The sequence below is a fragment of the Rhodoplanes azumiensis genome (assembly GCF_042682915.1).
Lineage (GTDB): Bacteria > Pseudomonadota > Alphaproteobacteria > Rhizobiales > Xanthobacteraceae > Rhodoplanes > Rhodoplanes azumiensis.
This window is the reverse complement of the sequence record NZ_JBHUIW010000002.1, coordinates 225,613-395,185: the sequence shown is the minus strand read 5'-3', so window position 1 is coordinate 395,185 and position 169,573 is coordinate 225,613. Positions and strand designations below refer to the sequence as shown.

General features: G+C 70.8%; 154 protein-coding genes, 2 tRNA genes, 3 pseudogenes and 1 riboswitch (1 of these 160 cut by a window edge). Of the genes and pseudogenes, 59 read left to right on the top strand and 100 right to left on the bottom strand.

The genetic code is table 11. The annotated features are described in order from the left end of the window. Nucleotides 1–200 precede the first annotated feature (200 nt). Nucleotides 201–827, top strand: a complete 627-nt coding sequence (locus ACFSOX_RS03620) for an HAD hydrolase-like protein (RefSeq protein ID WP_378476419.1) — start codon at nucleotides 201–203, stop codon at nucleotides 825–827. Nucleotides 828–878: 51 nt separating this feature from the next. Here ACFSOX_RS03620 and ACFSOX_RS03615 read toward each other — a convergent pair whose 3' ends face one another. From ACFSOX_RS03615 to ACFSOX_RS03600, 4 genes are all read right to left on the bottom strand, one after another. Beyond that, a complete protein-coding gene (locus ACFSOX_RS03615) occupies nucleotides 879–1,955 on the bottom strand; it encodes an Ntn hydrolase family protein (protein ID WP_378476418.1) in 1,077 nt (358 codons plus the stop codon). 32 nt (nucleotides 1,956–1,987) lie between these two features. After that, nucleotides 1,988–2,608, bottom strand: a complete 621-nt coding sequence (locus tag ACFSOX_RS03610; RefSeq protein WP_378476417.1) for a glutathione S-transferase family protein — start codon at nucleotides 2,606–2,608, stop codon at nucleotides 1,988–1,990. A 102-nt stretch (nucleotides 2,609–2,710) separates the two neighbouring features. After that, nucleotides 2,711–3,982, bottom strand: coding sequence for a putative Na+/H+ antiporter (locus tag ACFSOX_RS03605; RefSeq protein WP_378476416.1), 1,272 nt, complete (start codon nucleotides 3,980–3,982; stop codon nucleotides 2,711–2,713). Nucleotides 3,983–3,990: 8 nt separating this feature from the next. After that, nucleotides 3,991–4,470 (bottom strand): response regulator, encoded by a 480-nt coding sequence (locus ACFSOX_RS03600; protein WP_378476415.1) that lies wholly within the window; start codon nucleotides 4,468–4,470, stop codon nucleotides 3,991–3,993. Between the two features lie 194 nt (nucleotides 4,471–4,664). Here ACFSOX_RS03600 and ACFSOX_RS03595 point away from each other — a divergent pair, with 194 nt between their 5' ends. Then, the gene (locus tag ACFSOX_RS03595) at nucleotides 4,665–6,260 is read left to right on the top strand and encodes an ATP-binding protein (RefSeq protein ID WP_378476414.1); all 1,596 of its coding nucleotides are present in this window, start codon (nucleotides 4,665–4,667) and stop codon (nucleotides 6,258–6,260) included. Further along, complete coding sequence (locus ACFSOX_RS03590; protein WP_378476413.1) at nucleotides 6,253–6,873, top strand: response regulator transcription factor; 621 nt, start codon at nucleotides 6,253–6,255, stop codon at nucleotides 6,871–6,873. Before ACFSOX_RS03595 ends, ACFSOX_RS03590 begins: the two co-directional genes overlap by 8 nt. A gap of 102 nt (nucleotides 6,874–6,975) precedes the next feature. On the opposite strand, the gene pssA is transcribed toward ACFSOX_RS03590, so the two are convergent. The 4 genes from pssA to ACFSOX_RS03570 form a co-directional block, all read right to left on the bottom strand. Continuing rightward, complete coding sequence (gene pssA, locus ACFSOX_RS03585) at nucleotides 6,976–7,983, bottom strand: CDP-diacylglycerol--serine O-phosphatidyltransferase (protein WP_378476412.1); 1,008 nt, start codon at nucleotides 7,981–7,983, stop codon at nucleotides 6,976–6,978. 93 nt (nucleotides 7,984–8,076) lie between these two features. After that, the gene (locus ACFSOX_RS03580) at nucleotides 8,077–8,310 is read right to left on the bottom strand and encodes a hypothetical protein (RefSeq protein WP_378476411.1); all 234 of its coding nucleotides are present in this window, start codon (nucleotides 8,308–8,310) and stop codon (nucleotides 8,077–8,079) included. A 502-nt stretch (nucleotides 8,311–8,812) separates the two neighbouring features. Continuing rightward, nucleotides 8,813–9,550, bottom strand: coding sequence for a phosphatidylserine decarboxylase (locus tag ACFSOX_RS03575; protein ID WP_378476410.1), 738 nt, complete (start codon nucleotides 9,548–9,550; stop codon nucleotides 8,813–8,815). A 307-nt stretch (nucleotides 9,551–9,857) separates the two neighbouring features. After that, nucleotides 9,858–11,810, bottom strand: a complete 1,953-nt coding sequence (locus ACFSOX_RS03570; protein ID WP_378476409.1) for an ABCB family ABC transporter ATP-binding protein/permease — start codon at nucleotides 11,808–11,810, stop codon at nucleotides 9,858–9,860. A 269-nt stretch (nucleotides 11,811–12,079) separates the two neighbouring features. Between ACFSOX_RS03570 and ACFSOX_RS03565 the strand changes: the two genes are divergently transcribed. Both ACFSOX_RS03565 and ACFSOX_RS03560 read left to right on the top strand, forming a co-directional pair. Then, the gene (locus ACFSOX_RS03565; protein ID WP_378476408.1) at nucleotides 12,080–12,685 is read left to right on the top strand and encodes an LOG family protein; all 606 of its coding nucleotides are present in this window, start codon (nucleotides 12,080–12,082) and stop codon (nucleotides 12,683–12,685) included. Nucleotides 12,686–13,244: 559 nt separating this feature from the next. Then, the gene (locus ACFSOX_RS03560) at nucleotides 13,245–17,222 is read left to right on the top strand and encodes a chemotaxis protein CheB (protein ID WP_378476407.1); all 3,978 of its coding nucleotides are present in this window, start codon (nucleotides 13,245–13,247) and stop codon (nucleotides 17,220–17,222) included. Nucleotides 17,223–17,231: 9 nt separating this feature from the next. On the opposite strand, the gene ACFSOX_RS03555 is transcribed toward ACFSOX_RS03560, so the two are convergent. From ACFSOX_RS03555 to cysS, 7 genes are all read right to left on the bottom strand, one after another. Continuing rightward, the gene (locus tag ACFSOX_RS03555; protein ID WP_378476406.1) at nucleotides 17,232–17,849 is read right to left on the bottom strand and encodes a hypothetical protein; all 618 of its coding nucleotides are present in this window, start codon (nucleotides 17,847–17,849) and stop codon (nucleotides 17,232–17,234) included. Between the two features lie 20 nt (nucleotides 17,850–17,869). Continuing rightward, nucleotides 17,870–18,385: a hypothetical protein gene (locus ACFSOX_RS03550; protein ID WP_378476405.1), complete on the bottom strand. Its 516-nt coding sequence runs from the start codon at nucleotides 18,383–18,385 to the stop codon at nucleotides 17,870–17,872. Between the two features lie 282 nt (nucleotides 18,386–18,667). Then, complete coding sequence (locus ACFSOX_RS03545; RefSeq protein ID WP_378476404.1) at nucleotides 18,668–18,847, bottom strand: hypothetical protein; 180 nt, start codon at nucleotides 18,845–18,847, stop codon at nucleotides 18,668–18,670. Nucleotides 18,848–19,036: 189 nt separating this feature from the next. Beyond that, nucleotides 19,037–20,635 (bottom strand): citramalate synthase, encoded by a 1,599-nt coding sequence (cimA, locus tag ACFSOX_RS03540; RefSeq protein ID WP_378476403.1) that lies wholly within the window; start codon nucleotides 20,633–20,635, stop codon nucleotides 19,037–19,039. Between the two features lie 203 nt (nucleotides 20,636–20,838). After that, complete coding sequence (locus tag ACFSOX_RS03535) at nucleotides 20,839–21,339, bottom strand: GNAT family N-acetyltransferase (RefSeq protein ID WP_378476402.1); 501 nt, start codon at nucleotides 21,337–21,339, stop codon at nucleotides 20,839–20,841. Then, nucleotides 21,339–21,707, bottom strand: a complete 369-nt coding sequence (locus ACFSOX_RS03530) for an endonuclease domain-containing protein (RefSeq protein WP_378476401.1) — start codon at nucleotides 21,705–21,707, stop codon at nucleotides 21,339–21,341. The genes ACFSOX_RS03535 and ACFSOX_RS03530 overlap by 1 nt, the downstream gene beginning before the upstream one ends. Next, the gene (gene cysS / locus ACFSOX_RS03525) at nucleotides 21,704–23,050 is read right to left on the bottom strand and encodes a cysteine--tRNA ligase (protein WP_378476400.1); all 1,347 of its coding nucleotides are present in this window, start codon (nucleotides 23,048–23,050) and stop codon (nucleotides 21,704–21,706) included. The genes ACFSOX_RS03530 and cysS overlap by 4 nt, the downstream gene beginning before the upstream one ends. Nucleotides 23,051–23,479: 429 nt before the next feature. Here cysS and ACFSOX_RS03520 point away from each other — a divergent pair, with 429 nt between their 5' ends. After that, a complete protein-coding gene (locus ACFSOX_RS03520) occupies nucleotides 23,480–23,977 on the top strand; it encodes an HPP family protein (RefSeq protein WP_378476399.1) in 498 nt (165 codons plus the stop codon). A gap of 82 nt (nucleotides 23,978–24,059) precedes the next feature. Here ACFSOX_RS03520 and ACFSOX_RS03515 read toward each other — a convergent pair whose 3' ends face one another. Together ACFSOX_RS03515 and ACFSOX_RS03510 are read right to left on the bottom strand one after the other, a co-directional pair. After that, nucleotides 24,060–25,199: a linear amide C-N hydrolase gene (locus ACFSOX_RS03515; protein ID WP_378476398.1), complete on the bottom strand. Its 1,140-nt coding sequence runs from the start codon at nucleotides 25,197–25,199 to the stop codon at nucleotides 24,060–24,062. A gap of 394 nt (nucleotides 25,200–25,593) precedes the next feature. Continuing rightward, nucleotides 25,594–25,968, bottom strand: a complete 375-nt coding sequence (locus ACFSOX_RS03510) for a DUF4189 domain-containing protein (RefSeq protein WP_378476397.1) — start codon at nucleotides 25,966–25,968, stop codon at nucleotides 25,594–25,596. 255 nt (nucleotides 25,969–26,223) lie between these two features. Between ACFSOX_RS03510 and ACFSOX_RS03505 the strand changes: the two genes are divergently transcribed. After that, nucleotides 26,224–26,529, top strand: coding sequence for a hypothetical protein (locus tag ACFSOX_RS03505; RefSeq protein WP_378476396.1), 306 nt, complete (start codon nucleotides 26,224–26,226; stop codon nucleotides 26,527–26,529). 30 nt (nucleotides 26,530–26,559) lie between these two features. On the opposite strand, the gene ACFSOX_RS03500 is transcribed toward ACFSOX_RS03505, so the two are convergent. The 8 genes from ACFSOX_RS03500 to ACFSOX_RS03465 all read right to left on the bottom strand — a co-directional run bounded on the left by ACFSOX_RS03500 (nucleotide 26,560) and on the right by ACFSOX_RS03465 (nucleotide 35,989). Continuing rightward, nucleotides 26,560–28,182 carry an NTP transferase domain-containing protein gene (locus ACFSOX_RS03500; protein ID WP_378476395.1) on the bottom strand — a complete coding sequence of 541 codons (1,623 nt, stop codon included), beginning with the start codon at nucleotides 28,180–28,182 and terminating at the stop codon, nucleotides 26,560–26,562. Next, entirely contained in the window at nucleotides 28,179–28,901 is a 723-nt protein-coding gene (locus ACFSOX_RS03495) for an XdhC family protein (protein ID WP_378476394.1), read from the bottom strand. Before ACFSOX_RS03495 ends, ACFSOX_RS03500 begins: the two co-directional genes overlap by 4 nt. Before the next feature lie 7 nt (nucleotides 28,902–28,908). Next, nucleotides 28,909–29,232 (bottom strand): XdhC family protein, encoded by a 324-nt coding sequence (locus tag ACFSOX_RS03490; protein WP_378476393.1) that lies wholly within the window; start codon nucleotides 29,230–29,232, stop codon nucleotides 28,909–28,911. A 45-nt stretch (nucleotides 29,233–29,277) separates the two neighbouring features. Then, the gene (locus tag ACFSOX_RS03485) at nucleotides 29,278–30,519 is read right to left on the bottom strand and encodes a vWA domain-containing protein (RefSeq protein ID WP_378476392.1); all 1,242 of its coding nucleotides are present in this window, start codon (nucleotides 30,517–30,519) and stop codon (nucleotides 29,278–29,280) included. 288 nt (nucleotides 30,520–30,807) lie between these two features. Next, a complete protein-coding gene (locus ACFSOX_RS03480; protein WP_378476391.1) occupies nucleotides 30,808–31,722 on the bottom strand; it encodes an AAA family ATPase in 915 nt (304 codons plus the stop codon). 243 nt (nucleotides 31,723–31,965) lie between these two features. Then, complete coding sequence (locus ACFSOX_RS03475) at nucleotides 31,966–32,766, bottom strand: FAD binding domain-containing protein (protein WP_378476390.1); 801 nt, start codon at nucleotides 32,764–32,766, stop codon at nucleotides 31,966–31,968. Nucleotides 32,767–32,992: 226 nt separating this feature from the next. Continuing rightward, on the bottom strand, nucleotides 32,993–35,389 hold the full coding sequence (locus ACFSOX_RS03470; protein WP_378476389.1) for a xanthine dehydrogenase family protein molybdopterin-binding subunit: 2,397 nt from the start codon (nucleotides 35,387–35,389) through the stop codon (nucleotides 32,993–32,995). Nucleotides 35,390–35,488: 99 nt separating this feature from the next. Then, nucleotides 35,489–35,989: a (2Fe-2S)-binding protein gene (locus tag ACFSOX_RS03465; RefSeq protein WP_378476388.1), complete on the bottom strand. Its 501-nt coding sequence runs from the start codon at nucleotides 35,987–35,989 to the stop codon at nucleotides 35,489–35,491. A gap of 315 nt (nucleotides 35,990–36,304) precedes the next feature. Here ACFSOX_RS03465 and ACFSOX_RS03460 point away from each other — a divergent pair. The 3 genes from ACFSOX_RS03460 to ACFSOX_RS03450 all read left to right on the top strand — a co-directional run bounded on the left by ACFSOX_RS03460 (nucleotide 36,305) and on the right by ACFSOX_RS03450 (nucleotide 37,243). Further along, nucleotides 36,305–36,378, top strand: a tRNA-Cys gene (locus tag ACFSOX_RS03460). Between the two features lie 325 nt (nucleotides 36,379–36,703). Continuing rightward, nucleotides 36,704–36,910, top strand: coding sequence for a DUF1127 domain-containing protein (locus ACFSOX_RS03455; protein ID WP_378476387.1), 207 nt, complete (start codon nucleotides 36,704–36,706; stop codon nucleotides 36,908–36,910). 258 nt (nucleotides 36,911–37,168) lie between these two features. Further along, nucleotides 37,169–37,243 (top strand) — tRNA-Asn (locus ACFSOX_RS03450). A gap of 249 nt (nucleotides 37,244–37,492) precedes the next feature. Here ACFSOX_RS03450 and ACFSOX_RS03445 read toward each other — a convergent pair. The 6 genes from ACFSOX_RS03445 to purL all read right to left on the bottom strand — a co-directional run bounded on the left by ACFSOX_RS03445 (nucleotide 37,493) and on the right by purL (nucleotide 42,397). Beyond that, the gene (locus ACFSOX_RS03445) at nucleotides 37,493–37,765 is read right to left on the bottom strand and encodes a high potential iron sulfur protein (protein ID WP_378476386.1); all 273 of its coding nucleotides are present in this window, start codon (nucleotides 37,763–37,765) and stop codon (nucleotides 37,493–37,495) included. An 83-nt stretch (nucleotides 37,766–37,848) separates the two neighbouring features. Further along, complete coding sequence (locus ACFSOX_RS03440) at nucleotides 37,849–38,460, bottom strand: hypothetical protein (RefSeq protein ID WP_378476385.1); 612 nt, start codon at nucleotides 38,458–38,460, stop codon at nucleotides 37,849–37,851. 153 nt (nucleotides 38,461–38,613) lie between these two features. Next, a complete protein-coding gene (gene grxD, locus ACFSOX_RS03435) occupies nucleotides 38,614–38,952 on the bottom strand; it encodes a Grx4 family monothiol glutaredoxin (RefSeq protein ID WP_378476384.1) in 339 nt (112 codons plus the stop codon). A 128-nt stretch (nucleotides 38,953–39,080) separates the two neighbouring features. Continuing rightward, nucleotides 39,081–39,569 carry a RidA family protein gene (locus tag ACFSOX_RS03430; protein WP_378476383.1) on the bottom strand — a complete coding sequence of 163 codons (489 nt, stop codon included), beginning with the start codon at nucleotides 39,567–39,569 and terminating at the stop codon, nucleotides 39,081–39,083. Between the two features lie 303 nt (nucleotides 39,570–39,872). Continuing rightward, nucleotides 39,873–40,112 carry a BolA family protein gene (locus ACFSOX_RS03425; protein ID WP_378476382.1) on the bottom strand — a complete coding sequence of 80 codons (240 nt, stop codon included), beginning with the start codon at nucleotides 40,110–40,112 and terminating at the stop codon, nucleotides 39,873–39,875. Between the two features lie 68 nt (nucleotides 40,113–40,180). Next, the gene (gene purL, locus ACFSOX_RS03420) at nucleotides 40,181–42,397 is read right to left on the bottom strand and encodes a phosphoribosylformylglycinamidine synthase subunit PurL (RefSeq protein WP_378476381.1); all 2,217 of its coding nucleotides are present in this window, start codon (nucleotides 42,395–42,397) and stop codon (nucleotides 40,181–40,183) included. Nucleotides 42,398–42,588: 191 nt separating this feature from the next. Between purL and ACFSOX_RS03415 the strand changes: the two genes are divergently transcribed. After that, the gene (locus ACFSOX_RS03415; RefSeq protein ID WP_378476380.1) at nucleotides 42,589–43,764 is read left to right on the top strand and encodes a DUF2865 domain-containing protein; all 1,176 of its coding nucleotides are present in this window, start codon (nucleotides 42,589–42,591) and stop codon (nucleotides 43,762–43,764) included. A gap of 212 nt (nucleotides 43,765–43,976) precedes the next feature. Here ACFSOX_RS03415 and ACFSOX_RS03410 read toward each other — a convergent pair whose 3' ends face one another. The 8 genes from ACFSOX_RS03410 to clpS all read right to left on the bottom strand — a co-directional run bounded on the left by ACFSOX_RS03410 (nucleotide 43,977) and on the right by clpS (nucleotide 52,587). Further along, a complete protein-coding gene (locus ACFSOX_RS03410) occupies nucleotides 43,977–45,761 on the bottom strand; it encodes an NAD+ synthase (protein WP_378476379.1) in 1,785 nt (594 codons plus the stop codon). Nucleotides 45,762–45,872: 111 nt separating this feature from the next. Continuing rightward, nucleotides 45,873–46,394, bottom strand: a complete 522-nt coding sequence (locus ACFSOX_RS03405; RefSeq protein WP_378476378.1) for a peptidoglycan-binding domain-containing protein — start codon at nucleotides 46,392–46,394, stop codon at nucleotides 45,873–45,875. 68 nt (nucleotides 46,395–46,462) lie between these two features. Then, nucleotides 46,463–46,897, bottom strand: a complete 435-nt coding sequence (locus ACFSOX_RS03400; protein ID WP_378476377.1) for a YidB family protein — start codon at nucleotides 46,895–46,897, stop codon at nucleotides 46,463–46,465. 227 nt (nucleotides 46,898–47,124) lie between these two features. Beyond that, nucleotides 47,125–48,168 carry a lytic transglycosylase domain-containing protein gene (locus ACFSOX_RS03395; protein WP_378476376.1) on the bottom strand — a complete coding sequence of 348 codons (1,044 nt, stop codon included), beginning with the start codon at nucleotides 48,166–48,168 and terminating at the stop codon, nucleotides 47,125–47,127. A gap of 82 nt (nucleotides 48,169–48,250) precedes the next feature. Continuing rightward, nucleotides 48,251–48,583, bottom strand: coding sequence for an AzlD domain-containing protein (locus ACFSOX_RS03390; protein WP_378476375.1), 333 nt, complete (start codon nucleotides 48,581–48,583; stop codon nucleotides 48,251–48,253). Then, nucleotides 48,580–49,281 carry an AzlC family ABC transporter permease gene (locus ACFSOX_RS03385; RefSeq protein WP_378476374.1) on the bottom strand — a complete coding sequence of 234 codons (702 nt, stop codon included), beginning with the start codon at nucleotides 49,279–49,281 and terminating at the stop codon, nucleotides 48,580–48,582. Before ACFSOX_RS03385 ends, ACFSOX_RS03390 begins: the two co-directional genes overlap by 4 nt. A gap of 318 nt (nucleotides 49,282–49,599) precedes the next feature. Further along, complete coding sequence (clpA, locus tag ACFSOX_RS03380; protein WP_378476373.1) at nucleotides 49,600–52,083, bottom strand: ATP-dependent Clp protease ATP-binding subunit ClpA; 2,484 nt, start codon at nucleotides 52,081–52,083, stop codon at nucleotides 49,600–49,602. 102 nt (nucleotides 52,084–52,185) lie between these two features. Then, a complete protein-coding gene (gene clpS, locus ACFSOX_RS03375; protein ID WP_378476372.1) occupies nucleotides 52,186–52,587 on the bottom strand; it encodes an ATP-dependent Clp protease adapter ClpS in 402 nt (133 codons plus the stop codon). A 655-nt stretch (nucleotides 52,588–53,242) separates the two neighbouring features. On the opposite strand from clpS, the gene ACFSOX_RS03370 reads away from it, so the two are divergent. Beyond that, the gene (locus ACFSOX_RS03370; RefSeq protein ID WP_378476371.1) at nucleotides 53,243–54,505 is read left to right on the top strand and encodes a TadE/TadG family type IV pilus assembly protein; all 1,263 of its coding nucleotides are present in this window, start codon (nucleotides 53,243–53,245) and stop codon (nucleotides 54,503–54,505) included. Between the two features lie 385 nt (nucleotides 54,506–54,890). Then, nucleotides 54,891–56,198: a vWA domain-containing protein gene (locus tag ACFSOX_RS03365; RefSeq protein ID WP_378476370.1), complete on the top strand. Its 1,308-nt coding sequence runs from the start codon at nucleotides 54,891–54,893 to the stop codon at nucleotides 56,196–56,198. A gap of 148 nt (nucleotides 56,199–56,346) precedes the next feature. Here ACFSOX_RS03365 and ACFSOX_RS03360 read toward each other — a convergent pair whose 3' ends face one another. Continuing rightward, a complete protein-coding gene (locus ACFSOX_RS03360; protein ID WP_378476369.1) occupies nucleotides 56,347–56,706 on the bottom strand; it encodes a phasin family protein in 360 nt (119 codons plus the stop codon). 366 nt (nucleotides 56,707–57,072) lie between these two features. On the opposite strand from ACFSOX_RS03360, the gene ACFSOX_RS03355 reads away from it, so the two are divergent. Next, a complete protein-coding gene (locus tag ACFSOX_RS03355) occupies nucleotides 57,073–59,043 on the top strand; it encodes a serine hydrolase (protein WP_378476368.1) in 1,971 nt (656 codons plus the stop codon). A 500-nt stretch (nucleotides 59,044–59,543) separates the two neighbouring features. On the opposite strand, the gene ACFSOX_RS03350 is transcribed toward ACFSOX_RS03355, so the two are convergent. The 3 genes from ACFSOX_RS03350 to ACFSOX_RS03340 all read right to left on the bottom strand — a co-directional run bounded on the left by ACFSOX_RS03350 (nucleotide 59,544) and on the right by ACFSOX_RS03340 (nucleotide 62,203). Then, nucleotides 59,544–60,245: a DnaJ domain-containing protein gene (locus ACFSOX_RS03350; protein ID WP_378476367.1), complete on the bottom strand. Its 702-nt coding sequence runs from the start codon at nucleotides 60,243–60,245 to the stop codon at nucleotides 59,544–59,546. Continuing rightward, a complete protein-coding gene (locus ACFSOX_RS03345; RefSeq protein ID WP_378476366.1) occupies nucleotides 60,242–60,994 on the bottom strand; it encodes a vWA domain-containing protein in 753 nt (250 codons plus the stop codon). Before ACFSOX_RS03345 ends, ACFSOX_RS03350 begins: the two co-directional genes overlap by 4 nt. A 219-nt stretch (nucleotides 60,995–61,213) precedes the next feature. Continuing rightward, the gene (locus ACFSOX_RS03340; RefSeq protein WP_378476365.1) at nucleotides 61,214–62,203 is read right to left on the bottom strand and encodes a division plane positioning ATPase MipZ; all 990 of its coding nucleotides are present in this window, start codon (nucleotides 62,201–62,203) and stop codon (nucleotides 61,214–61,216) included. A gap of 176 nt (nucleotides 62,204–62,379) precedes the next feature. Between ACFSOX_RS03340 and panC the strand changes: the two genes are divergently transcribed. Next, the gene (gene panC, locus ACFSOX_RS03335; RefSeq protein ID WP_378476364.1) at nucleotides 62,380–63,246 is read left to right on the top strand and encodes a pantoate--beta-alanine ligase; all 867 of its coding nucleotides are present in this window, start codon (nucleotides 62,380–62,382) and stop codon (nucleotides 63,244–63,246) included. Nucleotides 63,247–63,276: 30 nt separating this feature from the next. On the opposite strand, the gene ACFSOX_RS03330 is transcribed toward panC, so the two are convergent. The 3 genes from ACFSOX_RS03330 to ACFSOX_RS03320 form a co-directional block, all read right to left on the bottom strand. Then, nucleotides 63,277–63,990 carry a PilZ domain-containing protein gene (locus ACFSOX_RS03330; RefSeq protein WP_378476363.1) on the bottom strand — a complete coding sequence of 238 codons (714 nt, stop codon included), beginning with the start codon at nucleotides 63,988–63,990 and terminating at the stop codon, nucleotides 63,277–63,279. A gap of 233 nt (nucleotides 63,991–64,223) precedes the next feature. After that, nucleotides 64,224–64,658: a DUF1489 family protein gene (locus tag ACFSOX_RS03325; RefSeq protein WP_378476362.1), complete on the bottom strand. Its 435-nt coding sequence runs from the start codon at nucleotides 64,656–64,658 to the stop codon at nucleotides 64,224–64,226. A 107-nt stretch (nucleotides 64,659–64,765) separates the two neighbouring features. Beyond that, a complete protein-coding gene (locus tag ACFSOX_RS03320; protein ID WP_378476361.1) occupies nucleotides 64,766–65,884 on the bottom strand; it encodes a hypothetical protein in 1,119 nt (372 codons plus the stop codon). A gap of 280 nt (nucleotides 65,885–66,164) precedes the next feature. Between ACFSOX_RS03320 and ACFSOX_RS03315 the strand changes: the two genes are divergently transcribed. Further along, complete coding sequence (locus ACFSOX_RS03315) at nucleotides 66,165–66,584, top strand: hypothetical protein (protein ID WP_378476360.1); 420 nt, start codon at nucleotides 66,165–66,167, stop codon at nucleotides 66,582–66,584. Nucleotides 66,585–67,121: 537 nt separating this feature from the next. Here the strand turns inward: ACFSOX_RS03315 and ACFSOX_RS03310 are convergent. Continuing rightward, on the bottom strand, nucleotides 67,122–68,006 hold the full coding sequence (locus ACFSOX_RS03310; RefSeq protein ID WP_378476359.1) for a cyclase family protein: 885 nt from the start codon (nucleotides 68,004–68,006) through the stop codon (nucleotides 67,122–67,124). A gap of 154 nt (nucleotides 68,007–68,160) precedes the next feature. Between ACFSOX_RS03310 and ACFSOX_RS03305 the strand changes: the two genes are divergently transcribed. Beyond that, the gene (locus tag ACFSOX_RS03305) at nucleotides 68,161–69,021 is read left to right on the top strand and encodes a tetratricopeptide repeat protein (protein ID WP_378476358.1); all 861 of its coding nucleotides are present in this window, start codon (nucleotides 68,161–68,163) and stop codon (nucleotides 69,019–69,021) included. 185 nt (nucleotides 69,022–69,206) lie between these two features. Next, nucleotides 69,207–71,090 carry an ABC-F family ATP-binding cassette domain-containing protein gene (locus ACFSOX_RS03300; RefSeq protein ID WP_378476357.1) on the top strand — a complete coding sequence of 628 codons (1,884 nt, stop codon included), beginning with the start codon at nucleotides 69,207–69,209 and terminating at the stop codon, nucleotides 71,088–71,090. 51 nt (nucleotides 71,091–71,141) lie between these two features. Here the strand turns inward: ACFSOX_RS03300 and ACFSOX_RS03295 are convergent, their stop codons facing one another. Further along, the gene (locus ACFSOX_RS03295) at nucleotides 71,142–71,435 is read right to left on the bottom strand and encodes a type II toxin-antitoxin system RelE/ParE family toxin (RefSeq protein ID WP_378476356.1); all 294 of its coding nucleotides are present in this window, start codon (nucleotides 71,433–71,435) and stop codon (nucleotides 71,142–71,144) included. Further along, nucleotides 71,432–71,659, bottom strand: a complete 228-nt coding sequence (locus ACFSOX_RS03290) for a hypothetical protein (RefSeq protein WP_378476355.1) — start codon at nucleotides 71,657–71,659, stop codon at nucleotides 71,432–71,434. The genes ACFSOX_RS03295 and ACFSOX_RS03290 overlap by 4 nt, the downstream gene beginning before the upstream one ends. Before the next feature lie 130 nt (nucleotides 71,660–71,789). Here ACFSOX_RS03290 and ACFSOX_RS03285 point away from each other — a divergent pair, with 130 nt between their 5' ends. The 5 genes from ACFSOX_RS03285 to speB all read left to right on the top strand — a co-directional run bounded on the left by ACFSOX_RS03285 (nucleotide 71,790) and on the right by speB (nucleotide 77,002). Next, nucleotides 71,790–72,638, top strand: a complete 849-nt coding sequence (locus tag ACFSOX_RS03285) for an RMD1 family protein (protein WP_378476354.1) — start codon at nucleotides 71,790–71,792, stop codon at nucleotides 72,636–72,638. Nucleotides 72,639–72,811: 173 nt separating this feature from the next. Next, nucleotides 72,812–73,351: a GNAT family N-acetyltransferase gene (locus ACFSOX_RS03280; RefSeq protein ID WP_378476353.1), complete on the top strand. Its 540-nt coding sequence runs from the start codon at nucleotides 72,812–72,814 to the stop codon at nucleotides 73,349–73,351. Nucleotides 73,352–73,554: 203 nt separating this feature from the next. Further along, the gene (locus tag ACFSOX_RS03275) at nucleotides 73,555–75,294 is read left to right on the top strand and encodes a patatin (protein WP_378476352.1); all 1,740 of its coding nucleotides are present in this window, start codon (nucleotides 73,555–73,557) and stop codon (nucleotides 75,292–75,294) included. Between the two features lie 204 nt (nucleotides 75,295–75,498). After that, nucleotides 75,499–76,062, top strand: coding sequence for a pyruvoyl-dependent arginine decarboxylase (locus ACFSOX_RS03270; RefSeq protein WP_378476351.1), 564 nt, complete (start codon nucleotides 75,499–75,501; stop codon nucleotides 76,060–76,062). A gap of 16 nt (nucleotides 76,063–76,078) precedes the next feature. Then, nucleotides 76,079–77,002 (top strand): agmatinase, encoded by a 924-nt coding sequence (gene speB / locus ACFSOX_RS03265; protein WP_378476350.1) that lies wholly within the window; start codon nucleotides 76,079–76,081, stop codon nucleotides 77,000–77,002. A gap of 104 nt (nucleotides 77,003–77,106) precedes the next feature. Here speB and ACFSOX_RS03260 read toward each other — a convergent pair whose 3' ends face one another. From ACFSOX_RS03260 to ACFSOX_RS03235, 6 genes are all read right to left on the bottom strand, one after another. Beyond that, nucleotides 77,107–78,831 (bottom strand): S10 family peptidase, encoded by a 1,725-nt coding sequence (locus ACFSOX_RS03260; protein ID WP_378476349.1) that lies wholly within the window; start codon nucleotides 78,829–78,831, stop codon nucleotides 77,107–77,109. A gap of 211 nt (nucleotides 78,832–79,042) precedes the next feature. Further along, nucleotides 79,043–79,591, bottom strand: a complete 549-nt coding sequence (locus ACFSOX_RS03255; protein ID WP_378476348.1) for a hypothetical protein — start codon at nucleotides 79,589–79,591, stop codon at nucleotides 79,043–79,045. Nucleotides 79,592–79,922: 331 nt separating this feature from the next. Next, entirely contained in the window at nucleotides 79,923–80,375 is a 453-nt protein-coding gene (locus ACFSOX_RS03250) for a DNA polymerase III subunit chi (protein WP_378476347.1), read from the bottom strand. A gap of 74 nt (nucleotides 80,376–80,449) precedes the next feature. Next, nucleotides 80,450–80,644: a type II toxin-antitoxin system HicA family toxin gene (locus tag ACFSOX_RS03245; protein WP_378476346.1), complete on the bottom strand. Its 195-nt coding sequence runs from the start codon at nucleotides 80,642–80,644 to the stop codon at nucleotides 80,450–80,452. Next, a complete protein-coding gene (locus ACFSOX_RS03240) occupies nucleotides 80,641–80,979 on the bottom strand; it encodes a DUF1902 domain-containing protein (RefSeq protein WP_378476345.1) in 339 nt (112 codons plus the stop codon). Before ACFSOX_RS03240 ends, ACFSOX_RS03245 begins: the two co-directional genes overlap by 4 nt. 27 nt (nucleotides 80,980–81,006) lie before the next feature. After that, complete coding sequence (locus ACFSOX_RS03235; protein ID WP_378476344.1) at nucleotides 81,007–82,500, bottom strand: leucyl aminopeptidase; 1,494 nt, start codon at nucleotides 82,498–82,500, stop codon at nucleotides 81,007–81,009. A gap of 503 nt (nucleotides 82,501–83,003) precedes the next feature. Here ACFSOX_RS03235 and lptG point away from each other — a divergent pair. The 5 genes and pseudogenes from lptG to rsmA all read left to right on the top strand — a co-directional run. After that, the gene (gene lptG / locus ACFSOX_RS03230; RefSeq protein ID WP_378476343.1) at nucleotides 83,004–84,098 is read left to right on the top strand and encodes an LPS export ABC transporter permease LptG; all 1,095 of its coding nucleotides are present in this window, start codon (nucleotides 83,004–83,006) and stop codon (nucleotides 84,096–84,098) included. After that, the gene (locus ACFSOX_RS03225; RefSeq protein WP_378476342.1) at nucleotides 84,098–86,578 is read left to right on the top strand and encodes an LPS-assembly protein LptD; all 2,481 of its coding nucleotides are present in this window, start codon (nucleotides 84,098–84,100) and stop codon (nucleotides 86,576–86,578) included. Before lptG ends, ACFSOX_RS03225 begins: the two co-directional genes overlap by 1 nt. 211 nt (nucleotides 86,579–86,789) lie before the next feature. Further along, nucleotides 86,790–87,728 (top strand): peptidylprolyl isomerase, encoded by a 939-nt coding sequence (locus ACFSOX_RS03220; RefSeq protein ID WP_378476341.1) that lies wholly within the window; start codon nucleotides 86,790–86,792, stop codon nucleotides 87,726–87,728. After that, nucleotides 87,725–88,786, top strand: coding sequence for a 4-hydroxythreonine-4-phosphate dehydrogenase PdxA (gene pdxA, locus ACFSOX_RS03215; RefSeq protein ID WP_378476340.1), 1,062 nt, complete (start codon nucleotides 87,725–87,727; stop codon nucleotides 88,784–88,786). The genes ACFSOX_RS03220 and pdxA overlap by 4 nt, the downstream gene beginning before the upstream one ends. A gap of 24 nt (nucleotides 88,787–88,810) precedes the next feature. Beyond that, nucleotides 88,811–89,716, top strand: a pseudogene (gene rsmA / locus ACFSOX_RS03210) (16S rRNA (adenine(1518)-N(6)/adenine(1519)-N(6))-dimethyltransferase RsmA); the annotation flags it as partial. A 76-nt stretch (nucleotides 89,717–89,792) separates the two neighbouring features. On the opposite strand, the gene gmk reads toward rsmA, so the two are convergent. The 7 genes from gmk to fabD all read right to left on the bottom strand — a co-directional run bounded on the left by gmk (nucleotide 89,793) and on the right by fabD (nucleotide 96,842). Continuing rightward, complete coding sequence (gene gmk, locus ACFSOX_RS03205) at nucleotides 89,793–90,413, bottom strand: guanylate kinase (protein ID WP_378476426.1); 621 nt, start codon at nucleotides 90,411–90,413, stop codon at nucleotides 89,793–89,795. Nucleotides 90,414–90,498: 85 nt separating this feature from the next. Further along, nucleotides 90,499–91,386 carry a YicC/YloC family endoribonuclease gene (locus ACFSOX_RS03200; protein ID WP_378476339.1) on the bottom strand — a complete coding sequence of 296 codons (888 nt, stop codon included), beginning with the start codon at nucleotides 91,384–91,386 and terminating at the stop codon, nucleotides 90,499–90,501. A gap of 143 nt (nucleotides 91,387–91,529) precedes the next feature. Further along, entirely contained in the window at nucleotides 91,530–92,792 is a 1,263-nt protein-coding gene (gene mltG / locus ACFSOX_RS03195; protein WP_378476338.1) for an endolytic transglycosylase MltG, read from the bottom strand. A gap of 354 nt (nucleotides 92,793–93,146) precedes the next feature. Then, a complete protein-coding gene (gene fabF, locus ACFSOX_RS03190; protein WP_378476337.1) occupies nucleotides 93,147–94,409 on the bottom strand; it encodes a beta-ketoacyl-ACP synthase II in 1,263 nt (420 codons plus the stop codon). Between the two features lie 244 nt (nucleotides 94,410–94,653). After that, complete coding sequence (locus ACFSOX_RS03185) at nucleotides 94,654–94,893, bottom strand: acyl carrier protein (protein WP_111358723.1); 240 nt, start codon at nucleotides 94,891–94,893, stop codon at nucleotides 94,654–94,656. Between the two features lie 243 nt (nucleotides 94,894–95,136). Further along, nucleotides 95,137–95,874, bottom strand: a complete 738-nt coding sequence (fabG, locus tag ACFSOX_RS03180) for a 3-oxoacyl-[acyl-carrier-protein] reductase (protein ID WP_378476336.1) — start codon at nucleotides 95,872–95,874, stop codon at nucleotides 95,137–95,139. Next, nucleotides 95,874–96,842 carry an ACP S-malonyltransferase gene (fabD, locus tag ACFSOX_RS03175; protein ID WP_378476335.1) on the bottom strand — a complete coding sequence of 323 codons (969 nt, stop codon included), beginning with the start codon at nucleotides 96,840–96,842 and terminating at the stop codon, nucleotides 95,874–95,876. Before fabD ends, fabG begins: the two co-directional genes overlap by 1 nt. A 339-nt stretch (nucleotides 96,843–97,181) precedes the next feature. Here fabD and rpsF point away from each other — a divergent pair, with 339 nt between their 5' ends. From rpsF to rplI, 4 genes are all read left to right on the top strand, one after another. After that, a complete protein-coding gene (rpsF, locus tag ACFSOX_RS03170; protein ID WP_378476334.1) occupies nucleotides 97,182–97,667 on the top strand; it encodes a 30S ribosomal protein S6 in 486 nt (161 codons plus the stop codon). A gap of 5 nt (nucleotides 97,668–97,672) precedes the next feature. Beyond that, entirely contained in the window at nucleotides 97,673–97,921 is a 249-nt protein-coding gene (rpsR, locus tag ACFSOX_RS03165; RefSeq protein WP_111359095.1) for a 30S ribosomal protein S18, read from the top strand. A 226-nt stretch (nucleotides 97,922–98,147) separates the two neighbouring features. After that, entirely contained in the window at nucleotides 98,148–99,131 is a 984-nt protein-coding gene (locus ACFSOX_RS03160) for a DUF2232 domain-containing protein (protein ID WP_378476333.1), read from the top strand. Nucleotides 99,132–99,234: 103 nt separating this feature from the next. Continuing rightward, entirely contained in the window at nucleotides 99,235–99,810 is a 576-nt protein-coding gene (rplI, locus tag ACFSOX_RS03155) for a 50S ribosomal protein L9 (RefSeq protein WP_378476332.1), read from the top strand. 326 nt (nucleotides 99,811–100,136) lie between these two features. On the opposite strand, the gene hisI is transcribed toward rplI, so the two are convergent. Next, nucleotides 100,137–100,616, bottom strand: a complete 480-nt coding sequence (gene hisI / locus ACFSOX_RS03150) for a phosphoribosyl-AMP cyclohydrolase (RefSeq protein ID WP_378476331.1) — start codon at nucleotides 100,614–100,616, stop codon at nucleotides 100,137–100,139. 92 nt (nucleotides 100,617–100,708) lie between these two features. Next, nucleotides 100,709–101,365 carry a GTP cyclohydrolase I FolE gene (gene folE / locus ACFSOX_RS03145; protein ID WP_378476330.1) on the bottom strand — a complete coding sequence of 219 codons (657 nt, stop codon included), beginning with the start codon at nucleotides 101,363–101,365 and terminating at the stop codon, nucleotides 100,709–100,711. Nucleotides 101,366–101,705: 340 nt separating this feature from the next. On the opposite strand from folE, the gene ACFSOX_RS03140 reads away from it, so the two are divergent. Continuing rightward, nucleotides 101,706–102,146, top strand: coding sequence for an iron-sulfur cluster assembly scaffold protein (locus ACFSOX_RS03140; RefSeq protein ID WP_378476329.1), 441 nt, complete (start codon nucleotides 101,706–101,708; stop codon nucleotides 102,144–102,146). Between the two features lie 157 nt (nucleotides 102,147–102,303). Here ACFSOX_RS03140 and ACFSOX_RS03135 read toward each other — a convergent pair whose 3' ends face one another. Then, nucleotides 102,304–103,566 (bottom strand): COG3904 family protein, encoded by a 1,263-nt coding sequence (locus ACFSOX_RS03135; RefSeq protein ID WP_378476328.1) that lies wholly within the window; start codon nucleotides 103,564–103,566, stop codon nucleotides 102,304–102,306. A gap of 292 nt (nucleotides 103,567–103,858) precedes the next feature. Between ACFSOX_RS03135 and yidD the strand changes: the two are divergent. Next, nucleotides 103,859–104,173 (top strand): annotated as a pseudogene (yidD, locus tag ACFSOX_RS03130) (membrane protein insertion efficiency factor YidD); the annotation flags it as partial. 89 nt (nucleotides 104,174–104,262) lie between these two features. Here the strand turns inward: yidD and ACFSOX_RS03125 are convergent. The 4 genes from ACFSOX_RS03125 to ACFSOX_RS03110 form a co-directional block, all read right to left on the bottom strand. Next, a complete protein-coding gene (locus tag ACFSOX_RS03125; RefSeq protein ID WP_378476327.1) occupies nucleotides 104,263–105,969 on the bottom strand; it encodes a hypothetical protein in 1,707 nt (568 codons plus the stop codon). Between the two features lie 43 nt (nucleotides 105,970–106,012). After that, entirely contained in the window at nucleotides 106,013–107,293 is a 1,281-nt protein-coding gene (locus ACFSOX_RS03120) for a TAXI family TRAP transporter solute-binding subunit (protein ID WP_378476326.1), read from the bottom strand. Between the two features lie 820 nt (nucleotides 107,294–108,113). Beyond that, nucleotides 108,114–109,700 carry a cobyric acid synthase gene (locus ACFSOX_RS03115; protein ID WP_378476325.1) on the bottom strand — a complete coding sequence of 529 codons (1,587 nt, stop codon included), beginning with the start codon at nucleotides 109,698–109,700 and terminating at the stop codon, nucleotides 108,114–108,116. Continuing rightward, on the bottom strand, nucleotides 109,697–110,029 hold the full coding sequence (locus tag ACFSOX_RS03110; protein ID WP_378476324.1) for a cysteine-rich small domain-containing protein: 333 nt from the start codon (nucleotides 110,027–110,029) through the stop codon (nucleotides 109,697–109,699). The genes ACFSOX_RS03115 and ACFSOX_RS03110 overlap by 4 nt, the downstream gene beginning before the upstream one ends. A 247-nt stretch (nucleotides 110,030–110,276) precedes the next feature. Next, nucleotides 110,277–110,501, bottom strand: a riboswitch (cobalamin riboswitch). 274 nt (nucleotides 110,502–110,775) lie between these two features. Here ACFSOX_RS03110 and thrS point away from each other — a divergent pair. Then, a complete protein-coding gene (gene thrS / locus ACFSOX_RS03105; protein WP_378476323.1) occupies nucleotides 110,776–112,764 on the top strand; it encodes a threonine--tRNA ligase in 1,989 nt (662 codons plus the stop codon). 136 nt (nucleotides 112,765–112,900) lie between these two features. Here thrS and ACFSOX_RS03100 read toward each other — a convergent pair whose 3' ends face one another. Together ACFSOX_RS03100 and ACFSOX_RS03095 are read right to left on the bottom strand one after the other, a co-directional pair. After that, the gene (locus tag ACFSOX_RS03100) at nucleotides 112,901–115,651 is read right to left on the bottom strand and encodes a peptidoglycan-binding protein (RefSeq protein WP_378476322.1); all 2,751 of its coding nucleotides are present in this window, start codon (nucleotides 115,649–115,651) and stop codon (nucleotides 112,901–112,903) included. Between the two features lie 375 nt (nucleotides 115,652–116,026). Beyond that, nucleotides 116,027–116,923 carry a hypothetical protein gene (locus ACFSOX_RS03095; RefSeq protein WP_378476321.1) on the bottom strand — a complete coding sequence of 299 codons (897 nt, stop codon included), beginning with the start codon at nucleotides 116,921–116,923 and terminating at the stop codon, nucleotides 116,027–116,029. 213 nt (nucleotides 116,924–117,136) lie between these two features. On the opposite strand from ACFSOX_RS03095, the gene ACFSOX_RS03090 reads away from it, so the two are divergent. The 4 genes from ACFSOX_RS03090 to ACFSOX_RS03075 all read left to right on the top strand — a co-directional run bounded on the left by ACFSOX_RS03090 (nucleotide 117,137) and on the right by ACFSOX_RS03075 (nucleotide 122,485). Then, on the top strand, nucleotides 117,137–119,689 hold the full coding sequence (locus ACFSOX_RS03090; RefSeq protein ID WP_378476320.1) for a YadA family autotransporter adhesin: 2,553 nt from the start codon (nucleotides 117,137–117,139) through the stop codon (nucleotides 119,687–119,689). A 423-nt stretch (nucleotides 119,690–120,112) separates the two neighbouring features. Continuing rightward, nucleotides 120,113–121,774: a YadA family autotransporter adhesin gene (locus ACFSOX_RS03085; RefSeq protein ID WP_378476319.1), complete on the top strand. Its 1,662-nt coding sequence runs from the start codon at nucleotides 120,113–120,115 to the stop codon at nucleotides 121,772–121,774. A gap of 125 nt (nucleotides 121,775–121,899) precedes the next feature. Then, nucleotides 121,900–122,280: a hypothetical protein gene (locus ACFSOX_RS03080; RefSeq protein ID WP_378476318.1), complete on the top strand. Its 381-nt coding sequence runs from the start codon at nucleotides 121,900–121,902 to the stop codon at nucleotides 122,278–122,280. Nucleotides 122,281–122,290: 10 nt separating this feature from the next. Next, nucleotides 122,291–122,485, top strand: a complete 195-nt coding sequence (locus tag ACFSOX_RS03075; RefSeq protein WP_378476317.1) for a hypothetical protein — start codon at nucleotides 122,291–122,293, stop codon at nucleotides 122,483–122,485. A 43-nt stretch (nucleotides 122,486–122,528) separates the two neighbouring features. Here the strand turns inward: ACFSOX_RS03075 and ACFSOX_RS03070 are convergent, their stop codons facing one another. Then, nucleotides 122,529–122,975, bottom strand: coding sequence for a c-type cytochrome (locus tag ACFSOX_RS03070; RefSeq protein ID WP_378476316.1), 447 nt, complete (start codon nucleotides 122,973–122,975; stop codon nucleotides 122,529–122,531). A 168-nt stretch (nucleotides 122,976–123,143) separates the two neighbouring features. Next, nucleotides 123,144–124,151 (bottom strand): cupin domain-containing protein, encoded by a 1,008-nt coding sequence (locus tag ACFSOX_RS03065; RefSeq protein ID WP_378476425.1) that lies wholly within the window; start codon nucleotides 124,149–124,151, stop codon nucleotides 123,144–123,146. Between the two features lie 302 nt (nucleotides 124,152–124,453). Here ACFSOX_RS03065 and ACFSOX_RS03060 point away from each other — a divergent pair, with 302 nt between their 5' ends. The 3 genes from ACFSOX_RS03060 (at nucleotide 124,454) to ACFSOX_RS03050 (ending at nucleotide 127,776) form a co-directional block, all read left to right on the top strand. Continuing rightward, nucleotides 124,454–125,023, top strand: coding sequence for a nitroreductase family protein (locus ACFSOX_RS03060; protein WP_378476315.1), 570 nt, complete (start codon nucleotides 124,454–124,456; stop codon nucleotides 125,021–125,023). Nucleotides 125,024–125,505: 482 nt separating this feature from the next. Continuing rightward, nucleotides 125,506–125,781 (top strand): hypothetical protein, encoded by a 276-nt coding sequence (locus tag ACFSOX_RS03055; RefSeq protein WP_378476314.1) that lies wholly within the window; start codon nucleotides 125,506–125,508, stop codon nucleotides 125,779–125,781. Between the two features lie 495 nt (nucleotides 125,782–126,276). Continuing rightward, nucleotides 126,277–127,776, top strand: a complete 1,500-nt coding sequence (locus ACFSOX_RS03050; protein WP_378476313.1) for a replicative DNA helicase — start codon at nucleotides 126,277–126,279, stop codon at nucleotides 127,774–127,776. Nucleotides 127,777–127,797: 21 nt separating this feature from the next. Here the strand turns inward: ACFSOX_RS03050 and ACFSOX_RS03045 are convergent, their stop codons facing one another. Continuing rightward, nucleotides 127,798–128,889 carry a hypothetical protein gene (locus ACFSOX_RS03045; protein WP_378476312.1) on the bottom strand — a complete coding sequence of 364 codons (1,092 nt, stop codon included), beginning with the start codon at nucleotides 128,887–128,889 and terminating at the stop codon, nucleotides 127,798–127,800. Between the two features lie 177 nt (nucleotides 128,890–129,066). Between ACFSOX_RS03045 and alr the strand changes: the two genes are divergently transcribed. Continuing rightward, complete coding sequence (alr, locus tag ACFSOX_RS03040; protein WP_378476311.1) at nucleotides 129,067–130,293, top strand: alanine racemase; 1,227 nt, start codon at nucleotides 129,067–129,069, stop codon at nucleotides 130,291–130,293. A 10-nt stretch (nucleotides 130,294–130,303) separates the two neighbouring features. On the opposite strand, the gene ACFSOX_RS03035 is transcribed toward alr, so the two are convergent. From ACFSOX_RS03035 to ACFSOX_RS03025, 3 genes are all read right to left on the bottom strand, one after another. Continuing rightward, entirely contained in the window at nucleotides 130,304–131,548 is a 1,245-nt protein-coding gene (locus ACFSOX_RS03035) for an NAD(P)/FAD-dependent oxidoreductase (RefSeq protein WP_378476310.1), read from the bottom strand. Nucleotides 131,549–131,661: 113 nt separating this feature from the next. Continuing rightward, nucleotides 131,662–132,381 carry an RES family NAD+ phosphorylase gene (locus tag ACFSOX_RS03030; RefSeq protein WP_378476309.1) on the bottom strand — a complete coding sequence of 240 codons (720 nt, stop codon included), beginning with the start codon at nucleotides 132,379–132,381 and terminating at the stop codon, nucleotides 131,662–131,664. Continuing rightward, nucleotides 132,365–132,772, bottom strand: coding sequence for an antitoxin Xre/MbcA/ParS toxin-binding domain-containing protein (locus ACFSOX_RS03025; RefSeq protein WP_378476308.1), 408 nt, complete (start codon nucleotides 132,770–132,772; stop codon nucleotides 132,365–132,367). The genes ACFSOX_RS03030 and ACFSOX_RS03025 overlap by 17 nt, the downstream gene beginning before the upstream one ends. Nucleotides 132,773–132,884: 112 nt before the next feature. Here ACFSOX_RS03025 and radA point away from each other — a divergent pair, with 112 nt between their 5' ends. The 3 genes from radA (at nucleotide 132,885) to purF (ending at nucleotide 136,758) form a co-directional block, all read left to right on the top strand. Further along, complete coding sequence (gene radA / locus ACFSOX_RS03020) at nucleotides 132,885–134,300, top strand: DNA repair protein RadA (protein WP_378476307.1); 1,416 nt, start codon at nucleotides 132,885–132,887, stop codon at nucleotides 134,298–134,300. Between the two features lie 179 nt (nucleotides 134,301–134,479). Beyond that, a complete protein-coding gene (locus ACFSOX_RS03015) occupies nucleotides 134,480–135,100 on the top strand; it encodes a CvpA family protein (protein WP_378476306.1) in 621 nt (206 codons plus the stop codon). Nucleotides 135,101–135,270: 170 nt separating this feature from the next. Beyond that, entirely contained in the window at nucleotides 135,271–136,758 is a 1,488-nt protein-coding gene (gene purF, locus ACFSOX_RS03010; protein WP_378476305.1) for an amidophosphoribosyltransferase, read from the top strand. A gap of 48 nt (nucleotides 136,759–136,806) precedes the next feature. On the opposite strand, the gene ACFSOX_RS03005 is transcribed toward purF, so the two are convergent. Further along, nucleotides 136,807–137,007, bottom strand: a complete 201-nt coding sequence (locus ACFSOX_RS03005) for a hypothetical protein (protein WP_378476304.1) — start codon at nucleotides 137,005–137,007, stop codon at nucleotides 136,807–136,809. Nucleotides 137,008–137,022: 15 nt separating this feature from the next. Next, entirely contained in the window at nucleotides 137,023–137,616 is a 594-nt protein-coding gene (locus tag ACFSOX_RS03000) for a DUF6338 family protein (RefSeq protein ID WP_378476303.1), read from the bottom strand. Between the two features lie 227 nt (nucleotides 137,617–137,843). On the opposite strand from ACFSOX_RS03000, the gene ACFSOX_RS02995 reads away from it, so the two are divergent. Next, nucleotides 137,844–138,587 (top strand): SDR family NAD(P)-dependent oxidoreductase, encoded by a 744-nt coding sequence (locus tag ACFSOX_RS02995; RefSeq protein WP_378476302.1) that lies wholly within the window; start codon nucleotides 137,844–137,846, stop codon nucleotides 138,585–138,587. On the opposite strand, the gene ACFSOX_RS02990 is transcribed toward ACFSOX_RS02995, so the two are convergent. From ACFSOX_RS02990 to ACFSOX_RS02965, 6 genes are all read right to left on the bottom strand, one after another. Next, on the bottom strand, nucleotides 138,569–139,825 hold the full coding sequence (locus ACFSOX_RS02990; protein WP_378476301.1) for a TCR/Tet family MFS transporter: 1,257 nt from the start codon (nucleotides 139,823–139,825) through the stop codon (nucleotides 138,569–138,571). The two genes, ACFSOX_RS02995 and ACFSOX_RS02990, sit on opposite strands and share 19 nt — an antisense overlap. A 43-nt stretch (nucleotides 139,826–139,868) precedes the next feature. Continuing rightward, nucleotides 139,869–141,311, bottom strand: a complete 1,443-nt coding sequence (gene der / locus ACFSOX_RS02985) for a ribosome biogenesis GTPase Der (RefSeq protein ID WP_378476300.1) — start codon at nucleotides 141,309–141,311, stop codon at nucleotides 139,869–139,871. A gap of 416 nt (nucleotides 141,312–141,727) precedes the next feature. Next, nucleotides 141,728–142,288, bottom strand: coding sequence for a hypothetical protein (locus ACFSOX_RS02980; RefSeq protein ID WP_378476299.1), 561 nt, complete (start codon nucleotides 142,286–142,288; stop codon nucleotides 141,728–141,730). 112 nt (nucleotides 142,289–142,400) lie between these two features. Beyond that, complete coding sequence (locus ACFSOX_RS02975; protein WP_378476298.1) at nucleotides 142,401–143,057, bottom strand: tetratricopeptide repeat protein; 657 nt, start codon at nucleotides 143,055–143,057, stop codon at nucleotides 142,401–142,403. A 175-nt stretch (nucleotides 143,058–143,232) separates the two neighbouring features. Then, complete coding sequence (gene panB, locus ACFSOX_RS02970) at nucleotides 143,233–144,057, bottom strand: 3-methyl-2-oxobutanoate hydroxymethyltransferase (RefSeq protein WP_378476297.1); 825 nt, start codon at nucleotides 144,055–144,057, stop codon at nucleotides 143,233–143,235. A gap of 70 nt (nucleotides 144,058–144,127) precedes the next feature. After that, nucleotides 144,128–144,730 carry an NnrU family protein gene (locus ACFSOX_RS02965; RefSeq protein WP_378476296.1) on the bottom strand — a complete coding sequence of 201 codons (603 nt, stop codon included), beginning with the start codon at nucleotides 144,728–144,730 and terminating at the stop codon, nucleotides 144,128–144,130. A 207-nt stretch (nucleotides 144,731–144,937) separates the two neighbouring features. On the opposite strand from ACFSOX_RS02965, the gene ACFSOX_RS02960 reads away from it, so the two are divergent. Beyond that, complete coding sequence (locus ACFSOX_RS02960; protein WP_378476295.1) at nucleotides 144,938–145,942, top strand: Bug family tripartite tricarboxylate transporter substrate binding protein; 1,005 nt, start codon at nucleotides 144,938–144,940, stop codon at nucleotides 145,940–145,942. Nucleotides 145,943–146,079: 137 nt separating this feature from the next. Next, the gene (locus ACFSOX_RS02955; protein ID WP_378476294.1) at nucleotides 146,080–146,463 is read left to right on the top strand and encodes a hypothetical protein; all 384 of its coding nucleotides are present in this window, start codon (nucleotides 146,080–146,082) and stop codon (nucleotides 146,461–146,463) included. Between the two features lie 82 nt (nucleotides 146,464–146,545). Here the strand turns inward: ACFSOX_RS02955 and ACFSOX_RS02950 are convergent, their stop codons facing one another. After that, on the bottom strand, nucleotides 146,546–146,869 hold the full coding sequence (locus ACFSOX_RS02950) for a CCDC90 family protein (protein ID WP_378476293.1): 324 nt from the start codon (nucleotides 146,867–146,869) through the stop codon (nucleotides 146,546–146,548). 104 nt (nucleotides 146,870–146,973) lie between these two features. Further along, nucleotides 146,974–147,858 carry a DMT family transporter gene (locus tag ACFSOX_RS02945; RefSeq protein ID WP_378476292.1) on the bottom strand — a complete coding sequence of 295 codons (885 nt, stop codon included), beginning with the start codon at nucleotides 147,856–147,858 and terminating at the stop codon, nucleotides 146,974–146,976. Between the two features lie 431 nt (nucleotides 147,859–148,289). On the opposite strand from ACFSOX_RS02945, the gene ACFSOX_RS02940 reads away from it, so the two are divergent. From ACFSOX_RS02940 to ACFSOX_RS02930, 3 genes are all read left to right on the top strand, one after another. Continuing rightward, entirely contained in the window at nucleotides 148,290–148,736 is a 447-nt protein-coding gene (locus ACFSOX_RS02940; RefSeq protein ID WP_378476291.1) for a hypothetical protein, read from the top strand. A gap of 205 nt (nucleotides 148,737–148,941) precedes the next feature. Next, entirely contained in the window at nucleotides 148,942–149,802 is an 861-nt protein-coding gene (gene purU, locus ACFSOX_RS02935) for a formyltetrahydrofolate deformylase (RefSeq protein WP_378476290.1), read from the top strand. 197 nt (nucleotides 149,803–149,999) lie between these two features. Further along, nucleotides 150,000–151,253 carry an O-antigen ligase family protein gene (locus tag ACFSOX_RS02930; RefSeq protein ID WP_378476289.1) on the top strand — a complete coding sequence of 418 codons (1,254 nt, stop codon included), beginning with the start codon at nucleotides 150,000–150,002 and terminating at the stop codon, nucleotides 151,251–151,253. Here ACFSOX_RS02930 and ACFSOX_RS02925 read toward each other — a convergent pair. Further along, nucleotides 151,231–152,661 (bottom strand): glycosyltransferase family 4 protein, encoded by a 1,431-nt coding sequence (locus ACFSOX_RS02925; protein ID WP_378476288.1) that lies wholly within the window; start codon nucleotides 152,659–152,661, stop codon nucleotides 151,231–151,233. The two genes, ACFSOX_RS02930 and ACFSOX_RS02925, sit on opposite strands and share 23 nt — an antisense overlap. 88 nt (nucleotides 152,662–152,749) lie before the next feature. Here ACFSOX_RS02925 and ACFSOX_RS02920 point away from each other — a divergent pair, with 88 nt between their 5' ends. Beyond that, nucleotides 152,750–153,658 (top strand): hypothetical protein, encoded by a 909-nt coding sequence (locus ACFSOX_RS02920; RefSeq protein WP_378476287.1) that lies wholly within the window; start codon nucleotides 152,750–152,752, stop codon nucleotides 153,656–153,658. A gap of 210 nt (nucleotides 153,659–153,868) precedes the next feature. On the opposite strand, the gene ACFSOX_RS02915 is transcribed toward ACFSOX_RS02920, so the two are convergent. The 6 genes and pseudogenes from ACFSOX_RS02915 to ACFSOX_RS02890 form a co-directional block, all read right to left on the bottom strand. After that, complete coding sequence (locus ACFSOX_RS02915) at nucleotides 153,869–154,837, bottom strand: hypothetical protein (protein WP_378476286.1); 969 nt, start codon at nucleotides 154,835–154,837, stop codon at nucleotides 153,869–153,871. A 33-nt stretch (nucleotides 154,838–154,870) separates the two neighbouring features. Beyond that, nucleotides 154,871–155,152, bottom strand: a complete 282-nt coding sequence (locus ACFSOX_RS02910; protein ID WP_378476285.1) for a YARHG domain-containing protein — start codon at nucleotides 155,150–155,152, stop codon at nucleotides 154,871–154,873. A gap of 451 nt (nucleotides 155,153–155,603) precedes the next feature. Then, nucleotides 155,604–157,136 (bottom strand): acyl-CoA carboxylase subunit beta, encoded by a 1,533-nt coding sequence (locus tag ACFSOX_RS02905; protein ID WP_378476284.1) that lies wholly within the window; start codon nucleotides 157,134–157,136, stop codon nucleotides 155,604–155,606. Between the two features lie 245 nt (nucleotides 157,137–157,381). After that, nucleotides 157,382–157,645 (bottom strand): annotated as a pseudogene (locus ACFSOX_RS02900) (EscU/YscU/HrcU family type III secretion system export apparatus switch protein); the annotation flags it as partial. After that, nucleotides 157,642–159,219: a flagellar hook-length control protein FliK gene (gene fliK, locus ACFSOX_RS02895; protein ID WP_378476283.1), complete on the bottom strand. Its 1,578-nt coding sequence runs from the start codon at nucleotides 159,217–159,219 to the stop codon at nucleotides 157,642–157,644. The gene fliK and the pseudogene ACFSOX_RS02900, both read right to left, overlap by 4 nt. Nucleotides 159,220–159,325: 106 nt before the next feature. Beyond that, entirely contained in the window at nucleotides 159,326–160,102 is a 777-nt protein-coding gene (locus tag ACFSOX_RS02890) for an ATP12 family chaperone protein (RefSeq protein ID WP_378476282.1), read from the bottom strand. 302 nt (nucleotides 160,103–160,404) lie between these two features. Between ACFSOX_RS02890 and ACFSOX_RS02885 the strand changes: the two genes are divergently transcribed. The 3 genes from ACFSOX_RS02885 to ACFSOX_RS02875 all read left to right on the top strand — a co-directional run bounded on the left by ACFSOX_RS02885 (nucleotide 160,405) and on the right by ACFSOX_RS02875 (nucleotide 162,370). Then, a complete protein-coding gene (locus ACFSOX_RS02885) occupies nucleotides 160,405–160,743 on the top strand; it encodes a hypothetical protein (RefSeq protein WP_378476281.1) in 339 nt (112 codons plus the stop codon). Between the two features lie 145 nt (nucleotides 160,744–160,888). Then, nucleotides 160,889–161,341 (top strand): DUF3828 domain-containing protein, encoded by a 453-nt coding sequence (locus tag ACFSOX_RS02880; protein ID WP_378476280.1) that lies wholly within the window; start codon nucleotides 160,889–160,891, stop codon nucleotides 161,339–161,341. 342 nt (nucleotides 161,342–161,683) lie between these two features. Then, on the top strand, nucleotides 161,684–162,370 hold the full coding sequence (locus ACFSOX_RS02875) for a phosphorylase (RefSeq protein WP_378476279.1): 687 nt from the start codon (nucleotides 161,684–161,686) through the stop codon (nucleotides 162,368–162,370). 93 nt (nucleotides 162,371–162,463) lie between these two features. Here ACFSOX_RS02875 and ACFSOX_RS02870 read toward each other — a convergent pair whose 3' ends face one another. Both ACFSOX_RS02870 and ACFSOX_RS02865 read right to left on the bottom strand, forming a co-directional pair. Further along, nucleotides 162,464–162,994 carry a gamma carbonic anhydrase family protein gene (locus ACFSOX_RS02870; RefSeq protein WP_378476278.1) on the bottom strand — a complete coding sequence of 177 codons (531 nt, stop codon included), beginning with the start codon at nucleotides 162,992–162,994 and terminating at the stop codon, nucleotides 162,464–162,466. Between the two features lie 107 nt (nucleotides 162,995–163,101). After that, nucleotides 163,102–163,446 carry a DUF6949 family protein gene (locus tag ACFSOX_RS02865; protein ID WP_378476277.1) on the bottom strand — a complete coding sequence of 115 codons (345 nt, stop codon included), beginning with the start codon at nucleotides 163,444–163,446 and terminating at the stop codon, nucleotides 163,102–163,104. Between the two features lie 254 nt (nucleotides 163,447–163,700). On the opposite strand from ACFSOX_RS02865, the gene ACFSOX_RS02860 reads away from it, so the two are divergent. Then, nucleotides 163,701–164,495 (top strand): hypothetical protein, encoded by a 795-nt coding sequence (locus ACFSOX_RS02860; protein ID WP_378476276.1) that lies wholly within the window; start codon nucleotides 163,701–163,703, stop codon nucleotides 164,493–164,495. Between the two features lie 91 nt (nucleotides 164,496–164,586). Here the strand turns inward: ACFSOX_RS02860 and ACFSOX_RS02855 are convergent, their stop codons facing one another. The 4 genes from ACFSOX_RS02855 to ACFSOX_RS02840 all read right to left on the bottom strand — a co-directional run bounded on the left by ACFSOX_RS02855 (nucleotide 164,587) and on the right by ACFSOX_RS02840 (nucleotide 167,937). Continuing rightward, nucleotides 164,587–164,796 carry a DUF3126 family protein gene (locus ACFSOX_RS02855; protein ID WP_111357593.1) on the bottom strand — a complete coding sequence of 70 codons (210 nt, stop codon included), beginning with the start codon at nucleotides 164,794–164,796 and terminating at the stop codon, nucleotides 164,587–164,589. A 163-nt stretch (nucleotides 164,797–164,959) separates the two neighbouring features. Continuing rightward, nucleotides 164,960–165,781, bottom strand: coding sequence for a serine O-acetyltransferase (gene cysE, locus ACFSOX_RS02850; protein WP_378476275.1), 822 nt, complete (start codon nucleotides 165,779–165,781; stop codon nucleotides 164,960–164,962). 177 nt (nucleotides 165,782–165,958) lie between these two features. Continuing rightward, nucleotides 165,959–166,711 carry an alpha/beta fold hydrolase gene (locus tag ACFSOX_RS02845; RefSeq protein WP_378476274.1) on the bottom strand — a complete coding sequence of 251 codons (753 nt, stop codon included), beginning with the start codon at nucleotides 166,709–166,711 and terminating at the stop codon, nucleotides 165,959–165,961. A gap of 29 nt (nucleotides 166,712–166,740) precedes the next feature. Next, the gene (locus tag ACFSOX_RS02840; RefSeq protein WP_378476273.1) at nucleotides 166,741–167,937 is read right to left on the bottom strand and encodes a hypothetical protein; all 1,197 of its coding nucleotides are present in this window, start codon (nucleotides 167,935–167,937) and stop codon (nucleotides 166,741–166,743) included. 149 nt (nucleotides 167,938–168,086) lie between these two features. Between ACFSOX_RS02840 and ACFSOX_RS02835 the strand changes: the two genes are divergently transcribed. Next, nucleotides 168,087–168,335, top strand: coding sequence for a zinc-finger domain-containing protein (locus tag ACFSOX_RS02835; RefSeq protein WP_111357596.1), 249 nt, complete (start codon nucleotides 168,087–168,089; stop codon nucleotides 168,333–168,335). Between the two features lie 12 nt (nucleotides 168,336–168,347). Beyond that, nucleotides 168,348–169,573 carry the 5' portion of an FAD-dependent monooxygenase gene (locus ACFSOX_RS02830; RefSeq protein ID WP_378476272.1) on the top strand. It continues 10 nt past the right edge of the window, so 1,226 of the gene's 1,236 nt are visible here — the first part of the coding sequence; the start codon lies at nucleotides 168,348–168,350; its stop codon lies beyond the right edge, outside the window.

Below are 169,573 nucleotides of genomic sequence, written 5' to 3'. Positions count from 1 at the left end.
GATCACCGACAGGTGGTCGAGCAGCGCCTTCAGGCGCGACTTCTCGGGGACGAGCAGGGCATCGAGGCTCATGGCGGGGCTCCGAATCAACGCGCCCCATCGAATCAGACCTTCCGCTACCCCGAAACCGCCGTTAACCCGAGTTCGGTGCCCTGGGCCCCTCGATTGACGCCTTCGGCCCGCTGCGCTACGGCTCGACCGTGCGCTATCAGCTGATCATCTTCGACATCGACGGCACGCTGCTCGATTCGTTTCCGTGGTTCCTCTCGGTGCTGAACGACGTCGCCGACCGTCACGGCTTTCGTCGCACGGCGCCCGAGGAGGTCACCTCGATGCGTAACGCCGGCACGGCCGAGATTCTCGACCGGCTCCAGGTGCCGCGCTGGAAGCTGCCGATGATCATCCGCCACATGCGCGCGCTGAAGGCGGCGCAGCTCGACCGCATCCCGCTGTTCCCGGGCGTCGACGCGACGCTCGCCGCGCTTCGGGCGCGCGGCGCCGTGCTGGCGATCGTCTCCTCCGACGTCGAGACCAATGTCCGCCGCGCGCTCGGGCCGGCGAACGTCGCGCACATCTCCCATTTCGCTTGCGGCGCGTCGCTGTTCGGCAAGGCGAGGAAGTTCCGCGACGTCGTGACGCGTGCCGGTGTCGCGCCCGACGCGGCGATCGCGATCGGCGACGAGGGCCGCGACATCGAGGCGGCCCGCGCCGCCGGCCTCGCCTGCGCGGCGGTCGCATGGGGCTACGCCGACGTGACGGCGCTCCGTGCGAAGGCGCCGGACCTGGTGTTCGAACGGTTCGAGGCGATTCTTCAGGCGCTGGGGTAGGCCCCGTCGTTCCGGGGCGCGGGGCCCGCACCCCGGAACGACGACACCACGTCAATCGATCTCGCAGACGACCTCGCGCACCGCCGTCACGGGGCGCGGCAGCGCGGCACCGTCGGCCTCGAAACCGACGACGCGCAGCAGGCCGGTCGCCGGCGACATCGAGACGCCGATGCGCGTGTAGGGATTGAGCACCGGCGGCACCACCCAGTCGAAGCCCTTGGACACCGCGCCGTCGAAGCCGGCGATCTGGTCCTGCCGGACGCGGCTCATCGTCGCCGCCTCGTCGAAGGAGCGCGTCAGGAAGGCGTTCGCCGGCATCCGCGCCTCCCAGGCCGGCCGCGGCGGCGACCAGTCGTTGGCGGCCGTGGTGTCGTCGGTGCGGATCGCCGCGCCCTCCTCGGTCCGCTCGATGACGCAACGCTCGCCGGGCCGGGGGCCGACGAGCGTGTAGATCACGGGCCGCGACACCGGCACGCTCTCCAGCATTCTTCGCGCGACGCCGTGGTCGGCCGCGGTCTCGAACACCCGGCGCAGCAGATGGTCGGGCGGCAGATGACGGACCGGCCACGCGGCGACGGCGTTCGCCGCCATGTCGTACAGGCGCAGCCACGGATGCAGGGTCCGGCGGCGCATCGGCGCCTGGTTGATGCAGGCCGCGAAGCGGCCGGGTGCGAGGCCGGTCAGCACGCCGGCGAAGCCCGGCCAGCCGACGCTCCAGTAATCCCCGGCCGGGCCGGCGAGCCGCGCCACCGTGACGCGGCGGCCGAGGCCCGGGAACGGCCAGTCGAGCGTGCGGGCGAGCCACGGCGCCCCGCCCTCCTCGCGCGCCAGCGCCGTGCAGGCCCACTGGTAGGAGGCGTTGAGCACCCAGACGCCGGAGACGCCCAGCGCCGCTGCCATCGCGGCGATCTCCTCGACATAGGGCGAGGCGGAGCGGGCGAGCCAGCGGCGCGCCAGCGCGTCGCCGGCCGGGATCACCAGGCCGACGCCACGCGGAAAGAAGCCGAGGCAGTCGTCGCGCAGCCCCCTCGCCCGCTCCGGATCGAGGCGCACATGCGCGGGAAGCCCGCCGTCGCGCAGATCGACGACGGGAATCGGCGGCAGATCGGGCGGCGTCGGTGCATGCATGGCGAGATCGTCGTGCCGCGGCCGCGAGAGGTTCAACCGGCCGTGTCCTTGAGCACGGCATCGAGCGCGGTCGCCTTCTGCAGGGCCGGCCGGGCGTTCAGTCGCTCGACATAGGAGACGAACTCCGGCCGCGTCGGGATCAAGCCGAACATCATGCCCCAGCGCAGCTGCGAGCCGATCACGATGTCGGCCGCCGTGAAGGCGTCGCCGAGCAGGTACGGCCCCGGCGTCACGGCGGCGGAGACGACGTCCATCACGGTGTCGAAGTCGCCGTAGCCCAGCGAGCCGCGCGGCGCCTCCTGGGCGCGCTTGAAGGTGCGGTCGAGGATCGCCGGCTCGATGCAGCTCGGCCCGAAGAACAGCCACTTGAGATACGGTCCGCGGCGCGGATCGCCGATCGGCGGGGCGAGGCCGGCCTGCGGGAAGGCGTCGGCCAGGTAGCAGCAGATCGCCGACACCTCGGTGATCACCACGCCGTCGTGGTCGAGCGCCGGCACCTTGCCCATCGGGTTGACGGCGAGATAGGCGGGCGCGCGGTTCTCGCCCTTGCTCATCGAGAGGACGTGCAGCTCATAAGGGGCGCCGATCTCCTCCAGCATCCAGCGGACGATCGACGAGCGGGACGGAGCGATGTGATAGAGGATCAGTGCCATGGGGGTCCGTTTCGGATACGCGGCCGCGACGGCGGCCGGGGCCACCCGTGTGGACCAGAATCGTGGCCGGATCTCGCCCGAAGGACGGGCCGGGCTGCGCCCTCACGGCAGCAGGCGGAACGCCGCGATCGCCACCAGGGTCGGCACCGAGGCCGCGGTCGCCAGCCGCACCGGGCGGATGCCGCCCTCCGGGAAGCTCCCCTTGAGCAACGAATAGCCGGCCGGGTTCGGTGCGTTGGCGATCACGGTGAGGCCGCCGCCCGTCACGGCGCCGGCGACCAGCGCGTATTTCGATTCGGCGTCGAGATTGTCCACCAGCGAGCCCAGATAGGTGAGCGCGGCATTGTCCGTGAACGCGGTCAGCACGGTCGCGCCGTAATAGAGCGCGGTCGCATCCAGCACCGAGAGGAGCGGCTCGAGCCACCAGCGCTGCATGCCGCCGAGCACCACCAGCCCGGCCAGGAAGAAGCCGACCAGCAGACCTTCGCGCAGAATCAGCCGGCTCTGGTGGCGGCGATACGCCTCGGTGAAGCCGAGAAAGAACAGGAACAGGGCCAGGAACACGACCGGATGATGCGCCGTGACGATGACGCCCAGAAGGAAGACGAGATGCACGGCGACGACGCTGCGCGGCACCTCGAGCTTGGCCAGCGCCGCCTCCTCGAACGGGATCGCCCGCAGATCCCGCCGGAACAGGATCGCGGCGCCGACCGCGTTGCAGACGACGGCGATCGCCGCCTTCCACCCGAAGTTCAGGAGCATGAAGGAGAGATCCCAGCCCCATCGCTCCGCGACCATCAGCACGGGCGGGGCCGCGAAGGGCGTCAGCGTCCCGCCGATCGAGACGTTGACGAACAGGACGCCGAGGGTGCCGTAGCGGAACGTCTCGCTGCTGTGCGGACCGAAATATCGCTGACGCAGCAGCATGGCCGACAGCGTCATGGCGGCCGGCTCGGTGATGAAGGAGCCGAGCAGCGGCCCGAACACCATGACGGCGAGATAGTAGGCCGCCGAATGCGGCAGCGGCAGCTTGCAGCCGATCCACAGAAGCAGCGCGCCGGAGAGATCGAGGATCGGACGGCTCGCCGCCATCACCATGATGACGAAGATGAAGGCCGGCTCGGTGAAGACCCGGCTCTCCAGATAGGTGAGCGCGTCGTGCGGCGTCGTCCACGCCGCCATGAAGACGAGCAGCACCATGGCCCAGAACCCGAACACCACCTCGACCTCGCCGAGCAGATGCCACAGGCCGGCATGCGGCGAGGAACCGTGGGCGAGGCGCTCGAAGCGGCTGGCCATGAAGGTGTGCACGAGCGCCAGCCCGAACAGCCCGGACGCGACCAGCTCGACCGTGCTGGGGGCGACCCCGTTCATCGCGGGCCTCAACCCTCGGTGCGCAGACGTGCCGCAGGAGCCGCTGATCGCGACGGCTCCGTCTGGGCACGCGCGTCGGTACCGGCATCGGGCTGCACACCCGCCGCGGGCGGGACGAGGGCGAGCACCGCGGTGCGTGACAGCGGCTTGCGCAGCAAGGCCGTGGCCCCCGTCACTCGCGCGAGGATGCGCTCGTCGAGATCACCCGTCTCGACCACGGCGATGCCGAGGCCGGGGTCGCGCGCCCGCAGCGCCAGGAAGGTGTCGAGCCCGGGCCAGGGTGGCAGCACCCGGTCGGTGACCAGGAGCCGGCCGCGGCCGTCGCGCAGGGCGCGGCTCGCCTGGTGGCCGTCGCGGGCGACCGTCACGCGGTGGCCGGCCGATTCGAACCAGAAGGCGAGGACATCGCGGGTTCCCTCGTCGGTGCACAGGATCACGATCCCGCCGTCGCGCCCCGCACCTTCACGGTCTGCCCCATTGCCGGTCATGATCCGCTCCGCCTGTTCGCGCATCTCGCGTCCGGGATGCGACGGCGGCGGCGGCGTGACAATTCGTGACGTCGGCCTAGGGTGCCGTGCCGAGGGGACACTCCCTAGGTATCCACCCTTAGCGGCATTGCGCGAGGAACGGCGGTACGACCGTGCAGATCACAAATCCCGATCCGTCCCGTCGCCCGTTGCCGATGCCGCTCTCGAAGGTGCTCTCGCTGCCGTGGCCCGTGCTGGGGCTGGCGTATCTCGCCGGCTACGTCCTGCTCGACTGGATCAGCTACCTGCATCCCTTCGCGCCGTTCGGCATCACGCCGTGGAATCCGCCGACCGGGCTGAGCTTCGTCCTGGTGCTCCTGTACGGTCAGCGCACCATCCCGTTGCTGTTCGTCGCCCCGGTCCTGGCCGATCTCCTGGTGCGGCATCTGCCGCTGCCGTGGATGGTCGAGCTGCGGACCGCGGCCGTGATCGGCGGCGGCTACGCGGTCGGCCTCCTGCTGCTGCTGCAGCCGGCGCTGCGGTTCAACCCGACCCTCGGCACCATGCGCGACCTCGTGATGCTGCTCGCCGTCGCCGGCGCGAGCGCCGCCACGGTGTCGTTCGGCTATGTCGGCTTCACGGTCGCGGGCGGCCTGCTGCCGCTCGCCGAGCTTCCCGCCGCCATGGTGCAGTACTGGGTCGGCGACATGATCGGCATCGCCATCGTGGCGCCGTTCGGCCTGATCCTGCTGACCCGCGGCCGCTCCGTGCGGGTGTCGGTCGAGACGGCCGTTCAGATCGCCGCGACGCTCGTCGCGCTGGCGCTCGTCTTCGTGTTCGCCGAGCGGCACCACTCGCAGCTGTTCTACATCCTGTTCCTGCCGATCATCTGGATGGCGGTGCGCGGCGGCCTGGAGGCCGTGACGGTCGGCGTGCTGCTCACCCAGCTCGGCCTGATCGCCGGCGTCCACCTGCTGCCGAGCGAGGAGATCGACGTCACCGGGCTGCAGGCCCTGATGCTGGTGCTGACCCTGACCGGGCTGATCGCAGGCGCCCTGGTCACCCAGAACCGCCGCACCGCCGTGCAGCTGCGCCTGCATCAGGACTCGCTCGCCCGTCTGGCCCGGCTCGGCAGCATGGGCGAGCTCGCCACCGCGATCGCCCACGAGATCAACCAGCCGCTGACCGCGGCCGGCACCTATACGCGGCTCGTCGCCGAGACGCTGCGCGCGGATCCGAGCCATCTCGCCGTCACCGAGACGGCCGAGAAGGCGGCCGCCCAGGTCCAGCGTGCCGCCGACGTGGTGCGCCGGCTGCGCGCCCTGATCCGCCTCGACCAGACCGGCCGCGCCCCGGTGGCGGTGACCCGTATCGTGCGCGAGACCCTCGACCTCGTGCATCCGGAGCTCGACCGTCACGGCATCGTCGCGAGCGTCGAGCTCGCCGAGGATCTCCCGCCCGTGATGGTCGACATCCTGCAGATCGAGCAGGTGCTGCTCAATCTGATCCGCAACGCCGTCGAGGCGATCGACGCCACCGGCGCCCCGCACGGCCGCATCGCGATCTCGGCGACCGTGGCCGACGACGCGGTGGAGATCGCCGTCGCCGACTCCGGTCCCGGCTTCCCGGCCGACTTCGCCGGCCCGGAGAGCACGACGCTGGGCTCGGCCAAGGCCGAGGGTCTGGGCTTCGGCCTCTCGCTGTGCCGCTCGATCGTCGAGGCGCATGGCGGCCGGCTGGCCGTCGAGCGTCCGGCGGCCGGCGCGCTGGTCCGCTTCACCGTTCCGATCGCCAAGGTGTCCGATGCCTGAGCCCTGCCCTGTCGCGCTGGTCGACGACGATCCCGCCGTGCTCGATGCGCTCGCCCTCTATCTCGAACGGCGCGGGCTGTCGGTGACGCGCTTCGCGTCGGCCGACGCCCTGGTCGCGGCCGGGACCGACGCGACGGCGTTCGAATGCGTGGTCGCCGACGTGCGCATGCCCGGGATGTCCGGCCTCGACCTGGTGCGGTTGTTCGCCGGGCGGCCCGCCGCGCCGCCCGTGATCCTGATCACCGGCCACGGCGACGTCGACATGGCGGTCGCCGCCATCAAGCTCGGCGCCGCCGACTTCATCGAGAAGCCGTTCGACGAGGCCCGGCTGTTCGAGGCGATCGGGATCGCGGTCGCGAAACGGCGCGCCAGCCGGCAGGACGCCGAGGCGCTGGCCGACCTTCGGGCCCGGTTCGAGTCGCTGAGCGAGCGCCAGCACGAGGTGCTGACGCTGGCGACCGAGGGCCTGTCCAACAAGGAGATCGCGGCGCGGCTCGGCATCAGTCCGCGCACGGTCGAGATTCACCGTGCCTGGGTGATGGAGCGCATGGGCGCCCGCAACCTCGCCGAGCTGGTCCGCATGGCGATGCGCCTCGCGTCCGGCGACCCGTGATCGACCGCGGCCCGATCGAGCAGCGGACCCATGGCCGGGACGATCGACCCTGCGGGCGCGTCGGCCCCGCAGCACGACGTGCGGCGGGGCGCGGGAGACCGGCTAGTTGAGCCGGCTGGGGCGATCGTCGCGGCTCGCCGCCGCGGTCGACGGACCGGACGGGGCCGTCTCCGTGGACGGCGCCGGTGCGGCTCCGGACACGGCGGCGGATCCCGCGGTCGCGCCGGCCGTCGTGGCGCGCTCGGCGTCCTCGCGGGCGAGACGGCGATACGCCTTCCAGCCGAGCGGCAGGCAGCCGAGATAGATCAGCGTCCCGATGGTCAGAACCTCCCAGGGAAAGCTGACCAGCAGCGCGAAGAACAAGACCGCGATCAGGAAGGCCGGCAGCACCATCTCGGGCGCGACGCGGGTGCCGAGCTTCTTGCCCGAGAACACCGGCAGCTTGGAGATCATCAGCAGCCCGATCGCCAGCGTGTAGACGAGCACCAGCGGGATCGGAATCAGATACTTGGCGACACCGAGGAACTGCAGGTAGATCGGCAGCAGAACCACGATGGCGCCGGCCGGCGCCGGGATGCCGGTGAAGAAGTTGCCGGCCCAGGCGGGGCGGTTCGGGTCGTCGATCATCACGTTGAACCGCGCGAGCCGCAGCCCGGCGCAGATCGCGAAGACGATGGCGACGATCCAGCCGACGTTCTTGTAGTCCGACAGGGCCCAGAACCACAGGATCAGGGCCGGCGCGACGCCGAAATTGACGAAGTCCGCGAGGCTGTCGAGCTCGGCGCCGAAGCGCGACGTGCCCTTGAGCATGCGGGCGAGGCGGCCGTCGACGCCGTCGAGGACGGCGGCGAACACGATGGCGGCGAGCGCCAGCTCGAAGCGGAGCTCCGCCGCGAGCCGGATGGCGGTCAGGCCGGCGCACAGCGACAGCAGCGTGACCACGTTGGGCACGAGGGTGCGGACCGGGATCGACCGGAAGTTCCGGCGAAAGCGGGCCTCGCGGAAACGCACGTCGCGGAACCGCGACCCGTGCCGGTCTCGATCGGGATCGAAGGGAGGAAACAGGGACATGGCAGCGGAACTATAGACCGGTGCGACGGGTTCCGCCATGCCGGCCGGGCGCAACGCGGCGTCGCGGTGAACGGCGCGTCGACGGACCTTCCATGGACGATCCGGCGCGGACGCGACGCGCCCGCCGCGGCACTACGCCGGGGCGGCTCCACCGGCGCTCGCGACGCCCCCCGGCCGCCGCTCGCCGGTCCGGGCATGACGGATCGCACGCGCCACCGCGGCCCAGTATCGGGCGCGATCGCCCTTGCGGAAATTCCGCCGCTGCATGCGCCGTGCGACCCCGTAGGCACGCGCCCCGAACACCTCGATCAGGCGCCGCGCCTGGACCTCCACCGGGCTGTCGTGGTCGAACTTCATTCGCGTCATCGCCCCACCTCGCAATATCGTTCACCGCCGCGCCGACTCCGGCGCAGCCACAAGAGAGCGGCCGCGTTGCAATGGAAACTCGAACACGTTGCGATCAGGAACGTACAAGTCGACTTCTCCGGACCTTTCGATGGATCCGGAACGTCGCCGTGCCTCGCTTTGTCTTGATCGCGTACCGATCTGATCACGCCCGTTCTTCGACGAGCCGTCGATCGGTCTATTGATTATTGTTTATTGCAGTCGCCCCGATGCCTCACGATCTTGTTCTGAGTCATCCGACCGCGCTTGGCAATGCTTACTTGGATACCGTGAGCGGGGGTGACTCAGGAATCCCGAGCTAGTTTTTACCGATTCCAAACAACGGACCCGGATCGTTCCCCCGTTCCACGCCGGCGGACTCGCTCCGTTCTCGCGACGCTCGTGCCGATCCGCTCGAAACGGTCCGTCGAAGCAGCTCGGCCGCGCGGCCGGCGGGAACCAAAGTCGGCCACCGAAAGCCGCCCTATCCGACCCGGAAGGTGCGGCCCGGATCGGCGGTCTTGAGGTCGGCGATGACGGTCTCGCCGGCCAGTGTGGTCTGACCCTCGGCGACCAGCGGCCGCGTGCCCTCGGGCAGATAGATGTCGACCCGCGAGCCGAAGCGGATCAGGCCGACCCGCTCGCCGGCGCCGACCATCGCGCCCTCGCGCACGAAGGTGACGATGCGGCGCGCGATCAGGCCGGCGATCTGCACCATGCCGATCTTGACGCCCGTCGGGGTGGCGATGACGAAGCCGTTGCGCTCGTTGTTCTCGCTCGCCTTGTCGAGGTCGGCGTTGATGAACAGGCCGGGCGTGTAGGCGATTCGCTCGATGCGGCCGGCGGTCGGGCTGCGGTTCACGTGGACGTCGAAGACGCTCATGAAGATCGAGACGCGCGGCAGCGGCGCGCTGCCGAGCCCGAGCTCGGACGGCGGCACGGCCGGGGTCACCCGCGACACCCGCCCGTCGGCCGGCGCCACCAGGATTCCGTCGCGCAGCGGCGTGACGCGGGGCGGATCGCGAAAGAAGTAGGCACACCACAGCGTCGCCACCACGCCGATCCAGCCGAGCGGCGACCACAGCCAGAACAGCACCAGGCTGACCAGCGCGAAGGCGCCGACGAACGGATAGCCCTCGGAATGGATGGGCACGAGCTGCGAGCGGATCGAATCGACGATGGACATGGGTGCTCTCGAAACCGGTTGACCTGGCCGGAGCACGGAATCGCCCCGGCCGAAACTGTGCTCCGTCGTCCTGAGGTGCTCGGGCGAAGCCCGAGCCTCGAAGGACCGACGGCCTCCGGGACGGTGGCCGGCTCGATCCGGCCGGACGTCCGGCGTGCCCCGATCGACCGCCCGGGCCGCCGCCCTTCGAGGGCCGCGGTTACCGCGCTTCGCGCGGGCGCGCGGCCACCTCAGGTGACGGAGTGAGCGAGTCGATGGTCGCTTCCCTATCACATCGCCGCGCCGGTCGCGCGGCTGCAGCGGCGAGCGCGCACAACCGCGGCCGGTCGGCCCGGCGCGTCGTTCACGCCGCCTCTTCGGCGCGATCCGCGGGGTGCCCGCCGGTCCCGTCCGGACCGTCGTCGCCGCCCGCCCCGCCTGCCACCGGCGGGTTGCGGTTCGGCGCTTCGGGGGCCCCGTCCTCCGCCTCGCCGGTCTGGGCGAGCTTCTCGCGCGCCTCCTCGGCCTCGCGCTGGCGGTTCCACATCGAGGCGTAGAGCCCGCCGGCGGCGAGCAGCGCCGCGTGAGTGCCGCGCTCGACGATGCGGCCCTTGTCCAGCACGATGATCTCGTCGGCCGCCACGATGGTGGAGAGACGATGCGCGATCACCAGTGTCGTGCGGTTCCGCGACACCAGCTGGAGCGCATCCTGGATCTCCTTCTCGGTGTGGCTGTCGAGCGCCGAGGTCGCCTCGTCGAGCAGCAGGATCGGCGGCCCCTTGAGGATCGTGCGGGCGATGGCGACACGCTGCTTCTCGCCACCGGAGAGCTTGAGGCCGCGCTCGCCGACCTCGGTCTCGTAGCCCTTCGGCGCCATCCGGATGAAGCCGTCGATCTGGGCGAGCTTCGCCGCCTCCTCCACCTCGGCGTCGGTCGCCTCCCAGCGGCCGTAGCGGATGTTGTAGCGGATGGTGTCGTTGAACAGCACGGTGTCCTGCGGGACCATGCCGATCTTCTCCCGCAGCGACGCCTGCGTGACCGCGCGGACGTCCTGGCCGTCGATCGTGATGCGCCCGCCGGTGACGTCGTAGAAGCGATAGAGCAGCCGCGAGATGGTCGACTTGCCGGCCCCCGACGGCCCGACGATCGCCACCGTGCGGCCCGCCGGCACCTCGAAGGAGAGCCCCTGCAAAATGGGCCGGTCGGGGTCGTAGGCAAAGCGCACGTCCTCGAACCGGATGGTGCCGGCCGGCACCGCGAGCGGCGGCGCGCCGGGCGCGTCGGCGATCTCGGTCTCCCGCTTCAGGATGCGGAACATCTGCTCGATGTCGATGATCGCCTGCTTGATCTCGCGATACACCATGCCCATGAAGTTGAGCGGCTGGTAGAGCTGGATCATCATCGCGTTGATCATGACGAAGTCGCCGATCGTGTGGGTGCCGTTCTTCACCCCGATCGCGCACATCGCCATCACGACCGTGAGGCCGACCGAGAAGATCGCCGCCTGCCCGGCATTGAGCACGGCGAGCGACGTGTAGGCCTTGACGCTCGCCTCCTCGTAGCGGGCCATCGAGCGGTCGTAGCGCTGGGCCTCGCGCGCCTCGGCCGAGAAGTATTTCACGGTCTCGTAGTTGAGCAGCGAATCGATCGCCTTGGTGTTGGCCTCGGTGTCGCTGTCGTTCATCTTGCGGCGGATGCCGATCCGCCACTCGGTCGCCACGTAGGTGTAGGCCATGTACGCCACCACCGTGACCACGATGGTGACGACGTAACGCCAGTCGAACTGCCACAGCAGCACGCCTACGATCAGGCCGAACTCGACGATGGTCGGCACGAGCTGCAGGAGCACCATCCGCACGATGGTCTCGATGCCGTTGCGGCCGCGTTCCAGCACGCGGGTGAGCCCACCGGTCTTGCGCTCCAGATGGAAGCGCAGCGACAGCTTGTGCATGTGCTCGAAGGTGAGGATCGCCAGCCGCCGCACCGCATGCATGGCGACCTTGGCGAACACGCCGTCGCGCGCCTGGGTCAGCACCGCCATCAGGATGCGGCTGCCGCCATAGGCGACCGTCAGCGCGATCGGCGCCGCCAGCACCCAGGCGAGCGTCGTCGCCGTGCCGGCCGGCGCGCCGGTCTCGGTCAGAGCGTCGGTCGCCCACTTGAACGTGAACGGCATCAGGATGGTGGCGAGCTTGGCGCCGAGCAGCAGCACCAGCGCCCAGACGACCCGCGCCTTCAGGTCGGCCCGGTCCGAGGGCCAGATGTACGGCCACAGCGCCACGATGGTGGCGAGCAGGCGTCCGCTGTCGGCGGGCATGTCGCGGGAGTCCGGCGCGGAATGTCTCATCGAGGCTCGGATGGCTGGGCGGTCGGGCCTGAACCCGTCCGTCGAATGGCAGGTCGCACGGCCACGCACGACGCGACCGGCCGGAGCGGCCGGGCGCCGCCCGTCCTCCATATAGGCCTTCCCGGCTCGAAGTGCAGCCACCGCGGCCGCCGCGCACCGGTGCCCCCGCCCGGCCGCCCGGCCGGAACCACCGGTGCTGCGGGCTTGACGCGCGCCGCCCCCGGGGCCAGATGCAAAGCATGAGCAAAATCCGAAGAATCTGCGTCTATTGCGGTTCGAGCCCGGGGTCCGACCCCGCCTATGTCGCGGCCGCCCGCCGGCTCGGCCGGCTGATGGCCGAGCACCGCATCGGCCTCGTCTACGGGGGCGGTTCCAACGGCCTGATGGGTGCCGTCGCCAATGCGGTCGTCGACCACGGCGGCGAGGTCGTCGGGGTCATCCCCGAGTTCCTGCGCACCAAGGAGAACCAGTTCGACCGCGCGACCGAGCTGGTCGTCACCCGCGACATGCACGAGCGCAAGCAGATCATGTTCGATCGGGCCGACGCGTTCGTGGCGCTGCCGGGCGGCATCGGCACGCTGGAGGAGCTGGTCGAGCAGCTCACCTGGGCGCAGCTCGGTCGCCACAAGAAGCCGATCCTGCTCGCCGACATCGGCGGCTTCTGGCAGCCCTTGGTCGTCGTGCTGGAGACGATGCGGGCGGCGGGCTTCATCCACAACGGCGGGCTGATGAACTACCGGGTGTGCGACCGCGTCGACGACATCCTGCCGACGCTCGCCGCCGCCGTCGCGCCGATCAGCGAAGCCGAGAAAGCCGGCGATCCGGCGACCGTCGCCCGCATGTGAGGGCTCGGCATCATCCGTCCTGCCCGAGCACGGCGCAACAATATCCGCGAGCCCAGGATCCATGATCACGGACGGCGTGGCGTCTTGGTCACCGCCACGGTCGTCGCGGAATCCTGCAACGTCCCCTCGGCATGCACGTGCCCTGGCATGGACGTCGCCTGGCATGGCCGTCGCCCGCATGCCACCGAAACGCCCGGTGATCGCGCCGAGAGCCGCCGCGCCGCCGCGAATCGGCGGGAGGGACGCGATCCACGACCTCTCGACCGAACTCGGGCGCGCCGAACCACGGCCATCGCCCAGGCTGCAGCACGATGCTGCTACACGGCGATCGTCGCACGCTCGTAAATCCTGCCTAACATTCGGACAATCCACAATATTTCACCTTTCTCCCTACGCATTGCTACTTAAAATACGCACACCTACGTAGGACACGCCATTAGGCAGAAGGTATTTTTCTGCCCGATCAACACCCGTTCTGGCAACCGCACCAAGTCATCCGGCTGGTGCATCGCGTCTTCGGCATACCTGTGGTCGAAATCCGGCGCGGCGGGAGATCCCGATGAGTCGACGTGCGCTGCCGACGCGACGCCCCGGTGGCGACAAGACGGGCGGCTCCGGCGCCCCGCACAAGACGTCGAGCCGGGCGACCGCCAAGCCGACGACCGCCAAGCCGGTGACCGCAACCATGACGGCGTCGAATGTGTCGGCGGCCACGCGGCCGAAGCGCGCCAGCCGCCGAACCGCCCCCGCCGCGGACAGCCCTGCTCCGGCGGACACGAAGACCGGGCTCTACGTGGTCGGCATCGGCGCCTCGGCGGGCGGGCTGGAGGCGTTGCGGCCGTTCGTCGCCGCGCTGCCGCGCTCGTCCAACCTGTGCTTCGTGGTCGCCCAGCATCTGTCGCCGCAGCACCGCAGCATGATGGTCGAGCTGCTCGGCCGCGAGACCAAGATCCCGGTGGTCGCGATCGACAACGGCGTCACCGTGAAGCCGAACACGATCTACATCGCGCCGCCCAACAGCGACGTGTTCTACCGGAACGGCAAGCTGGTCCTGCGGGCGCCGCTCGAGGGAGTCGGGCCGAAGCCGTCGATCGACCACTTCTTCACCAGCCTCGCGGCCGGGCTCGGGCCGCGCGCCATCGCCATCGTGCTGTCCGGCACCGGCTCGGACGGCGCCAACGGCCTGCGCGCCGTCAAGGCGCACGGCGGCATCACGTTCGCTCAGGAGCCGACCTCGGCCAAGTACGAGAGCATGCCGCGGGCCGCCATCACGACCGGCGGCGCCGACCTCGTGCTCACGCCCAAGGAGATCGCCGGCAAGCTCGACGTCGTCGCGCAGGGCCACGATCTCCATCTCGGGCTCGCCGAGAAGGCCGACGGCGACGGCGGCGGCACGTTCCAGAACATCATCCGCTACATCCGCCACCACACCGGCATCGATTTCAGCAAGTACAAGGAGGCGACGCTTCGCCGGCAGATCGCCCGGCGGATGTCGGCCCTGCAGGTCCGCACGCTCAAGGACTACGTCGGCTACATCGACCAGCACCGCGACGAGCTCGACACGCTGGCGAAGAACTTCCTGATCTCGGTGACGTCGTTCTTCCGCGACAAGGACTGCTTCACGGCGCTCGGCAAGATCCTCGACAAGATCCTGGCCGAGAAACGCCCCGGCGACCCGCTGCGCATCTGGGTGCCGGGATGCGCTACCGGCGAGGAGGCCTATTCGATCGCCCTCCTCCTCGCCAGCAAGTCGTCGGCCCGCATCGGCGCGCTCAAGGTGCAGATCTTCGGAACCGACATCGACGCGGCCGCGACCAGCCACGCCCGGCGCGGCGAATACGCCGACAGCAGCGTCATCAATCTCGGCGCCGCCATGCGCCACAATCACTTCACGAACAACGGGCGGCTGTTTCGGGTCGACAAGGCGGTGCGTGACCTCGTGGTGTTCTCGCGCCACGACGTGGTGCAGGATCCTCCGTTCAAGAACATCGACCTGATCAGCTGCCGGAACCTCCTGATCTACTTCAAGCCGGCGCTGCAGGAGCATATCTTCAAGATGTTCCACTACGCCTTGCGGCCCGGCGGACACCTGTTCCTCGGCAAGTCGGAGTCGCTCGGCACCTGCAAGGGGCTCTACGTCACGGTCGACGCCCGCCACAAGCTGTTCCGCCGCCGCGACGTGTCGATCCGACCCTACTACGTGCCGCGCATCGAGGGCCTGCCGCCGACGCCCGATCCCGGTCACCTGCAGCGGCGCACCGTGGAGCCGCCCGACCAGGACTTCGGCCGGATCGGCCGCGACATGCTGGTGGAGCGCTACGGCCCGCCCGGCATCCTGGTGTCGCACGACGGCGAGCCGCTGCACTTCTTCGGCAACGTCAGCCGCTTCGTGCGGATCGGCAACGGCAGCGGCAAGGTCGACCTCAACCTGATGAACATCATCGACCCGGCGTTGCGCGGCGAGCTGCGCGTCCTGCTGCACCGCTGCCAACGCGACCACGGCTCGCACCATGGCCAGATTCACCAGGAGAGGGAGACCGGCCGCGGCATCCGCATGGCCGTCCACGCCGTCCATCGTCAGCAGAACGACGAACGCCTCTACATGATCTGCTTCGAGGAGCGCGAGGCGGCGCCCGCCCGCGGCGCGCTCGTGCCGGCCGCGAGCGACGACGAGGGAAACGTCCAGCAGATCGCCGCGCTCGAGCAGGAGCTGAAGGCGACCAAGGAGAACCTGCAGACGGTCGTCGAGGAGCTCGAGACCTCCAACGAGGAGCTGCAGGCGACCAACGAGGAGCTTCAGGCCTCCAACGAGGAGCTGCAGGCCTCAAACGAGGAGCTGGAGACCGCCAACGAGGAGCTGCAGGCGACCAACGAGGAGCTGACGACGGTCAACGACGAGCTCTCGGTGAAGACCGGCGACCTCGCCGAGGCCAACGGCGAGCTGGAAGGCATCATGGCCAACTCGGCCGAGGGGATCGTGCTGATCGATCCGACCTTCCACGTCGTGCGCAGCAACGAGCGCGCCGCCCGCATCCTGCGGCTCGGCCCCGACCTCGCCCGGCACCATCTGCCCGACGTCGCGACCGCGGTCGGCGTGCCGTCGATCCGCAAGGCGATCGACGCGGTGCTGAAGGCCGGCACCCCGCACACCGAGGAGTTGCAGATCCAGGACCGCCTGTATCTGGTGCAGGTTTCGGCCCATCGCGTGGAGAAGCGTATCCGCGGCGCAATCCTGACGCTCTCCGACGTCACCGAGCTGCGCACCGCCCAGCGCATCGCCGACGAGCAGGGCCGACGCGCCCGCATCCTGATCGAGACGTCGACCGACGGCATCGTCATCGCCGATCACCGTGGCCTGGTCCATGTCTGCAACACGGCCGTCTGCGCCATGCTGGAGGTGAGCGAGGCCAGCATCCTGGGCCGCCCCGCCGTCGGGCTGTTCGTGACGGGCGATCGCGACAGCGAGCCGCTGGTCGCGCATCTCGTCGGCGCCGGCCGACCGGAGCAACCGCGGCGCTTCGAGGTCGCCTTGTCGCGGCGCGGAATCCTTCGGCATTTCGACGTGGTGCTGAACGAGTTCACGCTCGGCGGCGACGTCTATCGGGCCGCGACGCTGCGCGAGATCACCGAGCTCCACGAGGCGCGCGAGTCGCTCGCCCGCGCCAAAAAGGCGGCCGAGCAGTCGAACCGCGCCAAGACCGACTTTCTCACCCGGATGAGCCACGAGCTGCGCACGCCCCTCAACGCCATCGTCGGCTTCTCGGACGCGATCCTGTCGGAGATTCACGGGCCGTTGCCCCACGAGCGTTATCTGTCCTACGTGAAGGACATCCACGTCTCCGGCGTGCATCTGCTCGGCCTGATCAACGACGTCTTCGACATCGCCAAGGTCGAGGCCGGCGTGCTGCGCCTGCACGAGATCCCCTCCGATCTCGTCAAGCTCGTCTCCGGCGCGGTCAGCTTCGTCGGCCCGATGGCCGCCAAGGCCGGTGTGCTCGTGGTGTTCGACTTCGCGGCGAGCGTCGTGTGCCTGCGCGCCGACGAGCTGCGGGTGCGCCAGGTGCTGCTCAACCTGCTCTCCAACGCGATCAAGTTCTCGCACCGCGCCGGCAAGATCCGCGTCTCGGTGCGCACCCTCGACGACGGCGGCGTGGCTGTCGAGGTGGCCGACCAGGGGATCGGAATCGCGGCGCAGACGATCGAGAAGATCGGCACCGAGACGATGTCGACGGGCTTCGTGCGCGACGGCGCCATCGACGGCAGCGGCCTCGGCCTGCCGGTCAGCATGGCCCTGATGAAGGCGATGGGCGGCGCTCTGAGCATCACCAGCACGCCCGGCAAGGGCACCACCGTGACGATGCTGTTTCCCGCCGATCGCGTGCTGCCGCCGAGCAGCCTGACGCCGCCGGGCAGCCGGTCGGTGCCGACCGACGCGCCGCCGACGAGCGGGGGCCCGCCGACGACCGACGGAACGGCCGGAACCTCGGGCGCCGCGGGTCCGGGCCGCAACGGCCGACGGAGCGCCGCACGGGGCTGAGGCCACGATTCAGTTCACGATGCCCGGACCGCCGACGGTCGCCGCCGGAGAGCCGCACACTCCGCCGGTGGTCAGTCGCGCGTGCCGGTCGAGCAGCACGGCGAGCGCACGGGCGGCCGTCAGCACGCCGCGGCAGCGGCCACCGCCGCCGACCCGCGCCAGCGCGCGATCGAGCGCCGCGACGTCCCCGGCACGCGCCGCCTGGACGAGCCCGAGAAGCTCCGCCTCGTCGCCCGACACCTGCGCACAGGACGCCGGGAAGAAGGCGAAGCCGCCGCGCCGCTCGGTGCGCAGCGCCCGCACCAGCGCGCCGGCCCGCCCGACGAAGGACGGCCCGTCGATCGGACCGAAAGCGTGCTCGGCGCAGGCATAGGCGGCGTCCCAGCAGTCGGCGCTCGCCGTCATGTAGCCGGCGCAGACATACCGCACGAGCGCCAGCGCGAGCTGCTCGCCGGCGTCGCCGCACACCGCCCGGCACTCGCGGCGGGCGCCGCCGCCGCGCGCGAAGTCGAAGCGGATCGGCGCGCCGGGGGCGCCGTCGGACGGCGTCACGATCTCCGACTCGGACATGGTCTCGGAGATGGTCTCGGGTACCGTCTCGGGCATGGGTGCTCGCGCGATGCTCATGCGGGCCTCCTCGGGTCGGCTCAATGCAGAGTGCAGGAGGTCGTGGTGCCGGCCGCAGCCGCAGCGAGGACCGCCTCGACCGCGTGCCGCACCGGCAGGATCAGCCCGGCCTGCGCGAACAGGGTCGCGAGGCCGCGGACCGGCGCGAGCGCGAAGGCGATGCCCTCCGGATCCAGCCAGCCCGCGAGCCGCGCCCGCGTCCCGACGATGTCGTCCTGCTGGGCCACCGCCACGGCGGCGACGAGGCGCAGCTCGTCGGCCGAAAGCTGCGGGCACTTGCGGCAGCGCACCTCGAAGCGCCGCACCGCCATCCGGGCCGTCACCCGCAGGAGCGCGTCGAGCGACAGCGTCGCGTCGGCGGCGCCGGCGCGGGCGAAGCTCGGCCGCAGCACCGCGACCGGGCAGCGCCCCTCCCGCATGGCGACGACCCAGCTGCGGCATCCCCAGACGACGAGCTGCTCGGCCACGTCGAGCGCGGCGAAGCGATCGACCGGGGACTCGTCTCCGAGGGTCGGATCGATCCTGATGGATCGCATCACGGCCGCGCCCTCGCGACCACGACCCGCATCGCGACCGCCGTCACGCTGGCCGGCGCGGCCGCACGCGGGATCCCGCCGCCGCCGACGCGGGCATTGCGCCGGACGGCTGTCCTTCGCAGCTCGGGGGAACGACGATCGGACACGGGACACCTCCTCGCTCGGGGACGATGTCGCAAGTATTGCCGTCACCCCTCGACTGTCGAGGGGAGCTGGATGCTTTTCGATCTATTGCAGGATTACAGAGATTCGAAGGTGGGCGCTCGGGACCGCGTGTGCCCTTCATTCCGGGGCACAGACCATCAGGACCGCGAGCCCGGATCTTAAATTCACCGGCCCCGAACCTGGACCCGTCATCCTGAGGCGCTCGCGCAGCAGGTGCTCGCGCCGCGAGCCTCGAAGGATGCGGCCACCCAAGTCGGCGTTGCCGACTTGGGCTTCAATGATGTCGATCTCGGGCAACCCCGAGATCGATGCCGTCGCCCTTCGAGGCTTGGCTTCGCCGGGCACCTCAGGGTGACGGAGAGACTCAGCCGTCATGGCCGCTGGTATAAGCTTGGCACCCATCGTTCACGACGGACAGCGGCTTTGGGTTCCGGGCTCCGCCCTTGTCGCGCGCCCCGGGGACGACCAATTTTCGACCAGTGCCCCTCACCCGGGCGCGCCGGAGCGGATCAGCTTGTAGACGATCGAATCCATCAGGGCCTGGAACGAGGCGTCGATGATGTTGGGCGAGACGCCGACCGTCGTCCAGGTGTCGCCCGTGTCGGCGTCGGTGCTCTCGATCAGCACGCGCGTCACCGCCTCGGTGCCGCCGTTGAGGATGCGCACCCGGTAGTCGGTGAGGCTCAGGCTCTTGATGTAGTCCTGATAACGTCCGAGATCCTTGCGCAGCGCGAGGTCGAGCGCGTGCACGGGGCCGATGCCCTCGGCGGCCGAGATCAGCGGCTCGTCGTCGCCGACCTTGACCTTGACGACCGCGACCGTGGCGGTGACGCGCTTGCCGAGCGCGTTGATGCGGTGCTCGACGTTCACGTCGAACTTCAACACCTCGACGTAATCGGGAACGGTACCGAGCATCCGCCGCGCCAGGAGCTCAAAGGAGGCCGGCGCCGATTCGTAGGCGTAGCCGATCGCCTCGCGCTCCTTCACGACGTCGAGCAGGCCGCCGATGCGCGGGTCGTCCTTGTCGACCACGAGGCCGACACGGGCGAGCTCGGCCAGCACGTTGGAACGGCCACCCTGGTCCGAGACCAGCACGTCGCGCCTGTTGCCGACCGACTCGGGGCGGACGTGCTCGTAGGTCGCCGGATCCTTCAGGATCGCCGAGGCGTGAATGCCGGCCTTGGTGACGAAGGCGCTGGGCCCGACATAGGGCGCGTGGCGGTCGGGCGCGCGATTGAGCATCTCGTCGAGCTTTCGCGAGACGCGCGTCAGGCTCTCCAACGCCCGGTCCGAGACGCCGATGTCGAACGTCTCCGCGAACTCTCGCTTCAGCTTGAGGGTCGGGATCAGCGACATCAGGTTGGCGTTGCCGCACCGCTCGCCGAGACCGTTGAGCGTGCCCTGGATCTGGCGCACGCCGGCCCGCACGGCGGCGAGCGAGTTGGCGACGGCCTGCTCCGTGTCGTTGTGGGCATGGATGCCGAGCCGTTCTCCCGGCACCGTCCTGGTCACCTCGCCGACGATGCGCTCGATCTCGTGCGGCAGCGTGCCGCCGTTGGTGTCGCACAGCACCACCCAGCGGGCGCCTTCCTTGAAGGCCGTCTCGGCACAGGCGAGCGCGTAGTCGGGATCGGCCTTGTAGCCGTCGAAGAAATGCTCGCAGTCGACCAGCACCTCGCGGCCGCGGCCGCGCGCCGCCTGCACGCTGTCGCGGATCGAGGCGAGGTTCTCCTCCAGCGTCGTCTCCAGCGCGACGCGGACGTGATAGTCCCACGACTTGGCGACGAAGCAGATCGCGTCCGCGTGCGCGTCGAGCAGCATCGCGAGGCCGGGATCGTTGGACGCCGAGCGTCCCGGCCGCCGCGTCATCCCGAACGCCGTGAAGGTGGCCTTCACGCCGCGATCCTGCGCGAACAGCTCGGTGTCGGTGGGGTTGGCGCCCGGATAGCCGCCCTCGATGTAGTCGATGCCGAGCTCGGCCAGCATGCGGGCGATGACGAGCTTGTCGGCGAGCGTGAAGTCGACGCCGTTGGTCTGTGCGCCGTCGCGCAGCGTGGTGTCGAAGAGATACAGGCGTTCCGTCATGGTCGTGTCCTGTCGCCGCCCGGGGCGTGCGGGACGGCAAGGCGAGCGCGGGTGTTCGAAACGGCCGGCCGCGGGTGGCGCCGCGGTCCGGGATCACCAGTAGTTCAAGTACTTCAGAACGAAAGCGACACCGCCGGCGAGCACCAGCAGCTTGATCACGATGTAATAGATCCAGTGACGCGGGAACGGGGTGTCGGGGCGTGTCACGTCGCGACCTTTCCGGCGAGCGCCTTTTCCATGGTGGTGTTGGCGAGCCATTCGTCGCCGCGCAGCACGGTGTTGCGGCGCTGCGCGACGTAGCCGCGCTTCTCGAAGAAGCCGCGGGCGTTGTCGCTGGCGTCGACCACGAGCTTCCTGGCGCCGCGCGCACCGGCGAGCTTCTCCACCGCGTCGATCAGCATGGCACCGGCCCCCATTCCGGCGACGCCGGGATGCACGTAGAGGAGATCGATGGTCTCGCCCCCGACGAGCGTGACGAAGCCGACCGGCGTGCCGTTGAGCGTCACGGCCAGCGCGAGCGCAGCCGTGACGCGCTCGGCGAACGCCGCCTCGTCCGCGGCGGCCGTCATCCAGGCCTCCTGCTGGGCCTCGCTGTAGTCGTCCCCGGTCAGCTCTTCGACGCTGGCGCGGAGGATTTCCGCGAGCAGCGGCGTGTCGGCCGGCAGCACCGGGCGCAGTGCGAACTCCGGGTTGGCGGTCGCCATCACGCCCCCTCCCCGTCCCGCAGCGGGACGACGGTGCGCGACGTGCGGCGCGGCGCCGCCTGCACCTCGGTCTCGATGATCGACAGGATGCCGTCCGGGCTCGCCGCGACGTCGGCGGCGCGGAACAGGAGCACCCGGTAGCCGTGACAGAACAGCCACTGGTCGCGCTCCGGATCGCGCGGCACGCCGGTCGTCGCGCTGTCGTCGACCTCGACGATCACGGGCACGGTCTCGCACGCGAAGGCGACGCGGAACGGCCCGACCGTCACGTCGCGCTTGAACTTGGCGCTGCCGAACTTTCTCGTGCGCAGCATCCGCCACAGCAGACGCTCGCCCTCGGTCATGTCGCGATCGGCCGGCTCGCTCATCGCGCGACGCTCCAGGTGGTGCCGTCCTTGGAGTCCTTCAGCACGATTCCGAGCGCCAGAAGCTCGTCGCGGATGCGATCGGATTCGGCCCAGTTCTTCTCCTTGCGGGCGGCGATGCGGGCCGCGACCTTGGCGTCGATCTCCGCGGCCGGAATCGGCGGCGCCGGGGCGTGCGCGGCCTCCCATGCCTTCAGCGCCTCGGGGCGGAAGCCGAAGAAGGCGAGCGTGCCGGCCAGCGCCTTGCGCCCGGCGGCGTTCTTCAGCCCGTGCATGGCGGCGAGCGCCATCGGGGTGTTGAGGTCGTCGCAGAGCGCGTCGAGCACGGCCGGCGCCGGACGCGGCTCGGCATCGGCCGAGGCGGCGTCGAAGAACGACGCGAGCGCCTTGTGGGCTTCCTCCAGCCCTTTCAGGGTCCAGTTGATCGGCTGGCGATAGTGGGTCGACAGCATCGCCAAACGTGCGACGTCGCCCGGCCAGTCCTTCAGCACCTCGCGGATGGTGACGAAGTTGCCGAGCGACTTCGACATCTTCTCGCCTTCCACCTGCAGGAAGCCGTTGTGCATCCAGGTCTGCGCCATGATCGGCGTGCCGAAGGCGCAGCACGATTGCGCGATCTCGTTCTCGTGGTGCGGGAAGACGAGATCGATGCCGCCGCCGTGGATGTCGAAGGTCTCGCCGAGATGCTTCCAGCTCATCGCCGAGCACTCGATGTGCCAGCCGGGGCGCCCCTCCGCCGTGATGCCGCAGGGCGACGGCCAGCCGGGCTCGCCCGACTTCGAGGGCTTCCACAGCACGAAGTCCATGGCGTCGCGCTTGTAGGGCGCCACGTCGACCCGGGCGCCGGCGATCATCTCGTCGAGCGGCCGCTTGGAGAGGCCGCCATAGGCCGGCATCGACGGCACCGAGAACAGCACGTGGTCCTCGGCCACGTAGGCGTGGCCCGAGGCGACCAGGCGCTCGATGATGGCGCGCATCTCGGCGACGTGCTCGGTCGCCCGCGGCTCGACCGTCGGCGGCAGGCAGCCGAGCGCCGTCACGTCGGCCTTGAACTCGGCATAGGTGGTCTCGGTCAGCGCGCGGATCGAGATGCCGCGCTCCGCGGCCCGGGCGTTGATCTTGTCGTCGACGTCGGTGATGTTGCGAACGTAAGTGACCCGATCGTCGCCGTAGAGATGGCGCAGCAGCCGGAACAGCATGTCGAAGACGATGACGGGCCGGGCGTTGCCGATATGGGCAAAGTCGTAGACGGTGGGACCGCAGACATACATGCGCACGCGGGCCGGATCGAGCGGCACGAAAGGCCGCTTCTCGCGCGTAAGCGTGTCGTAGAGCCTGAGTTCCATGCCCTGTCCCCTGCGCGTGTCCCGCGCCGTCGTCCTGCGCCGTCGTCCTGCCGCCATACGGTGTCGACCGGCGGTCCCCCGCCCGTCGTCGACCCGTCGTGATGCACGACCGAATCGCATCACGGGCCCGCGCTGGCCCGGCGTCTGTTTGTCTTGGGAAGAGGACAAGACGGCCGTAGCCAGCGGGAGCCGCTAGCGAATAATCCCCCGGCAAATGCCGATCTGGGTGAAATGGCCGGTCATGGGCGCGCACCATGGTCGAGCGGCGGCGCCCCGTCAAGAGCGGCGAACGACCGATCGACCCCCTCGGCGAGGCCCGCGGCAGGCCCACGGCCGGCGCAGGCCCGGGGCCTGCCGGGCCCGACGGTAGGCCCCGCCGGCACGGAACGTGCTACGCGATGCCGCCATCGACGATCCGAGACCGCCGCGATGCCCCTGCCCCCGATCCGCCGATCCCTGCCCGACAGGCGCACCCTCCTCGCCATGCTGGCCGGCGCCGCCGGCGGCGGCGTGGCGATCGCCTTGATGGAGCTGTTCGCCGCCTTCGGCTCGTTCCCGCTGTTCGCGGTGCCGTTCGCGACCTCGATCGTGCTGGTGATGGGCTCTCCGGAGGCCGAGCCGGCGCAGCCGCGCGCGCTGGTCGGCGGCCATCTGGTGTCGACCCTGGTCGGCCTCCTGGTGCTGACGATCACCGGGCCGGGACCGTGGGCGGCCGCACTCGCGGTCGGCCTGGCGATCGTCGCGATGCAGCTCACCCGCACGTTCCACCCGCCGGCCGGCATCGACCCCTTGCTGGTGGTCGCCAACGGCCTGCCGTGGACCTATCTGATCGCGCCGGTCGGCGCCGGCGCCGTGCTGCTCGCCCTGTTCGCCTTCGTCTGGCACCTCGCGGTGCGGCGCTACGACTGGCCGCACCGCTGGTGGTGAGCCGTCCCCCCGCTCCGGAGTCGCCCCGCGGCGACGCCGCGGGCGCGTCAGCACCGGGGGCGGCGGCCGCGGAGCGAAACGATCAGGGCGCGAGCTCGCGCACCACCGGCTTCTGGTCGAGCGGGATGAAGCGAATCGCCTTCAGCCCCTCCGCCGCCTTCTTCAGGTCGACCACGCGGACGTCCTGATTCTCGTAGGTGCGGATGTGGTAGCGCAGGTTCTTCAGGTCGATCACCGAGGTCCACTCGGTGGTCTCGAAGCCGTCGACGCCGCCGCCCTCGCCGCCCGCCGCCGCCGAGGTGCCGATCGAGCCGGGCGGCAGATCGAACCCATTCATGATGTGGAAGGCGAGCCCGACCGTCTCGGCGCTGGTCGGCAGCTGCGGCGCGTTCGCCTGGGCGAAGTAGGCGCGCACGAAGCGCGCCGTCGCGAGAAACCCGCCCGGCAGCCCGTTCATGCCGACGCCCGAGCTCGCCGCGGCGAGCATCGTGTCGCCGACCTTCAGGGGCGGCAGCACCGCCGCAGTGACGTACTGGTACTGCGCGAGGTTCTTCAGGTGGAACGGAAACTCCGGCGCGTTGGTGAGCACATGGGTCGGATTGTCGTACATGTTCAGCTTGCCGCCGTCCGTGTACTCGATCACCAGGCTCTTGCCGGTCGCGTCGTGCACGGAGACGTGCAGGGGCGGAACCATGTTGCCGAACGCCGCGAGCTTGACGCCCGACACGATGATCTGTGGCAGGCCGGCCTTCACCTCGTCGACCGTGGCGAAGCTCGTGAGGATGTAGCTGAGAATTTCGAACGACGCGATCGAGCGGTCGCCCTTGTCGGGCGGCACGGGCTGGAAGTCGGCGAAGCCCGGAAAGTTGAACAGGCCGCCGGCGAGGCCGCGCTCGTTGACACCGTCGAGCAGCACCGGCAGGCCGAGCGCGTTGGCGCCGGTCGCCGCGTACTTGGTCGTCCACACGAGCCCGCCCTTGCCGACGTCGCCGTCCGGGCCGGTGCCCGTGACCGAGAGGCCGCGCGGCACGACGATGATCTGCGACTTCAGCGACAGGCCGAACTCGAGCGTGCGGCCGTAGACGAAACCGCCGTCCTTGGCCGGCAACAGCACCGACGTGCAGGCGACCGCCGGGGCGAGCGGCACGGCGACGAGCGCCCCGGAGACGAGCCCACCGAAGGCGAGCGCCGAGACGACGCTTCGAGCATTTCGCGACACCATGAGCAATCCTCTCGAGCCGAATGGACGGAACGACGATCGGTGGATACGCGACGGCACCGTTCCCGTAACGAGGCTTTGCCGCAGGAGCGAATGCAAGTGATTCGAGTCGATTGACGAAGCCCTTTTCGAAGACGTGAAGTGGGGGCGGTTCAGGCGGGTCGTCGAAGCGGCGATTATGTCACGACACGACGAAGCTGCATCGAATCGGACTACTACGGGCCTCCATCCAATCTCGGCCTCGTCGTGCCCGCGCTCGTCGCGGGCATCCACGACCTGAAGGCCTCGCAAACGCAAGATCGTGGATGGCCGGGACGAGCCCGGCCATGACGAGGAACCCCTTCGTCGCGGATGCTGCTCTGTTTCCGGCTGGCCCGTCCTGACGTGATCGGATCGCTCAGTTTCGCGCGTCGCAGGCGAAGGCGCGGATCACACAGGTCTTGCCGGTGTGGCCGTAGCATTGCTGGAGCGCGTTGTTCTGAGCGCGGGCGAGGCGCGGCGCCACGGCGTAGCCGTGCGGACCGCACAGGTTCTTGGCGTCGACCGCGAAGGCGACGCAACCGCGCCGTACCGTCGCCACGACGCGGCAGTCACGGCGCCCGCAGCGTTTCAACGCAACGGCTTCCGCCTCGGCGAACGTCCTCAGGTCGTAGGCGTAGCCGTAATGCCCGCAGGCCCCGATGGCGATCGCGCCGGCGGCGTGCGCCGCGGGTGCGGCGATGGCCGCGGTCAGCGCCGTCACGACCGCGACGGATGCGACGCGCAGGACCACGCCGGCAGCGACACGCCGAGTCCGAGCCCGCAAGTTTCGAGCCATAGATGCCTCCCCCCACAGGATTTTCGGGACGTTATTGAGCAATGGTTTCGGCGAGGTGAAAATGCGGCGGAACCGGTCGGCGTCGCACCGCCGCCGCGGGAGTTAACGCCGCCTTAACGGTTGTGTCCGCATTTTAAGGGTCGCCTTCCGGCGCCCGGTTCGGCCTGCCGCGAGAAGGCCCCGTCGTTCTCTGATGGATCGAGCACGCCGATGCGGCCCTTGTTCACGGTCACGTTCGTGGTGAGCCTTCTGGCGGCCGTCTCGGCCGCCCAGGCCGAAAAGCGGATCTTCATCCTCGGCCACAACGCCGACGGCTACGGCATCGACCAGTGCCTGGCGACGGGCGCGCGCTGCGGCAACGCCATGGCGACGGCGCTGTGCAAGCAGCGCGACTTCAAGCAGGCCGTGTCGTTCCGCAAGGTCGACCGCGACGAGATCACCGGATCGGTGCCGGCGGCATCGGGCTGCCGAGGCGCGACCTGCGACGACTACGTCGCCATCGAGTGCTCGCGCTGACGGTTGCGCGTCTTCCCGCACGCGTCCCGATCACCCGCCCTCGATCGCCGCCTTGACGGCGGCGAGCGCCTCGGCCGTGTCGACGTCGGTCGCCGCCGCGGCGGCCGCCGGCACTTCGGCGACGGCCTCCTGATACGTCGCGATCAGATTCCGCGCGCCGACGTCGCCGGTGAGCCGGCCGAGCTCGGCGAAGAAGCGGCGCGACCACACGACCGGGTTGCCGCGCTTGCCGTCCACCGTGGGGATCACGATCAGGGCGCCCTTCTCCGGATCGAAGGCGGCGATCAGCCGGTCGATCAGATCCTGATCGACCTGCGGCATGTCGCCGAGGCAGACGATGGCGCCGTCGACGTCTTCGGGCAGCGCCGCGATGCCGGCCTTCACCGAGGTCGAGAGCCCCTCGGCATAGTCGGGATTGTGGACGAAGCTGACCGGGAGGTTGGCGAGTGCGGCGCGCACGCGGTCGCGCTGGTGGCCGGTGACCACGACGATCGGCCCGGCCTGCGAGGCCAGCACCGCATCGACGACGATGCGCACCAGCGGCCGCCCACCGATCTCGGCGAGAAGCTTGTTCGGCCCGCCCATGCGGGTCGAGCGGCCGGCGGCCAGCACGACGGCGGCGACCTTGGTCCCGTGCGACGGGACGGCGGGGTGGGAGGGCTCCTCGCGCGGCTGCGGCCGCGTCACGATCTCCATCAAAAGCCCGCCGACGCCCATGCCGGCGACGTCGGCGCTCGTCACCGGAAGCCCGCACAACAAACGCGCCAACACCCAGTCGAAGCCGTTTTCCTTGGGGCTGCGGGCGCAGCCCGGCGCGCCGAGCACGGGCCGGCCGCCGACCTCGGCGATCATCAGGAGATTGCCGGGATCGACCGGCATGCCGAAGCGGGCGATGCGGCCGCCCGCCGCTTCCACGGCGGCCGGAATCACGTCGCGCCGGTCGGCGATCGCCGAGGCGCCGAACACGATGACGAGCTCGGCGCCGTCGGCGAGCACGCGCGTGATCGCCTGCGTCACGGCCTCGGTGTCATGCGGCACCTTGCGCTCGGCCACGATGGTCGCGCCGGCCGGCGCGAGGCGGTCGGCCGTGACCCGCAGCGTCTTCTCGATCACCTTGTCGGCGAGTCCCGGCAGCAGCGTCGACACGACCGCGACCTTCGTGATCCGGTAGGGCGCGACCCTCACCAGGCCGGACGACACCGCGAGCGCGGCGTCGCGGGCCGCGCCGTCGACCGCGAACGGGATGATCTTCGCGGTCGCCACCATGGTGCCGACGACCACCGGCGCGAAGGCCGGCAGGGTCGCGAAGGTGATGTCGGGATCGACGGCGTTGAGCCGATCGACCCCGTCGCGGTCGACAATCAGCACGCCGGCCGCGTCGGCGAACAGGTTGGCGCGACCCGTGAACGCCTTGTCGACCCGGATGCCCGGCCCCGCGGCCGCCGCCGCGATGGCGCCCGCCGCCGCGTCCTCGGGAACGTCGCCGGGCTCCAGCCGCGCGACGACGATCTCGTCGACGCCGGCGGCCTCCAGGGCGGCCATCTCGGCGGCTCCGATCACGGTGCCCTTCTTCAGCACGAGGCCGCCCTGGCGGACCGTGTGCACCACGATGGCACCCGTCGCCGCGGCGACCGGGACCGGACCGAACTTCATGACGGGGCCTTCTCGCGGGCCGGTGTTCCGGCGGCCGCCGTCGCCGGCAGGCGCAGCCGCGCCGTGATCTCGGCGAGAATCGACACGGCGATCTCGGGCGGCGACACGGCCCCGATGGAAAGCCCGATCGGCGCGTGGATGCGTGCGATCGTCGCCGCGTCGAGACCGGCCGCCGTCAGCCGCTCGACCCGACGGGCATGCGTCTTCTTCGAGCCGAGCGCGCCGATGTAGAAGCAGTCGCGCGCGAGCGCGTGCAGCAGCGCCGGGTCGTCGATCTTGGGATCGTGGGTGAGCGCCACGAAGGCCGTGTAGCGGTCGACGTTCAGGGGCGGCAGCGCCGTGTCGGGCCAGTCGGCGATCAGCGGCACGTCGGGAAACCGCTCCGGGCTCGCGAAGGCCGTGCGCGGATCGACGATCGTCACGTCGTAGCCGAGCATCCTCGCCATCGGGGCGAGCGCCTGGCTGATGTGGACGGCACCGGTGATGACGAGCCGCGGCGGCGGCACGTGAACGGTGAGGAAGACGCGGCCCTGGTCGGTCTCCGCCATGCCGCTCCTGCCGGTGCGCAGATGCTGGTCGAGCAGCGCGGCGAGCGGATCGGCCGGGGCGTCCACGGCCCGCACCAGCCGCTGCGCCCCGGTCGCCACGTCGGTGACGACGATCACGGCCCGGCGCGCCGCCCGCTCGGCGTTCAGGCTTTTGAGGATCTCGAGCTTCACGGCGCCGCTACTCCACCTTCTCCACGAAAACCCGGATGGTGCCGCCGCAGGAGAGGCCGACCTTCCAGGCGGTCTCGTCGGCGACGCCGAACTCCAGCATCTTGGGCGCGCCGCTCGCGATCACGTCGAGGGCCTCGGACACCACGGCGCCTTCGACGCAGCCGCCCGAGACCGATCCGAGGAAGCGCCCCTCCTCGTCGATCACCAGGTTGGAGCCGACCGGCCGCGGCGCCGAGCCCCAGGTCTCGACCACGGTGGCGAGCGCCACGCCCTTGCCCTCGGCCCGCCAGGTCTCGGCGGCCTCGAGAATGTCCTCGTCGCGTGCCAGCATTTTTCGGCTCCTTGGCTCGGCGTGCCGCCCTCGACGTCGGGCGGATCAGGCCGCGAGACCGCGGCGTCCGGCGCCGGTCCGCCCGAGCACCGCGCCCGGCTCGGAAAGGGCCTGCACCAGGGCCGCCATGCTGTCGAGATTGTGGATCGGACGGAATTCGTCAACATGCGGCAGCATGGTGCGGATGCCGCGCGCCTTCGCCTCGAAGCCGTCGAAGCGCAACAGCGGGTTGAGCCAGACGAGTCGGCGGCACGAGCGATGGAGTCGATCGATCTCGAAGGCGAGGCGTGCATCGGTGTCGCGCTCGAGCCCGTCGGTGATCAGGAGCACCACGGCGCCCTGCCCCAGTACCCGGCGCGCCCACTGCTTGTTGAAGGTGGCGAGCGAGGTGGCGATCCGGGTGCCGCCCGACCAGTCCGGCACGGCGGCCGAGCAGGCGGCGAGCGCCGCATCCGGATCCTTGGTGCGCAGCGCCCGCGACACGTTGGTGAGCCGCGTGCCGAACAGGAACGAGTGGACCCGCGTGCGCGCGTCCGTGACGGCGTGGAGGAAGTGCAGAAAGAGCCGCGTGTACTCGCCCATCGAGCCCGACACGTCGAGCAGCGCGACCAAGGGCGGCGTGCGCTCCCCCGGGGCGAGCCGCTTGAGGTCGACGACGGCGCCGCCGCCGCTCAGGCTCGCCCGCAGGGTGCGGCGCATGTCGATGCGCCGGCCCCGGCGGTCCGGCACCAACCGGCGCGTCCTCACCATGTCGAGCGGCAGCACCATGCGGCGGATCGCGGCCTGTGCGGCCGCGATCTCGGCCGCGCTCATCTGGGCGAAGTCCTTGCGTTGCAGAAGCTCGGCGTCGCTCGCCGTCAGCGTGGCGACGATCTCGGTCTCGCGGATCTCCGGCTTCAGCTTGCTCTTCACACCCTCGAACAGCGCATCGTTGACGCGCGCCGCCGCCGGCTTCGGCGTCTCGGGCGCGCCGCCCGGCGCCTGCGGCATCATCAGGCTCATGAGCTGCTCGAGATAGCCGCGTCGGCGGAAGAAGATCCGGAACGCCTGGTCGAACACGGCGGCGTGCTCGCGCCGCTTCACCAGGACGGCGTGCAGCGTCCAGTAGACGTCCTCTCGGGTGCCGACGCCGGCCGCCCGCAACGCCTCGACGGCGTCGATCACCGCGCCGGGTCCGACCGGCAGCCCGGCGCGGCGCAGTGCGCGGGCGAAGTAGACGATGTTGTCGGCGAGGCGGCCGGAGGTGGCGCCGTCACCGCTTTTGTCGGGGGACCGCTCGTCGATCATCGGGCGCTGTACCCCTCTCCCCAACCCTCCCCCAACACAAGTCGGGCCTGCCCGACTTGTGCACGATGATGCGCAACCCGAGCGAGCCCGGGTTGCAGGGGGGAGGGAGCCGGCTGCGGCAAGCGACCGCTAAAGAGTACAACAACAAGCGCAAGTCCTACCCGATGCCCGCACCCGCCGAGCAGACAAGGGCAGCGGCTCCAGCGTTCCCTCCCCCCTTGTGGGGGAGGGACAGGGAGGGGGGTGAGCCCAGAATTCATGCACCGCCTCGCACGCACACGAGCGAGCTCACTCCGCCGCCGTCATGTCGGCGCGCAGGGCCGCGATCAGCTCGCCGGCGCGAGACCCCTGCAGACGCGCGATGTCGTCCTGGTACTTCAGCAGCACGCCGAGCGTGTCGGACACCGTCGCCGGATCGAGCGCGACGGCGTCGAGCTCGGTCAGGGCGCCGGCCCAGTCGAGCGTCTCGGCGACGCCCGGCGCCTTGAACAGATCCTCGCGCCGCAGCGCCTGGACGAAGCGCACGATCTCCTCCGACAGCGTCGCGGAGATGCCCGGCACCTTGGTGCGGACGATCGCCACCTCGCGCTCGGCGCTCGGATAGTCGACCCAGTGATAGAGGCAGCGGCGCTTGAGCGCGTCGTGGATCTCGCGCGTGCGGTTCGACGTGATCACGACGATGGGCGGGGCCGCCGCCTTCACGGTGCCCATCTCCGGCACCGTCACCTGGAAGTCGGCCAGCACCTCGAGCAGGAACGCCTCGAAGGCCTCGTCGGTGCGGTCGAGCTCGTCGATCAGCAGCACCGGCGCGCCGCCGGTGTCCGGCTCCAGCGCCTGGAGGAGCGGCCGCTTGATGAGGAAGTCTTCCGAGAAGATGTCGTGGGTGAGCCGCGCCCGATCGACCGTGCCCTCCGCCTCGGCGAGCCGGATCGCGATCATCTGCGCCGCGTAGTTCCACTCGTAGACGGCGCTGCCGACGTCGAGCCCCTCGTAGCACTGCAGCCGGATCAGCTTTCGTCCGAGCGTGGCGGACAGAACTTTCGCGATCTCGGTCTTGCCGACCCCGGCCTCGCCTTCCAGAAAGATCGGCCGACGCATGCGCAGCGCCAGGAACAGCACGGTCGCCAGCGACCGGTCGGCCAGGTAGTCGGCTGTCGCGAGAAGACTCTGGGTCGCGTCGATCGACGCGGGCAGGTTGGTCAACGGAACGTCCTTCAACGTGGCTTCGATGCGCGGCGGCGAGTATGCCCCGAACCCTCTCCCTGAGGGAGAGGGTCAGGCGCGAGCGCAGCTCGCGACCGGGGTGAGGGTTTACGGCGTCCGTCGGATGGCTCGGCCCCCCTTCACCCGGACTTCGCGCCTGCGGCGCGAACCCCGACCTCTCCCCGCTGGGGAGAGGCGAACGGAGAGCGCCGTGGGCAAGAAGCCGCACGCGAGACGCCGCCCTCACCCGTTGGCGGCGGCGACGGCGCGGCGGGCCATCACGCCGATCAGGTGGGCCCGGTACTCGGCGCTGGCGTGGATGTCGCTCGCGAGCCCGTCCTCCGGCACCGTGATCCCATCCAGGGCCGCCGGCTCGAAACGCGCGGTCAGCGCCGCCTCGAACTCGGGCAGCCGGAAGGCGCCCGAGGTGCCGGCGCCGGTGACGGCGACGCGCACGCCGTCGGCGAACTTCGCCACGAACACGCCGACGATGGCGTAGCGCGACGCCGGGTTGCGGAATTTCTGGTACGCCGCCTTCTGCGGGACCGGGAAGCGCACCTTGACGATCAGCTCGTCCGGCTCCAGCACGGTCTCGAACAGGCCGGCGAAGAAGTCGTCCGCGGCGATCTCGCGCTTGGTGGTGACGATGGTGGCGCCGAGCGCCAGCGCCGCCGCCGGATAGTCGGCGTTCGGGTCGTTGTTGGCGAGCGAGCCGCCGAGCGTGCCGCGGTGGCGCACGGCGGGATCGCCGATCAGCCCGGCGAGCGCGGCGAGCGCCGGGATCGCCTGCTGCACGACCGGAGACACGTGCACCTCGGCGTGGCGCGCCACGGCGCCGATCGCGAGCAGATCGCCCTCCATGGCGATGCCGTTCAGCCCCGCGATCTTGTTGAGGTCGACGAGGTCCGAGGGCGAGGCGAGACGAAACTTCATCATCGGCAACAGGCTCTGCCCGCCGGCGATCGGCTTGGCGTCGCCGTTCTCGGCGAGCAGCGCCGTCGCCTCATCGAGCGCGCGCGCGCCGTGATAGGTGAATTCGTACATCCGTCCTCTCCAGTCCGACGACCGACCTGCCGTTTCTTCACCTCTCCCCGCCATGCGGGGAGAGGTCAACGTTCGCGCGCGAAGCGCGAATGTCGGGTGAGGGGGCGTCGTGGATACGGAGGCGCCCCCTCACCCGACTCGGACCTTCGGTCCGAGCCACCCTCTCCCCGCACGCGGGGAGAGGGAACACCGGCGCCTCACTTTGCCCCGGCAATCTCGCACCACCCTACTCCGCCGCCTGGGCGCGTGGACGACGCTGCAGCACGCGCCACACCGTCAGCGCGCTCGCCGGCATCGGCACGTCCTCGGTGCCGAGCGCGTCCGTCACCGCGTTCATCACGGCGGCCGGCGCCGCGATGGCGCCCGCCTCGCCGCAACCCTTGATGCCGAGCGGATTGCCCGGGCACGGCGTCACGGTGGTGTCGACGACCAGCGGCGGCAGGTCGACGGCGCGCGGCATCACATAGTCGTTATAGGAGCCGGTGACGAGCTGGCCGGACTCGTCGTAGACGGCCTGCTCCATCAGGGCTTGGCCGATCCCCTGCGCGATCCCGCCATGGACCTGGCCCTCGACGATCATCGGGTTGATGACGTTGCCGAAGTCGTCGACCGCCGTGAACCGCTCGACGCTCACGCGCCCGGTCTCCGGATCGATCTCCACCTCGCAGACATGGCAGCCGGCCGGGAACGTGAAGTTCACCGGATCGTAGAAGGCGCCTTCCTTCAGGCCCGGCTCCAGCTCCGCACCGGAGAACTTGTGCGCGATATAGGCGTTGAGCGCGACCTCGCCGAAGGTGGCCGCCTTGTCGGTGCCGGCGACCTTGAAGGCGCCGTCCTCGAACACGATGTCGGTCTCGGCCGCCTCCAGCATGTGGGCCGCGACCTTCTTGGCCTTGGCCTCGACCTTGTCGAGCGCCTTGACGATCGCCGACATCCCGACCGCGCCGGAGCGCGAGCCGTAGGTGCCCATCCCGAACTGCACCTTGTCGGTGTCGCCGTGGACGATCGAGACGTTGTCGATCGGGATGCCGAGCCGGTCCGACACGAGCTGCGCGAAGGTCGTCTCGTGCCCCTGCCCGTGGCTGTGGCTGCCGGTCAGCACCTCCACGGTGCCGGTCGGATTGACCCGCACCTCGGCGGATTCCCACAGGCCCACGCCCGCCCCGAGCGAGCCGACCGCCTGGCTCGGCGCGATGCCGCACGCCTCGATATAGGCCGAGAAGCCGATGCCGCGCAGCTTTCCGCGCGCCTCCGACTCGCGCTTGCGGGCGCCGAAGCCCTGGTAGTCGGCGAGCTGAAGGGCCTTGTCGAGCGAGGCGGCGTAGTCGCCGCAGTCGTAGCTCATGATCACCGGCGTCTGGTGCGGGAATTTTCGGACGAAGTTCCGCCGGCGCAGCTCGGCCGGATCGAGCCGCAGGCGCCGGGCCGACACCTCCATCAGCCGCTCCACCACGTAGGTCGCCTCGGGGCGCCCCGCGCCCCGATAGGCGTCGACCGGAACCGTGTTGGTGTAGACGGCGTCCACGGTGCAGTGGATCGCCGGGATCGCGTACTGGCCGGACAGCAGCGTCGCGTACAGATAGGTCGGGATCGACGACGAGAAGGTCGACATGTAGGCGCCGAGATTGGCGATCGTCCGCACCCGCAGCCCGAGAATCCTGCCGTCGCGGTCGAACGCCATCTGGGCGTGGGTGACGTGATCACGACCATGCGCGTCGGCGACGAAGGCCTCCGAGCGGTCGCAGATCCAGCGCACCGGCCGGCGCACGCGCTTGGCCGCGGCGAGCGCCACCACCTCCTCGGCATAGATGAAGATCTTCGAGCCGAAGCCGCCGCCGACATCGGGCGCGACGACGCGCAGCCGGTGCTCGGGCGCGACGCCGACGAAGGCGGAGAGCACGAGCCGGGCCACATGCGGGTTCTGCGACGTGTTCCACAGCGTGAAGCTGTCGCTGCCCGGATCCCATTCGGCGAGCGCGCCGCGCGGCTCGATGGCGTTCGGCACCAGGCGGTTGTTGACGAGGTCGATGCTGGTCACGCTGGCGGCGCGCGCGAAGGCGTCGCTGGTCGCCGCGGCGTCGCCGAGCTGCCAGTGGAAGATCGTGTTGTTCGGCGCGACCTCGTGGAGCTGGGGCGCGTCGTCGCGTTGCGCGGCGGCCGGATCGACCACGGCGGGCAGCTCCTCGTAGTCGATCACGACCGCCTCGGCGGCATCGCGCGCCTGATCGAGCGTCTGCGCGACGATCGCCACCACGGGCTCGCCGACATAGCGCACCCGGTCGATCGGCAGCGCCGGATGCGGCGCCATCTTCATCGGCGAGCCGTCGGTCGAGTGGATCATCCAGCCACACACCAGGGGCCCGAGCTTGTCGGCCGCGAGATCCTCGCCCGTGATCACGGCGAGCACGCCGGGCAGCCGCGAGGCGTGGCCGGCCTGGATGCGGACGATGCGGGCATGCGCGTGGGTCGAGCGCAGGAAGTGCAGGCAGGCCTGGCCGGGCCGGTCGATGTCGGCCGTGTAGCGGCCGTTGCCGGTGACGAAGCGGAAGTCCTCCTTGCGGCGCACGGGGGCGCCGATGCCGGTCGCCCCGTTGCCGCTCGGCTTCTGTCCGGTTCCGCTCATGCGCGTCCTCCCGTGAGCGTCCTCGTCCCCGGGCGGCCGCTCTCCGGCGGCCTTCGCCGGCGACGCGATGTGAAGCTGGTCCGCGCCGCTTCCCTGTCGCTACTCCGCCGCCTGCTGGCGCGACGAATCGCCGTCCGCCATGGCGCGGGCGCCGGCGGCGATCGATTTCACGATGTTGTGGTATCCGGTGCAGCGGCAGAGATTGCCCTCGAGCTCCTCGCGGATGGTGCGGTCGTCGAGCGCGTGACCCTTGCGGCGAACGATGTCGAGCGCCGTCATGATCATCCCGGGCGTGCAGTAGCCGCACTGCAGGCCGTGATTCTGGCGGAACGCCTCCTGCATCGGGTGCAGCGTGTCGCCGGTCGCGACGCCCTCGATGGTCAGCACGTCGGCGCCCTCGGCCTGCACGGCCAGCATGGTGCAGCTCTTCACCGCGAGACCGTCGACATGGACGACGCAGGCGCCGCATTGCGACGTGTCGCAGCCGACATGCGTGCCGGTCAGCCGCAGCGTCTCGCGCAGGAACTGCACCAGCAGAGTGCGGGAATCGACCTCGGCCTGCACGGGCTTGCCGTTCACGGTCATCGACACGACAGGCATGGCACCTCCGACGCGCTCCCGGACCGATGCGGACGCCGGCGCCCGCCGCGGCACCGCCCCTCGCATCGTCGTATCTGGAATTTTACGAAGTGTGGCCCGCCCTCGCCGTCACGGTCAAGGGCGAGGTCGGAATCGCTCCAGGGCGGCGCACCGGCGCCTCGCCTCCGGTGACGTGACGGGCGGCCGCGCGGGGTCGGCGGCCGCTCGGCTCGCGATTGCGGTTGCATGTTCGGCCCGAGCCGCTAAACATGCGGCCGCCGAGTCCGGCTCGCCGGGCGCGGTGGTGCGACTGTCGTGCGCGGCGGGTCGCCCGAAGGCCACGTGGCGGAGTGGTTACGCAACGGTCTGCAAAACCGTGTACGCCGGTTCAATTCCGGCCGTGGCCTCCACTCACCTCTCCCTCCTTTCCATCCGTTTCCGGACCTTTCCTCTCGCCGTCACCCCGCGCCGGATGCCGGTGCGCGTCTCCGCGCCACCGCTTGGCGGGAAGCGACTTGCGCCGAATCACGTCCTCCGCCATGCCGCGGCCGGGACGATCGACATGCGCCACCGTCGCGAGAGGACGGCGCCGACACTCGCATCGGTTAATTCGTCGATAACATGGCCGGTCCGAGCCATGCGGCAGGGTGATGCTGCTATGCAGCAATTTTGCTGTGACGGCGCGAAAACCCGAGCTATATCAACCCCACGAAGATGATTTCACACGGTGGGACCATGTCGATCACGTATTCGGCCGGGCGCCGCGCCCGGCGCGGTGTCGTGGCGTTCCTGCGCGAGGTCGCGGCCGCCGTCGGAGAGGGCCGCGAGCTGGTGTCGCGCTACAAGGCCCTGGAGACCAAGACGGATCGCGAGCTGTCGGCTCTCGGGCTGACCCGCGAGGATCTGCCGCGCGTCGCCGTGCAGGGCTGGAAGAAGCACTGAACCCGGATTCGAGTCCCGGAAAGGCCGCTCGGGCGGCGTCGGTTCGGCTCCGGATCCGCCGGCCGCGACGATGCCCCCTCCGCACCGACTCGCGGCCGGTCGGAGACCCCTCCGGCCCGAGCGAGTGGTTCGCCGGCGGTGGCGAGCCCTGCCCACCGGCGCGGCCCGAGACATTCACAGGCGCCCCCCCCGAATTGGCTTGGCAACCGCCCCGGGGTTTTGTTATACGCCCACCTGCCTGAGCCGTGAGGCACGTGTTCCCCGGTAGCTCAGCGGTAGAGCAACCGGCTGTTAACCGGTTGGTCGCTGGTTCGAATCCGGCCCGGGGAGCCACCTCGCCTCGTCGACGTCCGACGAGGCGCGAAGCCAGTCACGGTTCGTGCGAAGAAGGCCCGCCCCCGTGGCGGGCCTTTCGCGTTCCGGGCACCCTCGGCCGCCGCCTCGGGTTCGCACCACCGGCCGGAACGACAAAGGCCGCTCCGGATGGAGCGGCCTCGTCTCGTGATCGGGCGACTTTCGTGATCGGGCGACTTTGGAGCCGGAGCGACGCTGGCGCCGTGGCGGTTGTCCCGCCGGCTGGGCTCACTTCTTGCCGACGTAGATCCGGCACCAGCCCTTCGGGTCGATCTTGCCGTCGACCGTGGCGCAGGCGTCCGGCGGACGCCAGTTGGTGCAGTTGTCGCACTGCTTGCCGTCCTTCGGCGTGTCCTGATAGGCGACGGCCTTCTGAGCCATCTTGGCGGACGCTGTCGTCACGCCGGCGCCGAGGACGGCGGCGGCACCGGCCGCCGTGGCGGCGGTCTTGAGGAGACGACGGCGGTCGAGATCGGTCGGGTTGCGCATACGGAGATCCATTCAAGAAACGTTGTCTGGAATGACTCAACTGTGCGCCGACGATCTTACACGATCCTTACAATGCTTCCAATCTGAGTGGCGTATTAATACCGTCGAGCCGGCGTCCCGGTGGCCGCCGCCTCGGCCGAGAGGCCGGCGCGCGCAGCCGCGGACGGCACGACGAGCCTCGACACCAGCACGCCGATCAGGGTGACGAGACTGCCGACGCTGACCGCGTTGACGATCAGCATGCTCGCCTGCTGATCGGCCGGAAAGGTCACCAAAGGCGGGCCGAGGCGGTCGACCAGCCAGACGTAGGCGACGAAAGGCAGCGCCAGCACGGGCAGCGACAGGAGCCGCTCGTGCGGCCGCACCAGCGCAGCGGCGAGCAGCGCACAGGGGACGAGAAACAGCTCGAGCCCGCTGTCGCGCCCGACCGCCTTCACGGCGATCAGAGTGTTGGCGACCCCGACCATCGGCAGCAGCAGCCGGCCCGCCAGCGAGCTGCGACGCGCCACCGCCGGCACCGCCACGAAGAACGGCGTCGAGAGGAGCGTCAGCCACACCGGCCAGGCGGCGAACCCTGCGATGGCGTGCAGATAGAGCGGATAGAAGGGCTGGTTGCCGACCACGACCAAGGCGACGGTCGCGGCGACGCCGGCGAGCGGGTCGTCGACGGTCGCATAGGCGCGCAGGCGGGCCAGATGGTCGCGCATGGATCCTCCGGGCGTGACGACCGGTTACGCTCGGCGCGGCCCGGCCGATCACGCCGGCCCGGACGTCGTCCCGCCTCACGACGAAAAAGGCCGGAGCCCGTCGGCTCCGGCCTGTCCCGCGAGATCGCGTGTCGCACCCGACGTCGGCCCGGCTCAGCTCGCCGCCGGTGCCTTCACCGCGATGCCCTTGTCCTTCATGAATTGCTGCAACTCGTTGGCCTGGAACATCTCGCGGACGATGTCGCAGCCGCCGACGAACTCGCCCTTGACGTACAGCTGCGGAATCGTCGGCCAGTTGGAAAAATCCTTGATGCCCTGGCGGAGATCGTCGTTCTCCAGGACGTTCAAGCCCTTGTAGGGCACGCCCAGATAATCGAGGATCTGCACCACCTGGCCGGAGAAGCCGCACATCGGGAACTGCGGCGTTCCCTTCATGAACAGCACGACGTCGTTCGACTTCAGCTCGTTCTCGATGAATTGCTTGATGCCCATGGTCGCGTCCCTGGAGGCCGGCCACCCAAGCGCGACCGGACCCGAATTATCGCTCTATGTAATCGCAGTTCGCCCGGCGCACCAAGCCCCTCGGCGCGACTGTGACGATTCGGTTGCTGGATTTGCGTTCACTTTTTCGCGGGGGCGTAGAACGTGCCCTCGATCTCGCAGATGTCGTCCTGGTTCAAGCGGTCGACCTCGACGATGGTGCGGGGCGGATAGGGCCCCTTCCCCCACAGCTCTTCCTGGACCTTGTTCACCAGCGGCCGAAATCGGAACATGTCGGTGACGTAGACGACCAGCCGCACCGCGTCACGCAGCGTCGCGCCTTCCGACTCGGCGATCAGCTTCATGTTCATGAAGGCTTGGCGGATGCGCGCCTCGTCGCCGGCGACGAGCGTGTTCGCGGCCGGGTCGATGCCGCGCATGCCGGCCACGTAGACGAAATCGCCCGCCCGGGTGCCGAGCGCCCAGGTGCCCGTGGTCTTGATCGCGCCGGCCGGCGCCAGGGTCTTGACGCCGTTGGGAGACAGATCCTGGGCGGCGGCGGTCGCCGTGTGGCCGAGCGAGAGCAGGCAAGCGAGCGCCGCAGCCGCGGCGAAGCCGATCCGAGTCATGTCACCTCCGGGGGTTTTCCGACGCGGCGAACGCCGCATCCCCGCGGAAGCAAGCCACGAGCCAACCGCGTCATTCGGGAGTGGCGCAGGCTGCGCGATGGCATTGCCGATCCCGGTCGTCCCGGGGCGGCGCGTCGCCGCCGAGCCCGGGATCCATACGCCTTGTGTCTCGTGAGCCGCCAGCACCGGGAGTGTGGATTCCGGGCTCGCGGACCTGCGGTCCGCGCCCCGGAATGGCGACCTCCGCAAACCGTCGTCGGCCTGGACGATGACGATCGAGATGCCGAATTGCTCGCCGCCCGTTCAGCCCTTCTGCGGCGCCGAGGTCTGCAGGGCGAGCGCATGGAGGGCGCCGCCCATCTCGGCCTTGAGGGCCTGGTAGACGAGCTGATGCTGCTGCACCCGCGTTTTGCCGCGAAACACCTCGGAGACCACGGTCGCGGCGTAATGATCGCCGTCGCCGGCCAGATCCCGGATCGTCACCTCGGCGTCCGGGATGTGGCGCTTGATCAGAGCCTCGATGTCGTGCGCATTCATCGGCATGGCGGTCTTCGCACCCTTCGGTCGCGGCAGCGGTCCCGGTCACACGGGACGGGTTGGACGATTTCGGCTCACATCGTGCCGCCGGCCATGTAGGCGGGCAGCCAATGCTCGAACCTCTCGGTCAGACCCTGTAATTGAAGCGGGCGCTCACCGGAAATCGAAAGTGCGTGCCCGCCCGTGGTCCCCAGCCGCTGCACCGGCACGCCGGCGGCCTCGGCACGCGCCACGATCGCGGCGGCGGCCTCCGCCGACGCCGTGACGACGTAGCGGGCCTGGTCCTCGCCGAACCAGTAGGCATGCGCCGGCACGGCGCCCGACACGGTCGAATCGAGCTGCGCCCCGATGCCGCCCGCCATCGCCATCTCGGCGACCGCGACCAGCAGGCCGCCGTCCGACACGTCGTGCACGGCGGTGACGAGGCGGTCGGCGATCAGGCCGCGAACGAGGTCGCCGTTGCGCTTCTCGACCGCGAGGTCGACCGGCGGCGGCGCTCCCTCCTCCCGGCCGTAGAGATCGCGCAGCCACAGCGACTGGCCGATCCAGCCGGTCGTCGCGCCGAGCACCAGGATCGTCTCGCCGGCCGCCTTGAAGGCGACGGTCGCGCTCTTGGCGAAATCGTCGAGCACGCCGACGCCGCCGATCGTCGGGGTCGGCTGGATCGCCCGGCCGTTGGTCTCGTTGTAGAGCGACACGTTGCCGGAGACGACCGGGAAGTCGAGCGCCCGGCACGCCTCGCCGATGCCGGCGATGCAGTCGACCAGCTGGCCCATGATCTCGGGCTTCTCGGGATTGCCGAAGTTGAGATTGTCGGTGACGGCGAGCGGCCGCGCGCCGACCGCGGTGAGGTTGCGCCACGCCTCGGCGACCGCCTGCTTGCCGCCTTCGAACGGGTCGGCCTCGCAGTAGCGCGGCGTCACGTCCGTCGTCATCGCCAGCGCCTTCGGGCCGTCGAGCACCCGCACCACGCCGGCATCGCCGCCCGGGCGCTGCACCGTGTTGCCCATGATGATGTGGTCGTACTGCTCCCACACCCAACGCTTGCTGCACAGGTCCGGCGCCCCGATCAGCCGCTCCAGCGCGCCCGGGATGCTGGTCTCCGGCTCGACCGAGGCCGGGTCGAGCACGGCGGGCTTCGGCGTGCGCACATGTGGACGATCGTAGACCGGCGCCTCGTCGCCGAGCTCCTTGATCGGGAGATCCGCCATCACGACCCCGTTCCGCTTCACCACGAAGCGCTTCGACGGGTTGGTCTCGCCCACCACGGCGAAGTCGAGGCCCCATTTGCGAAAGATCGCCTCGGCCTCGGCCTCCTTCTCGGGCTTCAGGACCATGAGCATGCGCTCCTGGCTCTCCGAGAGCATCATCTCGTAGGCCGTCATGCCGGTCTCGCGGCACGGCACCTGGTCGAGGTCGAGCGTGACGCCGAGGTCGCCCTTCGCCCCCATCTCGACGGCCGAGCAGGTGAGGCCGGCCGCGCCCATGTCCTGGATGGCGACGACGCAGTCCTTCGCCATGATCTCGAGGCACGCCTCGAGCAGCAGCTTCTCCGAGAACGGGTCGCCGACCTGGACGGTCGGGCGCTTCGCCTCGGCCTCGTCGTCGAACTCGGCCGACGCCATGGTGGCGCCGCCCATGCCGTCGCGGCCGGTCTTGGAGCCGAGATAGACGATCGGCATGCCGACGCCCGAGGCGGCCGCATAGAAGATCTTGTCGGCCTCGGCGAGGCCGAGCGCGAAGGCGTTGACCAGACAGTTGCCGTCGTAGCTGCGATGGAAGCGCATCGAGCCGCCGACGGTGGGCACCCCGAAGGAGTTGCCGTAGCCGCCGATGCCGGCGACGCAGCCGGCGACGAGGCGGCGCGTCTTCGGATGGCTCGGCGCCCCGAAGGACAGCGCGTCGAGGCAGGCGATCGGCCGCGCCCCCATGGTGAAGACGTCGCGCAGGATGCCGCCCACCCCGGTGGTCGCACCCTGATAGGGCTCGATGTAGCTCGGGTGGTTGTGGCTCTCCATCTTGAACACGGCGGCGAGCCCGTCGCCGATGTCGATGACGCCGGCGTTCTCGCCCGGTCCCTGGATCACCCAGGGTGCGCTCGTCGGCAACGTCTTCAAGTGGATCTTCGAGGACTTGTACGAGCAGTGCTCGTTCCACATGGCCGAAAAGATGCCGAGCTCCGTGAAGGTCGGGGTGCGGCCGATCAGGGCGACGATGCGGTCGTACTCGTCGGGCTTCAGCCCGTGCTGGGCGATCAGCTCGGGGGTGATCTTCGGCTCGGTCTGGCTCACGGGAGACGCCTTCATATGCTGCACCGCTTCGGGGCAGAGGCATCGCGCGGCACCGCCCCGGCGTCAACCGCGAACCGCACCGCGGGAGGCGGCGGCCCGGGACGGCGGCCCCGGTTCAAACTTTGGACACCATTCCGGCGCTCTGCTCCCCGGGGACAGGGCCGGATCGCGGCCGTGCGGACGAGGGCGGAATGGCGAGAGGGGCGAGCCGGCTTCGCCGGCTGGGAGCGGGACTCGCGGTGGCGGCGGCCGCCGGCGGCGCCGCGCTGGCGCAGGGCTATCCGCAGCCAGCTTATCCCCAGCAGGGTTACCCGCAACAAGGCTATCCGCAACAGGGCGGCCAGCCGGGCTACGGCCAGAACCCCGTCTGCACCCGGCTCGAGGCGCAGCTCGGCATGCTCAATCGCGGCGGCGGCGACCCCGCCCGGGCCGAGCAGTCGCGCCGCTACGAGGACGCGATCGCCAAGCAGACCGCCGACCTCGACCGCATGATCGCCCAGTCGCGCCGGCTCGGCTGCGAGAGCAACCCGTTCCTGTCGCTGTTCAGCAACCAGCCGGCCGAATGCCGGCCGCTCGGCGGCCAGATCCAGGACATGCGCGACCGCATCACCCGCTCGCAGGCCGAGCTGCAGCGCATCCAGGGCGGCGGCGAATCGGAAGGCCAGAAGCAGGCCGTGATCGCCGCGCTCGCCCAGAACAATTGCGGCCCGCAATACCAGGCCGCCGCCAACCAGAATCGCGGCCTGTTCGGCGGCCTGTTCGGCAGCAACCCGGCCCTGCCCTCGCCCGACGGCCTGCAGGCCTCGACCTACCGGACGCTGTGCGTGCGCACCTGCGACGGCTACTACTTCCCGATCTCGTTCCAGACCAACCCGTCGCGCTTCGCCGACGACGAGCAGGCCTGCCAGAAGCTTTGCCCGGCCGCCGAGGTGCAGCTGTTCACCCACCGCAATCCGGGCGAGGAGATCGGCCAGGCCGTGTCGCTCGCCGGCCGCGCCTACAGGGATCTGCCGACCGCCTTCAAGTACCGCACCAGTCTCGATCAGCAGGCGTGCTCGTGCCGCAAGCCGGGCCAGAGCTGGGCCCAGGCGCTCGGCGTCACACCCGACACCACGATCGAGCGCGGCGACATCGTCGTCACCGAGGAGAAGTCGAAGGCGATGGCGCAGCCGCGCACCGACGCGCAAGGACGGCCGATCCCGGCCGCCCGCAAGCCGGCGACCGGCCCGGGGACATCGGGGGCGACGGCGGCCGGCGGACCGACGCCGGGCGCCGCGACGGCCCCCTCGGCCGACGCCTCCGCCGGCAGTAGCCCGGCGACGCCGATCCGCAATGTCGGCCCGACCTACGTGCCGGCGCAGCGCTAACCCTTCCTTTCAGCTCTTCGCAGCGGGACGCATCGACGGATCGGGGTCGTTCCGGCGCGGCGTGCAGCGCCGAACCCCGAATCCAAGTCCCCGGTCCCAGTGGCTCGAGGCAGACAAGGCGTATAGGGCTCGGCGCTGACGCGCCGCCCGGGAACGACGGAGCCAAACGGGACCGCAGGCGCATTGCGCCACGCCCGGGACACGCGCCCCCTCTAGAAATCCATCGCGGTGCTGCCCGCCGCGGCGGCGGCGACGCGGGTCGATTTCGGCTCGGAGTTCTCGGGCGGCGGCAGCGGAACGCCGGGATCGCGGAACCGGTTGGTGATCGGATAGCGGCGGTCGCGACCGAAGTTCTTCAGCGTCACCTTCACGCCGGGCGCGGCCTGGCGGCGCTTGTACTCGGCGAGGTTCAGCATGCGCTCGACCCTGACCACCATGTCGCGGTCGAAGCCGTCGGCGACGATGCGGGCGATCGGCTCCTCGCGCTCCACGAGGCGCTCCAGCACCGCATCGAGCACGTCGTAGGGCGGCAGCGAATCCTGGTCGGTCTGGTTCTCACGCAGCTCCGCGGTCGGCGGCCGCACCAGGATGCTCTCCGGGATGACGATCCCGTCCGGCCCGAGCGCGCCCTCGGGCTTCCAGGAATTGCGCCGCGCCGACAGCCGGTAGACCTGGGTCTTGTAGAGATCCTTGATCGGGTTGAAGCCGCCGTTCATGTCGCCGTAGAGAGTCGCGTAGCCGCACGACATCTCCGACTTGTTGCCGGTGGTGACGACCATCAGCCCGTGCTTGTTCGACACCGCCATCAGGATCACGCCGCGGGCGCGCGCCTGCAGATTCTCCTCGGTGACGTCGCGCGGCAGGCCGGTGAACAGCGGAGCCAGCGCCGCCTCCAGGCCCTCGACGGCCGGGGCGATCGGCAGCACGTCGTACTTGACGCCGAGCGCTTTGGCGACCGCGGCCGCATCGGTCTTCGAGATGTCGGACGTGAACCGGTAGGGCAGCATCACGCAGCGCACCCGATCGGGTCCGAGCGCGTCCACGGCCATGGCGGCGCACAGCGCCGAATCGATGCCGCCGGAGAGGCCCAGCACGACGCCGGGAAAGCGGTTCTTCTCGACGTAGTCGCGCAGGCCCAGCACGCAGGCGGCGTAGTCGGCCTCGTCGTCCTCGACCAGCCGCGCGACCGGGCCGCCGGCGCAATGCCAACCGGCGGCACCGCGCTCCCACACCGTCGTCGTGACGCATTCGCGGAAGGCGGGGAGCTGGAAGGCGAGGGAGCGGTCGGCGTTGAGCGCGAAGGAGGCGCCGTCGAAGACGAGCTCGTCCTGGCCGCACACCTGGTTGACGTAGAGGAGCGGCAGGCCGCTCTCGGTGACGCGCGCCACGACGACGGCGAGACGCTGGTCGGCCTTGTCGCGGGCATAGGGCGAGCCGTTCGGCACCAGAAGGATCTCGGCGCCGGTCTCGGCCAGGCACTCGACGACGTCCTCGTAGTCGCCCCACTCGGTCCAGATGTCCTCGCAGATCGGCACGCCGAGGCGCACGCCCCGCACCGTCACGGGTCCGGGCGGTGCGCCGGGCGCGAAGACGCGGCGCTCGTCGAAGACGCCGTAGTTCGGCAGGTTGACCTTGAAGCGCACCGCCGCGACGCGCCCGCCGTCGAGCAGGCAGTAGGCGTTGTGCAGCTTGCCGTCGTCGGCCCAGGGCGTGCCGATGAGCACAGCGGGGCCGCCGTCCGCGGTCTCGCGCGCCAACGCCTCGATGGTCGCCCGGCAGGCCGCCTGGAAGGCCGGCTTGAGCACCAGATCCTCGGGCGGGTAGCCGGCGAGGAACAGCTCCGGGAAAGCGACGAGGTCGGCGCCCTGGGAGGCCGCCTCGCGGCGGGCGCGGCGCACCGTCTCGGCGTTGCCGTCGAGGTCGCCGACGGTCGGATTGAGCTGGGCGGCCGCGATGGCCAGACGGTCGAGGGGGCGATCGGAGGAACTGTCGGTCATGACGTCCGATCTAGAGCATTTTCGGCCCGGTTGAAATCCGGTCGGCCGCCGGACAGTTCCGCGCCCGGCTCCGGGACGGCGCTGGCGCCGCCCCACCTGCCGCGGCGCAAGTCAGGCGCCGAAGAAGCTCTTGATGGTGCCCCAGATGCTGCGCGCCGGCGCAGGCTCGGCCGCGGCGTCGCCGGCCGCAGCCGCCGACGGCGCCCCGGCGGCCGAGCCGAGCTCGGACCGCTTCACCACGTCGGGCGTGATCTCCTTGAAGACGCCCATCTTGGCGAGCGTCGCCGGGCCGGCCATGCCGTCGGCCTCGAGCCCGTTCTTCTCCTGGAAGGCGCGCACCGCCGCCGCCGTGCCGGCGCCGAACACGCCGTCGGCCGTCACGGCGAGGGCCACCTGCAGGCGCTTCACGGTGTCGCCGCGCGAGCCGGTGCGCAGCAGCACCAGCTCGTAGAGCCCCATCTGCACGAAGGTGTCGGGCCCGGCGATGCCGTCGACCGTCAGCCCGTGCGCCTTCTGATAGTCCTGCAGCGCCTTCTCGGTGCCCGGCCCGAACCGGCCGTCGGCCTCCACACCGAGCTTCTGCTGCAACAGCTTCACCGGCTCGCCCGCGAGCCCCCGCTTGAGAACGGCCATCCGGGTCTCCCTTTATGAAACTGAGACGAGATCGATTTCAGCACTGCACCGGGATCGTGTGGCGCCGCTCAGCGCCGGCCGATGTCGTCGAGCCCGGCCTGGTCGGAGAGCGCGCCGCCCTCGTCCGGGTTCACCGCCAGCGGGTCGTCCTCCAGATGCCCGTTCGGGCTCATGCGGTCGACGGTCTGCGGCAAGTGCTGGGCGAGCACGGCCAGCAGATCCTCGATCGACAGGCCGGCCTGCTGCGACATCTGGCCGAGCTCGCGATCGCCGAGCGCGTGGCGGAGCCGGTCCGGCGACACGTCCATGTTGGCGCCCTGCCCCAGCCACGAGCCGACCTCGCGGTCGAGCCCGCCGCGGCGCAGCGCGTCCAACAAGCCGCCGAAGCCGCCGAGATCGGTCCGGCCGAGGATCTGCGAGAGAATCGACGGCAGCGCCGAGGTGTCGAGCTGCCGGAAGGCGCCTTGGACGGCGCCGGCGATCAGGCTGTCGAGCAGGCCCATGGGATCCTCCTGGTGGTCCGTTGCTTGGTCGTGGTCCGTGGCATGGGATCGGTGGTTCCGGGACGTCCATCCGGACCGGCGACGGTCGGCCGGCACAATGGCGTGCGAACGGTACGTGCAATCGACATCGGACCGCAACTTCATGACGGCCGTGCGGCGCCCGCGGGTCGCGCGCGTCGAGAGCGAGAGGGGCCCCGCCCGTCCCGCGCGGCTCGCCCGGACGGCCGTCACGGCGTCTCCGGCACGCCGCGCGAGTTCCTGAGCACCATGCAGGCGCCGCCCTTCCTCGACAGCGTCGCGCACAGGCTGGCGGCGGCGACCCGCGTCTCGACGCCGACCCGCACCTGGTAGAAGGCGCTGGGGCCGCGGCTGCGCAGCAGGGTGCGGATGATCATCGGGTCGCGGCCGTCGAGCTCGCCGCGGAATCGGCGCTCGATCGCCGCGTAGGCGGCCAGCACCTTGTCGCGCGAGAAGCCGGCGGAGAGCTGGACGCCCCACGGCTTGGCGGCGCCCTCGCGGACCCGCCGCTCCAGTTCGCCCAGGAAGAAGGTCGGCTGCCGGCTCAGCAGCGCGGCGAGTGTCGCGCAGGTCGTCTTGTCGGCGATGCCGTCCTTTCCCGAACGGCCGGCAGCCGCCCACTCCTCGGCCGACAGGCCCGTGATGGCGCGGACATAGCGCTGCGTCTCGCCGGGCAGGCCGCCGCGGCCGGCGAGCCAGTCGCGCACCCGCCGCGGCCCGGCATTGTAGGCGGCGGCCGCGAGCCCGAGATTGCCGAAATCCTCGCGTAGCTCGCGCAGGAACTCGGCCGACTTGGGTAGCGCCGCCACCGGGTCGAACGGGTCGAGCAGACCGCGCTCGGCCGCCGTGTAGGGCATGAACTGGGCGATGCCTTGGGCGCGGTGGCCGCGCCGCGTCATCGGCCCCTCGATATGCGGCCGGAACCGGCTCTCCTGCCAGATCAGCCGGGCGAAGAAGGACAGCGGCAGGTCGTTCGCCCGCGCGGCCGATTCGAGGATCAGGCAGATCGAGTCCATGGCCGAGCCGGGCTTTTCGGCCGGCTTCTCCGCCTCCTTGCCACCCGCGCCTGCCGGCGCCGGAGCCGCGTCCGGTGCCGGTGCCGCCGCCGGCGGCGCTGACGCCGGCGGCGGCCCCGCGGACGCCGCCGGTGGCGCCTCGGGGACCGCCGGTGGGCCGTCATCCGGTGCGGCCATGGCCGGGGCCGGCCCCGACACGAGCCCGGCGAGCAGCAGGATCGGCGCGATGCAACGCATGGTCGTCTCCCGCCGCCTCGTGTGGCCGGAAAAAGCGTCGGGAATGCGAACGCGCCGCCGCGTATCGCGGGCGCGGCCCGGCTCAGCGCACCAGGAGATCGACCGCCATCAACGCGAGCGTCCCGACGACGATGCCAGCGAACACCGATTGGCGAAACAAAAAGAAGGCGACCATCCCGACCGCGGCGGCGCCGAGCCGGATCCACAGCGGCACGCCGGCCAGCGCGCCGGGCGCGAAGACGACGATCTTCGCCACCACGCCGGTGAGGATCGCGGTCGCCACGGCCCGCACCCAGACCAGCACCTCGGAGGTCTCGTCCAAGCCGCGCGAGAAGGCGACGCCGAGCCAGCGCCACATCTCGTTGGGCAGGAACCCGACGAGGACCAGGAGCAGATAGGGCCACAGCTCGCTCATGCCCGCGCCTTCGCCAGGCGGCGGACCAGATAGGCGCCGGTGCCGCCGATCAGGCCGGTCCACATCAGGTCGAGGCCGACGCCGAGCAGCACCAGGACGGGCGCCAGGACGAGGCCGGCGACCGCCGCGACCCGGTCCGAGATCATCTTGCTCGCGCGGACGACGGAGACCAGGAACGACAGCGGCGTGAGGAACAGGAGGCCGGCGACCAGCGGCTCCGGCAGCACCCGGGCGAAGTAGTATCCGGCGATGGTCGCCGCCGTGGCGCCGCCGATCAGCGCCGTGCCGATGCCGTTGGCGAAGGGAATGCGCTCCTCGACCGGACGGCGCGGCGCGAGGCGCAGCGACTCCATCCACATGCTCACCGCCGTGTAGTGAGCGGCGAGCAGCACGCCGGCGAGGCTCGAGGCGCGGGTGCGCAGGATCGGCAGCAGCGCCACCACCATCGGCAACAGCCGCACGCCGGTGAGCGTGACGGCGACCGCCACCTCGAGCGGCGGCGCGCCGGCGCCGAGCGCCGTGATCATGATCACCTGCGCGGGCGCCGCCCACACCACGAGCGTCGACAGCACCACCCAGACGACCGAAAAATCGAGATCGTGGGCGAGCGCGCCGATGCTGATATAGGTGCCGACCAGGACGATCTGGAACACCGAGGTCGCGCCGACCCGGAGCCCCGCCAGGAACCCGTCCCGCACGGGTGTCCCGCTCCGGCCGGATGACCCGTCTCGCGCGGGCGTGCCGTCCCGCACCGCCGGGCCGCCGCCTCCCTGTTCGTCCTGCACCATGACGGCTCTGTCCCACAGCCGCCGGCACGGCGCAATCGGCTTCGCGACGCGGTCAGGTATCGACCGGCATCGCCCCGGCGCCGTCAGGCACGAGACGCCTGAACCGAAAGACGCCCCGGCGAGCCGGGGCGTCCTGTCGATGATCCGCCTGTCGATGACCCGCTTGTCGATGACCCGATGGATGATCCGATCGATGACCGATCGGCGAGCGCGAACGGGCCGCGCCGCTCAGGCCTTGACCAGCGGCACCTTGGGCACCGAGCCCTTGCCGCCCGGACCCGTACCGCCGCCGCCGGAGGGCGGACCGCCCTCCCCCTTCGGGCCGGACGGCTTGGCGCGCCGGGAGGAGCCGCCGCCCCCGCCGCCGCCGCGCTTGCGGCGGACCTTCGGCGGCACCGGCACCTTCTCGGGCTTCGGCGTGATCGGCCCGTCGAGGAACTCGAAGCCGAGCTTCTCGCCGGTCGACTCGTCCTTGGTCACGATCACCCGGACGTGGCCGCCGTTCTTCAGCTTGCCGAACAGCACCTCGTCGGCGAGCGGCTTCTTGATGAACTCCTGGATGACGCGCGCCATCGGCCGGGCGCCCATCTGCTGGTCGTAGCCGCGCACGATGAGCCACTTCGACGCCTCGTCCGACAGCTCGATCGTGACGTCGCGGTCGGCGAGCTGCGCCTCGAGCTGCAGCACGAACTTCTCCACCACCTTGGCGATGATCGACTCGTCGAGGTGGCCGAACGCGATGATCGAGTCGAGACGGTTGCGGAACTCCGGTGCGAACAGCCGGTTGATCGCCTCCGTGTCGTCGCCCTCGCGCTTGCTGCGGTGGAAGCCGTAGGCCGCCTTGGCGAGATCGGCGGCGCCGGCGTTCGTGGTCATGATCAGGATCACGTTGCGGAAGTCGACCTGCTTGCCGTTGTGGTCGGTCAGCTTGCCGTGGTCCATGATCTGCAGGAGCACGTTGTAGAGGTCCGGGTGCGCCTTCTCGATCTCGTCGAGCAGCAGCACGCTGTGCGGATGCTGGTCGACCGAGTCGGTCAACAGGCCGCCCTGGTCGAAGCCGACATAGCCGGGCGGCGCCCCGATCAGGCGCGACACCGTGTGCCGCTCCATGTACTCCGACATGTCGAAGCGGATCAGCTCGACGCCGAGGGTCGCGGCGAGCTGCTTGGCGACCTCGGTCTTGCCGACGCCGGTCGGGCCGGAGAACAGGTAGCAGCCGATCGGCTTCTCGGGCTCGCGCAGGCCGGCGCGGGCGAGCTTGATCGACGCCGAGAGCGCCTCGATCGGCTTGTCCTGGCCGTAGACGACGCGCTTGAGATTCTCCTCGAGGTTCGACAGCACCACGGCGTCGTCCTTCGACACGGTCTTCGGAGGGATCCGTGCCATGGTCGCGATGGTGGTCTCGATCTCCTTGATGCCGATCGTCTTCTTGCGCCGGTGCTCGGGCAGCAGCATCTGCGCCGCCCCCGACTCGTCGATCACGTCGATCGCCTTGTCGGGCAGCTTGCGGTCGTGGATGTAGCGGGCCGACAGCTCGACCGCCGCCTTGATCGCCTCGTTGGTGTATTTGAGCTTGTGGTAGTCCTCGAAATACGGCTTCAGCCCTTTGAGGATCTCGATCGAGTCGGCGACCGTCGGCTCGTTGACGTCGATCTTCTGGAAGCGGCGCACCAGCGCGCGGTCCTTCTCGAAGTACTGGCGGTACTCCTTGTAGGTCGTCGAGCCGATGCAGCGCACCGTGCCCGAGGCGAGCGCCGGCTTGAGCAGGTTCGACGCGTCCATGGCGCCGCCCGAGGTCGCGCCGGCGCCGATCACCGTGTGGATCTCGTCGATGAACATGATGGCGTTGGGATACGCCTCGATCTCCTTGATGACCTGCTTGAGCCGCTCCTCGAAGTCGCCGCGGTAGCGGGTGCCGGCCAGCAGCGTGCCCATGTCGAGGGCGAAGACGGTCGCGCCCTTGAGCACGTCCGGCACCTCGCCGTGGACGATGCGGCGCGCCAGCCCTTCGGCGATCGCGGTCTTGCCGACGCCGGGATCGCCGACGAACAGCGGGTTGTTCTTCTGGCGCCGGCACAGAACCTGGATGGTGCGGCTGATTTCGCCGTCACGGCCGATCAGGGGGTCGATCTTGCCCTCGCGCGCCTTCTTGTTGAGATTGACGCAATAAGCCTCCAAGGCGTCACCTTTCTTCTTGGTGTCCTCGTTCGGCTTGGCGCCGTCCGAATCCTCCTCCGACGCCCCCCTGGCGGGTCGCGCCTCGGTGAGCCCCGGCCGCTTGGCGATCCCGTGGCTGATGTAGTTCACGGCGTCGTAGCGGGTCATCTCCTGCTCTTGCAGGAAATAGGCCGCGTGGCTTTCGCGTTCCGCGAAGATCGCGACCAGCACGTTGGCGCCCGTCACCTCCTCGCGGCCGGACGACTGGACGTGGATGACGGCGCGCTGGATGACGCGCTGGAAACCCGCCGTGGGCTTGGAATCCTCGGTGCCGTCGGTGACCAGATTCTCGAGCTCGGACTCGATGTAGGCGACGAGATTGCGCCGCAGCTTCTCGAGATCGACGTTGCACGCCCGCATCACGGCCGCCGCATCCTGGTCGTCGACCAAGGCGAGCAGCAGATGCTCGAGCGTCGCGTATTCGTGGCGGTGTTCGTTGGCCAGCGCGAGCGCCCGGTGGAGCGACTGCTCGAGGCTGCGCGAGAAGGTGGGCATCAGCTTATCGTCCTGTCCTGGTCCGGATCGCCTGTTCCATAATCGCCGGGTCCGTATCGATCGTGCCTGCAACGGTCGTGCCTGGCGTCCGTGTCGTCCCCGTCACTTCTTCTCCATCACGCATTGGAGAGGATGCTGGTGTTTGCGGGCGAAGTCCATCACCTGGGTCACCTTCGTCTCGGCCACCTCGTAGGTGAAGATGCCGCACTCGCCGATCCCGTGATGGTGGACGTGCAGCATGATGCGGGTCGCGGCCTCGCGGTCCTTGTTGAAGAAGCGCTCCAGCACATGCACCACGAACTCCATCGGGGTGTAGTCGTCGTTAAGCAGCAAGACCCGGTAAAGGTTCGGTCTTTTGGTCTGCGGTTTCGTCTTCGTGATGACCGCCGTGCCCGGCCCCGCAGGGTCTTGGCGGCGCTTGCGGTCGCCGTTCGCCGCGGTCGGCGGCGTGATGCCGCGCCGAACGCCGGAGACGAGAGGAAGGTCGTTCGAACAGGCCGTCATGATCTCGTTTCGGTACGAAGAAGGGGCCGGCCCCGTCCGGGTCGGGCACCGAAGCATGCCGCAGCCCGGCGCGGCCCCGGAGCATAAATAATAAGCAACGCCCTGCTTCGCCACCAGCCGGTCGTACCGCGCGACCGGGTCGCAAATCCGCGCCGCCGGGCGACGACCATCCCGCGTCGCGACATGTCGGGGCGGGCCGAATCCCCCGGCCGGACACGCTCGCGCCGACACTCCGAACCGGCCGCGCGATCCGGACCGCTCGATCCGGGCCGCTCGATCCGGACCGCGTCCGGAGCGTCGGAACCCTCGACCTCACTCGCCCGGCCGCGCCACCGGGCCGCGCGACCGATGCGCGCCACCGCGGATTCCGCGCCACCGCGGATGCCCGGCCGCGTGTCGCCCCGCGGACCGACCTTCTCCCGGCGTGCGGGGCGCCGGGCGGCGCGGCGAAACGTCCCGGCACCGCAGCGCGGGTCGCGCCGAAACGACGACCGCCGCGGCACGCCCGGCCGCGCCGGCGTCGACCAAGGTTAACAGGACACGAAGGGAACCCGGCGAAAGTTCGGCGGCTGTTGAACCGAACGTGAATGGATGCCCGGCACTATGGCACGGGGCCCTTCCAACCCGGTGGTACGCCATGTCCATTCGACGGTTCATGCGAGACCGACGCGCGAGCGTCGTGCCACTGTTCGCGCTTTCGATCGTCCCGCTGACCGGCCTCGTCGGGGCGGCCGTCGACTATTCCCGCGCCGCGTCGGCGCGCAGTGCCATGCAGTCGGCGCTCGATTCGACCGTCCTGGCGCTGTCCAAGGACAAGGACGCGCTCGCCTCGGGCGCGATCGCGGCGCAGGCCAACGTGCTGTTCAATGCGATGTTCGACCGACCCGACGTCCAGAACGTCGCGCTGACCACCTCCTACACCAACAGCAAGGGCTCGACCCTCGTCGTCTCCGGCACCGGCACGGTCAAGACGACCTTCATAACGCTGATGGGATTCTCGGAGCTGCCGGTGGCCGGCAGCGCGACCGCCGTGTGGGGCAACACCCGCCTGCGCGTCGCCCTGGTGCTGGACAACACCGGCTCGATGGCGAGCTCCGGCAAGATGGACGCCCTCAAGACGGCGTCGAAGAACCTGATCACCCAGCTCGAAGGGGCCGCCAAGGATCCCGAGGACGTGTACGTCGCGATCGTCCCCTACAGCAAGGACGTCAACGTCAAGACGGGCGAGACCATCCCGACCTGGGTGGATTTCTCCATCTGGGACACGCTGAACGGCACCTGCACCAAGACGAGCTACACGACCAAGGCGACCTGCACGGGAAACGGCGGCAAGTGGACCCCGAAGAGCCACTCGGCCTGGAACGGCTGCGTGATGGACCGCGACCAGAACTGGGACGTCCTGGTCACCGCCCCGGAGGCGAGCGTCGCGTTCCCGGCCGAGCAGTACGGCTACTGCACCACCGCGATGCTGCCGCTGACCAACAACTGGACGGCCCTCAGGGCCAAGATCGACGCGATGACGCCGAACGGCTCCACGAACAACACCATCGGCCTGGTGTGGGGCTGGCAGGCGCTGACCCAGGGGGCGCCGCTGAACCCGCCGGCCAAGAGCGCCGACTACGAGTACCAGGATGTCATCGTCCTGCTCACCGACGGCCTCAACACTCAGAACCGCTGGAACGGGAACGGCTCCAGCCAGTCGACCGCGGTCGACGCCCGCACCGAGAAGGCCTGCGTCAACGTCAAGGCCGCGAAGATCACGCTCTATACGGTCCTGGTGATGGAGGGGAACGCCTCGCTGCTGCAAACCTGCGCGAGCGACTCGAGCCGCTACTTCTATCTGACCGCGGCCAACCAGCTCGTCACCACCTTCGACGCGATCGGCACCCAGCTCACCAAGTTGCGCCTGTCGAAATAGGCGTCTCGACGGCGCGCCCGTCCGGGGCGGCCGGAGGCCGGCTGCCCGGCCGCGGGCACCGGCCGCCGACGGCCCGCGCCCCGGCGCGCCGCGCCGCACGCATGCGCGCTCCTCGGCCCTGCGCTCACCCGCTCTCGCCGCCCCTCTCGCCCTCGTTCGGGCCGCGCCCGACCGGCTCGGCGCAGCCGCTTCCGCGGCTGTCCAGCCGGTTTTCGACGCTCCCGGTGAGGAGCCGTAAACCGTCTTTCGCACGAACGCCGCCGAACCGTCCGGGCGAGCCCGATCGGGTCGGGTTTCTTGTCTCAAATTAGGCTTTGGTTTGATCTCTCTCGGTAACGATGGCGGAACGGCCAGATCGGGCCGGGTTCGGCGGGGTTCGAACACCATGAGCACGCATCTCTCCAAGGCATGGTCGCTCCTCGAGGCGTTCCGTCGCGACGAGCGCGGCAATGTCGCGATCCTGTTCGCGGCCTCGTTGATCCCGGTGCTCGGCCTGGTCGGCGCGGCGATCGACTACAGCCGCGCCAACGCGATCAAGACCACCATGCAGGCGGCGGCCGACTCGGCGGCGCTCGCCGTCTCCAAGACCGCGACCAGCCAGACCTCGGCCCAGGTCCAGACCTCGGCCGACACCTACTTCCGGGCGCTGGTCACCAATCCCGAGGCGACCGTCACCAACGTCACGGCGACCTATTCCAAGGCCGCGGTGTCGAGCGTCAAGGTCGACGCCACCGCCACCATGAAGACGCAGTTCATGGGGCTGCTCGGCTTCCCGTCGCTCACCATCGCGGTGTCGTCGACCACGGCCTGGGGCAACACGAGGCTGCGCGTCGCGCTCGCGCTCGACAACACCGGCTCGATGGCGAGCTCGGGCAAGATGACGGCCCTCAAGACCGCGTCAAAGAACCTGATCGACCAGCTCAAGTCGTCGGCCACCAACACCGGCGACGTCTACGTCTCGATCATTCCGTTCAGCAAGGACGTGAACGTCGGCGGCACGTCGAACTACACCCAGAACTGGGTCAAATGGGACGACTGGGACGTCGCCAACGGGACATGCAGCAAATCGTCCTACACGACCAAGTCGTCCTGCACGAGCAACAAGGGCACCTGGACACCCAAGTCGCACAGCACTTGGAACGGTTGCCTCATGGACCGCGACCAGAACTACGACATCAGCAACGCCGCCCCGGTCGTCGGCACCTCCGCCACGCTCTTCCCGGCCGAGCAGTACGCCTACTGCCCGGTCGAGCTGAAGCCGCTGAGCTACGACTGGACGTCGCTGAAGAGCAAGGTCGACGAGATGACGCCCAACGGCAACACCAACATCACGATCGGGCTCGTGTGGGCATGGCATTCGCTGACGCAAGGCTCGCCGCTGGCGGCGCCGCCCGAGGATCCGACCTACGATTATCAGAAGGTCATCATCCTGCTGACCGACGGCGAGAACACCCAGAACCGTTTCAGCTCGTCGCAGTCGGCGATCGACGCCCGCACCAAGGCCGCGTGCACGGCCGCCAAGGCGGCCGGCATCACCATCTACACGATCCTCGTGATGGAAGGCACGCCGTCGCTGTTGCAGGCCTGCGCCAGCTCGTCGAGCAACTACTACTACCTGACCTCGGCGAACCAGATCATCACCACGTTCGACACCATCGGCACCCAGCTGACGCGGCTGCGCGTCGCCAAATAGTCGCCGTCCCGACGTCGCGCGTCTCCATCGACGAGAAAAGCCCGGCCTCGCGGCCGGGCTTTGGGTCTCGCGTTCGGGGGTGGGCGGGCATCGGGCCGCGGCGCGCCGTCACCGGCCGTCGGCCGGCGCGGGCCGCGCCGGGGGCCGTTCAGCTCGTCGCCTGGCCGGCGAAGGGCGAGGTCGGCAGCTTGCCGACGACGCCTTCGAGCGGCTTGTAGATCTGCTTGGCGAGATCGGCATAGAGCTCGCTCATGCGGTTCGACTGGGCGATGAACGACTCGTAGCTCGCCTTGATGTAGTTCGACTGCAACTCGAGCGCGCTGTCGAGCGACTTGGCGCCGAGGATCTGCTCGAGCACCTGGGTGCCCTGCTCGAACGACTTCTTCGAATAGTCGACGGCCTCGGCGGCGATCGCCTGCATGCTCTGCGACACGGCGCCGAACGACTTCATGGTCGCGTCGAGCCCGTCCTTGCCGAAGCCCTGCACGGTGTCGAGACGGATGGTCATGGGACGTCTCCCGGTTGCATTTTGCGGCCTCAACCCGCACGGCTGGGCGACCACCCGGTGATCACCACGTGAACGCGAACCCGTGCGCTGCGACCATCCTGAATATAGTGTGCACTGCACAATTTTTCAAGAGGCAATTTTGCAGTGCAGCAAAACAGGCAAATTCTGCCTGTTAACCAAATATTTCGTTAACCAATTCGCAACCGGGCCTGCCTAGCTTGGGAGCTGCACGTCGTCTCGTTCACGCCCGATTTCATTGGTAACGGAACCGTGAGCCGCCGCGGGTTTGGCAAACGGCCGGCGGCCAAGGACGTCACGGGGACACATCGGGCGCAGGCCAACGCGACCGATGGATGAGGGGAAACAATGCTCCTGACATTCGGGACCACGCGTGGATATCGCACGCTCGCCGTCGGCCTGCTCGCCGGAGTCGCGGCGTTTACCCTTCTCGTCGATTCGGCCGATGCGCGCGGGCGCAAGCGCCATGTCGCCAAGGGCGGCGGCTACAATCCGCCCTACGCCGCGATCGTCGTCGACGCCAATTCGGGCCAGGTTCTGCACGCCGCCGAGCCGGACGGCATCCGCCACCCCGCCTCGCTCACCAAGATCATGACGCTCTATCTGCTGTTCGAGCGGATGGAGGCCGGCAAGATCAAGCCCGACACGCCTCTCCCCGTCTCGGCCCACGCCGCCTCGCAGTCGCCGACCAAGCTCGGCCTCAAGCCCGGCCAGACCATCACGGCCGACGAGGCGATCCGCGGCCTCGTCACCCGCTCGGCCAACGACGCCGCCGTCGTCATCGCCGAGGCGATCGCCGGCGACGAGGAGGACTTCGCCAAGCTGATGACCCGCAAGGCGCGGGCGCTCGGCATGACCCGCACCGTCTACCGCAACGCCTCCGGCCTGCCCGACGGCGGCCAGGTCACCTCGGCGCGCGACCAGGCGATCCTCGGCCGCGCCATCCAGGAGCGGTTCCCGACCCAGTACCGCTACTTCTCGATCTCGTCCTTCGCGTTCCGCGGCCAGACGATCCGCAACCACAACCGGCTGCTCGGCTCGGTGCAGGGCGTCGACGGCATCAAGACCGGCTATGTCCGGGCCTCCGGCTTCAATCTCGTCTCGTCGATGAAGCGCAACAACCGCCATCTCGTGGCGGTGGTGCTGGGCGGCAGCTCGGCCGGCGCGCGCGACGCCAAGATGCGCAGCCTGCTGGAGAAGTACATCGACGCCGCGTCCACCAAGCGGACCGCGCCGATGATCGCCGAGGCGCGCGATGCCGACACCGCGGTCGCCGCGGCCGCCGCCCCGCCGCCCGCCACGCCCCGCGTGATGCTCGCCGCCGCCGGCAGCGTGCCGGCGACGCCGCCGACCGCGGCCGCCGGCGCCACCGCGATGCCGGGCGCCCGCTTCCCCGTCGCCGCCGCCAAGATCGAGCGCCCCGCCGCCGGCAAGCCCGAGACCGGCAAGGCACAGGCGTCCGCCGATCCGATCAAGCCGATCGCCGTCAAGACCATCAAGGTGAAGCTCGGCGGCGTGCAGACCGCGTCGCTGACTCCGCCGCTCGCCCACCTGCCCGTGGTTCCGGCGCATGACGACCGCGCCGTCCGCAACGCCGCGACGACCCGCTCGCTCGCCGCGCCGGCCCCGACCCCGGCGCCCGCCCGCCCGGCCGCCGCCGCCGCGATCGCCGCCGCCCCGGCGCAGCCGGTGCACGCCGCCGCGGCCGAGACCGCCCCGGTGCGGTCGCTCCCGGTCCAGGTCGCTGTCGCGACCCCGTCGGCCGCCGCCCAGGCCCGCCCGGCACAGACTCCGGTACAGACCCCGGTCCAAGCCGCCGCCGCACCGCCCGCGGCCGCACCGGCCGCCCCGCAGATCACCGCGGTCACCGCGGTCACCCCGGTCGCCGCCCCGCCGGCTCCGGTTCCGCAGGCGCCCGCCACCCTGGCCGCGGCGCCCGCCCCTGCCCCGGTCGCCGCTCCGGCGGCGCCGGTCCGTCCGGTGGCGGTCGCCGCCGCGGACGGCGAGAGCACCTTCGCGCTGGCCAGCGCGGCGAGCCGCCCGGCCGCCGACCCGGCCCGCAAGCCGGTCGTCCGCAGCGGCTGGATCATCCAGATCGGCGCCTTCGGCGACGAGGGCGAGGCCAAGGGCCGCCTCTCCTCCGCCCAGGCCAAGGCGAAGTCGCTGCTCGGCCACGCCGAGCCGTTCACCGAGGCCGTCACCCGCGACAACAAGACCTTCTACCGCGCCCGGTTCGCCGGCTTCGAGAAGGACGCCGCCGAGGCCGCCTGCAAATATCTCAAGCGCAACGACTTCGCCTGCTTGACCATCAAGAACTGAGACGCGCGGCCGCCGGCCGCTCCCGATCACCGTTTCGTCCCGATGCCCGGCCTCGTGCCGGGCATCGGCGTTTCGGACCCGACCTCGGTCGTCCCGGGGCGGCGCACTCGGGCCGACGCTTCGCGCCGCCCGAGCACAGGCTCCGCGCCGAGCCCGGGATCCACACCCCCTGTCTGTCGTAAGCCACCATCTCCGGGCGTATGGATCCCGGGCTCGCGGACCTGACGGTCCGCGCCCCGGGATGACGAACGTCCTGCAAAGCCCTCGTCTCCGAAAACCATGACGGGGAGGCCCGCGCCGCACGGGAACCGAGATTTAATAAATAACGGACACAATTGTCTTTAACGGAGCGGACGACCGCGCGAACAGGACGCGAGACCGGCCGCCGCGACCGACAACACCCGGAATCGGGGATTTTTTTTCGAGGCGAGGCTCCCCGGCCCTGTCGGCCGCGGGCGCGTGACCGTCGATCGTGTCGTTGTTGCGTTGCGTCGGAGTTCTTATCGATGTCCGCGAAGCAGAACCTCCTTGGCCTCGTTCACACGGGCCGCGAGGTACGTCGCCCCCCCCTGGTCGGGATGCAGTTTCTTCATCAGCAGCCGGTGGGCGCGGCCGATGTCGTCGGCGCTCGCCCCCGGCTCAAGGCCAAGGATCTGATAGGCCTCCTGTTCCGTCATTTTGCCGGACCCCGGCGCGCCGCCCTGCCCCGCGCCCGCACCACCCTGCGCGTGTTCACGCCAGCCGGGACTCCGGCGGTCCAGATACGCGGCCAGTAGGGTCCGGCTCTCCTCGTCCATGTCGGCCGACAGGCCGACGAGCGTCGTGACGTCGAGACCGTCGAGCGGCGCGCCGGCGAACCGGCCGGCGACGATACGGCCCCGCATCGTCGCGCTGTCGTGATCGAGCTCCATCTCCAGGAAGGCCGAGCGCACCCGGGACACCTGCCCCGGGCTCTTCTGCGTGCGCTGTCCGAAAGTGGCGCCGCCGAACGGCAGCCAGCCCAGCAGGCCGAGGCCGGTGAGGCCGAGCGGCACGCCGAGCCCGATCTGGCCGCGCGCCACCAGGAAGGCGCCGCCGCCCAGTGCCGCGACGCCGCCGGCGATGCGGGCGCCCTTGGCGAGGCCGCGCGGGTCGGCCTTGGAGAAGCCCTTGAGGGCGGCGATCAGGATCACCAGGACGGCGACACCGAGCAGAAGCGTCATCGAAGCTGCTCCAGGAGGCGCACCGCGGCGGTGTTCCGGCCGGCGAGGCGATGCAGCGCGTCGCGGCCACCGCTCGCATACGCGGCGACGGCCCGCAACAACGCGCCGAGCTCGTGCGCCGATCCGGCGCTGAACCGGCACCAGGCGCCACCCGACAGGCGGGCGATCTCACGGAAGGCCTGCTCGGCGACCGGATCGTGCCCCTCCTGGAAGACGAAGCACGGCACCGCGGCGAGCCCGAGCTCGCCCGCCCGGGCACAGAGATCGTCGACCGGCTCCTCCATGGCGTCGCCGACATAGACCAGCGCCGCCACCTTGGCCGCCTCGGTCTCGCGGCGGACATGCGAGAGGACTTTTCCGATCTGGGTGTGGCCGCCGCGGCAGTCGATTCGCTCCATCAGCGAGGCGAGCGCCTTCGGGTCGGAGACGAATTTCGACGCCCGGCACTCGGACAGGCCGCGGAAATAGACGAGCTGCACGTCGAGCCCGCCCACCGCGCCGGCCTCGGCGAACATGTCGGCCTGCAGTCGGCAGGCGGTGTCCCAGGTCGGCTGCCGGCTCATCGTGGCGTCGAGGGCGAAGACGAGGCGGCCACGTCCGCCCGCCACGGTGCCAGGCGCGCGGGCGGCGCCGAGCGCCTTCACCTGCGCCACGAAGGCGTCGATCTCGGCGCGCGTGGAGGTCGTGGCCGGCGTGGTGTCGCCGCCCGACGGGCGGTCCGTCGTGGGGCGGTCAGGAGGCTTCGGCATCGGAGCACCCGAGAAGGCAGCGGCGCGAACGGGGCCGATGGCAGAACGGAGCGGAACTCCCGTGGCGAGTCATGCCCCTAGAAGTGGCCGCGAACGGCCGCCGGCGCAATGGCACCCGGCAAGCCGCCGGAGCGACACGCCGCCGCGTCGGCGGCATGCCGCGCGCGTGTCCCGGGCGCGGGGCATGCGCGGAGACGAGCGGAAATCGAACGCACGCCCTCACGTCGGCGTCGGCATCCGCGGCAAGGTCAACGGCCCCTCCTCCGACGGTGCGTCGTCGAGGATCTCGTCGGTGTCGAGGGGGCGATAGGCGCTCATGAACCACTCGGCGCGCGCCTCGGCGCGCTTCTTGCCGCGGTCGTCGAGCGGCAGGCGCAGATGCGAGACGAGGCCCTGCACCTCGAGCCGGGCCGTGACGTGCGACAGGCTCGGGCGGGTGCCGAGCGTCTCCTCGCCGATGTCATCCACGGCGGTCAGGCCGCGCGGAAAGAACTCGCGATAGATCACCCGCTCGGCGAAGCCCTCGACGAAGCGGAAGCCGAGTCGGCCGGCGAGCCGGTCGAGCCCCTCGCCGACCAGACGGCGGTTGCGCGAGCCGAGCGTCGAGAGACGATTGCGCACCACCACCCAGTCGGTGGTCTTGCCGTCGACGATGCGGCGCTGCCGGCGCGCCTCGCGCACCAGCTCGGAATAGTGGCTGGTCGCGGTGATCTCGAGGGTGTGCGGATCGACGGCCGCCAGCACGTCGAAGTCGAGGAACGAGTCGTTGAGCGGCGTCACCAGCGTGTCGGCCATCGAATGGGCGAGCCGCGACAGGTAGGTGTCGGCGCCCGGCGTGTCGACGACCAGAAAGTCGTGCCGGTGCTCGATCTCGGTGACGGCCTCGGCGAAGCGGCCGAACTCGGCGGTCTCGTTCTCGTCGACGCGCGCGCCCTCGGCGCGGGCGATGCAGAAGTGAAGCGGGATCTCGAGCGGACGGCCGATCCGGTGGCCCCACAGCCGGCGCCGCTCGACGTAGTGGGTCAGCGTCGACTGGCGCGAGTCGAGATCGATGGTGGCGACCCGCTGCCCGGCCTTCATCAGCGCGACGGCGAGATGCATGGCCGTGGTCGACTTGCCCGAGCCGCCCTTCTCGTTGCCGACGACGATCACATGGGCCGAGATCGGGCTCCGCCGACGCAACTCACGATGATCCGGATCCGACCACATAAACGCCTCCGTGCCGGGCGATTTTTGTTTTGATCGCATCGGGGGGTCAAGTTATCTCTCGGCCGCGCGGCGAGTCGTGAACAGATCACGGTGAACGGGCGCCACGATCGCGCCGGTGTCCCGGCGCTGATTTGCCGGCGTCCGTGGGCCGCCGCCGCCCGCCGGAACCGACCATCATGCCGACCCGTCCTCCCGTCGCCCGTCCTCCCGTCGCCCGCACGCTGAAAGCCCTGGATCGCGCCCTCGCGCCGTTCCGTCGGACGGGCGAGACCGTCGCGCTCGTGCCCACCATGGGGGCGCTGCACGAAGGGCATCTCACGCTGGTGCGCCAGGCCCGCCGCAAGGCCGACCGGGTCGTCGTCTCGATCTTCGTCAACCCGGCCCAGTTCGCCCCGACCGAGGATTTTGCGAGCTATCCGCGCCGGCTCGCCGCCGACGTCGCGGCGCTGGCCGAAGCCGGCATCGACCTCGTCTGGGCGCCCGACACCGCGGTGATGTATCCGGACGGCTTCTCGACCCGCATCGCGCCGGAAGGCCCGGCGCTGGCCGGCCTGGAGGACGCCTTCCGGCCGCACTTCTTCGGCGGCGTGGCCACCGTGGTGGCGAAGCTGTTCGGCCAGGTGCGGCCCGACATCGCGGTGTTCGGCCAGAAGGATTATCAGCAGCTCAAGGTGGTCACACGGCTTTCCGCCGACCTCGATCTGCGGGTGGCGATCATCGGCGTGCCGACCGTGCGCGAGAAGGACGGCCTCGCCCGCTCGTCGCGCAACGCCTATCTGTCGGCGGAGGAGCGGCAGCGCGCCCCGGCGCTCTATCGCGTGCTCTCCGACTGCGCAGCGAAGATCGATGCGGGACGCCCGATCCGCGCCGTGCTGGAGAGCGGCCGCAAGGCCCTGGCACGCGAGGGCTTCGCGGTCGACTATCTGGAGGCCCGCCACGCCGAGACGCTGGCGCCGGTGCGCGCCCTGACGGACGGCCCGATCCGTCTGCTCGTCGCGGCCAAGCTCGGCACCACGCGGCTGATCGACAATCTCGCGGTCTGATCCGGCGCCTGCGCGCCCGGCCCCGCCGCGTCAGAACGGCAGCGGCTCGTCGTCGATCATGACGATCTCGCGGTAGGCGAGATCGGCGGCGGCGACCCGCGGCCGCGACGGCGGCTTGATCAGCAGCTGCTCGAGATGATGCGGCGCCTGCTCGTGGGTGAAATGCACGGCGAAACCGGAGCCGAAGCGGCGCACCACGCGGCCGACCACGGTGCCGACCGCGAGCGGCATGCCGATCGGCGGGCGCAGATCGGCCGACACGGCGACGCCCGAGGCCGACATGTCGATGACGAAGCACGGCATCACCGTGCCGTCGGCGAGGATCAGGGTCGAGTGCGGGTTCACCGGCACGATGCGCTTGTGCTGGCGGGTGTTGGGCGCGGCGTCGCGCTGATGCTTGTCGAGCCAGTCGAGCTTCGCCTCGAGCCGTTCGAGCGTCTCGACGTCGGCCACGATGCTCATCGCGAAGCCACCGTAGAGGCGACGCAGCACCTTGCCTTCGAGCTTGCCGAACTCGTCGAAATACGCCGTCACCGGCTCCTCGACGTTGCCGATCACCGGGCCGGCCAGCATCATGCCGTGGCGCGAGATGTTGACCAGCCGACAGGCGAATTCGGGCTTGGTTCCGTCGACGGTACGGCGCCGCGGCAGGACGTATCGACCCGGCAGGCTGACGACGACGCGAATGTCCTGCCGGCGCTCGGCCGTCGTCTGGGTATCCGGCGGGTCGTTCCGTTGCAGCATGGGGGCCCGGGCGGGTCGGATGGGGCTAAAGGCTTTTACTTAGCCATCATAACCCGCCCTCACCAAAAGTTCCAGCTGATGACTGGACGAGGGAAAGACTTAGATTGTGCATCAGGTTAATTTCGACAGGCATTTGCGTCGAATTTTGAGACGATTCGCGACGGCGGCCGGTATAGACGACGTTGTCGTCAGCCCAACGGTAACTCGCAACCCGGCTAGCCCGGTGCCGCCGCTCACAGCAGCCCGAGCGTCCTCAGCTCGCGCCGCATCTCCTCCGGCATGGCCTGGGTGCCCGGCGCGGCGCGATCCAGGTCGGCGGGCGCCTCGGCGGCAGCCAGATAGCGCCAGCCCTGGAACGCCCGGTGGGGGCGCGGCACCACCGGCACCACGTCCGGCGCCAGCACCAGCCGGCAGCGGCCGACGCCGTCGTCGTCGACGAAGGGAGTGACCCGCAGCAGCGTCTGACGGCAGGCGATCTCGCCGCGGATCACCCAGTAGAGCGAGCCGCCGGCGATCAGCTCGTCGGCGCGCTTCGGCACCATGCGGGTGACATGGGCGTGCTCGCGCGGGCTCCCCTTCGGCCGCTTCGCGAGCCGCTCGCGGATCCAGTCCTCGAGATCGGCGATGCCGTCGCAACCGACGCAGAGCTTGACGAGATGGAGGGGCATGCGCCGGTCCTAGCGCATCGCCGGGTCGGCGGCCAGCGAGCCGCGGTCGGCTTGTGGACAGGCGTCGGGATTGGGGACGGACGGTACGGGCGCCTTTCGGGCGCCGGTCAGTCGTCGGTCGGCGGGGCGGCCGGCGGGACGGCCGGCGGCGCCAGCGGCACCGGGCCGCGCGACGGCGGTGACGCCGGAGCCGGCGCGGGCCGCTGCTGCTGGGCGGCACGGGGGGCCGGCGGGGGCGGCTTGCGCGCCGGCGTCGCGGTCTGCGGCCCGACCGGTGCCGTGGTCTGTGGCGCGGCCGACGCCGCCGACGGGGGCGCGGCTGCCGGCGGTGCGGCCCCCGGTCGGGCGCCCGGCGAGGCCGGCACGGCGGCCGGCAGGTCGCGCGGCGGTACCGGCGGCGCCGGCGGCGACGGCTCCGGCGCCATGATGCTCACCGGCGGGATCGAGGCGGCCGACGGAAAATCGTAGCGCGACGACACCGGCTGGCCGGCGGCCGGTGCCGCTCCCTCGGGCGCGGGCGTGCGGCCGGTCCCGGCGAGGCCGGGCGCCGTCGCGCCGGCCACCGGGCCGTCGAGGTCTCCGCCGGAGCGCCAGCCGGCGGCATGGCGGGCCAGGATGGTGTCGAAGGGCCGCTCGCGCAGATGGCCGCGCAGCCGGTCGGGCTGCTCGAACAGCGCCAGCGGCGGGCAGAAGTCGGCCGAGCAGCCGGACTGTACGGCGAGCACATGGGCGACCAGGCCGAACCGGTCGGCGGCAAGCGCGCGCTTCAACGGGAGGAGGGCGCGGGCCGCCGCGCTGTCCCCGGCGAGGCGCGGCGCCGTCTGGACGAAGAGATCGATCTGGGCGGTCACGTAGGCGACCGCGGCCGCGGCGGCCTCGGGGCGTCCGAACAGCACCGCCTCGCAGGCCGCCTCGCCCGGCGTGGCGGCGAGCCCGTCCAGGCAGGCGAGCGGCGAGCCCGGAACCAGAGCGCGGGCCGTCAGATCGGCGACGCGCTGCTCCAGCGCGCGGCGCTCGGCCACCTGCTCGTGCAGCATCATTCCCATGGTGACGGCGGCTCCGGCCGCGATCGCCGCGACGATCAGGGCGGCGATGCCGGCGACCAGCGCGCCGGCGCCGCTGCGCCGCCATGCGGCGACGGCCCCCACCACGGCGAGGACGGCGACCAGCCCGGCCCCCCAGACGGGCAGCGACGTCACTCCGCCGGCCGGATCGAATCCCAGCATCTCGCCTCCCCGGCGCACGCCATACGACCGTCTCCGACGAGACGCTCACCGACACAGCTGTCCCCGATACAGCTGTCCCCGACACGACCGTCCCCACCGCGGCCGGCGCGCCGGCCGCGACGCGCCCGGTTTCGAACCGCAAACTTGTCGATTTTATGCCGCATTGGCTCCCATTGTCCGGGGCCGTGCTCTAGTGTCCCGGCCGACGGCGCCCCGACCGGGAGAGCGCCTCTCGACCGGTGGTCGCGGCGCGGCCCTCGTACCTTGGAGGTTGTTTCCGATGATCGGACGGACGTTCGTGGCCCCCCTGCTCGCCACCGGCCTGTTGGCCGCCGGTGTGATCGCCCTGCCGGCCGCGACGCGCGCCGAGCCGCTCGTCACCCAAGGCATCGGGGCGTCGACCTGCAGCAAGCTCGCGGCCGATCTGAAGCCGACCGAGGGCCTGCAGAACCCCGTCAATCTGATGCTCTACGCCTGGGTGCAGGGCTATCTGAGCGCCGCCAATGTCGCGCTGCTCGAGCACGACGGGAAGCACGTCGATCTCGCCGGCCTCGACGAGCAGAAGGTCGTCGGCATGATCGCGACCTACTGCAAGGCCAATCCGGATCACAAGCCCTCGGCGGCGGTCGACGACTTCATCAGGAAGGCGACGAAGAATCGCGCCAAGTGGGACGTCGGCACGATCGACTGGAACGGTTGACGCGACAGCGCGGCGTGACGCGATCCACGCGCCGGCGACGCCGTGTCGGCGCCGCCGTTCACCACCGTCGCATCCGACATTGGTCGTATGCAGCGACGGCCGCGCGTCGCGACGAGGCGCGGGAACCCCTTTGTTCATGCGGCTTTCCGGCATCGCATGGCCGGCTCGGCGGGCGGTCTTTCCCCATTTTCCGATCCACGGCTGATCTAGATCAAAGCCGCTGAGACCCACCCGCAGCATTGTCCCCCGCGAACGATCGATCGACACGCGAGAGCGTCGTCTCGATCGCACGGTCGGTGCGCAGCGTCGTGCCACGGGGGTGCGCGATGCTGCGATGCCCAGCGGGCGGTTCGAAAGAACCGCCCGCCTTTTTTCTGTTCGGACCTTCGCGGTTCGAAAGAACCGCCCGCCTTTCTTCGTGCGCATCGGGTTACGCGCGCCGGGTTTGTTCGCTCGACTGTACGGTCGTATATTCGCCACGCGGCGCTCGGATCGGATGGGCGGCGATACGCGCGAGAATCACGTCCGGCGACGTGATCAGACCAGCGCGAACAGACGCACCGGGGCGCCGGTCGCCTCCTCGATCTTGGGCAGGCCGACGACCAGCGTCGCCCCGACGGCCGGCGCCTGCTCCAGATTGGCGACATTCTCGAGGCCCCAGCGGCCGGCCGGCAGCCACGCTTTGTGAGTCTTGAAGTCCTTCGAGGGGCCATGGTCGAGCGACAGCGTGTCGACCGCGAGCCCGACGACCTCGCGCTCCTTCAGGAGCCACTCCGCCGCCTCCGGCGCGATGCCGGGAAAGTGCAGCGTGCCGTCGACGTCACGCCCGATGAAGCGGGCCGGATCGGTGAGCGCGAGCTTGCCGAAGCCCGAATGCATGGCGACGCAGCAGCCGCGCGGCAACCGGCCGTGCTTGGCCTCCCACGCATCGAGATCGGCCCGCGACATCAGATAGTCCGCCTCGTCGGAAGCCTTCTCGACGACGTCGACGACGGCGAGCGGCACCACCAGCGTCTCGGTCCTGATCTGGTCGACGCTCGCGCCCGTCTCGGCGAAATGAACCGGCGCGTCGATATGCGTGCCGGCGTGCTCGATGAGCTTCCAGACATACATGTTGTAGCCGTCCTTGGCGAAATCGGCGCGCTGCTCCAGCTCGATCCCGGCGGTGTCGAAGAAGGTCGGGAACTTCGGCCCGAGCGTGTGCGAGAGATCGATCACCCGGGTGAAGCTGGTCGGCATCCCGGGCGTCGGTGCGGGCGCGGGCGCGGCCGGCGCGGCGGCGGGGGGAGCGCGCTGCGCCAGGACCGAGGCCGGCGCGATCGCCGTCGCGGCGAAGCCGGCCGCCGTCGCTCCGGCGCGGCCGAAGAAGCCGCGGCGCGACAGCCCGGCCGTCACGGCCTCCATGCATCCCGGAACGCACATCGACACCTCCTCGGTTGCGTGTGGTGCGCACTCTACACGAAGGCCGGTGCGCCTTCGAACATCCTGCCGGCCGCCTTGCCGGCCCCTGCCGGCGGTCGTAGTCTCGTTTCGCCGCACGGCAAGGCACATCGGACGGACGCTCGGCGACATCCCCATGACGACACGCCATCGCCTTCTCGCCACCGCCTGCATTGGCCTCGTTGCGCTGGTCGGTGCGCCGGTCGCCGACGCCCGCGCCCAGTCGGCGGATCTCGTGCTGTGCGACCGCATCGCCGCCGATCCGAGCGATCCCGACAAGCCGGCCGACGTGAAGGGCGTCGCCGAGATCGCGGCCGGCGACGTGGCGACGGCGATCAAGTTCTGCAAGGTCGCGGCGGCAGGATCGCGGCGCGCCCAATATGCGCTCGGCCGCGCCTATGCGGCGAATCGCCAGCCGGCCGAGGCCGCGGCGGCGTTCCGCCGCGCCGCCGACAAGGGCAGCTCCGCCGCGATGGTCGAGCTCGGCCTCCTCTATGCCACCGGCACGGGCGTGGCCAAGAACGACGAGCAGGCGCGAAAACTGTTCGAGAAGGCGGCCGAGGCCGGCAATCCGCGCGGCGTGACCAATCTGGCGGCGCTGTCGGGCGGCGCCGGCGTCGGCGCGGGTGCGGCCGGAGCCGATCCGGCACGCCAGCGCGCCCTGCTCGCGAAGGCGGCCGACGCCGGCAACCCGGAGGCGCAGTACCAGCTCGGCCTGCTGCTCGCGGCAGGCCAGGGCGGCGCCCCGGACGCGGCCGGCGCCCGCGCCCTGTTCGAGAAGGCGGCGGCCCAGGACCACGCGGCGGCGCTGGAGCGTGCCGGCTTCTTCGCGGCCGAGGGCCTGGGCGGCGACAAGGACACGACCGCCGCCAAGGCCTATTACGAGCGCGCCGTGGCCCTCGGCAATGCCGACGCCAAGCCGGCCCTGGAGCGGCTGCGCTGCCCGCACGTGATCAAGAACAAGCAGGGCCAGGTGATGACCACGCTGTGCTGGTGAGCGGCTGACGGTCGTTCCGGGGCGCGGACCGTCAGGTCCGCGAGCCCGGAATCCATCCCCCCCATCAGTGACTCACGACCGCAGGGCGTATGGATCCCGGGCTCGCTGCTGCGCCGCGCCTCGGGACGACCGGCGAAACGGGCACACGCCCCCTGCCCGCTCCGAAAATCCGTGTATAAGGCGGCATGCTCGTCATCACCGACCTCACGGTCCGGATCGCCGGACGCCTTCTCGTCGACCGCGCCTCGGTGCAGGTTCCCGCCGGCGCGCGCGTCGGCCTCGTCGGCCGCAACGGCACCGGCAAGTCGACTCTGTTCCGCACCATCACGGGCCAGCACCACGCCGACACGGGCGAGATCGGCGTGCCGGCCCGCACCGTCATCGGCACCCTGCCCCAGGAGGCGCCGAACGGACCGCAGCCGCTGATCGACATCGTGCTGGCCGCCCACACCGAGCGCACCGCGCTGCTCGCCGAGGCCGAGACCGCGACCGACCCGCACCGCATCGCCGAGCTGCACACGCGCCTCGCCGACATCGGCGCCCATTCGGCGCCGGCGCGGGCCGCCGCGATCCTGCACGGGCTCGGCTTCTCGCACGACGACCAGAAGCGGCCGGTGAGCGAGTTCTCGGGGGGCTGGCGCATGCGCGTCGCGCTCGCCGCGGTGCTGTTCCGCGAACCCGACGTGCTGCTGCTCGACGAGCCGACCAACTATCTCGATCTCGAGGGCACGCTGTGGCTCGAGGAGCATATCGCCCGCTATCCGCACACGGTCGTGGTGATCAGCCACGACCGCGACCTGCTCGACAACGCGGTCGATTCGATCCTGCATCTGGAGAACGGCAAGCTCACCTTCTATCGCGGCAACTACTCGACCTTCGAGAAGACGCGGGCCGAGCGCCTGCTGCTCGACCAGAAGCTCGCCAAGAAGCAGGAGGCGCAACGCGACCGCCTCACCGCCTTCGTCGAGCGCTTCCGCGCCAAGGCGACCAAGGCGCGGCAGGCGCAGTCGCGCCTGAAGATGCTGCAGCGGCTCGGGCCGGCGCCGGCGCGCATCGCCGACGAGGTGCGCGAGATCGTGCTGCCGGCGCCGCAACGATTGTTGTCGCCGCCCATCATCGCGGTCGACGACGTGTCGGTCGGCTACGAGCCCGGCAAGCCGATCCTCAAGCGGGTGACGTTGCGCATCGACAACGACGACCGCATCGCGCTTCTCGGCGCCAACGGCAACGGCAAGTCGACGCTCGTCAAGCTGATCGCCGGCAAGATCGGCGCCATGGACGGCCGCGTCACCCGCGCCGACAAGCTCGACGTCGGCTACTTCGCCCAGCATCAGCTCGACGAGCTCGACGAGGGCGCGAGCGTCTACACGCATGTCCGCCGGCTGATGCCGGACGCGGCGGAGAGCGCCGTGCGGGCCAAGGCCGGCGCCATCGGCTTTTCCGAAGGCGCCGCCGACACGCTGGTGGGCAAGCTCTCGGGCGGCGAGAAGGCACGCCTGCTGCTCGGGCTGGCGACCTTCCACGCACCGCAACTGTTGCTGCTCGACGAGCCGACCAATCACCTCGACATCGACAGCCGCGCCGCCCTGATCGACGCCATCAACGAGTTCCCCGGCGCCGTCGTGATGGTGTCGCACGATCGTTATCTGCTCGACGCCTGCGCCGACCGGTTGTGGCTCGTCGCGAACGGCGGGGTCGCGCCGTTCGAGGGCGATCTCGACGACTACCGGCGGATGATCCTCGCCGGCGACGACGAGACCGACCGGCGCAGCGACAAGGCCGACAGGACGCCGTCGCGCACGGACCAACGTCGCGCCGCCGCCGAGAAGCGCGCCGAGCTGGCGCCGCTGCGCAAGAAGATCGCCACGCTGGAGAAGCAGATCGAGACGCTGCACCAGCACATCGCCAAGCTCGACGCGGCGCTCGCCGACCCCGCGCTCTACGCCCGCGACGCCGCCAAGGCCGCCGGCCTCGCCAAGGAGCGGGCCGACGCCGCGAGCACGCTCGCGACCGCCGAGGACGAGTGGCTGACGCTGTCGTCGCAATACGAGGAGGCGATGGCGGGGTGAGGCGGGACTCGGTGACGGAGATGCGGAAGGTCCGCCCCTCCTGGCAGCCCCTCAGCCGTCCTCGTGCTCACGACGCCGGGCGGGATGCCTGACGGTGAGGACCACGATGTCCCCGGTCGCCCCATGGACGCTGTAATAGATCAGATACGGGAACTTCCGGGTGACCAGCTTCCGGACGCCGGCCACGGATTGCCGGCGTCCGGCCCGAGGAAACAGAGCCAGCGTCCGGATGCTGTCGAGAATGGCGTCACGCACGCGAAGCGCAGCCGGCGGGTCGTGAGACCGGATGTATTCCGCAATGCCCGAGAGGTCGGCGACCGCGCGGCGCGTGTAGCGGATCGTCATCCCTCGAAGCGGCGGAACGCGGAAGCGACCTCGGCATCCGTCGCGAACTCGCCGCGATCGGCCTGCGCGAGCCCCTCGCGGACGGATGGCCCGTCGGCGGGATCGATCGGCTCGGGCGGTCGGTCGTCGGCGAGGATGTCGAGCATGACGCGGGCGAGCTCGTCCTGCGCGTCCGGCGGCAGGGCCCGGGCGGCCTCGACGGCCTGATCGAAAAGCTTCGTCATGACCGAATTATAGGGCTCTTTCGACGATCCGGACAACCGGCAACTCCCCGACGGTGAACCGGCCGTAGAGGCCGAGCCGTCGCCCCGATCGCCCACCTCCCTGTCATCCCTGGCCTGCTATACTGCGGTCATGGCTGATCGTTCTCCGCTTCCCGTCGCCTCGCCGGCCGCCCCCATGGCGGTGCCGGCGACGCGCGCCCGCCTCACCGCCCGCACCCTGCTGCTCGGCGACCGCATCGACACGGCCGGGCTGGAGCGCAGCGACCTCGTCTCGACGACGCCGCTCGCCTTCCGGACCGGCGCGAGCGGCTACGCCGTGCTGTTCCGCTACGGCGTCGCCGTGCTGATCGGCCTGTCGCCCGTCGAGGAGGACGAGCTGGTGCGGGCGCTCGGCCCCCGCCTCGCCGGCCAATACGAGACGATCGAGGACGAATCGACCGTCGTCGAGATCGCCCCCGACCAGGACGACCAGGTGGTGCCGGGCGGCCCGGTGGCGATCCGTGCCCTCACCCCGCCGCGGATTCTCGTCATCGCCGACGTGCTCGCCAAGAACGCCGCGCTGGCGCGCGACGAGCGCGAGGTCGGCACGGTCCTGGAGGTGATGGAGCCGTTCGCGGCAGCGCTCGCCCGCACCGGCCGCACCCCCTCGGGCCGGCGCCAGATGCTGCGCACCATCGGCCAGGCCCTGCAGGTGCAGCACCGCCTCGCCGGCCGCGTCGAGATCGAGGACAAGCCCGACATCCTGTGGGACCAGCCGGAGTTCGAGCGGCTGTGGCTGCGCCTCGCCGACGAGTACGAGCTGAAGGAGCGCGCCACCTCGCTCGCCCGCAAGCTCGAGGTGATCGACGACACGGCGCGCGCCATCACCGACATCATCGACACCCAGCGCAGCGTTCGGCTGGAGGCGACCATCGTTCTGCTGATCGTCGTCGAGGTTCTGGTGACGTTCTACGAGCTGTTCGTCCGCGGCGGCCATTGAGCCGGCTTTCGCCGGCCGCGCGTCCGGTCAGCCCCGCGCCTGCGGGGACGACGACCGACCGGGCGAAGCGCCGGCGGCCGCCCGGCCGAGCGCCACGCTCCTCGCACTGCACAACCCGGTCGTGCGCAACCCCCTCTTCCTGTCGCCGGAGTCGATGCTATGACGGCCGGGCTATGCATGATTCGATCACCCTGCGGGACCAGACCGACGCCGACCGCGACGCCGTGCGCGCCGTCGTCACCGCCGCCTATCGCGGTCTCCCGATCGCCTCGGGCACCGAGCCGGCCATCATGGACGCCCTGTGGGCGAGCGGCGGCGCCGTCGTCGCCCTGGTGGCCGAGGATTTTTCCGGCCTGGTCGGCCAAGCGGCCTTCTCGGCCGTGCAGATCTTCGGCCCCGGCTTCCGCATCAACGGCAACGGGACGAACGGCGGCTGGGTGGCGCTCGGCCCCCTGTCGGTGCGGCCCGACCGGCAGCGCGCCGGCGTCGGCTCCGCGCTGATCCAGGAAGGCTTCACCCGGCTGAAGGTCCGCGGCGCCGCCGGCTGCATCGTGGTCGGCGACCCGGCCTATTACGGTCGCCACGGGTTCCGCCGCCCCGCCGGCCTGCACGTCCCCGGTGTCCCCGACCGCTACGTCCTCGCCGTGGCGTTCCGCGACGCCCCCCCGCCCGCCGGGACGGTCGAGTATCACGAGGCCTTCTCGGCGACGTGAGGGGTCGGCGCCCCGCGAGCGCCGTCGCGGACGCGATCGAGCGGTCGTTCTCGGCGACGAAAACGTGAGTTGCGCGCACGGTTGTAGGAGAATTTACTTAAACCCCTGGTGTCTCTTCGGGCTCGTCGCGGGGGGGGGTGCGAATGTCGGAACGTGTGTCCCGAGGGCCGTCCGGGCGCCCCTGTTTCGAGATCGGGCTCGTCATGGCCGGCGCCATCTCGGCCGGCGCCTACACGGCCGGGGCGATCGACTTCCTGATCGAGGCCCTGGACGACTACACGACCGAGAAGGCCCGTCCCGGCTGGACCGGCCCCACCCACGACGTGTTCGTCCCGGTCATCGGCGGCGCCTCCGCGGGCGGCATGACGGCCGGCTTGACCGCGCTGTCGCTGTTCCGCGAGCTGTCTCATGTCCGTCCGGGCGAACCGCCTCCGAAGCCCGAGGAGAACCGGCTGTATTCGAGCTGGGTCGACGACATCTCGATGAATCGCCTGCTGGAGGTGACCGATCTCAGTCGCGGCCGTGAGATGAACGGCGTCATGTCCGCGCTCTGCTGCGACGTGCTCGACGAGATTCTCGACGATGCGTTCGAGCTGACGAAGCAGGAGCGGTCGCGGCCGTGGGTCGGCGGCCCGCACGGTGACGCCCTCAAGGTGATCCTGACCGTCTCCAACCTGCGAGGCGTGCCCTATGCGTTCCGGTTGCTCGGGGACGCCGGTGCCGCCTACGGGATGCTGAACCATGCGGACTATGTCGAATTCGACGTGTCGCCCGGCAGCGGCGGAACCAGTCACGTCGATCCGCTCGATCTCGCCAATGCCCCGTCCTCGTTCAAGGCGGCTTGCCTGGCCACCGGAGCCTTTCCGATCGGGCTCGCGCCGCGTCTGCTGACGCAGCGCTACGGCGCCTATGCGCACGGGCATCGCGTCGTCTACCGTGACAAGACCGGCCAGTTTCATCCCATCCCGCCGGAGAAGTGCCTGAGCGAGGACGCCGACTACACCTTCGTCGCGGTCGACGGCGGGATGATCGACAACGAGCCGTTCGAGCTGGTGCGGCGCGCGCTCTCGGGCGGCCCCGCGCATTCGAACGAGCGCGCCGGTGTCGATGCGACCAAGGCCGTCCTGCTGATCGATCCGTTCCCGAACACGCCGAAGCTTCCCGCGCTCCGCAAGCTCCCGAACGGTCAACCCGACCGCTCGCTCCTCGGGACACTGAAGACGCTGCTGCCGACGCTCGTCGGTCAGGCCCGCTTCAAGCCCGACGAGCTCGCACCGATCCTCGACGAGAACGTATACTCCCGCTTCGTCATCGCACCGTCGCGGAACGAAAAAGGATCCGATCTGGCGATCGCCTGCGGCGCCCTCGGCGGCTTCGGCGGCTTTCTCCACCACAGCTTCCGCCGCCACGACTATCTGCTCGGACGGCGCAACGCGCAGGCTTTCCTGCGGTGGACGTTCGGCCTGCCCGAGACGAACCCGCTGTTCGAAGAGTTCGACGCGAGCCGCCGCCCCGACTGGTACGTCACGGGACCGAAGAAAGCGTCGGACGGCGGCAACGGCGAGCGCCAGCTCGAGATCAAGTCGTTCGCCGTCTCGGACGAACCGGGCTCGCCGGAGGAGAAGGGCCTGCCGATCATTCCCCTGACCGAGAGGATGAAGGCTCCGATCGAGATCGAGGACGCCGATCGGCCGCGTCCCGAGCAGGTCGATCTCGATCAGCTGCGCCTGCTGATCGACCGACGGGCCGGGCATGTGCTCCAGACTCTCGCCGACCGTGATCTCGCGCCTTACCTGTCGCGATCTCCGCTGGTCGGGTGGATCCTCCGCAAGGCCGCCGTCGCCTACGGCCGACGCATCGTCACCAATGCAGGGCTCGAGCAGATCAAGGCATCTCTGGATCAGATCAAGAAGGCCTTTTCCGTCATCGAGGGGAAACGGTAACGGGACGACCGATCCGTCGATCGCCCGGCGTCCTCCGGCCCATCAGGAGCAGAACGGCATCCCCACCTTCCGAATGGAACGCGCGTTGTCGATGGGCTGTCATCGTGATCTCCTACACGGGCGGCACGACCGGTCCGGCCTCCGCCGGACCGGACCCGGCACCCCGCCGGGCCATGCCGGCACGGCCGGCCCCGAGGAGGCGCGATGTTTCCGGTTCCGACGCAAGTGTTTCTCACCCGCGGCGTGGGCGTCCACAGGCAGCCGCTCACCGCCTTCGAGTATGCGCTGCGCGACGCCGACATCGAGCAGCAGAACCTCGTCACCGTGTCGTCGATCCTGCCGCCGCGCTGCCGGCTCATCTCGCGCGAAGAGGGTGTGCCGACGCTCGCCCCCGGCGAGATCACGTTCTGCGTGATGGCGCGGGCCGACACCAACGAGCCGGGCCGCCGCATCGTCGCGTCGATCGGCCTCGCCCGCCCGAAGGACCAGACCGTCTACGGCTACATCTCCGAGCACCACGGCTACGGCATGACCGAGCACCAGGCCGCCGACTATGTCGAGGATCTCGCCGCCACCATGCTGGCCTCGACGCTCGGCATCGAGTTCGACCCCAACGCCGCCTGGGACGAGCGCCGCAAGCTCTACGAGACCACCGACCTGATCGTCGACACGCTGTCGATGACGGCGGCGGCGACCGGCGCCGACTCCGGCGAGTGGACCTGCGCGGTCGCCTGCGCGGTGTTCCGCTTCGCGCCGCTCGCGGCGTGAGGCAGCGGAGCGCCGCATGAGCCTCTCGCCCGCCACCTTCGCGCTGCCCGCCACCTTTCTGGGCCTCGCCGCCTACGACCGGGCGGCGACCTTCTGCGTCGCCGGCATCCCGCTCGACGTCGGCACGACGAACCGCTCCGGCGCCCGCGACGGTCCGGCGGCGATCCGACGCGCGAGCCGCATGCTGGTCGACGGCGCCCACCCGGTGCACCGCATCGAGCCGGCCACCATGCCGGTCGCCGACATCGGCGACTTCTCCATCGCGCTCGGCGACATCGGAAAGAGCCTCGACCTGATCGAGCGCCAGGCCGCCGCGGTCGGCCACCTGATCGCGCTCGGCGGCGAGCACGGCATCACGTTGCCGCTCCTGCGCGCGCTTTCGAAGCGCACCGGGCCGCTCGCGCTCGTCCATTTCGATGCGCATGTCGACACCTGGCCGGACAATTTCGGCCAGCGTTACGCCCACGGCTCGGTGTTCTTCCACGCCATCGAGGAAGGCCTGGTCGACCCGCGGAAGACCATCCAGATCGGCATCCGCTCGCCGATGGGCACCGACGTCCACGACTGGACGCTGTCTCGCGGCGTCCGCATCATCCCGGCCGAGGCCGTGCACGAGACGGGGCCGGCGGCCGTCGCCGAGCAGATCCGCGCCGTGGTCGGCGACGGGCCGACCTATCTCTCGGTCGACGTCGACGTGCTCGATCCCGCCTTCGCGCCCGGCACCGGGACGCCCGAGATCGGCGGGCTCGCGAGCTGGCAGCTCCTCGCCGTGCTGCGCCGGCTCGGCGACCTGGACTTCCGCGGCATGGACGTCGTCGAGGTGGCGCCCGCCTACGACGTCGCCGAGATCACGGCGCTGGCCGCCGCCACGGTCGCCTGGGAGTACCTGGCCCTGATGGGGACCAAGGGGCCACTCCGTAGAGTGGGCAAAGCGCCGTAGGGTGGGCAAAGGTGCGCCGAAGGCGCAGCGTGCCCACGCGGTCGCGACCCGCGAGGATGAACGGCGTGGGCACGGCGCTCACGCGCCTTTGCCGACCCTACTCGCTACTTGCTGCCCGCCCCCAGCGCCGCGCGAAAGAACGCCTCGGCGTCCTGGCGGAAGGCTTTTCGCGACACGTCCTCCGAATAGAACATGTGGCCGCCGCGATAGACCTTCAGGGCGAGGCGATCGGCCTCGCCGTAGACCGGGAGCTGGCCGAGAATCTGCTTGGTGGCGAAATACGGCGTGACGAGATCGCTCGCCCCGTGGACGACCAGGATGCGGGCGGCGCGATCGGCCGACAGGATGGTGCGCACCTCGTCCACCACGTCGGGCGGCGCCCGGCCGCGGCCCCAGTTCCACTGCCCGTTCACCTCGCCGCTGAGGAGCTGATAGGGCTGATCGTGGCTCCATTTCAGCGGGCCGCGATAGAGCGCGGTGATCGCCGCGGTGAGCGGCGCCTTGGTCGAATCGAGCACCGGGTCGGGAAACTGGGTACGGGCCGCCGACGGGCTCGGGTCGAAGGCCGTGACGGTCGCGTCGTAGGCGCTGCCGACCAGGCCCTGGTGGCGGAACAGCTCGCGCTGGAACGTGCGGGTGTCGATCCGGCCGGCGAGCCGGCGCACCAGCGCCGGATCGAGCCCGGTCAGCGCCGCGACACGAGCCGAGAGGCGCTCGACCGCCTCGCCGTCGCGCTCGCCCTTGAGGAGATCGGCCAGATAGTCGGTCGCGGCGTAGTGCTCGGCCTCGGCGAGCGCGGCGGGCGAGAAGGTGCCGCGCGCCTCCAGGGCCGCCGCCGCCATCGACGGCAGAGCATAGGTCCAGGTCGCGGGCAGATGGCGGCGCTGGGCGAGCGTCGCGAAGTCGAGCACCGGCGAGATCAGGACGAGGCCGCGCACCCCGACGCCCTGGTCGGAGGCGAGCGCGCGGGCGAGCTTCGGCACCCGGAAGCCGCCGTAGCTCTCGCCGACGAGAAACGTCGGGGCACTGCGCCGTCCGGTCTGGTCGATCCATTTGCGCAGGACCACGGCGAGCGCCTCGGCGTCGCCGTCGACCGACCAGAACTGCTTCCGCGCCGGCTCGCCGCCGACGATCCGGCTGAAGCCGGTGCCGGGCGGATCGACGAAGACGAGATCGGTGAAGTCGAGCCAGGTCTCGGCGTTCGGCACCAGCGCGGGCGGGGTCGAGACGGAGGCGCCGTCGAGCGGCAGCCGCCACGGGCCGACGGCGCCGATGTTGAGATAGGCCGAGGCGGCGCCGGGGCCGCCGTTGAACAGGAACGTGAGCGGGCGCGCGCCGGCGGGCGTGCCGGCGGGCGGCGCCATCGTGAAGGCGACGTAGCCGACCTCGGCGCGCAGCGGTCCGCCTTCCCCCTCGAACAGCGGGATCGACCCGGCCGTCGCCCGGAAACGCAAGGTGCGGCCGCCGAGGTCGAGCGTGTGCTCGGTGGTCGAATCGGTCGGCAGCCGGCGGACACTGGCGTCTCGCTCCGGCCGCGAGTCGGGCCGGGCGTCGGCGCGTCCCTCGGTCCGCGGCGCCGTGTCGCCCCCCGGGCGGCTCTCGGCGGGGCGGCTTTCGGCCTGTCCGCCCGGTCGCTCGCCGTGCTGCACCCGGCCGTCCGGCGCCCGCCCCCCCTCGCGGAGGCCGACCCGACCGTCCGCGCGTTCCGCCTCTTGGGCCGGCGTCGCAGCGCCGCTGCCGACGACCACCAGGGCGGCCAGAACGGCGGCGATCGCAAGGTTGGCGCGCTCAAGATTACGGGCGGGCAGACGCGGCAAGGGTCGGGTCATGAACGTCTCCGGTCCGGAGGCGAGAGGGCATCGATGCGAGCGAGCGGGACGCGCGGCAGCGGCACGGCACCGGTGCTCCGACGACCCCCCCGTCCGGGCCGGAGGGACCACCGCCGGGGGCATGCGCCGCGATGCCGCCATGGTCGGCGGCGCGTCGGACGGTGCCGCAGCCGGCCGCCGTGGCAGCCGTGTCGAATCGGATATCCGACGGTCAGCTCGCCGTCCGCCGGGCCGGCTTGCCGCGCGCCGGCTTCTCGGGCGCCGGCGGCTCCGGCCCGCGCTCGATCATGGTGAGGCGGCCGTTGGTGAAGTGGTAGATGCCGGACCGCTCGGTCGTGGCATAGGTCATCACCACGGTGCGCTCGCCGCGCTGGTTGGCGCCGATCTGGGTCGAGCCCGGCGGCCCGATCACCTGGACGACCTCGCATTCGGTCATGTCGAGACCGACGCCCCGCATGGCCGTCGCGCCCGGCTCACCGCTCGACGAGACCGCCCCGGCGCACATGCCCTGAGCGTCCACCAGATCGCCGGGAGAGACCGGCCGGTTGGTATTGACGGCGGACTTGGCGAATTCGCCGGTCGGCGTCGGCATCAGGCTGCTGGCCGACGGCAGGAGTTTCACGTCGGCGACCTCCGGCATGCTCGAGCAGCCGGCGGCGGCCGCGGCGACCGATGCGGCCAGCACGGCCGCGACCGAGCGCGCGCGCCGTGCGCGACGCATCGATCGGATGGCGTCCTGAACGAATGCTGCGTGACGCATGGGGGCCCCCTCCCCGAACTGTCCCTCGACCGGCCCGGTCTCGCCGAGCGCCCGGTGTCGCTCAACGCCCGGTGTCGCCCAGCGCTCGGTGTCGCCCAGCGCTCGGTGTCGCCCAGCGCTCGGTTTCGCCGCGTGCCCGATGCCGCCGACCGCGACGGCGTCCCGGGCTGGCCACCGAACCGGGCGCGACCCGGCGGCCGCGTCGTGTTTCGACTGGAAACACCACGCGTTCAAGCCTGCTTTTGCGTCGGCAAGATGGCACGAGAATGGCTCGCGGCCGTGTGGAGACGGCCGTCCGCACGCGACGCGGGAGACGCGAATGCGGGTGACGTCAACCGCGCTTCTGCCAGCGGCCGCGCTCGTCGCACTGCCAGTAGGTCACGTCGAACCCTTCAGCCTTCTTCTCGCGCCAGATGACGCGCGCCTCGGCCAGCGCCTCCTCGTCCTCGCCGTCGAACATGACGACGATCCGGTCGTAGGTCGCGGCGTCGGCCGGCATCGGGGCGCGCTCGACCAGGAACCGGACATTGGCGCGGTTCGGGTTGTGGTCCCGCACGGTGATCAGCACCGGATGCTCGGCGGCGAGCCCGTCGCGATCGGTGCCGTGCGGCAGGAAGGACTCGTCCCGGTAGGTCCACAGATGCGCGTCGAGCGCCTCGACCCGCTCGTCCGAGGAAACCTGCACGACCACCCGCCAGCCGCGCTCCAGCGACTTCTCCAGGAGCGATGGCAGCACCGACTCCGGCGGGCGGCGCTGCAGATGATAGAAAAGAAGCTCGGTCATTGCGGCTCGCGAGGCAGTGGACCGTAGGTCATGAACCGAGAACTTTCGCTATCCGTCGATCCGCCGACCAGACATCAGAACGCTTTCGGCAGTCCGGCGTCCTTCATGATCTTGTTGGCGGTGTGTCGGGAGTCGATGTTTACCGGGACCGTGAACGGCTTGTCGTTGACGGGGCTGTACCAGATCTCATGATCGCCGCGCCCTTGCCGCAAGAGATAGCAGCCGGCGGCGCGAAGCTTTTCGCGAACGAGCCGGCCGAACCCCCTCACCGAATCCCACCCAGATGGGCATGCGTTTCCGCTCGGGCGACGACCTCGATCGGGACGTCGCCGGTTTCCAATCCGAACTCACCTGCGGCCTCGACCTCGAGAAGATCCACGACAGCGCCTGGCAGCTTCTCGATGAGGGCCTCGAGGGTCGCACCCTCGACATTGAGCCCGTGGAGGTTGCTCTCCTCCACGAACCACACCCGGGCCTCTCGATCGAAGCCGGCCGTCACCTTCACCGTCTGTTCCGCCATCGCAGATCCTCCGACCGAGACGAATCTATGCTCGGGATGCGGGCCCGGAAAGGCGATCGAGAACGAATCGCCGATCTGGAACAACCCTCTAAAACTGATCTCCTAACCCCATCACGGCTCGTAGAAATCCGCGACGAAGCGGTCGAGCAGGCGGACGCCCCAGCCGGAGCTCCAGCTCTTGTTGATCTCGGTCTGCGGCGAGCCGAGCGCCGTGCCGGCGATGTCGAGATGCGCCCACGGCGTCTTGCCGACGAAGCGCTGCAGGAACTGCGCCGCCGTCACCGAGCCGCCGTAGCGGCCGCCCGTGTTCTTCATGTCGGCGACCTTCGAATCGATCAGCTTGTCGTATTCGGGCGCGAGCGGCATGCGCCACACCCGCTCGGCCGTGGCGAGACCGGCTTTCGTGAGGTTTTCCGCGAGCTTGTCGTCGTTTGCGAAGAGCCCGGCATGCTCCTGTCCGAGCGCCACCATGATGGCGCCGGTGAGCGTCGCCAGATCGATCATCACCTGCGGCTTGTACTTGGTGACGACGTGATGGAGCACGTCGGCGAGCACCAGCCGGCCCTCGGCGTCGGTGTTGATGATCTCGACCGTCTGGCCCGACATGGTGGTGACGATGTCGCCCGGCCGCTGGGCGGCGCCGTCCGGCATGTTCTCGACGAGACCGATGGCACCGATGGCGTTGACCTTGGCCTTGCGGGCGGCGAGCGCGTGCATGAGCCCGACCACGCAGGCGGCACCCGCCATGTCGCCCTTCATGTCCTCCATGCCGGCCGCCGGCTTGATCGAGATGCCGCCGGTGTCGAAGCACACGCCCTTGCCGACGAAGGCGATCGGCTTGTCGGTCGGCTTGCCGCCGTTCCAGCGCATGATCACCACGCGGCTCTCGTGCGCCGAGCCCTGCCCGACGCCGAGCAGCGCGTTCATGCCGAGCCGCTTCATGGCCCGCACGTCGAGGATCTCGACCCCGACCCGGAGCTTGCGCAGCTCCGCGGCGCGCTCGGCGAAGGCGACCGGAAACAACACGTTGGGCGGCTCGTTGACGAGGTCGCGGGCGAGCACGACGCCGTCCGCCACGGCCTCGCGTGCGGCCGCGAATCGGCGCGCCGCAGCCGGATCCTTGACCGCCACCGTGAGCGTGACGGCCTTCTTGGGCACCTCGTCGTCCTTCTTCTTGGTCTTGTAGCGGTCGAACGTGTAGGCGCGCAGCCGCGCCCCCAGCGCGACGTCCGCCGCCGTCTCGGCGTCCATGGCGCCGGTCGAGAGCTCCGCGACAATCGTCACCTCGGCGGCCGACCCGACCTTGCCGAAGGCGGCACCGCCGAGCTTCACGGGATCGTTCGGGGTCCAATCCTTGGGCTTGCCGAGCCCGACCACCACCAGCCGGTCGACGGCGAGGTCGGGCGGCGCGACGATGTCGAGGGCGGCGCCGAGCTTGCCCTTGAAGTTGTCCACCGCGGCCGCCCGGGTCACCAGGGCCGCCGTCTTGCCGAGAATCGCCCGGGTCTGCGGACCCATCCGAAGCCCGTCGTCGCAGAACACGACCAGGACGCCCTTGGCCGGCGGCGCGAACGTCCCGAACCTGATCCGAAATCCCTCAGACATTCCAGCTATCCTCTTGATCGAGCGGCCCCGCCTCTGTGGCACGGACGCCACGGTTCCGGCAATTCCCCCGTCGCGGTAGTGACCCGTGACCGAAAGCTTGGCATAGCATTGGAGGGGCTCCCTCGGTCACTCTTGGTTAACCACCCCGAGGAGCTGTCCAGGGTGCAGGCAGGAGGACGGCCTTTTTGTCGACAGATCGGCCCGCCAATCTCGTGTATCCTGGACCCTCGCGGCCGACCGCCGGAGGGTGGACGATCGCAGGCGTGTCGGCCAACGTGACGGCCAGCGTGACGGCTCGGGGGAGCCGGGGATGTGGGGGAAGTGGTGACGTCGACCGGTCGCAGCGGATCACGGCCGCGCGGACGCTCTTGGCGAGCGCCGGCGGTCGTTGTTGCGCGCAAGGTCGTCGTTGCGCGCGTGTTCGCCCTGCACCCGCCCCCCATCGGCTTTGGTCAGCCCGGCGGGCCGGTGTGCCCGCCGACCGGACAGTGAGAGCGTAGCGAATGGTGGCGGGTCGCCTCTCGCGCTATTTCGGCCGGCGCTTCCTCGGCGCCTCTCTCACCGTGTTCGTCGGTGTGTTCGGGCTCGTCCTCCTGGTCGACTACATCGAGCTGATGCGGCGCAGCGCCGGCGAGGCCAACGCCTCCGCCCTGCTCGCGGCCGGCATCTCGGTGACGCGCGTCCCGCAGATCATGGAACGCATCATGCCGTTCGCCGTCCTGGTGGGCGCCATGCTGTGCTATCTCAACCTGTCGCGCCGGCTGGAGCTGGTCGTCGCCCGTTCGGCCGGCATGTCGGCCTGGCAGTTCGTCGCGCCGGCCGTGATCGCCGCGCTGCTCGTCGGGGTCATCGCGACGACCGTCTACAACCCGATCGCCGCCACCCTGCAGGAGCAGTCGAAGCGGCTCGAGGACAAGGCGTTCAACAACGCCGCCCAGTCCGGCCTGCAGGCGACCGGCACTGGCTTCTGGGTGCGCCAGCGCAGCGTCGACGGGCAGTCGATCATCAACGCCGCGTCGAGCACCGACCAGGGCGTGCGGCTCGGCGGCGTCACCGTCTTCATGTACGACCTCGCCGGCCGGTTCGTGGAGCGGATCGAGGCCAAGGTCGCGGTTCTCGAGGAGGGGTACTGGCGGCTCGTCGAGGCGCGGCGCTATCCTGTCGACGCGCCCCCCGAGCGGCTCGCCGATCACCGGCTCAAGACCAACCTCACCCTCGCCCAGGTGCGCGAGACCTTCGCGACGCCGGAGACGGTGTCGTTCTGGGATCTGCCCTTCTTCATCGAGATGGCCGATCATGCGGGGCTCGCCGCGGCCGGCTACCGGCTGCAGTACCAGAAGCTGATCTCGCGCCCCGCCCTGCTCGCCGCCATGGTGCTGGTGGCGGCCGCCTTCTCGCTCCGCTTCTTCCGCTTCGGCGGCGTCCAGAACATGGTGCTGAGCGGCATCGTCGCCGGCTTCCTGCTGTACGTTCTGTCCAAGGTGACGGAGGATCTGAGCAAGGCCGAGCTGATGCATCCGGCGGCGGCCGCCTGGCTACCCGTGCTGATCGGCGTGCTCACCGGCCTCGTGCCGCTGCTGTACCAGGAGGATGGTTGATGCCCGTCGTGCGTCCGACCGCCTCCCTGTCGATCGCCGTGCGGCAGCGCACGCGGCGTTTCGCCGCGGCGGTCGCGTTCGGCGTGCTCGGCGGCGTCGTGCCGGCGCTCGACGTCACGCCGGCGAGCGCCCAGACGCTCGACTTCCGCACCCAGGTCCGCCCGTCGGTGCCCAAGCCCGGCCCGAGCGCCGACCCGCAGATGCTCGTCCAGGCGGGCGAGATCCAGTACGACTACACGAACGAGCGCGTGGTCGCCGCCGGCAACGTGCAGATCTACTACAAGGGCTCGTCGATCGAGGCCGACCGGGTCGTCTACGACCAGAAGACCAAGCATCTGCAGGCCGAGGGCAACGTCCGGCTGACCGAGCCGGACGGCAAGATCACCTACGGCACGATGCTCGACCTGACCGACGACTATCGCGACGGCTTCATCGATTCGCTGCGCATCGAGACGCCCGACCAGACGCGCTTCGCGGCGGCACGCGGCCAGCGGTCGGCCGGCAACTACACGGTCTTCGAGAGCGGCGTCTACACGGCCTGCGAGCCCTGCAAGGACAATCCGAAGAAGCCGCCGCTGTGGCAGGTGAAGGCGGCGCGGATCATCCACAATCAATCCGAGAAGATGGTCTACTTCGAGGACGCGAAGATCGAGTTCTTCGGCGTCCCGCTCGCCTACATGCCGTACTTCTCGGCGCCCGACCCGACCGTGAAACGCAAGAGCGGCTTCCTGATGCCGCTCGCCACCACCAGCACGGTGTACGGCTACGGACTGGAGACGCCCTACTACTTCGCGCTCGCGCCGAACTACGACCTGACGGTCTCGCCCCGGGTGATGACCAAGCAGGGCCTCTTGATGCAGGGCGAGTGGCGCCACCGCCTCGAGGACGGCTACTACTCGATCCGCGCCTCCGGCATCTATCAAGCCGACAAGGATTATTTCTACCGCACCTACAACAGCACGACGACGCCGGGCTTCCGCGACTTCCGCGGCAGCATCGAGACGACCGGCCGCTTCAACCTGTCGCCGCGCTGGACCTGGGGCTTCGACGGCATCCTGGTCAGCGACGAGAGCTACTTCAACGACTACAAGATCAAGTCGCTGCAGAGCCGCACCGGCAGCGAGTTCTTCAGCAACCTGACCGAGGGCGTGTCGCAGATCTTCCTGTCCGGCCGCGGCGACCGCAGCTATTTCGACATCCGCGCCCTGCACTTCTACGGCTTCTCGGAGCAGGACGTTCAGAAAACACTGCCGATCGTCCACCCGGTGATGGACTACAACACGGTCCTGAACCAGATGGTGTTCGGTGGCGAGCTGAGCTATCGCGCCAACCTGACGAGCCTGTCGCGCCAGACCGCCGAATACAACGCGATCAGCCAGACCGCCTACAACAACGGCACCTGCTCGACCTCGGCCGACACCGCCAAGACCGCCAAGGACTGCCTGCTGCGCGGCATCCCGGGCACCTATTCGCGCTTCTCGAGCGAGGTCGACTGGCGCTCGCGCTACGTCGACTCCTTCGGCAACGTGTTCATCCCGTTCGCCTCGCTGCGGGCCGACGCGGCGCAGGTCCACGTGAATTCCGACCCGAGCGTCGGCAACTTCATCCAGACCGGCGACTCCTCCGACCTGCGCGTGATGCCGACGGTCGGCCTCGAATACCGGCTCCCCCTCGTCTCGGTGCAGTCGTGGGGCACCCAGACGCTCGAACCGATCGCCCAGGTGATCGCCCGCCCGAACGAGTCGAGCATCGGCAAGCTGCCGAACGAGGACGCCCAGAGCCTGATCTTCGACGACTCCAACCTGTTCCGGGTCGACAAGTTCTCGGGCTGGGACCGCGTCGAAGGCGGTGGCCGCGTCAATTACGGGCTGCAATACACCGCCCAGGTGAACGGGGCCGGCGCCGTCAACATGCTGGTCGGCCAGTCCTATCACCTGTTCGGGACGAACTCCTTCGCGGTCGGCGACACCGCCAATACGGGCCTCGACTCCGGCCTCGACAAGCGCGCCTCCGACTACGTCGCCCGCTTCGCCTACACGCCCAACCGGATCTTCAGCCTGATCTCGCGCTACCGCTTCGACCAGTCGGACTTCACGCTGCAACGCCTGGAGATCGAGGGCACGATGGCGGTCGACCGCTGGAACGTGTCGCTGATGTACGGCAACTACGCGGCACAGCCCGAGCTCGGCTTCCTGGAGCGCCGCGAAGGCGTGCTCGGCAGCGGCTCCTACAAGATCGACGCCAACTGGCTGATCAACGGCGCCGCCCGCTACGACATCGAGCACAACAAGCTCAGCCAGACCCGCGTCGGCCTCGGCTACATGGACGACTGCTTCCTGATCGGGCTGAACTACATCACCGACTACCAGTACAGCGGCAACGTCACCTCCAACCACACGGTGATGCTGCAGATCGGTCTTCGCACGATCGGCTCGACGTCGAGCTCGTCGACGTCCACCTCGACGATCGGAACACAATAATTTCGCCCATATCGGTTTCTAAGCCTCGGACGGTACGATGCCGCCCGGCGGCGGTGCAGCGTCGGGGCGGCGCGATCGGGGCGGCGCGATCGGGGCGGCCCGCTTCCGGCTCGACCGGTGCCAGGGGCGACCGGCGCGCGCTTCGAACGGCGCCGGATCGACCGGGTCCGCCGCGGACGGAAATCGGAAACGACATCGGATGGACGGTGCCATGGTTCGTGCGCGACGGAACTCCGCTCTCGGTGCCCTGTTCGGCGCCGCCGCGATCGTGCTGTCGATCGGCGCTGCGGCGCCCGCCGCCGCCCAGAACGTCATCGTGATGGTGAACGGCTCGCCGATCACCTCGTTCGACATCGAGCAGCGTCAGAAGTTCACCATGCTGGTCACCCGCAAGGCGGCGAGCCGCGAGGAGGTGATCGAGGAGCTGATCGACGAGCGGATCAAGATCGACGCCGCCCGCCGCTTCACCATGAACATCACCGATTCCGACGTCGATTCCTCCTACGCCGACATGGCGCAGCGGATGCGGATGTCGCCCGAGCAGCTCACCGCCACCCTGGCGCAGAACGGCATCCAGCCCGGAACCCTGAAGTCGCGCATCCGCGCCGACATCATCTGGCAGCAGATCGTCCGCGGAAAGTTCCAGTCGAGCTTCCAGTTCCGCGACCGCGACGTGCTCGCCGCCGCCGAGGCCAGGCAGAAGGGCGGCGAGCCGCTCTCCGACAAGATCGCGGCGACCGAATACGTGCTGCGGCCGATCCTGTTCGTGGTGCCGAAGGGCGGCTCCGTCGAGGCCCGCCGGCGCGACGCCGAGGCGCTGCGGGCGCGCTTCGAGAACTGCGACACGGGCCTGCCCTTCGCCCGCCATCTGCGCGACGTCGCGGTGCGCGAGCAGATCGTCAAGACCTCGACCGACCTGCCGCCGGCGCTGCGCGAGATCCTCGACAAGACCGGCGTCGGCCGGCTGACCAGCCCGGAGACCACGTCGAACGGCATCGAGATGTTCGCGGTCTGCATCAAGCGCGACACCAAGGTCGACGCGCCGTTCCTCAAGGAGGTCCGGCAGCAGATGTTCGCCGAGACGTTCCAGGCGAAATCCAAGAAGTACCTCGCAGAGCTGCGGCGCGGCGCCATGATCGAGCGGAAATGAGCCGCGCCGGCCCACCGCTCGCCCTCACGCTCGGCGAGCCGGCCGGGATCGGGCCCGACATCAGCCTCCTCGCTTGGCAGCGCCGCGACGTCGCCGCCCTGCCCGCCTTCGCCCTGCTCGCGACGCCCGAGCTGATGAGGACACGCGCCGAGGCGCTCGGGCTTGCCGTCCCGGTGGAACGGGTCGGCTTCGGCGACGCAGCCGCGGTGTTTCCGCGCGCGCTCCCCGTCGTCGATCTCGGCCTTCCGGTCACGGCGGCCCCCGGCACGCCCGACGCCACCAGCGCCTCCGCCGCCATCGCCGCCATCGACCGCGCCGTCGCCGCCGTCACGACCGGCGAGGCGGCGGCGATCGTCACCAATCCGATCGCCAAGCACGTGCTCTACGCGGCCGGCTTCCGCCAGCCGGGTCACACCGAGTATCTGGCCGAGCTCGCCGGCCGCCGCGCCGGTGCAGCACCGGGAGGGGCGCCGAGAGAGGCGCCGCCGCGCCCCGTGATGATGCTGTGGTCGCCGACGCTGGCGGTCGTGCCGGTCACCATCCATGTCGCGCTGGCGCGGGTGCCGGACCTCCTGACCCGCGAGCTGATCGTCGCGACCGGACGCATCGTCGCGCGCGACCTCGTCGCGCGGTTCGGGATCGCGCGGCCGCGCCTCGCCGTCGCCGGCCTCGACCCACATGCCGGCGAGGGCGGCAGCATCGGAACGGCGGATCGCGACGTGGTGGCGCCGGCCGTCGCGGCGCTGGTCGCCGCCGGCATCGCGGCCCGCGGCCCTCTGCCGGCCGACACCCTGTTCCACGCCGCGGCGCGCAAGACCTACGACGCGGCGCTGTGCATGTATCACGACCAGGCGCTGATCCCGATCAAGACGCTGGCCTTCCACGACGCCGTCAACGTGACGCTCGGCCTGCCCTTCGTGCGCACCTCGCCCGACCACGGCACCGCCTTCGACATCGCCGGCACCGGCACGGCCGATCCGTCGAGCCTGATCGCCGCGCTGCGGCTCGCCGCCCGGCTCGCCGGCCCCGGGCGCACCGCGCGGGCGGCGGTCGCATGAGCGTCGACCGATGATCGGCTTGCGATGAGCGCCATCGACGACCTGCCGCCGCTGCGCGAGGTGATCCGCCGGCACGACCTCTCGGCCAAGAAATCGCTCGGCCAGAATTTCCTGCTCGACCTCAACCTGACCGCCCGCATCGCCCGCGCCGCCGGCCCGCTCGCCGGCGTCACCGTGGTCGAGGTCGGCCCCGGACCGGGCGGGCTCACCCGGGCGCTGCTCGCCGAAGGCGCCGGCCGGGTGGTGGCGATCGAGCGCGACGCCCGCGCCGTCGCGGCACTCGCGGAGGTCTCGGCGCGCTATCCGGGCCGGCTTCGGGTGATCGAGGGCGACGCGCTGGCGATCGATCCGGCGACGCTGCTCGACGGCCCGGAGGCGGCCGGCGCGGAGCTGGGCGGCGCGGACACGACCGGCACGGGCGGCGGCCCGGTCCGCATCGTCGCCAACCTGCCCTACAACATCGCGACCGTGCTGCTGATCGGCTGGCTGTCGGCCGAGCCGTGGCCGCCGTGGTTCGACCGGCTGGTGCTGATGTTCCAGCGCGAGGTCGCCGAGCGCATCGTCGCCCCGGTCGGCGGCAAGAGCTACGGCCGGCTCGCCGTGCTGGCGCAGTGGCGGTGCGAGACGAGAATGCTGTTCGACATCGCGCCCTCCGCCTTCGTGCCGCCCCCCAAGGTGACGTCGACGGTCGTGCAGCTGGTGCCGCGCCCAGACCCCCAGCCCTGCCGGCTCGCCGCCCTCGAACGGGTGACGGCCGCGGCCTTCGGCCAGCGCCGGAAGATGCTGCGGCAATCGCTCAAGGCACTGGCGCCCGAGCCGCTGCCGCTGATCGCGGCGGCCGGCCTCGACCCGACCGCGCGGGCCGAGACCGTGCCGGTCGATGGGTTCGTGGCGCTCGCGCAGGCGCTCGACCGGATGGCCGCCGAGCGGGCCGCCGGCCCGGTCGCGACGCTCGGCTCCGACGAGACCGTGCCGCACACCCGGATCGACCGTGACCCGGAAGTCGCTACGTCGTGATCTGCTTCAGCCCGTCCAGGAGCCCACCGACGAACCGCTCCATGTCGTCGCGGTGGACGCGCTTGAGGCGTTCGGCCGTGAGGATCGACCGGAGCCGCGCGAAGCTCTTGCCGAGATCGCGATTGATCAGCACGTAGTCGTATTCCGGCCAGTGGGCGATCTCTTCGGCGGCGTTCTTCAGCCGCCGGTTGATGATGTCGTGCGAGTCCTCGGCGCGCCGTTCCAGCCGCGCTTTCAGCTCGGCCGCCGAGGGCGGCAGCACGAACACGCTGACGACGTCGTCGCGCATCGCCTCGTAGAGCTGGCGGGTGCCCTGCCAGTCGATGTCGAACAGCACGTCGCGGCCGGCGGCGAGCGCCTGCTCGACCGGCTCGCGCGGCGTGCCGTAGCAGTTGCCGTGCACCTCGGCCCATTCGAGCAGCTCGCCGGAGTCGCGCATGATGTCGAACCGGCGGCGCGGGATGAAATGATAATGCACGCCGTCGATCTCGCTCGGCCGCCGCGTCCGCGTCGTCACCGAGACCGACAGCGTGATGTGCGTCTCGGTCTCGATCAGGTTGCGGGTCAGCGTCGTCTTGCCGGCGCCCGACGGCGACGACACCACCAACATGATGCCGCGCCGCGCGATCGTGGCGGTCGTTCCCGCCCCCGTCGCGCCTTCCCCCGTCGTGCTCGCCCCCTCGGCCGGCATCGCCCTACTCCAGGTTCTGCACCTGCTCGCGGAACTGCTCGACCACGCTCTTCAGCTCGAGACCGATATTGGTGAGCTCGAGGTCGTTGGACTTCGAGCACACCGTGTTGGCCTCCCGGTTGAGCTCCTGCGACAGGAAATCGAGACGGCGGCCGACCGCACCGCCCTTGGCGATCAGGCTCTTGGCCTGCGCCACATGCGCCACCAGGCGGTCGAGCTCCTCGCGCACGTCGGCCTTGGAGGCGATCAGGATCGCCTCCTGGTGCAGGCGGTCGGCGTCGAACCGCTCGTTGGCCTCGAGCAGCGCCGCGATCTGGTCGGCGAGGCGCTGGCGGATCGCCTCCGCCTTGCGGCCGGGCGCCGCCTCGGCGCGCGCCACCAGGCCCGTGATCTCGTCGAGCCGCTGGCCGAGCAAGCGACCGAGCGCCGCGCCCTCGTGCCGGCGCATGGTGGCGAGCCCGTCGAGCGCCTGCGCGAAGCCGGCGACCAGCGCGGTCTCGGCGGCGCGGCGGTCGTCCTCGCTCTCGTCGGCCTCGGCGACCTCGACCACCCCCTTCACCGAGAGAATGCCGTCGAGCCGCGGCGGCGCGGCCGTGACGCGGCCTTCGAGGCTCTTGAGCGTATCGAGCACGGCGGCCAGCACCGCCTCGTTGACCCGCACCACCGGCTGGGCGCCGGGGCGGTCGAGCGTCAGATTGGCATAGACGGTGCCGCGCGACAGCACCTCGGCGGCGCGGGCGCGCACCGGCGGCTCGACCGCGTCCCAGCCGGGCGGCAGGCGCAGCCGGACGTCCAGGCCCTTGGCGTTCACCGACTTGATCTCCCAGGCGAAGGAGTACGGCCCGCTGGTGCCGTGGCTGCGGGCGAATCCGGTCATGCTGGAGAGGGCCATGGGCGTGCTCGCGTCGGAGGAACGAGACGGCCGAGCCGCGGCCCGCCGTCGCGACGGCATAGAAGACCGGGCGAGTCCCGACAAGCCGTCCGGGGGCCGGGCTGCTGCCCGGCCAGCGGCGCGCGAGGCGGCGGTGCCGGTCCCTAGCGCGCCGGCGCCTGCGTCCGGCCGGTGGCGGCCGGGTCGGGCCGGCGCGGCGGCGGGGCCGGCCGGGCGGCCGGACCGGCGGGCGCCGGCGCCGCGACGGCGGCGGGCGACGCGGGGGGCGCGGCGGCGGCCTCGCCACGCTGCGCCGCCTCGAGGGCGCGGAGCTTGGTGACGGCGCGCTGGTGCTGGTCGAGCGACTCCGAGAACGTGTGCCCGCCGGTGCCGTCGGCGACGAAGAACAACTCCTTGGTGCGGGCCGGATTGGCGACCGCCTCCAGCGCGGCGCGGCCCGGATTGGCGATCGGCCCGGGCGGCAGGCCGTCGATCACATAGGTGTTGTAGGGGGTCGGCTGCTCGATCTCGCTGCGCATGATCGGCCGCCCCAGCGTGCCTTTGCCGCCGACCAAGCCGTAGATGATGGTCGGGTCGGACTGCAGGCGCATGCGCTGCTTGAGCCGGTTGACGAACACGGCGGCGACGCGGGTGCGCTCCTCCGGCTTGCCGGTCTCCTTCTCGACGATCGAGGCGAGCGTCAGGAGCTGCTCGGGCGTGCGCAGCGGCAGGTCGGCCATCCGGTGGTCCCAGACCTCTTGCAACACCCGGCGCTGGGCCTGCTGCATGCGCTGGATCACCTGATCGCGGGGGGTGCCGCGCACCACCTTGTAGGTCTCCGGCAGCAGCGAGCCCTCGCGCGGGATCTCGCGGATGTTGCCCGACAGGAGATCCGATTCGAGCAGCCGCTGGACGATCTGCTCGGAGGTGAGCCCCTCCGGCACCGTGATGGTGTGCTGCACCACCCGACCCTCGACCAGCGTGTCGATCACGTCGCCCAGCGAGGCCTGCTTCTGGAACAAATACTCGCCCGACTTCAGATCCTCGCGCGCCTTGCGGAACACCACGGCGCCGACGAACGTCCAGGGATGGTCGATGACGCCCTCGCGGACGAGCTGATCGGCGATGTCGCGGATGCCGGCGCCGCGCGGAATCAGGACGCTCTTGTCCTCGGCGAGCGGGCCGGGATCGTCGAGCCGCTGCTTGCCGATCCAGACGGCGCCGCCGACCACGACGGCGACCAGCACCAGGAACGTGAAGATCGCGTTGCCGACGACCACCAGCGGGTGCCGCGCCCGCGCCGAGCGCCGCACCGGCGCCGGAACCCGCTCGGGCTCCAGCGCGGCCCGCGGGCTGCGCGGGGCGATCCGCTTCGTCTCGGCGGAGGACGGTGCGCCCGGACCGGGCGGCATGGCGTTCGAGCTCATCGTGCAGGCAGCTCCGAAACCGGTGGGACCGTTCGAGAACCCGCGACCTCGGCGAGCCTCCCCGGTGGGGCGTGACGATCGAGACGGACAGCCGGGCGGACGGCGGCGAACGCGGCGCCGGCCCCCTGCGGAAGCCCGTCGGGGTGTCTAATACCCTTGGGATTGTGGCCAATTTATCGAGCACGCCGGTCTCCTCGCGGACCCTCGCGCCAGCCGCGACGGGCGGGCGCTCGGCCGCCGGAGGGGCCTGCCGCGGGGTGCGGCCGGTTCCCTTCGGACACCGGCGGCCGCGTCACCACGGCCGACGTCGGCGCTCGGGTGGCGGCGCGCCGCCCGGGCGAGACCGGATCGCCTTCACTGGACGCGACGGAAGACGAGCGAGGCGTTGGTCCCGCCGAACCCGAAGGAGTTCGACAGCGCGACGTTGATCTCGCGCTTCTTCGCCTGATGCGGCACCAGATCGATCGGCGTCTCGACCGACGGGTTGTCGAGGTTGATGGTCGGCGGTGCGACACCGTCGCGAATCGCCAGCACCGAAAAGATCGCCTCGACCGCACCGGCGGCGCCGAGCAGATGGCCGACCGACGATTTGGTCGAGGACATCGCGACCCGGGCCGCGTCGTTCCCGACGATGCGCTGCACGGCGCCGAGCTCGATCTCGTCGCCGAGCGGCGTCGAGGTGCCGTGGGCGTTGATGTAGTCGATCTCGGAGGTCTGGATGCCGGCCCGCTTGATCGCCATCGACATGCAGCGGAAGGCGCCGTCGCCGTCCTCGGACGGCGCCGTGATGTGATAGGCGTCGCCCGACAGGCCGTAGCCGATCACCTCGGCGTAGATCGTCGCGCCGCGCGCCTTGGCGTGCTCGTACTCTTCGAGCACCACGACGCCGGCGCCCTCGCCCATCACGAAGCCGTCGCGGTCCTTGTCGTAGGGGCGCGACGCGCGGGTCGGCTCGTCGTTGAAGGCGGTCGACAGCGCCCGGCAGGCCGAGAAGCCGGCGATCGAGATCCGGCAGATCGGCGATTCGGCGCCGCCCGCCACCATCACGTCGGCGTCGCCGAGGGCGACGAGACGCGCCGCGTCACCAATCGCGTGCGCGCCGGTCGAGCAGGCCGTGACGACGGCATGGTTCGGCCCCTTCAGGCCGTGCGCGATCGACACGTAGCCGGAGGCGAGATTGATCAGGCGGCCCGGGATGAAGAACGGCGAGACGCGGCGCGGCCCACGCTCCTTCAGCAGCACGGCCGTCTCGGCGATGCCTTCGAGGCCGCCGATGCCGGAGCCGATCATCACGCCGGTCGTGATCCGATCGTCGTAGGAGCTCGGATGCCAGCCGGCGTCGTCGAGCGCCTGCTTGGCCGCCGCCATCGCGTAGACGATGAAGTCGTCGACCTTGCGCTGCTCCTTCGGCTCCATCCACTGGTCGGGATTCCAAGTGCCGTCGGAGCCGTCGCCGCGCGGAATCAGGCAGGCGATCTTGGCCGGCAGATCGGCCACCTCGAACCTGTCGATCTTCCTGGCGCCGCTCTCGCCGGCCAGAAGGCGCTTCCACGTCGGCTCGACGCCGCATCCGAGCGGCGTCACCATGCCCAATCCCGTGACGACAACGCGTCTCATGTCACATGTCCCGCACCGGCCGGTTCGCCGCGTCCCGCTGCAACCGTCTCGGGCGGTTCGTTCGCGAAGCGGTCTCGCTCGTCTCCGACCGCGGCGCTCCGCCACGGCCAGCTCCACCACGCAGGAAGACCCGGCCCGGTCTGACGAACGCTCAGCGCGGGCTCATCGGCGACGAACAGCAGCGACTTCGGGCGGGGCAACACCGCAGGCCCGAGGGCCTGCGGTGGCGGCGTTCGGCGAAAAATCAGCTCTTGGCGTTCTTCTCGAGAAACTTGACGGCGTCGCCCACCGTCAGGATCGTCTCGGCGGCGTCGTCCGGGATCTCGCAGCCGAACTCCTCCTCGAACGCCATCACGAGTTCGACGGTGTCGAGGCTGTCGGCGCCCAGATCGTCGATGAAGCTCGCGCTCTCGGTCACCTTCTCGGGCTCGACGCCGAGGTGCTCCACGACGATCTTTTTGACCCGCTCGCCAATATCACTCATTGCTAACCCTCGTGCTTTCGGCATTTCACCCGGCGCACCGCCGCCGCATGCGGCAGGTGTCGCCCGGCAGCCATCTCGATGGACGCTGTTGAACGCTCATCCGGCCAAGGGGTGCATGCCGTCGCCCCAGCCCCGTCGCACTTCCTCGTCCAGCCCAGCGGATCGGTTATCATACTTCCTCAGGCTTGACCAGAAGTGCAGGGAGGCCCGCATGCGAACCCTGGACGAACCAAAAAAACCCAATCAGATCATTACCATGCCACCGTTTACATGGAGCGTCTGACCGGTCGTGTAGGCGGCCTGATCGGAGGCCAGATAGACGACCGCCGCGGCGATCTCCTCGCTGGTTCCGAGCCGGCCGGCCGGCACCCGCGACAGCACCGTCTCACGCTGCTTGTCGTTGAGGACGTCGGTCATCGCGGTCTGGATGAAGCCGGGCGCGACGCAGTTCACCGTGATACCGCGCGAGGCGACCTCCTGGGCGAGCGCCTTGCTCATGCCGATCATGCCGGCCTTGGCGGCGGCGTAGTTGCCCTGCCCCGGATTGCCCGACACGCCGACCACCGACGTGATCGAGACGATTCGGCCGAAGCGGCGGCGCATCATGCCCTTCACGGCGGCGCGCGCCAGCACGAAGGCCGCCGTGAGATCGACGGCGATGACGTCGTCCCACTCGGCGTCCTTCATGCGCATGAAGAGATTGTCGCGCGTCAGCCCGGCATTGTTGATCAGGATGTCGAGCTGACCGAGCGCCGCCTCCGCCGCCGGGACGAGCGTCTCGACCTCGGCGCGGTCGGCGAGGTTGCACGGCAGCGCGTGGACGCGGTCGCCGAGCTCCGCCTTCAGCGCCTCCAGCCTGTCGGCCTTGGTGCCGGAGATCGCGACCGTGGCGCCCTGGGCGTGCAGCGCCTTGGCGATGGCGCCGCCGATACCGCCGGTCGCGCCGGTGACGAGCGCCGTCTTGCCGGTCAGATCGAACATCACGCGGCGCCCTGCTGGAGCGCCGCGGCGCGCGCCGCGACGAAGCTCGCCACGTCGGCCGGCGAGCCGATCGCCGTGCCGGTCGCCCCGTCGGCGATGCGCTTGACGAGGCCGGTGAGCACCTTGCCGGCGCCGACCTCGTAGAAGCTCGTCACGCCCGCCTGCGCCATGAAGGCGACCGATTCGCGCCAGCGCACCGTGCCGGTGACCTGCTCGACCAGCGCCGCGACGATCTCGGCCGGCGTCGTGATCGGCGCCGCCTTCACGTTCGCCACCACCGGGACGACCGGCTGGCGGACCGTCACGTTGGCGAGCGCCTCGGCCATCACGTCGGCGGCCGGCGCCATCAGGGTGCAATGGAACGGCGCGGAGACCGGCAGCAGCGTCGCGCGCTTGGCGCCGCGGCCCTTGGCGATCTCGACGGCGCGCTCGACCGCGGCCTTGTCGCCGGAGACCACCACCTGGCCGCCGCCGTTGTCGTTGGCGGCCTGGCAGACGGCGCCCTCGGCCGCCTCGCGGGCGACCTCGGCGGCCGCCTCGAACTCCAGCCCGAGCAGCGCCGCCATGGCGCCGACCCCGACCGGCACGGCCTTCTGCATGGCGCGGCCGCGGGTGCGCACCAGCCGCGCCGTGTCGGCGACCGACAGCGCGCCGGCGGCGGCGAGCGCCGAATACTCGCCGAGCGAATGGCCGGCGACGAACATGGCGTCCCGGGCGAGGTCGACGCCCGCCTCCTGCTCCAGCACGCGCAGTGCGGCGAGCGAGACGGTCATCAGCGCGGGCTGGGCGTTCTCGGTGAGCATCAGGGTCTCGGCCGGCCCCTCGAACACGATCGCCGAGAGCTTGTCACCGAGCGCCTCGTCGACCTCGTCGAACACGGCCCGGGCGACCGGGAAGTTCTCCGCCAGCGCCTTGCCCATGCCGACGGCCTGGCTGCCCTGGCCGGGAAATACGAATGCGATCGCCATGGTGCTCCCTCCTTCGAAGTTGCGCGCTAACACACCGTCGGGGGGCTCAAAGTCAAGTGGGGCAGTCACTTACTACGGCCGGGGCGGCCCCGGCCGGTGGCTCGGCAGGCGCCCCGGGGTTGCGTTCGCGCCGGAAAGCCGTATAAGGCGCGCTTCGGCTCGGCTCCGGCCGGGGGCTGAACGGATGGCCGTGTCCTCCCGGGAGGGAGGAAGCGGCAGGATCCTTCGCGGATCCGGCGTCCCGTGTTCCCGCCTTCAGAGCTTTCTTTCGCGCCTTTCCCGAAGGGCACGAAGGGCTTCGCGTCGGACGAGCCGCCACGAACCAGGGAAAGGCATTCCATGCCGCTCTACGAGCATGTCTATCTGGCGCGCCAGGATCTCTCGGCGCAGCAGGTCGAGGAGCTGACGACCCAGTACAAGGGCGTCATCGAGAGCCTCGGCGGATCCGTCGCGAAGGTCGAGTATTGGGGCGTGAAGTCCCTGACCTACCGGATCAACAAGAACCGCAAGGCGCATTTCACGCTGCTCAATCTCGACGCCCCGGCCGCGGCCGTCGCCGAGGTCGAGCGCCAGCAGCGCATCAACGAGGACGTGCTGCGCACCCTCACCGTGAAGGTGGACGAGCTCGAGGCCGGCCCGTCGGCCATGATGCGCAAGTCCGACCGCGACCGCGACGAGCGCGGCGACCGTGGCGACCGCCGCCCGGGCGATCGCGACCGCGACCGGGGCGATCGTGGCGACCGCGGCCCGCGCCGCGACCGCGACGGCCGCCCGCCGCGTGAGGATCGTGTCGAAGTCGCCGCCGACGACGCCAGCGAGGATTGATCATCATGGCCATGGCCTCTGCCGGCGGCGCCCGCCGCCCGTTCTTCCGCCGTCGCAAGACCTGCCCGTTCTCCGGCGCCAACGCCCCGAAGATCGACTACAAGGACGTGCGGCTGCTGCAGCGCTACATCTCGGAGCGCGGCAAGATCGTGCCGAGCCGCATCACCGCGGTGTCGGCCAAGAAGCAGCGCGAGCTGGCGCGCGCCATCAAGCGCGCCCGCTTCCTCGGCCTGCTGCCCTACGTGATCCGCTGATCGCCGAACGGCCGGGCCGGCGCGCGTCGGCCCGATCCCGGCAGCGGCACGGACGACGGCGAACGACGACACGTCGTCCAAAGACCTTCGGCCCGCCTGCGACCGCTTCGATGCGCGCATCGCGGGCCGATCCTCTGGTTGGGACGGACGGCCGCGCCCGCGGTGAACCACACCGGGCGCGGCGCTGATCCGCCTCTAACCGCTCCTCGAGCGGGACAGCGAGACGATGATCCAGTTCATCCTGGTCGGCCTCGGGGCCGGCGCCGTGGCAGCCCTGACCTTCGCGGCCCTCGCGGCCGGGTCGACCCTGTCGATGCTGCTGTTCTATCTGGCGCCCCTGCCGATCATGATCGCGGCGCTCGGCTGGAGCCATTGGGCCGGCCTGCTCGCGACGCTCGCCGGCACGGCCACCCTCGCCGCCTGGTTCGGCTCGCTGTTCTTCCTCGTCTTCCTGCTCGGCCTCGCACTGCCCGGCTGGTGGCTCTCCTATCTGGCGCTGCTGGCGCGCCCCGGCGGCGATCCGACGAACCCGACGCTCGACTGGTATCCGGTCGGCCGCATCGTGCTGTGGGCCGCGGTGCTCGGCGCGCTCGCCGTGATGATGGCGCTGCCGACCTTCGGCAGCGACCTCGACGAGATTCGCGCCACCCTGCGCGACGGCTTCGCCCGGGTGTTCCGCGGGCGCAACGGCGAGCCCGGCCTGCCCGGCGTCACCGATTCGGATGCGATCTTCACGGTCCTGGCGATCGCGCTGCCGCCGGCCGCCGCCTCGCTGATGACGACGACGCTTCTGTTCAACCTGTGGCTGGCCGGCAAGGCGGTCGGACTGTCGGGCCGGCTGCCGCGTCCGTGGCCGCCGCTCTCCGAGATCTCGTTCCCGCTGATCTCGGCCGTCGCCTTCGCGGCCGCGATCGCCGCCTCGCTGCTGCCCGGCCTCACCGGCCTGCTCGCCGGCATCGTCGCCGCGACCCTGTCGGTCGCCTTCACGGCGCTCGGCTTCTCGGTGCTGCACGCGCTGAGCCGCCGGGTGAAGAGCCGCGCCGTGGTGCTCACCACGCTCTACGCGGCCGTGCTGATGTTCGGCTGGCCCTTGTTCCTGGTGATGCTGGTCGGCCTTCTCGACCCGGCGATCGATCTGCGCGCCCGCTTCGCGGCCCGCACCGCACCGACCGCGGGCGGACCGCCGGCCGGACGCCCGCCACCGGACTGATCCCGACGCCACGAGCACCGCAGTCACCGGCCCGTATTCACCACCCCGCATTCACGAACACGACTCGACGAACACGACTCGACGAACACGAAGGAGAGACGACATGGAAGTGATCCTGCTGGAGCGCGTCGGCAAGCACGGACAGATGGGCGACGTCGTGCGGGTGCGCGACGGCTTCGCCCGCAACTTCCTGCTGCCGCAGGGCCGGGCGCTGCGCGCCACCAAGGACAACCTCGCCAAGTTCGAGGGCATGAAGGCGCAGCTCGAGGCGCGCAACCTGGAGCGCAAGGCCGAGGCCGAGAAGGTCGGCGGCAAGCTCGAGGGCCAGAGCTTCGTGGTGCTGCGCCAGGCCTCCGACACCGGCCAGCTCTACGGCTCGGTGACGACCCGCGACATCGCCACCCTGGTCGGCGAAGGCGGCGTCTCGATCGACCGCAGCCAGGTCGCCATCAACGCCCCGATCAAGACCATCGGCCAGCACCACGTGCCGATCGTGCTGCATCCGGAGCTCGAGGTGACCGTCACGGTCGTCGTCGCCCGCAACGCCGAGGAAGCCGAGCGCATCAAGCGCGGCGAGGACGTCACGGCGCGCCGCGAGGACCGCGAGGTCGCGGAAGCCGCGGCCGAGGAGTTCTTCGAGAATCCGGAAGCCGGCCAGGCCGGGCAAGAGGAAGAGTGAGACCGGCGCGACATTGAAACAGCCTCTCTCCGCCCTCTCCCGAGGAGCGCCCGAAGGGCGCGTCTCGAAGGGCGGGGGCGGCCACCGAAGTCGAGCCTGCTCGACGTCGGAACTCATGGACGCAGATCGGCCAAAGTCGATCTGCGGGTTCGAGACGCGGCCTGCGGCCGCTCCTCACCACGAGGAGTGAAAACGCGCAATCACGCGACGGTACGAGACGATCGGCCTCCGGCGCAAACTCGTCGATCCTCGAACGACCAACGGACGGGCGACGCTTGGCCGTTCTGCTTGCTCGTCGATCGTCGTGAACCGCGGGATCGTCGCCGCTATTCGGGCGTCTTGTCCTTGCCGGCGTCGTCGCCGTAGACGGCGCCGGGGTCGAACACCTTCTCGGCCTTCTTGAACTGCAGCACCAGGGTGTGGCCGGCGGTCTCGCGCAGCGAGACGGCGCGGTAGAAGCACGAGGCGCGGCCGGTGTGGCAGACGCCCGGCCCGACCTGCTCGACCCGCAGCAGCAGCGCGTCCTGGTCGCAGTCGACCTTCATCTCGATGATGCGCAGCACGTGGCCGGAGCTCTCGCCCTTCTTCCACAGCTTGCGGCGCGAGCGGCTGTAGAACCACGCCTCGCAGGTCTCGATCGAGCGCGCGAGCGCCGCGTCGTTCATCCAGGCGAGCATGAGAACGTCGCCCGACCACGCGTCCGCGACGATCGCCGGGATCAGCCCGTCGCCGTCGAACTTGGGGGCGAAGACGCGCCCCTCCTCGATCTGCTCGGTGGTGCCGCGCGGCGCGAAGACGCTCTTCATGCGGATACGCTTTCAGTCCCGGCGGGGACGCACGTCACGCGCCGCTTGACGAGACGCCGGTCCCCTGCCCCACGGCGCCCAACGGCGGACGGTCAGCCGATGCCGTTGCGCACCAGATTGACGAACCGGAACTGCTCCTTCGGATCGTCCCGGAACACGCCGGTGAACTGCGTCGTGATGGTGCGGCTGCCGATCTTCTGCACGCCCCGCATCGACATGCAGGTGTGCTCCGCCTCCAGCATCACGGCGACGCCGCGCGGCTTCAGCACGGTGTCGATCTCGGTGACGATCTCGGAGGAGAGCCGCTCCTGGGTCTGCAGGCGCTTGGCGAAGATGTCGATCAGCCGGGCGATCTTCGACAGGCCGACGACGCGCTCGACCGGCAGGTAGCCGACATGGGCGCGGCCCATGAACGGCATCATGTGATGCTCGCAATGCGACGTGAACGGGATGTCGCGCACCAGCACGATGTCGTCGTAGGTGCCGATCTCCGAGAAGGTCCGCTCCAAGACCTCGCCGGCGCTCTCGTGGTAGCCGCCGAACAGCTCGTCATAGGCGGCGACGACGCGGCGCGGCGTGTCGAGCAGGCCCTCGCGGTCGGGATCGTCGCCGATATAGCCGAGCAGCACCCGCACGGCGGCCTCGGCCTCGGCGCGCGACGGACGCGTCCGCGCCGGCGCGACCGGAAGCTCGCCGGCCGTCTCCGACGGACGGGCGGCGGGAGTGAGGGTCTTGATCACGTGGTCCATCGCGAGCGACGTCTCCGTTCGGGTCGACGCCGACGGGCGCCGCACCGCTGCAACGACCGCACGTCGCAGACGACGCGTGCCGCACCGAAAAGGGGCAGGCCCGCATCGGACGGGACGGCGACGATCCGGCGAAGCCTCCCCGGGACAGGCCCGGCGCACGCCGATGGGAACCGTCCGGCCCGGGGGGGCCCGACCGGAAACATGTGGGACCGGCCGGACCGGGGCGCAAGCGCCTCCCGGTGGACGTGCCCCTCGCCCCGCCCGGCCGACGTCCTATATGACGGGGTATAGTCGGAGCCAGAGGTCGAGGCAAATCGACCCGCCCGCCCGGACAGGCATCATGCTGAACGACATCTACAATCGCCGCATCCTCGAGCTCGCCGGCAACATCCCCCGCCTCGGCCGGCTGGCCGAGCCGGACGGCAGCGCGACGGCGCATTCCAAGCTGTGCGGCTCGACCGTCACGGTCGACCTCAAGGTCGCCGACGGCACCGTGGTCGACTTCGGCCACGTGGTGAAGGCCTGCGCGCTCGGCCAAGCGTCGTCCTCGATCATGGCGAGCCACGTGGTCGGATCGACGGCCGACGAGCTGCGCTCCCTTCGCGAGGCGATGCGCAAGATGCTCAAGGAGAACGGCCCGCCGCCGGACGGCCGCTGGGCCGACCTCGCGGTGCTCGAGCCGGTGCGCGAGTTCAAGGCACGCCACGCCTCGACGCTGCTCACTTTCGATGCCGTGGTGGCGGCGCTGGACCAGATCGCGGCCGGCCGGCCGGGCGGCTGAATCGACAGGTCGACTGGGAGGCGGTCCGCCGGGGCGGCGCGAAGCGCCGAGCCGGGAATAAAGCCGCGCGGTCGACGCATGCCGCTGGATTCCGAGCTCGCGGACCTGACGGTCCGCGCCCCGGAATGACCGGGTCGTGAAACCTCGGCCCCGTCCCTCACCGGGCCGCGGCTTCGAGCCTCGCATGGGTGTCGCGCTTGCCGCGACCGCAGGCCGCCTCGAGCCCCCCGAACACCTTGCCGAGCCCGGCATTGCCGATCCGGGTCGTCGTTCCGGCACTCCCGTCGGATCCGGTGAGCACCGACACCGAGCGGGTGGTGGCGGCCGCAAAAGTCCGCACCAACGACGCCGGGACGGTGCCGATCGCGACGCTCTCGACGCCGCGGCCGTCGCCGCGCGACGACACGACGTCGAGCGTCACCTCGGTCTGCTCGATCCACAGCCGCACCTTGTCGAGCGGCACGGCCTCGCCGCCGCCCGGAGCCGCCTGGCGCCGCTCCGCATAGGTGAGCGCATAGGTGCCGGCGACGTCGCCGCAGCTCAGGCTCAGATCGAAGCTGCCGATGCGCTCGCCCTCGACGGTGAGCGGATGGCGCCGCACCAGCATGGTCCCGGAATTGCCGTCCACGGCCGCCCAGCCGCGCTCGGCCGACGGCGGCGACCGCTCCGGCACCATGGCGACCGGGGTGACGGCAGCCGAGGTCCGGCGCGCCGCGACCGGCGCGATCGCCTGGTCGAGCCCGACGCGCCTCAGCTCGTCGCGGCTGAGGAGCCGCATCGGCTCCCACGGTGGAATCTTGAGCGCGATCTCGATCAGCTCGGCGCCGCCGTCGAGGCCGCCGGCCATCTCGGCCGTGTAGCGGACGATGGCGCCGATGTCGCGCTGGACGAGGACGAGGTCTTCGGCCGAGTAGGACGCCGCGACCGCGTCGTCGCGCCGGTCGCCGAGCCAGATCTGGTGGACGAGGACGCGCGAGCGCGCCGGGACGTCGCGATGCACGCCGCCGAGCAGCACGAAGGCGCACATCGATTCGCAGTTCGCCGGCGCGATCGCGGCCGGCTTGCCGGCCGGCGCCGGACGCTCGGCGCGCCCGACCGTGGTGTCGAGGCCGAGCCGGCGGATGGCGCGGCCGAGCGCCAGGGCACCGAGCACCGAGCCGCCGTCCGAATCGAGCACCACCTTGCCGTCGTGCAGGTTGCGCTCGGTGGCGAAAGCCTCGAACCGACGCGGCGTGTCGGCCGTGATCATGCCGGCGGCGAAGATCACCGGAGCGCAGTCGGTCTCGCAGCCGGCGGCCGGCTCCTGCAGCGAGAACTGCATCGGCAGGGTGCGCGGATTGGCCGGGAGCTCCGGCGTGCCGGCGACCACCGGCATGGCACAGAGCACCAGGACGAGGGCTCCGACCCAGGATCGCTTCACGATCCGGCACCGTTCCATTGCGGTTCCCCGTGCTGTTTCAGCAACGCGTTTCGCGGACCCGTCGACTCGACTGTTGTTCTTGTTGACAGTTCAGCTCTGCAATCTCGCCACATCACGCGACTTTCGCGCAACTGTGATCTTACGTACACAAACGACCATCGCAAGCGGCCGTTTTTGCGGCATTTCACCCGGTGATGCTGCCGCTCCGGTACCGAACTACTTTCATCGGCGTAGCAATGCTTGGCGAGCTTCGTCCTTGCCCGGCCCCACCCGAGGTGGTTTAGCAAGGACGATGCCACACCATCGGCCCATCGGCTTCGTCGCCGCCCTGCCCCGCCGGCTCGCCCGCGCGCTGATCCGGGGGTATCAGCTCACGCTGTCGCCGGTCGTGGGCACGCAATGCCGGCACCTGCCGACCTGCTCGGCCTATGGGGACGAGGCCATCGGGCGGTTCGGCCTGTGGGCGGGCGGCTGGATGACGCTGGCGCGGTTCTGCCGCTGCCATCCGTTCGGCACCCGCGGACTCGATTTCGTGCCGGCCGAGGTGCCGCGCGGGGCGCGCTGGTGGCTGCCGTGGCGCTACGGCCGCTGGCGCGGCACGCTCGCCGAGCCGCCCGGCCGGGTCGCCCCGGCCTGCGGCTGCGGCGCCGAGCACCCCGGCGCCGGCGCCGATCACGCCGACGACGCGGGCGAGCCTCAGCGCGCGGCGAGCGCGTCGAGCTTGCGGGCGGCATCCGGTGATCCGAGCGCCGCCGCGCGCTGATACCACTGCCGCGCCTGCGCGGCGTCGCCGACGGCGCCGAGGATCTGCAGGCGCTCCAGCGCCACCGGATCGAAGGTCGCACCGAGCAGCAGCGCGGCCGGCGCGTCACCGGCCTCGGCCGCCCGGCGCAGCAACAGACGCGCCGCGGCGACGTCGCCGCCCGCCAGGAAGGCTTTTCCGCGGTCGATCAGAAGGGCGATCTCTTCGGCATCGACGACCGGGGCCGACGGCGAGGCCGCCGTGACGGTGACGGGCGACCTCGTTTCGGACGGCCGCGCGGCGTCGCGGGTGCCACGCAGCGGCAGCGTGCCGTTCGCCGCACCGACGACGCCCGTGCCGACGCCGGAGAACACCGCGCCGGTCCACTCCACCCGCATGGCGTTGCGGTCGCCGATCGCGTCGTCGGCGAGGCGCAGCTCGACCCCGATCTCCATGGTACCGACGAACGCCTCGGGCGGCACCAGCGCGGCACCGCCGAGAGCGGCGAGCGGCAGCCGCCAGGCGTCCGGTCCCATCGGCAGGCCGGCGGTCAGGCGCGTGCCGGGCGCGAGGCCGGTCAGCACCAGGGCGCCGTCGGCGGAGGCGCGCGTCAGCGTGATGCCGAGCGGCACCGCGGCGCCGCGTGGCGCCCGCTTCAGCTCGACCAGCACGAGCCGCACCGGCGCGGCCCGCTCCAGCCCCGCCATCAGGGCGCGATCCGACGGGGCACCGGCGAGCGCCGGCCCGGCCGCCTCGCGCCCTGCCGACGGGATCAGCACGACGGCGATGGCCACCGCCGCCGCGGCCGCGACCCCGGCGAGCGCCGCGGCGAAGCCGGCACCCCGCCACGGCACCCGGCCCCGGACCGGCAGGGGCGGCTCGGGCACGGCGTTCGGATCGAGCGCCAGGCGGCGCCCGAGCTCGCGCACCGCGACGTCGCCCGCGAAGGGGCGCGGCTTGAGCCAGCCGAAGCCGCCCGGATCGCCGGCCGACGGCACCATGGCGGGCGAGTCGGCGAGCAGCAGCGGCTCGGTCCGGGCGGCCTGCGCAGACGCGGCGCGCGGCGCCGCGGTGCGGACCGGCTCGGTGTCGGGGATCAGCCAGACGACGGCGGCGCGCCCGGTCGCGGCCGGAACCTCCTCGGCGCGCACCAGCTCGGCCACGGGCGGCGCGGCGAATGTCGGCGCGCCCTGCGTCGACGCGGCGTGGGTCGGCGCGATCCGGGTCGCTTCCGTCAAGGCCGCCTCGGCGCCGGCCGCGATGTGGGCCGGCTGGCGCGGCAAGAGCGGCCAGTCGGTCGCCGACGGTGCCACGACGGCGCTCTCGGCGACCGGGCTCGGCCCGGCGCCCGAGGACGCGGCGAGGATGGCACGGTGCTGCGGGACAGGGGCTTGCGGGGCCGGCACGGCGCCGTCGCCGAACGGCACGCCGAGGATCACCTCGGGCTCGCGATGTGGCGTCGCAACGGCCATCGCCGAGGTGTGCGTAGCGTCATCGGCCGCCGCGAAAGGCTCCGCGTCCGGCGAATCCGGCACCACGGTCGGCCCGGTATCGCCGGCCTCCGGTAAGGTCTCCTCGCCGCGCTCCAGGGCGCGGCGCGCCCAGGGCGGCGCGTAGCGCAGCGGCACGGTCGAGCCGTCGTCGTCGATCGGGGCACTCATGACGCTCCTCCATTCGACGTGACGCGGGACCGGACGCGGCCGCTCATCGGCGCGCGCGCGTCTCGTTCCAGCGCAGGAATTCCTGGAACAGCTTCTCGCGGTCGGCCGGCGTCGCGGCGTCGTCCGCAGCGACGCGGCGGCTCGCCAGGAACTTGTCGAACTGCTCGCGCGACACCGGCGGCGGCGCGTTCTTGCGCAGCCACTCCTCGGCGGCCGGGAACCGCGAAAAGCCCGGCACGGTGGCGGCGAGGCTGGTCTCCCGCCATTTGGGATGACGTGGTGGCGCCTGCAGGGCGGCGAGCTTCGGAAACAGCTTCTCGACGAAGCGCTCGATGCGCTTGTAGCGGTCCGACCCCTTCGGCCAGCTCGGCGTGAACAGCACGGTGCCGGCCGCGACCGTCTCGATCGCACCGCCCGGCGCGACCAGGCCCGGATAGTCCTCGGCCGACAACACGGCCGGCAGATAGTCGGCCTGCAGGGGCTTCGCATAGGCGAGCGGCAGCAGCCGGAACGGTCCGGCCGGCAGCCGCGCCAGCGCCGGCACCGGCTTGCCGGAGAGCAGCACGACCGCGGCGATCTCGCCGCTGCGCAGCTTTTCCACAGCGTCGTCGGTGGGCAGCGCGACCGCGGTCACCGAGACACCGAGCCGGTCGAAGACGTCGCGGGCGATCAGCGCCGTGCCGGAGCCCGGCTCGCCGATCGCGACCGGCTTCTCGGCCAGATCGGCGAGCGTCGCGGCCGCCGCGTCGGAGCGCACGAGGACGTGGATCTCCTCGTTGAACAGCTTCGTGACGATGCTGATCTTGTCGTCGAGCTTTCCGGTCGCGTCGGGACGCGAGCCGGCCGCGTCGGGACGTGATAGCAGCGTGAGCGCCCGAGCCGACGCGATGCCGAGATCGATCCCCTTCAGAAGGCGCACGTCGCGCACCGTCTGGGCGCCGCCGCTGCCGACGATCGGCAGTACCCGGAAGGCATCACCGTCGTCGAGCACGGCGGCGAGATCGGTGACGGCGGCGAGCGCCGTCGACCCGGTCCCGCCGGCGACGATCGAGACCGTGTTGGCATGCGCGCGGTCGGCCGTCACCGCGGTCTCGGCGCCCGGACGGCGGGCCGGCGGGCGCGGACGGACCGGCGCCGTCGTCGTGGACGACGCCTCCGCCGCCGCCCGCGGCGGGGCTTGCGCACCGCCCGTCTGCGCGGCGGCGGAGGAGAGACCGGCGAGCGCGTGAACGCTCACGACGACGAAGGCCGCAGCGGCCAGGACCGCGGTCGGGACGCGAGAACAGGCACGCCGCCGGCATGCCCGCTGCAGGCCTTCATCCATGAAGCGTTCCCCGTGCTCCGGATGCGGGACTCGCAACGCGAACGCACTGCTCACGAAGACGATCGACGAAAAAACTCACGCGAACGCGACGCAAACTCACGACCACTCAACGCTCACTCAACACTCACTCAACGCTCACTCAACGCTCACTCAACGTTTACTCCACGCTCACTGACGCTACGCGCACTCTCGTCGGACGGATGACGACGCGGGACGCGACGCATTCCAGGCACGGGCCCGCTTTACGCACATCCACGAAGCAGGCACACAGGCTCCGACGGCGCGCGCCACAGCGCGCGTCGTGGCTCGACTGACATCACAGGATCGGCCCGACCGCGACCTCGCACGCCGACGACAGTGTCGTCGATGCGACGGCGTGCTCACGTCGGCGCATCGGCCACGCGCACCCGGTCGGGCGCGGATCCCGCTGCACAGCCGCCGACGCGGTCACGTCGACCCGGATGTCCGATGTGAGATGTGCTGGCTCCCCCTGTCCCCGATCGAACCGTGACTCGGCAATTTGGCGGCTTTGTGATCGGCTTTAAGAATTCGTTAGGGATTGTGTCCGGCCCGACGTGTCTTGCGCGATTCGCTCCAGCAAACTGCCTCGGCCGACGAGCAGAGCGACCGAACAAATCATTTTCGTGCGGCGCGAATTCTTGTGACGGAGAACGCCGTTGCACGCGAAAATGCCGTTCCTTCGGAACGGCGGTCCGAGGAAATGACGCCGCGCGAGGAGGGGGCGTCCCGCGAGGACGGGAGCATGGCCTTCGCCGTCGGGCCGGCGAGCGGTCGCGGCACGGCCCGACGGCGGCCACCGTCACCGGGCGAGCGCGAGGAGCGCATCGAGATCGAGATTTTCCTCGCAATGATCGGCGAGCGCCTCGATCGCGGCCTCGGTGCGCTGCACGAAGTCGAGGCCGGAAGCCTGCGCCCCGACGGACCGGAGCCAGTGGCTGCGGAACGCATCGGCCCCGAACAGGCCGTGCACATAGGCACCGGCGATGCGGCCGTCGGCCGACATCGCACCCTCCGGCCGGATGTGCCCCGCCCCGTCGTCCAACATCAGCCACGGTCGTGACAGACCCGGCCCCGTGGTGCGGCCCATGTGCATCTCGTAGCCGGTGACGCGACAGCCGCTGAAGCGATCCACCGCGTCGACGTCGACGAGTCGCTTGTCGCCGCCGATCTCGGTCTCGACGTCGAGGAGGCCGAGGCCGCGGGTCTCGCCCGACGCACCCTCGTTGCCCTGCGGATCGCGCACCACGCGGCCGAGCATCTGGAACCCGGCGCACAGCCCGAGCACCCGGCCGCCGCGGCGCGCATGGGCGAGAATGTCGATGTCCCAGCCCTCCCGGCGCAACACGTCGAGATCGCTCCGGGTCGCCTTCGAGCCGGGCAGAATGATCACGTCCGTGTCGGCCGGGATCGGGTTGCCGGGCTGGACGAAGCGCAGCGCGACGCCCGGCTCGGCCGCGAGCGGATCGAGGTCGTCGAAATTGGCGATACGCGAGAGCCGCGGCACCGCGACATTGAGGCCACGCCCAAGCGTCTCGGCCGGCCGCTCCAGCGCGAGCGAGTCCTCGGCGGGCAGCCGGTCGGCAGTCGGGAACCAGCGCAGCACGCCGAGGAACGGCCAGCCGGTCTGTTCCGTGATGGTCTTCACGCCGGGCTCGAACAGCGAGAAGTCGCCGCGGAACTTGTTGACGACGTAGCCGACCACGCGGGCGCGGTCGGCCGGATCGAGCAGCGCATGGCTGCCGACGATCGCCGCCATGGTGCCGCCGCGGTCGATGTCGGAGAGAATCACGACCGGCAGGTCGGCCTGCTCGGCGAGATGCATGTTGGTGATGTCGGAGCGGCGCAGATAGATCTCGGCGCCCGAGCCGGCGCCCTCGACCAGCACCAGATCGGCCTCGGCGCGCAGCCGGTCGAGGCTGTCGAGAATGGCCGGCATCATGCCGTGGCGCATGCGGTGATAGATGCGGGCCGGGCAGTTGCCGAGCACGCGCCCGCGCAACACCACCTGCGAGCCGATGTCGGTCTGCGGCTTGAGCAGCACCGGGTTCATGTGGATCGACGGCGCGGCCTTGCAGGCGCGGGCCTGCAGATGCTGCGCCCGGCCGATCTCGCCGAACACGATCTCGCCGTCCGGTCCCGGGGGAAGATCGCTGTCGGCCGCCACGGCGGCGTTGTTGCTCATGTTCTGCGCCTTGAACGGACGCACCACGAGGCCGCGGCGCGTGAAGGCGCGGCAGAGGCCGGCCACCACCATGCTCTTGCCGACATCCGAGGCGGTGCCCTGGATCATCAGCGCGCGGGCGCGGCGCCGCAGCCGCTGCGCGGCGGGCGTGAAGGCGATGCGGGAGACGAGGCCCGCGATCTGGGCGTCGACGTCGATGGTCATGATTTGGTCCGAACGGGCTTCTGCCGGTAAGGCCGAGTCTGCTCCTGCCCGTCCCAGATCACCGGCCGCTCGAGCCACTTCTGGATGAAATTCCAGGCGCCGCGGGTGCCGTTGTGCGGCAGCGTGCAATCCGAGCAGTCCTTGCGCCGCGTCCCGTTGCGGTCGGTGAAGACCTTGTAAGGACCGGGGCAACGGTAAGCGATCAAGGGGCAGTAGCAGAACAGGCAGTTGAACTGCCCGCGCACGCCGGAATGGCAGGGCAGGAACGGACAGGCCGTGTTGGTGAAGCCCTTGAAGGCTTCGTTGGTGGTCGTGTCCTTCGGCTGCATGCGAGGCCCCGGCGTGTGCGAGCGCGGCGGCGACGGCGTCGCCACCGTCTGAACGCGCAGGCGGCCCGCCGGCGAGCGGCATCGCCCGCCGACACGTCGCGCCGCGGATGTGGACGAGGACGGGTTCGAATGCCGGTCACGGCGGCACGGGCCTCGCACCGCCGACCGTCACGCGGACCGATCACGTGAAAACGGAATCAGAGTCGGGTGATCATGAGCGCTCCCCTTTCGACCCACCGTCGAACGGAATGGACCAGCGTCTCCGGCCGGTCTCCTGGCTCACGGATCATGGTCCCCGATCACCTTCCCGGGACTTGCCCTGATGGCGTCCCAGTGGCTCACGATCGGCGACGATCCGTCCACAGTTGCGGGGGCAGCCGCGGCATTGGCGAGAGCTCGTCGAACGAGCGCTCGCCGGACCGCGTTCCCGTTTCACCTCTCGACGAGAGGCACCGAAGACCGTTTCAAATGAGCACGAAGCGGAGTGGCGTGCAAGGGCGGGCCATCCCGGAATCGGGTGCGGACCTTCACGACGGTGGCGATGTCGCCGGCGCGATGACGATGTCGTCGCGGCGCCGTGCGCGAAATCCAGGGCGCGCCACGATCGGCGCGCCGCGATCGCCCCGCGGGCCGATCACGGCCCGGCCGGCCTTGCGCTTCGCCCCCGCCCTGCTATATCCCTCGCGCATCGACAGAATCCGCTTACCTGCGTTCGTAGGCAGCGAGTGAGCAACAGGAGTTTGCGAATGGTCGCCCTGACCTTTCCCGACGGCGCGCGTCGGGAGTTTCCGAACGGCACCACCGGTCTCGACATCGCCAAGGGCATCTCGCCCTCCCTCGCCAAGCGCACCGTCGCGATGGCGCTCGACGGCGTGCTCGTCGATCTCGCCGACCCGATCGAGCAGGACGCCGCGATCGAGTTCGTGTCGCGCGACGATCCGCGCGCCCTCGAGTTGATCCGCCACGACGCCGCCCATGTGATGGCCGAGGCCGTGCAGACGCTGTGGCCCGGCACCCAGGTCACCATCGGCCCGGTGATCCAGAACGGCTTCTACTACGACTTCTTCCGCAACGAGCCGTTCACCCCGGACGACTTCGCCGCGATCGAGAAGACGATGAAGGAGATCATCGCGCGCGACAAACCCTTCACCAAGGAGGTGTGGTCGCGCGACGAGGCCAGGCAGGTCTTTCGGGACAAGGGCGAAAGTTTCAAGGTCGAGCTGGTGGACGCGATCCCCGAGGATCAGACCATCAAGATCTACAAGCAGGGCGACTGGTTCGACCTGTGCCGCGGCCCGCACATGACCTCGACCGGCAAGATCGGCACCGCCTTCAAGCTGATGAAGGTCGCGGGCGCCTATTGGCGCGGCGACAGTAACAATCCGATGCTGACCCGGATCTACGGCACCGCCTGGGCCAAGCAGGAGGATCTCGACGCCTATCTCAAGCAGATCGAGGAGGCGGAGAAGCGCGACCACCGAAAGCTCGGGCGCGAGCTCGATCTCTTCCACTTCCAGGAGGAAGGCCCCGGCGTCGTGTTCTGGCACGCCAAGGGCTGGTCGATGTTCCAGTCGGTGATCGCCTACATGCGCCGCCGCCTCGCGGCCGAGTACGACGAGGTCAACGCCCCGCAGATGCTCGACAAGGTTCTGTGGGAGACCTCCGGGCACTGGGAGTGGTACCGCGAAAACATGTTCGCGGCGCAGTCGGCCGGCGACGAGGCCGAGGACAAGCGCTGGTTCGCCATCAAGCCGATGAACTGCCCCGGCCACGTGCAGATCTTCAAGCACGGGCTGAAGAGCTATCGCGATCTGCCGATCCGCCTCGCCGAGTTCGGCGTGGTGCACCGCTACGAGCCGTCCGGCGCCATGCACGGGCTGATGCGGGTGCGCGGCTTCACCCAGGACGACGCGCACATCTTCTGCAACGAGGATCAGCTCGCCGAGGAGTGCCTGAAGATCAACGACCTGATCCTCTCGACCTACGAGGACTTCGGGTTCTCGGGCGACCTGACCGTCAAGCTCTCGACCCGGCCCGAGAAGCGGGTCGGCTCGGACGCCTCGTGGGATCACGCCGAGGAGGTGATGGGTCGCGTGCTGCAGCAGATCGCCGACCGGTCGGGCGGCAAGATCAAGACCGCCGTGAACCCCGGTGAAGGCGCCTTCTACGGGCCGAAGTTCGAATACGTGCTGCGCGACGCCATCGGGCGCGACTGGCAGTGCGGCACCACCCAGGTCGACTTCAACCTACCGGAGCGGTTCGGCGCCTTCTACATCGACGCCGACGGGGCGAAGAAGACGCCCGTGATGGTGCATCGGGCGATCTGCGGCTCGATGGAGCGCTTCCTCGGGATTCTGATCGAGCACCACGCGGGTCACTTCCCGCTGTGGCTCGCGCCTGTTCAGGTGGTGGTCGCGACCATCACGCAGGACGGCGACGACTACGCCGAGGCGGCGGTCGCGGCGGCACGCCGGCTCGGCCTGCGGGTCGGCATCGATCTGAGGAACGAGAAGATCAACTACAAGGTCCGCGAGCACTCGCTGGCGAAGGTGCCGGTGCTGCTCGTCGTCGGCAAGAAGGAGGCGGCGGAGGGCACCGTCTCGGTCCGCCGGCTCGGCTCCGACAAGTCGACCGTGATGCCGCTCGACCAGGTGCTCGCCGCCCTGGTCGACGAGGCGGTGCCGCCCGACCTCAAGCGGGCGCGCGCCGAGACGCCGGCCGTCGCGGCGGAGTGAGCGGCGGCGCCGAGCTGAAACGAGGAGAACCGAGGCGAGACGAGCCGCGGCGATCTGGGCGCGCCCGGACGGGGGCTCGGACGGGGGCCGGCCCCGGAAGGGGGATCCGCCCGGACCGGGGGGCTCGGCGGGCCGCTCACGTTTCGGCGGCGCGGTCGATCATCTCGCGGGCGAGCGTGTCGACGTCCTCGATCCGGCTGGTGCCGACGGCTGCGGCCGCGCCGGCGCCTCCGGTCTGGAGCATGCGCAGCCGCTCGCGGCGCAGCTCGGACAGGCGGGTGACGATCGCCCGCGGCGTCATCAGCCCGACGGCACCGAGCGTCACCGGACCGACCGACCCGTCCTCGTTCGCCCCGACGACCTTCTGCAGGAGCTTCGCGGCCTGGACGACGTCCGTCTCGGCGGCGGTGTCGAAAACGACCAGGTCGACGCCCACCGGCAGCTCGTCGCATTTGAGCACGTTCCAGTAGCGCACGCGGTAGACCTCGCAGGCTTGCTCGCGGGTGAGCTTCTGAAGATCGGCCGGCGTCAGATCGGTCTTACGCCACGTGTCGACGAGGTCGGCGAGCGTCAGCCCGTATCTGGTGGCTGCTCCGGTGTCGGAGGCGACCTCTTTCGACAGCACGATGTCCAGACACCGGTCGAGCTGATCCTTCGGCTTGGGCTTCGGACCCGGCATCACGCCGTTCGGCCTCTCCGCGGCCCGCGTGGCCTGCTCGAGCCGGACCGACTGGGTCTCCTCGCGGGAGATCGCCGCGACATCCTTCAGCCGTGACCCCTGCGACGAGCCGAGCCAGAAATTGATCACCGTGGCGAACGCCGCCGTCAGCGCGCCGATCACGATATTGACGACCTGCAGCGTCTCGTTGCTGGCCTGGAGCTTCGGCAGCCCTTTCACGACGAGGAGCACGAGCACGGCGAAGAAGCCGAGCGTCACGACGTAGGAGAGGATCGGTGCGGTCCAGGCGATCACGCCGCCCTGCCCGGCGATCGCCCGCAGCGTGGCGCGGGCCTCGCTGGTGCTCTCCCGCTCGAGCTGCAGGGCCTGCAGCTCCGACCGGCGCTTCTCGGTGTCGGCTTCGAGCCGCGCCTGGAGCATGGCGAACTGCGCTTTCTGACGCGCCTCGTCCTGTGCCGCCGCGATCTCGGCGAGCTTGATCTGCAGGGCCGTGTAGGCGGCCGGATCGACGGCGAGCTTCTCCCTCGCCTCCTCGGCGGTCCTGGTCTGGGTGGTCTCGGTGACGGCCTTGGTGATGGCACTGGTCACCGCGCCGGCCTTGTCGCCGACGAGCGCCTTGGCGATGTCCGGCAGCACGCGGGCAGCGATCACGAGGAACGGGTTCATGGCTTGGGCACCGAGATCGATCGGACCGAGGGATGGGACACCGACGTCGAACGGTGCCGGACCGGGACCGGAACCGGGGCCTGGACCCGACGTCGGGCCGGGCGGCACGCTCGCGCCTCTGCTCAACGCGATGCCGAGCGCCGCCGCCGTGTCGCGGCCGACCTCCCCGTCGACGACGAGGCCTTCCGCGATCTGGAAGTCGACGACGGCCGCTTCGGTCATAGGGCCGAACTCGCCGTCGATCTCGCCGGGATCGAAGCCCTTGCGCCGCAGCGCCTTCTGGATCTCGACGACGACGGCCGGATCCATGTTGACGGCGCGGCGCGCGTAGATGTCGGCGGGCGGCCGCACCGGCACGCTGACGACGCCGCCGTCCGCCCCGTAGTCGATCCCCGGGATCAGGATGCCGATGTGCCACGTCCGGCCGTCGACCTTGTCGGCGACGACGCCGTATCGCTTGCCCTTGGCCTCGACGGTGCCGCCCTTCCCGTCGCACAGCGCGATGTGCCCCATACCGCCCGGCGGCGGGTAGCGGAGCACGATGCCGCCGACCGTCGACGCCGCCTGCTCCACCGAGACCCGGATGCCGTGACGCTCGGCGTCACGTCGCCAAGCCCCCGTGTAAGCATCGGCCGCGGCCGGCGGCGCGCGGTTGTCGACGCAACCGTAGAGGATGCCGGCTTCCTGATAGACGAGCCACGAGACGAACTCGGCGCAGTCCCAAGGGCCGGTCCAATTCGCGTCGTCCTTGGGCACCTGACGGTTGACGTAGTCCTCGCCGAGGTGGGGGAGCGCGCGGCGCAGCAGCCCCCCGCCGGTGCCCCGTTTCGCGGCCGCGTCCGGGCCCGGCGTGGGGCCGGCGGTCGGAGCCTCCGCCACCGCGCCCTCGGCGAAGTCGACCGACTTGATCAGCGGCTTCAGACGGGCGAGCCAGCGTCTGCGGTCGGCGAGCCCGATGGTTCCGCCGTTGATCTTCTTGGTGATCAGGACGATCTCGTCCTGGTCGGCGAGACGGTTGAGATTCCCCTCGGTCCATTCGGCGAGCGCCGGTTTCAGTGCGTGCTCGGCCGACACGATGAGTTCCGGATTGGCCTCGAAGTCGACGCCGCACAGCCGGCCCATGCGCCGATAGTTGTCACGTCCGGTCGTCTGGAGCAGTCCGCCACCGCGATAGCGGAACCCGTCGCCGGGCCGCGTGTTGCCGAGCTCCCGCGACTTGACGGGATTGCCGACCCCGTAGACGCGCTCGAAGATCGCTTCGGCGTTGCGGGCGAGGCGCTCCGCCTCGGCCGGCGTGACGGCGGCCGAGTGCCGTCCCACCCCGAAGATCTCGAGCAGCCGCGCGGCGCTGTAGTTGCCGCTCTCCCACTCCACGGTGAGGCCGCCGCTCTCGTGCAGAACCTGGGCGAGGAAATGGGCGAGCCGTTGCGGCGTGGTGATGTCGTGGGCCTTCAGGAGCGCGTCGCCGTCCCGGAAGGCGGCGAGATAAGCCCGCCGCGCATCGGGCGCGACCATGCGGAGAATTTCGATCGCGCGCGCCATCGCACTCCCCGATGCTCACCGCGAAGCCGTCGACCGGCAGCGCACCGCCGGTCGGTGCGGCGCGGCCGTCACGCCGCGCGCAATACCGGCACAATCGATCGGTTCAGCCGAGCGAGCCTTGATGGGGCGGCGCTCACCGGCGACACCGGTCCGGTCGGCGACACACGCGAGTCAAGCGGTACACCGAAGCACACCAACCATCGGTGGACATCACACAAATCGGTGAGCGAGAGACTCACGTTGCGCACGTCGTTCTCGTCAATCGGTCCTTGCTGGAACGATCCGGACGGACCGGACCGTGTCCGGACACCTGCCGGCGGCAGGGCGTTCGGGGTCGGCGGTCACAGACGACCAGCGCCGCTCCGTGCCGAGCGGTCAGCGCGCCGGCTCGTCCGTTGCGAGCTCGGCCGTCTCGATCGCGGCCGCGGCCCGCGTGCCGGCCTGGATGAAGTAGACGAAGATCGTCGCGGTCATGGTCTCGAGCCCGTCGCGGAGCGGCGGCAGGAAGGTGACGCGGTCGGGCTCCGGGCCGCGCCGCATCAGGCCCTCCGCCTCGAGGTCGCGCAACAGCGTCAGCACGTGCTTGCGCGACACGCCGAACTGCGTCGACAGCGCGTTGATCGACAGGCGCACCGGCTGGGTCGGCGGAAACGGCCCCTCCTCCGCTCCTTCGAGAGCGAGCGCGAACAGCACCGCCACGCCACCGTTGCGCTCCACGAAGGGGAACAGCCGCGGGGCGTGGTGCAGCATGCGGAAACCGGCGATGTAAGGCTCGCCGAGTGCCCCGATGAAGGCGGCGACGAAGTCCGGCCGCCCCAGCAGCGCGCGATATCGCGCCACCTCCGGAACCACGATCTCGATCGCGTCGAAATGCGCCCGCCAACGCTCCGTCTGCAGCGCGACGAGCCTGTCGGTCGGCACCAGCACGCGCCGGCGCTTGTCGTCGCTCGCCGCCGGCGCGAGATAGCCGGCCGCCCGCAGCACCGCCAGCATCGCCTCGCAGCGGCCACGGCTGCACAGATCGAGCCGGACACAAAGTTCCTTCAGGGCGCCGACGGTGAGGCCCGGCTTGCCGTCGCCGCGGCCGTGATGATGGAGGTAGAGCGCGACCACCATGAACAGCGCGCGGGCGCGGTCGTTCATCAGCAGGTTCAGGAGACTGTTGCCGCGAAACAACGCGACGACGCCGCGCGCGTGCTCGCGCATCGCCGCAGCGAACCCCGGACGCGCCCGCATCGCGGCGACGGCGGAGACGGAAACCTCGGACACCATTCGTACTTTCACCGATCTACACGCACGCGAACCCGTCGATCTCACCCGCCCAGGCTAGCAAATCCACCCAAAATTCCACAATTGTCGGACCGGACCCGGGCATAACAGTTGAGACCCTCGCGCGTGGTGTGGTGGGGGTCGTGAATGGCGGCAGACGGTCGGCGACAGGTGACGACACCGGCGGCACGGGTTCCGGCCCCTCGCCCGTCGGGCATGGGGGTCCGCAGGCGCCGGACGACGATCGGTCGCAGCGCCCTGCTCGCCGCGGCCACCGTGCTCGCCGTGGCGACGCTGCCCCGCGACGCCCACGCCCAGTTCGTCTGCGAGAGCACGGCCGGCGGCGGCGGCTCGTCGTCGGCGACCGGGTCGAGCTCGGTCGCCTGCGGCAACGCGGCGACGGCGAGCGGCACCAACAGCGCCGCCTTCACGGGAACGGCCACCGGCATGGGGTCGAGCACGGTCGCCGGCTATGCGAGCGGCGACTTCAGCACGGCCTTCGGGCGCGCCGCCTTCGCCACCGGCAGCTACGCGACCGCGCTCGGGGCCGGTGACGGTTTCGGCCAGAACGGCGCCCGCGCCTACGGCACCAACTCGGTCGCGGTCGGCACGGCGAGCTACGCGGCCGAGACGAACGCCGTGGCGATGGGCTTCCAGAGCGCGGCCACGGCTTCCGATACGACTGCGGTCGGCCCGAACGCCACCGCCAGCGGGATCTCCGCCAGCGCCGTCGGCAGCGAGGCGGCGGCGACCGGAGACTACGCCGCGGCCTTCGGGGCGAAGGCGGCGGCGAGCGGCGCCTACGCGATCGCGTCCGGGTTCCAGAGCACGGCCTCCGGCACCTATGCGACCGCCTCCGGGACCGGCAGCGAGGCCACCAACAGCTACGCCACGGCGCTCGGGGCCTACAGCGCCGCGTCGGGCAACACCAGCACGGCGGTCGGCAGCGGGGCGCTCGCGGCCGCCGACTTCGCCACGGCGTTCGGCGGCGGCGCCCACGCGATGAGCTACGGCAGCCTGGCATTGGGCGCCGCAGCCGTTGCGAGCGCCGATCACGCCATTGCGATCGGCTCCACCGCGACCGCCACCGGAGTGGCCGCGATCGCAACCGGATTGAACAGCACGGCGTCGGGTTACTATGCCTCGGCCTACGGCACCAGCAGCTCGGCGAGCGGCAGCAACAGCACGGCGCTCGGTCGGGCGGCGGCGGCCTCCGGCTCCGCCGCGACGGCGGTCGGCAACAGCGCCGTGGCCAGCGGCAACGCCTCGGTCGCCATCGGCTCGCGCAACACGGCGAGCGGGACGAATGCCATCGCGATCGGCTCGCTCAGCGCGGCGTCCACCACCAACAGCGTCGCGATCGGCTCCAGCAGCCTCGCCAGCGGGACCAACGCCGTGGCGATCGGCACCGGCGCGCAGGCGACCGCCGCCAACGCGGTCGCACTCGGCGACGGCTCGATCGCCGGCGAGGCCGACACGGTCTCGGTCGGCTCGGCCTCCAAGGAGCGGCGTATCGTCAACGTCGCGGCCGGCACGCTGTCGGCGACCTCGACCGACGCGGTGACGGGCCAGCAGCTCTACGGCACCAACGCCACGATGGCGCTGATCCTCGGCACCACGTTGAACGCCGACGGCACCCTCGGGGCGGTGAGCTACACGATCGGCGCCACGGCCTACACCCGCATCTCGGACGCCTTCGCGGCCGTGAACACGGCGCTGACCGGGTACGGCACCAGCATCACGACGTTGCAGACGCAGGTGAGCGTGCTCACCGCCGCATCCGCCTACACGGCAGTGAACTCGTCGGCCGCCGCGGCGTCGGCCGCCGGCAGCGAGGCGGTGGCGCTCGGCGGTGGCGCGAGCGCGGCCGGCAACGGCGCGACCGCGGTCGGCGCCGCGAGCCGCGCTTCGGGCGTCAACAGCGCCGCCTTCGGCGCGTCGGCGACCGCCGCGGGGACGAGCGCGACGGCGCTGGGTGCCTCGTCGACCGCCTCCGGCACCGCGTCGCTCGCGGCCGGCAGCGGCGCCACGGCGAGCGGCGGCAATGCGGTGGCGATCGGCTCCAATTCGGTCGCCTCGGCCGACGGGGCGCTCGCCGTCGGGCTCGGCGCGTCCGCGACCGGCGTGAACGCCATCGCGATCGGCACCGGCGCGAGCGCGACCGGCTCGGTCGCCGTCGGCAATCTCGCCGCCGCCGCCAACGGCGGCGCCGCCTTCGGCGACTATGCGGTGGCGACCGGGGCGAACAGCACGGCGGTCGGGCCGAACGCTTCGGCGTCGGTCACGAACGGCGTCGCGATCGGCAACGGCGCCACCGTGACGGTCGCCAACAGCGTCGCGATCGGCGCCGGGTCGGTGGCGAGCGAGAGCAACACCGTGTCGGTCGGCGCGGCGGGCAGCGAGCGGCGCGTCACCAACGTCGCGGCCGGCGTCAATGCGACCGACGCCGTCAACGTCGCCCAGCTCCAGGCCGCGACGAGCAGCATCGGCGCGTCGCTGGCCACGCTGCAGGGCCAGGTCGTCGAGAACCAGCGCGAGGCACGTCAGGGCGTCGCCGCCGCAATGGCGCTGACCACGGCGCCGATGCCGTCGGCCGCCGGACGGACGAGCTGGGCCGTGAACACGGCGGCGTTCCGCGGCGAATACGCCTTCGGCGGCAGCCTCGCCCACCGGCTCGACACGGCGCGGCCGGTCGCCGTCACGGCCGGCTGGGCCTACGCCGGCGGCGACAATCACGGCGGCCGCGTCGGCCTCGCCGGCGAATTCTGAGCCCCCGAACGCCCGCCTGGTCCCCCGCCCCGCCCCTCCGGTCGCCTGACGCCGGCCGAACCCGCATCCCACCGAGCCCGCGTCCGGGCGCGCAGCGGCTCGCGACGCGGGTCACGCCCACGCCCGGTCAGGTTTCCACACGTGTCCGTATGGTTAATCGGCCATTAACCGATACCATGGCTATATGGTTATAGCTCTACAATTCAGTGCGGTTGCATACTTCCTCTCGGAAATAGCCGGCTCGATCCGAGCAGGCTTCCTCCGGGGCTTACGGGAGGGTGCATCGCCGTGCCTCTGAGCGGCACAGCCGCTCACGTCAGACCAAGAATTGCGTCGCTCTACGAGCCCCTGGCGCCGACGGCGATCGGCGCCCGGAACGTCGCGTCGTGCGGTGCTCGGCCCACGGGAAAGCGGAGAGACGTGATGATGATGATCTCTGGCCGAAGCCGTCGTGCGATGGTGCTGGCGAGCGGGGCCGGGCTGTGTGCATTGGCCGGGCTGATGGCGACACCGAACCCGGCTCCGGCCCAGGCCGTGTGCGACATCAGCGCCAGCGGAGGCCCGGCCGGCCCGAACGGGGCGACGGCGACGGGCCTCGGAGCGACGGCCTGCGGACAGGCTGCGGAGGCCGCCGGAATCGCCACGACGGCGATCGGCGCGAACGCGACGGCCACGGGCGATTACGGAACCTCGCTCGGCGCCGTGACGGGCCAGAACAACGGCACCACACCCGGCATCGTTTCCATCGGAACCTTGGCCAACTCGCTGGGCGGCGCGGGCGCCTACAGCACCGCGATCGGAGCGGCTCCCTACACGGCGCCGTTCAGCGCGGCCACCAGTGGCGGCGACTACAGCATCGCGATCGGTGGCGGCGACAAGGTCGGGGCGAACCCGGCCGTCACGAACGGCACCGGCGCCATCGCGATCGGCGGCAGCAGCGCGGCGAACGGCAATGCGTCCATGGCCCTCGGCTTCGGTGCCACCGTGATCGGAACCGACAGTGGCGCGATCGGCAGCGGCGCGCGGGCGATCGGCAACAGCAGCTTCGCGGTCGGCGACACGGCCTCGGCCACGGGCCGTATCGCCAGCGCATTCGGCGCGCTCGCCGATGCCGGCGGAATCTTCTCCAACGAAGGCACGACGGCGATCGGTGCCGGCGCGCTCGCCGGCACGGGCGCGGCGGGACAGACCTACGCGACGGCGCTCGGCGCCAACGCGCAGGCGCAAGGCGCGAGCGCGGTCGCGCTCGGCAACGGCGCGATCGCCGGCGCCACCAGCGCGATCGCGCAAGGCACCGGCGCGCTGGCGCAAGCCACGAACGCGGTGGCGGTCGGCACCGGCGCACAGGCGACCGGCACCAATGCGATCGCCCAGGGCACCAACGCGCAAGCGACCGCCACCAACGCGCTCGCGCAGGGCACCGGGGCGCAGGCGACCGGCGTCAACGCCATCGCGATCGGCACCGGCGCGGTCGCCACCGGCTCGGTCGCGGTCGGCGCCGGCGCGTCGGCCGGCAACGGCGGCGCCGCCTTCGGCGACGGCGCGATCGCGACCGGGGCGAACAGCACCGCGCTCGGTCCGAATGCGTCGGCGACGGTCGCGAACGGTGTCGCGATCGGCAACGGGGCCGTCGTCACCGCGGCCGACAGTGTGGCGATCGGCTCCGGATCGGTCGCGAGCGCGCCCGGCACCGTGTCGTTCGGCTCCGCCGGCAACGAGCGACGGCTCACCAACGTGGCGGCGGGCATAGCCCCCACCGATGCGGTCAACATGAGCCAGCTGGCGAGCGTCGCGACCGGCCTCCAGTCGCAGATCGGCGGCCTGCAGACGCAGATCACCGACAACCAGCGCGAGGCGCGCGCCGGCACGGCGCTGGCGCTCGCCGCGACCGGCCTGCAATACGACCCGCGGCCCGGCAAGGCCTCGCTCGCCGCGGCCTTCGGCACCTACAAGGGCCAGTCGGGATTGGCGGTCGGCCTCGGCTATGCGGTCAGCGACCGCTGGCGTGTCAACGCCGCCTTCTCGGGCGCGCCCGACGTGAGCGACTACGGCGTCGTCGCCGGCGCATCCTTCACGCTGAACTGAGCCGTGTCGCGCGGCGCGGCGCGCGGTTGCGCGAGGCGCGCCTTTCGGTAACGTGCGACCGACGCTGTCGAGATCACCCCCGAGGTTCCGTGCCAGACGTGCAAGTTCCCGTCCCGAAGCGATCCGTGCGTCGCGTGCGCGCCGCACGCCTCGCCGCATCCGGCCTGCTGCTCGCGGGCCCCACCGCCGCCCAGCCGGTCGAATGGGCCAAGATGCCGCGCATGCAGCTGGAGCGGCAGTTCGCCGGCCCGCTCGCCGACACCGTGATCCAGCGCTGGCGCGATCCCGGCGACGGCACGGTCTGCTACGTCTACCTGCCGATCAACGTGCCGCACTCGGCCCCGACCCAGTCCGGCTACGTGCAGTACGGGCCGGCCAATATCGGCTCGATCAGCTGCATGCCCGGATCGACGCCGCCGGCGCAGAACGGAGCCGCCCCACGGCGCGCGCCGGCGCCTCAGGCCACGCCGGCCGCCCCGGCCGTCCCGGCGGCCCCGGCGCGTTGAGGGCCGGGCCATGACGGTGCCGTCGCTCTACATGGTGTTCGCCGGGATGATGCTCGGCGGCGCGTCGCTGCTGGTCGCCGCGGAACGCAAGAAGCCGCCGACCCTCGACGTCCCGATCGTCTCCGACCGCGCCAAGGCGGCGATCGGCGGATCGCTGCTCGTCCTCGGGCTGGTGCTGTCCGGAATCCTGTACTTCCACAAGTGACGACAGCCGAACGCGACGCCCCGCCGGCGCCCGCCCGAAATGATCACTTCGGCGCCAAGCTGCGGACATAGGCGGCGAGGTCGTTCGCCTCCGCGCGGGTGAGATTCATGTCGGGCATCCGCGGATGCGGATCGAGCAGGAACAGCGCGAGCGCCGCCGCGTCGAAGGCGTTGCGCCGCGCCAGCGCCGGGAACGGCGTCGCCTCGTCGCTCGCCTGGGTCTGATCCTCCGAGGTGACGTGACAGGTCGCGCACCAGCGCTTCGCGATCGCGGCGCCACGCTCCGGATCGGCCGGCGTGACCGTGCCAGGGCGCGCGCCCGGGCTCTGGGCCGACGCGGCGACGGATAAGACGATCGGCACCATGCAGACGGAGAGGACGGCGACGAGCACGGCGAGGACGCGACGACACGACGTGAGCGGATGCGACGGGAACAGATACGACGCAAACCGATACGGCATGGCCCGATGTGGCATGGCCTGATGTGGCATGTGCAATCCCGGACACGGCCCGAAGGCCGGAAAGACGTGATTCGCAATCTCGCCCGTCAGGATGGCGCGACGCCCGTCGATTGTCGCGACAAATCCGCGAGATCGAAGGACGGCTGCGATGGCTTCCGGCAGCGGACCGGTGTGCCGCCGTCGGGCGCGGGGTCGCGGTCAGCGTCGCGCCAAGAGCTCGATCTCGCCGTCGACGCCGGTGATCACCTTGAACTCGCGCTCGGAGGTGCGGCCGTCGTTGCGGGCGATGGCGCGATACTCGCCCTCGGCCAGCACGACGCGCGGGAAGGCGCCGATCGTCTCCTTGACGACGTCGCCGCCCGGCGTCAGCACGGTCCAGCTCGTGTTGGCGAGCGCCTCGCCGCCGCGCTCGCCGACCAGCTTGAGCGTGATCACGGCGGCCCGGTGCGTCACCGTGACGTCGGTGAGCTTGCCGGGCTGCACCTTGATGTCGGAGCGCACCACGGCGTTCGAGTCGCCGTAGTTGGAGACGATGTGATAGGTGCCCTCGGGCACGATGACGACGTCGCCGGTGGCGACGCCGGCGGCGATCTGGCGCTTCTCGCCTTCCTCGAACTGGCTGCCGCGGAAGATGTCGAAGGCGATCTGCCCGTGCGGGATGCGCACGTCGCCGACCCGGCCTTCGATACGCAGCCCGCCGGCCGGCAGATCGAACACCTCGCGCACCGGCTCGTTGCGCAGCGACACGGTCTTGGCGGCGCTGGCGAGCCCGAAGGCGGCGTGCACCACGTAGTCGCCCGGCGGCAACGCCAGCGTCGGGGTCGGGGTGCGGTCCTCGCGCACCGGACGGAACGAGCCGGCGATGTCCGGCCGCACCGGATAGACACGCCACACGAGGCCGCCGTTGACGGCGGCACTCTCGCGGCCGTAGCGGGCGGCGAGCGTCAGCGGGACGTCCTTGGGGACGGCCGGCGAGATGCTGGCGGCCGACGGTGGCACCGCGATATCGGGACCGGGGCCGAGCGGCATCGGCGTGGACGGTCCGGCGGGCAGTGGCGCGAGCGACTGGAGCTGCGGGCCGGTCGCGGAGGTCGGCACGTCCCGGCTCGGTCGCGGCACCATCCCGGGGCCCGGAGGGAGCGGTTTCTGGCTCGGTGAGGGCGCGATCAGCCCGCCGAACGGCAGCGAGTTGACGAACCGCTGCATGGCGCCGACGATCGCCTGCTCGGGCCGGTTCTGGGCGGCGGCCGGCGACGTCCCGAGCAGCACGAGAGAGCTCACCACCGCCGCGACGACGAGCGTCGGCGCGCCCACGCCGCTCCTGGCGACGCGCGCAATTCCGGTCGAGACTCGGATCGAGCCACCCCCTGCCCTGATCATCGCGACAGATACGCGTCACTTTGAGGCAATTTCATGCCGCGGTCGGGTCGCGCGGCCTTTATCCCGTTTGCTGCGTGTGCTAGCCGGACGACCGTTCCGATTGCCGCGCCACGGGGAGATTTTCCACCATGCTCGACGCCCTCGCGCTCCTGAAAACCCGCCGCTCCGTCAAGCCCGACCAGCTCCAGGGCCCGCCGCCGAGCGCCGAGGATCTCGACACGATGCTGACCATCGCGGCGCGGGTTCCCGACCACGGCAAGCTCGTCCCGTGGCGCTTCATCGTGTTCGAGGGCGACCACCGCGAGGAGGCCGGCGCCGCGATCGCCTCGGCCTACGCGGCCAAGTACCCGGACGCCTCCGGTGACCAGATCTACTTCGAGACCAACCGGCTCGCCCGCGCGCCCCTGGTCGTCGCCGTGGTGTCGAGCCCGGTCGAGAGCGCCAAGATCCCGGCCGTCGAGCAGCAGCTCTCCGCCGCCGCCGCCGCCCAGAACCTGCTGCTCGCCGCGCATGCGCTCGGCTACGCGGCATGCTGGCTGACCGAGTGGTACGCCTACGACGCCCAGGTGGCGCGCGCCTTCGGGCTCGACGACCACGAGAGGTTCATCGGTTTCGTCCATATCGGCCGCTTCGACGGCACGCCCGAGGACCGGCCGCGCCCGGCCCTGAAGGACATCGTCACCCGCTTCGAGGCGTGACGCACGCCGTCCGATCCGGGCGGTCGACTCCAGGGCGGCGGGCCGGGCATCGCGGACCGCTGCCTCCGGCCGCCGATCGCGATCATCCCCCCCCACCCACCCTCGGAATCGTCCCCTCGCCCGGGATCCCGTCCCGGCGCTCTCGCGCGGCTGCGTCACCGGGTCGCCGAGATCACGGCCGCCGGCGCGATCGATTTCGGGGCAGCGTTGCGCCTGCGCACGCACGTATTTGCATCGCAGCAAGCGCACGCCTCCGTCACGCCGACTTTTCGACAACTTCAGCCCCGCGACGAATACGCTTCGCCATCTTTGGTGTTTCCGTTAGGACCGCACCGACGACGTTCAAGATCGTGCGCCGACACCTTTTGTTGATTGGCGAAGCCGGGTTCTGCACCGCACATCAGCCGGCGACGGACAACACCTACCCTCCCCGGTGGCGACCTTATCCGTCTGCGCCGCCGATCTTTCGGAGAACAACAACCATGTCGACCATCGTCCGCACCCCCGCCCGCCTCGCCATCGCGGCCGCCGTGACCCTCGCGACCGTCACGGGCGCGCTCGCCGCGCCGCGCCAGCAGACCCAGGCGCCGCGCGACGTCTACGCGTCCGGCCAGGCCTGGGGCGCCGCCTCCGTCGTCCCGTTCGAGGCCTACGGCGCCTACGCGTCCGCCCCGCAGGGCTGGGGCTCCCAGTCCACCGGCTACACGAGCCTCTCGGCGCCGAATCGCCACGACCAGGCGAAGGGCAACATCGACTGATCGGGTCGTTTCATCGCACCACTGCACGATGAAACCCAAAGGGGCCGGCGCACACCGCCGGCCCTTTTTTTAGGCCTCCCGTCCGGCCCCCGCGGTGGAAACGTTCTCACCGAGACCGGGGGCGAGCCGCCCCTCCCCCCTCGCTCGTCTCTTGCGTGCTCTGGTTCCCGGCCGTCATCGCCGGAGCCCCGACGTCGAGGCCTTTCGCCCGCCCGCCCCGCCTCCTCCGAACCGCAACAGTCAAGCAGGATCGCACCAACACGGTGCGGTCATTTTTTTCGGCGGTGATCTGCGGGGACGAGTCGGCCGTGCCCCGCTCCGGGGGCTCGCGCCCGAGCGCTGCCTGCGCTATCCCCGCGCCTCCCGAGCTTGGTGCCGCGTATCCTGGCGAGCTTGCGTGCAACCGACGCCGCACGGCGTCACCGGGCCTGCGTCCGCTCCCGGACCGAGCCCGCCGACAAGAACCGTGACCGCAAAAGCAGATCGCCGACACCCATGGCCCTCGAGACCGTCGCCCGCAAGCTTCCTGCCGCTACCGCCCCGGCGTTCCGCACGGCGCCGCACAACATCGAGGTCGAGCAGGCCCTGTTGGGGGCCATCCTGGTCAACAACGAGGCGTTCTACCGGGTCTCGGACTTCCTGGAGCCCGCGCATTTCTTCGAGCCGATCCACCAGACGATCTTCGAGCTGGCGACGAGCCTCATCCGGGCCGGCAAGACCGCGACCCCGGTGACGCTCAAGACCTTCCTGCCGGCCGATCTCGATGTCGCCGGGCTGACCGGCAGCCAGTACCTGGCGCGGCTCGCCGCCGAGGCGACGACCGTCATCAACGCCATGGACTACGGCCGCACCATCTACGACCTGGCGCTGCGGCGCGCGCTCATCGGCATCGGCGAGGATCTGGTCAACGAGGCCTACGATTCGCCGGTCGATTCGAGCCCGCGCGACCAGATCGAGGCGGCCGAGAAGAGCCTGTTCGAGCTCGCCGAATCGGGCCGCTACGACGGCGGCTTCCAGCGCTTCGCCCAGGCCCTGACGGCGGCCGTCGACATGGCCGCCCAGGCCTATCAGCGCGACGGCTCGCTGTCCGGCATCGCCACGGGCCTCAAGGATCTCGACCGCATGATGGGCGGGCTGCAGCACTCCGACCTGATCGTGCTGGCCGGCCGCCCCGGCATGGGCAAGACCTCGCTCGCCACCAACATCGCCTACAACGTGGCGAAGGCCTGGGAAGGCGGCGTGCGACCGGACGGCCGCATCGAGTCGGTGAACGGCGGCATCGTCGGCTTCTTCTCGCTCGAAATGTCGTGCGAGCAGCTCGCCACCCGCATCATCGCCGAGCAGACCGAGATCCCCTCCTACAAGATCCGGCGCGGCGAGATCGAGGCGCACGAGTTCGACCGCATCGCCGAAGCCGCCCGCGTCATGGAGGAGGTGCCGCTCTACATCGACGAGACCGGCGGCATCTCGATCGCCCAGCTCGCGGCGCGGGCGCGCCGCCTCAAGCGCCAGCGCGGCCTCGACCTCCTGGTGATCGACTACATCCAGCTGTTGTCGGGCTCCTCCAAACGCGCTTCCGAGGGCCGCGTCCAGGAGATCACCGAGATCACCACCGGCCTCAAGGCGCTGGCGAAGGAGCTGGCGGTGCCGATCATCGCGCTCTCGCAGCTCTCGCGTCAGGTCGAGAGCCGCGACGACAAGCGCCCGCAGCTCTCGGACCTGCGCGAGTCGGGTTCGATCGAGCAGGACGCCGACGTGGTGCTCTTCGTGTTCCGCGAGGAGTACTACCTGAAGAACCGCGAGCCGCGGCCCGGCACCGAAGAGCACTTCAAGTGGCAGACCGAGATGGACGCCGTCCACGGCAAGGCCGAGGTGATCATCGGCAAGCAGCGCCACGGCCCGACCGGCACGGTGCAACTCCAGTTCAAGGCCGAGGTCACCCGCTTCGCCGACCTCGCCGACGAGGACAAGCTGCCGGTGCGGATGGGGGATTGAGGCGCGAGCCGACGCCCCGCGTCACCGCCACGGCCGCAGGACCGGCACGTAGCTCCAGCCGGCCTGGGTCACGGTGGCGACCACCGGCGCCTTCAGGGTGTCGAGATCGAAGCGGACATCGAGCTTCTTGCCGAAGCCGCCGCCGGTCGGGGTGTCGAATCCATACGCCACCTCCCGCTTCTTCCTCGCGAGCTGGACCCCGCGAAATCCTTGCCGCTCGACCGTGAAGCGTGGCGTCGGCAGCATGCCGGCCGACCACTCGACCGCCGCGACCTCGTCGCGCGCGCCGACGCGGTGGCGGGCCTCGTCGAGATAGAGCCGTAACCGGTAGGTCTCGCGAACGCCCTGCTCGGCCATCACGCCCCACCATGCGGCGTCGGCGTACTTCCACTCGACGACGAGGTCGGCGTCGGGAGCGCTGCGTACCTGCCATGGACGCGACGGATCGTCGAGCGCCTTCAGGCGCGCCAGAAGCGCGTCGCGCGGCACCGGCACGACGCCGGGGGCCGGTGCGACCACGGCGCTGCGCAGGATGCGGCGGACGAGCAGGCCGATCAGGAGCAGCAGGACCGCGACGCCGGCGAGCGACGCGATCAGCACCCAGGTCGCCGCGCCGGTGTCCTCGATCCCGCCGACCCGGGAGGCAGCGATCAGGCCGGCGAGCTGCTCGGGGCTCGCCGCCTCTGCGGCGAACAGCCACGGCCCGCTCGCCCAGACGAGCCCGGCGAGACCAGGGCCGGCATAGCGCATGTAGTGGAGCGCACCGACCGCGACCCGGCTGCGCGACGTCGGGCCGGCGCGGCGATCGACTGCGTCGGCGAGCGCGCCGAACCCGTGCCGCGCGGCCTCCGGCGTGGCGAAGCGTGCCGCGGTCAGGCGGCCGTCGGACGTCGTCACGGTCGCGGTGTCGACGGCTGCGGCCGCGACCGCGTCGGGAAGCGCGACCGCCTCGCTGCGGCCGGGCGGCAGCAGCGCACGGGCGGCGGCGGCGGGCGGCGCCGGCGGCCGGTCCAGCTCGGCCGGTGGCGCGCACGCGGCGAGCGCGAGAGCGGCGAGCGCCGACACGGCGAGTGCGGGGACGAGCCGGAGTCCGGACAGGCGAGACGATCGCATGCACATGGGATCCTCCTCGGCAGCGCCGAATGTCACCCCTGCACCCGTCATGGTCCGCCGGTGCGATTATCCCGCAGCACCGGCGACCGCTCAAGCGCCGCCGCCCTTGTCCTCTCCGGCGAACGGGTCTAGTGGCGGTCCTCCGGCCGCCGTGGCCGGAGCTTAACGGAGGAAGCCATGACGGTGCCGGAGAGGACGCGCGCGGACGAGATCCAGGCGGCGGCCGGCGCCGCCGCCCGGGCCTCCGCCTCCGGATCGTCCGCCGAAGCCCCGAGGAGCGTCCCGGTGGCCGAGGCCGGCCCGCCCGTGATGGAGACGGGCGGCGTGCTCACCATCGACCTTGCCGCCCTCGTCGCCAACTGGCGTGATCTCGCGCGCCGCGTCACGCCGGCCGACTGCGCCGCCGTGGTGAAGGCGGACGCCTATGGCTGCGGCCTCGCCGAGGTGGCCGGCGCGTTGGCGCGGGCGGGCTGCAAGACCTTCTTCGTCGCGCATCTGGCCGAGGCGCGCACGCTGCGCCGCGCCGTGCCGGACGCCGTGATCTACGTGCTCAACGGCATTCCGCCGGCCGGCTCCGCCGCCTTCGCGGACGCCCGCGTGCGGCCCGTGATCGGCAGCATGGCGGAGCTGGTCGAATGGGACGCGTTCTGCCGCGTCAACGCCTGGACGGGCGGCGCCGCTCTGCATGTCGACACCGGCATGAACCGGCTCGGCCTGTCGCTCGAGGACGCCGCCGCGCTCGCGCCGCGGCTCGATTCGCCCGACCACGGCATCGCGTTGATCATGAGCCATCTCGCCTGCGCCGACGAGCCCGCGCATCCGCTGAACGAGCGCCAGATCCAAGCGTTCCGCGAGGTCCGCATGCTGTTCCGCGGCGTCGACGCCTCGCTCGCCAACTCCTCCGGCCTGTTCCTCGGGCCCTCGACCCATTGCGAGGTGGTGCGGCCCGGCATCGCCCTCTACGGCGGCAACCCGATCCCCGGATCGGAGAACCCGATGCGCCCGGTGGTCCGGCTCGAGGCGCGCGTCGTCCAGGTGCGAAAGGTCCGGCGCGGCGAGACGGTCGGCTACGGCGCCGCCTGGACGGCCCCGCGTGAATCCCGCATCGCCATCGCGGCGGTCGGCTACGGCGACGGATTCTTGCGCGCCGGCGCGGCGTTGGGACAGGCTCAGCCGGTCGCCGTGGTGGTCGGGAAACGCTGCCCGATCGTCGGCCGTATCTCGATGGATCTGCTCGCCATCGACGTCACGGCGCTGCCCGAGGTGTCGCCGCGGCGCGGCGACTGGGTGACACTGCTCGGCGAGGAGTTCCCGGTCGACGCCGCCGCGCCGTTCGGCGGCCAGATCTCCTACGAGGTTCTCACCAGCCTCGGCCGCCGCTACCACCGCAGCTGGCGGAGCTGAGCCGCGTTCTTCACCGCCACCACCGGGTCGGCGTGAACGGCGCCGGGTCGACCAGCGTCGCCTCGCCCGTCATCATCTCGGCGAGCAATCGTCCGGTGGCGGGGCCGAGGGTGAAACCTTGGTGGCCGTGGCCGAAATGGAGCCACAGGCCGTTGTGCCCGGGCGCCTCGCCGATCAGCGGCAGCATGTCGGGCAGGCACGGGCGGGTGCCGAGCCAAGGCGCGTTCTCGACCGGCGCGCCGAGATCGACGAGGTCACGGGCGGCCGCCTCGGCGCGGACGAGCTGCACGGGCGTGGCCGGCGCGTCGACCCCGGCGAACTCGGCCCCGGTGGTGAGCCGCAGGCCGACCGTCATGGGCGCGGCCACATAGCCGAAGGCGGCGTCGCGCAGCGGCCGGGACAGCTCCGTCCCGACCCGATAGTGCCGGTGATAGCCGCGCTTGCGCACCATCGGGATCTTTTGGCCGAAGCGGCGCAGCAGCGCGGCCGACCACGGGCCGAGCGAGACGACGACGGCGGCCGCCTCCAGCGGCCCGTCGGCGGTCTGCACCCGGAACCCGCCGGACGGCAGCGCCGCGAGCGTGTCGGCATCGCCGTGGACGAACGTCCCGCCCGAGCGGCGGAACAGGTCGGCATAAGCGGCGACCAGCGCGCCCGGATCGCGCACAGACCACGAGTCGCGCCAGTGGATCGCCCCGGCGCCGCCGGTCTTCAGGGCCGGCTCGGCGGCGCGCAATTCGGCCGGCGTCAGGCGGCGGAACGCGACGCCGAACTCGCGCTGCAGCCGCTCCGCCCGGCGGGTCTCGGCATCCAGCTTCGTCTCCGCCCGGTGCATGTCGAAAAAGCCGTCGCGGCGGACCAGATCGTCCGGCACGCCGGCCGCCGTCATCAGATCCTGGTGCTCGGCCGTCGCGTGTCGGATCAGGCCCGCCCAGGCGATCGCGAGGGTGCGGTGCCGGACCGGTGCAGAGTACCACCAGTAGCGCAGCAGCGGCACGACGTGGCCGGGTAGCGCGGCGAGGTCGTAGCGCACGTCGTTGCCCCGGCCGAGCGCCACGCCGAGCAGCGCCGCGAGGTCACGCGGCATCGGATAAGGCTCGACCGCCTCGCCCTGGATGATGCCGGCATTGCCGTAGCTCGTCTCGCGGCCCGGCGCCTGCCGGTCGACCAGCGCGACGGAGCGGCCGCGCCGCTGCAGGTGAAGGGCGGCCGCCACCCCGGCGATCCCGGCCCCGAGAACGATCACATCCGACATGTCTATCGGCTTTCAGTCCACTACGGCCATCTCCTGGCCGCTTCGGCATGCGCGCACACGCTGCATGCCCCGTGCCGCCGGACGAGACCGGCGGGCTCCCCATAGATAGGCGCTCAGCGGACCGGCACCCAGGCGTCGCGGGAATAGTCGAAATACCGCGAGACCCGTTGCCCGTCCCATTCGTATTGGAGATGGCGCTCCTGCACCGGCACGGCGACGACGTCCGGCCAGAACGCGGCGAGGCATTCGCCACCCGGATGCCGCACGCTCGGATAGACGAGCCCGTCGCTGCCGGCCGCCCGGCGCGTGCCGCCGAAGGCTTGGCTCACGGCGTAGGAGTCCGGGTCGAGCAGCCCGGCCCGGGTCGGCACCGGCAACGCCGCGACGTCGTCCAAGCGATGGCGGACCGCACCGACCAACACCCGCATGTCCTCGCGGCGGCGGGGATCGCCGGCGTCGGCGGCGAAGCGGCCGACGTGGTGGACCGTCTCGGCGATCGCCGTGTCGAGCGACGCCGCCGCGTAATAGACGCCGAAGCTCCCGTCCGAGAAGCGCGAGCCCTTCGGATTGAGATGCGTGAAGGCCGCCATGACGAAGGAGGCGCTCGGCCCGCTCACCCGGCGCTCCGGCGGGACGAGCGCGATCTCGCCGACGGCGTCGCGTACACGCGGGTTGGTCGCCTGCTCCAGCGCGGCCAACACGTCCCAGACGGCGGGATCGGGGGTCAATCGCTCGAACAGGTCGATCGGCGGGTAGCGCGAGGCGATGATGCGCCACGCCTGCGGCCACTCGACCAGCCGGGTCGGGACGGCGGGGTCAGGACCAGGGGGCACGGGCGGCATCGAGATAGGCCCGCACGGCGGCGAGATCCGTGACGTCGCCGGCCGCCATCCGGGCGAGCGGCGTCTGGCCGCCGAACGCGGCGTTCGGCCGGCTCGGCCACGAATCGGCGAGCGCCGGGTCCGCATAGACGATCTGCAGCGCCTTCCAGATGCCGGCCACGTAGCCGATCCGCCGCAGCGTGTCGTCCGGCAGCCGACCGACCCGGCCGCGCTTCCAGTCGTAGAAGGTCCGCTCCGCCGGATTGCCGAGGATTTTTCGCGCGACGCGGTTGTCGGCGCCCCAGCGGTCGACGATCGCGAAGAAGCCCTTCAGAGCGAGGCCGTGTCGGTCGTCCGCCAGGAGAGCCGGCGCTGGTTGGTTCGGCTGCAAAACAGCAGTCATCTGGCTCCTCACTGCGATATTGCAGCAGGCCTCATATAACACGATTGCCGGGACTTGCGAGGGGCGCGGCCGAATCGTTGACTTCGGGGCGGCGCTCGCGCCCGTATCGGGCATGGCCAAGAAGACCCAAAAGTTCGTCTGCCAGACCTGTGGCGCCGCCTACAATCGCTGGCAGGGCAAGTGCGACGCCTGCGGCGAGTGGAACACCATATCGGAGGAGAATGCCGCCGCCGAGCGGGTGTTCTCCGGTCCCGGCCGGCCGCCGCGCAAGGGCAAGCCGTTCGCGCTCGCCCCGCTCGCCGGCGAGCAGAAGGAGGCGCCCCGCATCGCCTCCAAGAACGGCGAGTTCGACCGGGTGGCGGGCGGCGGCCTCGTCCCCGGCTCGGTGCTGCTGGTCGGCGGCGATCCCGGGATCGGCAAATCGACGCTGCTGATCCAGATCGCCGCGGCGCTCGCCGCGGCCGGCCACCGGGCCGTCTACATCACCGGCGAGGAGTCGATCGCCCAGGTGCGGCTGCGCGCCGAGCGGCTCGGGCTGACCCGGATTCCGGTCGAGCTCGCGGCCGAGACTTCGGTCGAGGACATCATCGCAACCCTCTCGCAGGGCAAGGTTCCTCGGCTCGTCGTGATCGACTCGATCCAGACCATGTGGACCGACATGGTCGAGTCCTCGCCCGGCACCGTGACGCAGGTGCGCGCCTCCGCCCAGCTCCTGATCCGCTTCGCCAAACGGGCGGGCGCCGCCGTGATTCTCGTCGGCCACGTCACCAAGGACGGCCAGATCGCGGGGCCGCGCGTGGTCGAGCACATGGTCGACGCGGTCCTCTCCTTCGAAGGCGAAGGCGGCCACCATTTCCGGATTCTGAGGGCCGTGAAGAACCGCTTCGGCCCGACCGACGAGATCGGCGTGTTCGAGATGACGGGCGGCGGCCTCTCCGAGGTGTCGAACCCGTCGGCCCTGTTCCTGTCCGAGCGCGACCTCGGCGCGCCGGGCACGGCCGTGTTCGCCGGCATGGAGGGGACGCGGCCGCTGCTGGTCGAGATCCAGGCGCTCGTCGCGCCGACCTCGCTCGGCACGCCGCGCCGCGCCGTGGTCGGCTGGGATCCGAGCCGGCTCGCCATGGTGCTCGCGGTGCTGGAGGCCCATTGCGGCGTGAAGCTCGGCGGCTACGACGTCTATCTCAACGTCGCCGGGGGCTTGCGCATCGCCGAGCCGGCCGCGGACCTGGCTGCCGCCGCCGCCCTGGTCTCGTCGCTCGCCAAGACGCCGCTGCCGTCGGACGCCGTGCATTTCGGCGAGGTCTCGCTGTCGGGCGCCGTGCGCCCGGTGTCGCACGCCCCGGCCCGGCTGAAGGAGGCCCGGAAGCTCGGCTTCGCCCGCGCCGTGGTGCCCGACGCCACCCGCGGGGCCGAGCGCGACGGCCTCGCCCTCGCCCCGGTCGCGAGCCTTTCCGACCTGGTGGCGCGAATCGTCCCGAACCGGCCCGCCCCGCGGCGGGAGGGCCGGCCGGCGCCGGCGGAGCGTTAGCCGCCGCACCAGCATGACCGTCCCGCCACAGGTCCGGCGCAACCGTGCCCGGCGACCGTGGATTTCTGGCCCGGCCGGTTCCCAGAGCCGCGAAAAATGCTCTATACACGGGCCGCACCGCCGGCCGGCAGCGGCTCCGGCGGATCTCTGGAACGCGCCCGCGAGCGAGCCCGCCTCAGATGTACCTGGACATCTTCCTGATCGTCGTGATGCTGGTCTCGGGGCTGCTCGCCATGGTGCGCGGCTTCATGCGCGAGGTGCTGTCGATCGCCTCGTGGGGATGCGCCGCGGTGGCGACGCTCTACGCATTTCCCAAGCTGCTGCCCTGGGCGAAGCAGTATTTCAACAACGACTATGTGGCGATGGGCGCGACGGCGGGGGGCGTCTTCCTGCTCACCCTGATCATCGTCTCGGCCCTGACGGTGCGCATCTCCGACCGCATCCTCGACAGCCGCATCGGGGCGCTCGACCGCACGCTCGGCTTCCTGTTCGGCCTCGGCCGCGGCCTCCTGATCGTCGTCGTCGCCTTCATCTTCTTCGACTGGCTCGTCCCGGCGAAGTCGCAGCCGGAGGCGGTGCGCAACGCCCGGTCGCGGGTCGTGCTGCAGGGCACCGGACAATGGCTGATGTCGCTGTTGCCGGAAGACCCCGAGAACACCATCTTGAAGCGGTTCAAGAAGCGGCCCGCCGACGAGGATGCCGAGCCGCCGCCCGAGCAGCGCTCCGATCATGTCCCGACCGAGCGCAGTCCCCGGGCGGAGCTCGCCGGCCCGAACGGCCGGTCCGGGACCGTGGTGTGACCGCGTAGCCAGACGCGCGCCCGAAAACGGCCGCGACCGATGCGTCGGCCGGTCCGTCCCCTGCGAAAGCAGGATCGACGGAGCGGTCGATGTTCTGTTTTTCATGGTCGGCGCCGCCGGCCACTCTCGCGGGCCCGGCCGGCCCGCACCGAAGGCCCGAGGATCCGTCCATGACCGTTTCGACCGAGCGCGCCGCCCTAACCTCTTTCGACCCGGCGCTCGACGGCGACCGCATGCGCGAAGAATGCGGCGTGTTCGGCATCTACGGGCATCGCGACGCCGCCGCCATCACGGCGCTCGGCCTGCACGCCCTGCAGCACCGCGGCGAGGAGGCGGCCGGCATCGTCTCGTTCGACGGCAGCCGCTTCCATTCGGAGCGCCGCCTCGGCCTGGTCGAGGACACGTTCTCCAAGCGCCACGTCATCGAGCAGCTTCCCGGCCATCTCGCCGTCGGTCACGTGCGCTACTCGACGACCGGCGGCACCATCCTGCGCAACGTCCAGCCGTTCTTCGCCGAGCTGGAGTCGGGCGGCTTCGCGGTCGGCCACAACGGTAACCTGACCAACGGCCTGACGCTCCGCCGCCGCCTGGTCGGCGAAGGCGCCATGATGCACTCGACCAGCGACACCGAGGTGATCCTGCATCTCGTCGCCCGCTCGCGCCGCAACCGCTTCGTGGACAAGCTCGTCGAGGCGCTGCGCGAGCTCGAGGGCTCCTACTCGCTCGTCGCCATGACCAACAAGAAGCTGATCGCCGCCCGCGACCCGCTCGGCATCCGGCCGCTGGTGCTGGGCGAGCTGGACGGCTGCCCGATCGTCACCTCGGAGACCTGCGCGCTCGACATCATCGGCGCCAAGTATGTCCGCGACATCGAGAACGGCGAGGTCTTCGTCTTCGACGAGACCGGCGCCCACAGCTACAAGCCGTTCCCGCCGGTCGCGCCGCGCCCCTGCATCTTCGAGTACATCTACTTCTCGCGCCCGGACTCGATCGTCGGCGGTCGCAGCGTCTACGAGGTCCGCAAGAACATGGGCGCCGAGCTGGCCCGCGAGGCGGCCGCCCCGGCCGACGTCGTCGTGCCGGTGCCCGACTCGGGCGTGCCGGCGGCGATCGGCTACGCCCAGGCGGCCGGCGTGCCCTACGAGCTCGGCATCATCCGCAACCACTATGTCGGCCGCACCTTCATCCAGCCGACCCAGTCGGTGCGCGAGCTCGGCGTCCGCTTGAAGCACAACGCCAACCGCGCCGTGGTGGCCGGCAAGCGCATCGTACTGATCGACGACTCGCTGGTGCGCGGGACGACCTCCGTGAAGATCGTCCAGATGATGCGCGAGGCCGGCGCCACGGAAGTGCATTTCCGCATCGCCTCGCCGCCGATCACGCACCCCGACTACTACGGCATCGACACGCCGGAGCGCGACAAGCTCCTGGCCGCCACCCACTCGATCGAGGAGATGCGCCAGTATATCGGCGCCGACAGCCTCGCCTTCCTGTCGGTCGACGGCATCTACCGGGCCGTCGGCGAGGAGCGCCGCGACCCGGCGCGGCCCCAGTTCACCGACCACTGCTTCACGGGCGAGTACCCGACCCCGCTGACCGACCTCGCGGCCGAGACGAACGGCAAGTCGCAGCTGTCGCTGCTGGCCGAGGCGAGCTGAGGGGCGGCGCGTCCGCCGCACTCCGTCGGGTCGCGGGGGCGGGTCGCGTCAGCGCTTGTCGTCGGACGAGTTGCTGCCCGGGTCGGCCGTGCCGGCCGGTTTCGGCTTCTCGCCGACCGGCCTCGGGTTCGAGAAGACCGGCCGTTTGAAAGGATCGACCGGCTTGATCGAGGCCAGCGGACGGATATTCTCGAACGCCATACCGCTGATCCGGGTCGTCGGCTTCTGTCTCTCTGTTTTCTCGTTCATTCCGATGTCCTCTCGTCATCGTTTTTCGATGACCTCGATCGACCTGATCTCGCTCGCACGAATGTAGACACCGCGCCTCGGCTCCGACGGCTCCCAATTATCGAGGGAGAACGTCTGCCCGACATAAAGGTCGAGATTCAGTGGGTCCGAACTGAACCGGCTATCGGCCGTCACCAGTGCATTGTAGATCGTGCCGTCCTTGAGGACCACGATCACGTACGAACCCTCCTTCAATCGTGAGAAGACCTCGACCCAAACGCTCTTGAACGGCAGCGGGACATTGACGCCGAAGGGCTGCAGCATCCACCGCACGCCGCCGTAGCGCTCGAGCAGTCCGAAACCGAATCCGAGGACTATCGGCGCGACGACGGAGTACTTCAGGACCGCCGACGAGCCGAGCTTGGCGACCGAGTCGGGCGTCTGCGGGGCGATGCCGAAGGCCCATGCTCCGACCCCGTAAAGGACCGTCACGACGACGAAGAGGGCCAGATTGTCCTTGGACAGCGGAGAGAGAGAGGCCCGCGCGGCGATCGACCGCGCCTGAACCATCACGACCCCCGGCAGCAGATAGGCGATCACGGCCCAGACGTTCACATCCTTGATGTCCACCGCGCCTCCTCCAACCTCGCACCGGAAGACCCAGATTCTACCCTCGCGAGCTATTCGTGATCAATTCTACCGCATCCGATGGCCGTCGCTGCGCGGACCGGCCTTCGACGCGCACGCTCGCCTCCGCCGCTCTCGCGAGCCGTTCCGGTTTCGCTTGTGCGGCGAGTTCATCCCGGTAAAACGACGGCAGATCATCCCGCCCATTTCCCCTACTGGATTGAAATCACATGTCTCGTCCGCTCGCCGACCAGATTGCGCTCGTCACCGGGGCCTCGCGGGGCATCGGCTTTGCCACCGCCGTCGCGCTCGCCGAGGCCGGCGCCCATGTCGTCGCCGTCGCCCGCACTGTCGGCGGGCTGGAGGAGCTCGACGACGCCATCCAGGCGGCCGGCGGCGAGCCGGCGACGCTGGTGCCGCTCGATCTCGCCGACACCGACGGCATCGCCCGCCTGGCGCTGGTGCTGAACGATCGCTACGGCCGGCTCGACATCCTGGTCGCCAATGCGGGCCGGCTCGGGCCGGTGACCCCGCTGTCACATGTCGACCCGAAGGAGTGGGACGAGCTGATGCAGGTGAACGTCACGGCGAACCTGCACCTCATCCGCTGCTTCGACGCGCTGCTGCGCAAGGCGCCGGCGGCCCGCGTCGTGTTCGTCTCCTCGGGCGCGGCGCATTCCGGCAAGGCCTATCGCGGCCCCTATGCGATCTCCAAGGCGGCGCTCGAGATGATGGGGCGCACCTATGCGGCCGAGACGGCGACGACGCCCGTCAAGGTCAACATCGTCAATCCCGGCCCGACCCGCACCCGCATGCGGGCGCAGCTGATGCCGGGCGAGGATCCGCAGACCGTGCAGCCGCCCGAGGAGGCGGCGGCCGCGATCCTGCCGCTGTGCCTTCCGAGCTTCGGCGAGACCGGGCGCCTGTTCGACCTGCGCGCCGGCCGGCTCCTCCACTACAATCCGCCGGACTGATCCGCCGCGGCAGGGCCGGATGCGGCCGGCGGGCTGCGGGTCGCCCGCACCGCCATCGCGAGGGCTACGAGCAGCAGCGCCACCGCGACGAAGAACGGCGCGCCCGGCCCCGGAAACGCGCCGGGATGCGCCAGAGCGACGGCGTAGACCTGCGAGAACAGGCCGGGCCCGATCAGCCCGGCGATCCCCATCATGCAGGCATTGGCGCCCTGCAGCCGGCCCTGCTCGGAGGGGCCGAGCCGGCGGCTCATCAGACTGTTGGCCGCCGCATGGGTGAAGCCCCACAGGCTGTTGAACGGGATGCCGAGCCAGAACATCCAGCCGTGCGGCGCGAGCCCCTGGATGGTCAGCCCGATCACGCCGGCCATGGCGCCGAGCAGCAGCGCGCCGCGCTCGCCGAGCCGCCGCACGCCGGGGCCGATCAGCCCGCCCTGCACGATCACGGCGCCGAGCCCGACCGCCGCCATGGTGAAGCCGATGGTCCGCGCGTCCCAGTCGTACCGGAAGGTGAGATAGAGCACGCCCAGGCTCGGCAGGACGAAATGCGCGAGCTGGCTGACGAACCACACGCCGGCGAGGCCGAGGAGCTGCGGCTGCGAGCGTAGCAGCGTCAGCGCGCCGAGCGGGTTGGCGCGGGAGAGCCGCAGCGGCGCCCGCTTCTCCGGCGGCAGCGATTCCGGCAGGATGAAGTAGCCGTAGGCGGCGTTGGCGAGGCTCAGGCCGGCCGCGATCCAGAACGGCAGCCGCGGATCGACACTGCCGGCGAGCCCGCCGATCGCCGGGCCGAGCACGAAGCCGAGCCCGAAGGCGGCACCCAGCAGGCCGAAGCGGGCGGCCCGCTTCTCCGGCTCGGTGACGTCGGCGATGTAGGCGAAGGCGGTGGCGATCGAGGCGGAGGCGACGCCGGAGATCACCCGGCCGGCGAGCAGCCACCAGATCGTCGGCGCGAGCGCCATCACGACATAGTCGAGCCCGACGCCGAGATTGGAGACCAGGATCACGGGGCGCCGGCCGAATCGGTCGGACAGCGCCCCCTGCACGGGCGAGAAGACGAACTGCATCAGCGCGAAGGCGATGCCGAACAGGCCGTACATGGTGGCCGCGGCCGGCTCGTCGCCGCCCATGAAGTCGGCGACCAGGCGGGGCAGCACCGGCACGAAGATGCCGACCGACAGCATGTCGATCGCCACCGTGACGAAGACGAAGCCGAAGGCGGCGCGTCGCCGACCGTGCGGCACCGGCGCGGGGTCGCCGCCCGGTCCCGAGATGCCTTGCCCCGCCTCAGCGTCCTTTGGCGCGGGTCGCATAGGGATTGGCTTTTTCGCGCAGCGTCAGCCGGATCGGCGTGCCGGGCAGGTCGAAGCTCTCGCGCAGGCCGTTGATCAGATAGCGCTTGTAGGACTCCGGCACGGCGTCGGCGCGCGAGCAGAACAGGACGAAGCTCGGCGGCCGCGCCTTCGGCTGAGTGATGTAGTTGAGCTTGAGGCGGCGGCCCGACACGGCGGGCGGCGGATGGCCGTCGACGGCACTGTCGAGCCAGCGGTTGAGCGCGTTGGTCGGAACGCGGCGGTTCCAGATCGCGTGAATGTCGAGCACGGCCTGCATCAGCCGGTCGAGCCCCGCCCCGGTCAGCCCCGACACGGCGACGACCGGCATCCCGGCGAGCTGGGGCAGCCGGTGTTCGGCCTCCTGGCGCAGCCGCGTGAGCGCGCCCGTCTCACCCTCGGCGAGATCCCATTTGGACAGGCCGATCACCAGCGCCCTGCCCTCGCGCTCGACCAGATCGGCGATCCGCAGATCCTGCTCCTCGAACGGCGCCGTGGCATCGATCAGCAGCACCACCACCTCGGCGAACCGGATCGCGTCGAGCGCATCCGAGACCGACATCTTCTCGAGCTTGTCGTCGATCTTCGACTTGCGCCGCATGCCGGCGGTGTCGTGGACCTTGAAGGCGCGGCCGTGCCAGTCGAGATCGACCGCGATCGAGTCGCGGGTGATGCCGGCCTCCGGCCCGGTGAGCAGGCGGTCGGCGCCCAGGAGGCGGTTGATCAGGGTCGACTTGCCGGCGTTCGGGCGGCCGACCACGGCGATGCGCACCGGGCGCGGCGCCGCTGCCGCCGCCGGATCGGCGCCGGCCGCATCGGTCGAGAAACCGTCGCGCGCCGCAGCCTTCGCCTCGCGCTCGGCCCGCACCTCGGCGCGCGTCGCCGCGGCGGCCTCCTCGGTCAGATCGGGCAGCGCCTCGCGCAACGCGTCGTAGAGATCGGACAGGCCGAGCCCGTGCTCGGCCGAGACGCCGACCGGCTCGCCGAGCCCGAGCCCGAACGCCTCGTAGACACCGGCCTCGGAGGCGCGGCCCTCGCTCTTGTTGGCGACCAGCACGACCGGCCGGCCGGTCTTGCGCACCGCCGCCGCGAAGGCCCGGTCGGCCGGCGTCAGCCCGACCCGGGCGTCGATCAGGAACAGGATGGCGTCGGCGTCGGCCATCGCGGTCTCGGTCTGGGCGCGCATGCGGCCGGCCAGCGATTCGTCCGGCGCCTCCTCGAGCCCGGCCGTATCGATCACGGTGAAGTCGAGGTCGCCGAGCCGGCCGGTGCCCTCGCGGCGGTCGCGGGTCACGCCCGGCTGGTCGTCGACGAGCGCGACGCGCTTGCCGACCAGGCGGTTGAACAGGGTCGACTTGCCCACATTGGGGCGGCCCACAATGGCGATCGTGAAGGACATCGGGGCGCCGGGTGGCCTCTCGAAAGGTCGGAAACGGCCCGGCACGCGGGCCGGACATCGGGACGAAACGCAGGGCGGAACGGCGGCAGGCCGCTCCGAAAGGCACTCGATAGCACACGAGGACGCAGCGCGTATCGCCGAGGATGTCGAACACGCGCGCTGCGAATGGCGCTGCGGTCGGGGCCGACGGTCAGGCTTTCGAGACGCCGACATCCGTTAAAAGGGGATTGGATGGAACCGTTTTCACCGAGCCGGGCGGCCCAGCGAAGGCGAGGCCGAGGGCAAGAGCGCGGCGCAGCGACGCAGCGCTGAAAACGTTTTCACCAACTCTGCAGAGGGCGGTCGGGGCAGACGCCCCGATGGCCGCCGTCCCGGGCGCATCGAGGCCCGGACTTGTGGTGCGGGCGCGCCCCGACTCAGTTGCCCGGGGCGGTCGGCCAGGGCAGCGGCTGCTGCGGCACCGCGGCCGTGCCGCCCGGGGCGGCCGGCGCGGCCTCGGACGGAGCCGGTTGGCGCGGGCGCACCGGGACGGAGGCGACCGGCGTCGCCGGTGCCGGACGGGCTGCACCGCTCGGCGCCGGCGCGTCGGCCGTGTCGGGGTCGTCCTCGACCGACGGCGGCGGCGCCGCGGCGCGGCGTTGCTGGGGCGCGGGCGCCGGCGGCTGCGCCGCCTGCTGCGAGCGGGCGCGCGGCTTCGGCTCGGGCTTGGCCTCGGGCGCTGCCGCGCTCGGCGCGGCGGCCTCGGACGGCGGCGCCGCGGGGGTCTCCTCGGTCGGGCGGGCGCCGGGCAGGTATTCGGGCGGCACACCTTGCTGGATGCCGGGCACGCCCTCCGGGAACACCGGCTTGCGGTCGCCCGGGAGCTTCTTCTTGGTGTCGAACATCGCCGTGAGATTGTCGATCTGGTCGCAGCCGGCGAGCGGCAGCGCCGCCACGGCGGCGGCGGCGAGCAGGATCACGCGGGCACGGGCTCGCATCGGTCGCTCCTTCGGGTCTCGGCTCGGCTCTCGGTTCGGCTCTCGGTTCGTCACGATGCGCCGCTCGATGGTCCGGTGAGAGGTCGCCGGCGAACCATCCGCCGGCACTCGCTCAGCTCTTGGCGGCCTCGCCGATCAGGGCGAGCAGGATGTCGACCCGCGCCTTCAGTCCGGCGGGCGCATCGGGATCGGCGGCGGCGGCATCGGCCCAGCGCCGGGTCGCGGCGCCGTCGCCGGCCCTCCAGGCGGACAGGGCGAGGAGCTCCCGGGCGGTGTGGCGGAAGGCGCCGTCCGGCCGGGCGAGCGGCTCCAGCCGCGCCTGCAGGTCGGCATAGGGCGCGGTGTCGACCATCAGGAGGCCGGCCCGCACCGTGGCGGCTTCGCGGAACAGCGGCGGGTTCGACGTGTCCGCCGCGATCGCCTGGAAGCTGGCGATCGCCGCCTTCGGGTCGGTCGCGGCCTGAACCTCCGCTTCCCGCAGGCGGGCGAGGTTGCGATAGGCCGGCACCGGCGCGTCGGCCGCGAGCTTGGCGAAGGCGGCGCCCGCCTCGGCCGGCTTGCCGTCCTGGGCGAGCCGCGCCGCCGCGTCGAACGCCATGCTCGCGGTCGCGGCCTGCTTCGCCTCGTACCACTGCCAGCCGCGCCAGCCGGCCACGCCGGCGACGACGAGGATGCAGATCGCGACGATCAGGCCGCCGTGGCGCTTCCAGATCTGCTGCAGCCGTTCGCGGCGGACTTCCTCGTCGACTTCCCTGAAGATATCGGACACGCGGCGACCCGTTGTTCCTGAAGCTTTTGTTTCAACGATTTGGCGCCGCTCGTTCCGGCGCGGTGGGAGCGACGGCCGCGGTCGGCCACGCGCTCCCGGAGCCACAAGCCGCTAGACCATGCTTGTGGCGAGCGCAAGGCGCCGATCCATACGGGGCCCGGCGGGACGGAACCGGTCAGGGCGCCTTCTTCACCGGATAGACGTTCTCCGGTCCCGGGAAAGTGCGCGAGCGCACCTCCTCGGCATAGGCCGCGACGGCGCGCTCGATCGAGGGGCCGAGATCGGCATACCGCTTGACGAATTTCGGCACCCGCGGTGACAGGCCGAGCATGTCCTCGAGCACCAGCACCTGGCCGTCGCAGGTGGCGCTCGCCCCGATCCCGATGGTCGGGATCGGCACGTCCTTGGTGATCTTGGCGGCGAGCGGCTCGGCGATCGCCTCCAGCACCACCGAGAACGCCCCCGCCTCGGCCACGGCCCTGGCATCGGCCTCGATCGGCGCCCAATCGGCCGGGTCGCGGCCCTGCGCCCGGAAGCTGCCCAGCGTGTTGATCGACTGCGGGGTGAGGCCGACATGGCCCATCACCGGGATACCGCGCTCGACGAGGAACCGGATGGTCTCGGCCATCCGCACCCCGCCCTCGAGCTTGATGGCGCCGCAGCCGGTCTCCTTCAGGATGCGGGCGGCCGCGTGGAAGGCCTGCTCCTTCGAGGCCTCGTAGCTGCCGAACGGCATGTCGACGACGACCAGCGCCCGCTTGGAGCCGCGCATCACCGCGAGCCCCTGCAGGATCATCATGTCGAGCGTCACCGGCACGGTGGTCTCCAGCCCGTGCATGACCATGCCGAGCGAGTCGCCGACCAGGATCGAGTCGCAGTGCTGGTCGGCGAGGCGCGCCGTGTGGGCATGATAGGAGGTCAGCATGGCGATCGGCACCCCGCCCTTGCGGGCCAGGATGTCGGGCGCGGTCAGGCGCCGGTCGTCGCGGTGCACGGACATCGTTTCGGGTCTCTCGGTCGGGATCGCTGGTGGCGCACCGGAGCGCGCCGCGGCCGCGGCGGCGCCCGGCTCAGGTGCCGAGCGCCGGGCTGCCGAACACGGCGCGGCCGATGACCAGCGGATGGAACACGAAGGCGAGGGCGAGATAGAGGATCGTCCCGACCACCACGGTCAGGATGTCGTTGCGACGGCCGCCGACCGGAATCGGCGGCGCGCCCGGATCGGTGCGCCGCTTGAGGCTGATGCGGTCGTAGACGGCCCAGGCGAGGATCGCGCCGAAGATCAGGATCGAGCCGAGGTCGCCGTTGGCGATCAGATGCGCGACCGCCCACAGCTTCACGCCCGACAGCATCGGATGCTTGAGCACGCGCTTGATGTTGCCGGGGATGTAGGCGGCCGTGACCATGATCACGGCGGGCCACATCAGCAGCGCCGACAGGTGCCGGGTCCAGGTCGGCGGATCGTAGAGCTCGATCCACTCCCCCTCCGCCCGGTACTCGGCGAAGCCCCAGCCCATCAGCACGATGCCGGCGAGCGAGACGACCGAGATCAGGCCCTTGTAGGGAATCTCGCCGAGGCGCGCGACGAGGGCGGCGCGCCGAGCGCGCAGCGACACGACGACATGCGCCCCGATGAACAGGACGAGACCCAGAACCAGGACGACGAGCCCCATGCATTTCCCCCGGCGATCCGCGGCGAGCGGCAAAAAAAGCGGCCGGAGTAGAAGCGATCGGACCGGCCGACGCAAGAGCGACCGCGGCGTGTGCGACCGGCCGCGACGGTGCCACGCGCGCGGCGTCCGACCGCGCCCACGCGTGACAATCGCCGTCCGGTTGCCTACCAGGAGGCACCCCCTGACCTCGTCGTCCGGAGCCGCAGCATGTCCTCGGTCCGCTCCTCGGTCCGTCGCCCCCTCGCCGCCCTGCTTTCGGCCTGTGCCGTCGCCGTCACGGCGCTCGTCGGCGCCGACGCGCCGGCCGCCGCCGAGGCCTGGCCGACCCGGCCGATCCGGATCGTCGTGCCGTTCGGCCCGGGATCGACCCCGGATCTGATCGCCCGGGTCGTCGCCGAGGGGCTGCAGCAGCGGCTCGGCCAGACCGTCACGGTGGAGAACAAGCCCGGCGCCGGCGGCAATCTCGGCACCGACATGGTCGCCAAAGCGGCGCCGGACGGCACCACGTTCGGCGTCTCGATCGCCGGCCCGCTCGCCATCAATGCGCTGCTGCAGGCGAAGATGCCGTACCGGTGGGACCGCGACTTCGCCTTCGTGACGACGCTCGCGACACAGCCCTGCGCGCTGGCGGTGAGCAACGCGCTCGGCGTCTCGACCGTCGCCGGGCTCCTGGAGAAGCTGCGGGCCGAGCCCGGCAAATACAATTACGCGTCGATCGGCAACGGCTCGCTGTCGCATCTCGCCATGGAGGCGATCGCTCGGGCGAGCGGCACGCAGATCGTCCACATCGCCTATGCGAGCTCGCCGCAGGCGGCGACCGCGATCATCCGAGGCGACGCCCAGATGGGCTGCCTGCCGGCGATCGCCGCGACCTCGCAGGCGGAGGCCGGAAACCTCAAGGTGATCGCGGTCTCGACGCCCGAGCGTTACGGGCTGATCCCCGGCGTGCCGACCTTGAAGGAGAGCGGCATCCCGGTCGAGGCGGAGGCCTGGAACGGGCTGATCGCGCCAGCCGGCACGCCGCAGGCCGCGATCGACCGCATGGGCGCGACGGTGCGTGAGCTTCTTGCAGAGCCCGGCGTGCGCGAAAAGCTCGCGACCCAGGTGATGGAGCCGATCCCGTCCACCCCGGAGGCGTTCCGGGCTCGGGTCGAGGCCGAGGTGGCACGCTGGAGGCCGGTCATCGAGGGCGCCGGCATCACGGCCAACTGACGCCCGGCGAACCGAGTCGCAGGTTCTGGTCTACCTCTCTGGAATACTTAACGAATTGTTGCTCGCGGGAGGCCCCGGACGGAACCGGGTCGCGGCCTCTCGGTTGCCCTCGCGGAGCAACCGAGAGGAGGCAGACCATGAGCGACCCGCAGGACGGCATGCGCGACTCGCGGCTCGGCGACCCGCACGGCATCCACGACCCGGCCTTCGCCGACCGCACGGTCGACGCCCCCGCAGGTGCGCGAAAGAGCAGCGCCTCGATGTGGGCGTGGCTCGCCGGCATCGTGGCGGCCGTGTTCATCATCGCGATCGTCTGGGGCATGACCGACCGTAACGGCAGCCAGCTGACCATGGATCGCAACGCCCCGGCCGCGACCACCGGATCGGGCGCCGGATCGGCACCGTCGTCGGACAGCGGCGCGTCGAGCGTGCCGGGCGCGACCGGCGCCGGTGCGGGCTCCGAGCGCTCGGCGAATCCGGGCGCAGCGGCGCCTCCGGCGACCCCGGCGCCCGCCCGCTGAACGCGGTAGCGCGGCGCGACATCGAGGCCGGCCCGCCCTTGGCGGGCCGGTCTTTAGTTTATCTCATAAGGACTTGTGCGCGTCAGTGCAGACGCAGGATGACGGCCAGCGCGCCCAGCCCGGCGACCATCAGGGCACCCAGCCGGATCGTAAGCTGAAGGCCCAAGCGCTCGATCTTGGCGTCGACGTCGCGGCGAAGAACGTCCAATTGCAGATGCACGTTCTCGAAGCGAGCGTCCATGTCATGGCGCAGGCTCTCGACCGCCGCCGCGAGATCGTTCTTGGTCACCAGCTCGACCATGATGTAGTCCCGCGCCGCCTCCGCGTGAGCCTCGGCCTGCGGCTCGGGCACGCCGCCGTCGCGCAGCCGTTTCGCGTAACCGAGCGTATCAAATGCGAGCACCATGGGACACTCCCGCGCCCCATTGGTTGTATCATGTTGCATCCGCACGCGCATCCGGACAACGCCGCGGCCGACCCCAGGGTCCGGCCCTGCCGGCACCGATGCGATCACGTCTTGCGCGGGCTCGCGTTCACGAGGCCGACGCCGGCGACGCACAGCGCCATGCCGGCGAGCGCCACCGGACCGAGGCGCTCGTCGAACAGCGCCCACGCCATCACGGCGGTCGCCGGGGGCGTCAGATAGAACAGGCTGGAGATGCGGCTCGCCGAGCCGCGGCGGATCAGGAAGTAGAGGAGCCAGATCGCCCCGAGCGAGAGCACCAGCACCAGCCAGGCGAGCGCGAAGACGAGCTCGCCCGTCCACTCCACCCGCCGGGTCTCGAACAGAAGGGCGCCGGCCGCGAACACGGCGCCGGCCGCCGCGTACTGGATCAGGAAGGCCGGGCGCCAGTCGATCGTGCCGCCGTGGCGCTTCTGCCAGAGCGTGCCGGCCGTGATCGACAGGAGCGCCGTGACGATGGCGATCCAGGCGATCAGGTCGGCCTCCCCGCCCGCCATCTTGGCCTGGACGATCAGGTAGACGCCGACGATACCGAGCCCGAGGCCGGCCCATTGGCGCTGCGTCACGGTCTCGCCCAGCACCCGATTGGCGAGCGTCGACAAGAGGATCGGCTGCAAGCCGACGATCAGCGCCGTCACCCCGACGGCGAGCTTGTGGTCGATGGCGATGAACACGCCGCCCAGATAGCCGCCGTGCATCAGGAGACCCGAGACGACGCTGTGGCCGATCGCGCCGCCGCCCGGCCAGGCTGGCCGGGTGACCGCCACGACGATCGCCATCAGGCCGACGACGGCCCCCATGCGCAACGTCAGGAAGGTGAGCGGCTCGACATACGGCAACCCCAGCCGCGCGCCGATGAAGCCCGACGCCCATAGGACGACGAACACGCCCGGGGCGACGCGCGCGACGAGGATCTCGATGGTGCGCGGCATCGGGCGCTCCGAACGGGGATAGGCAGGGCCGACCAGGATTACCGACCAGGATTACCGACCGGGACCGCCGACCAGGACCGCCGACCAGGAGGTCCGGCGGGCGCGGAGGAGTCCGGGCGGTCGAGAGACTCGGCCGGGACGGCGATCGAGCCGACCGGATGCCGCCACAATGCCAGCCCGATTTCAATGAAAGAAACGAATGTTATTTATTCGATTCATCAAGCGCACTGATCGAAGAGCTGCATTTTCAGCCGCTTGGCTGCACGGCCTGATCGGCATCCGGGAGACCACGACCACCCGTGGTTAACGAATTTCAAACATACCGCGGTCAAAATTCCGCCCGGTCACCGGAACAAAACACGGGCCGGGGAATTATGGGGGGTTTGGCGGCGATGGCGCGCCTCGCATCTCTTTCGCTTGCCGCTGGACTTGTGTCCGCGCTTCTTCTGTCCGCGCTCGGCCTCTCGTCCACGACCGTCCAGGCGGCGGAGCCGGACGTCGTCATCAAGCGCGACTTCGGCGGCTATGTCGAGGAGTACAAGGCCAAATACGCCCGCATCCGCGACTCGGGCCAGCGTGTCGTCATCGACGGCATCTGCAACTCGGCCTGTACGCTCGTGCTCGGCATCGTGCCGATGAACCGCATCTGCGTCACCCCGCGGGCCAGCCTCGGCTTCCACCAAGCCTATTACGACAAGGCGTGGACGGCGGGCGTCAAGGTGACGAGCGCCGCCGGCACGGCCGAGCTGATGACCGTCTATCCGAATTCCGTGAAGCGCTGGATCGCCAGCGTCGGCGGCCTCACGGCCGAGATGAAGAAGCTCAAGAACGGCTACGATCTGTGGATGATCGTCGATCCCTGCCCGGACGAGTTCTGACGCGTTTCTCCCGACGACTGCGTGGCGACTGAGCCGGGCCGGGTGCCCGGCTTTTTCTTTGCACGCTCCGCGAGCGGCCGCTTTTTGCGTTGCGCGGCCGCCCGCCGCGGTGTCTACCTGCCGCCGACGGCGGCGGTCCTCGCGAGGGCCGAGCCGCGGCGGTGCCCCGCGTGCCGCCGGCGATCGTCCGGGACCGAATCTCGACATGACCACCAGAACCTACGTGCTGACGCTCTCCTGCGCCGACACGACCGGCCTCGTCGCGGCGACGGCCGGCTACCTCGCCGGGCGCGGCATCTTCATCACCGAGTCGGCGCATTTCGGCGACCCGGAGACGGGCCGCTTCTTCGAGCGCACCGTGTTCCGGGCCGGTCCCGAGCAGCCGCCGATCGCGGACATCGAGGCGGGATTCCGACCGATCGCCGAGAGATTCGGCATGGCCTGGACGTTCCACGACACCGCGATCAAGCCGCGCGTGCTGATCATGGTCTCGAAGTTCGATCACTGCCTGAACGATCTCCTGTACCGTTACCGCACCGGCAGCCTGCCGATCGACATCCCGGCCGTGGTGTCGAACCATCCCGACCTCGCCCGCGTGGTGGAGTGGCACGGCATCCCCTATCACTACCTGCCGGTGACCAAGGAGACCAAGGCGGCCCAGGAGGCCCAGGTGCTCGAGCTGATCGGGCGCCTGAAGATCGATCTCGTGGTGCTCGCCCGCTACATGCAGGTCTTGTCGCCGGAGCTGTGCCAGGCCTTGTCGTGGCGCTGCATCAACATTCACCACTCGTTCCTGCCGAGCTTCAAGGGCGCCCGCCCTTATCACCAGGCGCATGCGCGCGGCGTGAAGATCATCGGCGCCACCGCCCATTACGTCACCGGCGATCTCGACGAGGGGCCGATCATCGAGCAGGGCGTCGAGCGCATCGACCACACCTTCACGCCGGAGGACTTCGTCGCCATCGGTCGCGACATCGAGAGCGTCGTGCTGGCGCGGGCCGTGCAGTTCCACATCGAGCACCGCGTCGTCCCCAACGGCCACAAGACCGTGGTGTTCCGGCGCTGAGGGACGAGCCGCACGCCCATCCCCGTCGACCGCACCGACGGGACGCCGGGGCGCGACGCCGCCTCCGCGGCGAACGGTGTCGTCAGCCGAGCCGCTTTTCTCCGGCCCGAACCTGGACAACGCGATCGCGACGCCGCTAGAACATTGGAAGACATCCAAACTGTCGACCTTGTCTTCGTTCCGCGGGCGCGTCGGTCATGAAAACGAAAGCAGCCTCTCTCCACAGGACTGCTGCGCAGTGGATCGAGGCGCACCAGCTGCTCCAGAATTGCTGCATTCTACTGGTCTGTCTCGTTTATATCCTGCCGAACGTCTGGGCCATCCGCACGATGTATTATGTCATCGTGCTGCCGTTGCTTCTCCTCACGATCACCCCGCCCGAGATCGCCCGCATCGGCCGATCGCCGATCTTCCTCTCGGCGGCGATTTATTTCCTGGTGTTCGTGATCGCATCGCCGTTCACGATGGAGGTCGACAACGGTGCCGTCGTCGGCCACATCCGCAACGCGGTGCTGGTGCTGAGCTACATCGCGATGCTCGCGATCCTCGCGTCGCGCGATCCCGCCTTCGCGGTGCGTCTGTTCACCTATGTGGGCGTCACGGCCGCGATCGCGGCCGCCGCCAACATCTGGGTCTTCTACGGCGGGCTGCCGCCGCTCGACCGCTTGCCGCCGCGCCTGGAAGGCATTCCGGGCCAGACGATGTACTACAATTCGAACTACGTCGCGTTGGGATACGCGATCCCCTGCGTCGGTGCCGTCGCCGCCATCACGGCGGGCACGCGCCGTCCGATCGCGGTTCTTCTCGGCGCCGCGGCACTGGTTCTGCTCGCCGCCGTCGTGTTGACCCAAACCCGCAACACGCTCATCGGACTGGCGACCGGGATGGCCGTCCTGATCGTGCTGCTCCCGCACCGATTCGGCCTTGCGACGAAACTGAGCATCTGGACTCTGGCAATCTCGGCCGCGGCGCTCGTGCTCCTGCTGCTCGGCAACTCGTTCCTGTCCCGCGGTGACAGTTATCGGCTGTTTCTCTGGGATGCGTATCTGGGCTATCTCGCGGCGCATCCTTGGGCCGGATCGGGGCTGACCACGCCCCTCCCGGTGATCTTGCCCGACGGCACCGAGATCCTTCAGCCACACAACATGATTTATCATGCCGCATTGAGGGGCGGCGTCTTCGCCGGTCTCGCGTTGGCGACCCTGTTCGGCGCGGTGCTGGTCGCCGGAACACGACAGTCGTGGCGCACCGGATCGCCTGTTCTGCTCGCTCTGGCGGTCGCGTCGATCGTCCCTCTTCAGATGGACTTCCCGTTCCTGGCGGGCTCTTTCGGGCTCGACTGGGTGACGCTGTGGTTGCCGATCGGGCTCGTGCTCGGCGCCAGCTTGCCGAACGTGCCGAAGGTGAGCGACTCCGTCCCGGGAGCCGTCACGACGGGAGCAGGCTTCTGACCCGCGAAAAGAACAGCGCGGCCGCCTCGTCCCAGGTCGGGTGCCGGAAGGTGGTCGTGATCCGCTCCTCGTAAGGAGCGCGGGCGGCCGGGTCGGTGATCCATTCGCGCAGCGCGCGCGACCACGCGTCGACGTCCTCCGGATCGAGACATGGCGAGAATTCGCCCGCCACCTCGGGCAGCGAGCCGCCGGTCGACGCCAGCACGGCCTTGCCGAACTGGAAGGCCTCGACCAGCGGCAGCCCGTAGCCCTCGTAGCGCGACGGGTAACAGCAGAACGCCGCCGTCGCGTAGAGCCCCCGCACCGTGGAGTCGTCGATCCCCTGCAGCCGGACCAGCGTGCCGGCGAGCCGGGGATCGGTGTCGAGCGCCTTCACAAGCTCGTCGACCATCCAGCCGGCGCGCCCGACGAACACCAGCTTGAAACCGGCCGCCTGCGGCACGCCCTCGGCGACGAGACGCAACCACGCCTCGTACAGCACGCGGTGCCCCTTGCGCGGCTCGATCGTGCTGACGAACAGCGCGAAGCGGCCGGGCTCGAGCCCGGCCGGCAGCGCCGGCGGGGCCGCTGCCGCAGCCGCCACCGGAACGTTGGCGCCGAGCGGCACCACGGTGGTGCGTCCGAGCGCGAGGCCGCGCGCCCGGCAGTGCGCCTGCACGTCGGCCTCGACGCAGCGCGAGGTCACGAGGACGAGGTCGGCGATCGGCAACGCCTGCTCGAAGTAGCGGGTGAACTGGGCGACGTCGTGCGGCTTGTAGAACTGCGGAAACTGGATCGGAATGATGTCGTAGCACACGAGCGCGAAGCGGAACGGCGTGGCCTGCTTCTGCGCCCGCAGCGCGCCGATGTTCGAGTAGCTCCACCCCGATCCGGCGCCGATCAGAATATCGTCCGGCCGGAACGCGACCGGCTCCGACCTCAACCCGTCCGCCGGGATGAAGTCGCGCCGGCTGCCGTCGCTCTTGACCATGAAGCCGCGGTATTTTCGCGACATGACGGCGCGTTGCCAGCGATCGATCCGCGCTGCCCATGCCGTGTCGCCGGCCGCGAGCCGACGGCGCTCCAGCGTGTGCAGCAGCATGTGGCGCGACTGCAGCAGCCAACGCATGGCCGGCCGCAGCACCGCCGGCACCCGGTCGCTCTTGCGCTCGCCCGGGCGGGCCGGATCGGGCAGCCCGATGGTGTCGAGCACCGCGTCGCCGGCGAGGAACCGATCCGACGTCGCCCGGTCGAGGGCGCGATACCGCATCGTCAGCGGATCGAAATAGACCGCCGTGCAGGTCGGCACGTGAGCAAACGCCCAACGGGCGAGCTCCTGCTCGACCCGCAGGATGCCGACCGGCGGCCCGGCCCACCGCATCGTCCACGACAGATCGAGCAGCATGCGCGGTTGCGCGTCGGTGGTCATCGGAGCCGCGGCCCGTTGCTTGTGAGGCGCCCCCAATGGCACGCCGGACGCGTGCTGGACAAGCCCGTTCGCTGCCGTATAAGCAGGCATGCCCCGGCCCTTGTCCGACTATTCGTTGCGCGAGTGGGGGCGGCTGCGTCCGCTGCTGCACGCCGTCAAGACCCGTCGCTATCGCCTCGTCGATGCCGCCTATCGTCGTCAGCCCGAGACCGCGGGCGACGCCGGCGCGATCGCCCGGTCGATCGCGGGCCGCAACGTCCTGATCACGATCGCGTTCGCCGACCCGGAATCGATCCGCTGGCAGATCGCGCTGGTGCGCCATTACGTGCCGTCCGCCGTCCACGTGATCGTCGACAACTCGCCGAATCCAGAGGTCGCGGAGCGGATCCGAACCGTCGTGACCGAGGCCGGCATCCCCTATCTGCATCTTCCGCCGAATCCGTGGACCGGCAAGGAGCCGAGCCGCTCGCACGGCGCGGCGCTGAACTGGACCTGGCACAACCTGATCCGCGCCGGCGCGCCGGCCGCCTTCGGGTTCATCGACGACGACCTGTTTCCCACCGCGCCGGACGATCCGTTCGCGCCGCTCGCCACGCATCAGGTCTGCGGGCCGATCCGGCGAGTCGCGCCGCGCTGGTTCCTGTGGGCGGGGTTCTGCGTGTTTCGCTACGACGCGGTGGCGCACCTGCCGCTCGATTTCGGCCAGGACTGGTTCGTCGGCCTCGACACCGGCGGCGCCAATTGGGATCCGCTCTACAGCCGGATCGATCCGGCGGCCGTATGCGAGATCGAGAGCCGCTGGGTGGCGTTCAAGCCGGGGATCGATTGGAAGGACGGCCCGCTGCAATGGTGCGGCACCTGGCTGCACGAGGTCGGCCTGATGGGACGCCCCGACCTGTTCGAGGAAAAGCGACGGACCGTGGTGGCACTGATCGCGCCGCATCTCGCGGCGGCGGGCGCTCTTCCCGCGTCGGCGGGCGCGGCCGCGGCGGGCTGATCGGCCCTGCCCGCGTCCCTCACCCGGATGCGCGAGATCCGACCTCCCTCGGAAGGCTTTGTATGATTCGGTCATTCCGGGGCGGCGCACCGCGCCGAAACTGGAATCCAGCCCAGACAGTCGCGTTCGCCGCTGGATTCCGGGTTCGCGCCTTCGGCGCGCCCCGGAATGACGAATTCTGCAAAGCCCACCGCCGGGGAGAGGTGAAGGTCAGAGCTTGTCGAGCCTGGCGCAGGCCGGCGGGCTGCGGGTCGCGGCGCGCAGAAGTCCGAGCACGACCGGGCCGCGGTCGCCGTCGACCTGGCGCCAGGCCGAGGCGTTCATGACGTGCAGCCAGCCGTCGACCCACTGTACGTAGTCCCTGTGGAAATCATAGCCGGTGCCGATCCGGGTGAGCCGCTGGTCGGCGAAGACGAGCTTGGTCTCGTCGAGATCGCGGTAGATCACGGCCCAGTTCTCGCCGCCCGTATCCATGCCGTAGCGGTAGGTCGGCACGAAGTTCATTCGCTGCACCGGCACGTCCGCGGTCCGGTAGAAGCAGAAGCCGGCCCACAGCATCCAGGCCTCCGGCAGCCGGCCGCTCGGGCACCGCACCCCGAACACCGGCTGGTCGGCGAGCCGATCGGCGATGCGATACGGGGCGAGCGGAAAGATGTCGTGGTCGATGAAGCCGAAGTATCTCGGACGGAAGCGTGCGACCAGGTTGCGGGTCGCCCAGACCAGCGCGCAGCCGTGCGACTGGCTCGCGGTCTTCATGCTGCCGTTGTAGGGATTGTCGGGCAGCCCGACATAGGGCACGGCCTCGCGCCGGCAGAACGCCCGGATCGCGTCGCGCTCCGGCCCGCGCGGCGAGTTGTCGAGCACGACGAAGCTCCGGTGCTCGGCGAGATGCTCGCGCACCAGCGGCACCTGCCATTCGAGCAGGTCGAGGCGCTTCCAGGTCACCACCCCGACGATCGCCTCGGACAGCGCCGCCTCGCGGCCGGCGAGGTCGATCGCGTCGCTCGGGCGCCGTGCATACCAGGACGCGGCGTGCCGGCGGATGCCGTAGCGCAGCACGTCGCGGGACACCCGAATCTGGGGCCGCAGGAGCAGCTTCTCCTTCAGGGTCCAGACCCGCGGAGGCGGCGCGTCGAGGCCGGTCCGCGGCCGCTCGTCCTTGGCTTCCGTCTCGCTCATTCCGCCTCCGGCCGACGCCTCACCGACGATGCCTCACCGGCAGCCGTACTGCCGTTCCATCGCCCGGATCTGGTTGACGCGGGCGCGCTCACCGGGCGACAGCGGCACCATCGCCTCGACGTCGTAGACGCACCCTGCATTACCGAAATAGCTGATCGCGCGCGAGGTCTTGAAGCAGTAGCCGCGCGCCTTGAAGATCGAGTTGCGCTCGACCCAGAGCTGCTCGCACATGCCTTGCGCGAGAGCGGTCTCGGCGGTCCCCGCAACGATCGCGAGCGCGACCGCGGCGGACAGCAACGTCGTCGTTCTGGTCATCGGAAGTCCCCGTCTCGGTGGAGCGGGTGCGTCGGACGGACGTCGATCGGGCGGCCGGCGCAGCCCGCGGAAAAAGCCTGTTCAGCATACGCCGATTGGTGGCGAACGGGAGCGGGCGGGTTCGAAACGCCGCGCCTCGGTCACCCCATCGTCGTCCACCGCCTCGTCGTCGCCCCCGTCATCCTGAGAGCTTGTGAATCTTTCCGGTTTTCGGCGTTTTCGGCCCGGCCAAGTCGTTGATTTGACTCAGGTCGAAAAGTGCAAAAATCGAAAGATTCACAGCCTCTGAGGTACTCGCGCAGCGAGCCTCGAAGGATGCGGCCACTGAACCCGCTTGGCCCCCCCGGGCCGTCGCCCTTCGAGGCTCGGGCTCGCGCCCGAGCGCCTCAGGGTGACGGGAGTTGCGATGAGGGTCCGGGCTCGCGCCTGCCGGAGCGCCACCCCCGCCGCCTCACAGCGGCAGGTTGTCGTGCTTCTTCACCGGCATCTCGAGCGTCTTGGTGCGCAGCATCGAGAGCGCGCGGGCGATGCGCCGCCGCGTCGAGTGCGGCATCACCACCTCGTCGATGAAGCCGCGCTCCGCCGCCTTGAACGGCGACATGAAGCTCGACTCGTACTCCGCGGTGCGCTCGGCGATCTTCTGCGGGTCGCCCATGTCGGAGCGGAAGATGATCTCCACCGCGCCCTTGGCGCCCATCACGGCGATCTGGGCGGACGGCCAAGCGTAGTTCACGTCGGCGCCGATGTGCTTCGACGCCATGACCACGTAGGCCCCACCATACGCCTTGCGGGTGATCAACGTGACCAGCGGCACCGTGCACTGGCTGTAGGCGAACAGGAGCTTGGCACCGTTCTTGATCAACCCACCGGACTCCTGCGCCGTGCCGGGCAAGAAGCCGGGCACGTCGACGAAGGTGACGATCGGGATGTCGAAAGCATTGCAGAAGCGCACGAAGCGGGCGCCCTTGCGGCTCGCGTCACTGTCCAGCACGCCGGCCAGCACCATCGGCTGGTTGGCGACGAAGCCGACCGTGCGGCCGGCGATGCGGCCGAAGCCGATGACGATGTTGCGGGCGAAGCTCGGCGACAGCTCGAAGAAGTCGCCCTCGTCCACGACCTTGTGGATCAGTTCCTTGATGTCATACGGCTTGTTCGGGTTGTCGGGGATCAACGTGTCGAGCGAGGGCTCGAGCCGCTCGACGTCGTCGAAGCTCGGCCACTCGGGCACGCCGGCGCCCGAATGGGCCGGCAGGAAGTCGATGAAGCGCCGCATCTGCAGAAGGCACTCGACATCGTTCTCGAAAGCGCCGTCGGCGACCGCGGAGCGGGTCGCGTGGACGCTGGCGCCGCCGAGCTCCTCGGCCGTGACGATCTCGTTGGTGACGGTCTTCACGACCTCCGGGCCGGTGACGAACATGTAGCTCGTGTCCCGCACCATGAAGATGAAGTCGGTCATGGCCGGCGAGTAGACGTCGCCGCCGGCGCACGGCCCCATGATCACCGAGATCTGCGGGATGACGCCCGAGGCCTGGACGTTGCGCTTGAACACGTCGCCGTAACCGCCGAGCGCCGCGACACCTTCCTGGATGCGGGCGCCGCCGGCGTCGAACAGGCCGATGATCGGGGCCCGCGCCTTCAGCGCCATGTCCTGGATCTTGGTCATCTTCTGGGCGTGCGCTTCCGACAGCGAGCCGCCGAAGACGGTGAAGTCCTTGGCGAACACGAAGACGGTGCGGCCGTTGACCGTGCCCCAGCCGGTGACCACCCCGTCGCCCGGAATCTTGGTGCGGTCGGCACCGAACTCGCTCAACCGGTGCTCGACGAACATGTCGTACTCTTCGAACGAGCCGTGATCGAGCAGGAGGCCGATGCGCTCGCGCGCCGTCAGCTTGCCGCGCCGGTGCTGCGCCTCGATGCGCGCCTCGCCGCCGCCCAGCCGCGCCCCGGCGCGCCGCTTCTCCAGCTTCTCCAAAATGCTTTTCATGGATCAAAACCCGCACGCGAAAAGGAGGCCGACCGCCCGCCGCGTCATAGCACGGCAGTGCAGCACGAGGCGAGAGACTGACAATGATATGTCGAGGCGCGCCGGGCAAGACGCAACAATGGGTCGCACCGCCCCCTCGACGAAGGTTCAAGCCCGGGTCACTGCCTTGCGGCCGTCGGCGGCGACGATCGTGGGACCGGGTGCCCCGGCGGGGCCGGCGGAGCGTCCGGGCGGGGCGTCTGCGGCAGCTTGCCGGAAAGGCGCAGAATGAAGGACAGAACCTCGGCGACGGCGCGGTAGAGCTCTTCCGGAATCTCGTCGCCGAGCTCGACGTCGGACAGGGCGGCGGCGAGACCGGCGTTCTCCTCGATCGGCACGCCGTGCTCGCGGGCGAGCGCGACGATCTTCTCGCCGATCGCCCCCTTGCCCTTGGCGACGACGCGCGGGGCGCCCGGCGCCTCGTACTGGAGCGCGATGGCGAGCGGCACGGGGGGGCGCTCGCCGGTCATGAGGCGCGGTCCAGGAATCGCCCGGCCGCCGGTGCCGCGGTGCGGGCCGGACGCGGCGGGGCGCCGGCGCGCACCACCACCTCGGAGGGGTCGAGTTCGGCGGCGCGCAGCCGCTCGGCCAGCACGCCGGCATTGTCGCGCAGCAGCACGGCGCTGTCGCCGCGCTCGGCCCACAGGGTGACGCCGGCGCGCTCGCCCGTCACCATGACCTGAGCGTGGACGAGCCCGACCGGCTCGATCTCCACGGCGAAGCGTGCCCGCCAAGCGGGTGCGACCTTGCCGCCGGCCCCCTGCCCCTTGCCGTCTCGCGAAATCTCGAACTGGGCGACCGTGGTGCCCTGCGGGGTCGCGAACGGAATCTCGAACACCCAGCGAGCGCCGGCCGCATCGGCCGCGCCGCCCGGCGCGGCGCTCCCCAGCAGCGAGGCGGCCTGCAGGAGGGTGTGGCGGGCGAGCGCCGCCTCGGTCTGGGCGAGCAGCGTGCGGACGGCATCCCTCGGCGCGACGTCCTCGGCGAGCGTCGGCGCAGCGACCGGCTGGGCGGCCGGCGCGGCGCCTCCATAGGGCGGCGGCGGCCGCGACGGATGGCCGGTCTCGCCCGGGGCGGCGCCGGGTGCGGCCGGCCCGGCCGCTGTCGTGGGCGCGGCCGGCGCGGCCGGGGGAGCGGTCGCGGCGGCGGTGGCGCCGGCCGGCAGCCCGCCGGCCGTGATCGCCTGGGCGAGCGCCCGATAGAGCGCCTGGGCACCGGCCGCCTCGGGCCGTCCGCCACCGGCTTGCGTGGCGCCGGCGAGCGACGCCTCCACGAAGCCCTGCAGCTTCGACTCGCTGCCCTCCGAGCGCCCCCCCGCGGCGGGTCCGCCCGCCAACGCGGCGAGCGCCGCCCGGAGCGCCACCAGGGCGGCCTTCATGTCGCCCGACGGCGAGGTGCGGGTCGCGGCCGCGCCGGCGGCGAGGCCCGCTTCGAGGAACAGGCCGGAGCGCGCGAGCGCGCCGGCGACGTCGTCGGGCTCGACCGGCGCGTCGGTCGGCAGACGGAACCCCATCAGCTGGGCGGCGGCCAGCCGCAACCCGTCGGGCAGCGCGCCGCGCGCCATCATGGCCGCGAGATTGGCGAACAGCGGCGCCATTCCGTCCTGCTGCAGGGCGGCCGCCCGGACGGCCTGCGCGAGCGCCGCCTGCGGGCTCGCGGCGAGCGCCGCCGGATCGAGCGGCGGACGCGTCGTGGCCGTGGCCTCGGCGGAGCGCGCCGCGTCGGTCGCCTTCGTCGTCGCGCCCGCGGCCGCGCCGACCGTGGCCGCACCGGCCGCGGCGCCGCCGATCTCGTCGGGATGCAGCACCACGAGGCGCAGGCCGTCGGGCGTCGCCCGCACGGCGAGATGGACATGGGCGCCCTGGGGCAGCGGCACCGCGGTCTGCACGTCGATCAACGAGTCGCCGACGGCGAGCTGGACATGGGTCTGGTCGAGCACCCGCATCACCAGGGCGTCGATCACCTGGCCCGGCGTGAAGGTCGGCGCGTTGCCGCCGCCTTGCGTGTTCAGCGCCACCGCGATGGGCGAGACGACGAGGTCCACGGGTCGCGTCCGTCGGTTCGAGGGTTCTCCACCCTGAACGCTAGCAGGCGGGCGTAAACCGGACGTTAACCTCTGGGTTGCCGTCGCGACGGCTCCGCGGCGCGCATCACCCCTCCGGCACCAGCGACAACACGGCGACGGCGGCGTCGAACTCGCTGCGGCGATGGGCGCGGCGGGCGAGCGCCTGCTCGTCGTGCCCCCACAGCTCCATGTTCCAGTCCTCGTCGACATGGGCGGCACTCCACGCCGCTTCCGCCGTGACGGCGCCTTCGGCGAGCGCGAGCGCCAGCAGCGCCGAGCCGGTCAGCGCCGTGACGACGTGCAGGGCACCGAGCCGCCAGGCACCGGCCGGGATCAGCCGCCGCATCGCCTCGACGGCCCATGCGGGCTGGGTGGTGAAGACCACGCCCTCGACCAGGACGAAGCGCGCCCCGTGGCGATCGCGCGCCCAGGCGAGCACCGGATCCCAGGCGCGGCTCTGCCTGTCGACCAGCCGCGCCGGCCCCTCGGCCCGGTAGACCAGGAGATCGGAGCCGAGATAGCGGGCGATCTCGGAGGCGACCGCGTCGGGCGTCGCGACGACCGCGTCGATGATCGCGTTGGCGAGCCGGGTCAGCGGCATCGTCGCGGGATCGATCATCTCGGCCTGGGCGCGCCACTCGGCGGCGCAGCGCTCGGCAATCGCCGCGGTCGGGAAGGCGAGCGTGCGCCGCGCCGGGGTGCGCACCGGCCGGCCGTCGAGCGCGACCGCGACACCCTCCGGCGTCTCGCGCAGCGTCACCTCGGCGTAGAAGCGCCGCTGCAGCGGCCGCATGGTGCGCTTGGCCGCCTCGTTCGGATCGGCCGGGCTCGCGGCGAAGAGGTCGTCGAACAGATCGGACATGAGGCACCCCGCGGCCACGCCTCCGGCGGAGGCGAACGGCGGCCGACCCTGCTTATCTAGGGCGCGCGAGGCAGCGCGGAAAGCGCCGGCGCGGCTGCCGAAACACGCCCGACGCCGGAAACACTTGCGCGGCGATCCGCCACGCCCAGGCCGCGTTCCCGGCCCATTCGGGATCCATGCTGGCGAGGATCGCAGGCGCGGGCACGTCGACCACGGCCGTCGACCACGGCCGTCGCTCGCGCCGTCGCGACCGCCGGGTGGGGGGGCTCCCATCCTCCCCGGCCATCGTCAGGAGACGTGTCATGATCGCAAAATCCCTGCTGGCCGCGGCCGTCGCCGCGCTGCTCGGCCTGTCGCTCGCCGCCGGCCCCGCCGAGGCGCGCGAACCCGGCCGGCTGGTCGGCCCGCGGGGCGCGCCCGGACCCGGGGGGCCGGCGCCGGGCTGGCGGCCAGGCCCCGGCTGGGCGCCCGGCCCATGGGCCGTGCGGCCGTGGGGCTTCGGCGACTATCCGTGGGGCTTCTGGGGCTATCCGGCCTATTGGAACGGCTCCTACCCGACCTTCGGCGAGGTCGACGAGATGCCGTGCCTGCGCAAGGTCTGGCTGAGCAAGACACGGTGGACGTGGCGACGCCTGTGCTGACGACGAGCCGGGACGCGAGCCGCGGCGCCTTGACCTCGCCGACATGCGTCGGTAGCTCGCCGGACGGATCCGGCCGGTCGAGCCGGGCCACCCGAGTCCGCATCACGGCTCGCCCGTGTCGGGCCCAATCCACAGTCGGAAGGTCATGACAGCGTCTCACCCCCTCGCCGCCGCCGCCTTTGCATTCGCCCTCCTCGCCGCCACGCCGGCACCGGCGCAGTTCGCCACGCCCGAGGAGGCCGTGACGCAGCTCTATGCGCTCTACGGCACCGGCAAGACCGACCTGATGGGTCTGCCCAACGAGCCGAAGGTGCTGCGTCGCTTCTTCGTGCCGGCCGTGGTCCAGGGCTATCAGAAGGCCGAGCTGATCGATGCCGACTTCTTCGTCCAGGGGCAGGATTTCGAGCTCTCCGACGTCACCGTCGCGGCCGCCACGGTGACCGGCGACAAGGCGGTGATCGCCGTCGATTTCAAGAACATGGGCCAGCCGCTTCATCTCGACTTCGAGCTCGCCAAAGGCAAGGACGGCTGGCGTATCGCCGACGCCCGCACCCCGACGGGCGACACCCTGCGCAAGATGCTGGCGCGGTCGCGCTGATCCGCACCCGCGGTCGCGGCCGGATCGAAACTCCGGCCGCGCCGCACCTCCGGTTGCCCCAGACGAACCATCGTGTCTGGAAATTTCGGCGGTGTTGCATTTTCTCCGCGGCGCCGCGGCGCCGACGAGTCCGTGTCGGTAACGACCTACCCCGTTGATCCTTCACAGATTTCTTTGCGACCGGGCGCCGCTGCGGCATCGTGCCGGCTTGCGGCGTGACGGAAACGCAACGCGCGGGATCCTGTACAAAGCGGCAGCCGGGCTGCAATTTAGGAACTCGGAGTCGCAAGGGGGACGTCGTGCGCCGGGGACCGCGCGCGTCGTTTTTTTGGGGGTGGGTTCTTGATCGTCGTCGTGGGGCTGGCGTTCGAGGCGAAGATCGTCGCGGACGCGGGGATGCGTGTGATCTGCAGCGGTGACGGCCGCAATCTCGCCGCGTCGTTGACGCAGGCGATCGACGACGAATGCGGCGGGCTGATCAGCTTCGGCGTCGCCGGTGGGCTTCACCCGGATCTCGAGCCGGGCACCTGCGTGGTCGCCGCCGAGATCCTGTCGGGCGCGGCGCGCTTCCCGACCGATCCGACATGGTCCCGCAAGCTCGCCGACACCATTCCGGGCGCCGTTCGGGGCGCCATCGTCGGGGTGCCGAAGCCGGTCGCCCACACGGCGGCCAAGCGCACCCTGCACGAGTCGACCGGGGCGCTCGCCGTCGACATGGAGTCCCACATCGTCGCCGAGATCGGCGCGGCGCACGCCCTGCCGGTGGCGGCGATCCGAGTCATCACCGACCCGGCCGACCGGGCGCTGCCCAAGGCGGCGCTCGCCGCCATGCGGCCGAACGGCACCACCGACATTCTCGCCATGATGCGGCAGGTGATGCGCCAGCCCAAGGAGCTGCCGGCGCTGATGCGCACGGCGCTCGACGCGCGCGCCGCCCGCGCCACGCTGGTGCGCGGCCGTCGCCTGCTCGGCCCCGGCCTCGGGCTCGCCGAGTTCGCCACCTCCGCGACGCCGTCGTTCGGCGGCTGATCGCCCGCGCGAGACCAACCGCCTCTCGCGTCGTGACCGCCGGACCTGATCCGGCGGTCGGTCTGTCTCTTCGCTGGCTTCCCGTCGGCAGCGTCAGCCGATCGGCTTCAGTGCGGCGGCGTAGAGCTTGGCGCGCTGCACGTAGCCGTCCGCCCCGGCCCGGATGCGATCGATGGCGGCGTCGTCGAGGGTGCGCACCACCTTGCCGGGCGCCCCGACGATCAGCGAGCGCGGCGGATAGGTCTTGCCCTCCGGGATCACGGCGCCGGCACCGACGATCGAGCCCTCGCCGATCACGGCGCCGTTCATCACGATCGCGCCCATGCCGATCAGGCTGCACGACGCCACCGTGCAGCCGTGCATGATGACGTTGTGGCCGATCACGCAATCGCTCCCGATGGTGAGCGGAAAGCCCATGTCGGTGTGCAGCGTCGCATTGTCCTGCACCTGCGAGCGAACGCCGATCTCGATCCACTCGTTGTCGCCGCGCAGCACCGCGCCGAACCACACGCTCGCCTCGTCGAGGAGGCGCACGCGGCCGATCAGCACGGCCGTGTCGGCGACCCAGAAGCGGCCGGCGGCCGGCAGCTCGGGGACGAGGTCGTGCAGGGCATAGATGGGCATGCGTGGCGCCTCCGGATCGAGCGTTCGGGTCGAGCGTTCCCGCCCTACCCCTAGCCCGCAGACGGGAGCGCGGGAAGCGCGGCGCGAGGCGCGCCTGCGCCGCGGCCTCAGCCGACCAGGCGCGCGAGCCCGGCGGCGACGACCTGCACGGTCATCACCACGATGGTGCCGGACATCAGGCTCCACAGGCCGGCGACGATGGTGGCGATCATCACGAACTCGAAGCGGCGGCGCTCGATCACCCGGCCCCGCACCGTGTTGCGCATGATGATGAACGGCGCCGCGAACACCAGGAACGGCACCGCCGCGATGCTCGCCGCCGAGGCGCCCTGCTCGAGGAGTCGGAACGAGGCCGGCCGCTGCGCCCACGCCTGGTAGCCGGTGGCGATCAGTCCGGCGAAGGCGAAACCGATGGCGAGGGCCAGGAAGTTCTGGATGGACTCGGGTGACATGACACGGCTCCGCACGCACTGCGACCCGACAGGTATCCCCCATCCGGCCCGCCACCGCCACGCCATCGTTAAAGAAGGGTTAACGCGAGCCGATCGCACCATCCGGCGGCGGGATCGTGCGCTCGCGCGGATGCTCCCCGTCCCATCGGCTTCGACGTCGGCACGGTCGGCCGTCCGACCCTGGCCACAAGTGGTTAAGGACCACGTGGCACACTCCGCCCCGAACTCGGACGGCGTGGTGTGGGCGTGGCGTGATGGTGGACGTGGCGTATGGGGCGCGGGTGCGGCCGGCACGGCGGCGGCACAGCCGCAGGGCCATGGTGGCGATGGCCGGCCTCGTGGTGGTGGGTGGCGTCGCGGTCGCGGCGGGGATGTGGTCCGTCTGGGCCCGCTGGCCGGCGACGCCGGCACCGATCGCGACCGACGCGCCGCATCTCCCGATCGTGGTGGCCGAGGAAACCTTCGCGGTCGCCCCGGGCGCGATCCGGATGGCGGTGCAGCGCCGCCCCGGCCCGCAGGAGCGCCTCGACCTCGTCTATGCCTGGCCGGAGCTGACCCCGCCGCGGCCGCTCGACCCGGTCGCGACCGGGGCGATCGCCGGCGAGCGGGGCGCGAGCGATCGTCATTCGAGCGACCGGCTTCCCGGCGAGCGGCTGCCGGGCGAACGGGCTGCAAGCGACCGCATCTATGTCACGGTGGCGCCGGCCGCCGGCGCGCTCCAGCCGGCCGAGCGGCTGCGTGTCCTGTGGCTGCGCTATGTGCGCGACACGCTGGAACCGGCCCCCGACGGGCTCGCGATCGTCGAGTTCCGCGACGGCACGCCCTATCAGGGCGAGGATCTCGCCTGGGAGGAGAACGCGCCGGAGAGGTTCCTGGCGCGCTGCGAGCGCCCGGCGCCCGGCCGGCCGACCGCGACCTGCCTGACCGAGACGATCGTCGGCGGCGCCGTGGTGACGATGCGATTCCCGCGCGAATGGCTCGCCGACTGGCGCAAGGTCGCCGACGGCTTCAACCGGCTGCTCGTCACCATCCGGCCGAAGGCGGGGTGAGCGGGGCGAAGCCCTTCGCCGGCGCGCTCCGAGAAGGCGAAGGCCGTTCGTCAAGGGGCGCGCGCTGCTGCGCGACCTGAACCCGCCGCCCCTATTCCAGGTCGGTGCTCAGGATCGCCATCTGGAAATTGTAGGAGCGGTCGTCGTCCTCGTCGTCGACGAACAGCACGCCGATGAACTCCTCGCCGATATAGACCTCGGCCGAATCGTCCTTCTTCGGGCGCGGCACGACGCGCAGGCGGGCGTTGCCGAACAGGCGGCGCAGATAGCCTTCGAGCTTGCGGATTTCAACAGCGTCCACGGGGCGGGCTCCTTTTCCGTCGTCGGGATCGGCGGCGGCGCCAGGAGCGGCGCGCCGGTGATGGGTGGGGAGTCCATACGGGGGCCGGCGTGGTCGCGCAAGGCGCCCGGTGGACATCTGCCATCCTTATGACGCGTATGCCGATTTCGCTCCGGCCGCGGTCCTAGAGGCCGAGATCGCGCAGCATCTGGTCCATGGCGTGCGACGGCTCGGCGCAACCGGCGTCGCCGACCACCTTGGCGGGCACGCCGGCGACCGTGGTGTTGTGCGGCACCGAGCGCAGCACGACCGAGCCGGCGGCGATGCGGGCGCAATGGCCGATCTCGATGTTGCCGAGGATCTTCGCCCCCGCCCCGATCATCACGCCGTGGCGGATTTTCGGGTGGCGGTCGCCGGTCTCGTTGCCGGTGCCGCCGAGTGTCACGTGGTGCAGGATCGAGACGTCGTCCTCGATCACGGCGGTCTCGCCGACGACGAGGCCGGTGGCGTGGTCGAGGAAGACGCCACGACCGATCCGCGCCGCCGGATGGATGTCGGTCGCGAACACGGAGGACGACCGGCTCTGCAGATAGAGCGCGAAGTCGCGCCGCCCGCGGCTCCACAGCCAATGCGCCAGCCGGTGCGCCTGGATGGCGTGGAAGCCCTTGTAATAGACCAGCGGCTCGAGGAACCGACTGGTCGCCGGATCGCGGTCGACGACCGCGACGATGTCGGCCCGGAACGCCTCGCCGATGTCCGGGCTGCCGTGCAGGGCGTCCAGAAAGGCGCCGCGGATCAGCTCGCTGCCGAAGTCGGGATGGTCGAGCCGCGCCGCGACGCGGTGCACCACCGCATCCTCCAGCCGATCGTGATGCAGCACGCTCGCATAGGCGAAGGACGCGAGCTCCGGCTCGCGCCGCGCCACCGCCTCGGCCTCGGTGCGGATGCGGTCCCACACCGGATCGACGCGGCCGAGCGTCCTGGTGATGCTCCGATCCTGCAACATGCCGTTCTCCCGGCGCGGTGTCTCCGGTGGCGATCATATCAGACCGCGACGTGGTTCGGGGTCATTCCGGGGCGCAGCGGAGCTGCGAACCCGGAATCCAGCCCGGAGATCCACGATTGCCGCTGGATTCCGGGTTCACGGACCTCACGGTCCGCGCCCCGGAACGACGCCATTCGCTCACGGCCGCTCGGTCAGGAACGCCAGCACGGCCGCCTTGTAGGCACGGTCGCCGACCGCCAGCATGTGGTCGCGGTCCGGGATGTCGACCAGTTGGGCGCCCGGAATCAGGTCGGCGAGCGGGCGGCCGGGTCCGGAGACGTCGTCCTTGGTTCCGATGGCGATCAGCACGGGCGGCTCCAGCCGGCCGATCGCGGTGGTCGTGAGCGTCTGGCGAGAGCCGCGGATGCAGGCCGCGAGCGCCCGCAGATCGGACTTGGTGCGGTCCGCGAAGGCCCGGAAGGTGCGGCCCTGGGGATCGGTGACGTCGGCGAGCGAGGGCGCCTCCATGGCCTCGGCGACCGCGTCCGGCAGGCCGGCGCCGTCGACCAGATGCCAGCCGAGACCGCCGAGCGTCGCCGAGCGCACCCGCTCCGGATGGGCGAGCGCCAGGAACGCCGTCACCCGTGCCCCCATCGAGTAGCCCATCACGTCGGCCTTGCCGATGCCGAGATGGTCGAGCAGCGCCCGCACGTCGTCGGCCATGGCGCCGGCGTGATAGGCGGCCGGCTCGTAGAGCTTGGTCGAGGCGCCGTGGCCGCGCATGTCGAGCGCGATCACGCGGCGACCGGCATGCGTGAGGGTTTGGACCCAGCGCGGGTGGACCCAGTTGGCCTCCTTGCTGGAGGCGAAGCCGTGGACGAGCACGATGGGCTCGCCCTCGCCCTTGTCCAGATAGGCGAGTTCGACAGGACCGTTCTTGAAGGACAGCATTCTCGTGAGGGAGGTTGGAAGGAGCTTGATCAGGCCGGCTGCGTCGCCGTCTGCGGGGTGAGCGGAGGCGTCGCCACGGCGGCGCGGGCGGCCATCCGGGCGGCCATGCGGGCGGCCTTGCGGGCGCGACGCCGCTTGGAGAAGGCGAGCGCGCGGCGGGTGGCGCGCTCGGTCAGGCTCTTGACCAGAACGAGCGCCCAGATCAGCGACATCAGCGCGCTGAACGACCAGTTGAACAGCGTCATGGCGCCGGTGGTCAGCACCAGCGTGGCGCGGCCGCCGAGTTTCAGGATCGCGCGCGTCTTGCCGCCGTTCGTCTCGGCGATCCTGGCGAGGCGCGCCACGTCCTTCGGACCTTCGGCGAGCTTCAGCCCGTCGAGCGCCGCACGCGTCCCGGCCTTGGCCTGCACCTTGCCGGCGTCGCGGACGAGATCGACCAGCGGCTCGGCCTTGTCGAGCTTGACGGCGGCCTTCAGGCCGCGCGCCGCGACGGTCGGCTGCAGGAGCGCGCTCGCCGAGACGGCGCGCCGGGCCTGGGCGAGATCGACCACGCCGTGCAAGGAGCGGGCCGTGAAGGCGGCGAGCCCCGCCCCCATCTTGCCGGTCTTCCAAGCGGCCTTGACGACCGAGACGCCGGCGCGGGCCGGCGCCGCGACGCCGAGCGACACATAGGTGCCGGCCGTAACGGCGAGGCCGACGCAGGCGAGGCCGAGCACCAGCTCGTCGGCCTCGGCGCCGGTCGCCAGCCGGCCGCCCTCGCGGACCGCGTCGCGGACGTCACCGAAGACGAACAGGTCGCCCAGGAGCGTGCCGGCGAGGCCGGCGCCGTCCTCCGGCTCGCCGGTGACGAGCCCCATCCCGAAGCTCTTCGCCGTGCGCGCCGCCTGCGCAGCCGCCGTGCCCGCCTCGGCGACCCGCGCCAGCAGGCCCGGATCGAGCGCGATCGCGCGCGACCGGGCGAGCTCGACGAAGCTCCGGGCCAAGTCGGCGTCGCCGGCGGCGAGCGCCGCCTCGATCTCGCGCCGGGCGACCGCGGGGGTCAGCGCCTTGTCGACCGCCCGGTCGGCGAGCCGCACCGGGTCGTTCTGGTCGAGCAGCAGGCCGGCCGAGTCGAGCGCCGTCGGAGCGGCCAGCCACAGGCCGCCCGCCACGGTCGCCACCACCAGGAATGGCAGGGCGAGCTCGCTGCGCAGCCTTGCCCGTCGCTCGGATCGTTCTGTCGGCACTAGGAAATCCTATCCGGTCTCGCTATGGTCCGCACGCGCGTTTGTCGTCCTGCCGACCCGGTTCCGTTCACGTCCGGGCGACAGTCTCGCATCCCGACCGATCGCGTGCACCCGGATCGCTGACAAGACGTTGCCGCAAAGGTGGAATCATGGCGGACAAGATCGTACCCCACTTCCATAACGATCCCGGCGTTCAGACGATCGCCATCGGGGCCAAGCGCTTCATGTGCATCGGCGCCAGGCCGCCCTTCGATCACCCGCACGTCTTCCTCGATATGGGGGACGACAGCGAGATCGTCTGCCCCTACTGCTCCACCCTCTACAAGCACGACGCCACCCTGCACGGCTTCGAGGCGCGCCCGCCCGAATGCGCGCTGGAGGAGAGCCGCGCCGCCTAGGCCGTTCCCCCGGTGGTCGACTCGCGGACGATCCTGATCGCCGGCGCCGGCATCGGTGGGCTGACGGCGGCGATCGCCCTCGCCGACCGCGGGTTCCGGGTCGTGGTGCTGGAGCAGGCCCCCCGGCTGGAGCCGACCGGTGCCGGCCTGCAGCTCTCCCCCAATGCCACTCGGGTGCTGATCGGGATCGGCGCCGCGCCGCGGCTGAGCGCCGTGGCGGTGACGCCCGACGAGGTGCGGGTGCGCAACGCCCAGGGCGACGACCTCGCCCGCATCCCGATCGGCACCGCGCCGCAGCGCTACGGCGCGCCCTACTGGGTCGCGCATCGCGGCGACCTCCACACGGTTCTGCTCGACCTGTGCGCGACCCGGCCGGACATCAAGCTGGTGCTCGGCGCCCGGGTCGACGAGTACGCCGTCCATGCCAACGGCGTGACGGTGGCGACCGCCGGACCGACCGTGGTGGGCGAGTTTCCCGGTCTCGTGCTGATCGGCGCCGACGGCGTGTGGTCGCGGGTGCGGGCGCGGCTGTTCGACGACGGTCCCGCGCACCCGGCCGGACGCACCGCGTGGCGCACCCTGCTGCCGGCCGATGCGGTGGCGCCGGAGCACCGCGCGCCGACCGTCAATCTGTGGCTCGGCCGGGGCGCCCATCTGGTCCACTATCCCGTCCGGGCCGGCGCCATGATCAACCTCGTGGCGATCGCCGAGGACGAGGAGATCGTCACCGGCTGGAGCGCCCCGGGCTTGCCCGAGGAGGTGCTGGAGCACTTTCCGGCCCATCACTGGTCGGCAACGGCGCGCGATCTGCTGGCGCGGCCGGAGCAGTGGCTGCGCTGGTCGCTGCACGGGCGACCGGCGTCGCGACACTGGGGCCGCGGGCCGGTGACGCTGCTCGGCGACGCCGTCCACCCCACCCTGCCGTTCCTGGCCCAGGGCGCCGCCATGGCGATCGAGGACGCCGCGGTTCTCGCGGATGCGCTGGCGCGCCGACCGGACGCGCCACAGGCGGCGCTGCGCGACTACGAGGGCCGCCGCCGCGCCCGCACCGCCGGCATCGTGCGGGCGGCGCGCCGCAACGACCTGGTCTACCATCTGGGGCAGCCGGCCGCGGCGCTGCGCGACCTTGCGATGCGGATCATCGGCGGCGAGACGGTGCTGTCCCGGCACGGCTGGGTCTACGAATGGCAGCCGCCGGCCTCGTTCGCGATGCCCGCCCCGCCCGGGCAGGCGGGCGG

Coding starts and splice junctions, on each gene's coding strand:
- ACFSOX_RS03615 (WP_378476418.1), bottom strand. CDS start 1,955: ATGCATGCACCGACGCCGCCCGATCTGCCGCCGATTCCCGTCGTCGAT.
- ACFSOX_RS03610 (WP_378476417.1), bottom strand. CDS start 2,608: ATGGCACTGATCCTCTATCACATCGCTCCGTCCCGCTCGTCGATCGTC.
- ACFSOX_RS03605 (WP_378476416.1), bottom strand. CDS start 3,982: ATGAACGGGGTCGCCCCCAGCACGGTCGAGCTGGTCGCGTCCGGGCTG.
- ACFSOX_RS03600 (WP_378476415.1), bottom strand. CDS start 4,470: ATGACCGGCAATGGGGCAGACCGTGAAGGTGCGGGGCGCGACGGCGGG.
- ACFSOX_RS03595 (WP_378476414.1), top strand. CDS start 4,665: ATGCCGCTCTCGAAGGTGCTCTCGCTGCCGTGGCCCGTGCTGGGGCTG.
- ACFSOX_RS03590 (WP_378476413.1), top strand. CDS start 6,253: ATGCCTGAGCCCTGCCCTGTCGCGCTGGTCGACGACGATCCCGCCGTG.
- pssA (WP_378476412.1), bottom strand. CDS start 7,983: ATGGCGGAACCCGTCGCACCGGTCTATAGTTCCGCTGCCATGTCCCTG.
- ACFSOX_RS03580 (WP_378476411.1), bottom strand. CDS start 8,310: ATGACGCGAATGAAGTTCGACCACGACAGCCCGGTGGAGGTCCAGGCG.
- ACFSOX_RS03570 (WP_378476409.1), bottom strand. CDS start 11,810: ATGCCCGCCGACAGCGGACGCCTGCTCGCCACCATCGTGGCGCTGTGG.
- ACFSOX_RS03565 (WP_378476408.1), top strand. CDS start 12,080: ATGAGCAAAATCCGAAGAATCTGCGTCTATTGCGGTTCGAGCCCGGGG.
- ACFSOX_RS03560 (WP_378476407.1), top strand. CDS start 13,245: ATGAGTCGACGTGCGCTGCCGACGCGACGCCCCGGTGGCGACAAGACG.
- ACFSOX_RS03555 (WP_378476406.1), bottom strand. CDS start 17,849: ATGAGCATCGCGCGAGCACCCATGCCCGAGACGGTACCCGAGACCATC.
- ACFSOX_RS03550 (WP_378476405.1), bottom strand. CDS start 18,385: ATGCGATCCATCAGGATCGATCCGACCCTCGGAGACGAGTCCCCGGTC.
- cimA (WP_378476403.1), bottom strand. CDS start 20,635: ATGACGGAACGCCTGTATCTCTTCGACACCACGCTGCGCGACGGCGCA.
- ACFSOX_RS03535 (WP_378476402.1), bottom strand. CDS start 21,339: ATGGCGACCGCCAACCCGGAGTTCGCACTGCGCCCGGTGCTGCCGGCC.
- ACFSOX_RS03530 (WP_378476401.1), bottom strand. CDS start 21,707: ATGAGCGAGCCGGCCGATCGCGACATGACCGAGGGCGAGCGTCTGCTG.
- cysS (WP_378476400.1), bottom strand. CDS start 23,050: ATGGAACTCAGGCTCTACGACACGCTTACGCGCGAGAAGCGGCCTTTC.
- ACFSOX_RS03520 (WP_378476399.1), top strand. CDS start 23,480: ATGCCCCTGCCCCCGATCCGCCGATCCCTGCCCGACAGGCGCACCCTC.
- ACFSOX_RS03515 (WP_378476398.1), bottom strand. CDS start 25,199: ATGGTGTCGCGAAATGCTCGAAGCGTCGTCTCGGCGCTCGCCTTCGGT.
- ACFSOX_RS03505 (WP_378476396.1), top strand. CDS start 26,224: ATGCGGCCCTTGTTCACGGTCACGTTCGTGGTGAGCCTTCTGGCGGCC.
- ACFSOX_RS03500 (WP_378476395.1), bottom strand. CDS start 28,182: ATGAAGTTCGGTCCGGTCCCGGTCGCCGCGGCGACGGGTGCCATCGTG.
- ACFSOX_RS03490 (WP_378476393.1), bottom strand. CDS start 29,232: ATGCTGGCACGCGACGAGGACATTCTCGAGGCCGCCGAGACCTGGCGG.
- ACFSOX_RS03485 (WP_378476392.1), bottom strand. CDS start 30,519: ATGATCGACGAGCGGTCCCCCGACAAAAGCGGTGACGGCGCCACCTCC.
- ACFSOX_RS03475 (WP_378476390.1), bottom strand. CDS start 32,766: ATGTACGAATTCACCTATCACGGCGCGCGCGCGCTCGATGAGGCGACG.
- ACFSOX_RS03470 (WP_378476389.1), bottom strand. CDS start 35,389: ATGAGCGGAACCGGACAGAAGCCGAGCGGCAACGGGGCGACCGGCATC.
- ACFSOX_RS03465 (WP_378476388.1), bottom strand. CDS start 35,989: ATGCCTGTCGTGTCGATGACCGTGAACGGCAAGCCCGTGCAGGCCGAG.
- ACFSOX_RS03455 (WP_378476387.1), top strand. CDS start 36,704: ATGTCGATCACGTATTCGGCCGGGCGCCGCGCCCGGCGCGGTGTCGTG.
- ACFSOX_RS03445 (WP_378476386.1), bottom strand. CDS start 37,765: ATGGATCTCCGTATGCGCAACCCGACCGATCTCGACCGCCGTCGTCTC.
- ACFSOX_RS03440 (WP_378476385.1), bottom strand. CDS start 38,460: ATGCGCGACCATCTGGCCCGCCTGCGCGCCTATGCGACCGTCGACGAC.
- grxD (WP_378476384.1), bottom strand. CDS start 38,952: ATGGGCATCAAGCAATTCATCGAGAACGAGCTGAAGTCGAACGACGTC.
- ACFSOX_RS03430 (WP_378476383.1), bottom strand. CDS start 39,569: ATGACTCGGATCGGCTTCGCCGCGGCTGCGGCGCTCGCTTGCCTGCTC.
- ACFSOX_RS03425 (WP_378476382.1), bottom strand. CDS start 40,112: ATGCCGATGAATGCGCACGACATCGAGGCTCTGATCAAGCGCCACATC.
- ACFSOX_RS03415 (WP_378476380.1), top strand. CDS start 42,589: ATGGCGAGAGGGGCGAGCCGGCTTCGCCGGCTGGGAGCGGGACTCGCG.
- ACFSOX_RS03410 (WP_378476379.1), bottom strand. CDS start 45,761: ATGACCGACAGTTCCTCCGATCGCCCCCTCGACCGTCTGGCCATCGCG.
- ACFSOX_RS03405 (WP_378476378.1), bottom strand. CDS start 46,394: ATGGCCGTTCTCAAGCGGGGGCTCGCGGGCGAGCCGGTGAAGCTGTTG.
- ACFSOX_RS03400 (WP_378476377.1), bottom strand. CDS start 46,897: ATGGGCCTGCTCGACAGCCTGATCGCCGGCGCCGTCCAAGGCGCCTTC.
- ACFSOX_RS03395 (WP_378476376.1), bottom strand. CDS start 48,168: ATGCGTTGCATCGCGCCGATCCTGCTGCTCGCCGGGCTCGTGTCGGGG.
- ACFSOX_RS03390 (WP_378476375.1), bottom strand. CDS start 48,583: ATGAGCGAGCTGTGGCCCTATCTGCTCCTGGTCCTCGTCGGGTTCCTG.
- clpA (WP_378476373.1), bottom strand. CDS start 52,083: ATGCCCACCTTCTCGCGCAGCCTCGAGCAGTCGCTCCACCGGGCGCTC.
- clpS (WP_378476372.1), bottom strand. CDS start 52,587: ATGACGGCCTGTTCGAACGACCTTCCTCTCGTCTCCGGCGTTCGGCGC.
- ACFSOX_RS03370 (WP_378476371.1), top strand. CDS start 53,243: ATGCGAGACCGACGCGCGAGCGTCGTGCCACTGTTCGCGCTTTCGATC.
- ACFSOX_RS03365 (WP_378476370.1), top strand. CDS start 54,891: ATGAGCACGCATCTCTCCAAGGCATGGTCGCTCCTCGAGGCGTTCCGT.
- ACFSOX_RS03360 (WP_378476369.1), bottom strand. CDS start 56,706: ATGACCATCCGTCTCGACACCGTGCAGGGCTTCGGCAAGGACGGGCTC.
- ACFSOX_RS03355 (WP_378476368.1), top strand. CDS start 57,073: ATGCTCCTGACATTCGGGACCACGCGTGGATATCGCACGCTCGCCGTC.
- ACFSOX_RS03350 (WP_378476367.1), bottom strand. CDS start 60,245: ATGACGCTTCTGCTCGGTGTCGCCGTCCTGGTGATCCTGATCGCCGCC.
- ACFSOX_RS03345 (WP_378476366.1), bottom strand. CDS start 60,994: ATGCCGAAGCCTCCTGACCGCCCCACGACGGACCGCCCGTCGGGCGGC.
- ACFSOX_RS03340 (WP_378476365.1), bottom strand. CDS start 62,203: ATGTGGTCGGATCCGGATCATCGTGAGTTGCGTCGGCGGAGCCCGATC.
- panC (WP_378476364.1), top strand. CDS start 62,380: ATGCCGACCCGTCCTCCCGTCGCCCGTCCTCCCGTCGCCCGCACGCTG.
- ACFSOX_RS03330 (WP_378476363.1), bottom strand. CDS start 63,990: ATGCTGCAACGGAACGACCCGCCGGATACCCAGACGACGGCCGAGCGC.
- ACFSOX_RS03325 (WP_378476362.1), bottom strand. CDS start 64,658: ATGCCCCTCCATCTCGTCAAGCTCTGCGTCGGTTGCGACGGCATCGCC.
- ACFSOX_RS03320 (WP_378476361.1), bottom strand. CDS start 65,884: ATGCTGGGATTCGATCCGGCCGGCGGAGTGACGTCGCTGCCCGTCTGG.
- ACFSOX_RS03315 (WP_378476360.1), top strand. CDS start 66,165: ATGATCGGACGGACGTTCGTGGCCCCCCTGCTCGCCACCGGCCTGTTG.
- ACFSOX_RS03310 (WP_378476359.1), bottom strand. CDS start 68,006: ATGTGCGTTCCGGGATGCATGGAGGCCGTGACGGCCGGGCTGTCGCGC.
- ACFSOX_RS03305 (WP_378476358.1), top strand. CDS start 68,161: ATGACGACACGCCATCGCCTTCTCGCCACCGCCTGCATTGGCCTCGTT.
- ACFSOX_RS03300 (WP_378476357.1), top strand. CDS start 69,207: ATGCTCGTCATCACCGACCTCACGGTCCGGATCGCCGGACGCCTTCTC.
- ACFSOX_RS03295 (WP_378476356.1), bottom strand. CDS start 71,435: ATGACGATCCGCTACACGCGCCGCGCGGTCGCCGACCTCTCGGGCATT.
- ACFSOX_RS03290 (WP_378476355.1), bottom strand. CDS start 71,659: ATGACGAAGCTTTTCGATCAGGCCGTCGAGGCCGCCCGGGCCCTGCCG.
- ACFSOX_RS03285 (WP_378476354.1), top strand. CDS start 71,790: ATGGCTGATCGTTCTCCGCTTCCCGTCGCCTCGCCGGCCGCCCCCATG.
- ACFSOX_RS03280 (WP_378476353.1), top strand. CDS start 72,812: ATGCATGATTCGATCACCCTGCGGGACCAGACCGACGCCGACCGCGAC.
- ACFSOX_RS03275 (WP_378476352.1), top strand. CDS start 73,555: ATGGCCGGCGCCATCTCGGCCGGCGCCTACACGGCCGGGGCGATCGAC.
- ACFSOX_RS03270 (WP_378476351.1), top strand. CDS start 75,499: ATGTTTCCGGTTCCGACGCAAGTGTTTCTCACCCGCGGCGTGGGCGTC.
- speB (WP_378476350.1), top strand. CDS start 76,079: ATGAGCCTCTCGCCCGCCACCTTCGCGCTGCCCGCCACCTTTCTGGGC.
- ACFSOX_RS03260 (WP_378476349.1), bottom strand. CDS start 78,831: ATGACCCGACCCTTGCCGCGTCTGCCCGCCCGTAATCTTGAGCGCGCC.
- ACFSOX_RS03255 (WP_378476348.1), bottom strand. CDS start 79,591: ATGCGTCACGCAGCATTCGTTCAGGACGCCATCCGATCGATGCGTCGC.
- ACFSOX_RS03250 (WP_378476347.1), bottom strand. CDS start 80,375: ATGACCGAGCTTCTTTTCTATCATCTGCAGCGCCGCCCGCCGGAGTCG.
- ACFSOX_RS03235 (WP_378476344.1), bottom strand. CDS start 82,500: ATGTCTGAGGGATTTCGGATCAGGTTCGGGACGTTCGCGCCGCCGGCC.
- lptG (WP_378476343.1), top strand. CDS start 83,004: ATGGTGGCGGGTCGCCTCTCGCGCTATTTCGGCCGGCGCTTCCTCGGC.
- ACFSOX_RS03225 (WP_378476342.1), top strand. CDS start 84,098: ATGCCCGTCGTGCGTCCGACCGCCTCCCTGTCGATCGCCGTGCGGCAG.
- ACFSOX_RS03220 (WP_378476341.1), top strand. CDS start 86,790: ATGGTTCGTGCGCGACGGAACTCCGCTCTCGGTGCCCTGTTCGGCGCC.
- pdxA (WP_378476340.1), top strand. CDS start 87,725: ATGAGCCGCGCCGGCCCACCGCTCGCCCTCACGCTCGGCGAGCCGGCC.
- gmk (WP_378476426.1), bottom strand. CDS start 90,413: ATGTTGGTGGTGTCGTCGCCGTCGGGCGCCGGCAAGACGACGCTGACC.
- ACFSOX_RS03200 (WP_378476339.1), bottom strand. CDS start 91,386: ATGGCCCTCTCCAGCATGACCGGATTCGCCCGCAGCCACGGCACCAGC.
- mltG (WP_378476338.1), bottom strand. CDS start 92,792: ATGAGCTCGAACGCCATGCCGCCCGGTCCGGGCGCACCGTCCTCCGCC.
- fabF (WP_378476337.1), bottom strand. CDS start 94,409: ATGAGACGCGTTGTCGTCACGGGATTGGGCATGGTGACGCCGCTCGGA.
- ACFSOX_RS03185 (WP_111358723.1), bottom strand. CDS start 94,893: ATGAGTGATATTGGCGAGCGGGTCAAAAAGATCGTCGTGGAGCACCTC.
- fabG (WP_378476336.1), bottom strand. CDS start 95,874: ATGTTCGATCTGACCGGCAAGACGGCGCTCGTCACCGGCGCGACCGGC.
- fabD (WP_378476335.1), bottom strand. CDS start 96,842: ATGGCGATCGCATTCGTATTTCCCGGCCAGGGCAGCCAGGCCGTCGGC.
- rpsF (WP_378476334.1), top strand. CDS start 97,182: ATGCCGCTCTACGAGCATGTCTATCTGGCGCGCCAGGATCTCTCGGCG.
- rpsR (WP_111359095.1), top strand. CDS start 97,673: ATGGCCATGGCCTCTGCCGGCGGCGCCCGCCGCCCGTTCTTCCGCCGT.
- ACFSOX_RS03160 (WP_378476333.1), top strand. CDS start 98,148: ATGATCCAGTTCATCCTGGTCGGCCTCGGGGCCGGCGCCGTGGCAGCC.
- rplI (WP_378476332.1), top strand. CDS start 99,235: ATGGAAGTGATCCTGCTGGAGCGCGTCGGCAAGCACGGACAGATGGGC.
- hisI (WP_378476331.1), bottom strand. CDS start 100,616: ATGAAGAGCGTCTTCGCGCCGCGCGGCACCACCGAGCAGATCGAGGAG.
- folE (WP_378476330.1), bottom strand. CDS start 101,365: ATGGACCACGTGATCAAGACCCTCACTCCCGCCGCCCGTCCGTCGGAG.
- ACFSOX_RS03140 (WP_378476329.1), top strand. CDS start 101,706: ATGCTGAACGACATCTACAATCGCCGCATCCTCGAGCTCGCCGGCAAC.
- ACFSOX_RS03125 (WP_378476327.1), bottom strand. CDS start 105,969: ATGAGTGCCCCGATCGACGACGACGGCTCGACCGTGCCGCTGCGCTAC.
- ACFSOX_RS03120 (WP_378476326.1), bottom strand. CDS start 107,293: ATGGATGAAGGCCTGCAGCGGGCATGCCGGCGGCGTGCCTGTTCTCGC.
- ACFSOX_RS03115 (WP_378476325.1), bottom strand. CDS start 109,700: ATGACCATCGACGTCGACGCCCAGATCGCGGGCCTCGTCTCCCGCATC.
- ACFSOX_RS03110 (WP_378476324.1), bottom strand. CDS start 110,029: ATGCAGCCGAAGGACACGACCACCAACGAAGCCTTCAAGGGCTTCACC.
- thrS (WP_378476323.1), top strand. CDS start 110,776: ATGGTCGCCCTGACCTTTCCCGACGGCGCGCGTCGGGAGTTTCCGAAC.
- ACFSOX_RS03100 (WP_378476322.1), bottom strand. CDS start 115,651: ATGGCGCGCGCGATCGAAATTCTCCGCATGGTCGCGCCCGATGCGCGG.
- ACFSOX_RS03095 (WP_378476321.1), bottom strand. CDS start 116,923: ATGGTGTCCGAGGTTTCCGTCTCCGCCGTCGCCGCGATGCGGGCGCGT.
- ACFSOX_RS03090 (WP_378476320.1), top strand. CDS start 117,137: ATGGGGGTCCGCAGGCGCCGGACGACGATCGGTCGCAGCGCCCTGCTC.
- ACFSOX_RS03085 (WP_378476319.1), top strand. CDS start 120,113: ATGATGATGATCTCTGGCCGAAGCCGTCGTGCGATGGTGCTGGCGAGC.
- ACFSOX_RS03075 (WP_378476317.1), top strand. CDS start 122,291: ATGACGGTGCCGTCGCTCTACATGGTGTTCGCCGGGATGATGCTCGGC.
- ACFSOX_RS03070 (WP_378476316.1), bottom strand. CDS start 122,975: ATGCCACATCAGGCCATGCCACATCGGGCCATGCCGTATCGGTTTGCG.
- ACFSOX_RS03065 (WP_378476425.1), bottom strand. CDS start 124,151: ATGCAGCGGTTCGTCAACTCGCTGCCGTTCGGCGGGCTGATCGCGCCC.
- ACFSOX_RS03060 (WP_378476315.1), top strand. CDS start 124,454: ATGCTCGACGCCCTCGCGCTCCTGAAAACCCGCCGCTCCGTCAAGCCC.
- ACFSOX_RS03055 (WP_378476314.1), top strand. CDS start 125,506: ATGTCGACCATCGTCCGCACCCCCGCCCGCCTCGCCATCGCGGCCGCC.
- ACFSOX_RS03050 (WP_378476313.1), top strand. CDS start 126,277: ATGGCCCTCGAGACCGTCGCCCGCAAGCTTCCTGCCGCTACCGCCCCG.
- ACFSOX_RS03045 (WP_378476312.1), bottom strand. CDS start 128,889: ATGCGATCGTCTCGCCTGTCCGGACTCCGGCTCGTCCCCGCACTCGCC.
- alr (WP_378476311.1), top strand. CDS start 129,067: ATGACGGTGCCGGAGAGGACGCGCGCGGACGAGATCCAGGCGGCGGCC.
- ACFSOX_RS03035 (WP_378476310.1), bottom strand. CDS start 131,548: ATGTCGGATGTGATCGTTCTCGGGGCCGGGATCGCCGGGGTGGCGGCC.
- ACFSOX_RS03025 (WP_378476308.1), bottom strand. CDS start 132,772: ATGACTGCTGTTTTGCAGCCGAACCAACCAGCGCCGGCTCTCCTGGCG.
- radA (WP_378476307.1), top strand. CDS start 132,885: ATGGCCAAGAAGACCCAAAAGTTCGTCTGCCAGACCTGTGGCGCCGCC.
- ACFSOX_RS03015 (WP_378476306.1), top strand. CDS start 134,480: ATGTACCTGGACATCTTCCTGATCGTCGTGATGCTGGTCTCGGGGCTG.
- purF (WP_378476305.1), top strand. CDS start 135,271: ATGACCGTTTCGACCGAGCGCGCCGCCCTAACCTCTTTCGACCCGGCG.
- ACFSOX_RS03005 (WP_378476304.1), bottom strand. CDS start 137,007: ATGAACGAGAAAACAGAGAGACAGAAGCCGACGACCCGGATCAGCGGT.
- ACFSOX_RS02995 (WP_378476302.1), top strand. CDS start 137,844: ATGTCTCGTCCGCTCGCCGACCAGATTGCGCTCGTCACCGGGGCCTCG.
- der (WP_378476300.1), bottom strand. CDS start 141,311: ATGTCCTTCACGATCGCCATTGTGGGCCGCCCCAATGTGGGCAAGTCG.
- ACFSOX_RS02980 (WP_378476299.1), bottom strand. CDS start 142,288: ATGCGAGCCCGTGCCCGCGTGATCCTGCTCGCCGCCGCCGCCGTGGCG.
- panB (WP_378476297.1), bottom strand. CDS start 144,057: ATGTCCGTGCACCGCGACGACCGGCGCCTGACCGCGCCCGACATCCTG.
- ACFSOX_RS02965 (WP_378476296.1), bottom strand. CDS start 144,730: ATGGGGCTCGTCGTCCTGGTTCTGGGTCTCGTCCTGTTCATCGGGGCG.
- ACFSOX_RS02960 (WP_378476295.1), top strand. CDS start 144,938: ATGTCCTCGGTCCGCTCCTCGGTCCGTCGCCCCCTCGCCGCCCTGCTT.
- ACFSOX_RS02955 (WP_378476294.1), top strand. CDS start 146,080: ATGAGCGACCCGCAGGACGGCATGCGCGACTCGCGGCTCGGCGACCCG.
- ACFSOX_RS02950 (WP_378476293.1), bottom strand. CDS start 146,869: ATGGTGCTCGCATTTGATACGCTCGGTTACGCGAAACGGCTGCGCGAC.
- ACFSOX_RS02945 (WP_378476292.1), bottom strand. CDS start 147,858: ATGCCGCGCACCATCGAGATCCTCGTCGCGCGCGTCGCCCCGGGCGTG.
- purU (WP_378476290.1), top strand. CDS start 148,942: ATGACCACCAGAACCTACGTGCTGACGCTCTCCTGCGCCGACACGACC.
- ACFSOX_RS02930 (WP_378476289.1), top strand. CDS start 150,000: ATGAAAACGAAAGCAGCCTCTCTCCACAGGACTGCTGCGCAGTGGATC.
- ACFSOX_RS02925 (WP_378476288.1), bottom strand. CDS start 152,661: ATGACCACCGACGCGCAACCGCGCATGCTGCTCGATCTGTCGTGGACG.
- ACFSOX_RS02920 (WP_378476287.1), top strand. CDS start 152,750: ATGCCCCGGCCCTTGTCCGACTATTCGTTGCGCGAGTGGGGGCGGCTG.
- ACFSOX_RS02915 (WP_378476286.1), bottom strand. CDS start 154,837: ATGAGCGAGACGGAAGCCAAGGACGAGCGGCCGCGGACCGGCCTCGAC.
- ACFSOX_RS02910 (WP_378476285.1), bottom strand. CDS start 155,152: ATGACCAGAACGACGACGTTGCTGTCCGCCGCGGTCGCGCTCGCGATC.
- ACFSOX_RS02905 (WP_378476284.1), bottom strand. CDS start 157,136: ATGAAAAGCATTTTGGAGAAGCTGGAGAAGCGGCGCGCCGGGGCGCGG.
- ACFSOX_RS02890 (WP_378476282.1), bottom strand. CDS start 160,102: ATGTCCGATCTGTTCGACGACCTCTTCGCCGCGAGCCCGGCCGATCCG.
- ACFSOX_RS02885 (WP_378476281.1), top strand. CDS start 160,405: ATGATCGCAAAATCCCTGCTGGCCGCGGCCGTCGCCGCGCTGCTCGGC.
- ACFSOX_RS02880 (WP_378476280.1), top strand. CDS start 160,889: ATGACAGCGTCTCACCCCCTCGCCGCCGCCGCCTTTGCATTCGCCCTC.
- ACFSOX_RS02870 (WP_378476278.1), bottom strand. CDS start 162,994: ATGCCCATCTATGCCCTGCACGACCTCGTCCCCGAGCTGCCGGCCGCC.
- ACFSOX_RS02865 (WP_378476277.1), bottom strand. CDS start 163,446: ATGTCACCCGAGTCCATCCAGAACTTCCTGGCCCTCGCCATCGGTTTC.
- ACFSOX_RS02860 (WP_378476276.1), top strand. CDS start 163,701: ATGGTGGACGTGGCGTATGGGGCGCGGGTGCGGCCGGCACGGCGGCGG.
- cysE (WP_378476275.1), bottom strand. CDS start 165,781: ATGTTGCAGGATCGGAGCATCACCAGGACGCTCGGCCGCGTCGATCCG.
- ACFSOX_RS02845 (WP_378476274.1), bottom strand. CDS start 166,711: ATGCTGTCCTTCAAGAACGGTCCTGTCGAACTCGCCTATCTGGACAAG.
- ACFSOX_RS02835 (WP_111357596.1), top strand. CDS start 168,087: ATGGCGGACAAGATCGTACCCCACTTCCATAACGATCCCGGCGTTCAG.